Below are 224,901 nucleotides of genomic sequence, written 5' to 3' on the forward strand. Positions count from 1 at the left end.
GGAAACCGGATAGGGATTTGATGGCCCCGTCAACGCCTGAATATAGGCTGTGGCAGGATTTCGGGACAGATTTATCATCCATTCCGTTCCATCCCAGTCCCGCGCATAACGCTGGACAAGCGCATTGAAATTATCCAGCGCTCCATTCAACTGATATGTGGCCCTGATACGCATGGCGACAAGGGCAACCGGTTTGTCAAAATTGACCGGATATTCCGGGCGGATCGACTGGATTGCCGACAGGTAGGATCGGGTCGAGGCATTTGAAGAGGTCGTTTCCGGTGTCATTCTGGTGACCTCGATCTGCCAGCGACCGCGCGCTGGCAGCTTCCATGTGTGTTGCCTGAAAAAACCGGACCTTTCACGAGCAGATATTTTCAGTGTTTCAACATCCTGCCAGACCGTCGCACCGACCGGACGCTGCCGGATTTTTATATCGACCGATGCCACATTCACTTTGCCAGAGTCATCCACCCAGAACAGTCCGCTTGGGAACGCCAGAATGACCGACGCCGTTTCGGTATCCACCGCAGTATAGCGCCGGATCGGGGTTTCAATCGGGGTGCCGCCGGGCACATATTCACCAGCAGCATCGCGCGGATAGGGGCGGGTCAACTCGATGCTGGTTGGATCCTCGAGCACCTGATTTGGATACAGTGTTATGGGTGTATCACCCTCCACGCCTTCGCGAACCTCGATATCGACATCCCTGTAATCGTCGATCAGGGTTTCTCCCAGTTTGAAATCGCTTAAGGACAAACGGCCATAGCCAAAGCAGAACAAGGCGCGGATATACTGCTGGTCTCCGACGGGTAGTGTCGCGAGTTTGGTGGAAATTCGAGGACGGCGTAATCTCCGGGTGCATCGAAGCCACCCAACCGGCGGCTGGAACCGCCAAGGAGATCACGCCATGACAAAGAATACAGCAACATCGACATCCGCGCTACTGGCCAATGAAGCAGGCTATGACCCGATTGAAGACCGGCTGCGCCAGAACATCCGCGCGACGATCGAGGCGGTTTTCGAAGAGGAGCTGGAGCAGTTTCTGGGCCGTTGCCGGTATGGCCGCAGCGGCGGGGCAAAGGCCGGATACCGCCACGGGCATCGCGAGCGGCAACTGGTCGGAACATTTGGAACCGAAACGGTGCGCGTGCCGCGTGCGCGGATCACAGGCGAGGCCGGCAAGGCCAGAGAATGGCGCTCGAAGGCATTGCCCCGCTACCAGCGGCTGACGAAGAAGGCCGAGGCGCTGATCGCTGCTGTCTACCTTTCGGGCACCAACACACGGCGGGTAAAACGCGCCCTGTTCGGCCTGTTTCAGGGGGCGGTCAGCAAGGATGTGGTGAGCCGCGCCTGGCGCAAGGTGAAGGTGGACTGGCAGGCGTGGTGCGCCCGCAGCCTTGCGGATGAAGACATCGTGCGGCTGATCCTGGACGGCACCGTGATCAAAACGCGGATTGACAGGAAGGCCACCAATATCTCGGTTCTGGCCGCGATTGGCGTGCGCCGGGATGGGCAGAAGGTCTTGTTATCACTGATGAACATGGGCGGCGAAAGCACCTCCGCCTGGCGTCAGTTCATCAACGATCTGGATGCGCGCGGGTTGAAACGGCCCGAATTTGTCATCGTGGACGGGGCACCGGGACTTGAGGTCGCTCTCATTGCCCTCTGGGGTGAAGATCTGCCGATCCAGAGGTGCACGGTGCACAAGCACCGCAACCTTCTGGCCAAGGCACCCAAGCGTATGCATGATGAGTTGACAGAAGATTACCGCGACATGATCTACGCCAAAACACCCGAGGAAATCGCCACCCGCCGCAAGGCATTTCTGCGAAAATGGCGGCTGAAATGCAAGGCCGTCGCTGACAGCTTGGAAGAAGCAGGAGATAAGCTTTTCACCTTCACGCGTCTGCCACAAGGCCAGTGGAAATCGGCCAGAACGACAAATGCGATCGAACGCCTGAACGAGGAATTCCGCCGCCGCATCAAGACCCAGACCGTGCTGCCATGCGCCGAGACCGTGCCGATGCTGCTTTGGGCTCTGATGGCCTCGGGGCAGATCGTCATGCGAAAGGTCGATGGCTGGGAAACGCTCGCTCAGCCCGTCGCCGACGCAACCCTTGACCAAGCCGCCTGACCGGCGCATAACTCAACCCGCTCGGAGGTGCCTGAAATCAATTTCCACCACTTTCGAGACACAACCTGTCATCATCTATAATCCTGATGGTACTGTTCGTTCGACGAATACACTGGGCGCTGTGGTGAATACCATTGCGGGCAAAGATGTTTATGTCATCGACACGGCAACATCGGGCACCTTCGACGGGCTCCATAAACTGGGGGCTGTTGCATTGGTTAGCAATGGTGCGGTGCTTAGTTTTGTATCCTTCGATGATGGCAGCCCTGTTACTGCGATCGAGGGCCCGGCAGATGGATTGACGTCCACCCAGATTGGTCAGGCCGGTGCCGGTGAATCATTGGAAACCACGGATGGCGGGGCGACGTATGTTACGCAAACATCGCCTAACAGTGGGACAGTGCCCTGCTTTGGGAACCTCTGTAAATTCCCGTTTTCGCCTTCTTCGCGGCGGGGTGGACGGTTTTTCGCCTGTCCCGCCTGATTGCTTCGGATCATAAACCCATTTTCACCGGTTTCAAGCCGGTTTTGGGTATTTCAGGCACACCTCACCCCATGAACCCTTATCCCGGCGCCGCCAGGCCGCATTCGAACTGGACGAAGCGCTTCATGTTGTAGACCAGGTTCATCATCCCGATGCGAAATCGCGCCCGCTTCAGGCCGATGGAGCGGATCAGCTTGCCGCCCATGGAGCGCTCCTGAAAAGCGAATACATGCTCGACCCGGACCCGCACTTTCGAGCGCCTCCGGTTGGCCTTTTGCTGGCGCTCGCCAAGCGGCTTGCCGCGCCTGCCCTTGTGATGGATATGGCTGTGAAGCCCCCGCTCTTCCAGCTCGCTTTCGATCTTTTGCGAGCGATAGGCGCTGTCGGCCCACAGGTCCGATGAGGTGTTGCTCGCATCAATCAGACCGGCAAGCGCCTGGCTGTCATGCACGGCGGCATCGGTGACATCATAAGCGCGGATGAATTTGTGCCGCCGGTCGACATTGATGTGGTTCTTGTAGCCGTAATAGCTCTTGCCGTGCTTCTTCGTCCAGCGCGCATCCACGTCCTTCTGGCGCTTCTTGTGGGGTTTTTCCTCCCACTCTTCAGGCGTTTCGCCCGCCTTGATTTTCTCGTTCTCGTCCCTTTTGTTGTGCTGGCGCGGCGCCGGAACGATGCTCGCATCAACAATCTGCCCGCCCATCGCCAGATAGCCCTTTTCGCGCAGAAAGGCATCGAACTTGTCAAACAGCTCCTTCATCTTCCCGGCCCCGGCCAGCCTTTCACGGTAGGCCCAGATGGTCTTGGCGTCAGGTACGCTGTCTTCAATGCCAAGGCCGAGAAACCGCATGAACGACAGGCGGTCGCGGATCTGATACTCGATCTGATCGTCAGAGAGGTTGTAGAGCTGCTGCAAAACCATCGTCTTGAATATCAGCACCTCATCCCAAGGCGGGCGGCCAGCGTTGGATTTGCGCTGTTCGGGCGGCGTGCGCCATATGGCCTTCAGCTCGTCCCGGTAATCCTCGAACGGCACCATGTCGTTGAGCAACACCAGCGGATCACCAGATTTGTCCAGTCCCGCGTATCGGCTGGAAAGATCAAAAAATCCCATCTGACCCATGACAAAACCCCGTCGGTCGAATCATTTTCATCCTGATGACGATTCTACCCCGTCAGGCCGGATTTTGGGGGATTTTTAGAGGTTCCCTGTAGTTTGAAAGAGCCATAAAACCGCTTTGGCTGGGTGCGTTCGTTAAAGAAATGGCGATAGATCAGGCGCTCTTCTTTCCAGCCGGTTTTGATCCAGTTGCTTTCGAAGTAATCAAAGCTTTCGATGTAGTCCACATCGTCATTGTCCAGAAAATCATGCACATAGCTGGCCGATTTGATCGGCATGCAATCCCCCGACAGCATGTAGAAATGCGTCGCCCGCGGGAATGCGTCAACCGCCGCTTCGACCGCGTTCAACGTGGCCTGCACCAGTGACCACGCCCCCCAGCCGCATTTGATCCGCTTCTTGGCAAAGGTCACATTGGGATTGTCGCCCAGCGCATCCTTGATCATTTCAAAGCTGGCCGGATTCGCACGCGCATCAAAGTGAATCGCCATGAAATCACCAGCCGCAGTTAACCGTTCGGCCTGCTTTATGATCGCATCCGGGTCTTTGTGACATAATAGAATAAAGGCAATTTTTGCCATGGGGCTGACCCAGATAACCTAAAAAGAGGTTATGATGGGAAGCATGAGAAAGAGTCGCCTGAGCCACTACAAGCAAGACCGTCTTACGGAGCATTTTGTTTCGGGATCGACAGCACGAACAGCAGCCAGTTTGTGTGGTGTAAACCGCAAGACCGCAGCGTTTTATTTTCTACGCCTGCGCGAGATAATCGCCTATGAGCTGGAGGCGGAAAGCCAAGCTATGTTCGGCGGAGAAATAGAAGTGGACGAAAGCTACTTTGGCGGCAAACGCAAAGGTAAACGCGGGCGTGGTGCGGCAGGTAAAATTCCCGTTTTTGGTATATTAAAAAGGGGTGGGAAGGTTTACACCAAGATCATCCCGGACGCCAAATCCGCCACTCTGATCCCGATCATAGAGCGCAAAGTCGTGCCGGATTCCATCGTCTATTCCGATTGTTGGCGCGGTTATAATGTGCTGGATGTGTCAGACTTCCACCACTTTCGCATCAACCATTCCAAGCTCTTTGCAGACCGTCACAACCACATCAATGGCATCGAGAATTTCTGGAACCAAGCCAAGCGCCACATGCGCCGATTTAACGGTGTCCCCAAGGCCCAATTTGGGCTATATTTGAAGGAATGCGAGTGGCGTTTCAACAACAGTGACCCTTCAGCTCAGTTATTGCAGCTAAGACAATGGGTTAAGCGTTACTTGAAGTAGTTATCTGGGTCAGCCCCTTTGCCATTTGTTGAACCGCAACCCCGAAAAACCGCTTATCATCCCTAAATAACGCGAATGGCCGTTGAATATACAGCGTTTATTTGCTTTTTTAGGCGCAATTGTCCTTGGGTCACATTTTGCGGCGCGACAAATAATTAAAGGCGAGTGAATATTATGGGTTTTCCCGGAGTCTGGATGACAGAAAGCGAAAGTGTCGTTTATCGTGTTGTCCCCAAATGTGCCTGCTCGACCATTGGGCAAATCATGTATTATTCCGACCACGGAGAATTCTTCGATGGCGACATCCATGACGCCAAAAGCAAAATCCACAAATGGGGGATCGAGGACAGCCAGCCGGTGATCGAGGCAAATGTGCTGAACCACAAATCCCCTGCCTTTACCTGTGTGCGCAACCCTTACGGGCGGATCCTCAGTTCGTTCTTTGACAAAATCTGTGGCATCCAGCGCAACGGTAAACGCTATCGCGGTAAACTGGTGCCGCTGCTGATCCAGAAATACGGGATCGAAGTGGGTGATCCGGAAACCGGGTTCGAGTTTGACCAGATCAAATCGTTCCGGCGTTTTTTGCTGTTTGCCCGCGACACCATCCGCTGGCGCAGTCCGATGGACCCCGACATCCACTGGTCGGCCATGTCGGGCCATGTCTCGACCTTCATCATGAACGGCGGGCAGTATGACCACATTTTCCCTGTCGAGACCTTCAATGACGGGATGCAAAAGGTGCTGGATTCAATCGAAACCCGACACCCCGTCAACCTGACCGAAATTCCGCGGTTCAATGAATCCGAAGGCCACGGCCCCAAACGCGCCCACCCGATTGCCGATTATTTCGACGATCTGTCGCTGCATCTGGTCTATGAAATCTACAAACGCGATTTCAACCTGTTCAAATACGATGTGCATGACCCGAACAACAAAATGCCCACCGGCGAAATTGATCTGGACGAAGTGCACGCAAAACTGGGGCCGAAGGGTTAGGAAATCAGCCCCTTGGCCTTGAACACCTCGGTCAAATCTACTTCGGTGCGTGCACCAATATGGCTGATCACCTCGGAGGCCGCGATGCAGCCCATGTTGCCGCTCGTTTCCAGATCATGGCCGTTCACCAGCCCCCACAGGAAAGCCCCCGCAAACAGATCACCCGCGCCGGTGGCATCCACAATGTCTGTCGGCACGGCCGGTGCGTGCCAGCGTTGCCCGCCTGACAGGATATGTGCGCCCTGATCGGAATCGGTACAGGCGACGATCTCGACCTCGGCGGCGGCCTGATCCAGTGCAGTGTTAAAATCCTCGGTTTGATACATCGACAGCATCTCGGCGCGGTTGCAGAACAACAAATCTACGTCCGACTTGATCATCTCGCGGAACGCATCGCGGTGGCGCTCAACGCAGAACGGATCCGACAAAGTCAAAGACACCTTGCCACCCGCCGCCTTGCAGGCCTTGTTCGCCTTGGCGAATGCCTCATGGCTGTCCGGCCCGTCAAAACGATATCCTTCCAGATAAATCCATTCCGCCTGGGCCATTTGGGTTTCGTCAATATCGGATGGCTCCAGAAATTCGGTCACACCCAGATAGGTGTTCATCGACCGCTCGCCACAGGGCGACACAATCACAATGCAGCGCCCCGTTTCCTGAACTGCGTCCTTGCCAGCAAAGACGGTTTCGTAATCCACCCCCTGCGAGCGCAGATCGTGGGCGAAAATCCCGCCCAACTGGTCATCCTTGACCTTGCCGACATAGGCCGTGCGCGCACCCAGATGGGCGGCGCCGGCGATCGTATTGGCGGCCGAACCACCGGAAATTTCAGTTGCGGGGCCGATTTTTCCATACAGCTCGACGGCACGTTCCATGTCGATCAACTGCATGATCCCTTTTTCAATGCCATTATCGGACAGGAAACTGTCCTCGGCATGGGCAAGCACATCCACCATCGCGTTACCGATGCCGACAATCTGGTATTTTTTGGTCATAAGGTCTTTTCCTCAAAGGGGCAGATATCACGAATTATACAATTGGCACACACAGGTTTGCGTGCCTTGCACACATAGCGGCCATGCAGGATCAGCCAGTGGTGCGCGTGTAGCTGATACTCGGCAGGGATGTTGTCTTCAATAGCGCGTTCCACCGCATCCACATCTTTTCCGGGCGCAATGCCGGTGCGATTGCCAAGCCGGAAAATATGGGTGTCCACCGCCTGCGTTGGCATATGGAACCACATGTTCAAAACCACATTGGCAGTTTTTCGACCCACCCCCGGCAGGCTCATCAATGCCGCGCGGGAACTTGGCACTTCGCCATCGAATTCATCAACCAGAAGCTGGCTCATCTTGATAACGTTCTTGGCCTTTTGCCGAAACAGCCCGATGGTTTTGATATATTCGATCAGACCATCCAACCCCAGCGCCAGCATCTTTTGCGGCGTATCCGCGATCTTGAACAAATCACGCGTGGCTTTGTTCACACCCGCATCCGTTGCCTGCGCCGAAAGGGCCACCGCAACGGTCAGTGTATAGGCATTGGTGTGGTGCAATTCACCTTTGGGTTCCGGCTCCAGTTCATGGAACCGGCGGAACACTTCCTTGATGGTCAGGTATTTCATCTGTTTTGCCATGCCGACGGTATGCCCTCTGTTAAAGGGATGCGCAAGAAACGGATCGACCTACGCGCCGTGATGCGCCATCTTTGCATCATGGAAAACGATTACCACTACGGCGTGATCAAACGCGCCATTGAAACCATTGATGCCGCAGGCGGGCGCAACCTGTCGCTGGAACAGTTGGCCGGCGAATTGCAAATGAGCCCCGCCCACTTCCAACGCGTCTTTTCCCGCTGGGTCGGCACGTCCCCCAAACGCCTGCAACAATATCTGACGCTGGGCTATGCCAAAACCCTGCTGCATGACCATTTCACCACCCTGCAAGCGGCCGATACCGTCGGCCTGTCCGGCAGCAGCCGCCTGCACGATCTGTTCCTGCGATGGGAGGCGATGAGCCCCGGTGAATTTGCCCGCAGGGGCGACGGGTTGGCCATCCGCTATGGCTGGTTCGACAGCCCCTTTGGCGAAGCGCTGGCAATGGGCACAGGCAAGGGATTGTGCGGACTGGCCTTTGTTGCCGAAACGGGGCGCGATGCGGCGATGGTGGATATGCAATCACGCTGGCCCAAAGCCACGTTCATTCAGGATGCAGCACCGCTGGCCGTGTGGGTCAATTCCGCCTTCGGGCAATCGGGGCAGGCCAACCTGCACCTGATCGGCGCCCCGTTCCAGATCAAGGTATGGGAAGGGATACGATCGGAATCCGCCTGATTTGGCGGTTTCTGGCCTATTCCGGTGGTTGATATTCGATAACAACGCCCAATATAGTATGTGTGACCCGTCAAAGAACGGCAATATTGAGTGAGGCAGATACCATGAAATTCAAAACACCTGTAATTCTACTGGCCGCGGGCAGCTTTGCCTTGGCTGGCTGTATGGATCCCGGTCCCGAACCCAAAAACGGCAACACACGCGCCCAGAACGGTGCGTTGATTGGCGCAGGTCTGGGTGCCCTGTTGGGCGCCACCCGCGAAAGCGGCAATGATCGCGTCAAAAACGCGGTTGTGGGGGCCGCCATTGGCGCCGGCGTCGGGGCCATCATCGGCAACGAGCTGGACAAGCAAGCCGAAGAACTGCGCGGTTCCATGAGCGGCGATGTCAAAATCGTAAACGCTGGCGACCGCTTGATCGTGACCATGCCGCAGGATATCCTGTTTGATGTGGACAGCACCTATGTGCGCCCCGATCTGCGCAGCGACCTTGGCAAGCTGGCGGCAAGCCTGCAGAAATACCCGAACTCTACGGTTGATGTTTTCGGTCACACCGACGACACCGGCGCGGCATCCTATAACCAGAACCTGTCAACCCGTCGCGCCCGCGCGGTTGCATCTGTATTGATCAATTCGGGTGTGGCACAGTCGCGGGTACGCGCAATCGGTCGAGGCGAAGATGAACCAATCGCAACAAATCTGACACCAGAAGGCCGCCATCAGAACCGGCGCGTAGAAATCGTGATCCGTCCGGTTCGCTAACCCGCGATTCCTGAAAATTAATCAAAGGCCAGACCATTGCGTCTGGCCTTTTTTGTTGTCCTTGCTGTATTGCAATCATATGCTTAACCAGTTTTCAAAGGATGCCGTATGCCCTTTCAACCTGTCCAGTCCGAGAAGCTGTCCCAATCCGTGGTGCGCCAGATTGAACAGCTGATCCTGCGCGGAATCCTGCGCCCTGGCGAACGCTTGCCATCAGAACGCGAACTTAGTGACAAGATGGGTGTTTCCCGCCCGTCCCTGCGCGAAGCCGTTGCAGATCTGCAAACCCGTGGACTTCTGGAAAGCCGTGCGGGCGCGGGCATTTTTGTATCGGACGCCTTGGGCAGCACCTTCCCACCAGCACTTTCGCAACTGTTCGCCACCCATGACGAAGCGGTGTTCGACTACCTCGATTTTCGCCGCGATATGGAAGGGCTGGCGGGTGAGCGCGCCGCGCGCCTTGGATCAGACACCGATTTACAGGTGATCAACCAGATCTTCCTGAAAATGGAGGCTGCCCACCCCAAACGCAATTCAGCCGAAGAGGCCGCTCTGGACGCCGAATTCCATCTGGCGATTGTCGAGGCCAGCCACAACGTGATCATGCTGCATATGATGCGTTCCATGTTCGATCTGCTGCGCGAAGGGGTGTTTTATAACCGCAAGGTGATGTTCAAGCAGCGCACCACCCGCAGCGCCCTGCTGGACCAGCACCGTGCCATCAACGACGCATTGCAGGCCCGCGACCCGGCAGGCACCCGTGCCGCAATCGAGGCGCATCTGGACTACGTTGGCGCCGCCCTGAGCGATCAGCAAAAGGCCGACCATAACGAAGCCGTTGCGCGCCTGCGCCTGCAACAGGAACAGACGCGCGGGTAGGATGCCTGCGGCGCAGGTATTTTGGGCAAGAAGAAGGAGAGGGTTATCCCCTTGCTTCGCGGCCCAACAGATAGAGAGATGCGCCGACGATCAGGAAGGTGCCGATCCACATGGCACCAGCGGGCAAGAAGCCGAACACAGCCCAGCCCAGCAGCACATTGAACGGCAGTTTTACATGGTCGAACGGTTGCAGATAGGCGGCATCGGCCACACTGTAGGCTTTGACCAGAACATAATTGGCAGCCGCCGTTAAAACCCCCGTTACCACGATCAGCAACATCGAATCCGGGGTGGTAAGGACAAAGCCGCTTTTCGCCGCCAGCACCGCGTTAATCGGGGTAAGTAGCAACAGCAGATACAAGGTCAGCGAATCCGGTGTTTCCGTGCGGGTCAGAACCTTGGTGACAAGTGATGACATCGCCCAAAGTAACGACGCCCCCACCGGCAGCATTGCAGCCCAGCTAAAAGCATCCGACCACGGCGACAGGATGATCATGCCACCGATGAAACCGACAAACACGGCCGCCCAACGCTCCACCCCGACGCTTTCGCCCAGCATCAGCCGCGCGCCGATGGTGACAAAGAATGGCGAGGTCATGATCAGCGCAATCGCCTGCCAGATCGGCACATAGGCCAGCCCCGAAACCCACATCTGCACACCGGCCGCCGCCAGCACCACGCGGAAAATATGCATCGGCCAGCGTTTGGAAAACACGCCGCTGCGAAAGCGCATCACAACCCACGGAAAGCTAAACATCAGGGCAATGGCATATTGCCAAAAGGCAACCGTGGTCGGTGCCTGCCCCTGTTGCATGGTCAGCATCTGCACCAGTGTATTATCGATAGCAAACAACAGGCCCGCCGTCATCATCCAGACGGCCCCCGTAACGGCCGTGCTGCGGCCTGTGGTCAGTGTATGAGTCATGGCGTCGTCCCTTTCCCTTTGCGCACAAGACCCAAGGCAAAACAGGACATTACGGGCGCGCACAGCGGCACGGCCCAAATCCCGCTCTCTTCCATCCGGACTTTAACCGTCGGCTCCGGAGTCTCACCGGATCTGCTGACCCCCCTTTTGATCGGGGGCGCTCGCGGGCTTTCACATCAGTGATTTACCGCCGGTGGGGAATTTCACCCCGCCCTGAGAACATACCGCCCGATGAAGGGCAGCAAGGTTTGGGTAATAGAAAAGGATTGGCGAGGCAAGTTGTTAGAAAACAAAAAAACCCGACCACAAAGGGCCGGGTTTTCAAATCACATAGTAGGGTGGGCGGTTCTGTGGCCTTGGCCACAGGTTCGCCCACCGCTTGTCAAATCAATGCAGCTTCGCAGCCACATCCTTGATGGCGTCCTCGATCAGCGTATTGCCGTCTGCTGCTGTCAGCTTCTTGGCAATCACATCTTCTGCCGCCGCAACTGCAACCGCAATCGCGCTGTCACGCACTTCTTTCACGGCCGAGGCCTGTGCCGAGGTGATCTGCTCGTCCGCAGCCGCCAGACGGCGCGCGATCGAGGCTTTCAGGTCTTCCTTGGCTTGTGTTGCCGCAATCTCGGCTTCGGCCTTGGCGGCTTCGACGATGCGGTCGGCCTGTTCCTGCACTTCTTTTTGCTTGCGCTCATAAGATGCAAGGATCGTCTGCGCTTCTTCGCGCAGGGCTTTAGCTTCGTCCAGATCCGATTTGATGCCTTCGGCCCGCTTATCCAGCATCCCGCCAATCAGACCGGGCACCTTCAAATAGGCAACCAGCGCCAGAAACAGGATAAACCCGATCAGAACAACGAATTCCGGGTTGCGCAGGCTAAAGAACGGGCCTTCGGCAGCAAGTGCCGGTGATGCGACAAGGGCAAATAGAACTGTAAGTTTTTTCATGTCCCTACCCTTTCATCCGTGCAGTAACCGCAGCGGTCACCGATTTAGCGTCGGCTTTGATGCCCATAGAGGCCACAATCTCTTTTGCGGTATCGGCAGCCACCTTTTTCACGCTAGCAACCGAGCCTTTCCGGATTTCGGCAATCGCGGTTTCTGCCTCGGCAGATTTGGCGGCGATTTCGGCGTCGGCCTTGCTGATCGCAATGTCCAGCTCGGCTTGAATTTCGGCCTTGGCTTCGGCGGCAATCTTTTGCGATTCAGCCCGCGCATCGGCCAGCGCCTTGTTATAGGCTTTTTCGGCTTCAACAGCCTGTTGCTTCAGCTCTTCTGCTGCGGCAAGGTCATTCGTAATCGTCCCTTGGCGTTCGGACAGAACCGAACCTACACGCGGCAGAACCACCCGCGACAGGACGAGGTAGATCACGACCAGCGTGACCAGCAACCAGAATATCTGGTTGGGAAAGGTGCTGAAGTCCAGCTGCGGCATACCCGAGGCTTCGGCCCCGTGCTCCGCCATTTGGCCAACGGCTTCTGTAGCGTCTGTTGCCATGTCGTCGTCCTCCTAGGAACCTTTGTTTACATCGGTGCGCCCGCATCGGGACGCACCGACCGTAAGGATTGGTTCTTTAGGCTTAAACAGCAAACATCAGCAGCAGTGCAACGAGGAACGAGAAAATCCCGAAAGCCTCGGCAAATGCGATGCCGATGAAAAGCATAGCTGTCTGGCCGCCAGCGGCCGAAGGGTTGCGCAGGGCGCCGGACAAAAAGTTGCCCACGATCGAGCCAACACCGATAGCAGCGCCGCCCATACCGATTGTGGCCAGACCTGCACCGATGAATTTACCCATTTCTACGATATCGCCTTCCATAGTGTATTCTCCTTACGTTGGAATTTGGCTTGTAATTAGTGAATTGTCGGGCTGACTAGTGGCTGGGATGCAACGCATCCTTTAGATAGACACAAGTCAGAATAGTGAACACATAGGCCTGAATGAAGGCCACCAGCACATCCATGCCGAACATCGCAACGATGCCGACCATCGCCAGCGGGGCAATCAGGATCGCGCCTGCAAAGGTCGCGAAAACCTCGATCACGGCGTGACCCGCCATGACGTTGCCGGCCAAACGAATGGAATGGCTGACAGGGCGTACGAAATAGGAAATGATCTCGATCACGGCCAGCACGGGGCGCAGCGGCAACGGGGCTGCAGAGACCCAGAACAGACCAAGGAATTTCATGCCGTGCAGGTAGAACCCCAAAAGCGTGACGGAAACGAACACCAAAATCGCCAGAACAACGGTGACCGCGATTTGGGACGTGGTTGAAAAGCTCATCGGGATCAGGCCCAGAAAGTTCGAGAACACGATAAAGATAAACAGCGTCATAATATAGGGAAAGTATTTCAGCGCCTCTTTACCGGCCACATCCTCGACCATCGAATGAACAAAACCATAGGCCAGCTCGGCAACCGACTGTGTGCGGCTGGGGACAATCGCGCGTTTGCGTGTGCCCAGAACCAGCAGGCCGATGATGGCCAGAACAGCAAGGGCCATCCACAAGGTAACATTCGTGGGCGTATACCAGTGAATTGTGTCGCCACCGAACAGCGGCTCCACAGTAAACTGCTCCATCGGATGAAATTGCATGCCCTCGGCTTGTTCTTCAGCTGCCATGTCACTTTCCCTCGTCCATCCCGGCGTCATCCGCCGCGTTTTCTTCCTGTAGCTCTTTGGCAGTTTTTAACATCACGTTGATACCCGCCGCGAACCCTAACAATGTAAACGGCACCAGAAACCACGGCATCGTGCCAAACAGCACATCCAGCCCGTATCCAATGCCAACGCCGATACCGATACCGACAGTTAGCTCGACGATCATCCGCCACGCATGTTGCGCTTGGGATATCTTCGATACTTCCTTGGGCTCCGGCTCTTGCGCTTTCTTGGCCGCTTCAATCCGCTGCTCCAGCTCACTCAGCCGGTTTGGATCAGGTGCGTCAGACATGGCAAAAAGGCCCCCTCGGACAGTTGGGCGGAACCTAGGCAGCAGGGGGGCATGAGTCAAGCGCCAAGGAGTATGCTTCACTAAACTCCAGCCAATTGTAATAAAACAATATTTCCAATACCGTGACAGAACGGCAATCCTGAATTTTCATGGATTAACCAGAATCCGCACCAAAGCTGTTATTCAACCAAATGGTTGACGATTACCCCGCCTTGCGCATACCCATCGGGCATGAGCACAACTCTGGACACCACCTTTGCCGCCCTCAGCGACCCGACCCGCCGCGCCATCCTTGCGATGCTGCTCGAGGACGACATGGCCGTCACGGATGTGGCGGAACCGTTTGCAATGTCGCTGGCCGCCATTTCCAAACACCTGACCATCCTGACCCGCGCCGGACTGATCAGCCAGGAAAAACGCGGCCGGGTGAAATGGTGCAAACTGGAACCCGACGCCCTGCGCGATGCAACGATCTGGATGCAGGGGTTCGGGCAATTCGAAGCGGTCAATCTGGACGCTTTCGAACGGTTTCTAAAGGAAGAACTGGACGGATAGATCGCCCCAAAAAGATTCAATGCCTCCGGCGGGGATATTTGGGCGAAAAAGAAACACCAGATAAATGCGCCCCGCTGTACGTCAATACACCGGGGCGGCTTCTCTTTCGGCGGTCATCGGCGTCCCCGCCTGTACCGCAAACCGATCCAAGAACAATTTTATTAAAATTTGGTTTCTTTTTCGCCCAAATATCCCCGCCGGAGGCCTTAAAGTTCTTCATCCTTCAGCAGCAACCACAATGCAACGATGGTAAGGCCCACCCCGACCAGTATCAGCCCACCCGGTGCGCCGTTCCCCAGCACGATTTCCCACAGGATCACCCAGCTGGGCGTCAGATAGGTATAGGCCATCACCTTGGCCGAGGGCAGGCGCAATACGGCATATTGCAGCAAGACAAAGGTGATCGAACTGGCCGCAATCGAAATATAGGCCAGCGTGATCCACACAATCCCCGGCAGAGCAGCCCAGTCGGTCGCCCACAGATCGCGCCAGCCATAGGCCAGCAGGACAAAGAACCCCGCCACCATCATGCCGAAACTGAACACCACCGGCGCCTCGCCGCGATTCAGTTTGCGCACCAGCGGGGTATAGATCGCATGGGCCACGCAGCCCCAGAAATAGATCACTTCCCCCGTGCCGATCCGGAATCGCAGCAACGCCGCCAGATCGGCGCGGAAAATCACCCACAGCGCGCCCGCTGCCCCGATCGCCAGCGCCAGCGCCATCCGGCGCGTCATGATCTGGCGCAGCAGCAAATAACCGAACCCCGCCGACATCAGCGGAATCAGCGTGAACACCGCCGAGGTGCTGACCGGATCAGCCGTTTTCAGCCCCTCGAACATCAGCACGAAATAGATGGCAAACAGCCCGCCCAGCAGCAGGTACCGCCATGGCGCATCAATATCGCTGCGCTTGAATCCTGTGGTCAGCGATGCCACCGTGCCAATCACCACCGAGGCAATCAAAAACCGCACCACATTCAGCGCCGCCGGAGCGATTTCATTTGCCGCCATATGGCCCAGGCTGAACGATCCGGCCACCAGCACCGAAAACAGCAGCATCGCCAGATGCCCGCGCATTTGGTTGCTCATGCACCGGCCTCGATTGCCATTTCTGCTTTCAGGAATTTCAGGAATGTTTGCACCTTGGCGGTGCGGTGCAAATCCACATGCGTGACCAGCCACAGCGGCGAGGCCCACTCGGCCCGTGACGGCAATATCTTCACCAGCCCGCTGTGGCTGTCGGCCATCCGTTCCGTCATGAACCCCAGCCCCGCACCCGCCAGAATGGCCTGTTGCAGACTGCGGTCATCGGCCACGCGGAACGTCACCTGTTCGGACGGGATGTTGTCCTTTAACCACTGATGATAGGGCGCGCGGGTGTGTGGCTCGTCATAGCTGACAAAGCGGTGTGACCCCAGATCACCTTCGCCCTTGGGCATGCCGTTCACCGCGATGTAATCTTCCGAGCCATAGAGCGCGATACATTCGGTCGAAAACTTCTGCACTACATTGTCGGGCTGATCCGGGGGCGATCCGGCGCGAATGGCCACATGGGCCTCGCCATACTCCAGCCGGAACAGCCGCGATCCGGTCAGATAGCGCACGGTAACTTCGGGATGCTTGCGCTGAAACCGCACCAGAACTGGCGTCATGACGTGCGAAAAACTGGCAAGCGATGTCACCACCAGATCCCCCGTCACAGTATCGCCCTGTCCCTTGATCCGTCCGGCAAGCTGTGAAAACTGGTCATCCGTCGCCTGCGCCACCCGCAACAGATCAGCCCCTGCTTCGGTCGGGGTATAACCACGCGCATGCCGCTGGAACAGTTTGGTCCCCATCTGGGTTTCCAGCGCATCAATATGCCGGATCACCGTAGCATGATGCACACCCAGTTCCTGTGCCGCCCCGCTAACCGTTCCGGCACGGGCAACATGATAGGCGGTGCGTATTTCGTCCCAACTGTCCATAATCGACCCTTTTGTGCATATTCGAGCAACCCACAGCACTTTCGGTCTGTTGGTTCGAATTTGCAATAGGGATTAGGGCCTGTTGACTCTGGCGCCTTCCCGCCGTAAATCCCCCCTGTATCCGGAAGTCCGTCAAAGCTTCCGGTCCCCGCGAAAGCGGGGATCGCCCCCCGTCAGCGAGGTTTCGCCCACGGGGGTGATTGGCATTTGGGCGTTCCATCCTACATGATGGGGCATATGGTTAACGGCACAGGAGCCTTTAAGATGTTTGAAAATCTATCCGAACGCCTTGGTGGTGTCTTTGACCGGCTGACCAAACAGGGCGCCCTGTCCGAGGACGATATCAAAACCGCGCTTCGCGAGGTCCGCGTGGCCCTGCTTGAGGCGGACGTTTCCCTGCCCGTTGCCCGCGATTTCATCAAGGCGATTGCCGACAAGGCCGCAGGCCAGTCGGTGACCAAATCCATCACCCCCGGCCAGCAGGTCGTGAAAATTGTCCATGACGAACTGGTGCATGTGCTGGCGGGTGACAACGACAACGCCGGCGAGTTGAAGATTGATAACGCGCCAGCACCAATTCTGATGGTCGGTTTGCAAGGCTCGGGTAAAACCACAACCACCGCCAAGCTGGCCAAACGGCTGAAAGAAAAGAACGGCAAACGGGTGCTGATGGCGTCACTCGACGTGCAGCGCCCCGCAGCCCAGGAACAGTTGGCTGTGCTGGGCACACAAATCGGCGTCGATACCCTGCCGATCGTCAAAGGCCAATCCGCCGTCGACATCGCCAAACGCGCCAAACAGCAGGCGACTATGGGCGGCTATGACGTCTATATGCTGGACACTGCCGGTCGCCTTCACATCGACGAAGTGTTGATGGACGAAGTGCAATCCGTGCGCGACATCGCCAATCCCCGCGAAACCCTGCTGGTGGTCGATGGCCTGACCGGTCAGGACGCCGTGAACGTGGCCGAGGAATTCGACAACAAGGTCGGCGTCTCGGGCGTGGTCCTGACCCGTATGGACGGCGACGGTCGCGGTGGCGCGGCGCTGTCGATGCGCGCGGTCACCGGCAAGCCGATCAAATTTGTCGGCCTTGGCGAAAAGATGGATGCGCTTGAGGAATTCCACCCCGAACGTGTGGCGGGCCGGATCCTTGGCATGGGCGATATCGTGTCGCTGGTCGAAAAGGCACAGGAAACCATCGAGGCCGAACAGGCCGAACGGATGATGCGCCGGTTCCAGAAGGGTCAGTTCAATATGAACGACCTGAAACAGCAACTGGAACAGATGCTGAAGATGGGCGGCATGGAAGGCATCATGGGCATGATGCCCGGCATGGGTAAAATGAAGAAACAGGTGGAAGATGCCGGTTTTGACGACAGCATCCTGAAACGCCAGATCGCGCTGATCCAGTCGATGACCAAACGCGAACGCGCCAATCCGAAACTGTTGCAGGCCTCGCGCAAGAAACGCATCGCCAAAGGTGCAGGTCTGGAAGTGTCCGAGCTGAACAAACTGATGAAGATGCACCGCCAGATGGCCGACATGATGAAGAAGATGGGTAAAATGGGCAAAGGCGGCATGCTGAAAAAGGCTATGGGCGGGATGTTTGGCAAAGGCGGCCATGGCATGGCTGGCGAATTGCAGAACATGGACCCCAAGGCAATGGAAGCCGCAGCCAAACAGATGGGCGGTAAACTGCCCGGTCTGGGTGGTGGTGCGCTACCGCCGGGGCTGTCAGGGTTTGGGAAGAAGAAATGATGACCTGCACAATTTGCCATACGCAAGCCATACGCCAGTCAGACGCGAGCCAGACCGCTGGAAAGGGGGCAAAATGACTGATCCCGTCACCCGCGCCGCTGAACTGTTAAAAGACCACCGCGAGAGCATCGACCGGCTGGATTCGATCCTTGTCTATACCCTGGCCGAACGGTTCAGCCACACGCAGGCCGTGGGCAAGCTAAAGGCCGAACATGACCTGCCCGCGTCCGATCCGGCGCGCGAGGCACAGCAAATCGCACGACTCGAGGAACTGGCCGAAAAGGCCAACCTCGACCCGAAATTCGCCACGAAATTCCTGAATTTCATCATTCAGGAAGTCATCCAACATCACAACCAACACAAAACCTAATGTAGGGCGGGGTTCACCCCGCCACCCAGCCAAAATAGGAGAAACTACTCATGGCTATGAAAATTCGTCTCGCACGCGGCGGTTCCAAGAAACGTCCTTTTTATCGCATCGTTGCGGCTGACAGCCGTATGCCCCGCGATGGCCGTTACATCGAAAAACTGGGCACATACAACCCGCTGCTGCCCAAAGATTCCGAAGAGCGCGTGAAAATGGATATGGAGCGCGTGAAATACTGGTTGTCTGAAGGCGCACAACCGACCGACCGCATATCGCGTTTTCTGGAAGCTGCCGGCGTTCTGGAAAAGAAAACCCGCAACAACCCCAACAAAGGCAAGCCCGGCGACAAAGCTGTTGCCCGCGCCGAAGAAAAGGCTGAAAAGGCGGCTGCACCTGCAGAAGAAGCACCCGCAGAAGAAGCCGCACCCGAGGAAAATGCTGCTGAGTAATCAGCAGCTTAGGTTCACTCATGCCTGATTTTTCCAATCAGTTCCGGCAAGAGTTCACCCAGCTTCTACGCTGGCGGCGTGACGTGCGCCGCTTTCGCACGGATCCTGTCGAGGGGGGCATTATTGATCGTTGTCTTGCAACGTTCAATCTGGCCCCCTCGGTCGGTCTATCCGAACCCTGGCGGATTGTGCGCATCACCTCGCAAGCCGCCCGCGACGCCGCGATTTCCAATTTCGAGGCCGCAAATGCCGATGCCCTGAAAGGCTATTCCGGCGAAAAAGCACAGCTATATTCGGGGCTTAAACTAAGCGGGATGCACGACGCGCCTGTTCAGTTCGCCGTGTTCTGCGATGACGAAACCCCCAAAGGACAGGGCCTTGGCGCTGCCACTATGCCCGAAACCCGGCGCTATTCCGTGGTGGCCGCAATTACCCAGTTCTGGCTGGCCGCCCGCGTCGAAGGGCTGGGCGTTGGCTGGGTGTCCATCCTTGACCCCGCCCGCCTGACCCGCGATTTGGACGTGCCTGCGGGCTGGTCGCTGATCGCCTATCTATGCGTTGGCTGGCCTGAAGAAAACAAAACCATCCCCACCTTGCAACAAGTCGGCTGGGAAACCCGCAGCACGACGTTGAACATACTGGAGCGATAAATGGGCAATCCGGATCACATCTGTGTCGGGGCTTTTTCCGGCTCTTACGGCGTCAACGGCGAGGTCCGTTTGAAAAGCTTCTGCGCCGATCCCGAAGCGATAGCAGACTACAGCCCCCTGACCACCGAGGATGGCAAACGCAGCTATGCTATCACCATCACCCGCAGCATCAAGGGCGCACTGGTGGCCAAGGTCGAGGGGATCACCAAAAAGGAGATGGCCGATGACCTGAAAGGCATCCGCCTGTTTGCGCGGCGTGATCAGCTACCCGCCCTGCCGGATGACGAATTCTATCACGCCGACCTGATCGGCCTGACCGTTCTGGACACCGGCGGCACGGTTCTGGGCAAGGTCCACGCGGTGCAAAACCACGGTGCCAGCGACCTGCTGGAAATTATGCCGGATGCGGGCGGTAACACTATCCTGCTGCCATTCACCCGCGAAGTGGTGCCCACCGTGGACCTGACCGCAGGCCGTATCATTGCCGACCCGCCCGAGGGGGCCATCTAAATGACCCGCGTCATTGTCCACGCCGGGTTCCACAAAACCGGCACGACAACGGCACAGCGGTTTTTGATGCACAACGGCAAACTGATCTGGCCACACCACGCCATAGCCATCCAGCATCGCATCCGCCACCCTTTGAAAATGGCGCTGGCCTATTCCACCGGCGCCGGGGATCTGGCGCTGGATGAATTCCGGTTTCGCCTAACGGCGTTCCTGAAAACGCTGGATATGGGCAACCGCGGATTGATCATCAGCGCGGAAAACCTGTCAGGCATGATGCCCGGCAAGAATGATCTGGTGGATGGCTATTCTGCCTGTCCTACCCTGATGCAGGCCGTGGCCGAATGTATCGAAACGGTGATTGATGCAAACCCCGATCTGGTATTCCATTTTTCCACCCGTGAAAAACCCGCTTGGTTGCGCAGCATCTGGTGGCATAATCTGCGCAAAACCCGCCTGACCGATGATCTGGAAACCTTCTCGGCCATCCTTGGGCCGACCTGTGATCTGGACAAAACCGTCAAACAGGTGCGCCGCGCAGTTGGGCCATATCAGGTGGTTAGCGAACGGTTGGAGCAAACCACATCACAGCAATTCGGCCCTGCAACCCCGCTGATTGATCTGCTGGAGCTGCCCGACCACCGCCGCACAGCCCTGCAAAATATCCCGCGGGAAAATGTGATGCCTTCGCTTGATCTGGTCCATGAATTTCTGGCCCTGAACCGCTCGACCATGACCAACACCGCCCTGAAGGCCCGCAAACAAGAGCTGCTGGAACAAGCCGCGAAATTGGATTAGGCACGACATATGTCGAAAACACCCAAATCCCCGCTGACCAAATCGCATGGTCGCAAAACCATCACCGCCACGCTGCAACCGCGTGACCTGATGGGCGAGGCCCCGCAACTGGCCAACGCATGGCGGGTCAAGGTGGTCACCCTGTTCCCCGAAGCATTTCCCGGTGTGCTGGGGGCATCGCTGACCGGCAAGGCCCTGCAAGAAGGGCTGTGGCAGCTGGAAACCATTGACCTGCGCCCCTTTGGCGAAGGCAAGCACAAGAACGTCGATGACACCCCTGCCGGCGGGGGTGCCGGTATGGTGCTGCGGGCCGATGTGGTGGGCAAAGCGCTGGAAAAGGCACAACAGGGCACGTCGACAGATCGCGCCAAATGGCCGGTCATTTACCTGTCGCCACGGGGCAAACCCCTGACACAGGCGATGGCACAGCGATTCGCGCAGGCCGACGGAATGACCCTGCTTTGTGGCCGTTTCGAGGGTGTGGACGAGCGCGTGATCGAAGAATTCGCGATAGAAGAGGTTTCTTTGGGCGATTTTGTCCTGACAGGCGGCGAGATTGCTGCACAGGCCTTGATTGATGCCACAGTCCGTCTTATACCGCGCGTCTTGGGGAACCAGGCATCCACCGAAGAGGAATCATTCTCGGACGGGTTGCTGGAACACCCGCAGTATACAAGGCCTGCCGTCTGGAAGGGTCGCGAGATACCGGAAATTCTTCTGTCCGGCCATCATGCGAAAATATCCGACTGGCGACAGGAGATGGCCGAAAGGCTGACAAAGAAACGTCGACCTGATCTCTGGCGGGCTTATTGTGACTCGAATAATTCGGGCACAAATAGGGACCCGGAAGAAGACCAAGAGCTATAGGGGCGCGCCAACACTTCGCGGGCAAACCGTGAGCATTTATGAAGGAGCGTTTCAGATGAACCTGATCGCAGAACTGGAAGCCGAGCAAATCGCCGCGCTTGGCAAAGACATTCCCGATTTCAAGGCGGGTGACACCATCCGCGTTGGTTACAAAGTGACCGAGGGCACCCGCACCCGTGTGCAGAACTACGAAGGTGTTTGTATTGCCCGCAAAGGTGGCTCTGGCATCGCCGCAGCATTCACCGTGCGCAAGATTTCGTTTGGCGAAGGCGTAGAACGTGTGTTTCCGCTGCATTCGACCAATATCGACAGCATCACAGTTGTGCGTCGTGGCCGCGTGCGCCGCGCCAAACTGTACTATCTGCGCAGCCGTCGCGGTAAATCGGCACGTATCGCCGAAGACACCAACTACAAGCCCAAAAAATCTTAAGGAGTGCGGAGATGAAAAAAGATATTCACCCCGACTACCACACAATCAAAGTCAAAATGACCGACGGCACGATTGTAGAAATGAAATCGACCTACGGGACAGAAGGCGAAACACTGTCGCTGGAAATCGACCCGTCGGTTCACCCCGCCTGGACCGGTGGCGGCACCCGCTTGATGGATGCCGGTGGCCGTGTGTCCAAGTTCAAGAAGAAATACGAAGGGCTTGGCTTCTAGGCCATTTCCCCCTTTCGAAATTGATAACGCCGCGCTGGAAGTCAGGGCGGCGTTTTTCGTTTTCCCAGGCTATCTTATGACGTGCCCAGGTCGCAGACCACCCCGTTCGGGCCTTGGGTAACTACCCTGGCACCGGGGCCACAGGGACCATCGGTCGGCTGAACTGGCGGCTCTTGGGCGCGAGCTATGCCCAAAAGTTGGTGACGCAGTAATCAGGCGGCATGTTTTTCCTGCTTGATCCCGTCCTTAAATTCAACCCCTTCGATGATTTCCGGCAATCGGAATGCGCCGTCGAGTTTACGCCATTTCTTCTTTGCCGACATCATCAGGCGGAAGGTCATTGCCAAGGCGGTCTTGCGCCCGAGGCAGCCTTTGGTCTTCTTCGTTCGGTGCCGCACGGTGGCAAATATGCTTTCGATGGGGTTGGATGTGCGGATGTGTTTCCAGTGCTCGGCAGGGAAGTCGTAGAAGGTCAGCAGCACGTCCCGGTCCTTGGTCAGCTTCCCCACGGCACGCTCGTATTTCACGCCATAGGCTTCGATGAAGAAATTGAACGCGGCCTCGGCGTCCCGTTTGTTCTCGGCCATCCAGATGTCCTGTAGATGGCCCTTGGCTTTGGCTTGCAGCGACTTCGGCATGGCATTCAGGACGTTGCCGGTTTTATGCACCCAGCAGCGCTGCTCCCGGGTCTCACCGAACACCTCCCGCAAGGCGTTCCAGAAGCCGAGCGCGCCATCACCAACGGCCAGATCAGGGGCTTTTCTGAGGCCACGACGTTGCAAGTCCAGCAGCAGTTCACGCCAGCTCTGGCTGCTTTCTCGATACCCGTCCACGAGGCCCAGAACATCCTTGTTACCCCACTCGTCCGCGCCGATGATCACCAGCATGCATTGCTTGTCAGCATCCGTGCGCGGCTTGAAATAAACCCCGTCGGCCCAGAAATACACATAGCGTTTGGCCGACAGGTCACGCCGGTTCCAACGCTCGTATTCTGCCCACCACTCCGCCTTCAGGCGCGAAATCGTGCTCGATGTCAAACCACCCGCATCAGGCCCCAGAAGGGCCGCCAGTGCTTCGCCGAAATCACCCGTGGAAATACCTTTGAGATAGAGCCAGGGCAACAACTCCTCGACCGACTTTGCCCGGCGCAGATACGGCGGCAGAAGCGTCGAGGTGAACCTGATCTTCTCCGCCCCCGTGCCACGATCACGCACCCGAGGCACATTCACCGGGACAGGGCCGATCCCCGTCATCACCTCGCGCTCCGGCAGGTATCCGTGGCGAACAAGGCGCTGGCGACCGGCCGAATCCCTCAAATGCGCGTGTTGCGCCATCAGATCACAAACCTCGGCCTCGACCGCCTGTGCCAACAGATCCCGCGCGCCTTTGCGCAAGATATCCGTCAGCGGATCAGGTGAAATTCCGGCTGGATCGGTAAACTCCAAAATAGTATCGTCTTCCATGTGGCATATCCTTTTCTCTCTGAGAATCGCGGCGCGTCAACACCGCCATGATATGCCACCCAATCACCCCATCACCAACTTTCGGGCATTACTCGTATTTTTGCAGTTTGATACGCTTTAGTCCTGCGGGATCACCCGCAAGTGCAATTCGCGCAGTTGTTCGTTCATCGGCTCGTTCGGCGCGCCCATCATCAGGTCTTCTGCGCGCTGGTTCATCGGGAACATGATCACTTCGCGGATGTTGGCCTCGTCTGCCAGCAGCATCACAATGCGGTCGATACCGGCCGCACAACCACCGTGAGGCGGAGCGCCGTATTTGAATGCGTTCACCATGCCGCCAAAGCGTTTTTCGACTTCGTCTTTGCCGTAACCGGCAATCTCGAACGCCTTGAACATAATCTCGGGTTTGTGATTCCGGATCGCGCCGGACACCAATTCATATCCGTTGCATGACAGATCATACTGATAGCCCAGAACCTCAAGCGGATCACCTTCCAGCGCTTCCATGCCGCCTTGGGGCATCGAAAACGGGTTGTGTTCAAAATCGACCTTGCCAGTTTCCTCGTCCCGCTCGTAAATCGGGAAATCGACGATCCATGCAAAGGCAAAGCGATCCTCGTCGATCAGCTTCAACTCGCGGCCAATTTCATCACGGGCGCGACCGGCCACAGCTTCGAACGCTTTGGGTTTGCCGGCAAGGAAAAACGCGGCGTCGCCGACTTCAAGGCCCAACTGCTGACGAATGGCTTCGGTGCGTTCGGGGCCGATGTTTTTGGCCAAAGGCCCAGCGGCTTCCATCCCGTTACCCTGATCACGCCAGAAAATATAGCCCATGCCCGGCAGCCCCTCTTTTTGCGCAAAGGCGTTCATGCGGTCACAGAATTTGCGCGAACCGCCGCCGGGGGCCGGAATGGCGCGGATTTCGGTGCCTTCCTGCTCCAGCAATTTCGCGAAAATCGCAAAGCCTGATCCACGGAAATGTTCGGAAACAATCTGCATCTTGATCGGGTTGCGCAGATCGGGCTTGTCGGTGCCATACCATAGGGCGGCGTCCTTGTAGGAAATCTGTTCCCATTCGGTATCAACCTTGCGACCGCCGCCGAATTCCTCGAACACGCCCTGAATCACCGGCTGGATGGTGTCAAACACATCCTGTTGGGTGACGAAGGACATTTCCAGATCAAGCTGGTAAAAATCGGTCGGTGAGCGGTCGGCACGCGGGTCTTCGTCGCGAAAACACGGGGCGATCTGGAAATATTTGTCATAGCCAGACACCATAATCAGCTGTTTGAATTGCTGTGGTGCCTGCGGCAACGCGTAAAACTTACCAGGATGCAGGCGTGACGGGATCAGAAAATCACGGGCACCTTCAGGGCTAGAGGACGTGATAATCGGGGTCTGGAATTCGCGAAACCCTTTATCCCACATCCGCTTGCGCATGCTGGCCACCACATCGCTGCGCAGCTTCATATTGTTTTGCAGCTTTTCACGACGCAGGTCCAGATAGCGGTATTTCAGGCGGGTTTCCTCGGGGTATTCCTGATCGCCAAATACCATCAGCGGCAGTTCGTCGGCATGCCCCAGCACCTCGATATCGCGGATGAACACCTCGATTTCGCCGGTGGGGATTTTCGAATTGATCAGGCTTTCGTCCCGCGCCATGACGTTTCCGTCAATCCGGATGCACCATTCGGACCGCACCTTTTCAATTTCGGCAAACACGGGGCTGTCCGGGTCGGCCATCACCTGCGTGATGCCGTAATGATCGCGCAGATCGATAAACAGCAACCCGCCGTGATCGCGCACCCGATGCACCCAGCCCGACAGGCGGACATTGTCCCCGACGTTGGATTTGTTCAATTCCGCGCAAGTGTGGCTGCGATAGGCGTGCATAGTCGTCCCCTTATGGGCAATTTCAGGTTTCCAGCCGATACACCCTGCAAAACGGCCAAAGTCAAGGTCACATCCCCGTTTTGCGCCTGTCCAAAATGAAATATTCCTCAATCCCTGTGCCTATTTGAAGATAAATAGGGGATAAATTCACGGCCTGAATACCGAGTTGCAGAAATCACATCATAAAATTTTGTTTCCAAAACAGCTATTATCAAGCCTATTGCAAGACGCTTATAACTGCACCAATGACAAACCTGCGCGCATTTATACCAAACGAGACATTATTATGATTACACGTTCAACAAGAACGGCATTCTTGTTAGTCTTAACTGTTTCAACATTGTTTGGGGCTGACCCAGATAACCTAAAAAGAGGTTATGATGGGAAGCATGAGAAAGAGTCGCCTGAGCCACTACAAGCAAGACCGTCTTACGGAGCATTTTGTTTCGGGATCGACAGCACGAACAGCAGCCAGTTTGTGTGGTGTAAACCGCAAGACCGCAGCGTTTTATTTTCTACGCCTGCGCGAGATAATCGCCTATGAGCTGGAGGCGGAAAGCCAAGCTATGTTCGGCGGAGAAATAGAAGTGGACGAAAGCTACTTTGGCGGCAAACGCAAAGGTAAACGCGGGCGTGGTGCGGCAGGTAAAATTCCCGTTTTTGGTATATTAAAAAGGGGTGGGAAGGTTTACACCAAGATCATCCCGGACGCCAAATCCGCCACTCTGATCCCGATCATAGAGCGCAAAGTCGTGCCGGATTCCATCGTCTATTCCGATTGTTGGCGCGGTTATAATGTGCTGGATGTGTCAGACTTCCACCACTTTCGCATCAACCATTCCAAGCTCTTTGCAGACCGTCACAACCACATCAATGGCATCGAGAATTTCTGGAACCAAGCCAAGCGCCACATGCGCCGATTTAACGGTGTCCCCAAGGCCCAATTTGGGCTATATTTGAAGGAATGCGAGTGGCGTTTCAACAACAGTGACCCTTCAGCTCAGTTATTGCAGCTAAGACAATGGGTTAAGCGTTACTTGAAGTAGTTATCTGGGTCAGCCCCCATTGTTTTTTACGATTTTTTATAATGTCCGGTCCCCCGATCTGCTTGCAAACTGGATGGGCGGACATTTTTATCAAATCGGCGCGTGGGACCAAATTTATCCTGCTGATACTATTACCTATTCAATGCTGCCTCCGGACGGGTGGATGCCCTATCTTCAGGAACAGGGCTATGACGGGTCGGTGTTTCCCTTCATCTATCCGCCATTATGGGCACATGTGTTTGGCTGGCTGACAACTGTAACCACATACAGCACACTTTCCAACATTGCCCGGGCCATCAATCCGCTGCTTATGGGAGGCATGGTAATTCTGGCCTGGCGGAGTGTGGGCAGCACCATGTCTGTTGCGCTTTATACATTTATCGGATTGGCAATTCTGGTCAGCACCTATGTCGGGTTTATCCCGATATATCAGAACCAACCACAAATATTAGTTAGTTTTCTAATCGTTTTGGCCATTGAACGCAGCCGCCACAATGCGCCCTTTGCCGCTGGCATGGCAATGGCATTAGCAGCATCGATCAAGCTGTACCCAGCATTGTTTGCACTGTTTTGGCTGGCGAACGGGAATCGAAAAGCCTTTGGCAGTTTTATTATTTCTGGACTTGTTTTGGCCGGAACATCTGTATGGCTTGCAGGTTGGCCGTTACATCGGATATTTTTGCAAAGACCTCTGCATAACATCGGGATTCCCCCGGGTTGGCCGTTTTGGTAAGCTAGCCGGGAAATCTCTGGGGTGAATAGATGGACCTTTTCCTGCACGAAGCGGCGGCACGGATCGGCGCGGATGACGTTCTGTCGAAGATCGACGCGCTGATGGATTGGAACTCGTTTTTGCCGATCCTGCGGCGCGGTCTGGGGCGCTCGGGGATCGGGCCTCAGGGCTATGATCCGCTGGTTCTGTTCAAGTGTCTTCTGGTTGGCCAGTGGCACGGGCTGAGCGACCCGAAGCTGGAGCGGGCCTTGAAGGTGCGGCTGGATTTCATGCTGTTCTGCGGGCTCGATCTGCACGCGTCGGTGCCGGATGAGACGACCCACTGCCGGTTCCGCAATGCGCTGGTCCGGGGTGGCGTTTACGATGAGCTGCTGGCCGAGGTCTGCCGCCAGATCGAGGCGCATGGGCTGAAGCTGAAAGAGGCTGAGGCGGCGATCATTGATGCGACCCTGATCGCGGCGGCGGCGCGCCCGCGCACCCATATCGACGCCCCGCAGGACCGGGCAGAGGACCGGGCAGAGGACGGGGCAAGGGAAGGGACGCCGGATGATCCGCCCGAGGTCTCACCCGACGGGGCACAGCTGCATTTCAGCGCCGACCCTGATGCCCGCTGGGTCAAGAAGGGCCGCAAGAGCACGCTCGGCTACAAGGGCTTTGCCCGCTGCGACGAAGAGGGCTTTATCGACAAGGTGCACACCACGCCCGCCAATGCCGCCGAAAGCCCCGAATTCGCCACCATGATCGCGGGCGCAAAGGCGCAGCGGGTGCTGGCCGACAAGGCCTATGCGAGCAAGGCCAACCGCCAGATGCTGCGCGGCAAATACCGCGACGGCATCCTGCGCAAGGCAGCGCGCGGCCGCCCCCTGCGGCAATCGGAGAAACGCTTCAACCGGCTGATTTCGAAACGCCGCTTCCGCATCGAGCAGACTTTCGGCACGATGAAACGCCTCTTCGGCCTGCAGCGGGCGAGATATTTCGGGCGCGCCAGGGTGCATGCCCAGATGGTCATGGCCGCCATCGCGCAAAACCTGCTCAAGGCCGCAAACAGGATCACCCTCAACCCGCAAACCCCCGCAATCGCATAGCCCCAAACCCCGCCACCCGTCTGTCCGCCGGACCCGCAGGGGCGCAAGGTGGGCGGCCGAAATCTTGCTTCAACCGAAAGCCATGGCCTCATGCAGAGGTCTTTTGCATGAAGTTTCGGTGATCAACAATACCGCACTGGTTAACTTCATGAATGTATCAATCGACGGGGTAATCGCCCAATTGTTCTTCCCCGAAGATTTACATTTTATTCAATCTGCCGGAAATCCACACGTTCAGGGTGAATATCTGGGATGGTATACATTAAATAAATCATCGCTATGGGTGGGCATCTCGGCAACAGCAATGGTTTTAACAATTATTGCCATGTCGCGACTGTTCAAAAAGTACCCAGCGGGAACCCCACAGCACGATTTAGCCTGGCCATTGGCAATTATAATCGTTGCATTGCTCAATCCCATCTCGTGGAACTATCATTATTTACCAGCCGTGGCCTTTGCACCCGCATTATTTGTTTATTACCGGCCAAGCACAGCTGCATTTTTGCTGGCTCTATCGTTTTCACCGTTGCTGATGATAAAAATCATTTCCTTTCCGAATTTCGGCTGGATCAAAATCTCGAACCAGATTGCATCGACTATGGGAATTATCGGGCTTGCTGTTGCATTTGCCTTCGCCATGCGGCGAAAACCCCGCAATTTCAAAGCACCGGACAGTATGTAGCATCATAACAGGGCTTGCGCCCCGCCGCCGCTTGTCTATAACCCCAAAGAATTTGCCGCTATTTGCACCTCGGGGGTCTGCCAAATGCCAAAAAGAGATGACATCAAATCCATCATGATTATCGGCGCCGGCCCTATCATTATCGGGCAGGCTTGCGAGTTTGACTATTCCGGTGCACAGGCCTGCAAAGCGCTGCGCGAAGAAGGCTACCGCGTTATTCTGGTCAACTCGAACCCGGCCACCATCATGACCGATCCGAAACTGGCCGATGCCACCTATATCGAGCCGATCACCCCCGAAATGGTCGCCAAGATTATCAAGGCCGAACGCCCCGACGCCCTGCTGCCGACAATGGGCGGGCAAACCGGCCTGAACACGGCGCTGGAACTGGCCGATATGGGGGTTCTGGAAAAATACAACGTCGAGCTGATCGGCGCCAACCGCGAGGCCATCGAGATGGCCGAGGATCGCAAACTATTCCGCGAGGCGATGGACCGTCTGGGCCTTGAAAATCCGCGTGCCACGATTGCCGAAAACATGGATCAATGTATGACCGCGCTCGAAGATATCGGTCTGCCCGCCATCATCCGCCCCGCCTTTACCCTTGGCGGCACCGGCGGCGGTGTGGCCTATAACCGCGATGATTTCATCCATTTCTGCCAGACCGGTCTGGACGCCAGCCCTGTTAACCAGATCTTGATTGATGAATCCCTACTGGGCTGGAAAGAATACGAAATGGAGGTGGTGCGCGACACCGCCGACAATGCTATTATCGTCTGTTCCATCGAAAACATTGATCCGATGGGCGTGCATACGGGTGATTCCATCACCGTTGCCCCCGCCCTGACGTTGACCGACAAGGAATACCAGATGATGCGGTCGGCCAGTATTGCGGTCTTGCGCGAAATCGGCGTGGAAACCGGCGGCTCCAATGTGCAATGGGCGGTGAACCCTGCTGACGGGCGCATGGTAGTGATTGAAATGAACCCGCGTGTATCGCGCTCCTCGGCGCTGGCGTCCAAGGCAACCGGTTTCCCGATTGCCAAAATCGCCGCTAAACTGGCTGTGGGCTACACATTGGACGAGTTGGACAACGACATCACCAAAGTGACGCCCGCGTCCTTCGAGCCAACCATCGACTATGTCGTCACCAAAATCCCGCGCTTTGCCTTTGAAAAATTCGCAGGCTCGGAACCGCTGCTGTCCACCGCGATGAAATCGGTTGGCGAAACCATGGCCATTGGCCGCACCATCCATGAATCCCTGCAAAAGGCGCTGGCCAGCATGGAAACCGGCCTGACCGGATTTGACGAAGTGGAAATCGAGGGCGCCCCCGACAAGGCCGCCGTGATCAAAGCCATCAGCATGCAAACGCCCGACCGGATGCGCACCATCGCCCAAGCCATGCGCGAGGGGCTGACGGATGACGAAATCCACAATGCCACCATGTTTGACCCGTGGTTCCTGTCGCGCATCCGCGAGATCGTGGACGCCGAGGCACAGATCAAGGCAAACGGCCTGCCCGACAACGCCGACGCCTTGCGCAAAATTAAAATGATGGGGTTCTCGGACGCCCGTCTGGCCATGCTGACCGGCAAAACCGAAACCGATGTGAGCAACATCCGCCTTGCCGCCGGTGTAACGGCCGTATTTAAACGCATCGACACCTGCGCGGCCGAATTCGAGGCCCAAACGCCCTATATGTATTCCACCTACGAGGCCCCGGCGATGGGCGACGTGGAATGCGAAGCACGGCCCAGCGACAAGAAAAAGGTGGTTATCCTTGGGGGTGGTCCCAACCGGATCGGACAGGGGATCGAATTCGATTACTGCTGTTGTCACGCCTGTTACGCCCTGACCGATCAGGGTTATGAAACCATCATGATCAACTGCAACCCCGAAACGGTTTCCACCGATTACGACACCTCGGACCGGCTGTATTTCGAACCGGTGACCTTTGAACATGTGATGGAAATTCTGCGGGTTGAACAGGAAAACGGCACCCTGCACGGGGTGATTGTGCAGTTCGGCGGGCAAACCCCGCTGAAACTGGCAAATGATTTGCAGGACGCGGGCATACCCATATTGGGCACTACGCCCGACAGCATTGATCTGGCCGAGGATCGCGAGCGGTTTCAGGAACTGGTAAACTCCCTTGGCCTGTTGCAGCCGAAAAACGGCATTGCCAGCACCGACGAAGAAGCCCTGAAAATCGCCGAGGAAATCGGCTTCCCCTTGGTGATCCGTCCCTCCTACGTTCTGGGTGGCCGCGCGATGGAAATCGTGCGCGATATGCCCCATCTGGAGCGCTATATCGCCGAGGCCGTAGTGGTTTCCGGTGACAGCCCCGTGTTGCTCGACAGCTATCTGTCTGGTGCGATTGAAATGGATGTGGATGCGCTGTGCGATGGCAAGGATGTTCATGTTGCAGGCATCATGCAGCATATCGAAGAGGCCGGCGTTCATTCCGGTGACAGCGCCTGTTCGCTGCCGCCCTATTCGCTGCCCACAGAGATCATCCAAGAGGTCCACCGCCAGACCAAAGCGCTGGCCTTGGCGTTGAATGTGGTCGGCCTGATGAACATCCAGTTCGCGGTCAAGGATGGCAAAGTCTACCTGATCGAGGTCAACCCGCGGGCCAGCCGCACCGTGCCGTTTGTGGCCAAAGCCACCGACAGCGCCATTGCATCCATCGCAGCGCGGATCATGGCGGGCGAGCCGCTGTCAAACTTCCCGATGCGCGCGCCCTACCCCGAAGGCGCCGGCGTGGACACACCTCTGCCCTTCGCCGACCCGATGTCGCTGGCCGATCCGGACATGCCGTGGTTTTCGGTGAAAGAGGCCGTGCTGCCCTTTGCCCGCTTCCCCGGCGTCGATACGATCCTTGGCCCCGAAATGCGCTCGACCGGCGAAGTCATGGGCTGGGACCGTTCCTTCGCGCTGGCGTATCTCAAGGCACAAATGGGGGCGGGTGTGGTGCTGCCGACTGAGGGGGTTGTGTTCATCTCGATCAAGGATATGGACAAAACCACCGACATGGCCGACACCGCCCGCCTGATGGTTGAACTGGGCTTTGATCTGATTGCCACCCGTGGCACCGGCGCGTGGTTGCAGGAAAACGGCATTGACTGCGAGATCGTGAACAAGGTTTACGAAGGCCGCCCCAATATCGTTGACAGGATGAAAAACGGCGAAATCGCACTGGTGATGAACACCACCGAAGGCGCGCAAGCGGTCGAGGACAGCCGTGAAATCCGTTCCGTGGCACTAAATGACGGCTTACCCTATTTCACCACAGCAGCGGCCAGCCATGCGGTGGCTTTGGCGATGAAGTCGCGCGAAGAAGGCGAATTGGGCGTGCGCAGCCTGCAAGGGTAAGCATCTTTTTCATCAGGAGCAAATCAATGCGCCATCACGGAAACATGAAATGGCTGATCCTGACAATCACGGCGCTGTTCTTTCTGTTTGAATTCGTCACCCGTGTCGAACCCAGCCTTGCCAACAGCGAAATCGCTGCGCGTTTCCAGCTGAACAATGCCCAGTTCGGCACTCTGGCCAGCATATTCTTCTGGATCTACGCCCCGATGCAACTGATCGTCGGCCTGCTGCTGGACCGGTTTGGCGCGCGGCGGCTGATCCCGCCAGCCATCCTGATTTGCGCCAGTGGTGTGATCCTGTTTGCTACAGCGGGCAACGCCTATATTGCCGGAATCGGGCGGTTCGCAACCGGGCTTGGGGCTTCGTTTGCCTTTGTCGGTTCGCTTTATGTGGTGAACCACTGGTTCGGGGCGGGGCGGTTTGCGGTGCTGTCCGGCGTGGTAAATGCGGTCGGGATGCTGGGCACGGCGATCGGGGCAGTTGCGCTGACGTCGGCAATTACCACAAGCGGCTGGCAAAATGTATTCTGGGCCACCGGCATTGCCGGTCTGGTTTTGTTTGTCATCGCCCTGCTGTTCATGCGCGACCCGCCGGAACATGTGCCAGCCGCCAAAAAAACCACCAGCTTTATCACGCCCGTTCTTGTGGCGGTGCGGGACCGGAACATCTGGCTGATCGCCATCATCGGCACACTTTACTACATGCCGATCAATGTTTTCGGTGGGCTATGGGGCAATGCGGAACTGACCAAAGACCACGGCCTAAGCGCAGTTCATGCCGAAACCGCCGTCTCGATGATCTTTTGGGGGCTGGCAGCAGGCAGCATCGCGGCCGGGTGGCTGTCGGACCATCTGGGGCATCGGAAATGGATCATCGTGATCGGGGCGTTTCTGACCGCCATCAGCTTTGCCGCAGCAGTTTATCTGCCGACATCTTCGCTTCCTTTGCTATCGGGCCTGCTGTTCCTTAGCGGTTTTCTGGGCGGGGGGCAGATGCTGACATTTTCCATCGCCAAGGAGAGACATGCAGCGGCCTATTCCGGCACGATCATTGCCTTTGTCAACATGATCGGCATTGGCGGGGCGTTGATATTCCAGCCGCTTGTCGGGGCGATTGTCGATCGAAACAACGGCGATTTTGCATGGGCAATGCTGACCATGCCCGCCTGTTTGCTGGCGGCCGCACTGCTATCCCTGATGCTGACCGACAAACGCCACCCGGATCATATACCCGGTCGCTAACGCCTGATCCCCTGCAACAGCGGCAACAGATGCGACATATCAGGCCCGTGGTCCATTCCCGTCAACGCCTTGCGCAGCGGCATGAATAACCCGCGGCCCTTGCGGCCTGTGGCCTCTTTCACCGCCTTGGTCCATGCGCCCCATGTATCGGTATCCCACGGCTGTTCCGGCAACATCGCCAGCGCCTGCTCAATGAATTCCTTGTCTTCGTCATCCACCATTGGCGTTGCCCCGTCGCGGCACAGCGCCCACCAGTCCTTTAGATCGTCCAGCACGGTGATGTTTTCGCGCACCGTGTTCCAGAAGGCTTCGGCCACATCATCCGGCACGCCCAGCGAACGGATGTAATCGGCAACCTCGGCATAAGCCAGCCCCTGATTGTAATGCGCGGTCAGCGGGAACAGGTCGTCCACGTCGAATTTTGTCGGCGCCGCCCCGAAATGCGACAGGTCAAACCCCTGAACCAGATCGGCCATATCGGTGCGCAATTCGATCGGATCGGATGTTCCCAACCGTGCCATTTGCGACAGCAATGCCATCGGCTGCACACCCTGCGCCCGCAGATCGCGCAGCGCCAATGTGCCCAGACGTTTGGACAAAGCTTCGCCCTGCGGCCCCGTTAGCAGCGAGTGATGCGCGAATGACGGCACCGTGCCGCCCAGCGCCTGAATGATCTGGATTTGGGTGGCGGTGTTGGTCACATGGTCCGAGCCACGCACCACATTGGTGATACCGAAATCAATGTCGTCACAAACCGAGGCCAGCGTATAAAGAAACTGCCCGTCGCCACGGATCAGCACGGGGTCGGACACGCTTGCCGCGTCAATCGACAGATCGCCCAGAATTCCGTCGGTCCACTCGATCCGTTCCTGATCCAATTTAAAGCGCCAATGCCCCGCGCCACGCTCGTTGCGCAGGCGTGCCTTTTCCTCGTCGCTTAGCTCCAGCGCCGAACGGTCGTAAACCGGAGGATGCCCCATGTTCAACTGCTTCTTGCGCTTCAAATCCAGCTCGGTCGGGGTTTCGAAACATTCATACAACCGCCCGCTGGCGCGCAATTCGTCCGCCGCCTGATTATAGCGATCCAGCCGCGTTGACTGCTTTTCCATCCGGTCCCAATTCAGGCCCAGCCACTGCAGATCTTCCATGATTCCGTCCGCATATTCCTGTTTGGAACGTTCGGGGTCGGTATCATCCAGCCGCAGGATAAATTGCCCGCCAGCCTTGCGGGCAATCAGGTAATTCATCAGCGCAGTGCGCAGGTTGCCAACGTGGATATAGCCGGTCGGGGAGGGGGCGAAACGGGTGGTTGTCATGGATCAGGTCCGATTGATTACGTTCGCCTAGGCTCTTACGGCAATTTTGGCAGATGTGGAAGGGTCAGGCGTAACTAACCACCTCGACTTCAACCGCATCCGGATCGTCGAAATAAAATCGCCGCCCCGGCTCGTAGTCAGCGTGCGAATGGATCCTACATCCTTCTGCGCGCACCCGTTCCTCGATGGCATCCAGATCATCGACCACAACAGCGATATGATTGATCCCGCCAACATGGGAATAGCTGTCGGTGGCCGGCTCGTAATCACCCTTGGTATATAGCGCGACGTAACTGTTTTCGCCGCCCACATGCAGGGTGACACCGCCATGTATCGCTGTGCCCTGCCAGCGTATTTTCCAGCCGAACAGTTTGCTATAGAGCGCAGCGGTGACCTCTGGGTCGCGCACGGTGATGTTGACGTGTTCCAGATATATTTCCGACATTTTAGTTCCTTTCCATACTTGATTTAACACTTGTAATTCCTCAAGCTAACTTTAGGTCAAGAGATTTTTTAAAAGGAATTCCATGCGCGCATCTGATGAAATGACAATCGGTAATCTGGCTCGGCGCACCGGCTTGGCAGTTTCGGCCATCCGGTATTACGAAGAACAGGGGCTGGTCCACCCCGAACGCAACTCCGGCGGGCAAAGGCGGTTCAGGCGCTCGGACATCCGTCGCCTGTCGTTTGTGAAAATTGCCCAGCAGTTCGGCTATACCCTGCCAAAAATCGCCAACCTGATGGCCACTTTGCCAGAGGGGCGCACCCCCACCAAACGCGATTGGGAAAAGATCAGCCGCAGTTTCCGGCGCACATTGGATAAACAAATCCTGACACTGGAACAGATGCGTGACAATCTGGATGGCTGCATCGGCTGCGGCTGCCTGTCGCTGAAAAAATGCCGTCTATATAATGATCAGGACCGCGCCGCACGCCTTGGACCCGGCCCCCGCTATATGATGGGGGACCGGCCAAAAGATTTGGATTAACAGCAGCTTTGGCCGCTTTTGGTCGGGGTGCAGCCGCATGTTTCCCCTTCGGGTGCAACGACGGGGGCTGTGTCATTCGCCGCCGCGTCAAAAGCGAAATCCAGCTTTTCAGTGGCCTCGTCCCGAATGTGGCGGGCGATTTCGATCACCGCATTGATCTGATGTTCCGGCACCCCTGCCCCGCGCAGCCGTTCCAGTTGACATTGACCCATTGCCGGATGGTTGGCGGCAATACCCGACGCCAAAGATACCATCGCGACAATGTTGGAGTGAAGTTGTGGTTCGTTATCCATGATTATCCCCAACTATCCCTGCACCCATTCCTGCACCTTTTCAGGTGCCGGAACGCCACCGGCATGAACCAGCTTTTCGTCCAGAACAACACCCGGGGTGGACATCACGCCATAACCCATGATCGCGCCCATATCGGTGACTTTTTCCACCTCGACATCGACACCGGCCGCCTTGGCTGTCTGTTCGATCAGCGCGGCGGTGTTTTCACAGTTTTTGCAGCCACTTCCGAGGACTTTGAAATGTTTCATTCATCTTGCTCCGATTGATTAAAAGATTGCGTTGAACAGAAAACCCACGGCCAGAATACCGCTGCCGACCACACCGACAAACACCGCGATCAGTTTTATCGTCAGCACTTTGCGCAGGATCAGCATTTCCGGCAGTGACAGGGCGATCACACTCATCATAAAGGCCAGCACGGTGCCCAGTTCGGCGCCCTTGCCCAGCAAGGCTTCGACTATCGGTATCACACCAGCCGCGTTTGTATACATGGGAATGCCCATGCCAACCGCGACGGGAACCGACCACCACTGCCCCGATCCCATGATCGAAACCATCGTGTCCTCTGGCACATAACCGTGGATGACAGCACCCAGGCTGATCCCGACAATGACCCATATCCAGACCTTTCCGACGATCTCTTTGACAGATTCAATGCCCTGCCCGTAACGATCCACCATGGTCAGGTTTTCTTCAGGCACAGCGCCAGCAGCCTGCCCCAAGTGAATATCTTTCACCCAGTCCTGCAACCAGCCTTCCAGATGGAAACGGCCAATCACCCAGCCTGCGACAATGGCGATTGTCAGGCCGAAGAACAAATAGATGATTGCCACTTTCGGCCCGACCAGCCCCCAAAGCAGCACCAGCGCCACCTCGTTCACCATCGGGGCTGCAATCAAAAAACTGAAGGTCACGCCCAGCGGCACCCCGGCGGATACGAACCCGACGAACAACGGCACAGCCGAGCACGAACAAAACGGCGTCAGAATACCAAGGCTGGCAGACATCACATTCCCCACGCCTTCGCGTTTACCCGAAAGCAACGCGCGGGTTTTTTCCGGGCTGAAAAAGCTGCGGATAACCCCCATCCAGAACACAATCAGCGCCAGTAGCATGATCACTTTGGGGGTGTCATAAAAGAAAAAGGCCAGCGCCTCGCCGGTATGGCTACTGCGATCAACCGGCAACAAGGCGGTCAGCCATTCGGAAAAGGCCGGCAGCTGTTTATATACGGCAAACCATACAATTGTGGCGGCGACAACACCTGCATGCCATACCCACGCCGGGCGGTTAGGGGAATCAATTGATTGAACTGTCATGCGACCGTCCTTTCCTGGGATGCTTCTGCCGTAAAGATGGCATTAACGACAGCCACAATTTCAGAAGCAAGTTTGACATTTCTGCGGTAGCGCACCCATTGTGCATCGCGCCGGTCGGTCACCAACCCTGCGTCTTTCAGTGTTTTCATGTGTCGTGACATACTGCTTTGCGATGCGTCCAACTTGGTCATCAATTCGCAAACGCAGTGTTCGCCACCACCCCATAAGATATGTAGCGCACGTCGCCTTAGAGGGTCGGCAATAGCATTTAATACTGTCTGCATGACTGGATTCCCAAATATGTTTCACATCGCATATGCACTTAATCGCATATGCTGTCAATAGCATATGCGGGCTTATGAAAATTTCCGCCATCTAAAACTATATCTGCAAGATCGCTTCACTTCAGGTTTGCAAAGGAATATCGTCTCTTTACTATATCAAACGAATAATTACGTTGATGCAGGCCCCTACCAAAGGAGGCATTGATATCTATGAGCAACCAATCCAACGACCCAAAACGCACTGCCTTATTGAAGCGAGGACATCCAAGACGTAATCCGGACAAATCTGCGGGCACATTTGATATCGCAAGAAAAGGATCAAACCAATGAGCTTCCTATGTTCCATTCCTCTTGTGAATTCGCTTTTGTCTGCCTGTTTGGCCCCGTTCCCGCTGGCAACCGGATATGTTGAAGGCGAGTATATATTGCTGGCCCCGATCGAAATTGCCCAAATATCCCGGGTTACGGTAAAACGCGGGGAATTAATCAAGGGGATGACCCAGATAACTACTTCAAGTAACGCTTAACCCATTGTCTTAGCTGCAATAACTGAGCTGAAGGGTCACTGTTGTTGAAACGCCACTCGCATTCCTTCAAATATAGCCCAAATTGGGCCTTGGGGACACCGTTAAATCGGCGCATGTGGCGCTTGGCTTGGTTCCAGAAATTCTCGATGCCATTGATGTGGTTGTGACGGTCTGCAAAGAGCTTGGAATGGTTGATGCGAAAGTGGTGGAAGTCTGACACATCCAGCACATTATAACCGCGCCAACAATCGGAATAGACGATGGAATCCGGCACGACTTTGCGCTCTATGATCGGGATCAGAGTGGCGGATTTGGCGTCCGGGATGATCTTGGTGTAAACCTTCCCACCCCTTTTTAATATACCAAAAACGGGAATTTTACCTGCCGCACCACGCCCGCGTTTACCTTTGCGTTTGCCGCCAAAGTAGCTTTCGTCCACTTCTATTTCTCCGCCGAACATAGCTTGGCTTTCCGCCTCCAGCTCATAGGCGATTATCTCGCGCAGGCGTAGAAAATAAAACGCTGCGGTCTTGCGGTTTACACCACACAAACTGGCTGCTGTTCGTGCTGTCGATCCCGAAACAAAATGCTCCGTAAGACGGTCTTGCTTGTAGTGGCTCAGGCGACTCTTTCTCATGCTTCCCATCATAACCTCTTTTTAGGTTATCTGGGTCAGCCCCTTAATCAATGCCGGGCAGGATCTGGTCATTCTCGAACATCGTGATGCGGAAATTGCCGTGTCACAGGCACGGGCGGCATTGGCACTGGCCCAAAGCAAGCTGGCAGATATCTCGCAAGGACGTCGCCCCGAGGAAATCGCAGTAATCGAGGCATCCTTGCGATCGGCCAAAGCACAGGCCGCAGAAGCAAAGCGCGAGTTGGAGCGGCAAGCGGATTTGGTGCGGCGCGGGGCAATCCCGCAATCAAAATATGATCTAGCAAAGACCCAAAGCGAGGTATCCGACGCGCATGTTGCCGAGTTGGAGGCAAACCTTGCCGTGGCTAAACTGCCCGCCCGCGAGGATGCAATTGCCGCCGCAAAAGCCAGCGTCGCGCAAGCACAGGCAACATTGGAAAATGCACTTTGGCGTTTGTCAAAACGCACCATAGTGGCCAGCAGGGACGGCACAATAATCGACATTATCCGTAGCGCCGGCGAAACGGCCGGGCCGCAAGCCCCCGTATTATTGGTCTTGCCAAACGGCGCAATCAAACTGCGTCTGTATGTGGCAGAAAGCTATCTTTCCGATATCCAGTTGGGCACGGCACTGGCGGTAGAATGTGACGGATGCGCAAAGGGTATAACAGCGACAGTCAGCTATATTTCAGCGGGGCCGGAATATACACCACCTGTGATCTATTCGCTCGAAAACCGGCAAAAACTTGTTTACCTGCTAGAAGCCCGCCTTAAGGGCGATAGCACCCTGAAACCCGGCCAGATCGTCAATGTTGATTTGATCGAGGCTGCGAAATGAAAGCCATCGACGTTCATGGCTTGGTAAAACGTTACGGTGACAAGACTGTCGTCGATAATGTTTCCATGGCTGTTGAACAGGGCGAGATTTCTGGGTTTCTGGGGCCGAACGGGTCCGGCAAAACCACCACTATCCGTGTCATGTGCGGCTTGCTAACGCCGGATGCGGGCGGGGGAACAGTACTGGGCATGGATCTGCACCGCGACCAGCTAAAGATCAAACGCGAGGTCGGGTATATGACCCAGCGGTTCTCGTTTTACGAGGACATGTCGATCGAGGAAAACCTGATGTTTGTTGCGCGCCTGTATCAGTTGAAACCGGTCCGTCAGGTGGTGCGTGATACATTGGAAAATCTGGGCCTGTCTGCCCGTCGTGCGCAACTGGCCGGACGGTTGTCTGGCGGCTGGAAGCAGAGGTTGGCCCTGGCGGCCTGTATCATGCACAAACCCAAATTATGGGGCTGACCCAGATAACTACTTCAAGTAACGCTTAACCCATTGTCTTAGCTGCAATAACTGAGCTGAAGGGTCACTGTGGTAGTGTCGCGAGTTTGGTGGAAATTCGAGGACGGCGTAATCTCCGGGTGCATCGAAGCCACCCAACCGGCGGCTGGAACCGCCAAGGAGATCACGCCATGACAAAGAATACAGCAACATCGACATCCGCGCTACTGGCCAATGAAGCAGGCTAAGACCCGATTGAAGACCGGCTGCGCCAGAACATCCGCGCGACGATCGAGGCGGTTTTCGAAGAGGAGCTGGAGCAGTTTCTGGGCCGTTGCCGGTATGGCCGCAGCGGCGGGGCAAAGGCCGGATACCGCCACGGGCATCGCGAGCGGCAACTGGTCGGAACATTTGGAACCGAAACGGTGCGCGTGCCGCGTGCGCGGATCACAGGCGAGGCCGGCAAGGCCAGAGAATGGCGCTCGAAGGCATTGCCCCGCTACCAGCGGCTGACGAAGAAGGCCGAGGCGCTGATCGCTGCTGTCTACCTTTCGGGCACCAACACACGGCGGGTAAAACGCGCCCTGTTCGGCCTGTTTCAGGGGGCGGTCAGCAAGGATGTGGTGAGCCGCGCCTGGCGCAAGGTGAAGGTGGACTGGCAGGCGTGGTGCGCCCGCAGCCTTGCGGATGAAGACATCGTGCGGCTGATCCTGGACGGCACCGTGATCAAAACGCGGATTGACAGGAAGGCCACCAATATCTCGGTTCTGGCCGCGATTGGCGTGCGCCGGGATGGGCAGAAGGTCTTGTTATCACTGATGAACATGGGCGGCGAAAGCACCTCCGCCTGGCGTCAGTTCATCAACGATCTGGATGCGCGCGGGTTGAAACGGCCCGAATTTGTCATCGTGGACGGGGCACCGGGACTTGAGGTCGCTCTCATTGCCCTCTGGGGTGAAGATCTGCCGATCCAGAGGTGCACGGTGCACAAGCACCGCAACCTTCTGGCCAAGGCACCCAAGCGTATGCATGATGAGTTGACAGAAGATTACCGCGACATGATCTACGCCAAAACACCCGAGGAAATCGCCACCCGCCGCAAGGCATTTCTGCGAAAATGGCGGCTGAAATGCAAGGCCGTCGCTGACAGCTTGGAAGAAGCAGGAGATAAGCTTTTCACCTTCACGCGTCTGCCACAAGGCCAGTGGAAATCGGCCAGAACGACAAATGCGATCGAACGCCTGAACGAGGAATTCCGCCGCCGCATCAAGACCCAGACCGTGCTGCCATGCGCCGAGACCGTGCCGATGCTGCTTTGGGCTCTGATGGCCTCGGGGCAGATCGTCATGCGAAAGGTCGATGGCTGGGAAACGCTCGCTCAGCCCGTCGCCGACGCAACCCTTGACCAAGCCGCCTGACCGGCGCATAACTCAACCCGCTCGGAGGTGCCTGAAATCAATTTCCACCACTTTCGAGACACAACCTTTTGAAACAAAATCAGGCACAGCTTATTCAGGCGCAGCTTATAAAAGAAGACATAACATGACGGATAAAAATTCTGCCGAAAAAGATAAAGAAGCCGAACGGATTGCCAAATGGCGGGCTGAACGCGCGGCTGTTGCCCAAGAGGCCAGACAAGAGCGGTTAAAACAGGCCGAGGTTGCCAAAAAGGCAGCTAAGGAAGGGGCGGTGCAGGACATTATCACAGACAGCATGACAGACAATCGCAAAGAACAGCTGGCAAGCGAGGAAAAGGTGCGGATCAGCAAGGTGGCTGAAACCCTGCCTGACAAGGACGAATTGCAAGAGGTGCGCAAAACCATCCTGCGTCAGCAACGCGTGCGACGGGTTTTTGCCTATTTCCAGTTTCTGTTGTTTGTAATCCTGCCAACTGCGCTGACCGGCTGGTATGTAACCAACATTGCCACCCCGCTTTACGAGGCGCGATCCGTTGTTACCATAGCCAAACCCGGTGGTCAGACCGATCCGGCCTTTCCGGGTGTGTTGGGGATGCCCCTTTCACAAGGCAACCTGAATGAAGCGTTCATCGCCAAGGAATTCATCGATTCCGAAGAAATGATCCGCCTGATGGAGGAACAGGAAGGGTTGGTCACCTATCTGAGCGATGCAGAAATGGATCCACTTCAACGGTTGCGCTATTTGCCCGGATTGCAGGTGGGTCCCGACAGTTATTACCATCGCTATGTTCGCTCGGCAGTTAATATCCAGACCGGGTTGCTGACGCTATATGTCAACGCCCGAACGCCCGAAGACGCACAGAAATTCTCGATGGCGATACTGAAGTTTGCCGAGGCCAAAGTGCGCTCCCTGTCTCGGGCCTTATTTCAGGAACAGATTGCCGAAAACGAAGCGGCGGTGGAACGCGCCCGCAAGGCACTGGAAGATGTGCGGCGTGATCTGGTTGAACTGCAAATCAGCAGTGGATATGCCAACCCCGAGGAGCGTATTACCGAAGTATACAAAACCATTTCTACCCTTGAGGCCGAGTTGCTGTTGTTGCATCGGGAAATGGATAATGCAGAGCTGGTTGGATATTCGGATTCACCCCAGATGAAGACTTTGGTCGAGAAAGAGACAGCACTGCAAAAGCGCATTCAGCAGCAGCAGGACCGTTTGATCCTGGGGACCGAGGGGCGTGAGCCTCTGAACGAGGTTCTGGCCGATTTCCAGTTTACTATCGTCCAGAAAGAAATTGCAGAACAAACGTGGTCGGCAGCACTAGCGGCATTGGAATCAGCGCGCAGCTCGGCCTCATTGGGGCTAAGCCAATTCCAAATTGTGGTGCCACCAAATGTTTCATTTACCCCCAAACGGCCCAACCGAATTAAAACGACCCTTCTGGCCTTTTTGATGTTCTTTGGTTTGTTTGCCGCCTTCAAGGTGTTCCGGCCCAAGGTTAGTTAAGATGATTGTAGCGGATGGGATGCATGCTCTGTGACTTGGCGGTTAGGCAAAGAAGCCTTTGGTATGATGCTGAACGTTTAATGACTGTCTGTCGTGATCATATGTTCACGGGTTTTGGTCGGAAGGCTAATTGATCTAAACCATATCTTGCCTATGGATTTACCGAAAATCCTGTATAAAGAAAACAAGTAAAAACATTCAAGACTGAATGATCTTCAGTTTTACAGGTTTATTGCAAAATGCGCATATTTCTATTGTGTCGGGGATACCCCAGTAAAGAAAGCCTCTACAACTATCCATTCCTGCACAGAAGGGTGCTTTGGTATCGGAAATTTGGCCATGAAGTTCGCATTTTTGTTCTGTCAAACAAGGCGCGTTCATATAGTTTTGAGAGCTGCCATGTTGAAACGGGGAATGGTGCGACCATGCGAGATGCCGTGGCTCGGTTTGCCCCCGATTGCATTGCGGCGCATGGAATTGCGGACGATCTTTGGGCGGCGTTGGCAGGTTTGCCTAAAAGGATGCCGGTCTTCGGCTGGGTGCACGGCTCGGAATTTATTGCGCTTTATAAAACGAACTATCCCGATCCGAATGACCCTCGGCGGCAAAAGCAGCAGGAAATCCATGCACGGCGAAAACAGTTCTGGTGCATCCTGGTGCGGGATTGGCCGGATAATCTAAAGCTGGTTTTTGTATCGCAAGATGCAGCCGACCGGTCGCAACGGGACATCAACTGCCCATTGCCCACCGGTAGCTTAAGCATTATTCACAACCCGATTGATACGGAACTGTTAGATTACAAGGAAAAAACGCCGGATCAGCGGTTTAACGTGCTGTCGATCCGCCCCTATACGAACTGGACCTATGCCAATGATCTGGCGGTGGCGGCCATTGTCCGGATGTCGGCGCACCCACTGTTCGAACGGTTTTCTTTTCGTATAGTGGGGGACGGGGATCTGTTTGAACAGGTGCTGGCACCGGTGCGGCAATTTGAAAATGTCACATTGGAAAGACGGTTTTTGACACAGGCGGAAATCAGTGCATCGCATAAGAAAAACGGCGTGTTTCTGGTGCCGACCCGTGCCGATACCCAAGGGGTCTCCCGCGACGAGGCAATGTCCTCGGGTTTGGTGCCGGTGACCAATGCGGTTGCGGCGGTGCCGGAGTTTGTATCGCCCGATTGTGGTTGCCTGGCACCGCCGTCCGATGCGGCTGGGCTGGCCGAGGGGATGTTGGAGATGGCGCAAAAACCCGATTTGTTCCTTGCAAGATCCAGACAAGCCGCCGCGCGGGTTCGCAGTCAGAGCGCGGTAGATATTATTATTCCGGCGGAATTGGCGTTATTGGCGGGTAAAGGGGCAGGGGCATGAACCAATTAAAGCCGGATATCTATATTGCCGCGATCGGACGGTCGGGCAGTACGATGTTGTGCAATATTCTGACCCGTGAGCCCGACCAGATCATGTTTATCGAGCCCAAATTCCATACACCGCCCTATCGCAACATTCTGAAACCACAGTTGGCGCAATACGGTATGGAATTTGACGAATCCGAAATGGCGGCCGTTCAGGATCTACCGCCGGATCAGATGCTGGAAACCTTGCTGGGGGCGCATTTGCGGCCTATCAAATGGGGCTTTAAAGAGGTGCAGTGCAGCGAACACCGGCGGGTTGTCGACCTGTTTGCCCCCGCACATATTCTGGTGAATGTGCGACATATCTTTAACATTGCGCTTAGTTTTTTCGAGAAACACCGCCGGCAGGGCAATCAGGACAGGTTTCCGGCATCGTGGGTCAGGGATTATTGCCTTCGCGAAACACAGGGTCTTGTCGGGTTCTGTCAGGATATGGCACAGCGGGGGATTGCTTGTCGGATCGTCCGCTACGAGGATTTCATGACCGATCCACAGGCACGCAAGGCCCTTAGTGATCATCTGGGCTGGAGCTATGGAGGAAGTCCGAACCGGTTTTTAAGCGACCTAAATCGCGACTTTGAGGCCCGCCGCCATGCCCTAAATGGGTTTCGGGAAACATCGCTTGTCGATCGCGGTTTGTCCGAGCAGGAAGTCCATTATGCCCGCGATATCGAGGAACAATGTGCACAATATCAAGCATTTTTCGGCTATCAGACCGGGATTGCACCATGATTTTAAGCCATAAGCACAGTTTCCTGTTCATCAAGGGACGCAAAGTGGGGGGCACCAGTATTGAAATGCTGCTGGCTCCGTTTTGCGGTCCTTCGGATATTGTAACGCCAATCAGCCCCGTGGATGAAATACGGCGGCTGAATGCGGGCGGAGCACCGCGAAACTATTGCCCTGATCCGGCAGTTGAGGCGCGGTATCTGCAATTGGTTCGGGATGGCAGTTTTGACGAGGCGCGAATAATGCGGGTCCATTCAGATAAGGTTTATCCATTTTTCAACCATATGTCGGTTGCTTTGGTCGAACAGTTGGCCAATTTTGTTCCCAGCGAATTCACACTGGCGTATGTTGTGCGAAACCCCTACGCAAAGATCATTTCGCTCGCCAATATGAACCTGTCATTTTCAGGCTACAGTGGTGTGCCGATGGAGAATAATGCGGCGGATATTCGTCGATCAATCCAGAAACTGTTTGAAACAGATCAGTTTTTATTGGCCCGCAATATTTATCTTTATCAAACTAAGATGGCATACCAACACCAGATAATTTTACGGCAGGAACATATGGTCAGGGATATACGTCATTTTCTGAACCATTTAGGACTGGAGCAAATAGGTGTTGAAATTCCCTACGCAAAGCAAGGGTCGATCCGCAAGAAATATTCAGCAAGAACAATGTTTACACGGGAACAGCTGGATATTGTGAATAGCACTTTTGCTGATGAATTCAATAATAAAGACCTCTGCATAACATCGGGATTCCCCCGGGTTGGCCGTTTTGGTAAGCTAGCCGGGAAATCTCTGGGGTGAATAGATGGACCTTTTCCTGCACGAAGCGGCGGCACGGATCGGCGCGGATGACGTTCTGTCGAAGATCGACGCGCTGATGGATTGGAACTCGTTTTTGCCGATCCTGCGGCGCGGTCTGGGGCGCTCGGGGATCGGGCCTCAGGGCTATGATCCGCTGGTTCTGTTCAAGTGTCTTCTGGTTGGCCAGTGGCACGGGCTGAGCGACCCGAAGCTGGAGCGGGCCTTGAAGGTGCGGCTGGATTTCATGCTGTTCTGCGGGCTCGATCTGCACGCGTCGGTGCCGGATGAGACGACCCACTGCCGGTTCCGCAATGCGCTGGTCCGGGGTGGCGTTTACGATGAGCTGCTGGCCGAGGTCTGCCGCCAGATCGAGGCGCATGGGCTGAAGCTGAAAGAGGCTGAGGCGGCGATCATTGATGCGACCCTGATCGCGGCGGCGGCGCGCCCGCGCACCCATATCGACGCCCCGCAGGACCGGGCAGAGGACGGGGCAAGGGAAGGGACGCCGGATGATCCGCCCGAGGTCTCACCCGACGGGGCACAGCTGCATTTCAGCGCCGACCCTGATGCCCGCTGGGTCAAGAAGGGCCGCAAGAGCACGCTCGGCTACAAGGGCTTTGCCCGCTGCGACGAAGAGGGCTTTATCGACAAGGTGCACACCACGCCCGCCAATGCCGCCGAAAGCCCCGAATTCGCCACCATGATCGCGGGCGCAAAGGCGCAGCGGGTGCTGGCCGACAAGGCCTATGCGAGCAAGGCCAACCGCCAGATGCTGCGCGGCAAATACCGCGACGGCATCCTGCGCAAGGCAGCGCGCGGCCGCCCCCTGCGGCAATCGGAGAAACGCTTCAACCGGCTGATTTCGAAACGCCGCTTCCGCATCGAGCAGACTTTCGGCACGATGAAACGCCTCTTCGGCCTGCAGCGGGCGAGATATTTCGGGCGCGCCAGGGTGCATGCCCAGATGGTCATGGCCGCCATCGCGCAAAACCTGCTCAAGGCCGCAAACAGGATCACCCTCAACCCGCAAACCCCCGCAATCGCATAGCCCCAAACCCCGCCACCCGTCTGTCCGCCGGACCCGCAGGGGCGCAAGGTGGGCGGCCGAAATCTTGCTTCAACCGAAAGCCATGGCCTCATGCAGAGGTCTTTAGGGAACCTCTGTAAATTCCCGTTTTCGCCTTCTTCGCGGCGGGGTGGACGGTTTTTCGCCTGTCCCGCCTGATTGCTTCGGATCATAAACCCATTTTCACCGGTTTCAAGCCGGTTTTGGGTATTTCAGGCACACCTCACCCCATGAACCCTTATCCCGGCGCCGCCAGGCCGCATTCGAACTGGACGAAGCGCTTCATGTTGTAGACCAGGTTCATCATCCCGATGCGAAATCGCGCCCGCTTCAGGCCGATGGAGCGGATCAGCTTGCCGCCCATGGAGCGCTCCTGAAAAGCGAATACATGCTCGACCCGGACCCGCACTTTCGAGCGCCTCCGGTTGGCCTTTTGCTGGCGCTCGCCAAGCGGCTTGCCGCGCCTGCCCTTGTGATGGATATGGCTGTGAAGCCCCCGCTCTTCCAGCTCGCTTTCGATCTTTTGCGAGCGATAGGCGCTGTCGGCCCACAGGTCCGATGAGGTGTTGCTCGCATCAATCAGACCGGCAAGCGCCTGGCTGTCATGCACGGCGGCATCGGTGACATCATAAGCGCGGATGAATTTGTGCCGCCGGTCGACATTGATGTGGTTCTTGTAGCCGTAATAGCTCTTGCCGTGCTTCTTCGTCCAGCGCGCATCCACGTCCTTCTGGCGCTTCTTGTGGGGTTTTTCCTCCCACTCTTCAGGCGTTTCGCCCGCCTTGATTTTCTCGTTCTCGTCCCTTTTGTTGTGCTGGCGCGGCGCCGGAACGATGCTCGCATCAACAATCTGCCCGCCCATCGCCAGATAGCCCTTTTCGCGCAGAAAGGCATCGAACTTGTCAAACAGCTCCTTCATCTTCCCGGCCCCGGCCAGCCTTTCACGGTAGGCCCAGATGGTCTTGGCGTCAGGTACGCTGTCTTCAATGCCAAGGCCGAGAAACCGCATGAACGACAGGCGGTCGCGGATCTGATACTCGATCTGATCGTCAGAGAGGTTGTAGAGCTGCTGCAAAACCATCGTCTTGAATATCAGCACCTCATCCCAAGGCGGGCGGCCAGCGTTGGATTTGCGCTGTTCGGGCGGCGTGCGCCATATGGCCTTCAGCTCGTCCCGGTAATCCTCGAACGGCACCATGTCGTTGAGCAACACCAGCGGATCACCAGATTTGTCCAGTCCCGCGTATCGGCTGGAAAGATCAAAAAATCCCATCTGACCCATGACAAAACCCCGTCGGTCGAATCATTTTCATCCTGATGACGATTCTACCCCGTCAGGCCGGATTTTGGGGGATTTTTAGAGGTTCCCTTAACTGTTTCCTACGGCACATTCTCGTGCACGCTGGAGGGGTTTGACGACACTTTGGATACGATGAAAGCCATCGCGGAATATTTTCGCGATTTGTCGGCCAAAGACCGCTATTTTGGTGCCGAGCCCCCTGCCCTCGATCCCGAGGTCCTTGCCAATATCGCCAGTCGGGAAACCAGCCTGCAGGTCGAGGCCAAAGTCAGCGACAAGGGCGTCCACCTAACACCCAGTGAAACATCGCCTGCTACCTCTCAGCCGCAAGTATCGGCCATGGCTGAAATGCCTGCCATTGCGCCAACCAAAGACATTCAGGAACAAACAAAACAGGAAGATGAGCTTAGTAACCTTGTTATTCCTTCGAACGAATATGACGATGCGCAGGACGAAGCCTTGGTCAAAACCGCCCCGTCACCTGAAAATCCGGTTCTGAAACATGATACCTCTGAGCCCGGCGCCGAAAGCATCGCCGCCAAATTGCGCCGAATCCGTGCGGTTGTTGCAGCCAAACAAGCGACCAGTTCGACATCCTCCATCTTTGCCGAGGATTTCCAGCCAGAACCAGAGACCGAGCAAAAAGATAATGCCACTGACGAGGACGACGAGCCTGCCGACGAAGAATTGCAAACCCCGCCTGTCATTGAGCCGGCACAGGATGCGGATACAACTGAAGAACCCACTGTAGAAACAACATCTTCGGAACCTGAAGAAAACGATATGAAAATCGATCTGCCCGGGGCCGATTTTTCAATGGGTGACGACATTGAAGGCTTTGATCAGGATGATGATGACATGTCGGTCGCTAACATTCTGGATTTTGTTGAAGATGGGGAAGAAGAGCTGGAAGAAGAAGCCGTATCCAAGCCCGAAACGAATGAAGTGGAACAGGTTGACGACAACCAGGATGACACCGGCCCAGAACAGGCGGAGGAAATCGCGGTTGTGCACCCGGTCCGCCCCATCCGGCCAACAGTGACGACATCCCAGCGGCCAGAGCGACACAATAGAGGTGGTCGCGGAAATTCGGACCAGTTGTTAAGGTGGATCGACTTATGAGAAAGACGATTCAAAATGACGAAACGAAAGAACCATTCTCCCGAATTCAAAGCCCGCGTTGCGCTTGAAGCAATCCGCGAGGAAATGACGATGGCGGAGCTGTCGAAGAAGTATGGTGTGCATCCAACCCAGATTGGCACATGGAAACGAGCAGCGATTGAAAACATGGCCACGGCATTTTCCAGACGGGGCCGTGATCCTGATCGGGTTGATGAAGCCCAGATTGAGAAGCTGCACTCCAAGATTGGTCAGCTGGTCGTGGAACGGGATTTTTTAGCCAACGCCTCGCAACAGTTGCTCGGGAAGCGAGGCAAAAAATGGTGAGCCGTGAGCATGATCTGAGTGTGCGACGACAATGCGGGCTACTTTCTCTGGCGCGCTCGAACCTGTATTACCAGCCAAAAGGCGAAAGTGCTGAAAATTTGCGGTTCATGACAATAATCGACAAGCAATTCTTGCAGACGCCGTGGTATGGATCACGGCAAATGGCCCGGCACATGCAGCGCCAAGGTTACAAGTGTGGTCGCCACAGGGTCCGCCGTTTGATGCGGCTGATGCGGTTGGTTCCGATCTACCAGACGCCCAACACGAGCAAGAAACATCCGCAGCATAAGATCTACCCGTATCTGCTGCGAGACCTGACGATTGATCGTCCAAACCATGTGTGGTGCGTAGATATCACCTACATTCCGATGCAGCGCGGGTTCCTCTATTTGGTCGCGATCATGGACTGGCACAGCCGCAAGGTTTTGAGCTGGAGATTGTCAAACAGCATGGAGGCAGATTTTTGCGTTGAAGCCCTGAAAGAGGCTATGGCCAAATACGGCAAGCCCGATATCATGAACAGCGACCAGGGCAGCCAGTTCACCGGGTTTGAATGGACGCAGGCGCTGAAAGAAGCCGACGTGAAAATCTCGATGGATGGCAAAGGTCGCTGGGTCGATAACCGGATGATCGAGCGGCTTTGGCGATCCTTGAAATACGAATGCATTTACCTCAACGCATTTGAAACGGGTTCGCAGACCCGCGCCGGGATCGGGAAATGGTTGGCTTACTACAACACCGAGCGCCCGCATTCCACCCACGGAATATTGACCCCGGATGAAGCCTATGACAGAAAAACAAAACCAATGAGTTTGGCAGCCTAAATGAAACCCTGATCCATCTTAAACTGGCTGCTGACTGGTCAAAAAAGTGGGACCACCTCTCAATAGCGATCCGGAATACCAGCAAGATACACAGGATGAAACATCAATTGATCTTGGGAATGTGCCTGATACAAAAACTATTCACAGCGCTGTAAAAGGGATTTTGGGGAAAACAAGCCTGTCTGACGATGACGAATCCGAGTTGCTGAGCCAGTTGGCTAGTATCGAAGTTGAGGAAGCCACTTCTTCGACATCGGCCTCACTTGATCGCGGGATTGATGCGGCCTTGCGCGCTGATCGTGCCAATCGTGTAATGAACGAAGAAGGTGGCGCAGAAGATGAAGACGCGCTTGATCGGCTTTTGGAAGAAACCAACGCCAAACTGGATACCAGCGAAGGTTGTGTCTCGAAAGTGGTGGAAATTGATTTCAGGCACCTCCGAGCGGGTTGAGTTATGCGCCGGTCAGGCGGCTTGGTCAAGGGTTGCGTCGGCGACGGGCTGAGCGAGCGTTTCCCAGCCATCGACCTTTCGCATGACGATCTGCCCCGAGGCCATCAGAGCCCAAAGCAGCATCGGCACGGTCTCGGCGCATGGCAGCACGGTCTGGGTCTTGATGCGGCGGCGGAATTCCTCGTTCAGGCGTTCGATCGCATTTGTCGTTCTGGCCGATTTCCACTGGCCTTGTGGCAGACGCGTGAAGGTGAAAAGCTTATCTCCTGCTTCTTCCAAGCTGTCAGCGACGGCCTTGCATTTCAGCCGCCATTTTCGCAGAAATGCCTTGCGGCGGGTGGCGATTTCCTCGGGTGTTTTGGCGTAGATCATGTCGCGGTAATCTTCTGTCAACTCATCATGCATACGCTTGGGTGCCTTGGCCAGAAGGTTGCGGTGCTTGTGCACCGTGCACCTCTGGATCGGCAGATCTTCACCCCAGAGGGCAATGAGAGCGACCTCAAGTCCCGGTGCCCCGTCCACGATGACAAATTCGGGCCGTTTCAACCCGCGCGCATCCAGATCGTTGATGAACTGACGCCAGGCGGAGGTGCTTTCGCCGCCCATGTTCATCAGTGATAACAAGACCTTCTGCCCATCCCGGCGCACGCCAATCGCGGCCAGAACCGAGATATTGGTGGCCTTCCTGTCAATCCGCGTTTTGATCACGGTGCCGTCCAGGATCAGCCGCACGATGTCTTCATCCGCAAGGCTGCGGGCGCACCACGCCTGCCAGTCCACCTTCACCTTGCGCCAGGCGCGGCTCACCACATCCTTGCTGACCGCCCCCTGAAACAGGCCGAACAGGGCGCGTTTTACCCGCCGTGTGTTGGTGCCCGAAAGGTAGACAGCAGCGATCAGCGCCTCGGCCTTCTTCGTCAGCCGCTGGTAGCGGGGCAATGCCTTCGAGCGCCATTCTCTGGCCTTGCCGGCCTCGCCTGTGATCCGCGCACGCGGCACGCGCACCGTTTCGGTTCCAAATGTTCCGATCAGTTGCCGCTCGCGATGCCCGTGGCGGTATCCGGCCTTTGCCCCGCCGCTGCGGCCATACCGGCAACGGCCCAGAAACTGCTCCAGCTCCTCTTCGAAAACCGCCTCGATCGTCGCGCGGATGTTCTGGCGCAGCCGGTCTTCAATCGGGTCATAGCCTGCTTCATTGGCCAGTAGCGCGGATGTCGATGTTGCTGTATTCTTTGTCATGGCGTGATCTCCTTGGCGGTTCCAGCCGCCGGTTGGGTGGCTTCGATGCACCCGGAGATTACGCCGTCCTCGAATTTCCACCAAACTCGCGACACTACCCCAGCGAAAGCCATCGCCGCCGTTCGGCCATCTCGCATCTGCGCGCTGCAGTTGCCGCAACCTTTGCAGACAGAAAACTTGATTTGGGTGACGGTGATGGCAATGGGGATGGTGCCGAACCTTATCGCTCGGCTCTGGCGGATGTTGTCCAGCCCAAAACTGCAAACAGCTATGTCGAACCTGACAATAGCGGTGTTGCACCTCTGGTTCTTGCAACAAATCAACGCGTCGATATTGAAAATATCGCCAAAGACGGACTGGCCCTTGTTGGCACCAAAACCGATGATCGCAATGATTTGATCTCCGACAGCACCAGCTTTGCCGATTTTGCCCGCGAAGTCGGTGCAACCGGTCTGCCTGATTTGATGGAGGCCGCAGCTGCCTACGCAGCCTATATCGAAGGGCGCCCCCATTTTGCGCGACCACAGATAATGCGCCAGGTTGCCAATCATACCGGTAAGGATGAATTCAACCGTGAAGAAGGGTTGCGCGCCTTTGGCCAGTTGTTGCGTCAGGGCAAGATTGTCAAAATCCGGCGCGGACAGTTCGGGATTGCCGATAGCACGCGGTTCAAGCCGTCAACGCCGATGGCTGGTGAATAATCTGTAAGCGTTCAACCGGGTTTGCGAAAAAGGGTGGCTATTTCAGCCACCCTTTTTGTTTACTCATCGCCGTTTTCGGCATCCGGATCAGCCTTGCCAACCCCCAGAAAAACCGATCGGAACGGCATCATCCAAAGAAAACCCAAAACCACATAGACGATCAATTCCAGCCAGAATGGCGGGCGATCAAACAACGACACTACAAACAGCGCCGCCGCGATATATAGCGGCAGGCCGACCAGCAGGATTATCAGCGACCAGCGCTTGCGGGCTTTGTAAGAAAGGGCCATCACGATGTTTCCAGTTTACATTTGCAAGAAAGTATCAAAACGCACCCACTCTTGGGGTGTGTTTTGATTCATTAATAACTGAAAACATCTAGTCGGCAAACGGATCTGTTACAAGAATGGTATCCTCGCGCTCTGGCGAAGTGGACAGCATCGCCACAGGGCAGTCGATCAATTCCTCGACCTGGCGCACATATTTGATCGCCTCGGCAGGTAGATCATTCCAACTGCGCGCGCCCACGGTGCTTTCCGACCACCCCTTCATGGTTTCATAGACCGGCGTCACGCGGGCTTGTTGATCTGCGGCAGTAGGCAAGTAATCCAGCCGTTCGCCGTCCAATTCATAGGCAACACAGATTTTCAGCTCTTTCAGCCCGTCCAATACGTCCAGTTTGGTGAAAGCAATGCCATTGATACCGGAAATCGCACAGGTCTGGCGCACCAGAACCGCATCAAACCAGCCACAACGCCGCGACCGGCCCGTGACGGTGCCTTTTTCATGGCCGACGGTGGCCAGATGCTCGCCCACCTCGTCAAACAGTTCGCAGGCAAAGGGGCCTTCGCCCACCCGCGTTGTATAGGCCTTGACGATCCCCAGCACATAATCAATCGCGCCCGGTCCCATGCCCACACCCGATGCCGCCATACCGGCGGTGGTGGTCGAGGATGTCACAAACGGATAGGTGCCGAAATCAACATCCAGCAGTGAGCCTTGCGCCCCTTCAAACAGAATGCGTTTGCCCGCCTTGCGCTTTTCGTTCAGCACTTTCCAGACGGGGGCGGCATAGGGCAGAACCTCGGGCGCGATTTCCAGCAGCGCCTGTTTCAGGCCCGCAGGGTCAACCGGTTCCAGCCCCAGTCCCTTGCGCAGGGCATTGTGGTGGGTCAGCAGGCGCTCAATCCGCAGATCCAGCGTGGCTTCGTCCGCCAGATCGGCCACGCGGATCACACGACGGCCGACTTTGTCCTCGTAACAGGGGCCGATACCACGGCCTGTGGTGCCGATTTTGGCAACCGAGTTCTGGCTTTCGCGGGCGCGGTCCAGTTCGCCATGGATCGGCAGGATCAGCGGAGTGTTTTCCGCGACCATCAGGTTCTCAGTGGTAATTTCCACCCCCTGCCCGCGCAGCTTTTCCATTTCGGCGACAAAGGCCCAGGGATCCAGCACTACACCGTTGCCAATCACCGCCAGCTTGCCTTTGCGCAGCAGGCCCGAGGGCAGCACCGACAATTTGTAGACATTGCCGTCAATTACCAGCGTATGACCCGCATTGTGGCCACCCTGAAAGCGCGCGATCACATCGGCACGCTCGCTTAGCCAGTCCACGATCTTGCCTTTTCCCTCGTCACCCCATTGAGCACCGACGACAACTACATTGGCCATTAAGAATCCCCAGACATCCGTTAAAATTCGCGCCTTTGTAGCCACAGCCCAGCCCCAATGGAACCGGTAAAATCGCCGCCCCACTGGACAGGCAGGCCACAAACCTGCAAATCATTGCCAAAAAGGGATTGGATATATGGGCTTTTTACTTCGCTGGGCGGTTGCTTTTGGCCTATTGGCTGCAACTTTCAACCCGACACAATGGAATTACACCCGTTGGGCGGTGGACAATTTCGACAAACAAATGCCGTTGGTCGTGTTACTGGGGTTACTTCTGCTGATCGGCTATATCATTTTCATGCGCGCGACATTGCATTCCATCGGCGCGCTGGGCATGGGGTTGGTGACGGCCGTCGTCGCGGCACTTTTGTGGGTGTTGTATGATTACGGCCTGCTGTCGCTTGATAATTCCAGCATGAACGTCTGGATCGGAATTCTGGCCCTTTCGGTGGTTTTGGGTGTTGGATTGTCCTGGAGTTTCGTGCGCCGCAGCCTTTCCGGACAGGTCGATATCAACGATAGTGATGACTAAGGGCTTGCGGGCGGGCGTTTCTGGCCCTAGATAACACCAAACCTGAATCAAACGGACCGTCCCTATGGAAAACGTAATCCTTGTCATCCACCTTATTCTGGCGCTTTCGCTGATCGGTGTTGTGTTGTTGCAGCGCTCGGAAGGCGGCGGTCTGGGTATGGGCGGTGGCGGTGGTGGCGGCGGCGGGGCCATGTCGGGCCGCGCAGCAGCCGATGCGCTGACCAAATTGACATGGATTCTGGCGATTGCATTTATTGCCACCTCGATCACCATGACAATCATTGCGGCTAAAAACGCGGCAGGGTCTTCGGTTCTGGACCGTTTGGGCGATGCACCGGTGGAACAACCCGTGACAGCGCCAATTGCACCGGCTACGGATGATCTGTTGCCGCCAAGTGCCGGCGACACACCGATCACACCTCCGCCTGCGGACTGATCTAACCATCTACAACAAATAGGTTTTGCAACATTTTGCACAACATCATGTTGTGCCATGTTGCCAAAACCATGCGAATCTACTATATGTCAAATCCCGTGATGATGCGGTTTTTGCAAGGCTGCACGCGCTGCATATTACGATATATCTCACGGGGGCGTTTGCCACATGGCACGGTTTATTTTCATAACAGGTGGTGTTGTTTCAAGCCTTGGCAAGGGGCTGTCTTCGGCGGCTTTGGGTGCCTTATTGCAGGCCCGCGGCTATACTGTGCGTCTGCGCAAGCTGGACCCGTATCTGAACGTCGATCCTGGCACGATGTCGCCCTTTGAGCATGGCGAAGTGTTCGTCACCGATGATGGCGCGGAAACCGATCTGGACCTTGGCCATTACGAGCGTTTCACCGGTGTTTCCGCCCGCAATACCGATTCTGTGTCCTCGGGCCGGATTTATTCCACCGTGCTGGAAAAAGAACGGCGCGGCGATTATCTGGGCAAAACCATTCAGGTGATTCCGCATGTCACCAATGAAATCAAGGATTTCATTTCGATTGGCGAAGACGAAGTCGATTTCATGCTGTGCGAAATCGGCGGCACCGTAGGCGATATCGAGGCCCTGCCGTTTTTCGAGGCGATCCGCCAGTTTTCGCAGGACAAACCACGCGGGCAATGCATTTTTATGCACCTGACGCTGGTTCCTTATCTGGCTGCGGCAGGCGAATTAAAAACCAAACCGACCCAGCACAGTGTCAAGGAGCTGCGTTCTATCGGTATCGCGCCCGAGGTTCTGGTCTGTCGTTCCGAACATCCGATCCCCGACAAGGAACGCGCCAAGATCGGGTTGTTCTGTAATGTGCGCACCGAAAACGTGATTGCCGCTTATGATCTGAAATCCATCTACGAGGCGCCGCTGGCCTATCACCGCGAAGGGCTGGATACGGCCGTTCTGGACGCCTTTGGCATCACCGATGCGCCTATGCCGGATATGTCCCGTTGGGATGACGTTGCCGACCGCCTAACCAATGCCGAAGGCGAGGTTAAAATCGCCATTGTCGGCAAATACACCCAGTTGGGCGACGCCTATAAATCCATTGCCGAGGCTTTGACCCACGGTGGCATGGCAAATCGCACCCGGGTAAAACTGGAATGGGTCGATGCCGAGGTCTTTGATACCGAAGATCCAGTCGCCCATCTGGAACCATTCGACGCGATCCATGTGCCCGGCGGATTTGGTGAACGCGGAACCGAAGGCAAAATCAAAGCCGCCGAATACGCCCGCACCCATAATGTGCCCTATCTGGGCATCTGTCTGGGCATGCAAATGGCCGTGATCGAGGCCGCGCGCAATCTGGCGGGGATCACCGATGCCGGCTCCGAGGAATTCGACCACGAGGCAGGCGGCAAACGCTTTACCCCCGTGGTTTACCACCTGAAAGAATGGATTCAGGGCAACCACAAGGTGGCCCGCAAGGTGGATGATGACAAAGGCGGCACCATGCGGCTGGGCGCTTATACCGCGCAGCTTGAGGAAGGCTCGAAAGTGGCCGAAGTTTACGGCACCACCACCATCGAGGAACGCCATCGCCATCGTTACGAGGTAGACATTAAATATCGCGATGCACTCGAGGCAACGGGGCTGCATTTTTCCGGCATGTCGCCCGATGGCCGCCTGCCCGAAATCATCGAATGGCCGGATCATCCATGGTTCATCGGGGTGCAGTTCCACCCCGAACTGAAATCGAAACCGTTTGCGCCGCACCCGCTGTTTGCCAGCTTTATCAAAGCGGCGATTGAATCTTCTCGTTTGGTATAAAGGAAAGCACATGGCAAAGGGGTATTGGGTCGGTCAGATTGTGGTGCATGATCTAAAGCAATATCAGGCCTATCGCGCGGCGAATGCAGAAGCATTTGCCAAATACGGCGCGAAATTCCTGATCCGCGGCGGCGAACAGACCATCGTCGAAGGGCAGGCCAACCCGCGCACCGTGGTAATCGAATTCAAGGATGTGGCCACCGCGCAGGCCTGTTACGACAGCCCCGAATACCAGGCCGCCAAAGCCCTGCGTGATCCGGTATCCGGTTGTGTCTCGAAAGTGGTGGAAATTGATTTCAGGCACCTCCGAGCGGGTTGAGTTATGCGCCGGTCAGGCGGCTTGGTCAAGGGTTGCGTCGGCGACGGGCTGAGCGAGCGTTTCCCAGCCATCGACCTTTCGCATGACGATCTGCCCCGAGGCCATCAGAGCCCAAAGCAGCATCGGCACGGTCTCGGCGCATGGCAGCACGGTCTGGGTCTTGATGCGGCGGCGGAATTCCTCGTTCAGGCGTTCGATCGCATTTGTCGTTCTGGCCGATTTCCACTGGCCTTGTGGCAGACGCGTGAAGGTGAAAAGCTTATCTCCTGCTTCTTCCAAGCTGTCAGCGACGGCCTTGCATTTCAGCCGCCATTTTCGCAGAAATGCCTTGCGGCGGGTGGCGATTTCCTCGGGTGTTTTGGCGTAGATCATGTCGCGGTAATCTTCTGTCAACTCATCATGCATACGCTTGGGTGCCTTGGCCAGAAGGTTGCGGTGCTTGTGCACCGTGCACCTCTGGATCGGCAGATCTTCACCCCAGAGGGCAATGAGAGCGACCTCAAGTCCCGGTGCCCCGTCCACGATGACAAATTCGGGCCGTTTCAACCCGCGCGCATCCAGATCGTTGATGAACTGACGCCAGGCGGAGGTGCTTTCGCCGCCCATGTTCATCAGTGATAACAAGACCTTCTGCCCATCCCGGCGCACGCCAATCGCGGCCAGAACCGAGATATTGGTGGCCTTCCTGTCAATCCGCGTTTTGATCACGGTGCCGTCCAGGATCAGCCGCACGATGTCTTCATCCGCAAGGCTGCGGGCGCACCACGCCTGCCAGTCCACCTTCACCTTGCGCCAGGCGCGGCTCACCACATCCTTGCTGACCGCCCCCTGAAACAGGCCGAACAGGGCGCGTTTTACCCGCCGTGTGTTGGTGCCCGAAAGGTAGACAGCAGCGATCAGCGCCTCGGCCTTCTTCGTCAGCCGCTGGTAGCGGGGCAATGCCTTCGAGCGCCATTCTCTGGCCTTGCCGGCCTCGCCTGTGATCCGCGCACGCGGCACGCGCACCGTTTCGGTTCCAAATGTTCCGACCAGTTGCCGCTCGCGATGCCCGTGGCGGTATCCGGCCTTTGCCCCGCCGCTGCGGCCATACCGGCAACGGCCCAGAAACTGCTCCAGCTCCTCTTCGAAAACCGCCTCGATCGTCGCGCGGATGTTCTGGCGCAGCCGGTCTTCAATCGGGTCATAGCCTGCTTCATTGGCCAGTAGCGCGGATGTCGATGTTGCTGTATTCTTTGTCATGGCGTGATCTCCTTGGCGGTTCCAGCCGCCGGTTGGGTGGCTTCGATGCACCCGGAGATTACGCCGTCCTCGAATTTCCACCAAACTCGCGACACTACCTTGGCGAATAAATATTCCAAACACATTGGTCAGAATTTAGTGAAGTATTTTCACTCTCCTTGCAAGCTATACCTACGCAGATTTCCATTCCGTTTCGGGAATAATTATAGGGAACCTCTGTAAATTCCCGTTTTCGCCTTCTTCGCGGCGGGGTGGACGGTTTTTCGCCTGTCCCGCCTGATTGCTTCGGATCATAAACCCATTTTCACCGGTTTCAAGCCGGTTTTGGGTATTTCAGGCACACCTCACCCCATGAACCCTTATCCCGGCGCCGCCAGGCCGCATTCGAACTGGACGAAGCGCTTCATGTTGTAGACCAGGTTCATCATCCCGATGCGAAATCGCGCCCGCTTCAGGCCGATGGAGCGGATCAGCTTGCCGCCCATGGAGCGCTCCTGAAAAGCGAATACATGCTCGACCCGGACCCGCACTTTCGAGCGCCTCCGGTTGGCCTTTTGCTGGCGCTCGCCAAGCGGCTTGCCGCGCCTGCCCTTGTGATGGATATGGCTGTGAAGCCCCCGCTCTTCCAGCTCGCTTTCGATCTTTTGCGAGCGATAGGCGCTGTCGGCCCACAGGTCCGATGAGGTGTTGCTCGCATCAATCAGACCGGCAAGCGCCTGGCTGTCATGCACGGCGGCATCGGTGACATCATAAGCGCGGATGAATTTGTGCCGCCGGTCGACATTGATGTGGTTCTTGTAGCCGTAATAGCTCTTGCCGTGCTTCTTCGTCCAGCGCGCATCCACGTCCTTCTGGCGCTTCTTGTGGGGTTTTTCCTCCCACTCTTCAGGCGTTTCGCCCGCCTTGATTTTCTCGTTCTCGTCCCTTTTGTTGTGCTGGCGCGGCGCCGGAACGATGCTCGCATCAACAATCTGCCCGCCCATCGCCAGATAGCCCTTTTCGCGCAGAAAGGCATCGAACTTGTCAAACAGCTCCTTCATCTTCCCGGCCCCGGCCAGCCTTTCACGGTAGGCCCAGATGGTCTTGGCGTCAGGTACGCTGTCTTCAATGCCAAGGCCGAGAAACCGCATGAACGACAGGCGGTCGCGGATCTGATACTCGATCTGATCGTCAGAGAGGTTGTAGAGCTGCTGCAAAACCATCGTCTTGAATATCAGCACCTCATCCCAAGGCGGGCGGCCAGCGTTGGATTTGCGCTGTTCGGGCGGCGTGCGCCATATGGCCTTCAGCTCGTCCCGGTAATCCTCGAACGGCACCATGTCGTTGAGCAACACCAGCGGATCACCAGATTTGTCCAGTCCCGCGTATCGGCTGGAAAGATCAAAAAATCCCATCTGACCCATGACAAAACCCCGTCGGTCGAATCATTTTCATCCTGATGACGATTCTACCCCGTCAGGCCGGATTTTGGGGGATTTTTAGAGGTTCCCTATATTTCGCGGAATAAATAACGACCATAGAGCGAATACTGCTGAAAATAAAATCAACCCAATAGAATGCCAAATAACCCATTCACTCGAACCTCACATTTTCCCGTACAAAAACTAGTCGTATCCACATGTTGAACGGCACCACATCATGAAGAAATGCGTGGCAATCCGTGCATTTCATTATTTAATCTTGTCAGTATATTTGTTTGTCGCTTTCGCCTATGCGACGAAAACACTTAGTCTTAAAGACCTCTGCATAACATCGGGATTCCCCCGGGTTGGCCGTTTTGGTAAGCTAGCCGGGAAATCTCTGGGGTGAATAGATGGACCTTTTCCTGCACGAAGCGGCGGCACGGATCGGCGCGGATGACGTTCTGTCGAAGATCGACGCGCTGATGGATTGGAACTCGTTTTTGCCGATCCTGCGGCGCGGTCTGGGGCGCTCGGGGATCGGGCCTCAGGGCTATGATCCGCTGGTTCTGTTCAAGTGTCTTCTGGTTGGCCAGTGGCACGGGCTGAGCGACCCGAAGCTGGAGCGGGCCTTGAAGGTGCGGCTGGATTTCATGCTGTTCTGCGGGCTCGATCTGCACGCGTCGGTGCCGGATGAGACGACCCACTGCCGGTTCCGCAATGCGCTGGTCCGGGGTGGCGTTTACGATGAGCTGCTGGCCGAGGTCTGCCGCCAGATCGAGGCGCATGGGCTGAAGCTGAAAGAGGCTGAGGCGGCGATCATTGATGCGACCCTGATCGCGGCGGCGGCGCGCCCGCGCACCCATATCGACGCCCCGCAGGACCGGGCAGAGGACGGGGCAAGGGAAGGGACGCCGGATGATCCGCCCGAGGTCTCACCCGACGGGGCACAGCTGCATTTCAGCGCCGACCCTGATGCCCGCTGGGTCAAGAAGGGCCGCAAGAGCACGCTCGGCTACAAGGGCTTTGCCCGCTGCGACGAAGAGGGCTTTATCGACAAGGTGCACACCACGCCCGCCAATGCCGCCGAAAGCCCCGAATTCGCCACCATGATCGCGGGCGCAAAGGCGCAGCGGGTGCTGGCCGACAAGGCCTATGCGAGCAAGGCCAACCGCCAGATGCTGCGCGGCAAATACCGCGACGGCATCCTGCGCAAGGCAGCGCGCGGCCGCCCCCTGCGGCAATCGGAGAAACGCTTCAACCGGCTGATTTCGAAACGCCGCTTCCGCATCGAGCAGACTTTCGGCACGATGAAACGCCTCTTCGGCCTGCAGCGGGCGAGATATTTCGGGCGCGCCAGGGTGCATGCCCAGATGGTCATGGCCGCCATCGCGCAAAACCTGCTCAAGGCCGCAAACAGGATCACCCTCAACCCGCAAACCCCCGCAATCGCATAGCCCCAAACCCCGCCACCCGTCTGTCCGCCGGACCCGCAGGGGCGCAAGGTGGGCGGCCGAAATCTTGCTTCAACCGAAAGCCATGGCCTCATGCAGAGGTCTTTCTTAGTTAACGACCGACAGGTCCCGTGCATTTTTTTCGATCTGGAGGTTCTCGACTTCACCAAGCTCGGGTGCTGCAGGCTCAACCCCAAAAGTCGGATCCCCTTTGACAAGTTCCTGGAAGAAACCCGTAACCTCTTTCATTGCTTCGAATGAATCATCGAACCCTTCCAAAGTGCACGAGAATAGAGGTGGTCGCGGAAATTCGGACCAGTTGTTAAGGTGGATCGACTTATGAGAAAGACGATTCAAAATGACGAAACGAAAGAACCATTCTCCCGAATTCAAAGCCCGCGTTGCGCTTGAAGCAATCCGCGAGGAAATGACGATGGCGGAGCTGTCGAAGAAGTATGGTGTGCATCCAACCCAGATTGGCACATGGAAACGAGCAGCGATTGAAAACATGGCCACGGCATTTTCCAGACGGGGCCGTGATCCTGATCGGGTTGATGAAGCCCAGATTGAGAAGCTGCACTCCAAGATTGGTCAGCTGGTCGTGGAACGGGATTTTTTAGCCAACGCCTCGCAACAGTTGCTCGGGAAGCGAGGCAAAAAATGGTGAGCCGTGAGCATGATCTGAGTGTGCGACGACAATGCGGGCTACTTTCTCTGGCGCGCTCGAACCTGTATTACCAGCCAAAAGGCGAAAGTGCTGAAAATTTGCGGTTCATGACAATAATCGACAAGCAATTCTTGCAGACGCCGTGGTATGGATCACGGCAAATGGCCCGGCACATGCAGCGCCAAGGTTACAAGTGTGGTCGCCACAGGGTCCGCCGTTTGATGCGGCTGATGCGGTTGGTTCCGATCTACCAGACGCCCAACACGAGCAAGAAACATCCGCAGCATAAGATCTACCCGTATCTGCTGCGAGACCTGACGATTGATCGTCCAAACCATGTGTGGTGCGTAGATATCACCTACATTCCGATGCAGCGCGGGTTCCTCTATTTGGTCGCGATCATGGACTGGCACAGCCGCAAGGTTTTGAGCTGGAGATTGTCAAACAGCATGGAGGCAGATTTTTGCGTTGAAGCCCTGAAAGAGGCTATGGCCAAATACGGCAAGCCCGATATCATGAACAGCGACCAGGGCAGCCAGTTCACCGGGTTTGAATGGACGCAGGCGCTGAAAGAAGCCGACGTGAAAATCTCGATGGATGGCAAAGGTCGCTGGGTCGATAACCGGATGATCGAGCGGCTTTGGCGATCCTTGAAATACGAATGGGAACCTCTGTAAATTCCCGTTTTCGCCTTCTTCGCGGCGGGGTGGACGGTTTTTCGCCTGTCCCGCCTGATTGCTTCGGATCATAAACCCATTTTCACCGGTTTCAAGCCGGTTTTGGGTATTTCAGGCACACCTCACCCCATGAACCCTTATCCCGGCGCCGCCAGGCCGCATTCGAACTGGACGAAGCGCTTCATGTTGTAGACCAGGTTCATCATCCCGATGCGAAATCGCGCCCGCTTCAGGCCGATGGAGCGGATCAGCTTGCCGCCCATGGAGCGCTCCTGAAAAGCGAATACATGCTCGACCCGGACCCGCACTTTCGAGCGCCTCCGGTTGGCCTTTTGCTGGCGCTCGCCAAGCGGCTTGCCGCGCCTGCCCTTGTGATGGATATGGCTGTGAAGCCCCCGCTCTTCCAGCTCGCTTTCGATCTTTTGCGAGCGATAGGCGCTGTCGGCCCACAGGTCCGATGAGGTGTTGCTCGCATCAATCAGACCGGCAAGCGCCTGGCTGTCATGCACGGCGGCATCGGTGACATCATAAGCGCGGATGAATTTGTGCCGCCGGTCGACATTGATGTGGTTCTTGTAGCCGTAATAGCTCTTGCCGTGCTTCTTCGTCCAGCGCGCATCCACGTCCTTCTGGCGCTTCTTGTGGGGTTTTTCCTCCCACTCTTCAGGCGTTTCGCCCGCCTTGATTTTCTCGTTCTCGTCCCTTTTGTTGTGCTGGCGCGGCGCCGGAACGATGCTCGCATCAACAATCTGCCCGCCCATCGCCAGATAGCCCTTTTCGCGCAGAAAGGCATCGAACTTGTCAAACAGCTCCTTCATCTTCCCGGCCCCGGCCAGCCTTTCACGGTAGGCCCAGATGGTCTTGGCGTCAGGTACGCTGTCTTCAATGCCAAGGCCGAGAAACCGCATGAACGACAGGCGGTCGCGGATCTGATACTCGATCTGATCGTCAGAGAGGTTGTAGAGCTGCTGCAAAACCATCGTCTTGAATATCAGCACCTCATCCCAAGGCGGGCGGCCAGCGTTGGATTTGCGCTGTTCGGGCGGCGTGCGCCATATGGCCTTCAGCTCGTCCCGGTAATCCTCGAACGGCACCATGTCGTTGAGCAACACCAGCGGATCACCAGATTTGTCCAGTCCCGCGTATCGGCTGGAAAGATCAAAAAATCCCATCTGACCCATGACAAAACCCCGTCGGTCGAATCATTTTCATCCTGATGACGATTCTACCCCGTCAGGCCGGATTTTGGGGGATTTTTAGAGGTTCCCTATACAAAGAAGATGTTGCTGAATGTAAAGATGAGTCCAGTCACTGTGATTGGCGTGACCGAATTGCATTGAGCAGTTGTAGCTAGCGGGTAGTGTCGCGAGTTTGGTGGAAATTCGAGGACGGCGTAATCTCCGGGTGCATCGAAGCCACCCAACCGGCGGCTGGAACCGCCAAGGAGATCACGCCATGACAAAGAATACAGCAACATCGACATCCGCGCTACTGGCCAATGAAGCAGGCTATGACCCGATTGAAGACCGGCTGCGCCAGAACATCCGCGCGACGATCGAGGCGGTTTTCGAAGAGGAGCTGGAGCAGTTTCTGGGCCGTTGCCGGTATGGCCGCAGCGGCGGGGCAAAGGCCGGATACCGCCACGGGCATCGCGAGCGGCAACTGGTCGGAACATTTGGAACCGAAACGGTGCGCGTGCCGCGTGCGCGGATCACAGGCGAGGCCGGCAAGGCCAGAGAATGGCGCTCGAAGGCATTGCCCCGCTACCAGCGGCTGACGAAGAAGGCCGAGGCGCTGATCGCTGCTGTCTACCTTTCGGGCACCAACACACGGCGGGTAAAACGCGCCCTGTTCGGCCTGTTTCAGGGGGCGGTCAGCAAGGATGTGGTGAGCCGCGCCTGGCGCAAGGTGAAGGTGGACTGGCAGGCGTGGTGCGCCCGCAGCCTTGCGGATGAAGACATCGTGCGGCTGATCCTGGACGGCACCGTGATCAAAACGCGGATTGACAGGAAGGCCACCAATATCTCGGTTCTGGCCGCGATTGGCGTGCGCCGGGATGGGCAGAAGGTCTTGTTATCACTGATGAACATGGGCGGCGAAAGCACCTCCGCCTGGCGTCAGTTCATCAACGATCTGGATGCGCGCGGGTTGAAACGGCCCGAATTTGTCATCGTGGACGGGGCACCGGGACTTGAGGTCGCTCTCATTGCCCTCTGGGGTGAAGATCTGCCGATCCAGAGGTGCACGGTGCACAAGCACCGCAACCTTCTGGCCAAGGCACCCAAGCGTATGCATGATGAGTTGACAGAAGATTACCGCGACATGATCTACGCCAAAACACCCGAGGAAATCGCCACCCGCCGCAAGGCATTTCTGCGAAAATGGCGGCTGAAATGCAAGGCCGTCGCTGACAGCTTGGAAGAAGCAGGAGATAAGCTTTTCACCTTCACGCGTCTGCCACAAGGCCAGTGGAAATCGGCCAGAACGACAAATGCGATCGAACGCCTGAACGAGGAATTCCGCCGCCGCATCAAGACCCAGACCGTGCTGCCATGCGCCGAGACCGTGCCGATGCTGCTTTGGGCTCTGATGGCCTCGGGGCAGATCGTCATGCGAAAGGTCGATGGCTGGGAAACGCTCGCTCAGCCCGTCGCCGACGCAACCCTTGACCAAGCCGCCTGACCGGCGCATAACTCAACCCGCTCGGAGGTGCCTGAAATCAATTTCCACCACTTTCGAGACACAACCAAAACCCGCACCGCGTAAATTCACCGGTGCAGACGACTTGTAATTCGCCTATACAGGATACAGGTTAGGTAGAGTATTTGAACATAAGGAAGCTCAATGGCTGGAAATAATGGCGGACCCTGGGGTGGAGGCGGCAACAACGGCGGCGATGACAAGCGCGGCGGTGGTGGCAAGCGGCCCGGACAGGACGGACCACAAATCCCCGAACTCGAAGAAATCGTGAAAAAAGGTCAGGAGCAGCTGCGCGTGCTGATGGGTGGCGGTCGCGGACGCGGCGGCAACGGCAGTGGCGGCCAAGGTGGTCAGCCCACAGGTCCTGCATTGACCAAAGGCACCATCGGCCTTGGCTTGCTGGCGGCTGCTGTGGTCTGGAGCTTTGCTTCGTTTTATACAGTCAAACCCGAAGAGCAGTCGGTTGAACTGTTCCTTGGCAAATATTCGCAAACCGGCAATCCGGGTCTGAACTTTGCGCCCTGGCCTGTTGTCTCCAAAGAGGTGGTGATCGTAACGCGCGAACGCACGGTTGATATCGGTGTTGGCAATCGCGGCGGGGACGCCGGTCTGATGCTGACAGGGGACGAAAACATCGTTGATATCGATTTTCAGGTGGTATGGAACATTAATGATCCCGCCAAATTCCTGTTTACGCTGGAAAATCCTGATCTGACCATTCAGGCCGTTTCGGAATCAGCCATGCGCGAGATCATCGCCCAATCCAATCTGGCCCCGATCCTGAACCGGGATCGCGGGGCGATTGCCAGCAAACTGCAAGAGCTGATCCAGTTCACACTTGATAGCTACGACAGTGGCATCAACATCGTGCGCGTCAACTTTGACCGCGCCGATCCGCCAAGGGAAGTGATCGCAGCCTTCCTTGATGTGCAAGCCGCCGAACAGGAACGCGACCAGTTGGAAAAAGAGGCTGACGCCTATGCCAACAAGAAACAGGCCGAAGCGCGCGGTCAATCCGCGCAAATCCTGCAGGTTGCCGAAGGCTATCGCGCCCGTGTGGTGAATGAGGCCGAAGGGGAAGCCAGCCGGTTCTCGGCCGTTCTGTCGGAATATCAGAAAGCACCGGAAGTAACGCGCCAGCGGCTCTATCTGGAAACGATGGAAGAAGTGCTGGGCAATGTCGACAAAATTATTCTGGATGAAAATTCGCAAGGGGGGCAGGGTGTTGTGCCCTATCTGCCGCTAAACGAGTTACGGCGTAATAGCGGGGGGAACAACTGATGCGTAAGACAACTTTGATACTGCCAATTGCTTTTGTGATCGTAATCGCAGCACTGTCCTCGGTTTTTGTCGTCACAGAAAAAGAAAAGGCACTTGTGCTGCAATTCGGTAAAGTCGTTATGGTGAAAGAGGATCCCGGTCTGGGTTTCAAAATCCCGTTGATTCAGGAAGTGGTTAAATATGACGACCGTATCCTTTCGCTGGACACACCGGAATTGCAGATCACCCCGCTGGATGACCGCCGTTTGGTGGTTGACGCCTTTGCCCGTTACCGGATCACGGATGTAAACAAATTCCGTCAGGCCGTGGGTGTCGGTGGTATTCGCACCGCGCAATCGCGGCTGGATTCAATCCTGCGCGCCCAAACCCGCGAGGTGCTGGGCTCGGTTAACTCCAATGACATCCTGAGTGTGGATCGTGCCGCGCTGATGGTAAAAATTCGCGACGGGGCGGCTGCCAAAGCGCGTAGCTTGGGTGTTACGATCATCGACGTGCGCCTGAAACGCACCGATTTGCCGCCGGAAAACCTGAAAGCCACCTTTGGCCGGATGCGGGCCGAACGCCAACGCGAAGCAACAGACGAGCGCGCCCGTGGCGCCGAGGCCGCGCAGCGGGTTCGGGCACAGGCAGACCGGACGGTGGTTGAACTGGTATCGGATGCCAAACGGCAAGCTGAAATCATCCAGGGTGAGGCAGATGCCAAGCGGAACGCGATTTTTGCCAAAGCCTATGGGGCTGATCAGGAATTTTTCCGCTTCTACCGGTCGCTTTCGGCCTATCGCAATTCACTGAAAGGCAGCAATACAACGATAGTTCTGTCGCCTGATAGTGAATTCTTTAACTACCTGAAATCGGCAAATCCTGAATGACGGATCAGATCATTCTGGCCTTCGGGCTGGTATTGGTGATCGAGGGGCTGGTGTACGCACTGGCCCCTTGGCTTGTGGAATCCCTGCTGGAAACCATGAAAGAAATGCCATTGGAAACGCGCCGTCGTATCGGGCTGGTGGCGGTTGCATTGGGGGTTGCGCTGGTGTGGCTGGCCAAGGGGTTTGGCTGAATTATTCTTCACAACCAGTTGATTTTTCACACAGGGGTTTGTGTTCTGCGGATTTAGGCCTATCTATAGGACAACAGGCAATAATGCGGTGTATCGCCGTGCAGTGTGTCTTTTGAACCCAAAATAAGGAGCCCTTAGACGTGATACCCAAGGCTATTTCCAAATCGGTCGCGCAAAACAGGCAGGCCAGTTCGCTCATTCATAAAACCGGATTTCTGGCACTCGCGGCGATGCTGCTTGTGCTTCAGGCCGTTATGGCACATGCCCGCAGCGGCCCGGACAGCTTTGCTGATCTGGCTGAAAAAATCAGCCCGTCAGTAGTGAATATTACCACGACCACCACAATTGCCGCCCCTATGGGGCAAGGCCCTGTTGTTCCCGAAGGGTCTCCGTTCGAGGATTTCTTTCGCGACTTCATGGATCGCGGCGGTAATGGTGCCCCGCCCCGCCGTTCACAGGCGCTTGGCTCGGGGTTTGTGATTTCCGAGGACGGTTATATCGTCACCAACAACCACGTTATCGCCGAAGCCGACGAAATCGAGATCGAGTTTTTCTCGGGCGAGGTTCTGCCAGCCAAACTGATTGGCCGCGACCCCAAGGTCGATATTGCACTGCTGAAAGTCGAGAGCGACAAGCCTTTGCCGTTCGTTTCTTTCGGGGACAGCGACATCATGCGCGTTGGCGACTGGGTGATGGCGATGGGCAATCCGCTGGGTCAGGGGTTCTCGGTTTCTGCCGGTATTATTTCGGCTCGCAATCGTGAGTTGTCGGGCACCTATGATGATTATCTGCAAACCGATGCCGCCATCAACCGCGGCAATTCGGGCGGCACGCTGTTCAATATGGACGGCGAAGTTATCGGTGTGAACACCGCGATCCTGTCGCCCAATGGTGGCTCGATCGGGATTGGCTTTTCGATGGCCTCGAACGTGGTGACACGGGTTGTGGACCAGCTTAAGGAATTTGGTGAAACCCGCCGTGGCTGGCTGGGTGTGCGCATTCAGGACGTGACCGATGATGTGGCCGAAGCACTGGGGCTGGACAAAGCCGCCGGTGCATTGGTCACCGATGTTCCCGAAGGTCCGGCAGCCGAGGCCGGCATAAAATCTGGGGATGTGATCACCGCATTTGATGGTGTTCCCGTGCCCAATACCCGTGCATTGGTGCGGCAGGTTGGCAATACCCAAGTTGGGAAAGAAGTTCGCGTTGTCGTGTTGCGGGATGGCAAAACCCAGACGCTGAAAATCACACTTGGGCGTCGTGAAACGGCCGAAGGTGACGTCCCCGCAAGCGAAAATACAGCGCCCCAAGCCCCTGTCGAAAAGGGTGTCCTGGGCCTGATTGTCACCAGCATGACGGATGAGCTGCGCCAACAACTGGGCCTGCCCGAAGATGCGGAAGGACTTGTTGTAAAAGATGTGGACGAAGCATCGCAAGCCTTTGAGAAAGGTTTGCGGGCAGGGGATGTGATCACAGAAGCTGGCCAGCAAAAGGTTGCTACCGTGGCCGATCTGGAAGCCCGCATTGCCGATGCCAAAGAGGCCGGACGCAAGTCGCTGTTACTTCTGGTGCGCCGCGCAGGCGAGCCACGATTTGTGGCGCTGTCGCTGCAATAGGCGTTGCCTTTAACTGATAACCTTAAAGCCCTCGCAATTTGCGGGGGCTTTTGTTTTTGGTGGGCCACTCAAAGAAACGGCATGCGGAATTGACGCCCGCAGGGCAAGGCAATAGCGTCAGCGGGAACCAATCCTGGAGAATCCCCCTATGACCCTATCCCACGGCCGCCCCTACCTTGCCATTCCCGGACCATCCGTGGTGCCGGACAGGGTGTTGCAGGCGATGCACCAGCCCGCGCCCAATATCTATGGCGGGGCGCTGGCCGATACGGTGCGCAGCATCATTGTGGATCTGAAGACCGTAGTGCGCACACAGCATCAGGCCGCCATCTATATAGCCAACGGGCACGGCGTATGGGAAGCGGCGCTGGCCAATGTTCTGTCACGCGGGGACAAGGTTCTGGTGCTGGCAACGGGGCTGTTTGGCCTTGGCTGGGCCAATATGGCCGAACGGTTGGGGGCCGAGGTGGAGATTCTGGATTACGGCAAACGTTCGGACATTGATCTGGCGCAGGCCGAGGCTGTTTTACGCGCCGACACCGAAGGCCGGATCAAGGCGGTGATGGCGGTGCATGTGGACACCTCGACATCGGTGCGCAACGACATTCCGGCGCTGCGGGCGGTGATGGACCAGACCGGGCATGACGCCCTGCTGATGGTGGATTGCATCGCGTCATTGGCGGTTGAGCGGTTCGAGATGGACGCATGGGGCGTTGATGTGGTGGTCGCAGCCTCGCAAAAGGGGATCATGGTGCCACCGGGGCTGGGTTTTGTGTTTTTCAACGACAAGGCGGGGTAGTGTCGCGAGTTTGGTGGAAATTCGAGGACGGCGTAATCTTAGGGTGCATCGAAGCCACCCAACCGGCGGCTGGAACCGCCAAGGAGATCACGCCATGACAAAGAATACAGCAACATCGACATCCGCGCTACTGGCCAATGAAGCAGGCTATGACCCGATTGAAGACCGGCTGCGCCAGAACATCCGCGCGACGATCGAGGCGGTTTTCGAAGAGGAGCTGGAGCAGTTTCTGGGCCGTTGCCGGTATGGCCGCAGCGGCGGGGCAAAGGCCGGATACCGCCACGGGCATCGCGAGCGGCAACTGGTCGGAACATTTGGAACCGAAACGGTGCGCGTGCCGCGTGCGCGGATCACAGGCGAGGCCGGCAAGGCCAGAGAATGGCGCTCGAAGGCATTGCCCCGCTACCAGCGGCTGACGAAGAAGGCCGAGGCGCTGATCGCTGCTGTCTACCTTTCGGGCACCAACACACGGCGGGTAAAACGCGCCCTGTTCGGCCTGTTTCAGGGGGCGGTCAGCAAGGATGTGGTGAGCCGCGCCTGGCGCAAGGTGAAGGTGGACTGGCAGGCGTGGTGCGCCCGCAGCCTTGCGGATGAAGACATCGTGCGGCTGATCCTGGACGGCACCGTGATCAAAACGCGGATTGACAGGAAGGCCACCAATATCTCGGTTCTGGCCGCGATTGGCGTGCGCCGGGATGGGCAGAAGGTCTTGTTATCACTGATGAACATGGGCGGCGAAAGCACCTCCGCCTGGCGTCAGTTCATCAACGATCTGGATGCGCGCGGGTTGAAACGGCCCGAATTTGTCATCGTGGACGGGGCACCGGGACTTGAGGTCGCTCTCATTGCCCTCTGGGGTGAAGATCTGCCGATCCAGAGGTGCACGGTGCACAAGCACCGCAACCTTCTGGCCAAGGCACCCAAGCGTATGCATGATGAGTTGACAGAAGATTACCGCGACATGATCTACGCCAAAACACCCGAGGAAATCGCCACCCGCCGCAAGGCATTTCTGCGAAAATGGCGGCTGAAATGCAAGGCCGTCGCTGACAGCTTGGAAGAAGCAGGAGATAAGCTTTTCACCTTCACGCGTCTGCCACAAGGCCAGTGGAAATCGGCCAGAACGACAAATGCGATCGAACGCCTGAACGAGGAATTCCGCCGCCGCATCAAGACCCAGACCGTGCTGCCATGCGCCGAGACCGTGCCGATGCTGCTTTGGGCTCTGATGGCCTCGGGGCAGATCGTCATGCGAAAGGTCGATGGCTGGGAAACGCTCGCTCAGCCCGTCGCCGACGCAACCCTTGACCAAGCCGCCTGACCGGCGCATAACTCAACCCGCTCGGAGGTGCCTGAAATCAATTTCCACCACTTTCGAGACACAACCAAGGCGGATGCGGCACGGGAAAAGGTGGATCTGGTCAGTTCCTATTGGGACTGGCGGCCACGGGCGCAGCCGGATGATTTTTACCAGTATTTCGCCGGCACCGCCCCGACGCACCATATCTTTGGCTTGCGCGAGGCGCTGGACATGCTGGTGCACGAAGAAGGGCTGGAGGCCGCATGGGCGCGCCACGCCAGGCTGGCACAGGCGGTCTGGGCGGCGTTTGACGCCTGGGGGGAGATGGGGCCGGCCGAGCTGAACATTTCGGATGCGGCCAAACGCAGCCATGCGGTGACAGCGGTGCGCATCGGCGCGCCCGAAGGCACGGCGCTGCGGGATTGGGTGAGTGAAAAGGCGGGGGTGACGCTGGGCATCGGCATTGGCATGGCCCCGCCGGGCGACCCGGCCTGGCACGGATTTTTCCGCATTGGCCACATGGGGCATGTAAACGCGCATATGCTGTTGGGTGTGTTGGGCGTGATCGAGGCGGGTATGGACGCGCTGGGTATCGAGCACGGCGACGGCGCGCTGTCGGCCGCGGCGCGGGTGGTGGCAAGCGCCTGATAATTCAGGCGCTTTCGGTATTGTCTATCAGGTCTTGTCCGCCAGCGCCTTGCACCATTCTTCCATTGCGTCTGTGGCCATTGGCATGGGTGGCTCCATGAACGAGATGTGGAAGTGGTCGCCCATATCGGTCACGCCGATCGAGCGCGGGCGCACGGCCAGAACGCGCGGGTTGGGGAGTTTGACGCCAAAACAGAACAGGATGTTTTTAGCGTCCTTGATTTCGGGGGCAACGTCGCCGTCAATGGTTTTTGTGTGACTCAGGTGGTCGAAAATACCGATGTAGGCCACTTTCGGGTGGGCATCGATGTTGACCTTCAACGCGGCAAGGATGTCGTCAACCGAAGTTAGCGAGGTTTCGTCTTTGCCGATTTGCAGATCGAATGTGGGGTATTTTTCCATCAACAGGGATTGTTTCATTACTGGCGTCCTTTTGGTTGGGATTGGACGGGGGACATGACATCGCTGGTGTGAAATGGCGATGTGGCAGTTTGTCGTTACTGGCGGGATATTAGATTTTATGCCTGCGGCGCGGATATTTGTGGAACAGTAATGGCGTTAGCCAACCAGCCCCATAAACCGGTCCCGGCTGATGTTGGCACCGCAGGCCAGCAGGCCGATGTTTTTGCCTGCGCAATGTTCTTTCAGCGGCCCCAGCGCGCCGGTGAGCGAGGCGGCACAGGCCGGCTCGACCATCAGTTTCAGGGCGCTGTTCATCAGGCGCATGGTGGCGCGCAGTTCGTCATCGGTGACGCGCGCAATGTCGGTGACATTTTCGCGGGTCAGTTCATAGGAATAGGGCAATGCGGTAGGCGAGCCGAGGGAGTCCGCGATTGTTTCGACCTTGTCCAGACGTTCGGGGGTGCTGGACTGGAAACTGCGGAACATGCTGTCGGCGCCGTAAGGTTCGACCCCGAAGATTTCGATGCTCGGGTTCAGCAGTTTCAGTGCCTTTGACATGCCGCTGATCAACCCGCCACCGCCAACCGGCAGGATCACGACATCAAGGTTGGCTGTATCTTCGAACATTTCCGCGCCGCAGGTGGCGGCGCCAAGTGACATATTATAGCCCTCGAACGGGTGGACCACGCTGCGGCCCTCGGTATCGGCGATCTGCTCCATCACCGAGAAAACCTCGTGAATATCATCGCACAGCACCAGTTCCGCGCCCAAGGCACGGCAGCCGTCAATGCGGATCGGATCGGCGGTTTTCGGGATGGCGATTTTGGCCGAGGTGCCCGCCGCCTGTGCCGCCCATGCCAGCGCCAGCGCGTGATTGCCGCCGCTGGCCGCCGTGACACCGGCGGCGCGCTGATCCGGCGTCAGGGCCTGCACCGACAACAGGTTACCGCGCGCCTTGAATGATCCGGCCTTTTGAAACAGCTCCAGTTTCATCACCGCGTTCGAGCTTTTGGGCAGCAGTTCTTCCAGCCCCGTCTGGCGCAAGTCCAGCACCGGAGTGTGGATGATCTGGCCTGCGATTTGCTGTTGCGCGGCTTTGATGGCTTCAAGGGTGATGTCGTCCATATCAGCTGTTCCAGGGTCCGTGTTGCACACCGTCCTTGTCTATCCGTTTGAACCCGTGTTCACCAAAGAAATCGCGCTGGGCCTGAATCAGGTTCGTGCTGCCACGGGCGGTGCGGATGCTGTCATACCACGCCAAGGCACCGGCCAGAACCGGCACGGGGATGCCGTTTGTAACGGCGCTGGCGACCACGCGGCGCAGGGGCGCGATGGTGCTGTCCAGACGGGCGCGGATGGCGGGGGCAAGGATCAGTTCGCCCTGGGGCGGGCCGCTGCGCAGGGCGTCGGCCAGATCGTCCAGCAGGGATGATCGGATGATACAGCCTGCGCGCCAGATTTCGGCGATGCGGGGCAGGTTCAGGGACCAGTCGTATTCCTCCGACGCGGCCTTAAGCACGCGAAACCCCTGTGCATGGCCAAGGATGCGCGCGGCCAACAGGGCGGCTTGCAGATCATCGGTTTCGGGCAGGTCGGCCAGGGAGGTGGCCGCTGTCAACAGCCCTTGGGCCACCTCGCGGGTCTGTTTTTCCGAGGACCACGCGCGCGCCGCGACCGCACCTTCGATTGCGCTGGCGGACTGGCCCAGTTTCAGCGCCTCGATCACGGTCCAGCGGCCAGTGCCCTTTTGCCCCGCCTGATCATTGATCAGATCGACCATTGGCTTGCCGGTTTCGGGGTCAACGGCCTGCAACACCTTGCCGGAAATCTCGATCAGGTAGGAGTGCAGCGGGCCGTCGTTCCAGCCCGCAAACAGCGCGCCGATTTTGGCGGCATCCCATCCCGCCACATCGCGCAGCAGCGCATAGATTTCGGCAATCGCCTGCATATCGGCGTATTCGATACCGTTGTGCACGGTTTTCACGAAATGCCCCGCGCCATCGGGGCCGAGGTGGTCAACGCAAGGGTCGCCCTGATATTTCGCAGCAATCGCTTGCAGGATCGGTTTAAGCTGCGCCCAGCTGTGTTTTGTGCCGCCAACCATCATTGATGGCCCGTGCCGCGCGCCGCTTTCGCCGCCCGAAACGCCCATACCGACGAAATGCAAATCCTGTTCTGCCATTAATGCGCTGCGCCGCCGTGTGTCGTGGAAATTGGCGTTGCCGCCGTCGATGATTGTGTCACCCGGTTCCAGAAGCGGCGTTACCGCCTTTATCATCATATCCATCGGTTTGGTTGAGGGGATCATGAACAGGATGACCCGCGGGGTGGCAAGGCCCTGAATGAATTCTTCCAAAGTATCAAAAGGATGCAGGTTTTTCGCCAGATCGCCGGCCTCTTGCATAAACGGTGCGATCCAGTCGGTTTCGCGGTTGGTCACCGCCACTTGAAACCCGTGTTCCGCCATGTTCAGCGCCAATGCGCTGCCCATGGTTCCCAACCCGTAGACGCCGATCTGTGCTTTTGACATGGTCTGTCCTTTATTTTTGTTAGCGCAAACATATACCTGTGCCGCCGGGAATTCCAGCGCCTCACACAGATTTGTTGCGGGCGGCATCAAGCGCCTTGGGAAGGGTGGTTTCCAGCAGGTCAAGATCAGCGGGCGTGCCGGCCGAAATGCGGATGCAGCGGTCTTCGGGGGCGGTAAAGGGCATGCGGATGAAGATATCCCGCGCGCCCAGTTCAGCCACAACGGCGCGGGCAAAATCGCCATCGCGTCCGCAATCAATGGTGACGAAATTGGTGGCCGAGGGCAGGGGTGTCAGGCCGTTGGCGCGGGCAATATCGCTGATCCGGTTGCGGGCGGTGGCGACCTTGGCAAGGGTTTGTTGCAGGTAGTCCTGATCCTGCAACGCGGCGAGTGCACCGGCCTGTGAAATGCGGCTCATGCCGAAATGGTCGCGCACTTTGGTGAAACTGCCGATCAGGTCCTTGTGGCCAATCGCAGCGCCAACGCGGGCACCGGCCATGCCGTAAGCCTTGGAAAAGGTGCGCATCCGGATCACACGCGGGTCATCGGCGTTGACCGGCGGGGCGGTGCCCTCGGGGGCAAATTCGACATAGGCTTCGTCCAGCACCAGAAGGCAGCCGTCCGGCAGGCGGTTGATCATGTCGCTGATCACGCCTGCGCTGTGCCAGCTGCCCATCGGGTTGTCGGGGTTGGCAAGGTAGATCAGTTTTGCATCCACCTCGGTTGACTTTACGATCAGGGCATCGGGATCCTCATGATCGTCCTTGAACGGCACCTGCACCAACGCGCCGCCAAAACCGTTCACATGGTAGTTGAAGGTGGGGTAGGCGCCGGCGGATGTGACCACCTTGTCGCCCTGTGCGACCGTCATGCGCACCAGTGAGCCGAGCAGTCCGTCAATGCCCGCACCAATCACGATGTTGTCCATGGTGACGCCGTGGTGGGCGGCCAAGGCATCGCGCAGATCATGGCTGGCGCTGTCGCCATACATCCAGGTTTCGGGCACCACGTCCTGCATCGCCTTGATCGCCTTGGGCGAGGGGCCGAAAACGTTTTCATTCGCACCAAGGCGGGCCGCAAAAGCGCGGCCACGGGCGCGTTCCTGCACCTCGGGGCCAACGAAAGGCGTGGTGGCAGGAAGCGAGGCGATCAGCGGGGTGTATCTGGGTGTGTTCATGGACGAATAGAAACCGCAAAACCGGCGGGGCGGCAAGGGGGGAGGGTTGAAAAAACTGCCTTGCACCCCCAGATAAGAATTACTCGCAACTACAATGGGTAATTTTATGAGTGCTAAAATGACACGCCGTGGCTTTCTTGCCACCACCGCCGCTGCCAGCGTTGTTCGCAGCGTGCCAACCCTTGCCACCCGCGCGGGTGGACGCCGCATCCTGACGCTGGTTTATGACAAATCGCTGGGCATGATGCGGGCGATTGAACGGGTTGTGCACTAACCCGCCATCACACAGAGCAGTTCGAACATTATAGAGGCGCCCGGAGACGGGGTGGAAGAAAGTGTCGCTCATTGCGTGGTCCTGACGATTGGTTTAACCAGACGGTAAGCCCGCTGCATGTTTTGTGGCAAGGGTAAATGGTATTTCGCCATAATTGGCGCGTTTGGACTGGAAAGCCCGCTATGCTGAGAAAGACAATTCTTGTCGCTGTGTTAGGGCTTGGAGCGGGGGGTGTCTATATCGGTTGGCGCTACCCGTCGGTGATCCGCGATATAATCAAAGGGCCGGCCAATACGGTGTCAGTGCAAGGGGTGGGTGCGGATATAGTGCTGCCCGATACGGCAACCTTTCGGCAGGATACGGCGGAATGGGCCGGTGATACGATGGGGCAGACCACGGACACGCTTGGGCGGTATGGCTGCACCGTATCCAGCGTAGCAAATGCCATCAGCAATGTGACGGGCACGCCGATTTCACCCAAACAGTTGAACGAAAAGCTGGGTCAGGTCGGCGGGTATACCAGCCGCGGCTGGCTGATCTGGAGCAAGGTGGCCGAGGCCACAGATGGGGCCGTGCAGATTAAAGTGCATGATGAACCCACCCACGAGGGAATTGCGGCTTGCATGGCCGATGGTGGCTATCCGGTTGTGAAAATCAAACTGGGCGGGGTGATCCCGCATTGGGTGTTGCTGGTTGGACGCAAGGATGGCGAATATATCATGCGTGACCCGTTGGTCGGGGCGCCGGATGATCCGGCAATTCCGGTATCTGTGCGCGGCAAGACGATTTATTCCTTGCGGTGTTTGTCAAAAGCCTAGTTGTATTCCATCCGTCCGGTTAACGCCCTGCCTTGCATCTGCAAAACAGGGCGTCTTCCAAATGGGCGGCCATCGGCGTCCCCGCCTGTACCGCCCCTGTAGATTGGCGTATCTTGGTTTCCAAATGGTTAAAATATCCCCGCCGGAGGCATAAAAGTTTTCTTGCCTGCGGCGCGGATATTTGGGCCATTTGGAATTAGCCCATATCGGTCAGACGCTGCATCGCGGCTTTCAGTTTGCTGGCTTCTTCTTCTTTCTGGGCCAATAACTCGCGGCTTTCGGCCACAACGTCTTCGGGCGCGCTGGCGACGAATTTGGGGTTGTTTAGGCGGCCCTTCAGCCCCCCCATATCCTTTTCCAGTTTTCCAAGCGTTTTTTCGAGGCGTTCTTTTTCCGCTGAAATATCAATGATATCGGCCAGCGGCAGGGCAAATACGCCACCTTCCACTGCAATCGTCACGGCCCCTTTGGGCAACTCGGGCGCGTCTGTCAGGCTTTCGATACGGGCAAGGCGTTTGATCAGGGCTTGGTTATTGGCCCAGGCGGTGCGGCCTGCGTCGTCCAGTTCCTGAACCAGCATCGGGATTTTCGCGCCTGCGGGCACATGCATTTCGGTGCGCACACTGCGGATGCTTTCGATCAGCGAAATTGCCCAGTTCATTTCGTGATCCGCCACCGCGTCGACCATTTCGGCGGCTGTATAAGTGGGCCAATCGGCATGGACCAGCATTTTGGGTCGATCCGTGATGCTGCCCCACAGTTCTTCGGTAATGAAGGGCATGATCGGGTGCAACATGATCAGGCACTGGTCAATCACCCATGCCATCGTGGCGCGGGTTTCGGCGATTGCGGCCTGATCTTCGCCAAAGAAAATCGGTTTGCTCAGCTCCACATACCAGTCACAGACCTTGCCCCAGACAAAGGCATAAAGCCCCGATGCGGCGTCGTTGAAGCGGTAGGCATCCAGTGAGGCGTTCAGGTGATCCAGCGCGCGGGCGGTTTCGCCGGTGATCCATTTGTTCAAGGTCTGGGTGCAGGATTTCGGATCAAAACCCGGCTGCGGCACACATTCGTTCATTTCGGCAAAACGGGTGGCGGACCACAGTTTGGTGCCGAAATTCCGGTAGCCTTTGACGCGTTCGGTTGACAGTTTCAGGGTGCCGCCGATGGAGGCCATCGAGGTCATGGTGAAACGCACAGCGTCGGCACCAAATTCGTCGATCATATCCAGCGGGTCGATGACATTGCCCAGCGTTTTGGACATTTTCACACCTTTTTCGTCGCGCACCAGCTGGTGCAGATAAACGGTGTGAAACGGCACCTGGCCGGTGACTTCAAGCTGCATCATCATCATGCGTGCGACCCAGAAGAACAGGATGTCCTGCCCCGTGATCAGGGTGGAGGTGGGGAAGTATTTTTGCAGTTCCGGCGTGTCCTCGGGCCAGCCCAAGGTGCCGATGGGCCAGAGGCCGGAGGAGAACCATGTGTCGAGGACATCGGGGTCGCGGGAAAGCTTAATGGTAGTTGGTTCGGGATCATTGTCGCCCCAAGCGGAACCAAGAATATTAGGAATTGCTTCTGCCTGATAACCGCTGCCAAACAATGCGGTGGGATCTGTCTTTTCTATGGTTATTTCGATTTCCGTGCCATAATAGTCTTTAGCTTTATTAAGCACTTCTTGCTCAGATGATGCGCAAAACTGTTTTTTACCAAGACTCGAAAATGCGTCGTAGCCATCAGATAAGATGGTTTTCCCCTTTTCCAATGAAGGCCCATACCAAACTGGTATCTGGTGCCCCCACCAAAGCTGCCTTGAAATACACCACGGCTCGATGTTGTTCATCCAGTGGAAATACACCTTCTCGCCGCTTTCGGGGATGATTTTCACACGTCCGTCCGACACAGCCTCGCGGGCAGGGCCGGCCAATTTGGCGGCGTCCACATACCATTGATCGGTCAGCATCGGTTCCATCACCACCTTACTGCGGTCACAGAACGGCTGCATGATCTTTTTGTCCTCGACCATGATCATCAGGCCTTCGGCGTCGATATCTTTGATTACCGCCTTGCGGGCCTCAAAACGGTCCATGCCGCGATAGGCGTCGGGCACAAGGTTCAGCGCATCGATCTCGGCTTCGTCCCACTCGGCCCCTTCGGAAATTTCCTTGGCCCGCGTCGCGGCGGTTTTGTAATCGGCGCCATCGCTGCGCATGTGGGCGCGGGTGTCCATCAGGCGATACATCGGGATGTTGTTGCGTTTGGCAACACCGTAATCGTTTTCATCATGGGCGCCGGTGATTTTCACCGCCCCCGATCCAAAGGTCATATCGGGATATTCATCGGTGATGATCGGGATCAGGCGGCGGTGTTCCTTTGGTCCGACCGGAATTTCGCACAGTTTGCCAACGATGGGCGCATAGCGTTCGTCATCAGGGTGCACAGCCACCGCGCCATCGCCCAGCATGGTTTCGGGGCGGGTGGTGGCGATGGAGATATAATCGCGCTCTTCCTCCAGCACGATATTGCCGTCCTCGTCCTTTTCCACATAGGTATAGGTCGCGCCACCGGCCAGCGGGTATTTGAAGTGCCACATGTGGCCGTCGACTTCGATATTCTCGACCTCGAGATCGGAAATCGCGGTTTCGAAATGCGGATCCCAGTTGACCAGCCGCTTGCCGCGATAGATCAGGCCTTTGTTATAGAGATCGACGAATACTTTCAGCACGGCGTCGTGGAAGTTTTCATCCATGGTAAAGGCGTTGCGGTCCCAGTCACAGGATGCGCCAAGGCGTTTGAGCTGGTTGATAATGGTCGAGCCGTATTTCTCTTTCCACTCCCATACCTTTTCGATGAACGCCTCGCGGCCCATGTCGGCGCGGGATGGCAGGCCCTGTTCGGCCAGCATCTTTTCGACTTGTAGCTGGGTGGCGATACCGGCGTGGTCCTGTCCGGGCTGCCACAGGGTGTCATGGCCGCGCATCCGGTGCCAGCGGGTCAGCACGTCTTGCAGTGTGTTGTTAAAGGCATGACCGATGTGCAGCGCGCCGGTGACGTTGGGCGGCGGGATCATGATGGAAAATGTTTCCGCGCCCTCTTTGGCATTCGCACCGGCCGCAAAGGCGCCGCTGCTTTCCCAAGCCTTGTAAATCCGCGCCTCGGCCGATGCCGCGTCAAAGTTCTTTTCCATCGCCATGTTCGTCGTCCCGCATGAAATCATTGGTCAGGCAGGGTCTAACGAATGATGCAGGCAAGGGGAAGGCCGGTTTTGGTGTAAAACCCGCTATGAAAACGCCTGATAGACCTGAACGGCGATTTTGTTTAGCTGATCGCGGGGCAGATCGCCAACAAGGGCGAACCGCAGGTTTTCGTCCTGCCAGTAGAAACTGTTGGTATCGCCCTCATTTTTGAACTCGAATTCGGCCATTTGGCTGTTGTCGCTGCGCACGGCAAACAGGGTGATGCGGGTGCCGTCGGCATTTTCATACATGAATTGCGCCGCAGGGCCTTCGGTAGCAGACAGCAACCGCCCGCCAACCAGTTCGAACCCGTTGGCCGACAGATCGGGGGCCGACAGTTTTTCACCAACGCGGTTTGACAGCCAGCGGATCAGCAGGTCTTCGTCATTGGCCTTGATTTCGACTGGGCGGTTCGGATCGGCGGTGAAAACGGCGTGGGCGGCGATGGCCTCGGTCACAAGGCCGGCCACCTGTATTTCGGTACTTTGCGGCGCCGCGCCACGGCCCGTCCAGCCCAGCGCAATGCCAACTGCCAGAATGGCAACCGAAGCGGCAATGGCCCGCCAAGGGGCGCGGTTGGTGTTGGCCACGGGTGCAATTTCGGGCAGTTCAATCGGCATATCGGGGGCCGGGAACAGCTCGCGGATCGCATCATTTTGCGCGGCCCAGTCGGCGACTTCTTCGGCGCGGTCGGGATTTTCGGCAAGATAGGCCTCGACCAGCGCCATGTCGGCATCGTTTAGCTGCCCGTCCACAAAGGCGTGCAGCATATCGGGTGTCACATTAGGTTGGGTCATGAGGCCCCCTTCAGGTCGGCTGTTGGCACATCGGCCATTAAATCGCGTAGTTTCGCCCGTGCGCGGCCAAGGCGTGACATCAATGTGCCCAGCGGCACGTTCAGGGCAACGGCTGCCTGTTTATAACTGACACCCCCCAACACTACGAGCAAAAGCGCCTCGCGTTGGTCATCGGGCAGCTTTTTCATGGCCCGCGCGGTTTGCGATAGGGCCAGTTTCTGGTCCAGCGCATCGGGGGCGGCCGGATCATGGTGCATATCATCCATCGCTACCAGTTGCGGGCGGCGTGACTGGGTGCGCATATGGTTGCGATAAAGGTTTAAAAGCATTTTCATCAACCACGGTTTCAAGGCGCCGGTCTGTTTCCACAAATCACGTTTGCGCAGGGCGCGTTCGGCGCAATCCTGCACCAGATCGTCGGCCATAGTCCGGTCACGGGTCAGGGCATAGGCATAGCGCCAGAGATCCGGCAGGCAATCCTGTAACTGGGTTCGAAATTCCGGCATGGTGTCCAATCAAATTCGGGCGGCCCCAAGGACGGGACCACCCATTGCCTTACCCTAGGGGACAGGATTAGGGTTAAAACCCAATCAACCTGTTGATTTTGCGATATGTGTCTGATTCACTGCGGGAAAACGAGCCGGAGGTGGATGATGACGGAAGGGTTTTGGCTCTCGGATCAAGCGTGGGCGGCGATCAAACCGCTGTTGCCGCACAATCAACCGGGCGCGCGCAGGAAAGATGACCGACGGGTGATCAGCGGGATCATCCATGTTCTGAAGTCGGGCTGTCGCTGGAAGGACTGCCCGCGCGAATACGGCCCGCCGACGACCATCTACAACCGGTTCAACCGCTGGAGCCGGCGTGGACTGTGGCAGAAGATTTTCGCGGAGTTGGTCGGACAGGCGGAAATCCCACACGAACTGAGTATCGATTCCACTGCCGTTCGGGCGCATCGCTCGGCGCATGGCGGAAAAGGGGGGCGAAGATTCACTGCATCGGGCGCTCGCGTGGCGGGCCCACGACGAAAATACACGCGTTGACAGATGGTTACGGGCGCATTGCCGCGTTCAGTCTGACCCCCGGAAACATTGCCGACATCTCGGCTGCCCCTGCTCTGCTGGCAACCATGCCCGCACCACGCCGCCTGCTCGGCGACCGGGGCTATGATGCAAACAGCCTGCGCGCAACTCTTGCGCGGGCCGGAACAGAGGCCGTCATCCCCTCCACCCGATCCCGAAAACGCCCCATCCCCCATGATGTGCAGGCTTATCGCGCTCGCAACCTGATCGAACGCGCCTTCTGCCGCCTCAAGGATTTCCGCCGCATTGCCACCCGCTATGACAAACTGGCTCAAAACTTCCTGTCAGCCGTCGCTATCGCTGCCTTTATCCTGTGGTGGACTTGATTGAGTCTCGACCCTAGGGCTTGGCAACATGCCATACGCCTTTGACGCCGTCACCGGTCATGTCACCACGGGCCTTGTCTTTGAACCATGTGTAAAGGGCCATACCATCATAGGCCCACTGCTTGGACCCATCTGCACGGGTGATGACCGAAAAATCGCCTGTCTTGCTGGCATTGGCGGCGGCCATCAGCGGGGGCCACTTTTCCGCGCAACCACCGTTGCAGTTGGAAACACCTTTGGTGTCTTTGTCGAACGTATACAGTGTCATGCCATTGCTGTCGGCAAAATATTTCTCACCGTCCGCGGTGATCGCATAGATGGCGGCTTTTGGGGCTTGTGTGTCGGCCAGAACGCTCCCTGCGGACAGGGTAGAGGTGATAGCGGCGGCAATCAGAAGGGATTTGAACATCGTGTTCTCCTAAAGGTTTCAATCGGCCGGTGTTTGTGATCCGGCATACTAGAAACACACCGCACCGAGGCGGTTTAATCCCGGCAAAGACAATTAATTTTGAAAATCGCGTTAATTCAGTATGTTAGGACCGAAATTAATAATATGTAACAATCATTCACAGGGTTTTTTATCGACTTGGCGCGGTTTGACAGGCAATCATTAATTAATGATCGGAATAAAACGCATAAAGCGCTGGCTGGGTCTTGGACCCGGTATCGAGCAATCGCCCGCCTTACCATCGCGCGGCCGGGTGGATCATGTGATTATCTTTGACGGCACCATGTCCACGTTAAAGGCGGGGTGCGAAACAAATGCGGGGCTTGCCTATAAACTGTTGTGCGAGATGGCCCCCTCGCAGCATCTGTCACTACGCTATGAACATGGCCTGCAATGGCACGACTGGCGGCACACATGGGATGTGATCAATGGCAAGGGGATCAACCGGCAGATCAGGCGCGCCTACGGGTTTTTGGCCAGCCGATACCGCCCCGGAGACCGGATTTTTCTGCTGGGGTTTTCGCGCGGTGCCTTTGCGGCGCGGTCCTTGGCGGGGGTGATCGACAGGCTGGGATTGCTGACGCAGGAGCAGGCAACCGTGCGCAACGTGCGCCAGCTATACCGCCATTACCAATGTTCGGCGGATAGTGATGCGGCGCGGTTGTTTGCAACGGCCCATTGCCACAAAGGCGTGAAAATCGAAATGGTCGGGGTCTGGGATACGGTGATGGCTCTGGGCCTGCGCTGGCCGGTTTTGTGGCGCTGGACCCAGCCGCAACATGCGTTCCACAGCCGCCACCTTGGCCACAGCGTGCGGCATGGATTTCACGCGCTGGCGATGGATGAAACCCGTCTGGCTTTTGCGCCGGTGATGTGGGAAAGCCGCGCCAATTGGGTCGGCGTGATGGAACAAATGTGGTTTCGGGGATGCCACAGTGATATCGGCGGCAATCTGGGCGGGTTCGACGCGGCAAGACCGCTGTCAAACATTCCGCTTGTCTGGATGCTGGAAAAAATGGAAGGCTGCAACGTGCGCTTCCCCGAGGGGTGGCCGGCCCGGTTCGAACAGGATGCCGATGCCCCGATGGTCGGTTCATGGCGTGGCTGGTCCAAACTGTTCCTGTGGCGCCGCCGCCGTGTGATCGGGCAGGATGCAAGCGAACGGATTCACCCCACAGCACGGGGGCATAAATACGTGGCTAACCGAAGGTCAGTGCGCCCCTAGGCCACATTTTCCAGCGAAACCGCAGGTGTGGTAGTGTCGCGAGTTTGGTGGAAATTCGAGGACGGCGTAATCTCCGGGTGCATCGAAGCCACCCAACCGGCGGCTGGAACCGCCAAGGAGATCACGCCATGACAAAGAATACAGCAACATCGACATCCGCGCTACTGGCCAATGAAGCAGGCTATGACCCGATTGAAGACCGGCTGCGCCAGAACATCCGCGCGACGATCGAGGCGGTTTTCGAAGAGGAGCTGGAGCAGTTTCTGGGCCGTTGCCGGTATGGCCGCAGCGGCGGGGCAAAGGCCGGATACCGCCACGGGCATCGCGAGCGGCAACTGGTCGGAACATTTGGAACCGAAACGGTGCGCGTGCCGCGTGCGCGGATCACAGGCGAGGCCGGCAAGGCCAGAGAATGGCGCTCGAAGGCATTGCCCCGCTACCAGCGGCTGACGAAGAAGGCCGAGGCGCTGATCGCTGCTGTCTACCTTTCGGGCACCAACACACGGCGGGTAAAACGCGCCCTGTTCGGCCTGTTTCAGGGGGCGGTCAGCAAGGATGTGGTGAGCCGCGCCTGGCGCAAGGTGAAGGTGGACTGGCAGGCGTGGTGCGCCCGCAGCCTTGCGGATGAAGACATCGTGCGGCTGATCCTGGACGGCACCGTGATCAAAACGCGGATTGACAGGAAGGCCACCAATATCTCGGTTCTGGCCGCGATTGGCGTGCGCCGGGATGGGCAGAAGGTCTTGTTATCACTGATGAACATGGGCGGCGAAAGCACCTCCGCCTGGCGTCAGTTCATCAACGATCTGGATGCGCGCGGGTTGAAACGGCCCGAATTTGTCATCGTGGACGGGGCACCGGGACTTGAGGTCGCTCTCATTGCCCTCTGGGGTGAAGATCTGCCGATCCAGAGGTGCACGGTGCACAAGCACCGCAACCTTCTGGCCAAGGCACCCAAGCGTATGCATGATGAGTTGACAGAAGATTACCGCGACATGATCTACGCCAAAACACCCGAGGAAATCGCCACCCGCCGCAAGGCATTTCTGCGAAAATGGCGGCTGAAATGCAAGGCCGTCGCTGACAGCTTGGAAGAAGCAGGAGATAAGCTTTTCACCTTCACGCGTCTGCCACAAGGCCAGTGGAAATCGGCCAGAACGACAAATGCGATCGAACGCCTGAACGAGGAATTCCGCCGCCGCATCAAGACCCAGACCGTGCTGCCATGCGCCGAGACCGTGCCGATGCTGCTTTGGGCTCTGATGGCCTCGGGGCAGATCGTCATGCGAAAGGTCGATGGCTGGGAAACGCTCGCTCAGCCCGTCGCCGACGCAACCCTTGACCAAGCCGCCTGACCGGCGCATAACTCAACCCGCTCGGAGGTGCCTGAAATCAATTTCCACCACTTTCGAGACACAACCCGCAGGTGTCACCCCCAGCGCATGACAAATATCGCGGGTCAGCGCAGGGCGGTTCAGGGTGTAGAAATGCAGATCCTCGACCCCGCCGTCAATCAGATCGCTGCACAATTCGGTGCAAACAGCGGTGGACAATAGATCGGTGCGCCCGTCGCGGATGGCTTTGGTAAACGCATCATCCAGCCACTTAGGGATTGACGCGCCACAACCGGCGGCGAATTTCTTGATCCCCGTCCAGCTGGTAATCGGCATGATCCCCGGAATGATCGGCGCATCTATACCGGCCTTCTCGCAGGCATCGCGGAACCGGAAAAAGGTTTCCGCCTCAAAGAAAAACTGGGTAATGGCACTGCTGGCGCCCGCATCGATTTTGCGTTTCAGCCACTCCACATCTGCCGCAGTGTCAGGGCTTTCGGGGTGCGGTTCGGGATAGGCGCCAACGCGGATGTTGAATTTGCCGGTTTCGGCCAGCGTTTCAACCAGCTCAACCGAACTGGTGAACCCGCCATCAACCGGCTTGAACCCGTCCGCCCCCTTGGGGGCATCACCGCGCAGGGCGACGATGTCGGTCACGCCGGCCTTGGCGTATTTATCGGCAATCGCCAGAATTTCTTCGCGGGTGGAATTGATGCAGGTCAGATGCGCGGCCACCTTCAGCCCGTAATTGTTCTGGATGGTCGTTACCGCGTCATGGGTCAAATCCCGCGTGGTGCCGCCCGCGCCATAAGTGACGGATACGAAATTCGGGTTTAGCGGGGCCAGCACCTGCACGGTATCCCACAGGCGGAATGACGCCTCGAGCGATTGCGGCGGAAAAAATTCAAAGCTGATGCGGGGCGTGGCCATACCGGTTTCCTTTTTGCTTGAGGGTCCTTTTCGCATATGGCAAACTGTGAAACAAATTCATAATTCTCAAGATTAACATGAGGCTGGCCACATAATGCACTTGGAACTTCGCCACTTGCGCAGCATCAAAGCCATTCACGAGGCCGGCGGGCTGGCCCGTGCGGCCGAGGTGATGAACATCACCCAATCCGCCCTTAGCCACCAGATTAAGGGGCTTGAGGAACAGACGCAGGTCGAACTTTTTATCCGCCGTTCCAAACCTTTACGCCTGTCCGCCGCCGGCATGCGCCTGTTGGCGCTGGCCGAGCGGGTGTTGCCGGAAATCGAGGCGATAGAGCAGGATTTTGCGGGGCTGAACAGTGGCCGCGCGGGACGCTTGCACATCGCGATTGAATGTCACGCCTGTTTTGAATGGCTATTCCCCGTGCTGGAAGAATTCCGCAAGGCATGGCCCGACGTTGACGTCGATATTCGCGCCGGTTTGTCATTTGATGCGCTGACGGCGCTGCAAAAAGAACAGGTCGATCTGGTGATTTCTTCGGATCCCGAAGATTTGGCTGGTGTCGAATTTTCCCCGTTGTTCGATTATGAACCGGTATTTGTAGCTGCGGCAAAAAACCCGTTAGCAGAAAAACCCTATATCGAGGCCAGGGATTTCCGCGACCAGACATTGATCACATATCCGGTGGACCGCAGCAAACTGGATGCTTTCACCGAATTGCTGGGACCGGCCAAAGTAGAGCCGGCTGCCATCCGTCAGGTGGAACTGACCGCCGTTATCCTGCTGCTGGTGGCCTCGAACAGGGGTGTGACCGTTTTGCCGGACTGGGTGGTGCGTGATGTCAGATACAATTCGGATTACATCACCCGCCGCCTGACAAAAGACGGATTAACCCGCAGATTATATGCAGCCATCCGCAATGAAGATGCCGCCAAACCCTATATGGCCCATTTTATCCGGTTGGGGCGGTCGATTCCTGTTAAATTGCAACGAGGGTCACTTGTTTCCACCTGAAATAGCTAATTTGGTGTTTTTCGATGGAAAGTGACCGAAAATAACAAGAAATGTCTATTTTTTGCCGTATTCGATTAATAAGAACCATACAAATCGTGTGTACTATAGCTTCTTACAACTGGAAAGTTTCTGTTTCTAAAGGAATGGGTTATGCCAACAACATTTAATGTAAAAGACCTCTGCATGAGGCCATGGCTTTCGGTTGAAGCAAGATTTCGGCCGCCCACCTTGCGCCCCTGCGGGTCCGGCGGACAGACGGGTGGCGGGGTTTGGGGCTATGCGATTGCGGGGGTTTGCGGGTTGAGGGTGATCCTGTTTGCGGCCTTGAGCAGGTTTTGCGCGATGGCGGCCATGACCATCTGGGCATGCACCCTGGCGCGCCCGAAATATCTCGCCCGCTGCAGGCCGAAGAGGCGTTTCATCGTGCCGAAAGTCTGCTCGATGCGGAAGCGGCGTTTCGAAATCAGCCGGTTGAAGCGTTTCTCCGATTGCCGCAGGGGGCGGCCGCGCGCTGCCTTGCGCAGGATGCCGTCGCGGTATTTGCCGCGCAGCATCTGGCGGTTGGCCTTGCTCGCATAGGCCTTGTCGGCCAGCACCCGCTGCGCCTTTGCGCCCGCGATCATGGTGGCGAATTCGGGGCTTTCGGCGGCATTGGCGGGCGTGGTGTGCACCTTGTCGATAAAGCCCTCTTCGTCGCAGCGGGCAAAGCCCTTGTAGCCGAGCGTGCTCTTGCGGCCCTTCTTGACCCAGCGGGCATCAGGGTCGGCGCTGAAATGCAGCTGTGCCCCGTCGGGTGAGACCTCGGGCGGATCATCCGGCGTCCCTTCCCTTGCCCCGTCCTCTGCCCGGTCCTGCGGGGCGTCGATATGGGTGCGCGGGCGCGCCGCCGCCGCGATCAGGGTCGCATCAATGATCGCCGCCTCAGCCTCTTTCAGCTTCAGCCCATGCGCCTCGATCTGGCGGCAGACCTCGGCCAGCAGCTCATCGTAAACGCCACCCCGGACCAGCGCATTGCGGAACCGGCAGTGGGTCGTCTCATCCGGCACCGACGCGTGCAGATCGAGCCCGCAGAACAGCATGAAATCCAGCCGCACCTTCAAGGCCCGCTCCAGCTTCGGGTCGCTCAGCCCGTGCCACTGGCCAACCAGAAGACACTTGAACAGAACCAGCGGATCATAGCCCTGAGGCCCGATCCCCGAGCGCCCCAGACCGCGCCGCAGGATCGGCAAAAACGAGTTCCAATCCATCAGCGCGTCGATCTTCGACAGAACGTCATCCGCGCCGATCCGTGCCGCCGCTTCGTGCAGGAAAAGGTCCATCTATTCACCCCAGAGATTTCCCGGCTAGCTTACCAAAACGGCCAACCCGGGGGAATCCCGATGTTATGCAGAGGTCTTTGTAATCAGTTTGGGTGTGTTATCGGATATTGATACCACAGAAGGAAATAACACAGCAGAAGGTGCTTCCAATTTGGTTGGAATGACTTTCGGCAGCGCTGGCAATGCGCTTGTGAATAATTTTGTTACGGGAACCTCTGTAAATTCCCGTTTTCGCCTTCTTCGCGGCGGGGTGGACGGTTTTTCGCCTGTCCCGCCTGATTGCTTCGGATCATAAACCCATTTTCACCGGTTTCAAGCCGGTTTTGGGTATTTCAGGCACACCTCACCCCATGAACCCTTATCCCGGCGCCGCCAGGCCGCATTCGAACTGGACGAAGCGCTTCATGTTGTAGACCAGGTTCATCATCCCGATGCGAAATCGCGCCCGCTTCAGGCCGATGGAGCGGATCAGCTTGCCGCCCATGGAGCGCTCCTGAAAAGCGAATACATGCTCGACCCGGACCCGCACTTTCGAGCGCCTCCGGTTGGCCTTTTGCTGGCGCTCGCCAAGCGGCTTGCCGCGCCTGCCCTTGTGATGGATATGGCTGTGAAGCCCCCGCTCTTCCAGCTCGCTTTCGATCTTTTGCGAGCGATAGGCGCTGTCGGCCCACAGGTCCGATGAGGTGTTGCTCGCATCAATCAGACCGGCAAGCGCCTGGCTGTCATGCACGGCGGCATCGGTGACATCATAAGCGCGGATGAATTTGTGCCGCCGGTCGACATTGATGTGGTTCTTGTAGCCGTAATAGCTCTTGCCGTGCTTCTTCGTCCAGCGCGCATCCACGTCCTTCTGGCGCTTCTTGTGGGGTTTTTCCTCCCACTCTTCAGGCGTTTCGCCCGCCTTGATTTTCTCGTTCTCGTCCCTTTTGTTGTGCTGGCGCGGCGCCGGAACGATGCTCGCATCAACAATCTGCCCGCCCATCGCCAGATAGCCCTTTTCGCGCAGAAAGGCATCGAACTTGTCAAACAGCTCCTTCATCTTCCCGGCCCCGGCCAGCCTTTCACGGTAGGCCCAGATGGTCTTGGCGTCAGGTACGCTGTCTTCAATGCCAAGGCCGAGAAACCGCATGAACGACAGGCGGTCGCGGATCTGATACTCGATCTGATCGTCAGAGAGGTTGTAGAGCTGCTGCAAAACCATCGTCTTGAATATCAGCACCTCATCCCAAGGCGGGCGGCCAGCGTTGGATTTGCGCTGTTCGGGCGGCGTGCGCCATATGGCCTTCAGCTCGTCCCGGTAATCCTCGAACGGCACCATGTCGTTGAGCAACACCAGCGGATCACCAGATTTGTCCAGTCCCGCGTATCGGCTGGAAAGATCAAAAAATCCCATCTGACCCATGACAAAACCCCGTCGGTCGAATCATTTTCATCCTGATGACGATTCTACCCCGTCAGGCCGGATTTTGGGGGATTTTTAGAGGTTCCCTTACGATGTCATCGGTTGGCAGCCCCGGATCCTATTACGATATGGACAACAACCCGAATGACCAGTTCTCGATCAACGGTGGCGCCCCACAAACCTTTGATGGCACTGCAATCTACAATGCAACAATCACCTATATTGATGGAACGACTGCAACAATAACTGCTGTTGTTTATCAGGATGTGAACGGCAATACCTATCTGGCGCCGGAATTCTCGGCAAATGCGGATCAAACGGCTCTTGAAGCCGGGGCGATCCGCTCGATCTCTCTGGATAGTTTAGCCGGAAACAATTACTCTGGTCTGACTTCAAGCCGCGAAACCTGGAATTATGTGACCTGTTTTGTGCGCGGCACGAAGATCGAAACCGCCGATGGGCCTGTTGCTGTCGAGGACTTGAAAACAGGCGATATGGTTCGTACCGTTGATAACGGTTTACAACCATTGCGCTGGATCGGGCGACGGACTGTTCCGGCCGAAAATGCATTTGCGCCGATTCTGATCCGCAAGGGTGCATTGGGAAATACAGAAGACCTGCGTGTATCGCCCCAGCACCGGGTTTTACTATCGGGATGGCGTGCTGAAATAAATCTGGGCTTGCCCGAAGTATTGGCACCTGCCAAGTCATTGATAAATGGCGAAACAATCCTGCGAGAAACGGGGGGCGAGGTCGAATATTTCCACATCATGTTTGACCGTCACGAACTGGTCTATGCCGCCGGGATTGAATCCGAGAGCTTCCATCCCGGTGATATGGGCTGGAATGCGTTGACTGATGAGACCCGTGAGGAAATTCTGACCCTGTTCCCCGAATTGCGTGATGAAGGGGTCAAAGCATACGGTGCGACGGCTCGGCCAACAATCAAGTCTCGCGAAGCGCAAATGCTATCCTAGAATTCGCTCTTATGCGCCCTTGTGCGCATGGCGCAGGGGTGTATATACGGCTTCTTGAAAAATAGGAGCCGACCGATGCCGATGAGTGCCAATCTTAACCTGATGATCAAAGCCGCGCGTGCGGCCGGTCGTTCGCTGTCAAAAGATTTTCGCGAGGTCGAGAACCTGCAGGTATCCCTGAAGGGGGCCGGCGATTTCGTCTCCAAGGCTGATTTTGCAGCCGAAGAAATAATCCGCGAACAACTGACCGAGGCCCGTTCGACCTACGGCTGGGTGGGCGAGGAAACCGGCGTGACCGAAGGGGATGACCCGACGCGGCGCTGGATTGTTGACCCGCTGGATGGCACCACCAATTTTCTGCACGGGATGCCGCATTGGGCGGTTTCGATTGCACTGGAGCACAAAGGCGAAGTTGTCGCCGGTGTGGTTTATGACCCGACCAAAGACGAGATGTTCTTTGCCGAAAAAGGGCAGGGCGCATGGATGAACGAAAGCCGGATGCGGGTTTCGGGCCGTCGTCGCCTGTCGGAATGTGTGTTTGCCACCGGTCTGCCGTTTAGCGGTCGTCCCGATTTGCCGCAAACCCTGAAAGAACTGGCACGGATTTTGCCCGCAACCTCGGGCGTGCGGCGTTGGGGGTCAGCGTCACTGGATCTGGCCTATGTTGCGGCTGGCCGGTTTGACGGTTTCTGGGAACGCGGCCTGAACCTGTGGGATATCGCTGCCGGTGTGGTGATCGTGCGCGAGGCAGGCGGCATGATCGAGCCATTACGCAAAGAGCGCGATATTCTGGCGGATGGTGAAGTGATCTGCGCCAACGAGCCGATATTCGAGCAATTCGCCAAGATTATCCGCGACGTGTAATCCCTAGCTTTCGCGATCAGAGGGGTGGTTCACCCCGTCGCTCCACGGCACATTTCCCAGATCGCGCGGGTTCACCCCTTCGATTGCAGCGGCATTCACGCCGTATTCATTTGGGTTCGAACGGCGCTGGTGGTGGGTATAGATGCCGCAGACGGAACAAAAGTAGTGTTTGGCGGTATGCGTGCCCCAAGTGTACAGGGTCAGTTTATCCTTGCCTTTCACTATTTCAACATCTCCGATCATTGCAGTGACTGCAATCGCGCCTCTTCTTCTACAAAACGAACAATCACAGCGCCGAGCGCTGTTCAATCCATCGGCCAGTTTCACCTGCAGTTCAACCGCGCCGCAATGGCATGTCAGCTTGTGTTTTGTCATCTGCGCCTCGTGATTTTCGGGACGCGGGACGGGGTCAGTTTATACTTGGCCTCGGGATGGGGCGGGTGACCGTGGGTTTTGTCCCAGAACACCTTGCCACCCAGCCGTTGCCAGACTGGCAGGGTTAATAGTATCCCGGCGATAAAGCCGCCAGCGTGTTCCCAATAGGCCACCCCGCCAATGCTGGAATCCGCGATTGCGCCATTCAATACCTGTAGCCCGAACCAGATCCCCAGCATGATCCACGCGGGGATCGGAAAGATACGAAAGAACACCACAAAGATAAACAGAATGTCGATTTTTGCCTTGGGAAACAGCAACAGATAACCGCCCATCACACCGGCAATCGCCCCCGAGGCACCCACCACCGGCACGGGCGAATGTGGTGCGGTCAGGATCTGGGTAAACCCCGCCGCCAACCCCACAGCAAAATAGAACAGCAAATAGCCGATATGGCCCAACTGTTCCTCCATATTGTCGCCGAATATCCACAGGAACAGCATATTGCCTGCCAGATGCATAAACCCGCCATGCAGGAACATTGAACTGATCAGCGTATAGTAATGATCGCCGCCGGTAACCATTTCCGGCACCATCGCCCAGTCATAAAAGAACTGGTTAATGACGCGCGGATTTTCCAGATTGCCCCAATAGGACAGGAACACCAGAATATTTACCGCCATCAGCGCATAGGTGACGTAGGGCGTTTTCAGGGACGGGTTATGATCGCGTATAGGAAACATGTGCCAAAGGTTGCCGATGCGGGGCAGGGGGTCAAGGGCGGTTCTGACAAAGATGTGATTGGTGTTGAGGGTATAGGACAGTCCAAACTTGTGCGCAAAGATGTTTTCTTCTGTGAAAGGTAGCGCGATGAACAAATATTTGACTGGCTTGTTGGCAGCTTTGGCTATTTCGGGGGCGGTTCAAGCCTCGGCTGAAGCACTGAAATTTGACAATTCATGGGTCGAGCAGGGGTTTCTTCGCTTGTGGACCAATGATTACGGCCTGAAGGGGCGCCAGTTGCAGGTGTCTTCGGATGGCACGGTTTCGATGCTGTACCGGTCGGTGCCTAAATCGGCATGGGGGGCAAAAATGGCGTCCTGGGGCTGGTCGGTGGCAAAATCGGTTGTGGCCACGGACCTGACCCGCAAGGGTGGGGATGATCGCAATCTGGCGATCTATTTCGTGTTTATGGATGCTAATGATGCCGACAGGTTGTCTGGTGCCTCTATCCGCAAGGTGCTGAAAAATTCTAGCACAAAGGCTCTGGTTTATGTTTGGGGTGGCGATTACCCGCGTGGCAAAATCCTGTACAGCCCCTATGGACCGAACAAGTTGAAAACCGTGATTAGCCGCAGTGCGGGCAAGGGGGCCTTCAATGAAAACGTTGATCTGGCCGCCGATTACCGCCGCGCCTTCGGGGCCACGCCCGGTGTGCTGGTCGGGGTTGGTGTTTCAGCCGATAGTGATGACACCGACGGGATGATCAGCGCCACCATCAAGGATTTGAAGGTGTTCTGATCACTCCATTGCCGCCAGCAACGCCGCGTTGCCGCCGGATGCGGTGGTGTCGACGCAAGTGTGGCGCTCGATTGTGACGTGGGCCTTGTCCGGCACGGTGGTGATCAGCGGCAGGACCGGCCCGTCACGCTGCGCCAATGCGCAGCCGTAAGCGCGGGCCTTGTCCGCATCCCCCCACCAGATTGCGCCGGAAAACCCGTGCAGGGTTTCCAGTGCCTGCGGGTTCAGCCCATATGCCGGAACCGCCACACCACCCAGTTTGCGCACCGCGTCGGCCTGCTGTTCGGCCGCTTGACGCGTTGGGCCAAGGCACAACAGCGGCGGGCGGCTGTGATAGGTCAGACGGTTGGATTCTCCCGTTGGCCCGGGCAGGTCGGCGGCTGTGATTTCGCCGGAGTCATAGGGGGCGCTGTCTATCATGGCCTGCACCTTTGCGGTCTCCGTCACCTCACCGGTATCCTTGACCTGTGGCGCGTCGTGCCGCAGGAACCGCAGCAGGTATTCCTGCCCCCCCGCCTTTGGTCCCGTGCCGGATAATCCTTCACCACCAAAGGGTTGCGAGCCGAAAACCGCGCCGATCTGGTTTTGGTTCACATAAATATTGCCAGCCTGCAACCGCTCGACCACATGCTGCACCCTGTCGTCAATCCGCGTGTGCAGACCAAAGGTCAGCCCGTAGCCACTGGCGTTAATATCGCCGATCACCCGATCCAGATCATCGGCTTTGAACGTCGCGATATGCAGCACAGGCCCGAACACTTCGCGCTCCATGTCGCCAATCCCGTTAACCTGCAGCAGGGTCGGCGGTACGAAATGCCCCGCGTTCGGGCGCGCCAGCTGTTTGATCACGCGTCCTTCGGTTTTGGCCGCCGCAATATAGGCGTCAATGCCCGCCTGTGCCTCGCCATCAATCACCGGTCCCACATCGCAGGACAAATCCCAAGGGCCGCCGATTGACAATTCATCCATCGCGCCCTTCAGCATCTCGGTGAATCCGTCGGCGATGTCCTCTTGCACATACAAACACCGCAGGGCCGAACAGCGCTGCCCCGCCGATTGAAACGCGCTTTGCACCACGTCGCGCACGGCCTGTTCGGGCAGGGCGGTGGAATCGACGATCGTCGCATTCAGCCCACCGGTTTCCGCGATCAATGGCGCGCCGGGGGCCAGGTTTTCGGCCATTGCACGGCGGATCAAAAGGGCGGTTTCGGTCGAGCCGGTGAAACACACCCCGCCAACGCGGGGATCGGAGGTAAGCGTCGCGCCAATCCGTCCATCCCCGGGCAACAGTTGCAGCACATTGGCAGGCACCCCTGCCTTGTGCAGCAGCGACACCGCGAAATGCGCGATCAGCGGGGTTTGCTCGGCGGGTTTGGCCAGGGTGGCGTTGCCGGTGGCAAGGGAGGCCGCGATCTGGCCGGTGAAAATGGCCAGCGGAAAATTCCACGGCGAAATGCAAGTGAAAATGCCGACGGGCGAGGCGTCGTGGTTTTGCGCCTGTGCCGCGTAATAACGCAGGAAATCAGCGGCTTCGCGCAATTCGCTGACGGCATCAGGCAGGGATTTTCCGGCCTCGCGGGCCAGCAGGGCAAAGAAAGGGGCGAAGTTTTCTTCAAAGAGATCAGCGGCGCGGTTCAGGATTTCGGCACGTTTGGCAACCAGGGCTTCCCAGATTTGTGCGGCGTTCAGGGCGGCCTTGACATCCTCTGCCGTTGCCCATGTGACATGTCCCACCGTGTCCTCGGCATTTGCGGGGTTTTGCACCGGCTCATCAGGGCCTTTGGCGGTGTGGCCCGCGACCAGCGGGGCCGAAAGGAAGCTGTGATCCCGATAGGCCCTGCGCCCCTTGTCAATCGCGGCCAGGGTCGGCCCGTCCGCCAGATCCCATCCTTTCGAATTGCGCCGCTCGGGCAGGAACAGCTCTGGTCCGCGTTTGATCGGGGCCGGCGACAGATCGGTGGCAAAAGGATCGGCGGCAACCACCTCGGGCGGCACGTCCTCGTCCACGATCTGGTTGACAAAGGATGAATTCGCCCCGTTTTCCAGCAACCGGCGCACCAGATAGGCCAACAGGTCGCGATGCGCGCCTACGGGGGCGTAAATCCGGCAGCGGGTGTGTTCGGATTCCAGCACGATGTCGTGCAGGCGTTCGCCCATCCCGTGCAGGCGCTGGAACTCGTAGCTGTCGGAATTATCAGCCATTTCCAGAATGGCGGCGACGGTATGCGCGTTATGGGTGGCGAATTGGGGATAAATCCGGTCGACCATCCCCAGCAGTTTGCGCGCATTGGCGATATAGGAAATATCGGTCGCGGCCTTGCGGGTGAACACGGGGAATCCCGACGCCCCGATCACCTGTGCGTGCTTGATTTCGCTGTCCCAATAGGCGCCCTTGACCAGCCGCACCATGATGCGCCGGTCCAGCCGTTCCGACAGCGCATAAAGCCAGTCAATCACCCCGCTGGCCCGTGGTCCAAAGGCCTGCACAACCACGCCAAAACCGTCCCATCCAGCCAGTGACGGGTCGGACAGAACCGCCTCGATCACATCCAGCGACAGGGCCAGCCGGTCGGCCTCCTCCGCGTCGATATTGAACCCCATGCCCGCCGATTTCGCCAATCCCGCCAAAGCGCGGACCCGTGGCACCAATTCGGCCATCACGCGATCCTTTTGGGCCACTTCGTAACGCGGATGCAGCGCCGAGAGTTTCACCGAAATGCCGGGGTTCTGGCGGGTGTCGGCATGGGTGCAGGCCGCCGCAATCGAGGTAATCGCCTGTGAATAGGCCAGATGATAACGCCGCGCGTCGTCCTCGGTGCGTGCGGCCTCGCCCAGCATGTCGTAGGAATAGGTATAGCCCTTGGCCTCCATCCCCGCCGCACGTTTCATTGCCTTGTGAATGTCCTCGCCCAGCACGAACTGGCGTCCCATTTCCCGCATCGCGCGGGCCACCGCATTGCGGATCACCGGTTCGCCCAGCCGTTTCACCGCCCCGCGCAGGTGTCCCGCAATGCCGGGTTCGCGATCCTCCAGCACTTTGCCGGTCAGCATCAGGGCCCAAGTCGAGGCATTGACCAGCGATGACGAGGATTTCCCCAGATGCCTGCCCCAGTTTGACGGCGCGATCTTGTCCTCGATCAGCGCGTCGATGGTGCTGGCGTCGGGCACCCGTAACAAGGCTTCGGCCAGACACATCAGCGCGATGCCCTCATCCGTGGACAGCCCGTATTCGGCCAGAAAAACCTCCATCAAACCGGGGCGGGCAGAGGCGCGGATGTCACGCACCAGTGCGGTGGCACGGGCGGTGATGGCGCGGCGGGCGTTTGGCGACAGGGCGGCCTGTTCGATCAGGGCTTGCAACGCGGCGTCCTCGTCAGCGTAAAGATTGGCGTCAATGCGGGTGCGGAGTTTGTTCAGCATGGCGTTATTCCCGATGTTTGGTGGCTGCCGGATGGGCAACTAAAGGAAACCGCAAGGCTTGAGGGGCGGTTAACTTGAGCCTATGATAACACGAATATACGGGGAATAATTCCTGAAATGATCTATAGTGCAGGCGAAACGACTGAAAGACTGGTAGATATAAATGCAAATGAACTCGACCGAGCTTGACCGCTTTGATCGCGCTATCCTGCATGTGATGGCCGCCGATGGCCGGATCAGCGTCACTGATCTGGCCCGTCGCATCGGCCTGTCCAAATCCCCGACCCAGGCCCGCCTGAAGCGGCTGGAGCAGGACGGCTATATCACCGGTTACCGCGCCATTCTGGACCCGATCCGCCTTGGCCTTGACCATGTTGCCTTTGTCGAGGTGCGCCTTTCGGACACCCGCGAGGCCGCGCTGTTGGCGTTCAACAAGGCGGTTGCCGAAATCCCCGAGATCGAGCAATGCCACATGCTGGCCGCCAATTTTGATTATCTGCTAAAGGTGCGCGTGCGCGATATGGCCGCTTACCGCGCAGTGCTGGGCGAGAAAATATCGTCACTGCCCCATGTTGCGAGCACCTCGACCTATGTGGCGATGCAGGCAGTGAAAGAGGGGATGCTATAGCGGCTGAAAACCCCCTTGCCCTTGGCAATTCAGCCGCTATTGTCGCGCAAGGTTTCGACCCGCATGCCCGCGTGGTGGAATGGTAGACACAAGAGACTTAAAATCTCTGGGCCGAACAGGCCGTGCCGGTTCGATCCCGGCCGCGGGTACCAAAACAGGATGCCGGTCCTGTGTCTTGCGATTATTCCATTCAACTTAACCGCCCGTTCATGGTTTTGGGTCATTTATACCAAAGACTCCAAAGCGATGCGGTCGCTTTGCGAAATATGTTGGAATAACGGGTGCAGCAATGGGCATGATGGAAATTGACGGGCTGACAAGTGATCGGTCATGGGATTGGGAAAATGGGTATTTCTGGTTCACCCACCCCTCCAGAATCAATAAATTTCTGGCCCATTACGAACTATACCAGATGATCCTGAACCTGCCCGGCGATGTGGTGGAAATGGGTGTGTTCAAAGGGGCATCAATGGTGCGCTGGGCGACGTTCCGGCAGTTGCTGGAAAACAGCTATTCCCGCCGGATTGTCGGCTTTGATACCTTTGACGAATTTCCCACCAAAGGGGTGGAACTGGACGTTGATCTGGATTTTATCGAAGGGTTCGCGGCACGTGCGGGGCGGGCGCTGAGCAAGGCACAGATCGAGGATGTGTTTCGCCGCAAGGGGTTTGAAAACATCGAACTGCTGGAAGGGAACGTTACCGATACCTTGCCGCATTTTGTGCAGAAAAATCCGGCCTGTCGCATTGCGTTGTTGCATCTGGATCTGAACGTGAAGGAGCCTACGGAATTCGCACTTGAGGCGTTGTATGACCGCGTGGTGCCCGGCGGGTTGATCGTGATTGATGACTACACATCTGTTGTGGGCGCGACCGAGGCGATTGACGATCTGGTGGCGGACAAGGGGCTGGAGATTGAAAAGCTGTCATTCCATTCGGTGCCCGCGTTCATCCGCAAGCCGAAACCGGATTTCGAGGAATTTTAGGGTCGAAGCGACGAGGCCCCGCATGTGATGCGGGGCCTCTTGTTATTTATTGCAACAGGTCCCGGATCAGGTCCGGGGCCGCGCGCTGATCTAGATAATCGCCTCAAACAGCGCCTTGGTGTTCTCGAAGGTCATCTTCACAGGGTTGCCGCCGGTGCTGGGGTCTTTCAGCGCCATTTCGGTCAGCTCGTCAATGCGATCATTGCCAACGCCCATTTCCGACAGCTTGTGCGGGATTTTGAACGAGTCGTTGAATTCCTGCACAAAGTCCTGAAAACCGCTAAAGCCGCCTTCAATACCCAGATAAGCCGCGGCTGCGTCAAAGCGGTCCGCAATCACCGGTGCGTTCATCTTCAGAACCTCGGGCATGCAAACCGCGTTGGTGGTGCCGTGGTGGGTGTTGTAAACCGCACCAATCGGATGGCTAAGCGCGTGAATGGCGCCCAGTCCTTTTTGGAACGCAGTCGCCCCCATCGCGGCGGCGGACATCATGTTGGCGCGGGCCTCGATATCGGTGCCATCGGCATAGGCGCGGGGCAGGTATTCTTTGACCAGGCGCATGCCTTCCAGCGCGATGCCTTGCGACATCGGGTGGTAATGCGGGCTTGAGTAGGCCTCGACACAATGGGCAAAGGCATCAAGCCCGGTGCCGGCGGTAAAGAATTGCGGCATGCCAACGGTCAGTTCAGCATCACAAATCACAATGGTCGGCAGCACTTTGGGGTGAAAGATGATCTTTTTCACATGCGTCACGCTGTCGGTGATCACCGCAGCACGACCCACTTCCGAACCGGTGCCCGCCGTCGTCGGCACAGCGATGATCGGCGCGATTACGTCGGGGTTGGCGCGGGTCCACCAGTCGCCGACATCCTCGAAATCCCAGATCGGGCGGGTCTGACCGGCCTGAAAGGCGATCATTTTGCCCAGATCCAATGCCGAGCCACCACCAAAGGCGATCACGCCATCATGGCCGCCCGAACGAAAGGCGATGATGCCTTCATCAAGGTTCTTTTCGGTCGGATTTGCATCCACACCCGAGAACATGGCGCGGCCAAGGCCTGCGGCCTCTAGCAAATCCAGCGTGTAGGTGGTGATGTCCAGCGACGCCAGCCCCTTGTCGGTGACCAGCAGCGGGTTGCCGATTCCGGCCTGCTGGCAGGCATCGGCGATTTCGGCAATCCGGCCAGCGCCGAAACGGATGTTGGTGGGGTAGGACCAGTTTCCAGTCAGTTTCATATCAAAGGGCCTTCTTCAGATGATAGGATTTGGGGCGTGTCAGGTTGTGGTAGCCGATCACCGACAGACCACCGCCACGTCCGGTATTTTTGCAGCCGGTCCAGCACAGGCCCGGGTCGACATAATCGGCGCGGTTCATGAACACGGTGCCGGTTTCCAGTTGGTGGCCGATGGCCTCGGCGCGATCAACATCGTTGGTCCACAGCGATGCCGTCAGACCGAATTCGCTGTCGTTCATCAGGGCGATCGCTTCGGCGTCGTCCTTGACCGGCATGATGCCGACCACAGGGCCGAAACTTTCGTCGCGCATCACCCGCATGGAATGATCCACATTCACCAGAATCTGTGGCATCAGATAGGCGCCACCGTTATCTTCGGGGAAATTGGCTGGATCGATCAGCGGTTTGGCACCGACGGCAATGGCCTCGGCGGTCTGGTCGCGTACTTCTTGCGCGAAACGCACATGTGCCATCGGGCCAAGGGTGGTTTCCGGATCCAGCGGATCGCCGAGCTTGTAACCGTTAACGATCTCGACCGCTTTTTTGACAAAATCGTCAAACAGGCTCTCGACCACATAAATCCGCTCGATCCCGCAGCAGCACTGGCCGGAGTTGAACATCGCGCCGTCAATCAGCGTGGCCACGGCCGCGTCCAGATTGGCGTCTTCCATCACATAGCCCGGATCCTTGCCGCCCAGTTCCAGACCGATGCCGGTAAAGGTGCCCGCGGCGGCTTTTTCCATTGCGATGCCACCTCCGACAGAACCGGTGAAATTGACAAAGCCGAAATTCTTGCCGGCAATCAGGTCCGACGTGGTATCATGGCCCAGAAACACGTTCTGGAACACATCTTCGGGGATGCCTGCGGCATGGAAGGCCTCGGCCATGCGTTCACCCACAAGCGGGGTCTGGCTAGCATGTTTCAGCAGTACAGCGTTGCCGGAAATCAGGGCGGGGGCCACGGTGTTGATCGCGGTCATGAAGGGGTAATTCCAGGGCGCAACCACCAGCACCAGACCGTAAGGTTCCCGCGCGATGTAGCGCTTGAAATCGTCGGTTTCCTCGACATTCAGCGGCGCGAGGGCCTCTTTGGCGATCGAGGCCATGTAACTTGCGCGTTCGTTAAAACCGGAGAATTCACCGCCATAGCGCACGGGGCGGCCCATCTGTTTCGCCAGTTCAGGCACGATCACATCGTTCATTTCCCCGACTTTGGCAACACCGGCCATCACCAGATCAATGCGGTCCTGTAACGGGCGTGCGGCCCATTCCTTTTGCGCGGCCTTGGCGCGGGCGACGGCGTCGTTGGCCTGCTCCATTGTCAGCAGCGGGCGTTCGACAAAAACCGATCCATCGATCGGCGAGATACATTTCAGTGTTTGTGTCATGGTTCAGGCTCTTTCAAATCCACGGGCGATTTCATAGTCGGTGACAACTTTGTCAAATTCTTCCTGCTCCCATGTAGCAGCGCGTGTGTAGTGGTCAACCACATCATCGCCAAAGGCTTCGCGCAACATTTTCGAGGCCTTCAATGCTTCGCCTGCATCGCGCAGGTTGGCGGGGATGTGGTCAACATTCTTGGCGGCATAGGCATCACCGGACAGGGGTGCGCCCAGTTCCAAATTTTCTTCGACGCCTTTCAGGCCGGCAGCCAGTTGGGCCGCCATTGCCAGATAGGGGTTCATATCCGAGCCGCCAATGCGGCATTCTACCCGCACGGCCTTGGTGCCTTCGCCGCACAGGCGGAAACCGGCGGTGCGGTTGTCAACTGACCAGGCGGTGCCGGTGGGGGCGAATGTTCCCTTCTGGAAGCGTTTATAGCTGTTGATATAGGGGGCCAGAAAATAGGTGTAGTCGGGGGCATATTTGATCATCCCCGCGATATAGCTGCGCATCAGGTCGGACATGCCGTGCGGTTTGTCCGCGTCATAAAACAGCGATGTGCCGTCTTTCCACAGGGATTGATGAACGTGGGATGACGAACCGACCTTTTCGTGGTGCCATTTGGGCAGGAACGTTACGGCGTGGCCCGCTCCCCAAGCAATTTCCTTGATTGCGTGTTTTGCAATTGTGTGGTGATCGGCGCAATCCAGCGGGGCACCGTATTTGATGTCCAACTCTTCCTGTCCCGCCTCGGCTTCTCCTTTGGAGCCTTCCACGGGAACACCAGCGGCAATCAGATGATTGCGGATCGGGCGCATGATGTGCTCTTCCTTGGTGGTTTGCAGGATGTGGTAATCCTCATTATAGGCGCTGATCGGTTGCAGGTCCTGAAAGCCATCAGCGCGGATTTCGTCCAAGGATTTCTCGAACAGGAAAAACTCCAGTTCGGTCGCCATCATTGCATCCATGCCCATATCGGCCAGCCGCGCCAGTTGCTTTTTCAGCACCGCGCGGGGGGAATGGCTGACGTCATTTCCGTGGTGATCCAGAACATCGCACAGCACCATTGCGGTGCCTTCCAGCCACGGGACGGGGCGAAGCGTATCCAGATCAGGCTTCATGACATAATCGCCATAGCCGCTTTCCCAGCTGGTGCTGGCGTATCCATCCGGCGTGGCCATTTCCAGGTCGGTGGCCAGCAGGTAGTTGCAGCAATGGGTTTCTTCCCATGCGCCATCGACGAAATATTGCGCCACCATGCGTTTGCCCATAAGGCGGCCCTGCATATCGACCATCACTGTCAGAACCGTATCAATACTGCCATCGGCAACCTGTTTTTTTAATGCATCAAAGGTAAGGGGGGCTGTCATGGTAAGACTCGCTTTTCGTCTGGGTCGGGTGCCCCGTGACAGGGCACCCAAGGGTTTGTTTTGTCAAGATCAGCCGTAGCGGTACGGGCGTCCGGCTTTGATCATATTGTCGTTGTATTGGCGGATAATGCCGACAATTTTGGCCTTCAGTTCGGATTCCGAGGCGATCTGATCCCAGAATTCCTGTGCTTTGGCTTCAACAATGCCCCATTCTTCATCCGGGATTGTTGTCAGCTTCAGCTTTGTGCCATTGACGCGCAGGCTGGCTTCTCCACCCCAATACCACCACTGACGGTGATAATGGCTGTCGTTCATGCAGACCTGCATCAGCGTTTTCAGGTTGTCCGGCAGTTCATTCCAGCGATCCATGTTCGAGAAGAAGTGGCCGATCCATGCGCCGGAAATGTTGTTGGTCAGGAAGTAGTTGGTCACATCTGCCCAGCCCGAAGTGTAATCCTCAGTGATGCCGGACCATGCCAGACCGTCCAGCTCGCCGGTTTGCAGGGCGACTTCCGCGTCTTCCCACGGGATAGTTACCGGAACCACGCCGAACTGCTCAAGGAAGCGGCCAGCGGTGGGGAAGGTAAAGATCTTCAGACCTTTCAGATCCTCAAGGCTGTTGATCGGTTTCTGGGTGGCAAAGTTGGCCGGATCCCAGCTGCCCGCGGAAATGTGCTTCACACCAACAGCTGCGTATTGTTCTTTCCAGATTTCATCCAAACCGTACTGGTTGAACAGCACCGGCACATCCAGCGAATAGCGGGATGCAAACGGGAAATAACCGCCAAAGGCTGTAACTTCGGTGGGCGACGCCATCGAGTCATCATCCGACTGCACCGCGTCGATCGTGCCTTTTTGCATGGCGCGGAACAATTCGCCTGTTGGCACCAACTGATCAGCGGTGAACAATTCGATCTGCATTTCATCACCGGCAATGGCGTTGAATTTATTCACCATCGGCACGATGACCTGTTCAGCCAGCGCAGGGCCGGCATAGGTTTGCAGGCGCCATTTGATTTTCGGGCCACCGGCCTTAACGGCAGGGGCGGCAAGGGCAGCGGCAGCGCCAACACTTGCAGTGGTTAAAAACTTGCGTCTTGTTGTCATAATATTTTCTCCTGGTTGTTGGTTATTAATTTATCAGAGCGGATCGCCCGTTTTTGTGCTCCTGTTCGGAGTTCTTGTTAATTCTTATAGACCAGATGCGGTAGCCACAGCGCAATATTCGGGACCAGCATAATCACGGCAAGGGCCAGCACCATTACAAACACAAACGGCCAGATTGATCCGTAAATGTCGCGCATGGTGATTTCCTTAGGCGCCATCGCCCGCATCAAAAACAGGTTATAGCCAAACGGCGGGGTCATATAGGCGATCTGGGTGGTGATGGTATAAAGCACCCCGTACCAGATCAGATCGAACCCCAAATGACGCACCAGCGGGATATAAAGCGGGGCCACAATCACCAGCATAGCTGTATCGTCCAGAAAGGTGCCCATGATCAAAAAGCTAAGCTGCATCAGGATCAGGATGGTCCAGGGGCTTAGCCCCATCTTTTCGGTGAACAGCTGGTCAATCGCATGCACCGCGCCCAGCCCGTCAAATACCGCGCCAAAGGCCATCGCGGCCAGAATGATCCACATAAACATGCAGGAAATCGCCAGTGTCTGACGAACGGAGACCTCGAATACCTCGCGGTTCATGCGCCCTTTTAAAACCGCTGCCATAAAGGCGACCATCGCCCCCACGGCAGAGCTTTCGGTTAGTGAGGTCCAGCCGTTCACGAAAGGCACCATCATTGAAAAGAAGATGATCAGCGGCAGCAGACCGGCCAGCAACAAGTGGTATTTCTCGGCCATATGGATTTCGAAATAGCGGCTATAGGACTTGCGGAAGGTATAAAGCAGCCACGCGCCGCCAATCACAATCGCCAGAAAAGAAAGCGAGGCAAAGGTGGTTTTCGGCAGCACGATATACCCGTTACGGATCGACAGGAACAGCGCCACGATGCCCGCGCCGATAATCCAGCCGGTGTAATTGATCCGCAAGGGGGCATCCTTGTTGTATTGTTTGCGTTCCTCCGGATCGAGCGTCGGGCCAAGTGCCGGATTTACTTTGCAACGCATATAGATATAGAGGATGAACATCCCTGCCATCATCAGGCCCGGCAGGATACCCGCCAGCCACAATTGCCCCACGGGTTGGCGCGCAATCATCGCATACAGCACCAGCACCACCGAAGGCGGCACCAGAATACCCAGCGAACTACCGGCCTGGATGACCCCCGTCACCATCTTTTTGTCATAGCCGCGTTTTAACAATTCGGGCAGGGCAATAGTGGACCCGATTGCCATCCCTGCGACAGACAGACCGTTCATGGCCGAAATCAGCACCATCAGCCCGATTGTGCCAATCGCAAGCCCCCCTGATACCGGCCCCATCCAGACATGGAACATTTTATACAGATCGTCGGCAATTTTGGATTCCGACAGCACATAGCCCATGAAAATAAACATCGGCAGGGTCAGTAACGGATACCATTTCATCAGCTTCATTGTAGCAGTAAACGGAAGGTCTGACCCGCCTGTGCCCCACAACGACAGTGCCGCCAAAGCCGCAACACCGCCGATGGCTCCGAATACCCGTTGGCCGGTCAGCAACATTAACATCATGCTGGCAAACATGAAGATTGCAATCATTTCGTGGGACATCAGTCTTCCTCTACATGCAGATGGGCCGTTGGTTCATCGGCGCGAAGGTCGACACCGCGGATGGTTGCGATGTCCTTGATCAGTTCGGAAATGGTTTGCAACAGCATCAAGAAAATGCCGATGCAGGAAATCACTTTGATTGGCCACAAATAGGGGTGCCAGGCGGTCGGCCCCTGTTCCAGATGGCCGGTCATGCCCTTGACGGTCTCGGGGATGGCTCCGAAACGGAAATGCACGATGTCACTGGCCACGCCGGAAATCATATCCCAGTAGAATTGAAAGAAATTACCGCCGAAATAGCCCAGCGAATAAGCAGTACTGTCCAGTGCTCCGTATAGCAAGACGATCAGATAGAAGATCAAAAACAGTACGGTGATGACATCGGTCTTGGCCTGAGTCGGTCTAGTCCAGGCCCCGTAAAACAGGTCCATCCGCACGTTGGCACGCAATTGCAGTGAATAAGGGCCACCCAGCATGTAATAGGCGACCAGCGAAAACTGTGCGACTTCCAGTGTCCATTTGGATGGATCAAATAGTGATTTTGAAACGGATGACCACAGCAGGATCGCAACCATGGCAAAGATGCCATACATGATGAATCGGCCAAGACGGTAGTTAAACGCATCGATCCAGCGGACATATTTTATGGCTATGCGCGGCATTGGGTTTCCTGTTCGACTTGGGACTGGGCAAGGGCGCCAGTGATGAGTTCGGCCAGCATTTTGGCGATGGCCTGTTGCTGGTCCGCCGTCGCAATTAAGTCATTACGCACCTCGATCATCACATTCATCAGCCCGTTTGGCAGGGCATGAAGTTTCAGCGTATGGGTAACGCCATCGTCAGGTCCATAGGGATCATTGCGTCGGGCGTTCAATTCTGTGTGCTTTGGCGCAAGGTCCAGCATGGCATCGGCCAGCCGTGTGTCACTGTCATGCAGGATGCCGATTTCCACATCGCGTTGTTCGCCCAGATAAACAGGGGTAAAGCTGTGGATGGTCACCATCACCGGCGGTTTGGGGGACGTGGCGATCGTATCGGCCAGCAGGGTGCGGAACGGCTCGTACACCGTGGCGACCCGCGCGGCTTTTTCGGCGTTGCTCAGGTTCCGGTTGCCCGGGATGTCGAAAACCTCGCTATGCTTTGGCATCGCGCCGGGCGCTTCGGGGGGGCGGTTGCAATCGTAAACCAGACGCGAAACGGTGCTGGCCACAAGGCGGGCGTCCAGAATATGGCTGATTTCCTGCGCAACGGCCAGCGCACCGGGATCCCATGCGATATGGTTAAGGCGGGTGGCCTCGTCCAGTCCCAAATTATCCAGCGCGGTCGGAATCCGGTTTGCGGCATGCTCGCACACAAGCAACACCTGCCCATTGCCTTCGGCATTGTGCACTACGGCAGCGGGTGTGCCCTCCAGATCGTTTTCGTCGATCAAACGCCCCATATTCCCCCTCGAGTCGTTTGTGTTCCAATAACCAAGACAATTCTTCACAAGTCCCCCTTGTGTCAATATAATTCCTGAAAAGTATTCTTCACGTTGGCACGCTCTGTTGGTATATTGACAAAAAGGATATCGAGTGACTGATCCAAGTGGCACCGTGGCCGACCGGCTGCAATCGGCCTTTGAACGGCTGACCCGCGCCGAGCGGCAGTTGGCGGATTCGATTCTTGAAAATTATCCGGTGTCCGGTCTGGGCACGATTACAACGGTTGCGGCGGGCGCGCAGGTGTCGACCCCAACGGTGGCCCGGATGGTGCAGAAGCTGGGATACAAGGGCTTTCCCGAATTTCAGGCGGCATTGCGCCACGAGCTGGAAGCCAAAATCACCGGCCCGATTGCCAAGTTCGATACATGGGCCGAACACGCCCCCGAAGGCCATATCCTGAACCGGTTTGCCGAGGCGGTGAACAGTAACATCCGCCAGACCCTGGCGCAGATGGATACGGTTTGTTTTGATCAAAGCTGTGCCTTGCTGGCCGATCCGGCGCGGGCGATTTATGTGGTCGGTGGGCGGATTACACGGTCCTTGGCGGATTATTTCTTTCTGCATATGCAGGTGATCCGCCCGAATGTGACGCATATCCAGTCGATTTCCAATGCCTGGCCACATTACTTGCTGGACATCAAAGAGGGCGATGTCATCGTTATATTCGACATCCGCAGGTACGAAAATTCTACATTGAAGCTGGCTGAAATGGCGCGGGAAAAAGGAGCGCAAATCATCCTGTTTACGGATCAGTGGCGATCACCCGTGGCGAAATATGCAGGGCATGTATTGTCCAGCCGGATTGTGGTGCCGTCGGCATGGGATTCACTGGTGGCGCCGATGGTGCTGCTGGAAACCCTGATCGCCGAGGTGCAGGAACGGTCATGGGGCGAAACCCGCCCGCGTATGGAAGCGCTGGAAGAAATGTTCGACCGCACGCGTTTTTTCCGCAAGTTCACCTGAAAACTTCATCGCCGGATGCCTGCGGCGCAGGTATTCAGGAAAAGAAGAAGGGCATGAGCGATCTGCACAAAATCTGCTGAAACGGGCATCATGCGGTTGTGTCTCGAAAGTGGTGGAAATTGATTTCAGGCACCTCCGAGCGGGTTGAGTTATGCGCCGGTCAGGCGGCTTGGTCAAGGGTTGCGTCGGCGACGGGCTGAGCGAGCGTTTCCCAGCCATCGACCTTTCGCATGACGATCTGCCCCGAGGCCATCAGAGCCCAAAGCAGCATCGGCACGGTCTCGGCGCATGGCAGCACGGTCTGGGTCTTGATGCGGCGGCGGAATTCCTCGTTCAGGCGTTCGATCGCATTTGTCGTTCTGGCCGATTTCCACTGGCCTTGTGGCAGACGCGTGAAGGTGAAAAGCTTATCTCCTGCTTCTTCCAAGCTGTCAGCGACGGCCTTGCATTTCAGCCGCCATTTTCGCAGAAATGCCTTGCGGCGGGTGGCGATTTCCTCGGGTGTTTTGGCGTAGATCATGTCGCGGTAATCTTCTGTCAACTCATCATGCATACGCTTGGGTGCCTTGGCCAGAAGGTTGCGGTGCTTGTGCACCGTGCACCTCTGGATCGGCAGATCTTCACCCCAGAGGGCAATGAGAGCGACCTCAAGTCCCGGTGCCCCGTCCACGATGACAAATTCGGGCCGTTTCAACCCGCGCGCATCCAGATCGTTGATGAACTGACGCCAGGCGGAGGTGCTTTCGCCGCCCATGTTCATCAGTGATAACAAGACCTTCTGCCCATCCCGGCGCACGCCAATCGCGGCCAGAACCGAGATATTGGTGGCCTTCCTGTCAATCCGCGTTTTGATCACGGTGCCGTCCAGGATCAGCCGCACGATGTCTTCATCCGCAAGGCTGCGGGCGCACCACGCCTGCCAGTCCACCTTCACCTTGCGCCAGGCGCGGCTCACCACATCCTTGCTGACCGCCCCCTGAAACAGGCCGAACAGGGCGCGTTTTACCCGCCGTGTGTTGGTGCCCGAAAGGTAGACAGCAGCGATCAGCGCCTCGGCCTTCTTCGTCAGCCGCTGGTAGCGGGGCAATGCCTTCGAGCGCCATTCTCTAGCCTTGCCGGCCTCGCCTGTGATCCGCGCACGCGGCACGCGCACCGTTTCGGTTCCAAATGTTCCGACCAGTTGCCGCTCGCGATGCCCGTGGCGGTATCCGGCCTTTGCCCCGCCGCTGCGGCCATACCGGCAACGGCCCAGAAACTGCTCCAGCTCCTCTTCGAAAACCGCCTCGATCGTCGCGCGGATGTTCTGGCGCAGCCGGTCTTCAATCGGGTCATAGCCTGCTTCATTGGCCAGTAGCGCGGATGTCGATGTTGCTGTATTCTTTGTCATGGCGTGATCTCCTTGGCGGTTCCAGCCGCCGGTTGGGTGGCTTCGATGCACCCGGAGATTACGCCGTCCTCGAATTTCCACCAAACTCGCGACACTACCTCATCATGCTCTGAACATTTACTGTTTAGGACTGTTTTACAAGTCGCCAACAGGCGCGGCGGGACAGTGCAAGGAGCAGTGAAGATGCGAGGATATTTGATGCGCGGTGTACCCGCGTCGGTGCGGATGGACGCGTGGTGGATGAGCGGCGAGGCCCCTGAGGTGCCGCCAGTGGACAAACCCCAGGGGGGATTGGAAACAGTGCGCCGAGCGCCGGTGCGGCTGGTGTTGTTGCTGGCGCTGATCCTGTTGGCGGACTGGTTGTTCTGGGGCTATGGCGTTGGTGTTTCGCTGGTGCTGTTCGGGGTGGCCTTGGCTGCGGCGCTCTGGCTGGCTGCAGGGCGGCGTGATTGGCGAAGGCGTGACACGCTGGCGGCGCTGGTATTCGGCGTGGGGCTGTTGCCGGTTCTGGATTATATGCAGGGGCTGTCGGTGCTGTTCTATATAGGCAGCCTGACAGGGTTTGCGATTTGGGTGGCATTGAACGGGCAGGGGCGGATGGCCGACCTGTTGCAGGCAGGTGCGCGGTTCTGGCTGTTGGCACCGGTGCAGGTATTGCGCGATGCCGGTGCCGGCGGGCAAGCCTTGGTGCGGGGGCAGGATATGCGCGGCCTGCTGCGGGCGTGGGGGTTGCCCATGGTGGCGGGTGCGGTGTTTCTGTCGCTGTTTGCAGCAGGCAATCCGGTGTTTGAAAATCTGCTTCTCCGTATTCCTGATTTTGGGGTCGATGAGGGCCGTTTGCTGTTCTGGGGGTTGATTGCCGCATTGGTCTGGCCGTTTCTGGTACTTCACAAGATGCGCCAGAGGATGCGGGTGCCTTTTCCCTTGCCCGTCACGTCGCGGCTGTCCATTCCGGCCTTGTTCAACCCGCAATCGGTGGTGAATTCGCTGGTGCTGTTCAACCTGATGTTCGCGCTGCAAACCGGGCTGGATGCGGTTTACCTGTGGGGCCATGCGGAATTGCCCAGTGGCGTTTCCCCTGCCGCCTTTGCCCACCGCGGGGCCTATCCACTGGTGCTGACGGCGCTTTTGGCGGGGCTGTTTGCGATGGTGTCGCGCCCCTATGTGCAGGATCGGCGCGGGGTGCGTGCGCTTTTGCTGCTGTGGCTGGGTCAGAATGTGGCCCTGATGGCGGGTGCGGTATTGCGGCTGGACCTTTATGTCGAGGCTTATGGCCTGACTTACCTGCGGGTGGCGGCGTTTATCTGGATGGGGATGGTGGCGGCCGGTCTGGCGCTGATCGGCTGGCAGGTGCTGCGCGGGGCTGGCAATGGCTGGATGCTGGTGCGTATGGCGGGGCTGTTGGTGGTTGTGCTGTACCTGTGCAGCTTTGTGAATTTTGCCGATATGATCGCGCGTTTCAACCTGTCGCGAGAGCCGGAAATATACGCGGTGCAGGGCGGCGACCGTGCGCCGGTGCGGCTGGATGGCGATTATATTTGCGATCTTGGGTCAATGGCGATGCCCGCGATTGCGGATTATCAACAGCAAACCGGACAACCCGTATGTGCAGCATGGAAAATGCCTGCATATCCCGAAATCGACAACTGGCGCGAATGGGGGTTTCGCAAGTGGCGTGTTCGGCGTTACCTTGCAGCGGATACCGCAATGGAAAACAAGCTATGAGCAAGAAAATCCGGTTGTGTCTCGAAAGTGGTGGAAATTGATTTCAGGCACCTCCGAGCGGGTTGAGTTATGCGCCGGTCAGGCGGCTTGGTCAAGGGTTGCGTCGGCGACGGGCTGAGCGAGCGTTTCCCAGCCATCGACCTTTCGCATGACGATCTGCCCCGAGGCCATCAGAGCCCAAAGCAGCATCGGCACGGTCTCGGCGCATGGCAGCACGGTCTGGGTCTTGATGCGGCGGCGGAATTCCTCGTTCAGGCGTTCGATCGCATTTGTCGTTCTGGCCGATTTCCACTGGCCTTGTGGCAGACGCGTGAAGGTGAAAAGCTTATCTCCTGCTTCTTCCAAGCTGTCAGCGACGGCCTTGCATTTCAGCCGCCATTTTCGCAGAAATGCCTTGCGGCGGGTGGCGATTTCCTCGGGTGTTTTGGCGTAGATCATGTCGCGGTAATCTTCTGTCAACTCATCATGCATACGCTTGGGTGCCTTGGCCAGAAGGTTGCGGTGCTTGTGCACCGTGCACCTCTGGATCGGCAGATCTTCACCCCAGAGGGCAATGAGAGCGACCTCAAGTCCCGGTGCCCCGTCCACGATGACAAATTCGGGCCGTTTCAACCCGCGCGCATCCAGATCGTTGATGAACTGACGCCAGGCGGAGGTGCTTTCGCCGCCCATGTTCATCAGTGATAACAAGACCTTCTGCCCATCCCGGCGCACGCCAATCGCGGCCAGAACCGAGATATTGGTGGCCTTCCTGTCAATCCGCGTTTTGATCACGGTGCCGTCCAGGATCAGCCGCACGATGTCTTCATCCGCAAGGCTGCGGGCGCACCACGCCTGCCAGTCCACCTTCACCTTGCGCCAGGCGCGGCTCACCACATCCTTGCTGACCGCCCCCTGAAACAGGCCGAACAGGGCGCGTTTTACCCGCCGTGTGTTGGTGCCCGAAAGGTAGACAGCAGCGATCAGCGCCTCGGCCTTCTTCGTCAGCCGCTGGTAGCGGGGCAATGCCTTCGAGCGCCATTCTCTGGCCTTGCCGGCCTCGCCTGTGATCCGCGCACGCGGCACGCGCACCGTTTCGGTTCCAAATGTTCCGACCAGTTGCCGCTCGCGATGCCCGTGGCGGTATCCGGCCTTTGCCCCGCCGCTGCGGCCATACCGGCAACGGCCCAGAAACTGCTCCAGCTCCTCTTCGAAAACCGCCTCGATCGTCGCGCGGATGTTCTGGCGCAGCCGGTCTTCAATCGGGTCATAGCCTGCTTCATTGGCCAGTAGCGCGGATGTCGATGTTGCTGTATTCTTTGTCATGGCGTGATCTCCTTGGCGGTTCCAGCCGCCGGTTGGGTGGCTTCGATGCACCCGGAGATTACGCCGTCCTCGAATTTCCACCAAACTCGCGACACTACCGAAAATCCTGATCATCGATGACGATCCGCAGATCCGCGAGGTGGTGCAGATCGGGCTGGAGCAGGCGGGTTATGCCACCATGACCGCCGGGGATGGTGCGGCGGGGCTGGCGCTGGTTGGCAGTGCGCGGCCCGATCTGGTGGTGCTGGATATCGGTCTGCCGGAAATGGACGGGTTCGAGGTTTGCCGCCGCCTGCGCGCGCAATCGCAGGTGCCGGTGCTTTTCCTGAGCGCGCGGGACGAGGAACTGGACCGCGTACTGGGGTTTGAAATGGGGGCGGATGATTACGTCACCAAGCCCTTCTCCCCGCGCGAGTTGGTGGCGCGGGTCAAGGCGATTTTGAAGCGGGTGAACGGCGCGGCGGATACCGGCGGGCAGTTGTCGCATGGCGAATTGCAACTGGATACCACGCAGCATCTGTGCCTGTTTCGCGGTGCTCCGGTGGCACTGACGGCCTCGGAAATGGCGTTGCTGGCGCATCTGATCCGGCATCCCGCACAGGTGTCGGCGCGACCGGCGCTGACGGACGCGATGTATGGGGCCAACAGTCAGGTGTCGGACCGCACGGTGGACAGCCACCTGCGCAACCTGCGCCGCAAACTGGCCGAGGCCGGTTGCACGGATGCGGTGGAAACGGTGCATGGCATCGGGGTGCGGATGGGTCCATGTCGCGGATAAGGCGCAAATGGCGCCCCACGCTGGCGCTGGTGATCGGCGGCACATTGGCGGCTGTGCTGCTGGCGCAGATGGCCGGGCTGCTGGTTGTGAAATTCCTGTGGGGATACATGCGGTATCGCTATGCCGCGTTGCTGGTCGGGGCGGGCGTGTTGCTGATCACCGTTGTTCTGGGCTGGTTGCTGTGGCGGCTGATTGTGCGCCCCGTTCAAAAACTGTCCGAGGAGAGCAAGGCCTTTGCGGCGGGCGAGGTGGAGCGGTTCAGCCCGCAATCCCGTTACGGCACGCGGGAACTGCAGGAACTGGGGCAAAGCGTGCTGGATATGGCCGATAGCCTGCACAACCGGCAGGAAACGGTGCGCAGCTATACCAGCCATGTGACGCATGAATTGAAATCGCCGCTGACAGCGCTGATCGGGGCGGCGGAACTGCTCGAGGCCGAAGGGCTGTCCGGGGAGCAGCGGGCGCAATTGCTGGGCACCGTGCGGCAATCGGCGGACCGGATGCAGGATTTGCTGGAAGGTCTGCGGCAGATGGCCAAGGCGCGTGAGCCGCTGGGGCAGGGGGAAAGCAGGCTTGATCAGGTGCTGGCCGATTTGACGGGTGATTATCCGGCGCTAAAGATGCAGGTGACGGGGGGCGAAGTATCCTTGCCGATCCCGTCCGAAGGGTTGGCCGTGATCCTGCGGCAGATGCTGGGCAATGCGGTGTCGCATGGGGCGGATCGGGTGTGGCTTGAGGCGACACCCGAGGCGCTGGTGATCAGTGACAATGGCAGCGGGATTTCGGCGGGCAACCGCAAGCGTTTGTTCGAGCCGTTCTTTACCACCCGGCGCGAGGATGGCGGCACAGGCATGGGGCTGGCGATTGTGCGCAGTTTGCTAGGGGTGCGCGGGGCCGGGATTGCGGTGCTGGACAGTGAAAAAGGGGCGGCGTTCAGGATTGAATTCTGATTTCTGTGCCAAAGAGGTTCCATGCCTGCGGCGCAGGTATTTGGGGCAAGAAGAAGATCAGGACAATTCGCGCGGAAGATGCTGTTTTTCCAGACTGGGGATCACCCGGTCGGCATCGGAGAAATCATCTGTATCAGTATAGGCCGAAGGTGTGACCAGCACCCGCAGATCGGCACCAAGGGCGGATAGGACACCGTTGCGGCTGTCTTCAAAGGCGATGCAATCGGTGGCGGGCAGGCCCAGTTGTTCCAGCGCCAGCAGGAATACGTCGGGGGCGGGTTTCTTGTTGGCCACCATGTCACCGGCGGCCACGTGGTCGAACACCTTCAGCGCGGGTTTGCCCCAGCAGCATCGGGTCAGGGCCTCGACATTGGGGGTGTTGGTGGTGGTGGCAACCGCGACCTTCAGGCCACGCACGCGCGCCGCTTCGATCAGCTCGGCCACGCCGGGGCGCAGGGACAGTTGCCCCGAGGCAAGGATTTCACCGTAGATGGCTGTTTTTTCCTTGTGGGCGCGGGCGATTTCCGCATCTGTCAGGCGGCGGTCCCCAGCGGTCAGGGTGGATTGAAACGCACGCATCCGTTCCTTGCCGCCGGTGGTTTTCAGCAGTTGGCGGTAATCGTCAACCGTCCAGTGCCAGCCCAGCCCCCATTGATCAAAGGTCCGGTTGAAAGCAGCGCGATGCGCCTCTTCTGTTTCGGCCAGGGTGCCGTCTACGTCGAAAATCAGGGCTTGCAGGGGCATTTACAGGGTGTCGATATAGGGGCCAAGGGTGGCGAAATCGTCAAAGGCAAAGGCGTGGGGCAGGTCGTCCACGGGCACCTTGCGGTAGCCTTTGGTGAACAGCGCCATGGGTTGCCCTGCCCGGTCGGCGGTTTTTGCGTCGACTTCGCTGTCACCGACATAGAGGCAGCTATCAGCGCCAAGCAGTTTCAGAGTGTGAAACAGTGGTGCGGGATCGGGCTTTTTCTGCGGCAGGGTGTCGCCACCAACAAGCACGTCAAAGAAATGTTCGATTTCCAACAGGCGCAGGATTTCGCGGGCCGGGGCCTCGGGTTTGTTGGTGCAGACCGCCAGCTTGTGGCCCTTTTCCTTTAACGCGTCCAGCAGGGGCAGAAGGTTGGGGTAAATTGTAGTCAGGGTGGCCGGATCGGCATCGTAATAGTCCATATATGCCTTGACCAGGCGGGCGTGCTGATCGGCGGGAATGCCGTTATCGGCCATCGCCAGTTCCACCAGACGCGGCACGCCGTTGCCGACATAGCCAATCACGGTTTCAAGGCTGGGGGCGGGGGCGCCCTCGTCCGCCAGCATTTTGCAGCAGGCCGCGTGCAGGTCGGGCGCGCTGTCGATCAGCGTGCCGTCCAGATCGAATACAATGGGTGTCATGCGTCTTTCCATTTGATCGAACAACCCATCGAGGGGATCTGTTCGCGTGGGCCTTGACCAGTTTCGGCGACCTGTTTCATCGCCTCGTACAGATCGCGTTTCAGGTCATCAGGCCCAGCGTTGCGACCGGATGAATCCAGACGGCCACGGTATTGCAGGCCCATGTCGGCGTTGAAGCCAAAGAAATCAGGCGTGCAGGCGGCATCGTAGGCGCGGGCCACGGCCTGGGATTCATCGTGCAGATAGGGGAAGGGTAGATCGAGTTTCTGCATATTCTCGAAGCTGTCCTCGGGGTAGGCCGTAGCATCATTCGAATTGATTGCCACCACACCGATGCCCAGTTTTTGCAGGTCAACGGCATCGCGGATGATCTTGTCCATGATGGATTTCACATAGGGGCAGTGGTTGCAGATGAACATCACCAGCGTGCCGTTTTCGCCTTTCACATCAGACAGCGAATAGGTTTTGCCATCGGATGCGGGCAGGGTGAAATCTGGCGCTTGCCAGTCAAAATCGCAGACGGGGGGTGTGACAGCCATGATGAAATCTCCAGATTTGTTGTTACGGCCTGCCGAGTGTATCCCGACAGGCCGTAGACATCAAAGGGCGTTCGCGCGGCCCTTTGGGGCGTTATTGTGCGGCCGAGGCCGCATCGCGGATGGCGCGGATGTTTTTGCCGTATACCTCGGGGGTATCGACCGAGCCGCCGTTGAACACGGCAGAGCCGGCAACCAGAACATCGGCACCGGCGGCCGCAACCAGAGGTGCGGTTTCAGGGGTGACACCACCGTCAATCTGGATGTGGATCGGGCGATCGCCGATCATTTCGCGCACTTTACGGGTTTTCTCGACGCCCGAGTGAATGAATTTCTGTCCGCCAAATCCGGGGTTTACCGTCATGATCAACACCATATCCAGCAGGTCCATGCAATATTCGATACTGGACAGCGGTGTGCCCGGATTCAGGCTGACACCGGCCTTCACCCCTTGGGCCTTGATCGCCTGAAGGGAGCGATGGATATGTGGGCCGGCCTCGACATGGGCGGTGATCATATCGGCGCCGGCTTTGGCATAGGCTTCGATATAGGGATCAACCGGCGCGATCATCAGATGCACATCCATGAAGGTTTTCACATGCGGGCGGAAAGCGCTCACAGCAGGGGGGCCGAAGGTCAGGTTGGGCACGAAATGGCCGTCCATCACATCGACATGGACCCAATCGGCGCCCTGATCCTCGATGGCGCGGATTTCCTGGCCGAAGTTGGCGAAATCCGCCGACAGGATCGACGGGGCGATTTTGATGGAGCGGTCAAAGGTCATGCTGCAAATTCCCTGCATCTGGTGGGTTGAAGTGGCGCGAATCCTTCTCCGCGCCACTGGTTCTTAGCGTGATCTGCCGCGTTATGCAGCCGAATTGATCCGCAAGGCTTCGCGCCAGTTCGGGAACAATGCATCCGCATCGCCGGGGAAGCTTTCGAAGGCGCGGGCGAACTGCTTGTGCTCTTTGGCAAATTCCAGCGGATCAGCACCCTCTTTCCAGCATTGTTCAGCCTGGCGAAGCGATATTGCGCCCTCGGATGGGCCATCAATGTGCCCGAACGCACCACCGCCGGCGGTCAGGATCAGGTTCGAGTGGCCAAGGTTTTTGAAGAAACCAGGCATCCGTAGCGCGTTCATGCCGCCCGAAATAATCGGTGTGGTCGGGTTCATGCCCAGCCATTCCTGATGGAAGTATGGACCATCGGCACTGTCGTCGGTGATCATATAGGCCATCATCTTGTCGGCGGCCTCGCCTTCCATTTTGCCAAAGCCCATGGTGCCGGTGTGAATGCCGGACGCCCCTTGCAGGCGGGCCATTTTGGACAGAACAAAAGATGTGTAACCGCGCATCGCACTGGGGGATGTGATCGCCCCGTGACCGGCACGATGATAGTGCAAGTACTGTTTAGGGAAGGTGCGGCGTGCCGTGGTGATGGCGGCGGGACCTGCCACATAGCCATCCACCAGAAAGGCGACGTGATCGGCATTTTCGCCAAAGGCTTCCAGAATGAACTCGCCACGGGCCACCATTTCATGGTGGTCATCGGCGGTGATATTGGCCGAGAACAATTTGGCCTCGCCGGTTTCATCCTGTGCGCGTTTCATTGCGTCAGCCACCAGCGTGATGGTTTCTTTCAGGGGGGCGAACACCTGATTACCCTGCGGTTCATCGTTTTTGATGAAATCGCCACCCAGCCAGAAATCATAGCAGGCATTGGCAAAGGGGGCAGGGCGTAGGCCCAGTTTGGGTTTGATGATGGTGCCAACGATAAATCCGCCATCCACATGCGGGCGCCCCAGAACATTCCACATGTCCTTGATCGTGGTCGACGGGCCGTCAAAGAGTTTCAGATAGGATGGTGGCACATAAAAATCGTGGATTTTGGCGTGCTCAATATCACCCATGCCCTGATTGTTGCCGATGGTCAACGTCAGAAACGATGCCAGCATCGCGCGCCCGTCGATGATATTGCGATCAAATAATGCCACCGGATAAGCGATCTTCATCAGATCCTTGGTTTCATCGATTTCATACACAAGCGCGTCAACGCCACGGGTGAAATCATCGGTTGTGGACACTTCTACATTGGTGCCGGTCGAGGATTCAGCGGCAAAGTGCGCGGCCGAGGCCAAATAGCTGCCGTGACCCGGTTTCGGTTTCATGATGTAGGCTACAAGCACATGGTTGTTGCCGGCGATAAGGTCTGCCTCTTTCAGCGAGAGGTCTGCATAACGGTCTGACTGGTCCATTTCTGGTCTCCTTTTTAGGGGCCTTTAGGGCCGGATTAAGCGGTTTTCGGGTCAAGCGTGCCGTCGGCGTAACGCTTGGCCATGTCATCCATCGGGATGACCTTGATTTGCGCGGCGTGCCCGGCGGTGCCGAAACGCTCGAAACGGTCTTTTACCAGTTTCTCCATTTCCGCCATCGCGGGGATCAGGAACTTGCGCGGGTCGAACTGGGTCGGGTCTTCCATTGCGACCTTGCGGAACTGGCCGGTCAGGGCCATGCGGTTGTCGGTGTCGATGTTCACCTTGCGCACGCCCATTTTGATGCCTTTTTCGATCTCTTCGACCGGCACGCCATAGGTTTGCGGCATCTCGCCACCGTATTTGTTGATCAAGTCCTGCAGATACTGTGGTACCGAGGACGAGCCGTGCATCACCAGATGGGTATCAGGCAGTTTGGCATGGATCGCAGCGATCTGGCTCATCGCCAGTGTTTCGCCGGTGGGTTTGCTGGAAAACTTGTAAGCACCGTGGCTGGTGCCACAGGCGATTGCCAGCGCATCCACCTTGGTTTTCTTGACGAAATCAACGGCTTCGTCGGGATCGGTCAGCAGTTGCTCCATTGACAGTTTACCAACCGCGCCCGAGCCGTCTTCTTCCGCCGCTTCGCCGGTTTCCAGTGACCCCAGCACGCCCAACTCGCCCTCGACCGAGGCACCGACCCAATGGGCCATGCGCGAAACCCGTTCGGTGATGTCGACGTTGTATTCATAGGACGCCGGTGTCTTCATGTCGGCCTCAAGGCTGCCGTCCATCATCACCGAGGTAAAGCCATAGCGGATGGCCGATGCACAGGTCTGTTCGTTGTTGCCGTGGTCCTGGTGCATACAGATCGGGATATCGGGGTACATTTCCGACAGCGCCTGGATCATATGACGCAGCATGATGTCGCCGGCATAAGAACGCGCGCCGCGGCTGGCCTGCAGGATCACCGGCGCGTCACAGGCGGCGGCGGCCTTCATGATGGCCAGCCCCTGTTCCATATTGTTGATGTTGAATGCGGGGACGCCATAGTCATTTTCGGCGGCGTGATCCAGCAGTTGACGAAGTGTGATAAGTGCCATTGATCGTTTCCTTTGATTAAGCTGCTTTAGCGCGTGTCAGTGCGGCCAGACCGGGCAGTTCCTTGCCCTCGAGCCATTCCAGGAAGGCCCCACCGGCGGTGGAGACATAGGTAAAATCATCCGCCGCATCGGCGACATTCAGGGCGGCAACAGTATCGCCGCCACCGGCCACGGACACGGCCAGACCCGCGCGGGTCATTTCGGCGGCGGTGCGGGCCAGCATTTTGGTCGAATGGTCGAACGGCGGGATTTCAAAGGCGCCAAGCGGGCCGTTCCACAGAATGGTCTGGGCACCGGCCAGTTCGGCCTCGAAATCGCGCAGGGCTTCGGGGCCTGCGTCCAATATCATTGCATCCTCGGGGCAGGCGTCATTTGCGACGATCTGCTTGCGGGCACCGGCCTTGAATTCGCGCGAAACGACAACATCGATAGGTAGTAACAGTTTGCAGCCCGATTTTGCCGCCAACGCGCGGATTTCCTTGACGGTTTCAATCTGGTCGGCCTCGTGCAGGGATTTTCCCATCGGTGCGCCATCGGCAAACAGGAATGTGTTGGCCATGCCACCACCGATGATCACGGCGTCCAGTTTGCCGACAAGGTTTTTCAGCACAGCGATTTTGCTGGAAACCTTGGCTCCGCCGACAATTGCCACGCTGGGGCGTTTGGGGGCTTCCAGCGCTTTGGTCAATGCCATCACCTCTTCCAGCATCAGCGGGCCAGCGGTTGCGGGCATCTGATCCGCAATCGCGGCGGTCGAGGCGTGGGCGCGGTGGGCGCAGGAAAAGGCATCGTTGATGTAGATGTCGCCGAGGCGGGCAAATTGCGCCGCCAATGCGGGATCGTTGGCCTCTTCGCCCGGCTCGAACCGGACGTTCTGGCACAGCAGGGCCTGCCCCGCACCCAGATCGGCTGCGGCAGCTTCAGCTTCCGGGCCAACACAAGCGTCGGTGAAAAACACATCCACACCCAACGCATCGGCCAGAGTTTCGCGGATGCTTTCGGTGGACAGATCGGGGTTACGCTGCCCTTTGGGGCGGCCAAGGTGGGTCACGATGACAAGGCGTGCACCTTTGGCCAGCAGAGGTTTCATCCCTGCCGCAAACCGTGTGATGCGGGTGGCGTCCGAAACCGTGCCGTCATCATTGAACGGCACGTTCAGATCGGCGCGCACCAGCAGGCGTTTGCCGGAAACATCCATATCCGTGATCGCGGGGATGCCCATTAGATCAGCGCCCCCATCGCAACAGCGGTGTCGCCCATGCGGTTGGAGAAACCCCATTCGTTGTCATACCATGTCAGAATGCGCACCATATTGCCGGACACGACTTTGGTCTGGTCCATGTGGAAGATCGAGCTGTGCGGGTTGTGGTTGAAATCGATCGACACATTTGGCACCTCGGTATAGCCCAGCACACCCTTCAGCGGGCCGTCGGCGGCGGCTTTGATGGCGGCGTTCACTTCCTCGATTGTGGTGTCGCGGCTGGCCTCGAATGTCAGATCCACGACCGAGACATTCGGGGTGGGCACGCGGATGGCTACGCCGTCCAGCTTGCCGGCCATTTCGGGCAGAACCAGACCGACGGCCTTGGCGGCACCGGTTGATGTCGGGATCATGCTGATGGCAGCGGCGCGGGCGCGATACAGGTCTTTGTGCATCGTATCCAGCGTGGGCTGATCACCCGTATAGCTGTGGATCGTGGTCATGAAACCGTGGTTAATGCCGATGGCATTGTGCAGGGTTTGTGCCACGGGTGACAGGCAGTTGGTGGTGCAGGACGCGTTGGACACGATGATGTCGTCCTTGGTCAGCACATTGTGGTTCACGCCGTAAACGATTGTTTTATCGGCATTTGCACCGGGGGCCGATATCAGAACACGGCTGGCACCGCTTTTCAGCAGCAGTTCGGCCTTGTCCTTGGCGGTGAATATGCCGGTGCACTCCATCGCGATGTCAACATCGTTCCACGGCAGGTCTTCGGGGTTGCGGATGGCGGTGACGCGGATTTTGCCGCGGCCAACATCAATCCAGTCATCACCCGTTGTTACGGTGGCAGGGAAACGGCCATGCACGCTGTCAAACCGCAGCAGGTGGGCGTTGGTTTCCACCGGACCCAGATCGTTGATGGCGACCACTTCGATATCTGTGCGGCCGGATTCGATGATGGCGCGCAGGATGTTGCGGCCGATGCGGCCAAAGCCGTTGATGGCTACTTTTACAGTCATGTTGTCTCTCCCTTAAAGCAGGTTTTTGGCGGCTTTTGCCACGGCGTCAGCCGTGATGCCGAAATGTTCATAAAGTTCATCCGCTGGGGCCGAGGCCCCGAAACCGGTCATGCCGACAAAGGCGGAATTATCGCCCAGCAGCTTGCCCCAGCTTTGCTCGATCGCCGCTTCGACTCCAACGCGCGGGGCGGTGCCCAGAACGGATGCGCGGTAAGCCGCGTCCTGCTCTGCGAACAGCTCGAAACAGGGGGCCGAGACCACGGTGGCCTTGATGCCGTCGGCGGCCAGTTGATCGGCGGCATTCATCGCGATTTCCACTTCGGAACCGGTGGCAATCAGAGTCACATCCCGTTCGCCTGCGGTGTCGCGCAGAACGTAGGCACCTTTTGCAACCATATTGGTGTCGGTGTGGTTGGTGCGCAGGCAGGGCAGGCCTTGACGCGACAGGGCCAGCACCGACGGTGTGCTTTCGCTTTCAATCGCGATCTGCCAGCTTTCGGCGGTTTCCACCACATCGGCGGGGCGGAACACATAGGTGTTGGGCATGGCGCGCAAGGACGCGACGGTTTCCACCGGCTGGTGCGTCGGGCCGTCTTCGCCAAGGCCAATGCTGTCATGGGTCATCACATATGGCACCGGCAGACCCATCAGGGCCGACAGGCGGATGGAACCACGGCAATAATCGGCAAAGGCCAGAAAGGTGCCGCCGTAGGGCAAAAAGCCCCCATGCAGCGACAAACCGTTCATCGCTGCCGCCATGCCATGTTCGCGCACGCCGTAATAGATGTAGCTGCCGCCGTAGTTGCCTTTGGAGACCGGCTCCATCCCGTCGGTTTTGGTCAGGTTCGAGCCGGTCAGATCGGCCGAGCCGCCGACAGTGTTGGGCAGGGTGGCGTTGATCACTTCCAGCGCCATCTGGCTGGCCTTGCGGGTCGCAACCTTTGGCGCGTCTTGCGACAGGCGGTGTTTATAGGCGTTGATCGCCGCATCCAGCGCCGCTTTGTCCGGCCCTTTCAGCGTGGCGTTGAATTCGTCTGCACGGCCCGAGGCCGACAGACGTTTATCCCAGTCCAGTCGCGCCGCCTTGCCGCGGGCGGCGATGGCGTGCCAGTCGTCATAGACGTCGGACGGGATTTCAAAGGGGGCGTGAGGCCAGCCAAGGGCCTCACGCGTCAAGGCGATTTCGTCATCCCCCAGAGGTGCACCATGAGTGGCGGATGTGCCTTGTTTGTTGGGTGCGCCAAATCCGATAATCGTTTTGCAGGCGATCATGGATGGCTTGTCACTGGCCTTGCGGGCCGCTTCAATCGCGGCTGCAATGGCGTCTTTGTCGTGGCCGTCAACCGACTGGACATGCCAGCCTGCGGCCTCGAACCGTTTTTGCTGATCGGTGCTGGTGGACAGGTCGGTTTTGCCATCAATGGTGATCGAATTGTCATCCCACATCAAAATCAGGCGGCCAAGACCCATGTTTCCAGCAAAATCAATGGCTTCGTGGCTGATCCCTTCCATCAGACAGCCGTCACCGGCGATCACATAGGTATAGTGATCGACCAGATCATCGCCAAAGCGCGCATTCTGCATCCGTTCGGCCAGCGCCATGCCGACAGCGGTGGAAATACCCTGACCCAGCGGGCCGGTGGTGGTTTCGATCCCCTTGGCGTGACCATATTCGGGATGGCCGGCGGTGCGGAACCCCATCTGGCGGAAATTGCAGATCTGGTTCATGTCCATGTCGTCATAACCCAGCAGGTGGTTGATGGCATAAACCAGCATCGAGCCATGCCCCGCCGACATCACAAAACGGTCGCGGTCGGCCCATTTATCGGCGGTGGGGTCGATCTTCATGAAACGGTTGAACAAAACGGTGGCCACATCGGCCAGCCCCATGGGGGCGCCGGGGTGGCCGGAATTGGCGGCCTGAACGGCGTCCATTGCAAGGGCACGGATGGCGTTGGCCATTTGGGTTTCGTTGGTCATTTTCAGGCCTCCTTATGCGCGCTTGGATTCGGAAATCAGCCGTTCCACCAGCGGGGTAAAGATCAGCTGCATTGCCAGCTCCATCTTGCCGCCGGGCACCACAATGGAATTTGCACGGCTCATGAAACTGTCGTGGATCATGGATTGCAGATATGGAAAATCAATGCCACGCGGGTCTTTGAACCGGATTACGACAAGGCTTTCGTCAGCCGTGGGAATCCAGCGGGCAATCATCGGGTTTGATGTATCCACAATCGGCACGCGCTGGAAATTGATGTCGGTTTCGGTGAATTGCGGCATGATGCAATGCACATAGGCGTGCATGCGGCGCAGGATTACGTCGGTTACGGCCTCGGTTGTGTAGCCGCGCTGGTGCTTGTCGCGGTGGATTTTCTGGATCCACTCAAGGTTTACCACCGGCACAACTCCGATTTTCAGATCGGCGTATTTCGGCAGGTTGATCTTGTCGTTTTTCACGGCACCATGCAGGCCCTCGTAAAACAGCAGGTCTGTGCCCGGCTCGATGTCTTCCCAGTCGGTAAACGTGCCCGAAGCCGCGCCCAGTGCCGCGCCTTCTTCGTCGTTATGCACATAATAGCGTTTCTTGCCGGTGCCGGTTTCGCCATAGGCTTTGAACACCGCTTCCAGTTCTTCCAGCGCGTTGGCCTCATAGCTGAAGTGGCTGAAGGTGTGGTCACCTTTGGCATAATGCTGGTCCAGCTGCTCTTTCATCGCCGCACGGTCATATTTGTGGAACGCATCGCCCTCGATGGTGGCGGCGGTCACGCCTTCACGGCGGAAAATCTGCTCGAAAGTGTCTTTGACGGTCGAGGTGCCAGCGCCAGAAGAGCCGGTGACCGAGATGATGGGATGTTTCTTGCTCATGTCATGGTTTCCTTAATCACGAAACAGGCCGCGCTGGCCAAAAAGGGCTGAGACTTCTTTTTCGGGTAGGTCGTGGTATGAAGCGAGACGATCGACCTTCATCGGTGTGCCAAACACAAAAGGCGTGCGTGCGTGCAGCTCTTTGGCGGTTTGGTCAAGGATGCGGTCATGTTCGTTTGTGGCGTGGCCTTCGGCCTGTTCCACCAGAAACGCCATTGGTGCGCATTCGTAAACCATGCGCAGGCGGCCGTTGCCATATCCGTCGCGTGCGTCGGATGGGTATAGGAAAATGCCACCGCGGGTTAGAATGCGATGGGTTTCGGCCACAAGGGAGGCCACCCAGCGCATGTTGAAATTGCGCTCGTGGATACCATCGGCACCGGCGATGCAATCATCGATATAGGCGCGCACGGGTTTGGACCAATGGCGATAATTCGAGGCATTGATCGCGTATTCAGTCGATTCCTTTGGCACGACCACATGATCATTGGCCAGTTCGAATTTGCCCGAATCCGGGCTAAGAACATAGAACAGTGTGCCGTTGCCGAAGGTTACCATCAGGCCGGTTTGCGGGCCAAAGATGATATAGCCGGCTGCAATCTGTTCGCTTGCCGGACGCAGGAAGCTTTCGTTTGCGCCCTCGTTGGCCTCGAAGATCGAAAAGATTGTGCCGATCGAGACATTCACATCAATGTTTGACGATCCATCCAGCGGGTCGATCGCCAGTGCGTAACGCCCCTTTGGGTCCAGTTCGACCACTTCTTCCTGTTCTTCCGAGGCGTACCAGCGCACGCCCAGCGATTTCAGCGCCTCGGCGAATGCTTCGTCTGCCATCACGTCCAGCGCTTTTTGCTGGTCGCCATCGCTGTTTTCGCCAACTGCACCGCCCAATGTTTGCCCCAAAGGGCCACGGGCGATGGTTTTGGCCAAATCCGCACCAACAGTGCAAAGACCGTTGATCAGAGGATATAAATCCGCCGGGATTTTTTCGTTTCCGATGATATTTTCGTCCGACTGCATAATAATCCCCCCGATTCTGGTGCAGTTTCGGTATTTTTATTAGCATTCCATAGTTTGAATGATTATAGAATTTAAAAGAATAGAAGTTGCGTTAAGGAAAATTTAATGCCGAAGCTGGATGCAGTTACTTTCAAACAGTTACGCGCCATTCGCGCTGTGGCTGAAAACGGAACTTTGTCGGCTGCGGCCGAAGCTGTGGGGCTTACACCGCCTGCGATCCACACGCAATTGCGGATATTAGAAGAGAATCTGGGCTGTAAGCTGGTGGATCGGGGCGGGGCGCAAGGGGCGCGACTAACGGCGGAAGGGCAGGCGGTGCTAAGGGCGGAATTCACCGTTCACAGTGCCTTGGAAAATTGCCTGCAACAAGTGCGGGCGCTGCGGGACGGGCAAAGCGGGGTTGTGGTGTTGGGGGTGGTTTCCACCGGTAAATATTTTGCTCCGGGTCTGGTGGCGATGTTACAGCAGCATTACCCAGATATTGACGTGGTGCTGCGGGTCGGGAACCGCGACGCGATCATGCGGGCGTTGCAACAACAGGCGCTTGATCTGGTCATCATGGGGCGTCCGCCACGCAGTCCGATCATGGAAACCGTGGTGATCGGGGACCATCCGCATGTGATGATTGCCGCGCCTGAACACCCGCTGGCCGGACGAAAGGATATTACCGCGCAGGAATTGCTGGCGCAGACGTTTATTGCCCGCGAGGAAGGGTCGGGCACACGGATCATGATGATCCGCTATCTGGACCGCATTGGCGAAGGCACGCCTTACCGCAGCATTGAAATGGGCACCAATGAAACCATCAAACAGGCGGTGATTGCGGGGCTGGGGGTGGCGCTGATCTCGCAGCATACTGTGACCGAAGAATTGCGCACGGGTCGTTTGGCGACGATTGAATCCGCTGGTCTGCCGATTGCCCGAAAATGGTTTTTGTTACACCGGCAGGATCTGCGCGTGACCCCCGCGATTGCCACCGTTCACCGGTTCATTTCCGATCTGGAGGGGTCGTTTTTGCCAAAGCTTTAGGCGATAATGCGGTTCAGGATTGCCCAGTGGCCTAAAGCGGGCATAAAGTCCGGATAGGCGACTCGCAGGACAAAAGGATTTTCAGGGAATGGTTGATAATACCGGCCCGCTAAAGGGGCTGCGCATTCTAGACATGTCGCGTATTCTTGCGGGACCCTATGCAACACAGTTGCTGGGCGATATGGGGGCTGATGTAATCAAGGTTGAACGCCCCGTGGTGGGCGATGACACCCGCGCATGGGGGCCGCCCTATGTGACCACGGCCGATGGCGAGGCCACTCGCGAAAGCGCGTATTATATGTGCACCAATCGCAACAAGCGTTCCATAGCTGTGGATATGGCCGATCCGGAAGGGGCCGAAACACTGCGTCGTCTGGCGGAAAAGGCCGATGTGGTGATCCAGAATTTCAAAGTGGACGGGTTGGTGAAATACGGGCTGGATTATGAGGCGTTGAAAACCCGCAATCCGGCGCTGGTTTACTGTTCGATCTCGGGCTTTGGCCAGACCGGCCCGAACCGCGATAAACCGGGGTATGATCTGTTGGCGCAGGGCTATGGCGGGATGATGAGCCTGACGGGGGAACCGGATGGCGAGCCGGTCAAGGTGGGCGTTGGTATCGCCGACATCATGTGCGGCATGTATGCCAGCAATGCCATTCTGGCCGCTTTGCGCCATCGTGATGCGACAGGCGAAGGCCAGCATATCGACATCGCACTGGTGGATACGCAGATTGCCTGGCTGGCGAATGAGGGTGTGAATTATCTGGCCTCGGGTCAGGCCCCCAAACGGCGTGGCAACCAGCACCCCAACATCGTGCCCTATCAGGTGTTTGAATGTGCCGATGGCCATGTGATCGTGGCGGCGGGTAATGATGGCCAGTTTGCCCGTTTCGCCGCCCTGATCGGCATGCCCGAACTGGCCAAGGACGAACGCTTTACCCTGAACACCGCCCGCCTGGAGAACCGCGAGGTGCTGATTGCGCTGTTGTCGGCGCGCCTTAAACAGATGGAAAAGGGCGCGCTGGTCGCTGCGATGGAGGCCAACAACGTGCCGGGCGGCGAGATTAACACCGTTCCCGAAGTATTCGAAACCGATCAGGTTGCCGCACGCGAGATGAAGATTTCCATGCCACATCCGTTGGCCGCCAAGGGCCATGTCGATTTGATCGGAAATCCGGTGAAATTCAGCGCCACGCCTGTTAGTTACCGACAATACCCGCCGATTTGCGGGGAACATACCGACGAAGTTTTATCTGAATGGTTGAAGGAAGAGTAATGTTTGATTTAACGCCTGAACAACACCTGATCCGCAATACTGTGCGGGAATTGGCTCAGGGGGTCATTAAATCCCGCGCCGCAGACGTAGACCGCACCGAGGAATACCCTTGGGAAAATGTGCAGTTGCTGGTTGAGGCCGGCTTGATGGGCATGTGTATTCCCAAGAAACATGGCGGGGCCGGGGCATCCTATCTGGACGCCGTTCTGGTGGTCGAGGAAATGGCCAAGGCTTGCGGTGTAACAGGCCGGATCGTGGTCGAAGGCAATATGGGCGCAATCGGGGCGATTTGCGCTTATGGCAGCAAAAAGCAGATTGATCGCGTCGCACCACTGGTTCTGGCGGGGGATAAGCCTGCGATCTGCATCACGGAACCCGGCGCAGGGTCGGCAGCCACCAGCATGACAACCGTCGCGGTCAAGAAAAAGGACAAATACATCCTGAACGGGGTGAAGCACTGGATCACCGGCGGCGGGGTTTCGCGGGTGCATCTGGTCTTTGCACAGGTTGTCGAAAATAGTGAACGGCAGGGCATCGGTGCTTTCATTGCCGTGCGAGGCGAGGACGAAGGCATGAGAATCGGCCATCGCGAACCGGCAATGGGCCTGCGCGGAATCCCTGAAACGGAAATCATATTCGAGAATATGGAGATTTCCGCCGATATGGCGCTGATCCCGCCGCAAGGGCTGCGGCGCGGGTTTGGCGGGTTGATGGATGCCTACAACGCCCAGCGGGTCGGGGCGGGCACTGTTGCGCTGGGCGTGGCGGCAGGGGCTTATGAAACTGCAAAGGATTATTTGAAAACGCGCGAGCAGTTTGGCCGTCCAATTGCCGAGTTTCAGGGGTTGCAATGGATGATTGCCGATATGGACGTGGCACTGGAATCCGCACGGCTGATGCTGTGGCGCGCGGCCTGCAGCGGCAACGGTTTTCCCGACCCGCTGCTGGCGGCGCAGGCCAAATTGCTGGCTTCGGAAACGGCGGTGAAGGTCACGAATGATGCACTGCAACTGCATGGGGCGGCGGGGTATTCGCGTGATTTGCCGCTGGAACGCATGGTGCGTGACGCGCGCATGTTTACCATCGGTGGTGGCACGGCGCAGATGCTGCGTAACCTGATTGCGGGACGGGCGCTTGATATGAAAACCCCGCAAACGCGCGACGGTTATTCGCGACTGGCAAAATGAACGCAGCACAGATCATCGCCAATGGTTTGGCGGGGGCGGGGTGCCGCCACGCCTTTGGTATGCCGGGGGGCGAGGTTCTGGCCCTGCTGGATGCGCTGCGGGTGGCGGGGATCGAATTCACACTGGTAAAACATGAAAACGCGGGCGGCTATATGGCCGAGGGCAGTTGGCACGCTACCGGGGCACCGGGCATCTTGTTGGCCACCATCGGGCCGGGGGTGTCGAATGCGGTGAACACCGTGGCCAATGCCTATCAGGAACAAGTGCCGCTGATCGTGTTGACGGGGTGTATCTCGCATACGATGGCGGCGCAGTTCACCCATCAGGTAATTGATCATGTGGCGCTGTTTTCATCCATTACCAAGGCCACTTTGCGGGTGGATCAGGGGACGGCGGCGGTGATGGTGGATAAGGCCTTGTCGATTGCTCTGTCTGATCCGCCCGGGCCGGTGTTGCTGGAATTACCCGACGAATATCTGGATGCGGCGCATTGGCAGGAACCCGATCGCACCCCTGCCGCGCCCAAGCTGGCCGAGGCAGGAAACTGGGCTGACGGCAGCAAAACGCTGCAACAGGCCCGTGACATGTTTGCAAAGGCCGAAAAACCCATTGTTCTGGCAGGGATAGGCGCGGTTCATCATGCGGCAACGCCGGCTATTCTGGAACTGGCCGAAAAACATCAGGTCCCAGTTATAACCACCTATAAAGCCAAAGGAATACTTCCTGAAGATCATCCGATGGCTCTGGGCGGGCACGGGCTTTCGCCGCTGTCTGACAAAACCATCCTTCCACTGCTGGCAAAATCCGATTGCGTGATCCTTGCGGGCTATGATCCGATCGAGATGCGCAGCGACTGGATTAATCCATGGCAACCGGAAAACGCCATCGAAATCATGCACGCCGCCAATGAGCACGGGATGCACAGGGCGGCCGTGCGGTTTGTCGGGGATGTTGGCAAGGCACTGGCCGCTTTATGTGCACCGAATGATCCCGTCTGGCCGGATGGTGAACCCGCCGTTGCCAAGGCCGAACTGGCCCGCGCTTTTGCCATACCTGATGAGTGGGGACCACACCAACTGTTCGCCACATTGAATGCGGCCTTGCCACAGGATGCTATTACCACGGTTGATACCGGTGCCCATCGCATCCTGCTGAACCAAATATGGCGTTGCGATCACCCTGAAACACTGCTGCAATCGGCTGCCTTTTGCTCGATGGGCGTCGCTGTGCCGCTGGCTATCGGCTATAAACGCGCGGCCCCCGATACGCCGGTTTTGGCCGTGGTGGGGGATGCGGGCTTTGATATGGTGGCTGGTGATCTGGCAACCCTGCGCGAAATGCAGGTGCCGATGGTGATTGTGGTGCCGGTTGATAACAGCCTTGCGCTGATCGAAAAGAAGCAGACGGCGATGCAGTTGAATGCCCATGGTGTGCGCTTTGCAGGATCCGACATTCCTGTGATTGCGCAAGCCTACGGGGGCATTGGCGAAGTGATTCAAAGCAAGGATGATCTGCTATCTGCCCTTGCCGATGCCTGGAGTCGAAACACCTTCACTGTCCTTGCCTGTCCGATTGATAAATCTGCTTATGACGGTTCATTCTAAGGGGGTGCAATCCACCCCGAATTTCAAAGAGGTAAACCATGTCACATATATTTCCGCGCCACTGTCAGGTTTCCCCGCCGGTCGTGATGCAGGGTGACGGGGTTTATCTGATTGATCGCAGTGGCAAACGGTATCTTGATGGTTCGGGCGGGGCGGCAGTTTCCTGTCTGGGGCATAGCGATGCGGATGTTGTGGCCGCAATCAAGGCGCAGTTGGATCAGGTTGCCTATGCGCATACCAGTTTTTTTACGTCGGAGCCAGCCGAGGAACTGGCAGACAGGCTGATTGCTGGGGCCCCCGAAGGGATTGAACGGGTATATTTCGTTTCAGGCGGGTCCGAAGCGATAGAGGCTGCGTTAAAACTGGCTCGTCAGTATTATATCGAAAAAGGCGAGCCTGAGCGCCACCGCATTATCGCTCGCGAGCAGAGCTATCATGGCAATACGCTGGGCGCGCTGGCGACTGGCGGGAACCAGTGGCGCAAACGCCCGTTTGCGCCTTTGATGATCGAAACTTCCCATATCCCGCCGTGTTATGAATATCGCGGGCGCGAAACGGGGGAAAGCAGCTTTGAGTACGGTCAGCGGGTCGCGGATGCGCTTGAAACCGAAATACTACGGCTGGGGCCGGATAGTGTTGCGGCCTTTGTGGCCGAGCCTGTTGTTGGCGCGACACTGGGGGCGGTGCCCGCTGTCGAGGGATATTTCAAACGTATCCGCCAGATTTGCGATCGCTACGGCATTTGGGTCATGCCTAGCTGAGCGGGTTTTCTCTGAGGTAGCTTAGCAGTATCTTGTACTTGTTCAAGTTGCGATGATTATAGCGCCATTCTGTTTCCTTGAGATGCAAATGGAAGGTGTGTTTGGGAAGGCCCTTGAACTTGGCAAGGCGTAGTTTGGCCAATCCCCAGAAGCCTTCGATGCCGTTGATGTGCAAGCGGCCACGCGCGAATTCATCCTTGGAATGGTCGACACGGAAGTGCCCGTATCCCAAATCCACCAAACCGTTATAGCCGCGCCAGCCGTCTGTGTTGATCACGGATGCCGGATCAACCCGACCGCGGATAATCCCTTGCAGGGTTGGCTTTGAGCAGTCCGGTACGATCTCGGTGTAGACCTTTCCGTCACGCTCGAAGACGCCAAACACGGTCGTCTTCCCATAAGCCCCGCGTCCGCGCTTGCCTTTCACACGTCGCGCGCCAAAGAAGCTTTCGTCCACTTCTATGATGCCGAACATCGGACGCTGTGCCTCGCAGGCCAAAAGGATACGCTCGCGCAAAGCGCGGTAAAACCGATTGACGGTATTGCGGTTGAGACCCGAGAGCTGGGTAGCCTGGGTGGCCGTCAGATCAGCGGCAAAATACCGAACAATCTCGCGGATTTTCTTCTCTGAAACGCGGGAACCGTGTGCGTATCTATTCTTCATGCCTTTTCATAGCCTTATGACAATTTATTGTCACTCAGCTAGGCATGACCCCGGCATTTTACTGATTCTGGACGAGGTTATGTGTGGCATGGGGCGTTGCGGCACATTGTTTGCCTGTGAACAGGATGGGGTGCGCCCCGATATCATAACCATCGCCAAAGGTCTGGGGGCTGGCTATCAGCCGATAGGGGCGATGTTATGCAGTGGTGAAATATACGCCGCGATTGAAACCGGCAGCGGGTTTTTTCAGCACGGACACACATATATCGGCCACCCCGTCGCCTGTGCGGCGGCGAATGCAGTTGTCAATAAACTGGTCGGTGGCAGGTTGGTCGAACAATCGCGCATCATGGGGGCACGGTTGAAAAAACAGCTGGCTGCGGAATTCGGCCAGCATCCGTATATCGGGGATATTCGTGGACGTGGGCTGTTTGTCGGGCTGGAAATCGTTCAGAACCGCGAGACAAAAGCACCGTTTGATCCTGAACGCGGAGTGAACAAAGCTGTGAAGAAGGCCGCTTTTTCCGCGGGATTGGCCTGTTACCCAATGGGAGGAACGATTGACGGGGTTCGGGGGGATCATGTTCTATTGGCCCCGCCGTTCATATTGCAGGACAATCATATTGACGAAATTGTCGATAAACTTGGACAGGCTTGTCAGGCAGTGTTTTGAAACGGTGGGCAAGTTAGGCGGTCCCAATCCGGGAAAACAGGCTGAATATCGGAATAATATTGCCATTTCTGCGTTCCGGTAACCAATCCTTCAACCCATTTGTGCGAAAACAGCGCGCACCCCCCTTGCAGGGGTTCGAACGCACAACTAAGACTTGGGGAAGGTAACGCGCGCAATATTCGCGCCAGCAGCAGGCAGGTGACCATGAACGACCCGTATGAACACTATATGAACAACCTTGTGCCGATGGTGGTGGAACAAACCGCCCATGGCGAACGTGCTTATGATATTTTCTCGCGCCTTCTGAAAGAACGGATCATTTTCATCACTGGTCCGATCCATGACGGCATGTCCAGCCTTATCGTGGCGCAGCTTTTGCACCTCGAGGCCGAGAACCCGAAAAAAGAAATCTCGATGTATATTAATTCGCCCGGTGGGGTGGTCACATCGGGGCTGTCGATTTACGACACCATGCAATACATCAAACCCAAGGTTTCGACGCTGGTCATCGGGCAGGCCGCCAGCATGGGGTCGTTGCTGCTGACCGCAGGTGCCAAGGGGATGCGTTTCTCGCTGCCCAACAGCCGGATCATGGTGCATCAGCCATCGGGTGGGTATCAGGGGCAGGCGACGGACATCATGATCCACGCGCAAGAAACCCAGAAACTGAAGGACCGGCTGAACCAGATCTACGTCAGCCATACCGGCCAGAAGATGAAAGATGTGGTCGACGCACTGGAACGTGACAATTTCATGGATGCCCAAGAAGCCAAAGATTGGGGCCTGATCGACGAAATCGTCGAGAATCGCCCCGCAGGTGACGACGAGAAAAGCTGATCTGTCTGACGCAAATCGGTATTTTCACGTTGAAGACAAAATCGCGCTGCCCTAAGCTGGAGACGAGGGGCATTCGCTGCGGCCTTTGCGGGTTCGCGTTGAAACACAGGTTACGAGCCACAGAGGTGCACTAATGGCGAACAATTCAGGCAACGACAGCAAGAACACGCTTTACTGCTCGTTCTGCGGCAAAAGCCAACACGAGGTGCGTAAACTGATTGCGGGCCCAACCGTTTTCATCTGCGATGAATGCGTCGAACTGTGCATGGATATCATCCGCGAGGAAACCAAATCCGCCGGCTTGAAGTCGTCCGAGGGCGTGCCGACGCCAAAAGATATCTGCGATGTGCTGGATGATTATGTGATTGGCCAGTTCCACGCCAAGCGGGTTCTGTCGGTGGCTGTGCACAACCATTACAAACGCCTGAACCAAGGCGGCAAATCCGGCGAGATCGAGTTGGCAAAATCCAATATCATGCTGATTGGTCCCACCGGTTGCGGTAAAACCCTGCTGGCCCAGACGCTGGCGCGGATTCTGGATGTGCCGTTCACTATGGCAGATGCCACCACCCTGACCGAAGCCGGTTATGTGGGCGAAGACGTGGAAAACATCATCCTTAAGCTGCTTCAGGCCAGTGAATACAATGTTGAGCGCGCCCAGCGCGGTATCGTCTATATTGACGAGGTTGATAAAATCACCCGCAAATCCGACAACCCCTCGATCACCCGCGATGTGTCGGGCGAGGGTGTGCAGCAGGCGCTGCTGAAAATCATGGAAGGCACGGTTGCCTCGGTACCCCCGCAAGGCGGGCGCAAGCATCCGCAGCAGGAATTCCTGCAAGTGGACACCACAAATATCCTGTTCATCTGTGGCGGGGCGTTTTCGGGTCTTGAAAAAATCATCTCGCAGCGTGGCAAAGGCTCGGCCATCGGGTTTGGTGCCGATGTTCAGGATGACGAAGAACGCGGTATCGGTGAAATGTTGACCGATCTGGAGCCTGAAGATCTGTTGAAATTCGGCCTGATCCCGGAATTTGTCGGCCGTCTGCCGGTCATCGCTACCCTGACCGATTTGGACGAAGATGCACTTGTCACCATCCTGACCCAGCCGAAAAACGCACTGGTCAAACAATACCAGCGCCTGTTCGAACTGGAAGAGGCCAAGCTGACTTTCACCGAAGACGCTCTGAAAGCCATCGCCAAACGCGCGATCGAACGAAAAACCGGCGCGCGTGGCTTGCGCTCGATCATGGAGGATATCCTGCTGGATACCATGTTCGACCTGCCTGGGCTGGAAAATGTGGACGAGGTTGTGGTGAATGAAGAGGCTGTGACCTCGGACGCCAACCCGCTGCTGATTTATTCCGAGCCCAAGGAAAAAGAAGAAGCCAACGCCAGCTGATATGCCGATCAAGCGTATTTCTTCCGGCTCTGCCTATGAATCCAAGGTTGGTTACTGCCGCGCGGTGGTGGCTGATGGCTGGGTGCATGTTTCCGGCACTGTCGGCAATGATCACGCCACCATGACCACCCCCGAAAACGTGGTTGAGCAATGCGAACTGGCCTTGGGCCATATTCGTAAAGCATTAAAACAGGCGGGTGCGACATTTGCCGATGTTGTGCGGGTACATTACATCCTGCCGGATCGCGATGAATTTCAGGCCTGTTGGCCCCTGTTACGCGATGCCTTTGGCGAAAACCCGCCCGCCGCGACGATGATCGAGGCCGGGTTGATCGACCCTGCAATGAAAATCGAGATCGAAGTCACAGCCCGTCTGCCGGAAAGTGCCTAAATACACCGGCAGGTCTGGACCTTGGCGCCCGATTGGTCCATATCAATAGACAACGACCACATGGATATTAGGGGGCGTAATGATACGCTTTATTCTTCGAATGCTGACTTGGTACCACGGCCAGACGCTGGGCACCCAAATTTTCACTTGGCGCAATGGCATCAAAGTGGGCGAAGACGATATGGGCAATATCTATTACCGGACCAAGGACGATAAGCGCCGCTGGGTCTATTACAGCGACATCCCCGAGGCCAGTGTTGTCCCGCCGGATTGGCACGGGTGGTTGCATTTCACCTGGGACGAACCACCAACAAATGCGCCATTGGAACATAAAAAATGGGAAAAACCGCATTTGCCAAACCTGACGGGCACTGACAAAGCGCATTATCCTGTTGGTTCTTTGCGTCGGGAAAAACCTGCCGAATGGCGGGATTATGACGCTTGGCAGCCTGAATAACCATGTCGGAATCAACCACAGAAGTTCTGGTCGGCGGTGCCGTTCTGGCTGTTGCCATCGGATTCTTGGTCTATGCGGGGCAGGCAACCGGTTTTTCGATCGGCAAAACCGGTGATTATCCACTAACAGCCAGTTTTCGGTCGGTCGAAGGGGTGACAGTTGGCACCGATGTGCGCCTTGCCGGTGTCAAAATCGGCACAATCAGCGAAATGAAACTGAACCCTGAAACCTTTCGCGCCGATATGGTGCTGACGGTGAAAGATGGCATCGTGATTCCAGATGATAGCGCGGCTGTTATCTCTTCCGAAGGGTTGCTTGGCGGGAATTTCGTTGAGATATACCCCGGTGGTTCGCCTGACAATTTCGAGCCGGGCGATGAAATCGACGATACGCAAGGCGCGGTCAGCCTGATTACACTGCTGATGAAATATGTTTCCGGAAGCGGTAATGGTAACGATACAACGAAATGATACGTGCGTTGTTTTTCCTGTCCATTGCTTTCCTTGCCGCTCCGTTACAGGCGCAGGAAGTCAGCAGTGCACCCGCTGCGATTTTGCGCGGCCTGGATAAGCTGGATGGCAGCGTGACCGATATCAAATTAGCGGTCGGCAAAAATCAAAATTTCGGTCGGCTCAACATTACCTTGGAGGATTGCCGGTATCCCAAAGGCAATCCTGCGGGTAATGCGTTTGCCTTTCTAACCATTCGTGAAAACGGCAAGGATGATCCGGTATTCCAGGGCTGGATGATTGCCGCTGCCCCCGCATTGGATGCGCTGGACAATGCGCGTTACGATGTCTGGGTATTGCGCTGTATCACCGAATAGGCATCCGGCGTGCCGGTAATGCGGTTGAAATCGGCATCCAGTGATAGTGCGCTTTCCAACCTTTCCCGATAGTCATCACGCGGAATTTCGATCGCCCCTAACGAGGCCAGATGCGGGGTGATGAATTGCGTGTCAAACAGGGTAAACCCCCCCGACCGCAAGCGGTGGATCAGATAGGCAAGTGCAATTTTTGAGGCATTGGTACGCCGTGAAAACATGCTTTCGCCAAAGAAGGCGCCGCCAATGGCAAGCCCGTAAACGCCACCGACCAATTCATTACCCTCCCAGATCTCGAGAGAATGGGCAAAGCCCATTAGGTGAAGTTGTTCATTCAGCTCCAGCAGTTTTGCGTTTATCCATGTCTCGGTCCGGTCGGCACAGGCGTGGACAACGGGCATAAAGGCCGTATTGGTTCGAATTTGGAAAGGTTCCTGCCGGATATGCCGTGCCAGACTGCGGGAAATGTGGAAATTGTCCAACTCAAATATCCCGCGAAAATGGGGGTCGACCCAGAACAGCTCGTCATCCTCGCGCGATTCCGCCATTGGAAAGACGCCCGAGGCATATGCGTGAAGAAGTGTTTCGGCTGTAATCGGGTTCGGCATTCGGGTCACGCGCTTGGGTGTTCAAAAGGGTCTTGTCGGTCCCCATTGTCACGGGGGAAGGTGAATAAAGAAAGAGTGTTTTTTATCTTTCTTGTCGAAACCACCAATCGAAAAAACATCATACCCCACGGCCCAGCAAGGAGCCGTGGTTAACACGCTGCTATGTCTGGACTTAGCCCAGATTTTCCTCGAGCCATTTTTCCAGCCAGTGGATGTCGTAATCCCCTGTCTGGATATCCTTTTCCGCCAGCAGTGCATGGAACAGGGGTAGCGTCGTATCCACCCCGTCCACGATCAATTCACCCAGCGCGCGGCTAAGGCGGGCCAAAGCCTCGGGCCGGTCACGGCCATGCACGATCAGCTTGCCAATCAGGCTGTCGTAATAAGGCGGGATTTTGTAGCCGTCATAGAGCGCAGAATCCATCCGCACACCCAGACCGCCGGGCGCATGGAATTGTGTGATGGTGCCGGGGCAGGGGGTGAAATTGGGCAGCTTTTCAGCGTTGATACGCACCTCGATGGCGTGACCCTGCACTTCCAGATCATCCTGTGTGAAGGACATCGGCAGCCCTTCGGCCACACGGATCTGTTCGCGCACCAGATCGACACCGAAAACGGCTTCGGTCACGGGGTGTTCGACCTGTAGGCGGGTGTTCATCTCGATAAAATAGAATTCGCCGTCTTCATACAGGAATTCGATTGTGCCCGCCCCTATATAGTTGATGCCGGCGACAGCATCAGCACAGGTCTTGCCAATTCTGGCGCGCATTTCAGGGGTAATGACGGGGCCGGGTGCCTCTTCAAACACTTTCTGGTGGCGGCGTTGCAGGGAACAGTCGCGTTCGCCCAGATGCACCGCATTGCCTTTGCCGTCGCCAAACACCTGCACTTCGATGTGGCGTGGCTTGGTCAGGTATTTCTCGATGTAAACTTCGTCATTGCCAAATCCCGACAGGGCCTCGGCCCGTGCAGTGTGAAAGGCGCTTTCCATGTCGGCTTCGGTCGGGGCCAGCTTCATGCCGCGCCCGCCGCCGCCAGCAGTGGCCTTGACGATCACCGGATAGCCCAGTTCAAGTCCGACCTTCTTGGCGGATTCTACATCGGGCACCCCCCCGTCCGAACCAGGAACACAAGGTACGCCCAGCTTTTTCATCGTATCCTTGGCGGTGATTTTATCGCCCATGACGCGGATATGTTCGGCGGTGGGGCCGATAAATGTCAGGCCGTGATCCTCGATCACCTGCACGAAATCGGCGTTTTCCGACAAAAAGCCGTAACCGGGGTGGATGGCCTGTGCGCCGGTCACTTCGCAGGCCGCGATGATCGCGGGGATGCGCAGGTAGCTGTCGGTGCCGGCTGGCGGCCCGATACAGATGGCTTCGTCGGCCATGCGCACATGCATTGCGTCGGCGTCGGCGGTGGAATGCACCGCAACGGATTTAATGCCCATTTCGCGGCAGGCGCGCACCACCCGAAGGGCGTTTTCGCCACGGTTGGCAATCAGGATTTTGTCGAACATGGTGTGGTCCCTATTCGATGATCATCAAAGGTGCGCCGAATTCTACCGCGTCGCCATCGGCCACCAGAATGCGTTTCACGGTGCCCGATGCGGGGGCCGGAATGTGGTTCATGGTTTTCATGGCTTCGATGATCAGAATGGTATCGCCTTCGGCCACTTTGTCGCCAACGCTAACGAATGAGGGGGCGTTGGGTTCGGGCTGTAGGTAAGCGGTGCCAACCATCGGGGATGTCACAGCGCCGGGTAGCGAGGCCGGATCGGCGGAAACTTCGGCAGGGGTTTCGGCGGGGACAGCAGCAGCCGGTGCAGCGGCTATAGGGGCAGCAGCCACAGGGGCGGCAGTGGCCACAACCGTTTCGGTCTTGCGGCTGACGCGGACGTTCATGCTGTCGTTGTTGGCGTAAATGCGCTTGACCTGAATTTCGGTCATGTCGTTATCATCCAGAATCTGTGCCAGCGCCTGAATAAAGGCCACGTCTTCGTCTTTGGTTTTCCTGGTCATGGCGTGTTCGGTATCCCCTTAACGGGCCCCGTTTTGCGGGGCTGGTTGTCTTTGACTTTGCATGCTTATACGCGACCTTACGGAAGGTGAAAAGGAGTAATGCCCGAAAGTTGGTGATGGGGTGATTGGGTGGCATATCATGGCGGTGTTGACGCGCCGCGATTCTCAGAGAGAAAAGGATATGCCACATGGAAGACGATACTATTTTGGAGTTTACCGATCCAGCCGGAATTTCACCTGATCCGCTGACGGATATCTTGCGCAAAGGCGCGCGGGATCTGTTGGCACAGGCGGTCGAGGCCGAGGTTTGTGATCTGATGGCGCAACACGCGCATTTGAGGGATTCGGCCGGTCGCCAGCGCCTTGTTCGCCACGGATACCTGCCGGAGCGCGAGGTGATGACGGGGATCGGCCCTGTCCCGGTGAATGTGCCTCGGGTGCGTGATCGTGGCACGGGGGCGGAGAAGATCAGGTTCACCTCGACGCTTCTGCCGCCGTATCTGCGCCGGGCAAAGTCGGTCGAGGAGTTGTTGCCCTGGCTCTATCTCAAAGGTATTTCCACGGGTGATTTCGGCGAAGCACTGGCGGCCCTTCTGGGGCCTGATGCGGGTGGTTTGACATCGAGCACGATTTCGCGCCTGAAGGCGGAGTGGTGGGCAGAATACGAGCGTTGGAACCGGCGTGACCTGTCGGCCAAACGCTATGTGTATTTCTGGGCCGACGGGGTTTATTTCAAGCCGCGCACGGATGCTGACAAGCAATGCATGCTGGTGATCATCGGCGCGGACGAGTGGGGTAACAAGGATGTTCTGGGCCTCGTGGACGGGTATCGAGAAAGCAGCCAGAGCTGGCGTGAACTGCTGCTGGACTTGCAACGTCGTGGCCTCAGAAAAGCCCCTGATCTGGCCGTTGGTGATGGCGCGCTCGGCTTCTGGAACGCCTTGCGGGAGGTGTTCGGTGAGACCCGGGAGCAGCGCTGCTGGGTGCATAAAACCGGCAACGTCCTGAATGCCATGCCGAAGTCGCTGCAAGCCAAAGCCAAGGGCCATCTACAGGACATCTGGATGGCCGAGAACAAACGGGACGCCGAGGCCGCGTTCAATTTCTTCATCGAAGCCTATGGCGTGAAATACGAGCGTGCCGTGGGGAAGCTGACCAAGGACCGGGACGTGCTGCTGACCTTCTACGACTTCCCTGCCGAGCACTGGAAACACATCCGCACATCCAACCCCATCGAAAGCATATTTGCCACCGTGCGGCACCGAACGAAGAAGACCAAAGGCTGCCTCGGGCGCAAGACCGCCTTGGCAATGACCTTCCGCCTGATGATGTCGGCAAAGAAGAAATGGCGTAAACTCGACGGCGCATTCCGATTGCCGGAAATCATCGAAGGGGTTGAATTTAAGGACGGGATCAAGCAGGAAAAACATGCCGCCTGATTACTGCGTCACCAACTTTTGGGCATAGCTCGGTGAAAAGCGGTTCCGGTCATATTTCATAGGGGGAAATTTGCCGGTTTCCACCTAATATGCGCCAATTTACCCTTGTTTTTCAGGATTTTGAAGAATTGACCAAAAAATAAAATTTACCATTTGATAAAATAATCAACTTGTGGCACGATTTGAGTCTGTTTTATCAACGCGGGATGCAAATTATGCCGAACAGCCAGATGACACCGGGGATTGCCCCGGGACGTTTGCCAAAAGACGCCTACGCCAATAATTTTTCCGACCTGCATGCGCCGCTGGATGCGCATGAAGCAGCAGTTGCGGCGGATCGTTGTTATTTCTGTTATGACGCGCCATGCCAGACGGCCTGCCCAACCAGCATCGATATTCCGATGTTCATTCGCCAGATCAGCACCGGCCTTGCCGAGGCAGCGGCGGTTAAGATTTTCGAGGAAAATATTCTGGGTGGTATGTGTGCCCGTGTGTGCCCGACCGAAACCCTGTGCGAAGAGGTTTGCGTGCGTGAAGTTGCCGAAGGCAAACCGGTCGAGATTGGCCGCCTTCAACGCTATGCCACCGACACGTTGATGGAAAAGGGCGTGCACCCGTTTGAACGTGCCGAACCGACCGGTAAAAAGGTTGCGGTTGTCGGGGCGGGGCCTGCCGGCCTGTCCTGTGCGCACCGTTTGGCGATGCATGGCCATGAAGTTGTCATTCTGGATGGTCGCGAAAAGGCCGGTGGTCTGAATGAATTTGGCATTGCTGCCTATAAATCGGTTGATGATTTCGCCCATCGCGAGGTTGAATGGCTGATGAAGATTGGCGGGATCACGATGGAATACGGCAAACGTCTGGGCGGTGGCATGTCGCTGGCGGATCTGACCGGTTCCTATGATGCAGTGTTTCTGGCAATTGGTCTGGGTGGTGTGAACGCCCTGCGTGCCGATGGCGAAGATCTGGACGGGGTGCTGGATGCTGTTGATTACATTGCTAAATTGCGTCAGGCCGATGATCTGTCGAAACTGCCGGTTGGTCGCAATGTGGTGGTGATTGGTGGCGGCATGACCGCTGTTGACGCCGCGGTGCAGTCAAAACTGCTGGGCGCGGAACATGTTTCGATGGTTTATCGGCGCGGCAAGGAGCGCATGGCGGCCTCCGAATACGAACAGGAACTGGCCACAGCCAAAGGCGTGACGATCATCTATAACGCCCAGCCGGTCGCCATCCACGGGGACGGCGCGGTGCGCGAGGTCGAGTTTGAATATACCGTTGAAGAAAACGACAAGCTGCGCGGCACAGGCGAGATGTTCCGCATCCCCGCCGATCAGGTGTTCAAGGCGATTGGCCAGACACTGGAAGGGGTGCCCGATGGTGTGGCGGTTGAACGCGGCAAGATCGTGGTGAACGAGCATGGCCGCACTTCGCAAGACGGTGTTTGGGCCGGTGGGGATTGCGCCAGTGGTGGCGACGATCTGACCGTGACCGCCGTGGCCGAGGGCCGCGATGCCGCGATTGATATTAACGCCACACTGATGGCATAGGAGGGTTGGTAAATGGCTGATCTTACATCTAATTTTCTTGGTATCAAATCTCCCAACCCGTTCTGGCTGGCCTCGGCTCCGCCCACGGACAAGGAATACAACGTCCGCCGCGCATTCGAGGCCGGATGGGGTGGCGTTGTCTGGAAGACGCTGGGCGAAGAAGGCCCGCCTGTGGTCAACGTCAACGGCCCGCGTTATGGCGCGATCCACGGGGCCGACCGGCGTTTGCTGGGGCTGAACAACATCGAGCTGATCACCGACCGTCCCTTGCAGCAGAATCTGGAAGAAATCACGCGGGTGAAAAAGGACTACCCAGACCGCGCGATCATCGTGTCGTTGATGGTGCCTTGCGAGGAACAGCCGTGGAAAGACATTTTGCGGGCGGTGGAAACAACCGGTGCAGATGGTGTCGAACTGAATTTCGGCTGTCCGCACGGCATGGCCGAGCGCGGCATGGGCGGCGCTGTCGGGCAGGTGCCCGAATACATCGAAATGGTGACCCGCTGGTGCAAGGAAAACACCAAAATGCCGGTGATCGTGAAACTGACGCCCAATATCACCGATATTCGCAAACCCGCCGAAGCGGCGTTGCGCGGCGGGGCCGATGCGGTATCGCTGATCAACACGATCAATTCGATCACCACGGTTGATTTGGACGCGATGGCGCCCGAACCGACGATTGACGGCAAGGGCACGCATGGCGGCTATTGCGGTCCAGCGGTGAAACCGATTGCGTTGAACATGGTGGCGGAAATTGCGCGCAATCCCGAAACGGCCAATCTGCCGATTTCCGGCATCGGTGGCGTGACCACATGGCGGGACGCAGCAGAATTTATGGCGCTGGGTTGTGGCAATGTGCAGGTTTGCACGGCGGTGATGACCTATGGGAACCTCTGTAAATTCCCGTTTTCGCCTTCTTCGCGGCGGGGTGGACGGTTTTTCGCCTGTCCCGCCTGATTGCTTCGGATCATAAACCCATTTTCACCGGTTTCAAGCCGGTTTTGGGTATTTCAGGCACACCTCACCCCATGAACCCTTATCCCGGCGCCGCCAGGCCGCATTCGAACTGGACGAAGCGCTTCATGTTGTAGACCAGGTTCATCATCCCGATGCGAAATCGCGCCCGCTTCAGGCCGATGGAGCGGATCAGCTTGCCGCCCATGGAGCGCTCCTGAAAAGCGAATACATGCTCGACCCGGACCCGCACTTTCGAGCGCCTCCGGTTGGCCTTTTGCTGGCGCTCGCCAAGCGGCTTGCCGCGCCTGCCCTTGTGATGGATATGGCTGTGAAGCCCCCGCTCTTCCAGCTCGCTTTCGATCTTTTGCGAGCGATAGGCGCTGTCGGCCCACAGGTCCGATGAGGTGTTGCTCGCATCAATCAGACCGGCAAGCGCCTGGCTGTCATGCACGGCGGCATCGGTGACATCATAAGCGCGGATGAATTTGTGCCGCCGGTCGACATTGATGTGGTTCTTGTAGCCGTAATAGCTCTTGCCGTGCTTCTTCGTCCAGCGCGCATCCACGTCCTTCTGGCGCTTCTTGTGGGGTTTTTCCTCCCACTCTTCAGGCGTTTCGCCCGCCTTGATTTTCTCGTTCTCGTCCCTTTTGTTGTGCTGGCGCGGCGCCGGAACGATGCTCGCATCAACAATCTGCCCGCCCATCGCCAGATAGCCCTTTTCGCGCAGAAAGGCATCGAACTTGTCAAACAGCTCCTTCATCTTCCCGGCCCCGGCCAGCCTTTCACGGTAGGCCCAGATGGTCTTGGCGTCAGGTACGCTGTCTTCAATGCCAAGGCCGAGAAACCGCATGAACGACAGGCGGTCGCGGATCTGATACTCGATCTGATCGTCAGAGAGGTTGTAGAGCTGCTGCAAAACCATCGTCTTGAATATCAGCACCTCATCCCAAGGCGGGCGGCCAGCGTTGGATTTGCGCTGTTCGGGCGGCGTGCGCCATATGGCCTTCAGCTCGTCCCGGTAATCCTCGAACGGCACCATGTCGTTGAGCAACACCAGCGGATCACCAGATTTGTCCAGTCCCGCGTATCGGCTGGAAAGATCAAAAAATCCCATCTGACCCATGACAAAACCCCGTCGGTCGAATCATTTTCATCCTGATGACGATTCTACCCCGTCAGGCCGGATTTTGGGGGATTTTTAGAGGTTCCCCTATGGTTTCAAGATCGTCGAGGAAATGATCTCGGGCCTTAGCCAGTGGATGGACGAAAAAGGTTACACCTCGGTTGATGATTTCGTCGGGATGGCGGTGCCAAATGTGACCGACTGGCAGTATTTGAACCTGAATTTCATCACCAAAGCTGTGATTGATCAGGACGCCTGTATCCAATGTGGCCGCTGTTATGCCGCATGCGAGGATACCAGCCACCAAGCGATCGAAATGTCGGATGATCGCAAATTCAGCGTCAAGGATGACGAATGCGTCGCCTGCAATCTGTGTGTCAATGTCTGCCCTGTCGAGGGTTGCATCACCATGAAACAGGTGATGCCGGGCGAATTGGATGAACGCACGGGGCAAAAGGTGCCTGCCGAATACGGCAACTGGACCGAACATCCGAACAACCCGGGCAATACCTGCGCGTCGGGGAAATAGTTAAACAGCGATATCTATTTCATGGGTATCTTGGGGCGGCGGGGCGTAAGGCTCTGCCGCCTTTTCTGTTTTGGGCTCGGCGGGGTCTTCGGGTTGCAGTTCCGGCCCCGCGCGCAGTTTTTCGCGCTCGGATTCCAGCAGGTTCGCCTCGAATGTCGGGGGTGGACCTACGGGTTTGTCGGGATTGGGCGGCGGAGGCAGGATCGCACTGCGTTGCCCGTCCGAATGCGGGCCGGTATCGGCACCGGTTTCATTGTGGGTTTTGCTGGATGCCGCCGGTTCCGCCACGGTTTTCACCGGCGATGGTGCAGGTGGCGCGGCAAAGGCCTGTTGTGGTGACGGGGCTACAGGCAAAGCCCCCGGAAGAATAAGCATATCCATGCTCCTGATCGGTGCCCCCACCGACGCTGTATTCTTTGTTAGTATGTATGAAAACCGGGTTAATATCCCCGGTTTTCTACAAAGGATTTAAGGCAAATTGTCAGATTAGACAGCCAATAGTTTGCTGAACAACGTTTCCAGATACTGCTCTGCAGCGGGGAAAGGATCATTGCCCTCGTCGCCCAGAACCGCCCGCACCTGCACGTCGAAATCGGCGTAATGCTGGGTCAGGGACCAGATCGAAAACAACAGATGATAAGGGTGGGAAGGTGCGATTTTTCCCGCATCCATCCAGCCTTGAATCACGGCGGCCTTTTCATCGGTCAAATCTTTCAACTCGCCCTTGATCGCATCCATGATACGCGGCGCACCCTGCAGGATTTCATTGGCGAACAGTCGGCTTTCACGCGGATAATCACGGCTCATCTCCAGCTTGCGACGCACATAGGCAAGGATTTCTGCCCGTGGTTCGCCATTCGGGTCAAGATCGCGCAGCGGATCCAGCCAAGTGTCCATCAGGCAGGACAGCAGTTCCACATGGATCGCTTCCTTGGAGGGGAAGTAATACAGCAGGTTCGGTTTGGACAATCCGGCGGCTTTGGCGATCTGGTCCAATGTCGATCCGCGAAAGCCGAATTGTGAAAACACATCCAGTGCCGCATCGAGAATCGTTGTGCGGTTTTTCTTTTGTATCCGTGTGCGCGTCTGTGGCTCGGCCATTTACTGCCCCTGATTCCAGCGAATTCCTGTCCGTTTGGCTGCCTAGTTTACCGACCACAAGCCAAACTGCCACAAAAATCCCCCTGATACGCGATTTTTCTTCGTTCGAGTGCAAATGATCGCTAAACTTGATGATGATTTCCTTGACTGAAAATGCGGCTCTGCTAACGTGTTTCTGACCAATTGGTCAAACAATCTGCGCTTTCTGCCGCCACCACATAACAGGATTGCTTGTCATGGCTTATGATACACCCAAGGTTCCCAATGATTTGTCCGCCTTCTGGATGCCGTTCACGGCGAATCGCCAGTTCAAGAAAAACCCGCGTATGTTCGTTTCGGCGGACGGGATGTATTACAAAACCGCCAACGGGCGCGATGTGCTGGATGGCACTGCCGGTCTGTGGTGTGTGAATGCGGGCCATAACCGCCCGCTGATCACCGAGGCGATCCAGAAACAGGCGGCGGAACTGGATTATGCGCCAGCGTTCCAGATGGGTCACCCCAAGGCTTTTGAATTGGCTACGGCCATTCGCGATATGGCGCCCGAACCGTTTGAACATGTGTTCTTTACCAACTCGGGGTCTGAGTCCGTTGAAACCGCACTGAAAATTGCCATTGCCTATCACCGTGTGCGTGGCGAAGGCACCCGCACCCGTCTGATTGGCCGCGAACGTGGCTATCACGGGGTAAACTTTGGCGGGATTTCGGTGGGCGGCATTGTGAACAACCGCAAATACTTTGGCTCCTTGCTGACCGGGGTGGATCACCTGCCGCATACACATTTGCCGGACCAGAATGCCTATACTCGCGGGCAGCCCGAACATGGCGCATATCTTGCCGACGAACTGGAAAATATCGTTGCCCTGCATGGCGGTGATAATATCGCCGCTGTGATTGTCGAGCCGATGGCGGGATCAACGGGTGTTCTGATGCCGCCCAAGGGCTACCTTGAAAAGCTGCGCGAGATTTGCACCAAACACGGCATCCTGCTGATCTTTGACGAGGTGATCACAGGCTTTGGCCGCCTTGGAAGCAGCTTTGCCGCCGAACATTTCGGGGTGATGCCCGATCTGATCACCACGGCCAAGGGGCTGACCAACGGCGTGATTCCGATGGGTGCGGTGTTGGCCACCAGCGCCATCCATGATGCGTTTATGTTGGGACCGGAAGAGGCGATTGAACTGTTCCACGGCTACACCTATTCCGGCAACCCGATTGCCAGCGCCGCCGGTCTGGCCACATTGCAAACTTATCGCGAGGACGGGTTGTTTGAAAACGCAGCCGGTTTGGCCGGCTACTGGGAAGACGCGCTGCACAGCCTGAAGGGCCTGCCGCATGTGATCGACATCCGCAATATGGGTCTGATTGGCGCGATTGAACTGGAGGGTATCGAAGGGGCACCCACCAAACGCGCCTTCAACGCCTTCCTGCAAGCCTATGACAAAGGCCTGCTGATCCGCACCACGGGCGACATTATTGCACTGTCCCCGCCGCTGATGATCAACAAGGCCCAGATAGACGAACTGTTCGGCATCCTGTCGGGCGTTCTGAAAGGGCTGGATTGATGCGCGATCCGGCTACGGCAACCCAGCAGATCGATGATAACCGCGTGCGGGTCACGCGGTTTGACTTCGCGCCGGGGGCCGAGACAGGATGGCACATCCACGGGATGGATTACGTGATCACCGCGATCACTGATTGCCAAATGCTGCTTGAGGAAAAAAACGGTGAGACCCACAAGGTTCTGGTGCCTGCGGGCACATCTTACCGACGCGAACAGGGCATAGAACATAATGTAATCAACGACGGGGACAGTGTAATGTCCTTTGTCGAAGTCGAATTGAAATAAGGGAGTTAAGGGAACCTCTAAAAATCCCCCAAAATCCGGCCTGACGGGGTAGAATCGTCATCAGGATGAAAATGATTCGACCGACGGGGTTTTGTCATGGGTCAGATGGGATTTTTTGATCTTTCCAGCCGATACGCGGGACTGGACAAATCTGGTGATCCGCTGGTGTTGCTCAACGACATGGTGCCGTTCGAGGATTACCGGGACGAGCTGAAGGCCATATGGCGCACGCCGCCCGAACAGCGCAAATCCAACGCTGGCCGCCCGCCTTGGGATGAGGTGCTGATATTCAAGACGATGGTTTTGCAGCAGCTCTACAACCTCTCTGACGATCAGATCGAGTATCAGATCCGCGACCGCCTGTCGTTCATGCGGTTTCTCGGCCTTGGCATTGAAGACAGCGTACCTGACGCCAAGACCATCTGGGCCTACCGTGAAAGGCTGGCCGGGGCCGGGAAGATGAAGGAGCTGTTTGACAAGTTCGATGCCTTTCTGCGCGAAAAGGGCTATCTGGCGATGGGCGGGCAGATTGTTGATGCGAGCATCGTTCCGGCGCCGCGCCAGCACAACAAAAGGGACGAGAACGAGAAAATCAAGGCGGGCGAAACGCCTGAAGAGTGGGAGGAAAAACCCCACAAGAAGCGCCAGAAGGACGTGGATGCGCGCTGGACGAAGAAGCACGGCAAGAGCTATTACGGCTACAAGAACCACATCAATGTCGACCGGCGGCACAAATTCATCCGCGCTTATGATGTCACCGATGCCGCCGTGCATGACAGCCAGGCGCTTGCCGGTCTGATTGATGCGAGCAACACCTCATCGGACCTGTGGGCCGACAGCGCCTATCGCTCGCAAAAGATCGAAAGCGAGCTGGAAGAGCGGGGGCTTCACAGCCATATCCATCACAAGGGCAGGCGCGGCAAGCCGCTTGGCGAGCGCCAGCAAAAGGCCAACCGGAGGCGCTCGAAAGTGCGGGTCCGGGTCGAGCATGTATTCGCTTTTCAGGAGCGCTCCATGGGCGGCAAGCTGATCCGCTCCATCGGCCTGAAGCGGGCGCGATTTCGCATCGGGATGATGAACCTGGTCTACAACATGAAGCGCTTCGTCCAGTTCGAATGCGGCCTGGCGGCGCCGGGATAAGGGTTCATGGGGTGAGGTGTGCCTGAAATACCCAAAACCGGCTTGAAACCGGTGAAAATGGGTTTATGATCCGAAGCAATCAGGCGGGACAGGCGAAAAACCGTCCACCCCGCCGCGAAGAAGGCGAAAACGGGAATTTACAGAGGTTCCCTTAAGACAATGGCCGCACCTGCTGCAAACATGAAAATCAACGGCGATCGCCTGTGGGACAGCCTGATGGAAATGGCGAAAATCGGACCCGGCGTGGCCGGTGGCAACAACCGCCAGACCCTGACGGACGAGGATGGCGAGGGACGCAAACTGTTCCAGAAATGGTGCGAGGAAGCGGGCTGTACCATGGGTGTCGACAGCATGGGCAACATGTTTGCCCGGCGCGAAGGCACGGACTCTGATGCACTGCCGGTTTACGTCGGCAGCCACCTTGATACCCAGCCGACCGGCGGGAAATATGACGGGGTGCTGGGGGTGCTGGCCGGTTTGGAACTGGTGCGCACGCTGAATGATCTGAATGTCAAAACCAAACACCCGATCGTTGTCACCAACTGGACAAACAAGGAAGGCACGCGCTTTGCCCCCGCGATGCTGGCTAGTGGCGTATTTGCCGGTGTGTTGGAAGAAGACTGGGCCAAGGACCGCGTTGATGCCGAAGGCAAGCGGTTTGGCGACGAGTTGAAGCGCATCGGCTGGGAAGGGGACGAACCCGTTGGTGCGCGCAAAATGCACGCGATGTTTGAATACCACATCGAACAGGGACCGATCCTTGAGGCCGAAGACAAACTGATCGGCGTTGTTACTCACGGCCAAGGCCTGCGCTGGGTTGAATGCACGGTGATGGGCAAGGGGCAGCACACCGGATCAACCCCGATGTATATGCGTAAAAATGCCGGTCGCGGGTTGGCGCAGATCACCGAACTTGTGCATGAAATTGCCATGCAGCACCAGCCCAACGCGGTGGGTGCGATTGGCCATATCGATGTTTATCCGAACAGCCGCAACATCATCCCTGAAAAGGTTGTTTTCACAGTCGATTTCCGCAGCCACTTCCTTGATATCATGCAGGGTATGGTGGACGAGATGATGGAAAAAGCCCCGGGGATTTGCAAGGAACTGGGGCTGGAATTTTCGGCCGAGGTGGTCGGGCAGTTCGACCCGCCCGCCTTTGACGAAAAATGCGTCTCCGCCGTGCGCAATGCGGCCGAGCGTCTGGGCTATAGCCACATGGATATCGTTTCCGGCGCGGGGCATGATGCCTGCTGGATCAATCAGGTTGCCCCGACGGCAATGATCATGTGCCCATGTGTTGATGGTCTGTCACATAACGAGGCCGAGGACATTTCCAAGGAATGGGCCACGGCGGGGGCGGATGTGTTGATGCACGCAGTTGTGGAAACGGCGGAGATTGTGGAGTGAAATTAATCGGCATCATACTTTTGATTGGCATGATGCCGACTCATGTATTTTCGGGCGAATGGGCGTTACAATATTTGGCCGATACGGGCGGAAGCCATTTGATACGTGTATCAAAGGAGGAGGCGGAAGTTACTGAGGCTTTTGTGCAAAATGATGATGCCATGGTGTTGGGGATCAATTGTGGGCGGCAAAATCTTGATGGGTTAACACCGGTCAACATAGGCTTCACAATTGGAAATGGTTCCCCGTTTCTCGGCCGAAGAGCAGACTTTCTAGCAGCCTTTGATGGTGAGCCCGAGGTAAAATGGGGCGCCGCTACCTATGCTGGAGGCGGATACAATGGTAGAATATTTGGCGACGTGTTTGCGAAACTATCATTGAATAAAAGCGTTGTCATTCGAGATGAAATAAGCGGGTTTACAGCTCGGTTTCCGTTAGAGAATGCAGCTGTAACCATAAGCGACCTACGTTGTGAGTGGTGATGGTATGGATAGTAAATACAAGGATTTCCTTACACCTGTGAACAAAGCAAGCATATTAACCGCGCTCCTCTTCAGCGCCATTCCGGCCCTTGCCGCCCCCCTTCCGGGGGCGGATTGGGATTGGCAGTTGTCCGGCCCCATCGCCCCGCCCGAAGGGGTGCGGGTGTTTGATGCGGACCCTGACAATGTGACCAAGGAACAGATCGCCGCGCTGAACAAGGCCGGCGTCTATACCATCTGCTATGTCAGCGTCGGCACGCTGGAAAACTATCGCGATGATGTTGACCACTTCCCGCCCACCATCGTTGGCAACCGCTATGATGACTGGCCGGATGAAAATTTCCTCGATATCCGTGATCGCAACCATTTGCCCGCGCTGATGGCCGAACGGTTTTCCCGTTGCAAAATGATGGGCTTTGACGCGGTCGAACCGGATAATATGGATGTTTACGACAATGATTCAGGCTTCCCGCTGACCCGCGAGGATGGCTTGAATTACATCAAAATGCTGGCCACCACCGCCCATATGCTGGGCCTTGAAATTGGTCAGAAAAATGTGCCCGACCTGACCAATGATCTGGTGCGCACAATGGATTTCGTCATCACCGAAAGCTGCTATCAGGATGACTGGTGCACACAGGTATTGCCCTATGTCCGATACGGAAAACCGGTGTTTGACGCGGAATATACCGACCGCGAAATAGACTTTGATAATGCATGCAGGCGGGCGCAAAAATCGCTGATATCGGTGATCTTGAAGGATCGTGATCTTGGCCCCGCGCGCCAGACCTGCAAATAGAGAAAAAGGGAGAGACAAGATGAGCAAGGTAATCAAGGGCGGCACCGTTGTCACCGCCGATCTGACCTACAATGCAGACGTGAAAATCGAGGGTGGCAAGATTGTCGAAATCGGCCCTGACCTGAAGGGTGACGAGGTTCTGGACGCCACCGGCTGTTACATCATGCCCGGCGGGATTGACCCGCACACCCATCTGGAAATGCCCTTCATGGGCACCTATTCATCAGATGATTTTGAATCAGGCACCCGGGCCGGTCTGGCGGGCGGCACCACGATGGTGGTGGATTTCGCCCTGCCCAATCCGGGCGAAGGCCTGCTGGATGCGCTGAAACGCTGGGACAATAAATCGACCCGCGCGAATTGCGACTATTCCTTCCATATGGCCGTGACATGGTGGGGCGAACAGGTGTTTGACGACATGAAAGAGGTCGTCGGGCGCGGTATCAACACCTTCAAGCATTTCCTTGCCTACAAGGGCGCGCTGATGGTGAATGATGATGAATTATATGCGTCCTTCAAACGCTGCGCCGAGCTGGGCGCAACCCCGCTGGTGCATGCCGAAAACGGCGATGTGGTGGCCGAACTGACCGCGCAATTGCTGGCCGATGGCAACACCGGACCCGAGGCCCACGCCTATTCCCGCCCGCCACAGGTGGAGGGCGAGGCAACCAACCGCGCGATCATGATCGCCGATATGGCAGGGGCGCCGCTGTATGTGGTGCATACGTCGTGTGAGGAAAGCCACGAAGCCATCCGCCGCGCCCGTATGCAGGGCAAACGCGTTTGGGGCGAGCCACTGATCCAGCATCTGACGCTGGATGAAAGCGAGTATTTCAACAAGGATTGGGACCACGCTGCGCGGCGCGTGATGTCGCCACCGTTCCGCAACAAGCAGCATCAGGACAGCCTGTGGGCCGGTCTGCAAAGTGGCTCGCTGTCTGTTGTGGCCACCGATCACTGCGCCTTCACGACTGAACAGAAACGCTTTGGCGTGGGCGACTTTTCCAAGATCCCGAACGGTACTGGTGGCTTAGAGGACCGGATGCCGATGCTGTGGACACACGGGGTGGCAACCGGCCGGATCACGATGAACGAATTTGTCGCCGTGACCTCAACCAACATCGCCAAGATCCTGAATTGTTACCCGAAAAAGGGCGCGGTTCTGGTCGGGGCAGATGCCGATCTGGTGGTCTGGGATCCTGAAAAGGAAAAAACCATTGCTGCCGACAGCCAGCAATCTTCCATTGATTACAATGTGTTCGAGGGCAAAAAGGTCAAAGGCCTGCCGCGCTATACCCTGACCCGTGGTCAGGTTGCGGTGATGGATGGCGAGATCAAGACGCAGGAAGGTCACGGCGAATTTGTCGCCCGTGAGCCGAACGCAACGGTGAACGAGGCGTTAAGCAAATGGAAAGACCTGACGGCACCACGGCCAGTGGAACGGACCGGAATTCCGGCGAGTGGGGAATAATAGCGTGACCACTGAAACTGTTATCAAGGCAGAAAACCTTGACCTGACCTTTCATACCAATGACGGGGATGTGCATGCGCTAAAGGATATCAATCTGGATATCCAGAAAGGTGATTTTGTTAGCTTTATCGGCCCCTCGGGCTGTGGCAAAACCACCTTTTTGCGCACGATTGCGTCACTGGAAACACCCACGGCAGGGTCGGTTTGCGTCAACGGCATGCCGGCCGAGGAAGCCCGTAAAAAACGCGCCTATGGCTATGTTTTTCAGGCCGCCGGCCTGTATCCGTGGCGTACGATCAGGGGCAATATCCGCCTTCCACTGGAAATTATGGGTTTTCCCAAAAAACAACAGGAAGACCATATTTCCAAGGTGCTTGATCTGGTTGACCTGCGTGGCTTTGGCAAGAAATTCCCCTGGCAGTTGTCAGGCGGGATGCAGCAGCGGGCCAGCATTGCCCGCGCGCTGGCGTTTGACGCGGATATCCTGCTGATGGACGAGCCGTTCGGTGCGCTGGACGAAATCGTGCGTGACCATCTGAATGAGCAATTGTTGAAACTGTGGGATCGCACCAACAAGACGATCGCCTTTGTCACCCACTCGATCCCCGAGGCGGTTTATCTATCCACGAAAATCGTGGTGATGAGCCCGCGCCCGGGGCGGATTTCGGATGTGATCGAAAGCACTCTGCCGCGGGAACGCCCGCTGGATATTCGTGACACAAAGGAATTTCTGGACATCGCGCATCGGGTGCGTGAAGGCCTGCGCGCGGGGCATGCTTATGATGAATAAATCAGTCATCCCCGTTCTGACGGTCGTTGCTATGATCATGGTGATCTGGTATGCGGCTGCGGTCTGGATGAACTCGAAATGGGTTTATGACCAAGCCGCGCGTGCCGGAGAAGAAGTCAGCTTTAGCGAGCTGGTCAAGGATACATGGTCGCAAGACCGCCCTGTTCTGCCCGCACCGCACCAGATTGTAAAAGAGCTGTATAAATCCACCGTCGAGAAAAAGATCACCAGCAAACGGTCGTTGGTCTTTCACGGCTGGATCACCCTGTCGAAGACCTCTGCATAACATCGGGATTCCCCCGGGTTGGCCGTTTTGGTAAGCTAGCCGGGAAATCTCTGGGGTGAATAGATGGACCTTTTCCTGCACGAAGCGGCGGCACGGATCGGCGCGGATGACGTTCTGTCGAAGATCGACGCGCTGATGGATTGGAACTCGTTTTTGCCGATCCTGCGGCGCGGTCTGGGGCGCTCGGGGATCGGGCCTCAGGGCTATGATCCGCTGGTTCTGTTCAAGTGTCTTCTGGTTGGCCAGTGGCACGGGCTGAGCGACCCGAAGCTGGAGCGGGCCTTGAAGGTGCGGCTGGATTTCATGCTGTTCTGCGGGCTCGATCTGCACGCGTCGGTGCCGGATGAGACGACCCACTGCCGGTTCCGCAATGCGCTGGTCCGGGGTGGCGTTTACGATGAGCTGCTGGCCGAGGTCTGCCGCCAGATCGAGGCGCATGGGCTGAAGCTGAAAGAGGCTGAGGCGGCGATCATTGATGCGACCCTGATCGCGGCGGCGGCGCGCCCGCGCACCCATATCGACGCCCCGCAGGACCGGGCAGAGGACGGGGCAAGGGAAGGGACGCCGGATGATCCGCCCGAGGTCTCACCCGACGGGGCACAGCTGCATTTCAGCGCCGACCCTGATGCCCGCTGGGTCAAGAAGGGCCGCAAGAGCACGCTCGGCTACAAGGGCTTTGCCCGCTGCGACGAAGAGGGCTTTATCGACAAGGTGCACACCACGCCCGCCAATGCCGCCGAAAGCCCCGAATTCGCCACCATGATCGCGGGCGCAAAGGCGCAGCGGGTGCTGGCCGACAAGGCCTATGCGAGCAAGGCCAACCGCCAGATGCTGCGCGGCAAATACCGCGACGGCATCCTGCGCAAGGCAGCGCGCGGCCGCCCCCTGCGGCAATCGGAGAAACGCTTCAACCGGCTGATTTCGAAACGCCGCTTCCGCATCGAGCAGACTTTCGGCACGATGAAACGCCTCTTCGGCCTGCAGCGGGCGAGATATTTCGGGCGCGCCAGGGTGCATGCCCAGATGGTCATGGCCGCCATCGCGCAAAACCTGCTCAAGGCCGCAAACAGGATCACCCTCAACCCGCAAACCCCCGCAATCGCATAGCCCCAAACCCCGCCACCCGTCTGTCCGCCGGACCCGCAGGGGCGCAAGGTGGGCGGCCGAAATCTTGCTTCAACCGAAAGCCATGGCCTCATGCAGAGGTCTTTGTCGGCCACTTTATTGGGATTCATTTTCGGAACAGGCATGGGCATCCTGCTGGCCATCGGTATCGTGCATAACCGAGCGATGGATATGAGCGTGATGCCCTGGGCGATTGCATCGCAAACCGTGCCGATCATCGCCATTGCGCCGATGATTGTGGTGGTGATGTCCACCATCGGTGCAACGGATTTTCTGGGCAAGGGGGCGGCGACGGCACTGTTTGGCTATCAACCAGCATTCATGCAGGGGCTGTTGCCCAAAGCGGTGATTGCGGCGTATCTGTCGTTCTTCCCTGTGGTCGTGGGCATGGTCAAGGGCCTGCGTAGTCCCGACAACATGCAACTGGACCTGCTGAAAACCTATAACGCCAGCAAAAGCCGCACCTTTTGGGCGCTGCGCCTGCCCAGTTCCACGCCTTATCTGTTCACATCGCTGAAAATCGGCATGGCGGGGGCGCTGGTCGGGGCGATCGTGTCGGAATTGTCGGTCAGCCCTTTGCGGGGCTTGGGCGCGCGGATGCTGACCGGCAGCTATTACGGCCAGACGATCCAGATCTGGGCGGCGCTGTTTGCGGCGGCGGCCATGGCGGCAACTTTGGTCGGGATCATCGGCATGATCGAACGCTATAGTCTTCAACGGATGGGGATGGTCAAATGATGTGGGTTGTCGGAGTCCTGATTTTCTGGGTGGCGGCCTATGCGCTGAATATATGGCTGTCCAACAGTAAATGGCGTAATACACGGGCGGTGAGATTCGCGGTGCCTGCGATTGGTAGTGTCGCGAGTTTGGTGGAAATTCGAGGACGGCGTAATCTCCGGGTGCATCGAAGCCACCCAACCGGCGGCTGGAACCGCCAAGGAGATCACGCCATGACAAAGAATACAGCAACATCGACATCCGCGCTACTGGCCAATGAAGCAGGCTATGACCCGATTGAAGACCGGCTGCGCCAGAACATCCGCGCGACGATCGAGGCGGTTTTCGAAGAGGAGCTGGAGCAGTTTCTGGGCCGTTGCCGGTATGGCCGCAGCGGCGGGGCAAAGGCCGGATACCGCCACGGGCATCGCGAGCGGCAACTGGTCGGAACATTTGGAACCGAAACGGTGCGCGTGCCGCGTGCGCGGATCACAGGCGAGGCCGGCAAGGCCAGAGAATGGCGCTCGAAGGCATTGCCCCGCTACCAGCGGCTGACGAAGAAGGCCGAGGCGCTGATCGCTGCTGTCTACCTTTCGGGCACCAACACACGGCGGGTAAAACGCGCCCTGTTCGGCCTGTTTCAGGGGGCGGTCAGCAAGGATGTGGTGAGCCGCGCCTGGCGCAAGGTGAAGGTGGACTGGCAGGCGTGGTGCGCCCGCAGCCTTGCGGATGAAGACATCGTGCGGCTGATCCTGGACGGCACCGTGATCAAAACGCGGATTGACAGGAAGGCCACCAATATCTCGGTTCTGGCCGCGATTGGCGTGCGCCGGGATGGGCAGAAGGTCTTGTTATCACTGATGAACATGGGCGGCGAAAGCACCTCCGCCTGGCGTCAGTTCATCAACGATCTGGATGCGCGCGGGTTGAAACGGCCCGAATTTGTCATCGTGGACGGGGCACCGGGACTTGAGGTCGCTCTCATTGCCCTCTGGGGTGAAGATCTGCCGATCCAGAGGTGCACGGTGCACAAGCACCGCAACCTTCTGGCCAAGGCACCCAAGCGTATGCATGATGAGTTGACAGAAGATTACCGCGACATGATCTACGCCAAAACACCCGAGGAAATCGCCACCCGCCGCAAGGCATTTCTGCGAAAATGGCGGCTGAAATGCAAGGCCGTCGCTGACAGCTTGGAAGAAGCAGGAGATAAGCTTTTCACCTTCACGCGTCTGCCACAAGGCCAGTGGAAATCGGCCAGAACGACAAATGCGATCGAACGCCTGAACGAGGAATTCCGCCGCCGCATCAAGACCCAGACCGTGCTGCCATGCGCCGAGACCGTGCCGATGCTGCTTTGGGCTCTGATGGCCTCGGGGCAGATCGTCATGCGAAAGGTCGATGGCTGGGAAACGCTCGCTCAGCCCGTCGCCGACGCAACCCTTGACCAAGCCGCCTGACCGGCGCATAACTCAACCCGCTCGGAGGTGCCTGAAATCAATTTCCACCACTTTCGAGACACAACCCGGCTTGTTGCCGGTGGGCAATTTCATTGCCGCCCTGCCGATTATCGGCACAGCCCCCATTCTGGTGATGTGGTTTGGGTTTGACTGGCAGTCCAAGGCGGCTGTGGTTGTTGTGATGGTGTTCTTTCCGATGCTTGTGAACACCGTGCAAGGTCTAAAGGCCACCGACCAGATGCAGCGTGATCTGATGCACACCTATGCGGGCAGCTATTGGCAAACGCTGTTCAAACTGCGCCTGCCGGCCGCCATGCCCGCCATTTTCAACGGCTTGAAAATAGCCACCACATTGGCGCTGATCGGTGCGATTGTGGCCGAATTCTTTGGCTCGCCCACCCGCGGGATGGGGTTTCGGATTTCGGTCGAAGTGGGCCGTCTGGGGCTGGATATGGTCTGGGCCGAAATCTTTGTCGCCGCACTTGCCGGATCGGCGTTTTACGGCGCAGTGGCGATGATCGAGAAGGGGGTCACCTTCTGGCACCCTTCACAAAGACGCTGAATCATAATACCAATGAACTACAACTAGGGAGAATACCAAATGAATAAACTACTAACAACGGCGCTGGCCGGTGCGATGGCTTTTGCGGCCGGTTTGGCACAGGCGGCAGATGATCTGACGCTGCAACTGAAGTGGGTCACGCAGGCACAGTTTGCCGGTTATTATGTGGCACTGGAGAACGGTTACTATTCAGACGAAGATCTGAACGTCACCATCAACCCCGGTGGCCCCGATATTGCCCCCGCACAGGTTATCGCCGGTGGCGGTGCCGATGTGGTGATTGACTGGATGCCATCCGCCTTGGCCGCCCGCGAAGGCGGTCTGCCGCTGGTGAATATTGCGCAGCCGTTCAAACGCTCGGGCATGATGCTGACCTGTCGCAAGGACACAGGCATCAAGACGCCCGCGGACTTCAAAGGCAAGACACTGGGTGTCTGGTTTTATGGCAACGAATATCCGTTCCTGGCATGGATGGGCAAACTGGGTCTGTCCACGGATGGCGGGCCGGATGGCGTAACCGTTCTGAAGCAGGGCTTTAACGTTGACCCTATCCTGCAAGGTCAGGCGGCCTGTGTTTCGACCATGACCTATAACGAATACTGGCAGATCATTGATGCCGGCATTGCACCCGAAGATCTGGTGACCTTCAAATACGAGGATCAGGGCGTTGCGACGCTTGAGGACGGTCTGTATGTTCTGGAAGACAAGCTGTCGGATCCTGCCGAAGTGGACAAGCTGGCCCGTTTCGTGCGTGCATCCATGAAAGGCTGGAAGTGGGCAGAAGAAAACCCGACCGAAGCCGCGATGATCGTTTTGGAAGCCGATGAAACCGGCGCACAGACCGAAAAGCATCAGGTCCGTATGATGGGCGAAGTGGCCAAACTGACCGCCGGTACCAACGGTGAACTGGACCCCGCCGATTATCAGCGCACAGTTGATACTCTGATGGGTGGTGGTTCGGACCCTGTGATTTCCAAGGCACCCGAAGGGGCCTGGACACATGTTGTGACCGATATTGCGCTTAAGTAAGCCGTAATTTGACAGAAAAACTAATTCGGCGGGGCAGTAATGGCCCCGCCGTTTTTTTACGGTTACTTCATAACCGGCGCAACATTGACACCATACTCATAGACAAGTTGTCCACCGAAATAGGCCACAACAATCACTAGCAAAACCAGTGCAATATCGACAATTGCAACAAGGCTGGATTTCCAGCCCGAGATTTCAATCGATCGCCACCAGACAAATGCTCGCAACGCTGCCCAGATGGCAAATAATGTTGCGGCAGTGGACCCAAGGCCTTCGTGCATTTCTGCCAGCCCATCCTGAAAGCCGCGTTCGACCGCTGTATCTAGCGCGATATCGCCAAAGAAGGCAGCTAAAAGGGCGGATACACCGGCTGTAACGGCGATGGCTGTCGCAACCGTAGCATAGGTGCCACGACCACCCAGTGGCAAACCGCGGGACAGACCAAACAGGTCATGAACGGCAAGTATCATGATCAAAACAATGGGAAAGTGCAGCACCATAGGGTGGAATTGTTCAATAGGGGGCATTGTGTGTCCTTCATACGAGTTAAATTCTGCTGGGAGATATAGTGTTTCAAGGTGCCAACCGCAATAAACCTTTAGATCAAGGGTCTAAACCGCAGGTATAAAGCAATAAAAAGGCCAGCCACAAAAAATGGCCGGCCTTTTCTTGCCAAAGATGGCAGGTAGGTTTCTACCCTTTATTCATCCGGTTTTCGATCAGTTCGTCTACGACCGATGGATCCGCCAGAGTCGAGGTATCACCCAATGTATTGAAATCATTCTCGGCAATCTTGCGCAGAATGCGGCGCATGATTTTGCCGGAACGGGTTTTTGGCAGGCCGGGGGCCCACTGGATCAGGTCGGGCTTGGCGATCGGGCCGATTTCGGTGCGGACCCATTTTTCAAGGTCTTTACGCAACTCGTCAGATGGCTCGACCCCGTTCATCAGGGTGACGTAGGCATAGATGCCCTGTCCCTTGATGTCATGCGGGTAACCCACCACGGCGGCTTCGGCTACATTGACATGTGCCACCAGTGCGCTTTCAACTTCGGCGGTGCCCATGCGGTGGCCGGAGACATTGATCACATCGTCAACGCGACCGGTGATCCAGTAATAGCCGTCTTCATCCCGACGACAACCGTCGCCGGAGAAGAAGTAGCCTTTGTAATCCGAAAAATAGGTCTTCTCGAACCGTTCGTGATCGCCGTAAATTGTGCGCATCTGGCCGGGCCAGCTGTCGGCAATGGCCAAGACGCCTTCTGTTTCGACGTCAACGTTTTCTTCACCACTTTGCGGGTCCAGAACAACCGGTTTCACGCCAAAGAACGGCAGCGTCGCCGAGCCTGGTTTGGTCGCGGTTGCACCGGGCAGGGGGGTGAGCATATGGCCACCGGTTTCGGTCTGCCACCATGTGTCGACGATTGGCAGTTTACCCTTGCCGACAACATCGTTGTACCAGTTCCATGCCTCGGGGTTGATCGGCTCGCCCACGGTGCCCAGTAGTTTCAGCGATGACAGATCACAGGTGGTGACCGGATCATTGCCATAGGCCATCAGCGCGCGGATGGCGGTGGGGGCGGTGTAGAACTGGTTGACCTTGTGTTTCTCGCACACCTTCCAGAACCGGCTGGCGTCAGGGTAGGTGGGCACGCCTTCGAACATCAGGGTTGTGGCCCCGTTGGCCAGTGGGCCGTAGACGATATAACTGTGGCCAGTGACCCAGCCCACATCGGCGGTGCACCAGAACACATCACCATCGTGGTAATCAAAGGTGTACTGGTGCGTCATCGCCGCATAGACCAGATAGCCGCCGCTAGAGTGCTGAACCCCCTTTGGTTTGCCGGTGGAACCGGATGTGTAAAGGATAAACAGCGGATCCTCGGCGTTCATCGGGCGCGGCGGGCAGTCGGGGCTGGCGGTTTCCATCAATGCCAGCACATCGACATCGCGGTCCTGTATCCAGGTTGTTTGGCCGCCGGTGTGTTTCACCACCAGACAGCGAACCTTGTCGGAACAGTGCAGCAAGGCCGCATCGGCGTTGGATTTCAACGGGGTCTTGCGCCCGCCGCGGGGGGCTTCGTCTGCGGTGATCAATACGCGGGCCTGACAATCGTTGATCCGGTTGGCCAGCGCATCGGGGGAAAACCCTGCAAACACCACCGAATGGATTGCACCGATGCGAGCACAGGCCAGCATGGCATAGGCGGCTTCGGGGATCATCGGCATATAGATCACCACGCGTTCACCGCGCATCACGCCTTGGGACAGCAGCACATTCGCCATCCGGTTCACCTTGTCGTGCAACTGGTTATAGGTGATGTGCTGGGCCGGTGTTTCGGGATCATCTGGCTCGAATATAATCGCGGCCTGATCACCACGGGTGGCGAGGTGGCGGTCGATACAGTTGGCGGCCACGTTCAGGGTGCCGTCCTCGAACCATTTGATATTGACCTTGCCCAGCGTGAAATCGGTGTTCTTCACCTTGGTATAGGGTTCAATCCAGTCGATGCGTTTGCCGTGTTCGCCCCAGAACGTGTCGGGGTCCTGCATCGATGCCTGATACATCGCATCATAGGTTGCCTTGTCCGCATGGGAATGGGCAACGAATTCGGGTGAGGGGGGATATGTTTTGTCTGTCATTTTCAGGTCTCCGGAGACATGAGTTTTCTAGGTGGCCCGGGATGCGGGCAGGTCAGGTTAAATAGCCAGATATTCGGCCCGCAATTCATCGTTTTCCAGCACTTCGCTGGCTAGTCCGTCAAATACAACGGTGCCAGTATCCAGAATTACGGCGCGATCGGCAAGGGCAAGGGCGCGCAGCGCGTTTTGTTCGACGATCACGGTGGTGATGCCTTGTTCTTTGATCAGGTTCAGCGTCTTTTCGATTTCGTCCACAATCACGGGGGCCAAACCCTCGTAGGGTTCGTCCAGCAGCAGCACTTTGATGTCACGGGCCAGGGCGCGGACGATGGCCAGCATCTGCTGTTCGCCGCCCGACAGGGTGACGCCCTCTTGCTTGCGGCGCTCTTTCAGACGGGGGAACAATTCGTAAAGGCGTCCCAGCGGCCAGCCTACCGGTTCGACAATTTGCGCCAGTTGCAGGTTTTCCTCAACCGTCAGGCCCGCAATGATGCGGCGGTCCTCGGGCACCAGAGAGCACCCGGCCTGCGCGGCCTGATAGGCCTTCATCTCGTGCAGGGGCTGATGGTCCAGCCAAACTTCGCCGTGGGTCATTTGCGGATTGTCCAGACGGGCGATGGCGCGCAGGGTTGATGTTTTGCCAGCCCCGTTACGGCCCAGCAGGGCCAGAATTTCGCCTTCGGGGACATTAAAGGAAACACCTTGAACGATGTAGCTTTCGCCGTAATAGGCGTGCAGGTCCGAGACCGAGAAAAAGGCGGGGGCAGAGGGGGTGTTTTCGGTTTGGCTCATGGTTTTATTCCTGCGCCTGTTCGCCAAGGTAGGCTTCTTTTACCTTGGGGTGGCCTTTGATGTTTTCCGGTGTGTCCTCGACCAGTGGCGTGCCTTGTGCCAGAACGGTGATGCGTTCGGCCAGGGAAAACACGACGTGCATGTCGTGTTCAATGATTGCCATTGTGATGTCGCGGGTGTCGCGGATGTGTTTCAGCAAATCAATGGTGTTGTTGGTGTCGGCCCGTGCCATGCCCGCTGTGGGTTCGTCCAGCAGCAACAAGCGTGGCTTTTGCACCAGACACATCGCCATTTCCAGCCGCCGTTTGTCGCCCCGAGAAAGAGAGGCCGCGTGCATATCGCGTTTATCCAGCATGTTGACGTCTTGCAGCATGTGTTCGGCTTCGTCGATAATGTCGCGTTCCTGCGCCACGGTTTCAAAGGCATGAACCCGAAATGCCCCGTCTCGGCGGGCGAAACAGGGGATCATCACGTTTTCGATCACCGTAAGGTCACCAAAGATTTCCGGTTTCTGGAACACGCGTGAAATACCCATCTGGTTGATTTCATACGGTTTACGCCCCAGTACCGATTGCCCGTCGAACATTACCGATCCAGAGTCCGGGATCAGTTTTCCAACCAGCACGTTCAGCAGGGTCGATTTGCCCGCCCCATTGGGTCCGATGATCGCGTGCACGGTGTTTTCGGCCACCGACAGGTTCACATCGCCCAGGGCTTGCAGACCGCCAAAGCGTTTGCCGACATTCTTGACTTCAAGGATACCCATAATCGTTTCTCCTTACTCGGCCACATGCGGCGTGGATTGGGGGTGGTGTTGGGGATCGTCCCCATCGCCTTTGGGCTTGCGCTTGAACAGCGCGCCAATACGCTTGCCACCTTCGACCAGCCCGCCGGGAAGGAAGGTAACGACCAGCATGAACATCAGGCCCAGCGTCAGCGCCCAGCCTTCACCGGTAAAGCGCGAGAAGAACCAGACGACACCATCGCGGATCGTATCCGGCAAAAAGGAAAACCAGCCATCCAGCACGTTGTCGTTGATCTTGGAAAAGATGTTTTCCAGATATTTGATTGCACCCGCCCCCAGCACCGGCCCCAGTAATGTGCCGGCCCCGCCAAGGATGGTCATGATCACCACCTCGCCGCCAACGGTCCATTGCATGCGTTCGGCACCTGCCAGCGGGTCCATTGCCGCCAGCAGGCCACCGGCCAGTCCGGCATACATGCCCGAGATCACAAAGGCCGCCAATGTGTAGGGGCGGGGATTCAGGCCGGTATAGGACATGCGTTGCTGGTTCGATTTCACCGCCCGCAGCATCATGCCAAAGGGCGAGCGGAAGATGCGCATGCTGATGTAGAACGCGATAATCGCGATGACAGCGCAGAAATAGAAACCTACATTGAAGGTAAAATCATGCCCCAGAACCTTCCAGTGATAGGACGAGCTTAGTTGCAGGCCAAACAGGTTAGGGTAGTTTGCCGATGTGACACTGTCCAGAATGCGCGGATCATTCGGGCGTACCTGCAAGCCGGTTTCGCCATTGGTCAGCGGGGTTAGAACCGAATAGGCCAGACGATAGCTCATTTCCGCCATCGCAAGGGTCAGGATTGAGAAATAGATGCCCGAGCGGCGCAAGGAAATCCAGCCGATCAGCAGGGAAAAGATACCGGACATGATCACCGCAAGGATCACGGCTGGCAAGACGTTCAGGGTCAGCAGTTTGAACATCCAGACGGCGGCATATGAGCCAACCCCCAAAAAGGCCGCGTGGCCAAAGGACAGATATCCGGTCAGGCCGAACAGGATGTTGAACCCCATCGCAAAGATGCCAAAGATCGCCACTTTGGCCATCAGGTCGGGATAGCCGCTATTGAATTGCGCCAGCGGGCTGTTTTCGGCAAAAGGTTGCATCAGGAACGGGGTGGTCATCGTCAGCAGGATCACAATCAGCAGGAATGACGTATCGCGTTTATTCAGGCCCAGCATGGTCTTATTCCTCCATCACGCCGCGTTTGCCCATCAATCCGCGCGGGCGAACCAGCAGGATGATGATGGCGGTCAGGTAAATGATAATTTGGTCAATCCCGGGAAAGATCGACTTGATTTCGTTCATCGAGGCGAAACTTTCGAGGATACCCAGCAGGAACCCCGCCAGCACAGCACCCGGCAGGCTGCCCATACCGCCGACAACCACCACAACAAAGGACAGCACAAGAAAATCCATGCCCATGTGGTAGTTTGGCGAATTGATCGGTGCATACATCACCCCCGCCATACCGGCCACAGCCGCGGCGATGCCGAACATGATGGTAAAGCGTTTGTCGATGTTGATGCCCAGCAGGCCAACCGTTTCGCGGTCGGCCATGCCGGCGCGAACGACCATACCGAAGGTGGTGAACCGCAAGAAAGCGAACACGCCGCTTATAACAATCAGCGAAAAGGCAAAGTAGATCATCCGCCAGTAGGGATAGATAATGGCGTTGGCTTTGAACCCCATATAGACGCCGAAATCGAACGAGCCTTTGAAGGCATCGGGTGCGCCTGTCGGGATCGGGTTGGCACCGAAAAACTGTTTGATGATTTCCTGCAAAACGATTGCAAGGCCGAAGGTCACAAGGATCTGGTCGGCGTGGGGGCGGTGGTAGAAATGCTTGATCAGCCCGCGTTCCATGATGAAGCCGATAAGAATCATAATCGGGATGGAAAACAGGATCGCCAGTGGCACTGACCAGTCAATAATGGCCGCGCCCATGTCATGGCCGAACCATGTTTCGACATAGGGGGTTTTTACCTTGGCCGGATTGCCCAGAAAATCGGTCTTGGTCGGGTCCAGAACCACGCTGGACAGGTTCAGGATTTTTTGCAAGGTCACCGCGCAGAACGCGCCGATCATGAACAAGGCCCCGTGGGCAAAGTTCACCACACCCAAGGTGCCAAATATAAGGGTCAGTCCAAGCGCGATCAGCGCATAGGCGCTTCCCTTGTCCAATCCGTTCAGAATTTGAAGAAGTATCTGGTCCATCATCCCCGCCCGATGTGTATATCAATAGTCCCGGCCGCACGAAGGATCGCGCGACCGGGTGTAGCCGTATTGAGTGGTGGCTGATTTATGCGCCCGGGTTACATTTACCCAGTTCACCACCGGCAAACATCGGGTTGTCAGGGGCATATTCCACCTGTGCCCGCGGGGTGATCTGCACAACTTCCAGAAGGTCAAACTCGTTTTCAGGGTTTTCCTTCCCGCGCACGACCAGCACGTCTTTGAAGCACTGGTGATCAGCGGCACGGTATTCGGTCGCACCGTTGCCCAGCCCGTCAAAGGTGAACCCTTCAAGCGCTTCGCCGACGGCACAGGGGTTGTGGCTTCCTGCGCGCTGGCAGGCATCGGCATAAAGCAGGGTCTGACAGTAAACCGTATGGGCGGCCTGCGACGGCGGGAAGCCGTATTTGGTGCCGAACGATTTTACGAATGCCTTGGAGCCTTCGTCCTGAAGCGACCAGTGCCAGTTTGTCGAGCCAAGGATGCCCTTCACGTTCTCGCCGGCCCCTTTAGCCATCAGGCGGGAATAGAGCGGCACTACGATCTCGAATTTTTTGCCGTTGACCATCTTGTCGCGCAGACCGAACTGCACCGCAGCAGTCAGCGAGTTGACCATGTTGCCGCCGTAGTGGTTCAGCACCAGCACATCGGCACCCGAGTTCAGAACCGGCGCGACGTAAGAACTGAAGTCGGTTGTGGCCAGTGGTGTTTTCACCGCGTTCACGGTTTCCCAGCCCATCGCTTCGGTTGCCTGCTTGATCGAGGCTTCTTGCGTCCAGCCCCATGTATAGTCGGCTGTCAGGTGATAGGCCTTGCGATCCGCGCCATAAAGATCCTTCAGCACCGGTGCCAGCGCAGCGGCAGACATATAGGCGTTAAAGAAGTGGCGGAAACCGTTGGCTTTTTTGTCTTTGCCCGTGGTGTCGTTCGAGTGGGTCAAACCGGCCATGAAGATAACGCCGGCCTCTTGGCACAGGCCCTGCACGGCAATCGCCACGCCCGAGGAAGATCCGCCGGTGATCATCACCGCGCCGTCTTTTTCGATCATGGATTTGGCCGAAGCGCGGGCTGCATCCGATTTGGTCTGTGTATCGCCGGTGACGAATTCAACCTTGTTGCCAAGGATGCCGGTTCCGTCCAGCGATTTTGAGCTGAATGTATTCAGCATACCGCCATCGCCTTCACCGTTCAGGTGCTCGACCGCCAGCTGATAGGCGCGCAGCTCATCGCCGCCTTCATCCGCATAGGGGCCGGACTGGGGCACGTTAAAGCCAAGGATGACCTTGCCGCCGGTTGGCGCGTTGGTGTAACCACCGCTACCAGCCCAGACATTGCTGGTGAACAGGGTTGGCATCGCCAGACCTGCCCCCGCCACCGCACCTGTTTTCAGCAGGCCGCGACGTGTGAGTTTTGAGTTGGACATTTAGTTCCTCCCGTTATCGAGTTTAATCCCGAGTTAGCGTCTGCACCTCCTCCGCGCAGACAAAACCTTTTTTACAAGGATGCCGATATCATCGGTGAGAATGGGTTAATCTAGCAACAACTACCTTGAATTACTCAACAAAATTGTAAATAAATACACGGCATGTGGTAGAAAATTGTAAATAAATTTTCAATGCGATTATCGAAGCCCTTGAGAAAAAGAGGAAATACAGATGCCGCGCCAAACACTAACCGGCAACCGGATACGCGCCAAGCGGATGGAAACCGGCCTGAAACAGGTGGATTTGGCGAAAAAGGTGGGTATTTCGCCTGCCTATCTGAACCTGATCGAACACAACAAGCGCAGAATCGGCGGTAAACTGCTGCTGGATCTGGCGCGGGAATTACAGGTTGAACCTTCCGCTCTGTCCGAAGGGGCCGAGGCGGCGTTGGTGGCTACGTTACGCGATGCGGCAAGCCAGACTGAAGGCGTGGAACTGGCGCAAGTTGACGATTTTGCGGGGCGGTTTCCGGGTTGGGCCGGTGTGATGGTGGCCCAACACGCGAGGATCAACCGGCTGGAACATACTGTGGCGACCCTGACTGACCGTCTGACCCATGATCCGTTTCTGTCCACATCTCTGCACGAGGTTCTTTCCACCGCTGCTGCCATTCGCTCTACGGCATCCATTCTGGCAGGAGGCGATGCGGTCGAGCCGGAGTGGCAGGCGCGGTTCCAGCGCAATCTGCTGGAAGATGCCAAGCGGCTGGCCGAGGGGGCCAGTGCGCTGGTGTCCTATCTGGACGGGGCAGGGGATGTGGAAAGCACGTTAAGTTCACCGCTAGAGGAGCTGGAAACCTATCTGCAGGCGCGGGGTTATCATCTGCCCGAGGTCGAGGCGGGGCAGAACGTGGCGGCCGAAGGGGCTGTGGCCGATTATCTGGCGCGCTATCGGGCGGATGCACTGGCTTTGCCTTTGGCAGCGTTTCAGGCGGCGGTGGCCGAGGGGCTGGATCCCGTGCAATTGGCGGCGCTGTTCGGGGTGGATCTGGCAACAGTGCTGCGCCGCATGGCCAGTTTGCCGGATGTCGAGGGGCAGGCAGCGGTGGGTTTGGTGGCTTGTGATGCCTCCGGTGCGCTGCTGTTTCGCAAACCCGTCGAGGGGTTCCCGATGCCGCAATTCGGTGCGGCCTGTCCATTGTGGCCGATGTATCAGGCCTTGTTGCGCCCGCAGGTGCCGATCCGTGCGGTGGTGCTGCAAACTGAACGGGATTCGCCGCGGTTTCTGACCTATGCGGTGGCACAACCACGGGTTTTGACGGGTTTTGACGGGGTGCAGATTATCGAGGCGGTGATGCTGGTGATCCCTGAAAACCGTGCAGGAGATTTGGGCGAGGATGGGCAGCCGGTGGGCACGTCCTGCCGGATATGCCCGCGCGCGGATTGCGCTGCGCGGCGCGAGGTATCAATTCTAGCGCAAGAGGGGTAAGGCTGTTTAACGGGGCCGTGCCGGGCCACGCAAATATTTGCCCCTGTGGGGCGTGCCTGCGGCGCGGATACATACGGTAACAAAGATTTAGAGGAAGACGATGGTTAAACCAATTAAAACACTTGTAATGGTCCTGATTGCGGGCGCGCTGGGCGGGTTCAGCAGTGGTATTCTGGTCTGGTTGCTGGGCGCTCTGGGGGTTACGCCGGCGTTGGGCTTTCATATGGTGCCGGATTTCAGTTTTGGCTGGATTTCGCGGCGGGTCATGGCCAGCGCGGTTTGGGGGCTGGTTTTCCTGATCCCGATTTATAATAGCAAACCGGTTCTGAAAGGGGCCGTTCTGGGCATTTTGCCGTGGCTATCCAGTATTCTTTATGTGCTGCCCTTTGTGAAGGGTGCCGGATTTCTTGGGCTTGATCTGGGTATGGGCACGCCAATTTGGACCCTGTTTTCGGTGCCTTATGGGGGATCACCGGCACATTGTTTCTGGCGCGGGTTGCAAGGAAGTTTTGACACAGCGCCCCAGTTTATGGATAGTGCCACAGCGCCAACATGGCCAAGCTGTCATTGGACCAACGGGGGGAGGCTGACAGGTGGGCAAAAAAGTTCTTCTGATCGAAGACGAGCCTAATATCATCGAGGCGATCAGTTTTATACTGAAACGCGATGGCTGGACTGTGGCGACCCATGCCGAGGGGACCACGGCGCTAGAGGCGATTCTGCGCCATGCACCGGATGTGGTTATTCTGGATGTGATGCTGCCCGGACGTTCGGGCTATGATATTTTGCAAGATTTACGCGGCAGCGATGGCGGGCAGGATTTGCCGGTGCTGATGCTGACCGCGCGCGGCCAGACCAAGGACCGCGAGATGGCCGAACGGCTGGGTGCCAGCCGGTTCATGACCAAACCCTTTTCCAACAAGGAAGTGCTGGCCGCCATTCACGAGCTGGTGCAGGCGTGAGCGAGCGCCGCCAACCGCTGTTTCTGGAGCGCGAAAGTTACCGTCAGCGCCGCACCACCGATGCGGCCCGTCTGCTGCCGATTCTTGGATTTCTGGCGCTGTGTCTGCCAATCCTGTGGGGCGGTGAAGAGGGGCGATATACCTCGGTCGGGGTGATTTACCTGTTTGGTGTCTGGGTGGTGTTGATTGCGGTTGCAATGCTGCTGGCCCGCAGGCTACGCCGGATTGATGTGCAGCAGGGTGCGCCGGACTGATGCTGTCCTTCAACACCCTGATTGCGGTTTGTCTGGCCTATGTGGTGGCGCTGTTCCTGATTGCTTTTGCCGCAGACCGGCGGGCACGGCAGGGCAAATTCGGCTGGCTGCGCTCGCCGCTGGTTTATACGCTTAGCTTGTCGATCTATTGCACCGCCTGGACGTTTTACGGCGCGGTGGGCTATGCGGCGCGATCCGGGCTGGAATTCTTGACCATCTATCTGGGGCCGACACTGGTGATGGTTGGCTGGTGGTGGATATTGCGCAAACTGGTGCGGATCGGGCGCAGCCAGCGGATTACATCCATCGCTGACCTGATTTCCTCACGCTATGGTAAATCGAACCTTTTGGGGGTGATCGTCACCCTGATGGCCGTGATCGGCACAACGCCCTATATCGCGTTGCAATTACAGTCGGTCACCCTGTCGTTTGCGGTGTTTGCGGGTCGCTCGGGCGGTTGGGCCGCGTCTGATCTGAACGCAACGGCATTGTGGGTGGCGGCGGGTTTAGCGCTGTTTACCGTGCTGTTCGGTACCCGTAATCTGGATGCGAATGAACGTCATTACGGCGTGGTCACCGCGATTGCTGTCGAAGCGGTGATGAAGCTGTTCGCCCTGCTGGCCGTTGGCGTGTTCGTGGTTTGGGGTGTGGCGGACGGGGCCGGTGATATTCTGGCACGGATTGATGCATCCCCGATTGCGGGGTGGGAGTTGAAGCCGGGCCGCTGGGTCAGTCTGATTTTCCTGTCGGCGGTGGCGTTCCTGACCCTGCCACGTATGTTTCAGGTGATGGTGGTGGAAAACGCGGACGAACGCCACCTGTCCACCGCCAGCTGGGCCTTTCCGCTGTATCTGATGCTGATGAGCCTGTTTGTGGTGCCGATCGCCGTGGTCGGGCTGGATCTGATGCCCGCCGGTTCCAACCCCGATCTGTTCGTGTTGACTGTGCCGTTGTCGCAGGGACGCGAGGGGTTGGCGACTCTGTCTTTTCTTGGCGGATTTTCCAGCGCTACGTCAATGGTGATCGTGGCGGCGATTGCGCTGTCGACGATGGTGTCGAACCATATTGTGATGCCGATCTGGTTAAGTGTGGCGCGGCAGGGGGCGACCGTTTCGGGTGATGTGCGCCAAGTGGTTCTGACCGCGCGACGGATGTCGATTGCGGGGATTTTGGCGCTGGGCTATGCCTATTACCGCGTGTCGGGCGGCGGTGCAGCACTGGCGGCGATCGGGTTGATTTCCTTTGTCGGGGTGGCACAGTTTTTGCCCGCGCTGCTGGGGGGTATTTTCTGGCGTGGAGCCATGCGGATGGGGGCGGCGGTGGGGCTGTTGACCGGTTTCGGCCTGTGGGCCTATACGCTGTTTTTGCCCAGTTTTGGTGGCTCGGTCATCCTGTCGGCGGACCTGTTGGCGCAGGGGCCATTCGGCATCGGCTGGCTGCGCCCGCAAGCCCTGTTCGGCGTTAGTGGCATGGACCCGCTGGTGCATGCACTGTTCTGGAGCCTGACCCTGAACACCATCGCCTTTTGCACCGTCTCGCTGGCCAGTTTTCCGCGCCCGCAGGAACGCCTGCAAGGGGCGCAGTTCGTCAATGTGTTCGACCATAACCCGAACGCGCAGGGCTGGGTCAGCGGCATGGCCGAGGCTGAAGACCTGCTGGTGATGGCGCAACGGATACTGGGGCCGGAACAGGCGCAAAACCTGTTTTCCCGCGAAGCGGCAAGGCAGGGCAAGGCGGGGTATTTGCCCGATACATCGCCCGATTTCCTGCAACGGCTGGAACGTGAATTGGCGGGGTCAGTGGGGGCGGCGACGGGCCATGCGATGATCGGGCAGATCGTTGGCGGGGCCAGTGTTTCGGTGGGCGATCTGATGGCGGTGGCGGATGAAACCGCGCAGATGATGGAATACTCCAGCCAGTTGGAAGCCAAATCCGCCGAGCTGGAGCGCACCGCGCGCCAATTGCGCGAAGTGAACGAAAAGCTGACCGATCTGTCGGTGCAAAAGGATGCCTTCCTTAGCCAGATCAGCCATGAATTGCGCACGCCAATGACCTCGATCCGGGCATTTTCGGAAATCATGCGCGAAGGCGGGATAACGGCAAACGAGCGGGCGAAATACGCAAAAATTATACATGACGAAACCATTCGCCTGACCCGCCTGCTGGATGATCTGCTGGACCTGAGTGTGCTGGAAAGCGGGCAGGTGGAAATGAACATACAAACGGCTGATTTGCAGGATATTATTGACCGATCAGTCACATCGGCGGGGGGCGATGGCTACCTGACGATCCATCGTGACCCGCCGCGCGAACAGGTGGTGTTGCTGACCGATCCTGACCGCCTGTCGCAGGTGTTCATCAACCTGATTGCCAACGCCTGTAAATACTGTGACGCTGAACAGCCGGAACTGCGGATCAGGGTGCGTCGCAAGGGTGGTCACGTCGAGGTGGATTTTGTTGACAATGGCACAGGGATTCCTGCCAAAAGCCAGCCGTTGCTTTTCGAGAAATTTTCGCGGCTTGGTGATCAGAGGGCGGCGGGTGGTGCCGGTCTGGGGCTGGCAATCAGCCGCGAAATTATGACCAACCTTGGCGGCAGCGTGATTTACCTGCCGGGGCAGGGCGGGGCGGCATTTCGGGTGTCTTTGCCGGTGAACGGTGACACGTCAACCAAATCTAAACCATAAGTCCGCTAAGGTCGGGCCAATATTCGGGCCGGACGGGACAATATGGGCGAAACAACACAGCTTACCACGTTACAACGCAAGGCCGGGGCAGGCCGCAGTGAAAGTGAATCGGCGGGGATGACACCGGCCAAGGCGCTGCGGTTGGCCCTGTCCAAGGCGGCGCAGGATGAACTGTCGCTGGCGCTGCGGGTGCAAGGTGTGGAAGAATCGCGGGTGAACCAGCCGGGGTTGCTGACGGCATTGTCGAATGATCTGTTGCTGTTGCTGCTGGAGGGGCCACAAGGGGGCCTTGGCGTTGCGGCTCTGGACATTCAGGCGCTGGCCGCGCTGATCGAGGTGCAGACGATAGGGCAGGTGTTGAAATCACCTGCCACACAGCGGCGGGCCACCGCAACGGACAGCGCGATGTGTGAACCACTGCTGGATCGGGTTTTGCAGGAATTCGAGGGGCATCTGGCAGGAAGCTCTGCCGAACGCTGGGCCACGGCGTTCCGGTTTGGTGAACGGGTGGAAAACACACGGTTGCTGGGCCTTCGGATAGACGAGGTGGATTACCGGCTGTTTCGCATTACAATGGATATGGCTGACGGGGCGAAACAGGGGGAAATGCTGCTGGCGTTGCCTGCGGATGGCGGAATAAAAATGAATACGGCCGCAGAGGGCGGGCACGACTGGGCACAGTTGTTGCAAAAGGCAGTGCAGGCCAGTCATGTCGACCTGCTGGCGGTCTTGCACCGGATGCAAATACCATTGGCCAAAGCCCGCGCATTCAAACCCGGTGATCTGGTGCCCGTGCCGCAAAGCGCGATTGGCGCGGTGCAGTTGGAAGGGGGCGACGGGCGGATTGTCGGGATGGCACGGCTGGGGCAGCAAAACGGGAACAGGGCGTTGCGGATTTCGGTTGGGGCTGTGTCGGATACACCTGCGGGTGGGCCAGACATGGCCAATATCACTTCAAGTATGGCCCCGGACCCTTTGATGAATACTGTCACTGATACCTCGCTGCCCGATGGGGATATGGCCCCGGAAATACCCATGATGCCTATGGAGACAAAGGGGGACGATGGATTGCCCGACCTGCCCATGGCCCAGATGGAAAATCTATCCGCAGAGGATGCAGGCGGTATTAGCGAAATGCCTATGGCGGCTATGCCGATGGATATGGAAATCGGCTGATTCCATTGGGCTTGACCCATATCAAGGCAGGCTTGAGGGCTTTGCGCCTACCATATCTTCAACGAGAAGGAGAACAGGATATGGCAGATATTTCGAAAAGACGCGCCGCCCTGAATGACCGCTTGAAAGAACTGGAAGACCGTCTTTTGCAAATTGACGAGGATCTGGATTCACATACCACAAAAGACTGGGAAGAACTGGCAGTCGAGCGGGAAGAGGACGAGGTTCTGGAAGGAATGGGCTTGTCAGCACAGGCGGAAATCCGCATGATCAAGGCTGCATTGCAAAGGATGGACGAAGGCGAATACGGATATTGCGTTGAATGCGGTGACAAAATTTCCGAAGAACGGCTGGATATACTTCCCTATACTCCGTTTTGCGCTAAATGTGCCGCAAAACATACATAGAAACCCAACGCGCGAGGTGACCCGATGGCATTTGAGGAACTGAAGGCCGGCATAGCGATGCTGATGGACGAGATCGCTAAACGCCCCGAGGACGCGCATGTCTTGCAAGAGCAATTGCGCGAGAAGATCTCCGAGATGAAAACCCTTGGACAGCCAGTGCCCGAAGATATTCTGGAACTGGAACTGGAACTGGCATTGGAGGAGAAGCCCAAAGACGAGGGTTAACCTAGTACAATCCCTGCCACGACCATCATCAGCCCAACCATCGACAGGAACAACGCGGCCATATTCAGCAGGACGATACGTTGCAGCCGGGCGCGCATTTCTTCGTCCGGCAGGTTGGCGCGTTTGGCCTTCAGGGCCAGCATGATGCAATAGAAAATCCCGACCAGCCCGATCAGGGAAACCACGGCACCTGCCCAGATAAGAATGTCCATAATTGCGCCTTTCACTGTTTTCCCACCGCTAACCGATCAATTTGCCTTGGGCAAGCCCTTGCACGTGCGGGGCTGGGGTATTAGGGAAGGGTCCAGTCAAGCAAAGGGCATATGTGATGAACGAGACCTCTTCCGATACCAGCTACCGCGTAACCGCCGATGAATTGCGCCAGTTTATCGAACGCATCGAGCGGCTGGACGCCGAGAAAAAAGACATTGCCGAAGCGCAAAAAGAGGTGATGGCCGAGGCCAAGGGGCGCGGCTATGACACCAAAGTTATGCGCAAACTGATCGCGCTTCGCAAACGCGACGCACAGGATATTGCCGAGGAAGAGGCGGTGCTGGACATGTATAAAGAAGCACTTGGAATGAGCTAGCTGCGGCCAGTTAGCCGTTTGAATAATGACGGTTTTTCCGGCTCAGGCGGTGGCGGCATATCCTCCGGTTTGATCCGGCTGATGATCCAGCGCGGCAGGATCGGGATTCCGGATATATTGCAGGATGATCCCATCGCCGAGGGATCAAAGACCTTGATAAACGCAGGGTTCCTGACATCGTCAACATAGATTGCCCCGCAATGCGACATGTCGCGGCGGCTGTTGATCAGGGCTTGGGCTTTGGTCAATACGTCGGCCAGTTCCGTGGCACTGGCGGCGGTGTCCGGTGCGGGCTGTTCGGGGTTAAAAATGAACCAGTCGCCGGATGTGCCTGACATATGGGCCCAGAAGGCATCAACATCAGGCCAGTTCAATATACCGGAAAAACGGCCCTGATAGCTATTCCAGAACGGGGTGTCCGGCAGGGTGGTCGGGTTGGTTTTGGTCATGGGGTTATCAGTTTTACTGCGGGGATTTTGGATATCCTGTCAAGATCCTGTTCATACAGATCTGACAGATCCGCACCCATTGCCGGAGTCCAGCCATCGGGTAATTCATCGGCAGGATCGGCTTTGGGCTGTGCGAATTTATCCAGAAAAGTATTTATTATCCTTTGTTTGTGTCGGCCGGTTTTGGGCGGATTGGCCGCAAGATAATTCAGATACAGTTTCAACCCTTCCCCGGTCATGTGGCGGCTCAGTATATCCTCTTCATCTTGAAGTGCTATCGCTTCGGCGGTTCCTGTAAGATTGCGCATGACCCGCGACCAGATCAAAGGGCAATCTTCGTGTCGCCAGACGATCACACGGGCCCCCGGATTCGCAATGCTGATCTTGTTGATCAGATCGGACCATTTAATGCTGTAAGGGTCGGTTCCGTATAGAAATTTATCCAGGGTTAAACCAGTCGTATTGCCGAACACAGCGGGAATGAAAGTGGCCGGATTTCTTATGGATAAATGGAACTCGATACTGGCACCGTCAAACAGTTTCCCAAGGGCTGCGGTGACTTCCGGTGCTTTTCCGTAAAGGGTTTGATGCCGGAATACCCAAGGAACAAACGCCATGAAGTCGGCGGCGGACAGGACAAGCCGTTTGACCATAAGCTCGTCGGTAATCTGTGTCAGCAAGGCCTGCTGCTCATCTTCGGATGGCGTCGCCCCATTCAGGGCGCCAAGTGTTTGCCGGATTAAACGCCGGTATCGGCTGGGGCCAGGGATAATAATACCTTGCGGGTTTAGCGTTTCCCGGTTTTTCAACAGCGATTTGAGCAGCCGGTCCTCACCCGTGCAATGGGCCCCAAGATGAAAGATTACCTGCATAGTACTATTCCTGCCTTCTTTAATCACACCATAGTATAAGAGGAAATCTGGACAGATACAGCGGTTTCCTCTACCCCTTGCCAAATGACCGAGAGAAACACTCAAGCAATCCCCGCGCGCAAACCGATCTGGCGCCCCGATCCTTGGTCGGCAGGTGCATTGCTGATTGCGGCGCTGGTGATGATGCCGATAGCCTCGGTTGTGTGGATTGCCTTCCATCCGGCCGAAAACATCTGGCCGCACCTGCTGGCCACAACCCTGCCACGTTATCTGGTGAATTCGCTGGTGATGATGCTGTTGGTGGGCGTGCTGGCGGCGCTGATCGGGGTCGGGGCGGCATGGCTGGTGGCGATGTACCGCTTTCCCGGCGCGCGCTGGCTGGAATGGCTGTTGCTGTTTCCGCTGGCGATTCCTGCCTATGTCGGGGCCTATGCGCTGGTGGATTTTCTGGAATATGCGGGGCCGGTGCAAACCTGGTTGCGCGGGGTGTTCGGCTGGGCCACATCGCGGGACTACTGGTTCCCCGAAATCCGGTCGCGCGGGGCGGCGATCCTTGTGATGGCGCTGGCGCTATATCCCTATGTCTATCTGCTGACCCGAAGTGCCTTTCGCGAGCAGTCAGGCAACACCTACGAGGTCGCCCGTGCGCTGGGCTCCGGTCCGTGGAAGCGGTTCTGGCGGGTGGGCCTGCCGCTGGTGCGTCCGGCGATTGCCGCGGGCATGGCGATTGTTATGATGGAAACGGTCAGCGATTTTGGTACGGTTGAATTTTTCGCCGTGCAAACCCTGACCACCGGCATTTTCACCACTTGGCTTGAAGCGAATAACGCCGGAGGTGCTGCCCAGATCGCCGGTGTTGTGTTGTTGCTGGTGCTGCTGCTGGTGGGGCTTGAGAAATCCAGCCGCCGCAATCAACGTTTTCACGAGGGTGCGCGGCACAAACGCCCAATCGTGCAAATCCCGCTGCCGGGTATACGCGGCTGGCTAGCCACCCTGTTTTGCACCCTGCCGTTTCTGGGCGGTTTTGTGTTGCCCGTAGGGGTGATGCTGTCACATGCACTACGCAATACCGAGTACTGGTCCAATCCGGCGCTGGGGCGTGCTTTGTGGAACACCATCAGCGTTGGTGGCGGGGCGGCAGTGGTCACGATCACGGCGGCGGTGTTTCTGGTCTATGGCGTGCGCCTGACCGGTCGCCGCCTGCCGCGTTTGATTATGCCATTCACCACCATCGGATACGCCGCCCCTGGGGCTGTGCTGGCGGTGGGCATCCTGATCCCGCTTGCAGCTGTTGACAACAAGCTGGCCGATTTCGTCGAATGGGCAACCGGTGTGGACATCGGTCTGGTTCTCACGGGTACGGGATTTGCCATTGTTTTTGCCTATTCGGTGCGCTTTTTCGCCATTGCCCAAGGCGCGGCGGACGGCGCGATGGGGCGGATTTCACCCAGCCTGCCGATGGCCGCGCGATCATTGGGCCGCTCGGCCGGTGGCACATTGCTCACCGTTTACGCCCCGCTGATCCGCAGCTCGCTGATGACGGCGCTGTTGCTGGTGTTTGTGGACAGCGTCAAGGAACTGCCCGCCACATTGCTGCTGCGCCCGTTCAACTACAACACACTGTCAACGCTGGTGTACGAGCAAGCCTCGCTTGAAAACATTGGCGAGGCCTCGCCGGCCGCTTTGCTGGTGATCGGCGTTGGTATGCTGGCGGTTTTACTGTTGGCGCGAGGCAACAGGGGGGCATAGGATTATGATTGATGAAATTTCCTGATTTTCGGGCTTGCAAGAGCGGTTTCTAGCGCGTAAATCACCCCGAGTGCCCCTATAGCTCAGCTGGTAGAGCAACTGATTTGTAATCAGTAGGTCCGCGGTTCGAGTCCGTGTGGGGGCACCACTTTCCAATTTTATATAGTCCAGTGACATTCGTTTCAGCTTCTGGCACCAAGTCCATTGCAATACTTTCTTAGATCACGGCGGGCTGGGTATTTCCAAAACCCAGCGTTGAAATGAAGTGGTGTATCACAGATCATTGCTGGAGGATCATCCAATCAAGATCAGGTTCGATTTCAGGATTGCAATCAGCGCCACAAGCCCGAACAGCAGGTAAAGCCCTACCGAAATCGCAATGCGTTTCTTCATCAGACCGGCAAAATTCTGTGCCATGCTGTCGGGCGTTCGCCGCAGCCCCAGAACACCGACAGCCATACCGATGCCGGTCGCGGTGAACAGCGGCAGATACATCCAGTAGCCGATGTAATCGAACTGCGATTTGATCACGTCGAACGGGCAGTGGTGGTGCGGTTGCTCGTAGGTATAGGACGAAATGACCGACACAATCGCGGTGATCGAGATCATGAAGAACACCGCACTGGCCAGTCCGTATAGCGCCTGTGCCACCCTGAACCGCATTGCCAGAAGGGCCAGCAGGACCATAGAGGTGGTCGCGGAAATTCGGACCAGTTGTTAAGGTGGATCGACTTATGAGAAAGACGATTCAAAATGACGAAACGAAAGAACCATTCTCCCGAATTCAAAGCCCGCGTTGCGCTTGAAGCAATCCGCGAGGAAATGACGATGGCGGAGCTGTCGAAGAAGTATGGTGTGCATCCAACCCAGATTGGCACATGGAAACGAGCAGCGATTGAAAACATGGCCACGGCATTTTCCAGACGGGGCCGTGATCCTGATCGGGTTGATGAAGCCCAGATTGAGAAGCTGCACTCCAAGATTGGTCAGCTGGTCGTGGAACGGGATTTTTTAGCCAACGCCTCGCAACAGTTGCTCGGGAAGCGAGGCAAAAAATGGTGAGCCGTGAGCATGATCTGAGTGTGCGACGACAATGCGGGCTACTTTCTCTGGCGCGCTCGAACCTGTATTACCAGCCAAAAGGCGAAAGTGCTGAAAATTTGCGGTTCATGACAATAATCGACAAGCAATTCTTGCAGACGCCGTGGTATGGATCACGGCAAATGGCCCGGCACATGCAGCGCCAAGGTTACAAGTGTGGTCGCCACAGGGTCCGCCGTTTGATGCGGCTGATGCGGTTGGTTCCGATCTACCAGACGCCCAACACGAGCAAGAAACATCCGCAGCATAAGATCTACCCGTATCTGCTGCGAGACCTGACGATTGATCGTCCAAACCATGTGTGGTGCGTAGATATCACCTACATTCCGATGCAGCGCGGGTTCCTCTATTTGGTCGCGATCATGGACTGGCACAGCCGCAAGGTTTTGAGCTGGAGATTGTCAAACAGCATGGAGGCAGATTTTTGCGTTGAAGCCCTGAAAGAGGCTATGGCCAAATACGGCAAGCCCGATATCATGAACAGCGACCAGGGCAGCCAGTTCACCGGGTTTGAATGGACGCAGGCGCTGAAAGAAGCCGACGTGAAAATCTCGATGGATGGCAAAGGTCGCTGGGTCGATAACCGGATGATCGAGCGGCTTTGGCGATCCTTGAAATACGAATGCATTTACCTCAACGCATTTGAAACGGGTTCGCAGACCCGCGCCGGGATCGGGAAATGGTTGGCTTACTACAACACCGAGCGCCCGCATTCCACCCACGGAATATTGACCCCGGATGAAGCCTATGACAGAAAAACAAAACCAATGAGTTTGGCAGCCTAAATGAAACCCTGATCCATCTTAAACTGGCTGCTGACTGGTCAAAAAAGTGGGACCACCTCTCATTGTCGCCAAGCCGCCAAACAACAGGATCAGGGCTGGTTTGGGGGTCATCGACGACAACTCGGCCGCCACGCCCCCGCCTTCGGGGATAAAGGCCAGCGAGCAGCACGAGGTGATCGTATCGGTTTTCAGGTTAAGGAAATAGGTCAGTTGTGTTCCCGCAGCCACCACCACCAGCGGGGCCAGAAACAACAGGATGGCGTATTTCAGTTTTGTGAACGGGTAATCCGGGGCCTTGTTGTCAATCTGGTTGATCACCAGCCAGACCAGCGCCACAAAGAACACGGCAAGTTTCAACAACAGTGCCGGAATGCCGTAGGCATTCACATTCAACGTCCCCACCGCGCACATGGCCCCGACAAACATCACTGCCATCTGGTCGGCGTTGGAGACGAACAGCAATAGCGAGGCCAGTTCCAGCAACAGCACAAAGGCCAGCGCGGTGGACACCAGATAGGTGCGTTTTTCCATGTTGATCTGCAACGCATGTCCGCTGGAAGGTTCCCAATGACGCAGCACCCGCAGGGCAAACCACGCTGCCCACAGCACCGTAAGCGCGGATATAAGCGAGGCCAGAACAAGCGCCAGTATCGGGGGATGAAAGATCATGTCGCGGCAATCCCGTTGTCAATAACACGGCCGTCTTCCATGCCAATCACCCGATCGACCACATCGGCCTGCCAGATGCGCGGATCGTGGCTGGTGATGATCACGGATTTGCCCTCGGCACGCAGCTTTTCGACGATCTTCAGGAATTCACCCACCAGCCGGGTGTCCAGATTGGCAGTTGGCTCGTCCGCGATCACATAGTCGGGGTTGTTGATCAGTGCCCGTGCAATCGCCACACGCTGGGCCTCGCCGCCCGACAAGTTTTCGACCTTCATGCCGGATTTGTCGGCGATTTCAACATCCCCCAGAAGGCGTTCGGCATTGTTGCGCAATGCGCTGTATTTCAGGCCCAGCGGATAGGCGGGCAGCATCACGTTTTCCAGCACCGTCAGTCCGCGCACCAGATTGAAGCGCTGGAACACAAAGCCGAATTTTTCCCGCCGGATTTCGGTCATGAATTTTTCCGGCAGGCCCGAAACCATCTGACCTTCCAGATGTATCCGCCCCACCGTGGGTCGCGACAAACAGCCGATCAATGTCAGCAACGTGGTTTTGCCCGAGCCGCTTGGCCCCTTAAGCACCGTTGTCTGGTCGGCCCGGATTTGCAAGGTGATGTCACGCAGCGCGAATACCTCGTTCACGCGGCCCTCGTTATAAACCTTGCTGACGTTTTCAAGTTCAATCATCGCATCACCGCATCCGGGTCCGTTACCGCCGCGCGCCAGATCGGAATGATTGTCGCTGCGGTATAGGGAACCACTGTAAAAAACGCCAAAGTCACCACCTGCAACACCTCGATATGCGGTTTCAGGTGAAAATCGGGATAGATCACGGCCCAGCCCTTAAGGACCTGTTCCAGCAATCCGGCCTGAAAGAAAAACACATGCCCATAGGCCAGCACCAGCCCCAGCAAAAAGGCCCCCGCAGATACCAGCGCGCCTTCCCAGAACTTCATCGCCAGCACATCCGAGGTTTCCCAGCCGATCGCCTTCAGGATGCCGATTTCACGACGCTCCTCGCCAGACAGGCCGGCGGCCTTGTCGAAGGCAAAGATCACAAAGGCGACGATGGAGGCGCCCAGCAGGGCCAAAAGCAACCCTTCGCGCCACGAAAAGATTGACTGATAGGTGCGCAGAATGTCCGAGCGGGTCACAACCCGTGATCCGGGCACCCGCACGCCGATTTTGCCGATGATGGTCGGAATTTCGCGTTCATTGCGGATGGTCAGGCCGATGTCGGTGAACACATCATCGGGCAGTTGGAAGAACTTGCGAAAATCGGGTTCCGACATCAGCAGCAGATCGGCGCTGACCAATGCCGAATCCGACGACAGCCTGTCTTTGACCTTCAGGCGGAAAATCTCGCCGTAGTTGGCGCGCAGAAACAGATATTTGTCGCGGATCAGGGTGCGGTTTGCGACAATCCCGGGTCCGATGATAACCTCGCCTGGCTGCAACTGGTGTTCGGCGTCCTTGGAGGGAGGCACCATCACCGTGTAATTGGCGCCGTTTACCGTGTCGTAATAATAGCCCCACAGCCGCCCTTCGGCATGGCGCACCCCGCGCACATTCTGCAAAACCGGCACCCATTTGGCATTGATCAGGGCGTGCCGCCCCATCACCAGATTTTGCACCGTGGCCTCGGGCGCGTCGGCCAGAACGGTTTTGGCCTCTTGCCGGATAGCCTGTCCGAAAAACATCACCGAGGCCAGAATGAAAATCACCAGACAGTAGACCGTAAACAGCACAAGGTTGCGCCCCTTGCGGCGCAGCATTGAATGCAGGGTGAAATCCATCAGGAAGACCTCTGCATGAGGCCATGGCTTTCGGTTGAAGCAAGATTTCGGCCGCCCACCTTGCGCCCCTGCGGGTCCGGCGGACAGACGGGTGGCGGGGTTTGGGGCTATGCGATTGCGGGGGTTTGCGGGTTGAGGGTGATCCTGTTTGCGGCCTTGAGCAGGTTTTGCGCGATGGCGGCCATGACCATCTGGGCATGCACCCTGGCGCGCCCGAAATATCTCGCCCGCTGCAGGCCGAAGAGGCGTTTCATCGTGCCGAAAGTCTGCTCGATGCGGAAGCGGCGTTTCGAAATCAGCCGGTTGAAGCGTTTCTCCGATTGCCGCAGGGGGCGGCCGCGCGCTGCCTTGCGCAGGATGCCGTCGCGGTATTTGCCGCGCAGCATCTGGCGGTTGGCCTTGCTCGCATAGGCCTTGTCGGCCAGCACCCGCTGCGCCTTTGCGCCCGCGATCATGGTGGCGAATTCGGGGCTTTCGGCGGCATTGGCGGGCGTGGTGTGCACCTTGTCGATAAAGCCCTCTTCGTCGCAGCGGGCAAAGCCCTTGTAGCCGAGCGTGCTCTTGCGGCCCTTCTTGACCCAGCGGGCATCAGGGTCGGCGCTGAAATGCAGCTGTGCCCCGTCGGGTGAGACCTCGGGCGGATCATCCGGCGTCCCTTCCCTTGCCCCGTCCTCTGCCCGGTCCTCTGCCCGGTCCTGCGGGGCGTCGATATGGGTGCGCGGGCGCGCCGCCGCCGCGATCAGGGTCGCATCAATGATCGCCGCCTCAGCCTCTTTCAGCTTCAGCCCATGCGCCTCGATCTGGCGGCAGACCTCGGCCAGCAGCTCATCGTAAACGCCACCCCGGACCAGCGCATTGCGGAACCGGCAGTGGGTCGTCTCATCCGGCACCGACGCGTGCAGATCGAGCCCGCAGAACAGCATGAAATCCAGCCGCACCTTCAAGGCCCGCTCCAGCTTCGGGTCGCTCAGCCCGTGCCACTGGCCAACCAGAAGACACTTGAACAGAACCAGCGGATCATAGCCCTGAGGCCCGATCCCCGAGCGCCCCAGACCGCGCCGCAGGATCGGCAAAAACGAGTTCCAATCCATCAGCGCGTCGATCTTCGACAGAACGTCATCCGCGCCGATCCGTGCCGCCGCTTCGTGCAGGAAAAGGTCCATCTATTCACCCCAGAGATTTCCCGGCTAGCTTACCAAAACGGCCAACCCGGGGGAATCCCGATGTTATGCAGAGGTCTTTCAGGTATCTTTGACGTGCAAAGGATGTGTTCATTGTTGCACTCCGCTGCTTGACGCAAAATTATGACGGGGCGGTGATACCAGTGATCCTGACGGAAAATGGTCCAGCGACATCGGGTGATCCTGAAAAGCGGAATGCAGATCCGCTTGCGAGGGGTGGCGGGTATAGCGGGCCTCGGTGAACAGGGCCAGATCGGTCAGGCCCAACTGCTCCACCAGCTGTGCGCGTGTCGCCAGACCGTTATCGGTGCTGCTGTAGGCATGCACAAACATGGCCAGCACAGCGGCGCCCAGCAGCAACAATGCGCTGATCATTAAACTGGAGGGGCGGATGCCCATCATCATCCCCAATCAAACTTGCCTTCATCAAGGCCCAGCATCATTTCCATGCTGGTGTCCTCGAAACGAACGATTTTGATAGCGGCGTGATCACGCATAAAGGCCTCGGCGTCATACATATCGGGATGCGGCACCAACTCGTGACCCATCGGTCCCAGCACATCCGAGCCGACCACATAAAGCGCCTGTTGTGCGTCAATCATTTCGGCAGCGTAATAGCCGGTAACACCCATGCCGGTGATCTGTTCGCGTTTACGGCCACTGGCGTATTTGGGCATGTCATACAGGTATTTGAAGAAATCCTTGGCCCCGTCAAAATGATCGGCATGGCCGTCCTGAAACAGTACGGTGGCGGCCCAGTCCGGGTATCTTTCGGGGAACATGCCGCAGACCGGGCAACGGTCGCGCGGACCGGCTTTGGGCAGGTCAATAACGGAGGCAACGCCAGGTTTTTCCGTGGCCAAAGATGGCAGCGCAGGCAGCATCAGCATGGCGCTGGCGCCCAGTTGCAGCAAATGGCGGCGGGGATTTATGGTGGTTACACATAGGCGGACCTTTTGGAAAATTGTTGCGGTTTTGAGGGTGGGGGGCCGGTCGCCACTACCGGCACCCCTTTGGACAGATCTGTAAAACAGATTGGTTGCCTAGTTGCCCACTTGCATTTTCTGCGCCATATGCGCGCGCTTTTCGGCGCGACGCTTGCGGATCATCAGGGTATCCATTGCCTGATCCTTGTAGGCGGCAACCAGTGCTTCCTCGAAATTGATCAACTGGGCACCGGTTGCTTTTGCTTTTGCCTTGTCGGCAAAGGCCCATTTGCGGTTGGCATTCATTGTGCCCATTTTGCCCGGCTGCAGAGTGTATTGCGCATCTTCAATCTTGATCAACGGCTTGATTTCGGAATCCGCACCGGCATCGCCAACCCAGATGTTTTTCGGGTTGCGATCCAGATTCAGCGACAGCGAAATTGTCAGACAACGGACCGAACAGGTCGCTTCCGATCTATCATCCTCGTACTGGATCACATGACGGGTGTGGCTCCATTTGGTTGTGGACATGCCGCAATACGGGCAGCGCGGGAATTTGGCCAGATCATCGGTCGAAGGATCGGGATCCGTCACCAGATGGCCTGTCAGCCCGTGTTCGGCGGTCCAGACCCATGGCGGAACTGTCTTCATTTGCGCGTTGGCAGCGCCCGCCACAACCAGCCCACCAGCAAGCATCGAAGTTGTGCCCATCAAAAAATTTCTACGTTCCATTTCAGTTTTCCTTTGTCTTTCATATCCTGAAAACCATCACATACGATCGCGCCCGATTGGGCCGCGAATAACCTGACAGTTGTTTTGAGTTGTTAGATCGAAAGACCAAAGGGTGGGGCGCGCACAGGTTGGTTGAAATAACGCCCGATGGAACGGGCGCGCTCGGTTTCGTCGGCCCAAACCATATCGACTGCGCCGGGCAGGTCGGGTATTTTTGCCCCCGTCAGGGATGGCGGCATCAGGAACGGGGCGGTTGCAATCAGACACAGCGGACATTTCACCCATGTTTTGCCTTCACCGTCCGATCCATCAGGACCATCCCCGTTCGGATAGATGATCTGGATGCCGTTCGGTGTGCAGATAACCGTCGGGCCAAAGGGAAACTCTGCCGACGGTACGGATACCCGGCTGGATGCTGATGTGTCGGCAAAAGATGTGTTGGTGCCGACAATTAGCAGGATCTGGGACAAGACAATAATGCCCGCCACAAAGCTGTTCAACCAGCGCTGACGGCAACGTCTGAAATATGTCCAGTTACGGCCCAACATGCACCCCTTGCGATTCTTCCCGGCACTGCCGACAAGATTACGCATATGGTATTCTTGTGCAGAAGTGCCGGCAACAGTTATCATCCTATTGCTACAGCATGTCGTGGGGGTCATTGCGCGTATATACAAGGTGACAGATTATTGGTGGAAACCGGACAATAGGGCCGAATCTGTCGCAAGGTATACAGCCCAATAATACTGTGACAACGCTGGCATTTATCTGCTATCTGAATATCCGTGGCCAATATAGATGCGACAGAGTATACTGTTGCGCTGCGCCCCGGCTTCCATTAGTAATAGATTTATAACTAAATTCCCGAGGTTTGTATGCGTATCCGAAAATCTGCCGAAGACCGTAAAAGCGAGATCGAACAAACTGCTCTGGATCTTGCCTTCAAAATTGGCCCCTCACAGGTCACAACCGGCATGATCGCCAAAGAGTTGGGCCTGACCCAGCCTGCGATCTATCGGCATTACCCAAAGAAAGACGATATCTGGTCAGCAATTGCTTTGCATCTGGGGGCGCGGATTGACGAAAATATCGCCGCATCATCGGCCCCGAATCTTGCACCTATGGACCGGTTGAGAAAGCTTGTTTTGGGGCATTTGCGTGTGGTTAAGGAAAACCCCGCCTTGCCTGATTTCATGGTGCTTCGCGACAAAACAGACGGTCATATCGTGGTGCAGGATAGCATTCAGGATGCGATGGGTGCCTTTCGGAAGGCATTGGTTTCAAACGTCAAGACCGCCATTGACGCTGGCCATTTTCGGGCTGATCTGGATGAAAATGATGCGGCAACCCTGATCTTTGGCGTCATTCAGAGTCTGGTTCTGCGGATGATGGTGACACGCAAACCCGCGATTTTGATGCAAGACGGGCCGCGTCTATTGGATCTGCAACTGGCAGGCTTTGCCCCGACAGGAGAAAACCCATGAAAAGCGGTTTCAAACTGGTTCTGATGACATTGCCGCTGGTGGCTGTAGGGGTGGGTTTTGTTGCCTTCACTATCGCCACCAAACCGGCCCCCGCCCAAGAGGAAATTGCCGAACGCGCGACAGCCGTGCGGGTGATCACTGCCACCACCACTGCCGTATCCCCTACGGTTTCCGGTTTTGGCCTGGTTGCGCCTGCGCGCACCTTCGAAGCCATCCCGCAGGTGAGTGGCACCGCCGAATACGTCAATCCGATGCTGAAAAAGGGTGATATCCTGCCCGAAGGGGCGCTGTTGGTGCGGCTGTCGGCCAGCGATTACACGCTGGCCATTGCACAGGCCAAGGCCAACATTCGCGCCGCCGAGGCCAAGTTGGCCGAAATCGCAGTGTCCGGGGAAAACCTGAAAGCGGCGATGAAAATCGAAGAGGATACGCTGGCCCTGAAAGCCAGCGATCTGGAGCGGGTCGAGCGCCTGTTTTCTGCGGGAACTGCCTCGCAATCAGCGCGGGATAATGCCAAGGCGGTCTATCTTGCACAGCAGCAGAAACTGCAAAACCTGCAAAGTTCGCTTGCGTTGCTGCCCACCCAGAAACTGGTCCAGACCGAACAGATTGCCGTCTACAAGGCCACGTTGGCCACTGCCGAACTGAATTTGGCCCGCACCGAATTGCGCCTGCCCTTTGCGGCGCGTGTGTCCATGGTCAACGTCGAGGTGGGCCAACTGGTGCGTACCGGCGTTTCGGTCGCCAGTTTTGACGGTATCGCCGCCGCCAAGATCGAGGCACAGGTGCCCGCTGCCGATCTGTTGCGGCTGTTTCGCCCGAAATCATCCGATGCGCCAGTGATTGCCCTGAATCCTTCGGCGATGTCCGAAGTCATGTCAGGGCTGGATCTGAAGGCCACGGTCCAGTTGAAACTGGGCGACACCCTTGTTGAATGGCCCGCCACACTGGACCGGATCAGCAACACGATTGATCCCAAAACCGGCACTGTCGGGATGATTGTGCGCGTTGACAATGCCTATACCGGTGCCGAACTGGGTCGCCGTCCGCCGCTGACCAAAGGCATGTTCGTCAAAGCCACCCTGAACGCCCGCCCGGTTGACGGCATCGTCATACCGCGCAGTGCCCTGCGGGGCGGGCAGTTGATGATTGCCAATACCGACAGCCGGCTAGAGCTGCGCCCGATAACCCCTTATCTGGTGCAGGACGGTATCGCCCTGATCACGGACGGGGTGGAAAATGGCGAAAAGATTGTGGTTAGCACGCCGGTTCCGATGATTGAAGGCATGTTGCTATCGCAGCACCCCGACACAGCGCTAATGAAAATTCTGGCGAATGTGGATTCAGCAAAATGATCCGGTTTTTCGCCGCCCACCCGACCATCTCGAACCTGTTGATGATCCTGCTATTGCTATCCGGTCTGGCCGTCGGTCCGCAGTTGCTGCGCGAAACCTTTCCACGCAAGGATCCCAGCCGTGTCGAAGTGACCGTGCCCTATCCCGGTGCGCGTCCCGAAGATGTGGAAACCGCGATTTGCGAGCGGATCGAAAATGCGCTGGATTCCGTAACCGGGATTGACCGCCATTCCTGCGAGGCCCGCGAAGGGCTGGCCCGTGCCGAGGTGCGGATGCTGGAAGGGGGCGATTTCCAGACCTTTGTGGCCGATGTGAAATCCGAAGTCGAAGCCATTTCCGATTTCCCCGACCGCGCCGAAGATGTGCGTGTGCGCGCCCTTGGCCTGACCGATTTTGTGGCCTCGGTTTCGATCACCGGCCCCAAATCCCGTGTCGATCTGAAGGATTACGCCGAAGATGTGCGCACCCGAATGCTGCGTTGGGGAGGCATACCGATTGTCACCATCAAGGGGTTTTCCACCCGCGAACTGCGGGTCGGGCTGGATACGGTTGCCTTGCAGAAATACGGATTTTCCGTTGCCGATGTGGCCCGGACCATACAATCGGGATCACTTGATCTACCTTCAGGCACGCTTGAAACCGATGGTGAAACCCTGTTGGTGCGGGTCACCGAGGAGCGCCGCGATGTGGAAAGCCTGTCCAATCTGATCATCCGTTCCGCCGCCAATGGCGGGCAGGTGCGTCTGGGTGAAGTGGCCGAAATCACCGAACGCTTTGCACTGGATGATGACCGCATCACCTTTGACGGTGAACTGGCCGCAGTGCTGGACATCAACAAAACCCGCGCCGAAGATACCCTTGAAGTGATCGACCAGGTGGCCAAATTTCTTGACGCCGAACGTCAGGCCGCGCCCCCGGGCGTGGTGCTGGAAATCACCGCCGATGCGGCCTCGGTTGTGCGCGACCGGCTGATGCTGGTGATCGTCAACGGGTTGCAGGGACTGGGGCTGGTGTTTCTGGTGCTGTGGCTGTTCTTCGGGTTTCGCTTTTCCTTCTGGGTGGCGATGGGATTGCCGGTGTCGTTCATGGGCGGTGTCGCGATCATGTGGTTCGTCGGCTATTCGCTGAACCTGATGACCACGCTGGGCCTGTTGATCGTGATCGGGCTGTTGATGGATGACGCTATCGTCATTTCCGAAAACATCGCCCGCCTGCGCGAAAAGGGGCTGGAGCCAATAGAAGCGGCCGTCAAAGGTGCCCAACAGGTGTTCCTGAACGTGCTGGCGTCCTTTGCCACCACCGCGATGATCTTTGGCTCGCTGGCGTTCCTGTCCGGCGATCTGGGGGCTGTGCTGCGCGTGGTGCCGGTGGTGATGCTGTTCGTGCTGGCAATATCCCTGATCGAGGCATTCCTGATCCTGCCGCACCACCTGATCCATACGCTTGAGATGCAACACAAACCCGGCGGCGTGCGGGCGCGTGTGGAAAGGGCGATGAATTACACCCGCGAAAGTCTGGTCGGCCCGCTGGTCGATCTGACCATCCGGTGGCGTTATGTAACAGCGGGGGTTGCCTTTGCAGTATTGCTGTCTGCGGTCGGGATGCTGACGGGCGGCTATCTGAAATTTACCGCGTTTCCGGAACTGGATGGCGACACCATCGTGGCGCGGGTTTTGCTGCCGCAGGGCACACCGCTGGCCCGCACCGAAGATGTGGTGGACAAGCTGGTTGCAGGGATCGAGCAGACCAATCAGGACCTGACCCCGATGCAACCGGACGAGGCCGAGTTGATCCGCCATGTTTCTGTGTTCTATGGCGAAAACCGCGATTCCTTTGAAACCGGCGCGCATGTGGCAACGGTCAGTGTTGACCTGTTACACTCTGACATACGGGTCAACCGCCCCGATGGGATAATCGAGCACTGGAGTAAACTGGTGGGTGAATTGCCTGATGTCATTAGCCTGAAATATGCAGAACCCACGATCGGGCCTGCCGGTATTGATATTGATATGCGGCTGAAGGGGGACAATCTGGTTGATCTGAAGGCCGCCGCACTGGAAATGCAGGATTGGTTCTGGACTTATCGCGGCGTCACATCCGTGCTGGATGACCTGCGACCCGGCAAACGCGAGTTGCGCATCCACCTGAATGATCAGGCCGCCCCGATGGGTATTACCGCTGCCCTGATTGCCGACCAGCTGCGCGCCGCCTATTTCGGCACCACGGTCAGCGAAATGCAGGTGAACGGCCAGTCGCTTGAGGTCACGGCCGAACTGTCGGAAACCGGCCGACGCAGCTACAGTGAATTTGACGATTTCGTCATCACCCGACCGGACGGTAGCTATGTGCCCCTAAGCGTAGTGGCAGATATTGTGGTCGATCAGGGCTATAGCCGGATCAACCACGAAGACGGCGTGCGCGCCGTCACGGTGCAAGGCACAATCGATACCCGCATCGCCAATTCAAGCGCCATCGTCAGCGATACCCTGAAACGGTTTATCCCCGATTTGTTGCAACGCTATCCCAGCGTATCGCTGGACGTCGAAGGCCAGCGGGCCGAGGCGCAAAAGACCTAGAAATCAATGGTCAAAGGATTTCTTGTAGGGCTTGTCGGGGTGTTCCTGTTGCTCAGCTTCCTGTTTCGTTCATATATCGAACCGCTTGTGGTGATGCTCATCATCCCGCTGTCGCTGGCCGGATCAATCTTTGGCCATCTGATCATGGGGCTGAATTTTTCGATGCCCAGTATGCTGGGGTTTGTGGCGCTGGCGGGGGTTGTGGTGAACAATTCAATCCTGCTGGTGGATTTTGTCAAACACGAACACGGCGAGGCAATGACGGTTGCCATCGCAGCCTCGCGCGCGGCCCGGGCGCGGTTCAGAGCGATCTTTCTGACCTCGATCACCACCATTGTCGGGTTGTTGCCGATCCTTCTGGAAACCAGCTTGCAGGCGCAAATCCTGATTCCGTTGGTGACAAGCCTTGCCTTTGGCTTGCTGTCGGCCGGTTTGATCGTGCTGTTCGTTTTGCCCGCCATCTATTCGATACTGGATGACATGGGCCTAAGCACATTGGCACGCGAAAGGAAGATGGCAGCACAGCAGGGATAGGTTGTTACTGGAAGGCACTGCAGATTGGCCAACTTGAGGGAACCTCTGTAAATTCCCGTTTTCGCCTTCTTCGCGGCGGGGTGGACGGTTTTTCGCCTGTCCCGCCTGATTGCTTCGGATCATAAACCCATTTTCACCGGTTTCAAGCCGGTTTTGGGTATTTCAGGCACACCTCACCCCATGAACCCTTATCCCGGCGCCGCCAGGCCGCATTCGAACTGGACGAAGCGCTTCATGTTGTAGACCAGGTTCATCATCCCGATGCGAAATCGCGCCCGCTTCAGGCCGATGGAGCGGATCAGCTTGCCGCCCATGGAGCGCTCCTGAAAAGCGAATACATGCTCGACCCGGACCCGCACTTTCGAGCGCCTCCGGTTGGCCTTTTGCTGGCGCTCGCCAAGCGGCTTGCCGCGCCTGCCCTTGTGATGGATATGGCTGTGAAGCCCCCGCTCTTCCAGCTCGCTTTCGATCTTTTGCGAGCGATAGGCGCTGTCGGCCCACAGGTCCGATGAGGTGTTGCTCGCATCAATCAGACCGGCAAGCGCCTGGCTGTCATGCACGGCGGCATCGGTGACATCATAAGCGCGGATGAATTTGTGCCGCCGGTCGACATTGATGTGGTTCTTGTAGCCGTAATAGCTCTTGCCGTGCTTCTTCGTCCAGCGCGCATCCACGTCCTTCTGGCGCTTCTTGTGGGGTTTTTCCTCCCACTCTTCAGGCGTTTCGCCCGCCTTGATTTTCTCGTTCTCGTCCCTTTTGTTGTGCTGGCGCGGCGCCGGAACGATGCTCGCATCAACAATCTGCCCGCCCATCGCCAGATAGCCCTTTTCGCGCAGAAAGGCATCGAACTTGTCAAACAGCTCCTTCATCTTCCCGGCCCCGGCCAGCCTTTCACGGTAGGCCCAGATGGTCTTGGCGTCAGGTACGCTGTCTTCAATGCCAAGGCCGAGAAACCGCATGAACGACAGGCGGTCGCGGATCTGATACTCGATCTGATCGTCAGAGAGGTTGTAGAGCTGCTGCAAAACCATCGTCTTGAATATCAGCACCTCATCCCAAGGCGGGCGGCCAGCGTTGGATTTGCGCTGTTCGGGCGGCGTGCGCCATATGGCCTTCAGCTCGTCCCGGTAATCCTCGAACGGCACCATGTCGTTGAGCAACACCAGCGGATCACCAGATTTGTCCAGTCCCGCGTATCGGCTGGAAAGATCAAAAAATCCCATCTGACCCATGACAAAACCCCGTCGGTCGAATCATTTTCATCCTGATGACGATTCTACCCCGTCAGGCCGGATTTTGGGGGATTTTTAGAGGTTCCCTGTAGTCGATCACCTTTGTAATCTTGGTCGCAAGCTTTTGGATTTTCTGACTAGTAATTTCTTGTTCCTCTTCGATCTCGCAGAACAGTTTGTCCGCAGCCGAAAGCGAAACCTCCCCATTGTGTACTTTCGTTAGGAAACCTTCATCCACGACCTCTGCGGTGAACGTAAGTTCGCCATCCCGAAAGCGCCACTTATAATCTCCATGGAAATGCGCGGTGACGAGTTCAAGCCAGACAGTGCGTTCTGAGGTTGTGTCTCGAAAGTGGTGGAAATTGATTTCAGGCACCTCCGAGCGGGTTGAGTTATGCGCCGGTCAGGCGGCTTGGTCAAGGGTTGCGTCGGCGACGGGCTGAGCGAGCGTTTCCCAGCCATCGACCTTTCGCATGACGATCTGCCCCGAGGCCATCAGAGCCCAAAGCAGCATCGGCACGGTCTCGGCGCATGGCAGCACGGTCTGGGTCTTGATGCGGCGGCGGAATTCCTCGTTCAGGCGTTCGATCGCATTTGTCGTTCTGGCCGATTTCCACTGGCCTTGTGGCAGACGCGTGAAGGTGAAAAGCTTATCTCCTGCTTCTTCCAAGCTGTCAGCGACGGCCTTGCATTTCAGCCGCCATTTTCGCAGAAATGCCTTGCGGCGGGTGGCGATTTCCTCGGGTGTTTTGGCGTAGATCATGTCGCGGTAATCTTCTGTCAACTCATCATGCATACGCTTGGGTGCCTTGGCCAGAAGGTTGCGGTGCTTGTGCACCGTGCACCTCTGGATCGGCAGATCTTCACCCCAGAGGGCAATGAGAGCGACCTCAAGTCCCGGTGCCCCGTCCACGATGACAAATTCGGGCCGTTTCAACCCGCGCGCATCCAGATCGTTGATGAACTGACGCCAGGCGGAGGTGCTTTCGCCGCCCATGTTCATCAGTGATAACAAGACCTTCTGCCCATCCCGGCGCACGCCAATCGCGGCCAGAACCGAGATATTGGTGGCCTTCCTGTCAATCCGCGTTTTGATCACGGTGCCGTCCAGGATCAGCCGCACGATGTCTTCATCCGCAAGGCTGCGGGCGCACCACGCCTGCCAGTCCACCTTCACCTTGCGCCAGGCGCGGCTCACCACATCCTTGCTGACCGCCCCCTGAAACAGGCCGAACAGGGCGCGTTTTACCCGCCGTGTGTTGGTGCCCGAAAGGTAGACAGCAGCGATCAGCGCCTCGGCCTTCTTCGTCAGCCGCTGGTAGCGGGGCAATGCCTTCGAGCGCCATTCTCTGGCCTTGCCGGCCTCGCCTGTGATCCGCGCACGCGGCACGCGCACCGTTTCGGTTCCAAATGTTCCGACCAGTTGCCGCTCGCGATGCCCGTGGCGGTATCCGGCCTTTGCCCCGCCGCTGCGGCCATACCGGCAACGGCCCAGAAACTGCTCCAGCTCCTCTTCGAAAACCGCCTCGATCGTCGCGCGGATGTTCTGGCGCAGCCGGTCTTCAATCGGGTCATAGCCTGCTTCATTGGCCAGTAGCGCGGATGTCGATGTTGCTGTATTCTTTGTCATGGCGTGATCTCCTTGGCGGTTCCAGCCGCCGGTTGGGTGGCTTCGATGCACCCGGAGATTACGCCGTCCTCGAATTTCCACCAAACTCGCGACACTACCCGTTCTGAAATTACAATTTCCGGCTCCTCGTCCTCTGGTGGTGGAAGACGAAGTGCAGTTGCCTCATCTTTCTTGATTGACCATGCTTTTCGGTCTTTGTCATCGCCCAACGAGACTTCATCCACACCATCCAGATTTTCCACATGATTTCCTAAACGGGCTACGTGTTCGCGAAGGGGCATATCTTCAAGCATTTTTATTACGTGGGTGGTTGTGATTAGCTTTTCGCCGCCGATCTCGAGGGTTGTTGTTCCATCCTTGTTTTTGACAACCGTATCGGGTCTACGACCTCTCAACCATTTAACCACGCCTAGGAATCCTGCAATTCCCCAGAGGTGGTCGCGGAAATTCGGACCAGTTGTTAAGGTGGATCGACTTATGAGAAAGACGATTCAAAATGACGAAACGAAAGAACCATTCTCCCGAATTCAAAGCCCGCGTTGCGCTTGAAGCAATCCGCGAGGAAATGACGATGGCGGAGCTGTCGAAGAAGTATGGTGTGCATCCAACCCAGATTGGCACATGGAAACGAGCAGCGATTGAAAACATGGCCACGGCATTTTCCAGACGGGGCCGTGATCCTGATCGGGTTGATGAAGCCCAGATTGAGAAGCTGCACTCCAAGATTGGTCAGCTGGTCGTGGAACGGGATTTTTTAGCCAACGCCTCGCAACAGTTGCTCGGGAAGCGAGGCAAAAAATGGTGAGCCGTGAGCATGATCTGAGTGTGCGACGACAATGCGGGCTACTTTCTCTGGCGCGCTCGAACCTGTATTACCAGCCAAAAGGCGAAAGTGCTGAAAATTTGCGGTTCATGACAATAATCGACAAGCAATTCTTGCAGACGCCGTGGTATGGATCACGGCAAATGGCCCGGCACATGCAGCGCCAAGGTTACAAGTGTGGTCGCCACAGGGTCCGCCGTTTGATGCGGCTGATGCGGTTGGTTCCGATCTACCAGACGCCCAACACGAGCAAGAAACATCCGCAGCATAAGATCTACCCGTATCTGCTGCGAGACCTGACGATTGATCGTCCAAACCATGTGTGGTGCGTAGATATCACCTACATTCCGATGCAGCGCGGGTTCCTCTATTTGGTCGCGATCATGGACTGGCACAGCCGCAAGGTTTTGAGCTGGAGATTGTCAAACAGCATGGAGGCAGATTTTTGCGTTGAAGCCCTGAAAGAGGCTATGGCCAAATACGGCAAGCCCGATATCATGAACAGCGACCAGGGCAGCCAGTTCACCGGGTTTGAATGGACGCAGGCGCTGAAAGAAGCCGACGTGAAAATCTCGATGGATGGCAAAGGTCGCTGGGTCGATAACCGGATGATCGAGCGGCTTTGGCGATCCTTGAAATACGAATGCATTTACCTCAACGCATTTGAAACGGGTTCGCAGACCCGCGCCGGGATCGGGAAATGGTTGGCTTACTACAACACCGAGCGCCCGCATTCCACCCACGGAATATTGACCCCGGATGAAGCCTATGACAGAAAAACAAAACCAATGAGTTTGGCAGCCTAAATGAAACCCTGATCCATCTTAAACTGGCTGCTGACTGGTCAAAAAAGTGGGACCACCTCTCCCCTAACGCAATCGTCCCCCCTTTAATGACAAGATCAAGCAATTGATTTGCCGCAACTACCCTCTCAGGATTGTCTTTTACTGAGTCCAAAAGGCCAAGAAACTGATCCACAATGGAGACGTCCAAGACCAGTTGAACAAGGAAACTACCACGTTCGTTGGCGCGAACCATCACTCGCGCTTCTGCATGTTGATCGTTTACTACCTCGTTGGCACGTCGCAGAACATCGGACATGGTCAGAAGGAATGGCGCAAGGTCTGCGACGTCCATTTCACCTTCAATGTTTGAGCCTTCAAAAGCGACCATAAATGAGGATTTTGTCATTCAATAATTCCTTCAAAGGCTCCTATATGCTTATTGCCACAAAGTTTAGTCTTTGTGAATCCCCTTCACTTTTTATGTATGCCAGAAAGGATTTTTATGTGCCCAGTAGTACATTTGATTTAGACAGTTTCTTACCCCACATGCTCCACCACCTGCAAAAGCTGCGCCAGCCGGTCCACTTCTCTCAGCCAGTTTTGTACCAGTTTCGGATCACTCGGTGCGGCGGATACACCGGCGGGGATTTGGCGGTTTAACACGGCCTCGACTGCCAGTGAAACCGGAACCGACACCAGCCGCGCCATTGCGGTGCCGCGGGCATCGCCATAGGCGTCCATCACATAGGTTTTGTGGTAGACGGGGGTGCCGTTTGCCTCGGCTTTCAGCCCCACACACATAATCACGCGGTCGGGGTCGTCTTCGACATAGGCGTTATCGGCCCAGAATTGATCCGACATTTCTTTCAGGCGGGCGTCTGTGGCGGTTTCGATTTCTGTGAATACATCGGTCCACGCATCGGCCCAGCCGTTCAGGCGCAGGGTGCCGCGCACGAATTCCTTGACCTGCCACGCGGGGTCAAAGTGGTATTGCGCCATGAAGGGGAGGGAATCGCGGTTCGGATAAACCTCGAAAGTTTCCGGTTGCGATAGCGGCGCGCCGTAGCTGGTGATTGCGTCCCACGGGCGGGCGACATCCAGCGGGGCGTAATCGCGGATGGATTTGGAGGGCGAGCGCAGGGCCTTGAGCACCCCCAGCGGCGACCAGCTGAATTTATAGCGGAACGGGTTAGGGTGTTTGGGGACACCACCGCAATAGGAAATGAACGAGATGTGGTTGCCCGCGTCATAGGTGGGTGAGGCAAGGTAATCGGCCACCAGCCAATGCGCCATCAGATGATCAATACCGGGGTCCAGACCGACTTCGTTCACCAGTGCCACACCGGCATCCCGCGCGGCCATATCAAGCGCGCGCATTTCGGGGGCGATATAGCTGGAGGAGACGAAATTCGCACCCTTTTCGATGCATAATTCTGCCAGCGGAACATGCCAGTCACCGGGCAGCATGGACACCACGACGTCACCGGATTGCACTTCGGCGGTCAGGGCCTCGATTGTGAAGGCATTGATGCGGCGGGTCAGATCGCCCACGGCATCTTCGGCTTTTTCAACCGTGCGGTTCCAGACGGTGACTTCATAGCCCGCTTTGATAAGGCGTCGCAGGCCGGGGATGGCGGATAGGCCGGTGCCGCACCAGTGGATTGTCATGGTCGTGATCCCTTACAAATTAGCGATATGGCTGTCGAATGTGGCCTTGGCACGGCCCCATACTCCGGTGTCCAGAGTGCCAAGGGTCAGCAGGCTTGGCAAGAGTTGCGCGGCGTAATCCTGTGAGGATTCCACCGGCAGCATCGAGGGAAGGTTGTCGATGGCAGTCACGTCCAACGGCGGGTTGTCGGCCACGCGCAGGGCAGGTTCATCCCATGTGGTGGTGTGATCGTAAACCTTGATCGGGGAAAAATCGCTGTCAGGGTCGCAGGCCACATCACCGATTACGGTCAGTTTGCGTGGATCGGTTTTGGCGGATGCGGGCACAAAGACCGGCGTGCCGGGGCTGGCAAAGATGCTGTTGACGAACATGTCATGTTGCAGGATTTCGGGGAAGGGGCCACCGGATGCCGTTTCGGCCATGTCCCATTTGGTGGTGGCAACATCCATCGCCGCACACAGGTCGGATGCGCCCGAGCCAACGCGGCCCAGAGCACCGATAACGATGGCGGTGGGGCGCGGGGCGCCTGTGGCGTCAAGTGTGGTTTTCAGATCGTCCAGCAGGGCGTCTTTGTCTTTGTAAACGCCAACGGGTCCGCAAATTTCGCTGTGTTGTTGCGCAGCCCAGCATTTCAGTGAAACGGCGGCACCGGCGAAACCGGCCCAATAGCCAAAGGCGGCCACACGGCGGCCGTTTTCATCCACCAGATATTCCAGATCATATAGGATGCCGTCCCCGGCCTTGAACCGTTGTAGCAGGATCTGCCCCGATGGCTGGCCTTTGTAAGCGTGGCCGAACAGAATGTGGCGGTGCGGTAGGGGGGTGCCGTCCTCGGGCAGTTCCTTGAGGCCGAAAATGACCGCGTCCTGCGGGGCGTCGGGCCATGTGTTTTCAGCAGCGATCTTGCAACCGGCGGCGATATATCCGTCAATCGGTATGGCGCGCACATGGCTTTCTTCCACGGTGACGCGGATGCCTGCATCAATCAAGGCCTTGGCCCCTTCGGGCGTTAAGCCAACGCGTTCTTCGTTTGGCCGTTGCTCGGCCCGGACCCAAAGGTGTGTCATGGGGAATCTCCTGCATATCTGTCAGGGAAAATCAGTAGAGGAAGCGGGGCAGGGTGCCAATGGGGTAGTTTAGCGGAGTTGCTGTGCAACGCTCTATATCTCGCTGACGCTCGGGGACGGGGGCTGTCTGCCCCCCTTGCCTGACGGCAATTCCCCCCGAAGGTATTTACGGCAAGAAGAAGATCAGTCCCAGATCACGTCACCCAGAAAAATATACCCTGCGCCGTAGATGGTTTTGATCAGGCGGGGGTTTTTGGGATCTTCGCGCAGTTTGGTGCGCAGACGCGAGATGCGAACGTCCATGGCGCGATCGAAACTATCGCCGGCGGTGCCGCCAAGGGTTTCCTGCATCTGGGCGCGTGATATCAGTCGCTTGGGGCTGTCGAGAACGGTAGTGTCGCGAGTTTGGTGGAAATTCGAGGACGGCGTAATCTCCGGGTGCATCGAAGCCACCCAACCGGCGGCTGGAACCGCCAAGGAGATCACGCCATGACAAAGAATACAGCAACATCGACATCCGCGCTACTGGCCAATGAAGCAGGCTATGACCCGATTGAAGACCGGCTGCGCCAGAACATCCGCGCGACGATCGAGGCGGTTTTCGAAGAGGAGCTGGAGCAGTTTCTGGGCCGTTGCCGGTATGGCCGCAGCGGCGGGGCAAAGGCCGGATACCGCCACGGGCATCGCGAGCGGCAACTGGTCGGAACATTTGGAACCGAAACGGTGCGCGTGCCGCGTGCGCGGATCACAGGCGAGGCCGGCAAGGCCAGAGAATGGCGCTCGAAGGCATTGCCCCGCTACCAGCGGCTGACGAAGAAGGCCGAGGCGCTGATCGCTGCTGTCTACCTTTCGGGCACCAACACACGGCGGGTAAAACGCGCCCTGTTCGGCCTGTTTCAGGGGGCGGTCAGCAAGGATGTGGTGAGCCGCGCCTGGCGCAAGGTGAAGGTGGACTGGCAGGCGTGGTGCGCCCGCAGCCTTGCGGATGAAGACATCGTGCGGCTGATCCTGGACGGCACCGTGATCAAAACGCGGATTGACAGGAAGGCCACCAATATCTCGGTTCTGGCCGCGATTGGCGTGCGCCGGGATGGGCAGAAGGTCTTGTTATCACTGATGAACATGGGCGGCGAAAGCACCTCCGCCTGGCGTCAGTTCATCAACGATCTGGATGCGCGCGGGTTGAAACGGCCCGAATTTGTCATCGTGGACGGGGCACCGGGACTTGAGGTCGCTCTCATTGCCCTCTGGGGTGAAGATCTGCCGATCCAGAGGTGCACGGTGCACAAGCACCGCAACCTTCTGGCCAAGGCACCCAAGCGTATGCATGATGAGTTGACAGAAGATTACCGCGACATGATCTACGCCAAAACACCCGAGGAAATCGCCACCCGCCGCAAGGCATTTCTGCGAAAATGGCGGCTGAAATGCAAGGCCGTCGCTGACAGCTTGGAAGAAGCAGGAGATAAGCTTTTCACCTTCACGCGTCTGCCACAAGGCCAGTGGAAATCGGCCAGAACGACAAATGCGATCGAACGCCTGAACGAGGAATTCCGCCGCCGCATCAAGACCCAGACCGTGCTGCCATGCGCCGAGACCGTGCCGATGCTGCTTTGGGCTCTGATGGCCTCGGGGCAGATCGTCATGCGAAAGGTCGATGGCTGGGAAACGCTCGCTCAGCCCGTCGCCGACGCAACCCTTGACCAAGCCGCCTGACCGGCGCATAACTCAACCCGCTCGGAGGTGCCTGAAATCAATTTCCACCACTTTCGAGACACAACCCATTTTGAGCAAGAACGCGGACATCACGATACAGCGGAACAAACGCTTGAAGAGATTGCAACAGATAATAACGCCGTTGCACTTAAAGCTTTGATCAAACTTTTGGAGGCAAAAGCAGAGCGAAAATCGCAAGTGTCGGACGAGATAATGACAACAGGGAACCTCTGTAAATTCCCGTTTTCGCCTTCTTCGCGGCGGGGTGGACGGTTTTTCGCCTGTCCCGCCTGATTGCTTCGGATCATAAACCCATTTTCACCGGTTTCAAGCCGGTTTTGGGTATTTCAGGCACACCTCACCCCATGAACCCTTATCCCGGCGCCGCCAGGCCGCATTCGAACTGGACGAAGCGCTTCATGTTGTAGACCAGGTTCATCATCCCGATGCGAAATCGCGCCCGCTTCAGGCCGATGGAGCGGATCAGCTTGCCGCCCATGGAGCGCTCCTGAAAAGCGAATACATGCTCGACCCGGACCCGCACTTTCGAGCGCCTCCGGTTGGCCTTTTGCTGGCGCTCGCCAAGCGGCTTGCCGCGCCTGCCCTTGTGATGGATATGGCTGTGAAGCCCCCGCTCTTCCAGCTCGCTTTCGATCTTTTGCGAGCGATAGGCGCTGTCGGCCCACAGGTCCGATGAGGTGTTGCTCGCATCAATCAGACCGGCAAGCGCCTGGCTGTCATGCACGGCGGCATCGGTGACATCATAAGCGCGGATGAATTTGTGCCGCCGGTCGACATTGATGTGGTTCTTGTAGCCGTAATAGCTCTTGCCGTGCTTCTTCGTCCAGCGCGCATCCACGTCCTTCTGGCGCTTCTTGTGGGGTTTTTCCTCCCACTCTTCAGGCGTTTCGCCCGCCTTGATTTTCTCGTTCTCGTCCCTTTTGTTGTGCTGGCGCGGCGCCGGAACGATGCTCGCATCAACAATCTGCCCGCCCATCGCCAGATAGCCCTTTTCGCGCAGAAAGGCATCGAACTTGTCAAACAGCTCCTTCATCTTCCCGGCCCCGGCCAGCCTTTCACGGTAGGCCCAGATGGTCTTGGCGTCAGGTACGCTGTCTTCAATGCCAAGGCCGAGAAACCGCATGAACGACAGGCGGTCGCGGATCTGATACTCGATCTGATCGTCAGAGAGGTTGTAGAGCTGCTGCAAAACCATCGTCTTGAATATCAGCACCTCATCCCAAGGCGGGCGGCCAGCGTTGGATTTGCGCTGTTCGGGCGGCGTGCGCCATATGGCCTTCAGCTCGTCCCGGTAATCCTCGAACGGCACCATGTCGTTGAGCAACACCAGCGGATCACCAGATTTGTCCAGTCCCGCGTATCGGCTGGAAAGATCAAAAAATCCCATCTGACCCATGACAAAACCCCGTCGGTCGAATCATTTTCATCCTGATGACGATTCTACCCCGTCAGGCCGGATTTTGGGGGATTTTTAGAGGTTCCCAACAGCAGAATCGTATCTGTTCGAGCAAAGAACAACTTCGGATGGGGCAAAGCTATTACGATCCCTAACCTTGATTTACGCGCAATCCGGCAATCTGGATGTTGCATTAAGCAACTTACGTGAAGCCAATACAAATGCCTATATCAATGAAAAGGTGCAGCTGTGGGCCGAAGTCCTGACAGCTGCAACAAATTCGGCATCTGATGAAGCATTTCTAAAGTTTATCTTCGCTGCCCACAAGGATGTTTCAAAACTGGATATCCCCCGTGCAACCCGACAGGCCGTCGCAAAGAGAGTGCTGGATCTTGGGTTTTCCAAACGGGCAATGGATATTTTAAACGCCCCCATGCCCCCATCAGATACAGACAGATTGATCATGGCCAGAGCGGCCCTTCTGGATGGTAGGGCTGACGAGGTTGAAAGCTTGCTTGAGAAGGTCTCGGGGGACGAGGCGGTAAATTTGCGGGCGCAGGCATTCGAGAATTTGGGATCCTATGATAAAGCTGCGGCGGCCTATGCGGAAATCTCGGATTACGACAGCCAAAAATCAGCTGTCTGGCAGGCGGGTGATTGGCAAAGTCTACAACAAATCGGCACGGAACCGGAAAAATCACTTGCCAGATCAATGGTTTTGGATTCGCAAATCGTCGATGCAGATCCGGCAATGTCAGAGCAAGTACTGACAGTTGATGCTTCTTTGATTGAGGAAAGCGGAAATTTCCGCCAGTCGATCGAGACATTGATAAAGGATTATCCCGCTTCTTTGTCAGTAGGTGACTAATTCCACTTTTACTTACCTTTTCTAAAGGCTTGTTGCGTAGCCTGCTGTGGAAAGAACAGCAAGAATTGTGATAATGGCTAGAATTGCCTTCAAAAGAAAAACCGGTATGCGGATTAGAACCTCTTTGGTCATCCGATTTGTCATATTGACTGTGGCCGGACTGACTGTATCGGTTTATCCGCTGCGTGCCGCGCAGGATCTGTCGCAGATCTGTGATCAAGCCGCTGCTTATGCGGCAAGGGAAACGGGTGTTCCGCTTTCTGTATTGCAGGCAATATCCCTAAACGAAACCGGACGAAAGCGCGGTGGCACAATGCGCCCCTGGCCCTGGACGGTGAATATGGAAGGTAAAGGCGTCTGGTTCGATACCGAAGATGAGGCGCGCGCGTTTGTTTACCAGAATTACAAGCGTGGGGCGCGTAGCTTTGATGTTGGCTGCTTCCAGATAAATTATAAATGGCACGGACAAGCCTTTGCCTCGATTGAAGAGATGTTCAAGCCGCGTCCCAATGCTTTGTATGCCGCAAAATTCTTGCTGGAATTGTATCGGGAAAAAGGCGATTGGGGCAGTGCGGCTGGCGCCTATCATTCCCGCACACCGAAATACGCTGAAAAATACGAGGTGAGGTTCAACCGGTACCGCAAAGAGCTAATAGGGAATGATGCCCCGCAAACGGATGTACAACTGGTCTATGCTGAACCGCAGCCTGCACCGGCTATTGTCAGGATCAACAAATATCCATTGTTGCAGTCAAACAGCACGACGCGCACGCTTGGTTCACTTGTTCCGTTGGGAAATGCGCAATCGGTCACGCGGTTGATTATTGTGGCACAAACCGATGGATAATCCGCAACACCTTATCTTAAGGATATTCCAGCCAACCATTCTGTTGGCGCTGGTCCTGATGGCAATCATCGTGATGATGATCCTGCCTATGCCCTCCTGGGTGTTGGATGTGGGACTTGCGGCATCCTTTGCGCTGGCAATCCTGATGTTTACCATAACGTTATTCATCGACAGGCCACTGGAATTCTCGGCCTTTCCAACGGTGCTTCTGGCCTCGTTAATGCTGCGTCTTTCGCTGAACGTGTCCTCGACCAAACTGATCATCGGTCAGGGGCATACCGGCACTGGTGCTGCTGGAAACGTGATCGAAGGGTTCGCCAATTTCGTAATGGGCGGCAGCGTTTTCATGGGGCTTGTGGTGTTTGGTGTGTTGATCATCGTGAATTTCATCGTCATCACCAAGGGCGCGGCGCGCATGGCCGAAGTCGGGGCGCGGTTTGCGCTGGACGGAATGCCGGGTAAACAGTTGGCAATTGACAGTGATATGTCAGCGGGTGCGATTGATCATGCCGAAGCCAAGGCGCGGCGGGAGAGGGAACAGGCGGAAACCACATTCTTTGGTTCACTTGACGGGGCCTCGAAATTTGTCAAAGGCGATGCAGTGGCGGGTCTGCTGATCACCCTGTTGAACCTTGTAATGGGGTTGATCATGGGGGTGGCCGTCCATGGGATGCCGATTGGCGAAGCATTCAAGACTTACTCAATCCTGACTGTTGGTGATGGCTTGGTCTCGCAAATTCCTGCTGTGATCATATCAATTGCTTCGGCCCTGTTGCTGTCGCGGGGTGGCACAAAAGGATCGGTCGATCTGGAACTCGTGGCGCAACTGGGCCGTTACCCGCCAGCCCTTGCAACCGTGGCCGTTCTAATGGCGTTGTTCGCGCTGGTACCCGGCTTGCCGTTTCTACCATTCATCATTGGCGCATTGGTTTTGGGGGCAGCTGCTTGGTCGGTTCATCGCACGGCCAAACGCAAAGAAATTCTGGCACAAAACACGGTCGCCACCGATGATCTGCAGCCCAGTAAGACGCCCATTGGTGATCTGCTGGATCTGGATGATATCCATGTAGAATTCGCACCCGATCTGGTTAGTATGGTGCTTGATCCTGCCACGGGGCTGGACGCGCGGATTGCCAATATGCGCACCCATGTGGCCACGGCTTTCGGGCTTATTCTGCCGGAAATTCGCCTGACGGATGATGCGTCCCTGCCTGCAGGAACATATGTCATCAAGGTTCAGGGGGTCGAACAGGTACGTGACCGCCTGTTCCCGGATCGCGCGTTGGCATTGCTGCCCGAAGGACCGGATGTTCTGCCCGCAGGCGAAGACGTAAGCGAGCCTGTTTACGGCGCGCCCGCCCGCTGGATCACAAATAACGCACAAGAAGAGGCTGCCCTGTCCGGTGTTACGATCGTCTCGGCAACAGAGGTTCTGGCGACGCATCTGCTTGAAGTGATTAAACAGAACTTCCCACGGCTGCTGACGTTAAAAGCCTTGCGCCGGTTGCTGGATGAGTTCGTTAACCTGTCGGATGATGAACGGGCGCAGGCAAATCGTCGGATGCTGGACGAGTTGGTACCGGATAAGGTGCCGGTGGACCTGTTGTTAACCATTATGCGGATGTTGTTGGAGGAACGGGTTTCAATCCGCAATCTACCGCTGATTCTGGAAGCAACCGCCGAGGCCCGCCAGATGTATCAACAGGCCGAGGCGATGTGTGAACATGTCCGCCAACGGCTGGGGTTCCAATTGGTCGCAGAGTTAAAGCGCGATAATGGTACGATCCCCCTGATCCAGCTGGCACCAGAGTGGGAACAGGCCTTTAACACCTACCAGATCGAAGGCGAACGCGGGCAGGGGGATGTGGCCCTGCCACCCGAGGAATTCAACCGGTTGGCAAATGGTGTGGCCGAAAAACTGGCCAAAGCCTCGGAAACCGGCATTTACCCCGCCATCGCCGCCCCCCGCCACCGCCGCCGGTTTTTACGCACGGTTCTTTCTGCCAAGGGTATCACCAATCCGGTTTTATCATTCGAGGAAATCGGGACCGAAGCGCGGCCATCTCTTGTCGGTCTGGTGCCCGCATGAACGCGGCCCTGTCGGATTTTCTGACCTTCGCACAGGACGGTTTGTTGATAGGCTTCATCGTTTTCTTGCGGGTCGGGGCGGCAATGGCGCTGCTTCCGGCCTTTGGCGAAAGTTCGGTTCCGCAACGTGTCCGCTTGGGGTTGGCATTGGGATTTACCGCCATCGTAATGCCTGCAGTTGCCGCACAGATCGAGCCACTGGCTGAACACCAAAAAGGTATTCCAATTTTGCTGGCGACAGAAACACTGGCAGGGTTGGCGCTGGGAATTGCCCTGCGCCTGTTTGTTCTGGCTTTGCAAATGGCGGGTTCCATTGCTGCACAGGCCACATCCTTGTCACAAGTTTTCGGTGGCGCAGGGATCGAACCGCAACCAGCGATTGGCCACCTTTTGGTTTTCGGCGGCCTTGCGCTTGCCGTGATGACAGGTCTGCACGTCCGCATTGCCGAGGTTCTGATCCTGTCCTACAATGTCTTGACGCCGGGCCAATTTCCGGGTGCATCAATTCTGGGTGATTGGGGAGTGGGGCAAATAGCACAAGCGTTTTCGCTGGCCTTCACTTTGGCAGCCCCGTTCATCATCGCATCCCTGATCTACAATGTGGCGCTGGGTGTAATTAACCGCGCAATGCCCCAGCTGATGGTGGCTTTCGTCGGCGCGCCAGCCATAACTGCAGGGGCGTTGATTATGATGTTTCTGGTTATGCCGCTGATGTTGACGGTCTGGTCTGATGCCCTGCAACAATTTTTGCAAAACCCGTTCGGAGGGCCGAAATGAGCGATGGTTCCCAAGACGATGACAAGCAACATGAACCGACCCAGAAAAAACTGGATGACGCCCGAAAACGAGGCGAGATTGCAAAGTCGAGCGACCTGAACACGGCTGCGTCCTATGGCGGGATTCTGTTGGTTGCGATGGCTATGGGGGCAGCAACACTTCCGCAATTTGCTCAGCTGTTGGCCAATATGGTTGGAAATGCAGACCGTATATCAACAGTATTTTTTCGCGACAGTGCCCATCCTGTTTCGGGGGGTGTTTTTCAAGGGTTGATCGTGACCATTGGCCCGTGGTTCCTGTTACCGGTATTGCTTGTTATCCTGTCCATCCTTGTCCAGCGCAGTTTTGTTGTGGCGCCTGATAAACTGATCCCGAAACTATCACGCATTTCGATCCTGTCGAATGCAAAAAACAAGTTCGGCCGCAGCGGGTTGTTTGAGTTTGGTAAAAGCTTTTTCAAACTGATGATCTATTCACTGGTTCTGGCGTTTTTCCTTAAGGGTAAAATGCTGGAAATCATGGGAACAGTGCATTTGCCGCCCGCAATGATAACCACCGTTTTGTCACGACTGTTGGTAGAATTTCTGTCGGTGGTGTTGATGATTGCGCTGGGGATCGGTGCTGTGGATTTCATGTGGCAAAAAGCCGAACACACGCGGCGCAACATGATGTCGCGTAAGGAAATGACGGACGAGGCCAAGCAAAGCGAGGGCGATCCGCATGTCAAACAGCAACGTCGCCAAAAGGGGTATGCAATTGCGATGAACCAGATGCTGGCCGATGTTCCTGATGCCAGTGTGGTTGTCGTAAACCCGACGCATTACGCGGTGGCCCTGAAATGGGATCGATCAGCCGGGATGGCGCCAGTCTGTGTGGCCAAAGGTGTGGATGAAATCGCCGCCCGGATTCGCGAAGCCGCAAATGAGGCCGGTGTGCCGATCCATCGTGATCCACCTACAGCCCGTGCACTGTTTGCAACGGTCGAAATCGGGCAGGAAATTCCGCCGGACCATTATCAGGCTGTGGCGGCTGCAATCCGGTTTGCCGAGGAACTGCGCAAAAAGGTTGCTGGGAAAAGGGGGCAGTAGATGGAGAAACAACTGGTGGCCCTGCGCAACCTGACCGGCTTGGTTCTGGATGCTGAAAGGATGAAGTTGCAACAAATTATTAAGGCAGAACAAGACCTGGCCGAACAGGTTGCCGAACTGGATCGCGAAAGCACTAAAAGGGCAGCGCAACTGCTGGCCAAAGGCGGTATGGATACTGCCCTTTTGGCGGGCGCGGATTTGCGCTGGCAAAACTGGGTGCAACAACAAAAACGCGCGCTGAACACCCGCCGTTCTGCAATCTTGGCAAAGCAGGAAGAGCAGCGGTTAAAAGCACAAAAAGCGTTTGGACAAGCCGAGGCCGTGGGCCGTTTGCTGGAAAAGTCCGCAGAAGAGGCACGGATGAAATCCGGGCGGGCCTAGGGTTAAAACCCAATCAACCTGTTGATTTTGCGATATGTGTCTGATTCACTGCGGGAAAACGAGCCGGAGGTGGATGATGACGGAAGGGTTTTGGCTCTCGGATCAAGCGTGGGCGGCGATCAAACCGCTGTTGCCGCACAATCAACCGGGCGCGCGCAGGAAAGATGACCGACGGGTGATCAGCGGGATCATCCATGTTCTGAAGTCGGGCTGTCGCTGGAAGGACTGCCCGCGCGAATACGGCCCGCCGACGACCATCTACAACCGGTTCAACCGCTGGAGCCGGCGTGGACTGTGGCAGAAGATTTTCGCGGAGTTGGTCGGACAGGCGGAAATCCCACACGAACTGAGTATCGATTCCACTGCCGTTCGGGCGCATCGCTCGGCGCATGGCGGAAAAGGGGGGCGAAGATTCACTGCATCGGGCGCTCGCGTGGCGGGCCCACGACGAAAATACACGCGTTGACAGATGGTTACGGGCGCATTGCCGCGTTCAGTCTGACCCCCGGAAACATTGCCGACATCTCGGCTGCCCCTGCTCTGCTGGCAACCATGCCCGCACCACGCCGCCTGCTCGGCGACCGGGGCTATGATGCAAACAGCCTGCGCGCAACTCTTGCGCGGGCCGGAACAGAGGCCGTCATCCCCTCCACCCGATCCCGAAAACGCCCCATCCCCCATGATGTGCAGGCTTATCGCGCTCGCAACCTGATCGAACGCGCCTTCTGCCGCCTCAAGGATTTCCGCCGCATTGCCACCCGCTATGACAAACTGGCTCAAAACTTCCTGTCAGCCGTCGCTATCGCTGCCTTTATCCTGTGGTGGAATTGATTGAGTCTCGACCCTAGGGCGGTGTCCCGACCCTAGCTTTGAATATCCTGGCGGACAATATCATTGATCAGGATGTCCTGAACAACAGGGCCAGCCACCTTTTGCGCGACTTCATATAGGGAATCCCGTAGCACGACCATTTTGTTGCTGTTGGTGTGAATCGGCGTGCAAAACTGACCCACTTGGGTGGGTTATGAGCGAGTAAAATTGACCCACCTGTTTCGTTAACATCCGCGCAAAATTGTGCGGAGGAAAGAGCAGGTGATATTGATGGAAAGCGTATCGAAGATCCGGCGCTGGGTGCTGGTTGAAGGGCGCAGCATCCGGTCTGTGGCGCGGGCGACGGGACTGTCGCGGAACACGATCAAGAAGTATTTGAAGGACGAGAATCCGCCGAGCTACCAGCGCCATGCGCCGCCAGTTCGGCACAAACTGTGCAATGGGTTTGATCTTCGGCTGCAGGAACTGTTTGATCAGGACTCGAGGCGACCACGCCGGGAGCGGCGGACGGCCCAGAAGCTATACGAGCAGCTTGTGGCAGAGGGCTATACCGGGTCCTATTCGCCGGTTCAGCGTTTTGTTCGTGAGTTGAAGCGCGCCGGGGCCTGTTCGGGAGATGCGTTTATCCCGCTGCATTTTGCGGCGGGTGACGCGCTGCAATTTGACTGGAGCGAAGAACGGGTCGTACTGGGTGGTGTCGAGCAGAAGGTGAAGGTCGCTCATTTCCGCCTGTGTCACAGCCGCAAGCCTTTCGTGATTGCCTATCCCGGTGAAGCCCAGGAGATGGTGCTGGATGCTTTCGTGCAGGCGCTGTCCTTTTACGGAGGCGTTCCGCGCAGGGTGATCATCGACAACCCCAAGACCATGGTGACCTACGTTTCGCGCTCGAAGGAGCGGATATTCCATCCCCGGTTCCTGGCCTTGATGAACCACTATGTGATGGAGCCGGTGGCCTGCACGCCCGCTGCGGGCTGGGAGAAGGGACAGGTCGAGAACCAGGTCCAGTTCTTGCGGGGCCGGTTGTTCGTTCCCGAACCGGCCTTTGATGATCTCGAGGCGCTGAACGCGTGGCTGCGTCTGCGTTGCGAAGATCTGGCAGAGCGTCCCCATCCCGAGCAGCAGGATCGCACGATTACCGAAGTGTTCGAAGACGAGCGCGCCGAACTGCGCCCCCTGGGTCGGGCCTTCGACGGCTACGTGGAAAAGACCGTCCGTGTCCGCTCCACCTGCCTGGTTCAATATGCCAGCAATCGCTACAGCGTGCCCTCCCGCTTTGCCGGGCATCATGTGTCGCTACGCGCCTATGCCGGCCGGATCGTGGTGGTCTCCGGTCAGGATGTGATTGCCGAGCACAGGCGTCATTTTACCCGCAATATCAGCTATTTCGAGCCCTGGCATTACGTTCCCCTGCTGGACCGCAAGCCTGGTGCCCTGCGCAATGGCGCCCCCTTTGTGGGCTGGGAACTGCCCGAGGCCATGCATCGGATCAGGGAACATTACATGGCTGGTAAAGGCGGGGATCGGGAGTTCGTCGACCTGCTCCTGCTGGCACAGGATCACGGGATCGAGGTGGTCGAGACGGCCTGCAATCTGGCGGTGGCACAAAACACCCTGCGGCTGCCCGCCATCATCAATCTGATCAACCAGTTGGTGGAACCGGTCATCACACCGCTCAGCGATGCCTGCGCTTATCCGCAGCTGACCTTGCGGCCCGAAGCCGATTGCAAACGCTATGAGACCCTGTGCTCGGCTGAGGAGGTTGCCGTATGAATGCCTTGATCGACCAACTGACAGCCCTCAGGTTGCATGGAATGGCAGCTTGCGCCCATGATCTGCTGTCCGCGCGCAAGCCGCCAAGTCTGACCACAGCGATAAGGCAACTGATCGACGCCGAGACTGTAGAGCGCCGGGTGCGCTCCATCCAGTATCAAATGAGGGTTGCGAAGTTCCCCCATCACAAGGACTTCGCCACCTTCGATTACAGCGCCGCCGCCCTCACCCAGGCCCAGATCGAACCATTCTGCACCGGCCAGTTCACAGAGGAGGCCCATAACCTCATCCTGGTGGGCGGAACCGGCACGGGCAAAACCCACATCGCCATCGCGCTGGGAACGACGCTGATCAACAACGGCAAGAAGGCGCGCTTCTTCAACGCCGTCGATCTGATCAACGCCCTGATCAAGGAACAGGCCGACGGCAATGCAGGGAAGATCATCCGGCAGCTCTCGGCTTTGGACTGCGTCATCATCGACGAGCTGGGCTACATCCCGTTTCCCAAATCCGGTGGCGCGTTGCTCTTCCATCTGATCAGCAAGCTCTACGAGAAGACCAGCATCATCATCACAACCAACCTTGAGTTCGGTGAATGGGTCTCGGTCTTCGGGGATGCCAAGATGACAACCGCCCTTCTGGATCGCGTCACTCATCACTGCAACATCATCGAAACCGGCAATACCTCATACCGGTTCGCCCAGAGTAAACGCCGTAGAAAAAACTAGCCGTTCCGCAAGCAAAGCCCCCAGACGGACTCGCTACATGAAGGCGGCCCGACTGGGGGCTTTGCGCCACAAAGGGGGGGGCAAATTTAAATGCCGAAACCGGGTCAGTTTTAAATGCTCATTGACAGCCAGCCGGAAATTTTCATTCTGATCTCCGACGGCTGTTTCAAACTGCCGCTCTTTGAAAGCCGTGGTAATTTTGGAACCAAAGTCGCTTAATCAGAGGTGGTCCCACTTTTTTGACCAGTCAGCAGCCAGTTTAAGATGGATCAGGGTTTCATTTAGGCTGCCAAACTCATTGGTTTTGTTTTTCTGTCATAGGCTTCATCCGGGGTCAATATTCCGTGGGTGGAATGCGGGCGCTCGGTGTTGTAGTAAGCCAACCATTTCCCGATCCCGGCGCGGGTCTGCGAACCCGTTTCAAATGCGTTGAGGTAAATGCATTCGTATTTCAAGGATCGCCAAAGCCGCTCGATCATCCGGTTATCGACCCAGCGACCTTTGCCATCCATCGAGATTTTCACGTCGGCTTCTTTCAGCGCCTGCGTCCATTCAAACCCGGTGAACTGGCTGCCCTGGTCGCTGTTCATGATATCGGGCTTGCCGTATTTGGCCATAGCCTCTTTCAGGGCTTCAACGCAAAAATCTGCCTCCATGCTGTTTGACAATCTCCAGCTCAAAACCTTGCGGCTGTGCCAGTCCATGATCGCGACCAAATAGAGGAACCCGCGCTGCATCGGAATGTAGGTGATATCTACGCACCACACATGGTTTGGACGATCAATCGTCAGGTCTCGCAGCAGATACGGGTAGATCTTATGCTGCGGATGTTTCTTGCTCGTGTTGGGCGTCTGGTAGATCGGAACCAACCGCATCAGCCGCATCAAACGGCGGACCCTGTGGCGACCACACTTGTAACCTTGGCGCTGCATGTGCCGGGCCATTTGCCGTGATCCATACCACGGCGTCTGCAAGAATTGCTTGTCGATTATTGTCATGAACCGCAAATTTTCAGCACTTTCGCCTTTTGGCTGGTAATACAGGTTCGAGCGCGCCAGAGAAAGTAGCCCGCATTGTCGTCGCACACTCAGATCATGCTCACGGCTCACCATTTTTTGCCTCGCTTCCCGAGCAACTGTTGCGAGGCGTTGGCTAAAAAATCCCGTTCCACGACCAGCTGACCAATCTTGGAGTGCAGCTTCTCAATCTGGGCTTCATCAACCCGATCAGGATCACGGCCCCGTCTGGAAAATGCCGTGGCCATGTTTTCAATCGCTGCTCGTTTCCATGTGCCAATCTGGGTTGGATGCACACCATACTTCTTCGACAGCTCCGCCATCGTCATTTCCTCGCGGATTGCTTCAAGCGCAACGCGGGCTTTGAATTCGGGAGAATGGTTCTTTCGTTTCGTCATTTTGAATCGTCTTTCTCATAAGTCGATCCACCTTAACAACTGGTCCGAATTTCCGCGACCACCTCTGTCGCAGTCTTTAACGTCAACGAACTGGATCAAGAAGAGCCAGCATTCAAAACTCTCCCCATCGCTCAGTGGGCTGACATCAAAGAAGGTCAGCCACGTGTTGTTCAAGGTGAATACAACATGGCGGGCGACGAAATCTGGTTCTCGGTCTGGAATTCCAAGGACAAGGAATCGGCCATCGTCGTGGTTGATGACAAAACGTTGGAACTGAAACATGTGATCAAAGACCCGCGTCTGATCACACCAACCGGCAAATTCAACGTCTACAACACACGTAACGACGTTTACTAAACACTGTCGGAGGGGGCTGTTGCGACGGCCCTCTCCCCCTCTTGGTTTTTCACAGCCTTTCAAGAGCGGAGCGCACGCATGTCATTTCCTGCAACTGTCTATCTGGTTGGCGCAGGGCCGGGGGATCCCGACCTGTTGACCATCAAGGCGCTGCGCCTGATCCAGGCTGCAGACGTGGTGGTTTATGACCGGCTGGTGTCAAAGGAAATCATGGCGCTGGTGCCGGATGCCGCATCGCTGATCTCGGTCGGGAAGGCCCCGAAACACCACACCGTTCCACAGGAACGTATCAATGAAATTCTGACTGAGCAGGCGCTCGCTGGCCGCATGGTCGTGCGCCTGAAAGGGGGCGATCCGCTGATCTTTGGTCGCGGCTCTGAAGAGGCAATATATTTGCGCGCCCAAGGCATCCCCATTGAATATGTGCCCGGCATTACGGCGGCGCAGGGCGCATCCGCCACGACCGGCATCCCGTTGACCCATCGTGGTGTGGCCGACAGTGTGCGCTATGTCACCGGCCACCGCGCCAAGGACAAGCCGCTTGATCTGGACTGGGCCAGCCTTGCCGATGCCGACAGTACGCTTGTGGTTTATATGGGCGCTGCAAACATAGCCGAGATCAGCCACAACCTGATGCTGTTCGGCCTGTCCCCCGATACCCTCGTGATGGCCATTTCATCGGCCACCACCCCCAATGAAACCCGCCTTGTTACCGATCTCGGGCAGATAGAGCAGCAGATAAAGCAGGCTGATATGTCAGCCCCGATGCTTTTCATTATTGGTCGGGTCGTTTCGCTTAGGCCCGAGCAGGCGGTATCACTGGCAACCCAATATCAACCAGCCGAGGCCGCCCATGCGTAGCCTACTGTTGTTTCTGATCCTGGCCACAACCGCCAGCGCAGCCGAGGTTTCATCGCCCCGCGCGACCGAGTTGCGCCATCTGGTCGAGCAGGATTGCGGTGCCTGCCACGGCATGACCCGCAAGGGCGGCCTTGGCCCCGACATCCGTGCGCAAACGCTGGAAGGGCGCGATGCCGAAGGGCTGGCACAGATCATCAAGGACGGCATCCCCGATACCGCCATGCCCCCGTGGGGGCCGTTGCTGGCCGATCAGGATATCAACTGGATTGCCCAATACCTGTTGGAGGACACCGAGGAATGAAACGTCTGTTTGCCCTGCTGATCACCTTGTTTGTCGCCCTGCCTGCGTTTGCGGAAACGGTTTACAAAGCCACGGGCGATCTGGGGCTGATTGTTGAACGCGCCACGGGGTCACTGGTGGTGATTGATCGTTCCGAACACGCTGCAATTGGCCGGATCGAGGGGCTGGGTGATCTGAGTCACGCCAGCCTTGTCTATTCGCCTGACGAACAGTTCGCCTATGTGTTCGGACGTGATGGCGGGCTGACCAAGGTCGATATCCTGACGCAAAAGATTGTCAAACGGGTGATGCAGGCCGGAAACTCGATCGGGGGTGCGATTTCGGATGATGGAAGGCTGGTAGCCGTGTCGAACTATGAACCGGGTGGTGTGCGGGTGTTTGACGCCGATACATTGGAAATGGTGGCCGATATTCCCACGGGTGCGAAAACCATCGGGCTGGTCGATATTCCTGGGCGCCGGTTTGTATTTACCATGTGGGAAAGCGGCGAAACATGGATTGCCGATCTGTCGGGCGATCTGAAACTGACCAAGCTGACCGGCATCGGCAAGAACCCCTATGACGGGCTGGTCACGCCGGATGGGCGCACCTATATCACCGGCCTGTTTGGCGAAGATGGCATGACCGCGATTGACCTGTGGCAAAACCCGCCCGTCCCGCAACACATCCTGCCCCATTACGGCAAGGGCGAGGCCAAACTGCCGGTTTACAAGATGCCCCACCTCGAGGGCTGGGCACTGGCCGGTGACCGATTTGTGCTGCCTGCTGTTGGCCATCACGAAGTGCTGTGGGTTGACAGCCGCAGCCTGAAAGAAGTCGGTCGCACCCAGACCTATGGCCAGCCGATCTTTGCCGTAGCGCGGCCTGACGGGCGCTATGTCTGGGTGAATTTTGCGCATCCGTTAAATGACCGCGTGCAGGTAATCGACACGCTGACCGGCAAGGTGGTCAAGGAAATCGCCACCGGCCCCGCCACCCTGCACATGGAATTTGCCCCGCGCGGGAACGAGGTGTGGATCTCGGTTCGGGATGAAAACAAGGTGAAGATATACGATACCCGCACCTATGAACAAATCGGCGAAATCGAGGCGCAAAGCCCCTCGGGTATCTTTTTCACCGCACGCGCACACAGGACGGGGCTATAGATATGGCTCACACACCCGATCCGGTTGACCAACGCCTGCTTGATGAATGGCAAAGGGACCTCCCACTGGTATCCCGCCCTTTTGCCAGCATCGGGCAGGTGCTTGGTCTTGACGAGGATCAGGTAATCACGCGCCTTGACCGGTTGAAAGCGGCGGGCGCAATCAGCCGGATCGGCGCCACCATCCGCCCCAACACAATTGCCGCCAGCACATTGGCCGCCATCGCGGTGCCGGAAAAGCGGATCAAGGATATAGCGGCGATTGTTGGGGCCGAAGAAGGCGTGAACCATTCCTATCTGCGGGAACACCGGTTGAACCTGTGGTTTGTTGCCACCGCACCGGATGACGGGACGTTAAAGGCATCCCTGAAACGGATCGAGGCCCGTTGCGGTTTGCCGGTGCACAGCTTTCCCTTGCTGCGGGCGTTCAACATTGATCTGGGGTTCAGTCTGGAAAATCCCAAGGCGCACAAACCTGATCAAGGCCTGCGCAAAACCCTTTCGCTGGACGGTATTGACCGGCTGATCATGCAGGCGCTGACGCAGGGATTGCGGCTGGTTTCGCATCCTTTTACCGCGCTGGCCGATGATCTGGGCCTGTCCGAAGCCGTGGTGCTGAACCGCATCCGCCGCCTGTCGGATGCCGGATATCTGACCCGTGTCGGGGTAATCCTGCGGCATCGTGCGCTGGGCTGGCGGTCAAACGCGATGGTGGTATGGCAGGTGCCGGTCGAGCGGATCATTCCGGCGGGCAAGGCCCTGGCCGCGCTGCCCGGTGTGACACTGTGTTACCAGCGCCAGACGGTTCCCGATGTCTGGCCCTATACCCTGTTTTGCATGATCCACGCCCGCAGCCGCCACGAGGCCATGGACACCCTGACCCGCGCCACCGCTTTGCCCGAACTGAAGGGTGTAACGCACGAGGTTCTGTTTTCCACCCATTGTTTCAAGCAAACCGGCGCGATGATTGCCCACAGCAAGGAGGCGGCGCAATGACTGCTCTGGACGATACAGACCGCCGCATTCTGAACCGGCTGCAAGAGGGGTTCCCGATCACCCCGCACCCCTTTGCCGATGTGGCTGCCGAACTGGGACTGGAGGAGGGTGAGCTGATCACCCGCCTGACCCGCCTGAAGGAAACCCGCGCCATCACCCGTTTTGGCCCCTTTTATGACGCCGCCGCGATGGGCGGGGCGTTCTGCCTGTGCGCGATGCAGGTGCCTGCGGGCGACTTTGACCGCGTCGCCGATCTGGTCAACGCCCACCCCGAGGTTGCGCATAATTACGAGCGCGACCATGCGCTGAACATGTGGTTCGTGCTGGCCACGGAAACCGGGGCAGGGATTGGTGAGGTGGCAAAACGGATCGAGGAACAAACCAGCCTGACGGTTCTGCAATTCCCCAAGGAACATGAATTCTTCATCGGCTTTCGGGTGGCGGCATGAGGATTGATGCCACAGACCGTCGGTTGATCAAAGCCACCCAATCCGGCCTGCCGCTGGTGCCAGCACCTTATGCTGAAATCGCAACTGGTCTAGGGCTGGACGAGGCCGAAGTCATGACACGCCTGCAAGCGATGCAGGACAGTGGTGTGATCCGTCGCATCGCTGTGGCCCCGAACCATTATGCGCTGGGCATGGCAGCCAACGGCATGACGGTCTGGGATGTTAAGAACGCCACCGCGCTGGACCTCGGTGCACAAATCGGCGCGCTTGATTTCGTCAGCCATTGCTACCTGCGCCCCCGTGCGTTGCCCGACTGGCCCTATAATCTGTTTGCCATGGTGCATGGCAAAACCCGCGCCGAAATTCGCGCCTTGCTGGGGGATGCGTTGCGTAGCGACGACATTCTCTATTCCACCCGAATTCTGAAAAAAACCGGCCTGCGGCTGGGGAAAGGTTAGACGATGTTCCGACTGTCCCAATATATGCGCGAGCTGGTTGCCCCGACACCGGTTCGCAGCCGTCGCGGCACCGGTGCCGTCAAACCCGTGGTGATCTGGAACCTGACGCGCCGCTGCAATCTGAAATGCCGCCACTGTTACACCGTGTCTGCCGATGTGGATTTCCCCGGTGAACTGTCCCCCGAACAGGCCCGCGATGTGCTGGAAGATCTGGGCGGCATGGGCCTGCCCGCGTTGATCCTGTCGGGCGGCGAGCCGCTGCTGCGCGGTGACCTGTTCGATCTGGCCAAACGCGCGCGGCAACTGGTGCGCTATCTGGCGCTGTCCACCAACGGCACGCGGATTGTCGGGGAAACGGCGGATAAAGTGGCCGAGATCGGCTTTGATTACGTTGGCATCTCGATCGACGGCATCGGCAAAACCAACGACTGGTTTCGCGGGTTGGACGGGGCGTTCGATCAGGCGCTGACCGGCGTGCGCGAATGCAAGAAACGCGGCATCAAGGTGGGGCTGCGCTTCACCATCACCGAAGATAACGCCGAACAACTGCCCCAGCTTTTGCAGCTTTGCGAGGATGAGGGGGTGGATAAATTCTACCTCTCACATCTGGTTTATGCTGGCCGTGGCGACAAAAACCGTGGCGAAGACACCGCCCATAAACGCACCCGCGCAGCAATGGACATGCTGATTGATCGCGCCTGGAGCGGGGTGAATGGCGGGGCGCCACTGGATATTGTCACCGGCAATAATGATGCCGATGCGGTCTATTTCCTGCGCTGGGCCGAAGAACGGTTTAGCGTCGATCAGGTGGCACATCTGCGCAGCCACCTAACGGCATGGGGCGGCAATTCATCCGGCGTTGGTGTGGCCAACATCGACACGCAGGGCGATGTGCATCCCGATACCTATTGGTCCGATTACACCGTGGGCAGCGTCAAGGATGTGCCCTTTTCGCAACTGTGGCAAGGCGATGACAAAATGCTCGCCACCCTGCGCCAGCGCCCGCGCCCGTTAAAAGGGCGTTGCGGGGCCTGTGCCTATAAGGACGTGTGCGGCGGCAACACCCGTATCCGTGCGCTGCAACTGACCGGCGACCCATGGGCCGAAGATCCGGCCTGTTATCTGGGGGCCGAAGAAATCGGCGTGACGGGGGCCGATGTTGACCGTCTGACTGTCACAACATTCCGGGGGAAAAGCCATGATCCGGCGCATGATTTTAGCCAGTAGCCTGTTGTTTGCCGCAAGTGCGGCCCCTGCCGCACCCGATGCGGCGGCGCTTTACCAGAAACACTGCGCCAGTTGCCATGCTCAAACCCGCCTGGGTGGCACCGGCCCCGCGCTGATTCCGCAAACCCTGCACCGGATGTATGGGCCGAAACTGATCGACATTATCAGCAACGGGCGGGTGGCCACCCAGATGAAGGGCTATGGCGATATTCTGAGCAAGGCGGACATAGCCGCCATCGCCGATTACCTGCAACAGCCGCTGGCCAAAGTGCCGGATTGGGGGCCGGAGGATATCACCGCCAGCCGCCAGATGCGGGCCGATTATACCCCCGTGGATGCGCCCGTTTTCACGGCCGACCCGATGAATATCACGCTGGTGGTGGAAACCGGCGACCACCATATCAGCGTGCTGGATGGCGATACATTTAAGGTGCTGGACCGCTTCCCCACCCCCTATGCCGTGCATGGCGGGCCGAAATTCAGCCCCGATGGCCGCTATGTGTTCATCATGTCGCGCGATGGCTGGGTGCAGAAATACGATATCTGGGCACTGCACGAGGTCGGGCGCGTGCGTGCCGGTGTGAACAGTCGCAATATCGCCATGTCAAAGGACGGCAAACACCTTGCCGTCGCCAACTACCTGCCGATGACCCTGACCATCCTGTCCACTGATGATCTGACGGTGGAAAAGGTGATGCCGGTGATTGGCCGTGACGGCACCCCGTCGCGCGTGTCCGCCGTTTATCAAGACCCCAAACATGACGCCTTTATTCTGGCGCTGAAGGACACGCCGGAAATCTGGCAGGTGGCGACCGACCCGAACGCCCCGCCGGTTTACGAAGGCTACGTCCATTCCCACGAAAAGGGCATGGTCGAGGCGCTGCCTTCCTCGCAAGGGTTGTTCGCCCGCAAGCGGATCATGCTGGACGAGCCGCTGGATGACTTTTTCTTCAGCCCCGATTACCGCTTTCTGATCGGCGCGGCGCGGGCCAGCGAAAAGGGCGTGGTCGTCAACATGACGGTCGGGCGGGTGATCGCCACCCTGCCGCTGGGCGGGATGCCGCATTTGGGGTCAGGTATTTCTTGGGTGCGTGATGGCCGCCGCGTGATGGCCACCCCACATCTGAAAGACGCCAGCATTTCGGTGATCGACATGCAGACATGGAAGCTGATCAAGACCATCAAAACCGACGGCCCCGGCTTTTTCATGCGCAGCCATGAAAACTCGCCTTATGTCTGGGCCGATGTGTTCTTTGGTCCGCACAAAGATGAAATCCATGTGATCGACAAACAAACGCTGGAAATCGTCAAAACCCTGAACCCCGCGCCGGACAAAACCGTGGCGCATGTGGAGTTCACAAAGGATGGCAAATATGCGCTGGTGTCGATCTGGGAAGACGATGGCGCGGTGATCGTCTATGATGCCGCTACCTTGCAGGAAATCAAACGACTGCCGATGCGCAAACCTTCGGGGAAATACAATGTCTGGAACAAAATCAGCTTTTCGGATGGCACCAGCCACTAAACCGGCGGCTATCATTGTTGCCCACGGCCAGCCATCCGACCCTGCCCTCGCCGAACAGGCATTGCGCGATGTGGCCGAGCGGGTAGCACAACACCTGCCCCGCTGGACCATCACCAGCGCCACGATGGCGGCCAAGGGGGCATTGGAACAGGCGTTGGAACAGCATCCGACAGCCGCGATTTATCCGTTGTTCATGGCGGATGGCTGGTTCACCGGCACCGCCCTGCCGGACCGTTTGTTGCAGCATGGGCGCACCGTCCTGCCACCGCTGGGGCTGGACAAAAACCTGCCCCTTCTTGCGGCTGACATCCTGACCGACCGGCTGCATGATCTGGACTGGAACATGCGCGAAACCCGCCTGCTGATTGCCGCCCATGGTGGGCAGCACAGCCCCAACCCCGCCCGTGCCGCGCGCCATTTCGCCGCCGTTCTGGGCAAGGTCACGCATTTCATCGACCTCCGCCTTGGTTTTATCGAGGAAGCGCCATTGCTGACCGAAATGGCAAAAAACCTTGGCCCCCGCACCCTGTGCCTGCCGTTCTTTGCCGCCAACGGCCACCATGTGCACAATGACGTCCCCGCCGCCCTGACCAGCGCCGGATTTGAGGGTATCGTTCTGGGGCCGCTGGGCATTGCCCCGCAAATCCCCGACCTGATCGCGCAATCCCTGCGCCAGAGTGACCGCCAAAAGGACGCCGCCTGAAATGAGCGACAAACCCCCGCAACCCTCGCTGCTGAAACTGGGCCTTTACCTGTATGTGTTCGTGATGGCGGCTGTTGCAGTCAACCTGTTCATGCTGTCGCTGGCATGGCAACGGATCGGCCTGCCTGCATTATCACCCGCCATGTCCGTGCTGATCAGCCTGCCACTGGCCATCCCCGTCACATGGCTGGCCGCCCGCTGGGTCCGGCGCCTGATGGACGAAGCCGACGGGTAATTTCGCCGGTTTCGGGGCGTATTTAGACGTGCTATTGCATAACGTACCCGCACGCTTGCATTATCAGCACATTCTTGTTTCCGGAGGTTCCTAAATGCGTTTTATTATTCCTGCCTTTCTTGCCCTTGCCGCCTGCACCGAAATACCGCCCGATCCACCGATTGATCAACCTGTCGAGGATACAACGTCTTGCGGGGCCGGTCCTGACAGCAATCTGGTTGGGCAATCGGTTGACGTACTGGCGGCCATGACATTCCCTGGACCAATGCGGGTGATCCGGCCCGGTATGTTGATTACGCAGGAATATAACATCAAGCGCCTGAATCTGGACGTAGACCGCAAAGGTATTATCACCCGCGTCTGGTGTGGTTAATCAGGCAACCCCTTAACCCCGTTCAGCACCATATCTGTCACCAGATCGGCATATTCTTCGCGGCTAAGCCCCTTGCCCGGGCGGTGCCACATATAGAACCAGTTCAGCATGCCAAAAACCGTCATCGTGACGGGGCGCAGGCGGGAGGAGTTGGTCAGGGTGTTGGGCGAGGCCTGTTGCAGCGCTCTGCCCATGATATCCACCAGCCGTCGTTGAATTGCCAGCAGCGGTTTGCGCAGCGTATCGGGCAGGGTTTCCAGCGCATCGCCCTGTAATTTGTGCTCGGCATCGGCGTTGCGGTAGTTTTGCAAAATGGCGTGAATCAGACTGCGCAGGTAATCCGGCCCTGTTTCAACCGCTTCGACCGTTTCAACCAGCGTGGCCAGGTGGCTGTCCAGAATGTCGAACAACAGGGCCTCTTTGCTGTCGTAGTAGTGATAGATCAGTGCCTTGGACACGCCGCAGTGTTTTGCGGCGCCCGTCATCGACGCTCGGTCATACCCATGCGCGGCGAAATAGGCCGCCGCCCCCTTGCGGATGGCGGCGCGTTTTTCGCTGTGGTCGTGTGCTATTCCCCGTGGCATTGCTTACCCTTTGGGCCGGTTGTCGACGGTGCGCACAGCCTTACCCTGACTGCGGGCCACACCGCCGATTTGGGCCAGTGTTACCCGTGTCGTCACCCCGACGTTCCGCTTTATCTTTCTTTGCAATTCGGCACAGGCTCCCTCGGCATCACCGCTCTCTTCGGCGGCTTCGACATGCACGATCATCTGGTCCATCCGTCCCTCGCGGATCAGTTCGATCTGGAAATGCGGCGACAGGGCGGCGACGGTCATCAGCTGTTCCTCGATCTGGGTGGGGAAGATGTTGACCCCGCGCAGGATGATCATGTCATCGGTGCGCCCCGTGATCTTTTCCATCCGCCGCATACTGCGCGCGGTGCCCGGCAACAGGCGGGTCAGGTCGCGGGTCCGGTAACGGATGATCGGAAAACCCTCTTTGGTCAGCGATGTGAATACCAACTCGCCCAGCTCGCCATCCTCGACCACTTCGCCCGTGTCAGGGTTGATGATTTCAGGGTAGAAGTGATCCTCCCAGATATGCAGCCCGTCCTTGGTTTCCACACATTCATTGGCCACCCCCGGTCCCATGACCTCGGACAGCCCGTAGATATCGACCGCGTGCATGTCGAACGCCTGTTCGATTTCCTCGCGCATGGAATTGGTCCACGGCTCGGCTCCGAAAACACCGACATTAAGTGAACTTTCGCGCGGATCGCGGCCCTGTCGGTTATATTCGTCCAGAATAGACAGCATATAGGACGGTGTGACCATGATGGTCGAGGCGCCGAAATCCTCGATCAGTTTTACTTGTCGTTCGGTCATGCCGCCGGACACAGGCACCACGGTACAGCCCAGTTTCTCGGCGCCGTAATGCGCGCCCAACCCGCCGGTGAACAGCCCATAGCCATAGGACACATGCACCACATCACCGGGTCGTGTGCCGCTGGCCCGAAGCGAGCGCGCAACGACCGTTGCCCATGTGTCGATGTCACGTTTGGTGTAGCCAACAACGGTGGGCTGGCCGGTGGTGCCGCTTGAGGCATGCAAACGGTTGATCTGTTCGCGCGGCACGGCAAACATGCCAAACGGGTAGTTGTCGCGCAGATCCTGTTTCAGGGTAAACGGGAATTTCGCCAGATCGGACAGGGTTTTCAGATCATCAGGATGCACACCGGCATCATCAAACGATTTGCGATAAAACGGCACGTTGTCATAGGCATGACGAAGCGACCATTTCATCCGCTCCAGTTGCAATGCGGCAATTTCATCGCGCGATGCGATCTCGATCGGTTCCAGATCCTCGCGCCGTGGTGTCAAATCTTTCATCTGTTCGCTCCCTGTTTTCAGACCCGTTCCATGACCAGCGAAATGCCTTGGCCAACACCGATGCACATGGTGCAAAGTGCGCGGTTCATAGACTGGTTTTGTAATTCAGTCGCCGCAGTCAGCGCCAGCCGCGCACCGGACATGCCCAACGGATGCCCCAGCGCAATCGCGCCGCCGTTTGGGTTTACATGATCCGCATCATCCGGCAGGCCAAGGCGGCGCAGAACGGCCAGCCCCTGCGCGGCAAAGGCTTCATTCAGTTCGACCAGATCAATATCGTTGATCGACAGGCCCAGCCGTGTCAGCAGCTTTTCACTGGCCGGTGCCGGTCCGATCCCCATGATACGCGGCGGAACCCCCGCCGTGGCCATGCCGATGATCCGCGCCTTGGGCGTCAGCCCGTATTTCGCCACCGCCGCCTCGGACGCAATAATCATCGCGCAAGCCCCGTCATTCACACCGGAGGCATTGCCCGCCGTCACACTGCCGCCATCGCGAAACGGGGTGCGCAGGCTGGCCAGTTTTTCCAGTGTCGTGGCGCGGGGGTGCTCATCTGTATCCACGACCACATCATCGCCGCGTCGCTGCGGGATTGTCACCGGCGTGATTTCCTGCGCCAGACGCCCCGAAGCAATCGCCGCCGCCGCACGTTCCTGCGAGCGCAGGGCAAAGGTATCCTGATCCGCGCGCGAGATGTCGAATTCCTCGGCCACGTTTTCCGCCGTTTCAGGCATCGAATCCGTGCCGTATTGCGCGGCCAATGCCTTGTTCACGAACCGCCAGCCGATGGTGGTGTCGTAAATCTCGGCCCGTCTGGAAAAGGCGGCGTCGGGTTTGGGCTGCACCAATGGCGCGCGGCTCATGCTTTCCACGCCGCCAGCGATCACCACCTCGGCCTCGCCGCATTTCA

Annotated in this window: 217 protein-coding genes, 2 tRNA genes, 18 pseudogenes and 1 riboswitch (1 of these 238 only partly in view); of the genes and pseudogenes, 133 read left to right on the top strand and 104 right to left on the bottom strand. The window is 57.2% G+C overall.

Features of this window, described 5'->3' with window-relative positions:
- On the bottom strand, nucleotides 1–759 hold a 759-nt coding region (gpJ, locus tag ACQY4M_RS12465; RefSeq protein WP_428544553.1), incomplete at its 3' end, for a TipJ family phage tail tip protein.
- 151 nt (nucleotides 760–910) lie between these two features.
- Between gpJ and ACQY4M_RS12470 the strand changes: the two genes are divergently transcribed.
- Nucleotides 911–2,137, top strand: a complete 1,227-nt coding sequence (locus tag ACQY4M_RS12470) for an IS256 family transposase (protein WP_428539582.1) — start codon at nucleotides 911–913, stop codon at nucleotides 2,135–2,137.
- 318 nt (nucleotides 2,138–2,455) lie between these two features.
- Here ACQY4M_RS12470 and ACQY4M_RS12475 read toward each other — a convergent pair whose 3' ends face one another.
- The 3 genes and pseudogenes from ACQY4M_RS12475 to ACQY4M_RS12485 form a co-directional block, all read right to left on the bottom strand.
- Nucleotides 2,456–2,635: a hypothetical protein gene (locus tag ACQY4M_RS12475; RefSeq protein WP_428544556.1), complete on the bottom strand. Its 180-nt coding sequence runs from the start codon at nucleotides 2,633–2,635 to the stop codon at nucleotides 2,456–2,458.
- Between the two features lie 65 nt (nucleotides 2,636–2,700).
- Complete coding sequence (locus ACQY4M_RS12480; protein ID WP_428539227.1) at nucleotides 2,701–3,744, bottom strand: IS5 family transposase; 1,044 nt, start codon at nucleotides 3,742–3,744, stop codon at nucleotides 2,701–2,703.
- Nucleotides 3,745–3,830: 86 nt separating this feature from the next.
- Nucleotides 3,831–4,322: pseudogene (locus ACQY4M_RS12485) on the bottom strand (beta-1,6-N-acetylglucosaminyltransferase); the annotation flags it as partial.
- Nucleotides 4,323–4,365: 43 nt separating this feature from the next.
- Here ACQY4M_RS12485 and ACQY4M_RS12490 point away from each other — a divergent pair.
- Complete coding sequence (locus tag ACQY4M_RS12490) at nucleotides 4,366–5,022, top strand: IS1595 family transposase (RefSeq protein ID WP_428539609.1); 657 nt, start codon at nucleotides 4,366–4,368, stop codon at nucleotides 5,020–5,022.
- A 174-nt stretch (nucleotides 5,023–5,196) separates the two neighbouring features.
- A complete protein-coding gene (locus tag ACQY4M_RS12495) occupies nucleotides 5,197–6,021 on the top strand; it encodes a sulfotransferase family protein (protein ID WP_428544559.1) in 825 nt (274 codons plus the stop codon).
- On the opposite strand, the gene ACQY4M_RS12500 is transcribed toward ACQY4M_RS12495, so the two are convergent.
- Together ACQY4M_RS12500 and nth are read right to left on the bottom strand one after the other, a co-directional pair.
- Entirely contained in the window at nucleotides 6,018–7,016 is a 999-nt protein-coding gene (locus ACQY4M_RS12500) for an adenosine kinase (protein ID WP_428544562.1), read from the bottom strand. The genes ACQY4M_RS12495 and ACQY4M_RS12500 overlap by 4 nt on opposite strands.
- The gene (gene nth / locus ACQY4M_RS12505; RefSeq protein WP_428544565.1) at nucleotides 7,013–7,657 is read right to left on the bottom strand and encodes an endonuclease III; all 645 of its coding nucleotides are present in this window, start codon (nucleotides 7,655–7,657) and stop codon (nucleotides 7,013–7,015) included. The genes ACQY4M_RS12500 and nth overlap by 4 nt, the downstream gene beginning before the upstream one ends.
- Before the next feature lie 78 nt (nucleotides 7,658–7,735).
- Here nth and ACQY4M_RS12510 point away from each other — a divergent pair.
- The 3 genes and pseudogenes from ACQY4M_RS12510 to ACQY4M_RS12520 form a co-directional block, all read left to right on the top strand.
- A pseudogene (locus tag ACQY4M_RS12510) lies at nucleotides 7,736–8,335 on the top strand (helix-turn-helix domain-containing protein); the annotation flags it as partial.
- 122 nt (nucleotides 8,336–8,457) lie between these two features.
- Nucleotides 8,458–9,114: an OmpA family protein gene (locus ACQY4M_RS12515; RefSeq protein ID WP_428544568.1), complete on the top strand. Its 657-nt coding sequence runs from the start codon at nucleotides 8,458–8,460 to the stop codon at nucleotides 9,112–9,114.
- Between the two features lie 108 nt (nucleotides 9,115–9,222).
- Entirely contained in the window at nucleotides 9,223–9,993 is a 771-nt protein-coding gene (locus tag ACQY4M_RS12520) for a FadR/GntR family transcriptional regulator (RefSeq protein ID WP_428544571.1), read from the top strand.
- A gap of 43 nt (nucleotides 9,994–10,036) precedes the next feature.
- Here the strand turns inward: ACQY4M_RS12520 and ACQY4M_RS12525 are convergent, their stop codons facing one another.
- The 6 genes from ACQY4M_RS12525 to ACQY4M_RS12550 all read right to left on the bottom strand — a co-directional run bounded on the left by ACQY4M_RS12525 (nucleotide 10,037) and on the right by ACQY4M_RS12550 (nucleotide 13,865).
- Nucleotides 10,037–10,918, bottom strand: coding sequence for a DMT family transporter (locus ACQY4M_RS12525; protein ID WP_428544574.1), 882 nt, complete (start codon nucleotides 10,916–10,918; stop codon nucleotides 10,037–10,039).
- 79 nt (nucleotides 10,919–10,997) lie between these two features.
- Nucleotides 10,998–11,143: riboswitch (FMN riboswitch) on the bottom strand.
- A gap of 162 nt (nucleotides 11,144–11,305) precedes the next feature.
- Nucleotides 11,306–11,860 (bottom strand): F0F1 ATP synthase subunit B, encoded by a 555-nt coding sequence (locus ACQY4M_RS12530; protein ID WP_428544577.1) that lies wholly within the window; start codon nucleotides 11,858–11,860, stop codon nucleotides 11,306–11,308.
- A gap of 4 nt (nucleotides 11,861–11,864) precedes the next feature.
- The gene (locus tag ACQY4M_RS12535) at nucleotides 11,865–12,410 is read right to left on the bottom strand and encodes a F0F1 ATP synthase subunit B' (protein WP_428544580.1); all 546 of its coding nucleotides are present in this window, start codon (nucleotides 12,408–12,410) and stop codon (nucleotides 11,865–11,867) included.
- Nucleotides 12,411–12,492: 82 nt separating this feature from the next.
- The gene (locus tag ACQY4M_RS12540; protein WP_118943969.1) at nucleotides 12,493–12,729 is read right to left on the bottom strand and encodes a F0F1 ATP synthase subunit C; all 237 of its coding nucleotides are present in this window, start codon (nucleotides 12,727–12,729) and stop codon (nucleotides 12,493–12,495) included.
- Nucleotides 12,730–12,784: 55 nt separating this feature from the next.
- A complete protein-coding gene (locus tag ACQY4M_RS12545; protein ID WP_428544584.1) occupies nucleotides 12,785–13,534 on the bottom strand; it encodes a F0F1 ATP synthase subunit A in 750 nt (249 codons plus the stop codon).
- A 1-nt stretch (nucleotide 13,535) separates the two neighbouring features.
- Nucleotides 13,536–13,865: an AtpZ/AtpI family protein gene (locus tag ACQY4M_RS12550; protein WP_428544587.1), complete on the bottom strand. Its 330-nt coding sequence runs from the start codon at nucleotides 13,863–13,865 to the stop codon at nucleotides 13,536–13,538.
- Nucleotides 13,866–14,096: 231 nt separating this feature from the next.
- Between ACQY4M_RS12550 and ACQY4M_RS12555 the strand changes: the two genes are divergently transcribed.
- On the top strand, nucleotides 14,097–14,420 hold the full coding sequence (locus tag ACQY4M_RS12555; RefSeq protein ID WP_428544590.1) for an ArsR/SmtB family transcription factor: 324 nt from the start codon (nucleotides 14,097–14,099) through the stop codon (nucleotides 14,418–14,420).
- A 206-nt stretch (nucleotides 14,421–14,626) separates the two neighbouring features.
- Here the strand turns inward: ACQY4M_RS12555 and ACQY4M_RS12560 are convergent, their stop codons facing one another.
- Nucleotides 14,627–15,511, bottom strand: a complete 885-nt coding sequence (locus ACQY4M_RS12560) for a DMT family transporter (RefSeq protein ID WP_428544593.1) — start codon at nucleotides 15,509–15,511, stop codon at nucleotides 14,627–14,629.
- The gene (locus tag ACQY4M_RS12565) at nucleotides 15,508–16,389 is read right to left on the bottom strand and encodes a LysR family transcriptional regulator (RefSeq protein ID WP_428544596.1); all 882 of its coding nucleotides are present in this window, start codon (nucleotides 16,387–16,389) and stop codon (nucleotides 15,508–15,510) included. The genes ACQY4M_RS12560 and ACQY4M_RS12565 overlap by 4 nt, the downstream gene beginning before the upstream one ends.
- Nucleotides 16,390–16,653: 264 nt before the next feature.
- Between ACQY4M_RS12565 and ffh the strand changes: the two genes are divergently transcribed.
- The 9 genes from ffh to rpmE all read left to right on the top strand — a co-directional run bounded on the left by ffh (nucleotide 16,654) and on the right by rpmE (nucleotide 22,451).
- Entirely contained in the window at nucleotides 16,654–18,150 is a 1,497-nt protein-coding gene (gene ffh, locus ACQY4M_RS12570; RefSeq protein ID WP_428544599.1) for a signal recognition particle protein, read from the top strand.
- 73 nt (nucleotides 18,151–18,223) lie between these two features.
- Nucleotides 18,224–18,520, top strand: coding sequence for a chorismate mutase (locus ACQY4M_RS12575; protein WP_428544602.1), 297 nt, complete (start codon nucleotides 18,224–18,226; stop codon nucleotides 18,518–18,520).
- Between the two features lie 50 nt (nucleotides 18,521–18,570).
- The gene (gene rpsP / locus ACQY4M_RS12580) at nucleotides 18,571–18,966 is read left to right on the top strand and encodes a 30S ribosomal protein S16 (protein ID WP_428544605.1); all 396 of its coding nucleotides are present in this window, start codon (nucleotides 18,571–18,573) and stop codon (nucleotides 18,964–18,966) included.
- 20 nt (nucleotides 18,967–18,986) lie between these two features.
- Complete coding sequence (gene bluB / locus ACQY4M_RS12585; RefSeq protein ID WP_428544608.1) at nucleotides 18,987–19,616, top strand: 5,6-dimethylbenzimidazole synthase; 630 nt, start codon at nucleotides 18,987–18,989, stop codon at nucleotides 19,614–19,616.
- Complete coding sequence (rimM, locus tag ACQY4M_RS12590; RefSeq protein ID WP_428544611.1) at nucleotides 19,617–20,126, top strand: ribosome maturation factor RimM; 510 nt, start codon at nucleotides 19,617–19,619, stop codon at nucleotides 20,124–20,126.
- Complete coding sequence (locus tag ACQY4M_RS12595; protein WP_428544614.1) at nucleotides 20,127–20,921, top strand: hypothetical protein; 795 nt, start codon at nucleotides 20,127–20,129, stop codon at nucleotides 20,919–20,921.
- A 9-nt stretch (nucleotides 20,922–20,930) separates the two neighbouring features.
- Complete coding sequence (gene trmD, locus ACQY4M_RS12600; protein ID WP_428544617.1) at nucleotides 20,931–21,788, top strand: tRNA (guanosine(37)-N1)-methyltransferase TrmD; 858 nt, start codon at nucleotides 20,931–20,933, stop codon at nucleotides 21,786–21,788.
- Between the two features lie 55 nt (nucleotides 21,789–21,843).
- Nucleotides 21,844–22,218 (top strand): 50S ribosomal protein L19, encoded by a 375-nt coding sequence (gene rplS / locus ACQY4M_RS12605; protein ID WP_428544620.1) that lies wholly within the window; start codon nucleotides 21,844–21,846, stop codon nucleotides 22,216–22,218.
- 11 nt (nucleotides 22,219–22,229) lie between these two features.
- Complete coding sequence (gene rpmE / locus ACQY4M_RS12610) at nucleotides 22,230–22,451, top strand: 50S ribosomal protein L31 (protein WP_428544623.1); 222 nt, start codon at nucleotides 22,230–22,232, stop codon at nucleotides 22,449–22,451.
- A gap of 212 nt (nucleotides 22,452–22,663) precedes the next feature.
- On the opposite strand, the gene ACQY4M_RS12615 is transcribed toward rpmE, so the two are convergent.
- Together ACQY4M_RS12615 and aspS are read right to left on the bottom strand one after the other, a co-directional pair.
- Nucleotides 22,664–23,914, bottom strand: a complete 1,251-nt coding sequence (locus tag ACQY4M_RS12615) for an IS256 family transposase (protein WP_428539230.1) — start codon at nucleotides 23,912–23,914, stop codon at nucleotides 22,664–22,666.
- A gap of 117 nt (nucleotides 23,915–24,031) precedes the next feature.
- Nucleotides 24,032–25,807, bottom strand: coding sequence for an aspartate--tRNA ligase (gene aspS / locus ACQY4M_RS12620; RefSeq protein ID WP_428544626.1), 1,776 nt, complete (start codon nucleotides 25,805–25,807; stop codon nucleotides 24,032–24,034).
- 389 nt (nucleotides 25,808–26,196) lie between these two features.
- On the opposite strand from aspS, the gene ACQY4M_RS12625 reads away from it, so the two are divergent.
- The 6 genes from ACQY4M_RS12625 to ACQY4M_RS12650 all read left to right on the top strand — a co-directional run bounded on the left by ACQY4M_RS12625 (nucleotide 26,197) and on the right by ACQY4M_RS12650 (nucleotide 33,972).
- Nucleotides 26,197–26,853 carry an IS1595 family transposase gene (locus ACQY4M_RS12625; protein ID WP_428539609.1) on the top strand — a complete coding sequence of 219 codons (657 nt, stop codon included), beginning with the start codon at nucleotides 26,197–26,199 and terminating at the stop codon, nucleotides 26,851–26,853.
- Between the two features lie 19 nt (nucleotides 26,854–26,872).
- A complete protein-coding gene (locus tag ACQY4M_RS12630) occupies nucleotides 26,873–27,586 on the top strand; it encodes a glycosyltransferase family 87 protein (protein ID WP_428544629.1) in 714 nt (237 codons plus the stop codon).
- A 29-nt stretch (nucleotides 27,587–27,615) separates the two neighbouring features.
- On the top strand, nucleotides 27,616–28,671 hold the full coding sequence (locus ACQY4M_RS12635) for an IS5 family transposase (RefSeq protein WP_428542130.1): 1,056 nt from the start codon (nucleotides 27,616–27,618) through the stop codon (nucleotides 28,669–28,671).
- A gap of 118 nt (nucleotides 28,672–28,789) precedes the next feature.
- Nucleotides 28,790–29,353: a hypothetical protein gene (locus tag ACQY4M_RS12640; RefSeq protein WP_428544632.1), complete on the top strand. Its 564-nt coding sequence runs from the start codon at nucleotides 28,790–28,792 to the stop codon at nucleotides 29,351–29,353.
- 84 nt (nucleotides 29,354–29,437) lie between these two features.
- Nucleotides 29,438–32,731 (top strand): carbamoyl-phosphate synthase large subunit, encoded by a 3,294-nt coding sequence (carB, locus tag ACQY4M_RS12645; RefSeq protein WP_428544635.1) that lies wholly within the window; start codon nucleotides 29,438–29,440, stop codon nucleotides 32,729–32,731.
- 26 nt (nucleotides 32,732–32,757) lie between these two features.
- Nucleotides 32,758–33,972: an MFS transporter gene (locus ACQY4M_RS12650; RefSeq protein WP_428544638.1), complete on the top strand. Its 1,215-nt coding sequence runs from the start codon at nucleotides 32,758–32,760 to the stop codon at nucleotides 33,970–33,972.
- On the opposite strand, the gene gltX is transcribed toward ACQY4M_RS12650, so the two are convergent.
- Nucleotides 33,969–35,288, bottom strand: a complete 1,320-nt coding sequence (gltX, locus tag ACQY4M_RS12655; protein WP_428544641.1) for a glutamate--tRNA ligase — start codon at nucleotides 35,286–35,288, stop codon at nucleotides 33,969–33,971. The two genes, ACQY4M_RS12650 and gltX, sit on opposite strands and share 4 nt — an antisense overlap.
- A gap of 64 nt (nucleotides 35,289–35,352) precedes the next feature.
- Entirely contained in the window at nucleotides 35,353–35,733 is a 381-nt protein-coding gene (locus ACQY4M_RS12660; RefSeq protein WP_428544644.1) for a VOC family protein, read from the bottom strand.
- Between the two features lie 82 nt (nucleotides 35,734–35,815).
- On the opposite strand from ACQY4M_RS12660, the gene soxR reads away from it, so the two are divergent.
- Nucleotides 35,816–36,277, top strand: coding sequence for a redox-sensitive transcriptional activator SoxR (gene soxR, locus ACQY4M_RS12665; protein ID WP_428544647.1), 462 nt, complete (start codon nucleotides 35,816–35,818; stop codon nucleotides 36,275–36,277).
- Here the strand turns inward: soxR and ACQY4M_RS12670 are convergent.
- From ACQY4M_RS12670 to ACQY4M_RS12690, 5 genes are all read right to left on the bottom strand, one after another.
- Nucleotides 36,274–36,570: a hypothetical protein gene (locus tag ACQY4M_RS12670; RefSeq protein ID WP_428544650.1), complete on the bottom strand. Its 297-nt coding sequence runs from the start codon at nucleotides 36,568–36,570 to the stop codon at nucleotides 36,274–36,276. The genes soxR and ACQY4M_RS12670 overlap by 4 nt on opposite strands.
- 12 nt (nucleotides 36,571–36,582) lie before the next feature.
- Nucleotides 36,583–36,819 (bottom strand): thioredoxin family protein, encoded by a 237-nt coding sequence (locus ACQY4M_RS12675; RefSeq protein ID WP_428544653.1) that lies wholly within the window; start codon nucleotides 36,817–36,819, stop codon nucleotides 36,583–36,585.
- Nucleotides 36,820–36,837: 18 nt separating this feature from the next.
- Nucleotides 36,838–37,890, bottom strand: coding sequence for a permease (locus ACQY4M_RS12680; RefSeq protein WP_428544656.1), 1,053 nt, complete (start codon nucleotides 37,888–37,890; stop codon nucleotides 36,838–36,840).
- Nucleotides 37,887–38,174, bottom strand: coding sequence for an ArsR/SmtB family transcription factor (locus ACQY4M_RS12685; RefSeq protein WP_428544659.1), 288 nt, complete (start codon nucleotides 38,172–38,174; stop codon nucleotides 37,887–37,889). Before ACQY4M_RS12685 ends, ACQY4M_RS12680 begins: the two co-directional genes overlap by 4 nt.
- A gap of 507 nt (nucleotides 38,175–38,681) precedes the next feature.
- Entirely contained in the window at nucleotides 38,682–39,338 is a 657-nt protein-coding gene (locus ACQY4M_RS12690; protein WP_428539609.1) for an IS1595 family transposase, read from the bottom strand.
- A 100-nt stretch (nucleotides 39,339–39,438) separates the two neighbouring features.
- On the opposite strand from ACQY4M_RS12690, the gene ACQY4M_RS12695 reads away from it, so the two are divergent.
- From ACQY4M_RS12695 to ACQY4M_RS12730, 8 genes and pseudogenes are all read left to right on the top strand, one after another.
- Nucleotides 39,439–40,176 (top strand): HlyD family secretion protein, encoded by a 738-nt coding sequence (locus ACQY4M_RS12695; protein WP_428544662.1) that lies wholly within the window; start codon nucleotides 39,439–39,441, stop codon nucleotides 40,174–40,176.
- Nucleotides 40,173–40,631, top strand: a pseudogene (locus ACQY4M_RS12700) (ABC transporter ATP-binding protein); the annotation flags it as partial. The gene ACQY4M_RS12695 and the pseudogene ACQY4M_RS12700, both read left to right, overlap by 4 nt.
- A 179-nt stretch (nucleotides 40,632–40,810) precedes the next feature.
- Nucleotides 40,811–42,037: pseudogene (locus ACQY4M_RS12705) on the top strand (IS256 family transposase).
- Between the two features lie 124 nt (nucleotides 42,038–42,161).
- On the top strand, nucleotides 42,162–43,544 hold the full coding sequence (locus ACQY4M_RS12710) for a hypothetical protein (protein ID WP_428544665.1): 1,383 nt from the start codon (nucleotides 42,162–42,164) through the stop codon (nucleotides 43,542–43,544).
- A gap of 239 nt (nucleotides 43,545–43,783) precedes the next feature.
- Entirely contained in the window at nucleotides 43,784–44,914 is a 1,131-nt protein-coding gene (locus ACQY4M_RS12715; protein ID WP_428544668.1) for a glycosyltransferase, read from the top strand.
- Entirely contained in the window at nucleotides 44,911–45,690 is a 780-nt protein-coding gene (locus ACQY4M_RS12720; RefSeq protein ID WP_428544671.1) for a hypothetical protein, read from the top strand. Before ACQY4M_RS12715 ends, ACQY4M_RS12720 begins: the two co-directional genes overlap by 4 nt.
- On the top strand, nucleotides 45,687–46,496 hold the full coding sequence (locus ACQY4M_RS12725) for a hypothetical protein (RefSeq protein ID WP_428544674.1): 810 nt from the start codon (nucleotides 45,687–45,689) through the stop codon (nucleotides 46,494–46,496). The genes ACQY4M_RS12720 and ACQY4M_RS12725 overlap by 4 nt, the downstream gene beginning before the upstream one ends.
- Nucleotides 46,497–46,500: 4 nt before the next feature.
- Nucleotides 46,501–47,544: an IS5 family transposase gene (locus tag ACQY4M_RS12730; RefSeq protein WP_428539221.1), complete on the top strand. Its 1,044-nt coding sequence runs from the start codon at nucleotides 46,501–46,503 to the stop codon at nucleotides 47,542–47,544.
- Nucleotides 47,545–47,800: 256 nt separating this feature from the next.
- Here ACQY4M_RS12730 and ACQY4M_RS12735 read toward each other — a convergent pair whose 3' ends face one another.
- On the bottom strand, nucleotides 47,801–48,844 hold the full coding sequence (locus ACQY4M_RS12735; protein ID WP_428539227.1) for an IS5 family transposase: 1,044 nt from the start codon (nucleotides 48,842–48,844) through the stop codon (nucleotides 47,801–47,803).
- 141 nt (nucleotides 48,845–48,985) lie between these two features.
- Between ACQY4M_RS12735 and ACQY4M_RS12740 the strand changes: the two genes are divergently transcribed.
- From ACQY4M_RS12740 to ACQY4M_RS12750, 3 genes are all read left to right on the top strand, one after another.
- Nucleotides 48,986–49,984, top strand: coding sequence for a hypothetical protein (locus ACQY4M_RS12740; RefSeq protein ID WP_428544677.1), 999 nt, complete (start codon nucleotides 48,986–48,988; stop codon nucleotides 49,982–49,984).
- 15 nt (nucleotides 49,985–49,999) lie between these two features.
- Nucleotides 50,000–51,132, top strand: a protein-coding gene (locus ACQY4M_RS12745; protein ID WP_428539245.1) for an IS3 family transposase whose coding sequence is annotated in 2 segments (ribosomal slippage) — nucleotides 50,000–50,252 and nucleotides 50,252–51,132 — 1,134 coding nt in all. Because the reading frame shifts where the segments join, the coding sequence is not laid out codon by codon here.
- A gap of 46 nt (nucleotides 51,133–51,178) precedes the next feature.
- A complete protein-coding gene (locus ACQY4M_RS12750; RefSeq protein WP_428544680.1) occupies nucleotides 51,179–51,583 on the top strand; it encodes a hypothetical protein in 405 nt (134 codons plus the stop codon).
- Between the two features lie 12 nt (nucleotides 51,584–51,595).
- On the opposite strand, the gene ACQY4M_RS12755 is transcribed toward ACQY4M_RS12750, so the two are convergent.
- Nucleotides 51,596–52,822 (bottom strand): IS256 family transposase, encoded by a 1,227-nt coding sequence (locus tag ACQY4M_RS12755; RefSeq protein ID WP_428545610.1) that lies wholly within the window; start codon nucleotides 52,820–52,822, stop codon nucleotides 51,596–51,598.
- A gap of 182 nt (nucleotides 52,823–53,004) precedes the next feature.
- Here ACQY4M_RS12755 and ACQY4M_RS12760 point away from each other — a divergent pair, with 182 nt between their 5' ends.
- Nucleotides 53,005–53,523, top strand: a complete 519-nt coding sequence (locus ACQY4M_RS12760) for a hypothetical protein (RefSeq protein WP_428544683.1) — start codon at nucleotides 53,005–53,007, stop codon at nucleotides 53,521–53,523.
- Between the two features lie 59 nt (nucleotides 53,524–53,582).
- Here ACQY4M_RS12760 and ACQY4M_RS12765 read toward each other — a convergent pair whose 3' ends face one another.
- Entirely contained in the window at nucleotides 53,583–53,813 is a 231-nt protein-coding gene (locus tag ACQY4M_RS12765; RefSeq protein WP_428544686.1) for a DUF2842 domain-containing protein, read from the bottom strand.
- An 88-nt stretch (nucleotides 53,814–53,901) separates the two neighbouring features.
- Nucleotides 53,902–55,194, bottom strand: a complete 1,293-nt coding sequence (locus tag ACQY4M_RS12770; protein WP_428544689.1) for an adenylosuccinate synthase — start codon at nucleotides 55,192–55,194, stop codon at nucleotides 53,902–53,904.
- A 136-nt stretch (nucleotides 55,195–55,330) separates the two neighbouring features.
- Between ACQY4M_RS12770 and ACQY4M_RS12775 the strand changes: the two genes are divergently transcribed.
- The 4 genes from ACQY4M_RS12775 (at nucleotide 55,331) to ACQY4M_RS12790 (ending at nucleotide 58,293) form a co-directional block, all read left to right on the top strand.
- A complete protein-coding gene (locus ACQY4M_RS12775) occupies nucleotides 55,331–55,726 on the top strand; it encodes a DUF6524 family protein (protein ID WP_428544692.1) in 396 nt (131 codons plus the stop codon).
- 64 nt (nucleotides 55,727–55,790) lie between these two features.
- Nucleotides 55,791–56,162, top strand: a complete 372-nt coding sequence (gene secG, locus ACQY4M_RS12780) for a preprotein translocase subunit SecG (RefSeq protein ID WP_428544695.1) — start codon at nucleotides 55,791–55,793, stop codon at nucleotides 56,160–56,162.
- A gap of 168 nt (nucleotides 56,163–56,330) precedes the next feature.
- Nucleotides 56,331–57,974: a CTP synthase gene (locus ACQY4M_RS12785; protein ID WP_428544698.1), complete on the top strand. Its 1,644-nt coding sequence runs from the start codon at nucleotides 56,331–56,333 to the stop codon at nucleotides 57,972–57,974.
- 10 nt (nucleotides 57,975–57,984) lie between these two features.
- On the top strand, nucleotides 57,985–58,293 hold the full coding sequence (locus ACQY4M_RS12790; RefSeq protein ID WP_428544701.1) for a DUF1330 domain-containing protein: 309 nt from the start codon (nucleotides 57,985–57,987) through the stop codon (nucleotides 58,291–58,293).
- A 12-nt stretch (nucleotides 58,294–58,305) separates the two neighbouring features.
- Here ACQY4M_RS12790 and ACQY4M_RS12795 read toward each other — a convergent pair whose 3' ends face one another.
- The 3 genes from ACQY4M_RS12795 to ACQY4M_RS12805 form a co-directional block, all read right to left on the bottom strand.
- On the bottom strand, nucleotides 58,306–59,532 hold the full coding sequence (locus tag ACQY4M_RS12795; protein ID WP_428539582.1) for an IS256 family transposase: 1,227 nt from the start codon (nucleotides 59,530–59,532) through the stop codon (nucleotides 58,306–58,308).
- Nucleotides 59,533–59,703: 171 nt separating this feature from the next.
- Nucleotides 59,704–59,826, bottom strand: a complete 123-nt coding sequence (locus tag ACQY4M_RS12800) for a hypothetical protein (RefSeq protein ID WP_428544704.1) — start codon at nucleotides 59,824–59,826, stop codon at nucleotides 59,704–59,706.
- A gap of 65 nt (nucleotides 59,827–59,891) precedes the next feature.
- Entirely contained in the window at nucleotides 59,892–60,935 is a 1,044-nt protein-coding gene (locus ACQY4M_RS12805; protein ID WP_428539227.1) for an IS5 family transposase, read from the bottom strand.
- Nucleotides 60,936–61,345: 410 nt separating this feature from the next.
- Between ACQY4M_RS12805 and ACQY4M_RS12810 the strand changes: the two genes are divergently transcribed.
- Entirely contained in the window at nucleotides 61,346–62,389 is a 1,044-nt protein-coding gene (locus ACQY4M_RS12810) for an IS5 family transposase (RefSeq protein ID WP_428539221.1), read from the top strand.
- A gap of 355 nt (nucleotides 62,390–62,744) precedes the next feature.
- Nucleotides 62,745–63,715, top strand: a pseudogene (locus ACQY4M_RS12815) (IS3 family transposase); the annotation flags it as partial.
- Nucleotides 63,716–63,867: 152 nt separating this feature from the next.
- Here the strand turns inward: ACQY4M_RS12815 and ACQY4M_RS12820 are convergent.
- Nucleotides 63,868–64,911, bottom strand: coding sequence for an IS5 family transposase (locus ACQY4M_RS12820; RefSeq protein ID WP_428539227.1), 1,044 nt, complete (start codon nucleotides 64,909–64,911; stop codon nucleotides 63,868–63,870).
- A 274-nt stretch (nucleotides 64,912–65,185) separates the two neighbouring features.
- Here ACQY4M_RS12820 and ACQY4M_RS12825 point away from each other — a divergent pair, with 274 nt between their 5' ends.
- From ACQY4M_RS12825 to ACQY4M_RS12860, 8 genes and pseudogenes are all read left to right on the top strand, one after another.
- The gene (locus tag ACQY4M_RS12825) at nucleotides 65,186–66,412 is read left to right on the top strand and encodes an IS256 family transposase (RefSeq protein ID WP_428539582.1); all 1,227 of its coding nucleotides are present in this window, start codon (nucleotides 65,186–65,188) and stop codon (nucleotides 66,410–66,412) included.
- Between the two features lie 162 nt (nucleotides 66,413–66,574).
- Entirely contained in the window at nucleotides 66,575–67,711 is a 1,137-nt protein-coding gene (gene hflK, locus ACQY4M_RS12830; protein WP_428544707.1) for an FtsH protease activity modulator HflK, read from the top strand.
- Entirely contained in the window at nucleotides 67,711–68,580 is an 870-nt protein-coding gene (hflC, locus tag ACQY4M_RS12835) for a protease modulator HflC (RefSeq protein ID WP_428544710.1), read from the top strand. Before hflK ends, hflC begins: the two co-directional genes overlap by 1 nt.
- Entirely contained in the window at nucleotides 68,577–68,771 is a 195-nt protein-coding gene (locus ACQY4M_RS12840; protein WP_428544713.1) for a DUF2065 domain-containing protein, read from the top strand. Before hflC ends, ACQY4M_RS12840 begins: the two co-directional genes overlap by 4 nt.
- Nucleotides 68,772–69,001: 230 nt before the next feature.
- On the top strand, nucleotides 69,002–70,387 hold the full coding sequence (locus ACQY4M_RS12845; RefSeq protein ID WP_428545613.1) for a Do family serine endopeptidase: 1,386 nt from the start codon (nucleotides 69,002–69,004) through the stop codon (nucleotides 70,385–70,387).
- 148 nt (nucleotides 70,388–70,535) lie between these two features.
- On the top strand, nucleotides 70,536–71,186 hold the full coding sequence (locus tag ACQY4M_RS12850; protein WP_428544716.1) for a pyridoxal-phosphate-dependent aminotransferase family protein: 651 nt from the start codon (nucleotides 70,536–70,538) through the stop codon (nucleotides 71,184–71,186).
- A gap of 94 nt (nucleotides 71,187–71,280) precedes the next feature.
- A complete protein-coding gene (locus ACQY4M_RS12855; RefSeq protein WP_428539582.1) occupies nucleotides 71,281–72,507 on the top strand; it encodes an IS256 family transposase in 1,227 nt (408 codons plus the stop codon).
- A 30-nt stretch (nucleotides 72,508–72,537) separates the two neighbouring features.
- Nucleotides 72,538–73,134, top strand: a pseudogene (locus tag ACQY4M_RS12860) (aminotransferase class V-fold PLP-dependent enzyme); the annotation flags it as partial.
- 27 nt (nucleotides 73,135–73,161) lie between these two features.
- On the opposite strand, the gene ACQY4M_RS12865 reads toward ACQY4M_RS12860, so the two are convergent.
- The 4 genes from ACQY4M_RS12865 to ACQY4M_RS12880 form a co-directional block, all read right to left on the bottom strand.
- Complete coding sequence (locus ACQY4M_RS12865; RefSeq protein WP_428544719.1) at nucleotides 73,162–73,554, bottom strand: DUF6858 family protein; 393 nt, start codon at nucleotides 73,552–73,554, stop codon at nucleotides 73,162–73,164.
- 138 nt (nucleotides 73,555–73,692) lie between these two features.
- Nucleotides 73,693–74,661 (bottom strand): threonine/serine dehydratase, encoded by a 969-nt coding sequence (locus ACQY4M_RS12870; protein WP_428544722.1) that lies wholly within the window; start codon nucleotides 74,659–74,661, stop codon nucleotides 73,693–73,695.
- A gap of 1 nt (nucleotide 74,662) precedes the next feature.
- On the bottom strand, nucleotides 74,663–76,066 hold the full coding sequence (gene gndA / locus ACQY4M_RS12875; protein WP_428544725.1) for an NADP-dependent phosphogluconate dehydrogenase: 1,404 nt from the start codon (nucleotides 76,064–76,066) through the stop codon (nucleotides 74,663–74,665).
- A 61-nt stretch (nucleotides 76,067–76,127) separates the two neighbouring features.
- A complete protein-coding gene (locus tag ACQY4M_RS12880) occupies nucleotides 76,128–77,243 on the bottom strand; it encodes a pyridoxal phosphate-dependent aminotransferase (RefSeq protein WP_428544728.1) in 1,116 nt (371 codons plus the stop codon).
- Nucleotides 77,244–77,349: 106 nt separating this feature from the next.
- Between ACQY4M_RS12880 and ACQY4M_RS12885 the strand changes: the two genes are divergently transcribed.
- Both ACQY4M_RS12885 and ACQY4M_RS12890 read left to right on the top strand, forming a co-directional pair.
- Nucleotides 77,350–77,517: a Tat pathway signal protein gene (locus ACQY4M_RS12885; RefSeq protein ID WP_428544731.1), complete on the top strand. Its 168-nt coding sequence runs from the start codon at nucleotides 77,350–77,352 to the stop codon at nucleotides 77,515–77,517.
- A gap of 182 nt (nucleotides 77,518–77,699) precedes the next feature.
- Entirely contained in the window at nucleotides 77,700–78,335 is a 636-nt protein-coding gene (locus ACQY4M_RS12890) for a hypothetical protein (RefSeq protein ID WP_428544734.1), read from the top strand.
- 196 nt (nucleotides 78,336–78,531) lie between these two features.
- Here the strand turns inward: ACQY4M_RS12890 and ACQY4M_RS12895 are convergent, their stop codons facing one another.
- From ACQY4M_RS12895 to ACQY4M_RS12905, 3 genes are all read right to left on the bottom strand, one after another.
- Complete coding sequence (locus ACQY4M_RS12895; RefSeq protein ID WP_428544737.1) at nucleotides 78,532–81,528, bottom strand: valine--tRNA ligase; 2,997 nt, start codon at nucleotides 81,526–81,528, stop codon at nucleotides 78,532–78,534.
- Between the two features lie 87 nt (nucleotides 81,529–81,615).
- Entirely contained in the window at nucleotides 81,616–82,368 is a 753-nt protein-coding gene (locus tag ACQY4M_RS12900) for an anti-sigma factor family protein (protein ID WP_428544740.1), read from the bottom strand.
- Nucleotides 82,365–82,874 carry an RNA polymerase sigma factor gene (locus tag ACQY4M_RS12905; protein WP_428544743.1) on the bottom strand — a complete coding sequence of 170 codons (510 nt, stop codon included), beginning with the start codon at nucleotides 82,872–82,874 and terminating at the stop codon, nucleotides 82,365–82,367. Before ACQY4M_RS12905 ends, ACQY4M_RS12900 begins: the two co-directional genes overlap by 4 nt.
- Before the next feature lie 147 nt (nucleotides 82,875–83,021).
- Here ACQY4M_RS12905 and ACQY4M_RS12910 point away from each other — a divergent pair.
- Nucleotides 83,022–83,776 (top strand): annotated as a pseudogene (locus ACQY4M_RS12910) (IS5 family transposase).
- Between the two features lie 13 nt (nucleotides 83,777–83,789).
- Here the strand turns inward: ACQY4M_RS12910 and ACQY4M_RS12915 are convergent.
- Nucleotides 83,790–84,185 carry a COG4315 family predicted lipoprotein gene (locus tag ACQY4M_RS12915; protein ID WP_428544746.1) on the bottom strand — a complete coding sequence of 132 codons (396 nt, stop codon included), beginning with the start codon at nucleotides 84,183–84,185 and terminating at the stop codon, nucleotides 83,790–83,792.
- A gap of 301 nt (nucleotides 84,186–84,486) precedes the next feature.
- Here ACQY4M_RS12915 and ACQY4M_RS12920 point away from each other — a divergent pair, with 301 nt between their 5' ends.
- Entirely contained in the window at nucleotides 84,487–85,449 is a 963-nt protein-coding gene (locus ACQY4M_RS12920; RefSeq protein ID WP_428544749.1) for a DUF2235 domain-containing protein, read from the top strand.
- Nucleotides 85,450–85,577: 128 nt separating this feature from the next.
- Nucleotides 85,578–86,804 (top strand): IS256 family transposase, encoded by a 1,227-nt coding sequence (locus tag ACQY4M_RS12925; RefSeq protein ID WP_428539582.1) that lies wholly within the window; start codon nucleotides 85,578–85,580, stop codon nucleotides 86,802–86,804.
- 12 nt (nucleotides 86,805–86,816) lie between these two features.
- Here the strand turns inward: ACQY4M_RS12925 and metF are convergent, their stop codons facing one another.
- The gene (gene metF / locus ACQY4M_RS12930; protein ID WP_428544752.1) at nucleotides 86,817–87,713 is read right to left on the bottom strand and encodes a methylenetetrahydrofolate reductase [NAD(P)H]; all 897 of its coding nucleotides are present in this window, start codon (nucleotides 87,711–87,713) and stop codon (nucleotides 86,817–86,819) included.
- Nucleotides 87,714–87,807: 94 nt separating this feature from the next.
- Between metF and ACQY4M_RS12935 the strand changes: the two genes are divergently transcribed.
- Nucleotides 87,808–88,728, top strand: coding sequence for a LysR family transcriptional regulator (locus ACQY4M_RS12935; protein ID WP_428544755.1), 921 nt, complete (start codon nucleotides 87,808–87,810; stop codon nucleotides 88,726–88,728).
- A 275-nt stretch (nucleotides 88,729–89,003) separates the two neighbouring features.
- Here the strand turns inward: ACQY4M_RS12935 and ACQY4M_RS12940 are convergent, their stop codons facing one another.
- Nucleotides 89,004–90,047, bottom strand: coding sequence for an IS5 family transposase (locus ACQY4M_RS12940; protein ID WP_428539221.1), 1,044 nt, complete (start codon nucleotides 90,045–90,047; stop codon nucleotides 89,004–89,006).
- 358 nt (nucleotides 90,048–90,405) lie between these two features.
- Nucleotides 90,406–91,449, bottom strand: a complete 1,044-nt coding sequence (locus ACQY4M_RS12945; RefSeq protein ID WP_428539227.1) for an IS5 family transposase — start codon at nucleotides 91,447–91,449, stop codon at nucleotides 90,406–90,408.
- 128 nt (nucleotides 91,450–91,577) lie between these two features.
- Between ACQY4M_RS12945 and ACQY4M_RS12950 the strand changes: the two genes are divergently transcribed.
- On the top strand, nucleotides 91,578–92,426 hold the full coding sequence (locus tag ACQY4M_RS12950) for a Hint domain-containing protein (RefSeq protein ID WP_428544758.1): 849 nt from the start codon (nucleotides 91,578–91,580) through the stop codon (nucleotides 92,424–92,426).
- A gap of 75 nt (nucleotides 92,427–92,501) precedes the next feature.
- Complete coding sequence (locus ACQY4M_RS12955) at nucleotides 92,502–93,290, top strand: inositol monophosphatase family protein (protein WP_428544761.1); 789 nt, start codon at nucleotides 92,502–92,504, stop codon at nucleotides 93,288–93,290.
- Nucleotides 93,291–93,293: 3 nt separating this feature from the next.
- On the opposite strand, the gene ACQY4M_RS12960 is transcribed toward ACQY4M_RS12955, so the two are convergent.
- Complete coding sequence (locus ACQY4M_RS12960; protein ID WP_428544764.1) at nucleotides 93,294–93,665, bottom strand: GFA family protein; 372 nt, start codon at nucleotides 93,663–93,665, stop codon at nucleotides 93,294–93,296.
- Nucleotides 93,662–94,408: a rhomboid family intramembrane serine protease gene (locus ACQY4M_RS12965; RefSeq protein ID WP_428544767.1), complete on the bottom strand. Its 747-nt coding sequence runs from the start codon at nucleotides 94,406–94,408 to the stop codon at nucleotides 93,662–93,664. The genes ACQY4M_RS12960 and ACQY4M_RS12965 overlap by 4 nt, the downstream gene beginning before the upstream one ends.
- A 127-nt stretch (nucleotides 94,409–94,535) precedes the next feature.
- On the opposite strand from ACQY4M_RS12965, the gene ACQY4M_RS12970 reads away from it, so the two are divergent.
- On the top strand, nucleotides 94,536–95,186 hold the full coding sequence (locus ACQY4M_RS12970) for a DUF3047 domain-containing protein (RefSeq protein ID WP_428544770.1): 651 nt from the start codon (nucleotides 94,536–94,538) through the stop codon (nucleotides 95,184–95,186).
- Here ACQY4M_RS12970 and putA read toward each other — a convergent pair whose 3' ends face one another.
- Nucleotides 95,187–98,606, bottom strand: coding sequence for a bifunctional proline dehydrogenase/L-glutamate gamma-semialdehyde dehydrogenase PutA (gene putA / locus ACQY4M_RS12975; RefSeq protein ID WP_428544773.1), 3,420 nt, complete (start codon nucleotides 98,604–98,606; stop codon nucleotides 95,187–95,189). It abuts the gene before it with no gap.
- Nucleotides 98,607–98,775: 169 nt separating this feature from the next.
- Between putA and ACQY4M_RS12980 the strand changes: the two genes are divergently transcribed.
- From ACQY4M_RS12980 to ACQY4M_RS12990, 3 genes are all read left to right on the top strand, one after another.
- Nucleotides 98,776–99,234: an Lrp/AsnC family transcriptional regulator gene (locus tag ACQY4M_RS12980; RefSeq protein WP_428545616.1), complete on the top strand. Its 459-nt coding sequence runs from the start codon at nucleotides 98,776–98,778 to the stop codon at nucleotides 99,232–99,234.
- A 65-nt stretch (nucleotides 99,235–99,299) separates the two neighbouring features.
- Nucleotides 99,300–99,386: transfer RNA gene (locus ACQY4M_RS12985), tRNA-Leu, on the top strand.
- 137 nt (nucleotides 99,387–99,523) lie between these two features.
- Nucleotides 99,524–100,219, top strand: a complete 696-nt coding sequence (locus tag ACQY4M_RS12990) for a TylF/MycF/NovP-related O-methyltransferase (RefSeq protein ID WP_428544776.1) — start codon at nucleotides 99,524–99,526, stop codon at nucleotides 100,217–100,219.
- 90 nt (nucleotides 100,220–100,309) lie between these two features.
- Here ACQY4M_RS12990 and ACQY4M_RS12995 read toward each other — a convergent pair whose 3' ends face one another.
- From ACQY4M_RS12995 to ACQY4M_RS13025, 7 genes are all read right to left on the bottom strand, one after another.
- Nucleotides 100,310–101,455, bottom strand: a complete 1,146-nt coding sequence (locus tag ACQY4M_RS12995; protein ID WP_428544779.1) for an iron-containing alcohol dehydrogenase — start codon at nucleotides 101,453–101,455, stop codon at nucleotides 100,310–100,312.
- 1 nt (nucleotide 101,456) lies between these two features.
- Nucleotides 101,457–102,842: an aldehyde dehydrogenase family protein gene (locus ACQY4M_RS13000; RefSeq protein WP_428544782.1), complete on the bottom strand. Its 1,386-nt coding sequence runs from the start codon at nucleotides 102,840–102,842 to the stop codon at nucleotides 101,457–101,459.
- A gap of 3 nt (nucleotides 102,843–102,845) precedes the next feature.
- Nucleotides 102,846–104,207, bottom strand: coding sequence for a glutamine synthetase family protein (locus ACQY4M_RS13005; RefSeq protein ID WP_428544785.1), 1,362 nt, complete (start codon nucleotides 104,205–104,207; stop codon nucleotides 102,846–102,848).
- Between the two features lie 69 nt (nucleotides 104,208–104,276).
- Nucleotides 104,277–105,314 carry a TRAP transporter substrate-binding protein gene (locus tag ACQY4M_RS13010; protein ID WP_428544788.1) on the bottom strand — a complete coding sequence of 346 codons (1,038 nt, stop codon included), beginning with the start codon at nucleotides 105,312–105,314 and terminating at the stop codon, nucleotides 104,277–104,279.
- A 77-nt stretch (nucleotides 105,315–105,391) separates the two neighbouring features.
- A complete protein-coding gene (locus tag ACQY4M_RS13015) occupies nucleotides 105,392–106,918 on the bottom strand; it encodes a TRAP transporter large permease (protein ID WP_428544791.1) in 1,527 nt (508 codons plus the stop codon).
- A complete protein-coding gene (locus tag ACQY4M_RS13020; RefSeq protein WP_428544794.1) occupies nucleotides 106,918–107,580 on the bottom strand; it encodes a TRAP transporter small permease subunit in 663 nt (220 codons plus the stop codon). Before ACQY4M_RS13020 ends, ACQY4M_RS13015 begins: the two co-directional genes overlap by 1 nt.
- The gene (locus ACQY4M_RS13025; protein ID WP_428544797.1) at nucleotides 107,568–108,359 is read right to left on the bottom strand and encodes an N-formylglutamate amidohydrolase; all 792 of its coding nucleotides are present in this window, start codon (nucleotides 108,357–108,359) and stop codon (nucleotides 107,568–107,570) included. The genes ACQY4M_RS13020 and ACQY4M_RS13025 overlap by 13 nt, the downstream gene beginning before the upstream one ends.
- A 133-nt stretch (nucleotides 108,360–108,492) precedes the next feature.
- On the opposite strand from ACQY4M_RS13025, the gene ACQY4M_RS13030 reads away from it, so the two are divergent.
- On the top strand, nucleotides 108,493–109,365 hold the full coding sequence (locus ACQY4M_RS13030; protein WP_428544800.1) for a MurR/RpiR family transcriptional regulator: 873 nt from the start codon (nucleotides 108,493–108,495) through the stop codon (nucleotides 109,363–109,365).
- Between the two features lie 160 nt (nucleotides 109,366–109,525).
- Here the strand turns inward: ACQY4M_RS13030 and ACQY4M_RS13035 are convergent, their stop codons facing one another.
- Entirely contained in the window at nucleotides 109,526–110,752 is a 1,227-nt protein-coding gene (locus ACQY4M_RS13035; RefSeq protein ID WP_428539582.1) for an IS256 family transposase, read from the bottom strand.
- 183 nt (nucleotides 110,753–110,935) lie between these two features.
- Between ACQY4M_RS13035 and ACQY4M_RS13040 the strand changes: the two genes are divergently transcribed.
- Nucleotides 110,936–112,477, top strand: a complete 1,542-nt coding sequence (locus ACQY4M_RS13040) for a DUF4153 domain-containing protein (protein WP_428545619.1) — start codon at nucleotides 110,936–110,938, stop codon at nucleotides 112,475–112,477.
- 78 nt (nucleotides 112,478–112,555) lie between these two features.
- On the opposite strand, the gene ACQY4M_RS13045 is transcribed toward ACQY4M_RS13040, so the two are convergent.
- Nucleotides 112,556–113,782 (bottom strand): IS256 family transposase, encoded by a 1,227-nt coding sequence (locus ACQY4M_RS13045; RefSeq protein WP_428539582.1) that lies wholly within the window; start codon nucleotides 113,780–113,782, stop codon nucleotides 112,556–112,558.
- Nucleotides 113,783–113,921: 139 nt separating this feature from the next.
- On the opposite strand from ACQY4M_RS13045, the gene ACQY4M_RS13050 reads away from it, so the two are divergent.
- Together ACQY4M_RS13050 and ACQY4M_RS13055 are read left to right on the top strand one after the other, a co-directional pair.
- Nucleotides 113,922–114,560 (top strand): response regulator transcription factor, encoded by a 639-nt coding sequence (locus ACQY4M_RS13050; protein WP_428544803.1) that lies wholly within the window; start codon nucleotides 113,922–113,924, stop codon nucleotides 114,558–114,560.
- Complete coding sequence (locus tag ACQY4M_RS13055) at nucleotides 114,548–115,510, top strand: ATP-binding protein (RefSeq protein ID WP_428544806.1); 963 nt, start codon at nucleotides 114,548–114,550, stop codon at nucleotides 115,508–115,510. Before ACQY4M_RS13050 ends, ACQY4M_RS13055 begins: the two co-directional genes overlap by 13 nt.
- A 57-nt stretch (nucleotides 115,511–115,567) precedes the next feature.
- Here ACQY4M_RS13055 and ACQY4M_RS13060 read toward each other — a convergent pair whose 3' ends face one another.
- The 11 genes from ACQY4M_RS13060 to ACQY4M_RS13110 form a co-directional block, all read right to left on the bottom strand.
- Nucleotides 115,568–116,254, bottom strand: coding sequence for an HAD-IA family hydrolase (locus tag ACQY4M_RS13060; protein ID WP_428544809.1), 687 nt, complete (start codon nucleotides 116,252–116,254; stop codon nucleotides 115,568–115,570).
- Entirely contained in the window at nucleotides 116,255–116,899 is a 645-nt protein-coding gene (gene gph / locus ACQY4M_RS13065; RefSeq protein ID WP_428544812.1) for a phosphoglycolate phosphatase, read from the bottom strand.
- The gene (locus ACQY4M_RS13070; protein WP_428544815.1) at nucleotides 116,896–117,438 is read right to left on the bottom strand and encodes a thioredoxin family protein; all 543 of its coding nucleotides are present in this window, start codon (nucleotides 117,436–117,438) and stop codon (nucleotides 116,896–116,898) included. The genes gph and ACQY4M_RS13070 overlap by 4 nt, the downstream gene beginning before the upstream one ends.
- 91 nt (nucleotides 117,439–117,529) lie before the next feature.
- Nucleotides 117,530–118,219: a ribulose-phosphate 3-epimerase gene (rpe, locus tag ACQY4M_RS13075; RefSeq protein ID WP_428544818.1), complete on the bottom strand. Its 690-nt coding sequence runs from the start codon at nucleotides 118,217–118,219 to the stop codon at nucleotides 117,530–117,532.
- An 81-nt stretch (nucleotides 118,220–118,300) separates the two neighbouring features.
- Nucleotides 118,301–119,689: a ribulose-bisphosphate carboxylase gene (locus tag ACQY4M_RS13080; RefSeq protein WP_428544821.1), complete on the bottom strand. Its 1,389-nt coding sequence runs from the start codon at nucleotides 119,687–119,689 to the stop codon at nucleotides 118,301–118,303.
- Between the two features lie 35 nt (nucleotides 119,690–119,724).
- Nucleotides 119,725–120,789 carry a class II fructose-bisphosphate aldolase gene (gene fba, locus ACQY4M_RS13085; RefSeq protein ID WP_428544824.1) on the bottom strand — a complete coding sequence of 355 codons (1,065 nt, stop codon included), beginning with the start codon at nucleotides 120,787–120,789 and terminating at the stop codon, nucleotides 119,725–119,727.
- 16 nt (nucleotides 120,790–120,805) lie between these two features.
- The gene (locus ACQY4M_RS13090) at nucleotides 120,806–122,011 is read right to left on the bottom strand and encodes a phosphoglycerate kinase (protein WP_428544827.1); all 1,206 of its coding nucleotides are present in this window, start codon (nucleotides 122,009–122,011) and stop codon (nucleotides 120,806–120,808) included.
- Nucleotides 122,011–123,012 (bottom strand): type I glyceraldehyde-3-phosphate dehydrogenase, encoded by a 1,002-nt coding sequence (gene gap, locus ACQY4M_RS13095; RefSeq protein WP_428544830.1) that lies wholly within the window; start codon nucleotides 123,010–123,012, stop codon nucleotides 122,011–122,013. Before gap ends, ACQY4M_RS13090 begins: the two co-directional genes overlap by 1 nt.
- A 12-nt stretch (nucleotides 123,013–123,024) precedes the next feature.
- On the bottom strand, nucleotides 123,025–124,992 hold the full coding sequence (gene tkt / locus ACQY4M_RS13100) for a transketolase (protein WP_428544833.1): 1,968 nt from the start codon (nucleotides 124,990–124,992) through the stop codon (nucleotides 123,025–123,027).
- A gap of 12 nt (nucleotides 124,993–125,004) precedes the next feature.
- Nucleotides 125,005–125,877: a phosphoribulokinase gene (locus ACQY4M_RS13105; protein ID WP_428544836.1), complete on the bottom strand. Its 873-nt coding sequence runs from the start codon at nucleotides 125,875–125,877 to the stop codon at nucleotides 125,005–125,007.
- Nucleotides 125,878–125,889: 12 nt separating this feature from the next.
- Nucleotides 125,890–126,897: a class 1 fructose-bisphosphatase gene (locus ACQY4M_RS13110; RefSeq protein WP_428544839.1), complete on the bottom strand. Its 1,008-nt coding sequence runs from the start codon at nucleotides 126,895–126,897 to the stop codon at nucleotides 125,890–125,892.
- A 105-nt stretch (nucleotides 126,898–127,002) separates the two neighbouring features.
- Between ACQY4M_RS13110 and cbbR the strand changes: the two genes are divergently transcribed.
- From cbbR to ACQY4M_RS13135, 5 genes and pseudogenes are all read left to right on the top strand, one after another.
- On the top strand, nucleotides 127,003–127,926 hold the full coding sequence (gene cbbR, locus ACQY4M_RS13115) for a LysR family regulator CbbR (protein WP_428544842.1): 924 nt from the start codon (nucleotides 127,003–127,005) through the stop codon (nucleotides 127,924–127,926).
- Between the two features lie 88 nt (nucleotides 127,927–128,014).
- On the top strand, nucleotides 128,015–129,202 hold the full coding sequence (locus tag ACQY4M_RS13120; RefSeq protein WP_428544845.1) for a CaiB/BaiF CoA transferase family protein: 1,188 nt from the start codon (nucleotides 128,015–128,017) through the stop codon (nucleotides 129,200–129,202).
- Entirely contained in the window at nucleotides 129,202–130,389 is a 1,188-nt protein-coding gene (gene acdA, locus ACQY4M_RS13125; RefSeq protein WP_428544848.1) for a 3-sulfinopropanoyl-CoA desulfinase, read from the top strand. Before ACQY4M_RS13120 ends, acdA begins: the two co-directional genes overlap by 1 nt.
- Nucleotides 130,386–131,993 carry a thiamine pyrophosphate-binding protein gene (locus tag ACQY4M_RS13130; protein ID WP_428544851.1) on the top strand — a complete coding sequence of 536 codons (1,608 nt, stop codon included), beginning with the start codon at nucleotides 130,386–130,388 and terminating at the stop codon, nucleotides 131,991–131,993. The genes acdA and ACQY4M_RS13130 overlap by 4 nt, the downstream gene beginning before the upstream one ends.
- 38 nt (nucleotides 131,994–132,031) lie before the next feature.
- Nucleotides 132,032–132,736, top strand: a pseudogene (locus tag ACQY4M_RS13135) (aminotransferase class III-fold pyridoxal phosphate-dependent enzyme); the annotation flags it as partial.
- Nucleotides 132,737–132,746: 10 nt separating this feature from the next.
- Here ACQY4M_RS13135 and ACQY4M_RS13140 read toward each other — a convergent pair.
- Entirely contained in the window at nucleotides 132,747–133,418 is a 672-nt protein-coding gene (locus tag ACQY4M_RS13140) for an IS1595 family transposase (RefSeq protein WP_428544854.1), read from the bottom strand.
- Nucleotides 133,419–133,470: 52 nt separating this feature from the next.
- Between ACQY4M_RS13140 and ACQY4M_RS13145 the strand changes: the two are divergent.
- The 7 genes and pseudogenes from ACQY4M_RS13145 to ACQY4M_RS13175 all read left to right on the top strand — a co-directional run.
- Nucleotides 133,471–134,091, top strand: a pseudogene (locus ACQY4M_RS13145) (aminotransferase class III-fold pyridoxal phosphate-dependent enzyme); the annotation flags it as partial.
- Between the two features lie 204 nt (nucleotides 134,092–134,295).
- Nucleotides 134,296–134,928: an ATP-dependent Clp protease proteolytic subunit gene (locus ACQY4M_RS13150; protein WP_428544857.1), complete on the top strand. Its 633-nt coding sequence runs from the start codon at nucleotides 134,296–134,298 to the stop codon at nucleotides 134,926–134,928.
- A 133-nt stretch (nucleotides 134,929–135,061) separates the two neighbouring features.
- The gene (gene clpX / locus ACQY4M_RS13155; protein ID WP_428544860.1) at nucleotides 135,062–136,330 is read left to right on the top strand and encodes an ATP-dependent Clp protease ATP-binding subunit ClpX; all 1,269 of its coding nucleotides are present in this window, start codon (nucleotides 135,062–135,064) and stop codon (nucleotides 136,328–136,330) included.
- 1 nt (nucleotide 136,331) lies between these two features.
- Nucleotides 136,332–136,721: a RidA family protein gene (locus tag ACQY4M_RS13160; protein ID WP_428544863.1), complete on the top strand. Its 390-nt coding sequence runs from the start codon at nucleotides 136,332–136,334 to the stop codon at nucleotides 136,719–136,721.
- A 79-nt stretch (nucleotides 136,722–136,800) separates the two neighbouring features.
- Nucleotides 136,801–137,178, top strand: a complete 378-nt coding sequence (locus ACQY4M_RS13165) for an NADH:ubiquinone oxidoreductase subunit NDUFA12 (RefSeq protein WP_428544866.1) — start codon at nucleotides 136,801–136,803, stop codon at nucleotides 137,176–137,178.
- A 2-nt stretch (nucleotides 137,179–137,180) separates the two neighbouring features.
- The gene (mlaD, locus tag ACQY4M_RS13170) at nucleotides 137,181–137,648 is read left to right on the top strand and encodes an outer membrane lipid asymmetry maintenance protein MlaD (protein WP_428544868.1); all 468 of its coding nucleotides are present in this window, start codon (nucleotides 137,181–137,183) and stop codon (nucleotides 137,646–137,648) included.
- The gene (locus ACQY4M_RS13175) at nucleotides 137,645–138,004 is read left to right on the top strand and encodes a DUF2155 domain-containing protein (RefSeq protein WP_428544871.1); all 360 of its coding nucleotides are present in this window, start codon (nucleotides 137,645–137,647) and stop codon (nucleotides 138,002–138,004) included. The genes mlaD and ACQY4M_RS13175 overlap by 4 nt, the downstream gene beginning before the upstream one ends.
- On the opposite strand, the gene aat is transcribed toward ACQY4M_RS13175, so the two are convergent.
- The 3 genes from aat to accB form a co-directional block, all read right to left on the bottom strand.
- Nucleotides 137,968–138,609 carry a leucyl/phenylalanyl-tRNA--protein transferase gene (aat, locus tag ACQY4M_RS13180; protein ID WP_428545622.1) on the bottom strand — a complete coding sequence of 214 codons (642 nt, stop codon included), beginning with the start codon at nucleotides 138,607–138,609 and terminating at the stop codon, nucleotides 137,968–137,970. The two genes, ACQY4M_RS13175 and aat, sit on opposite strands and share 37 nt — an antisense overlap.
- Before the next feature lie 172 nt (nucleotides 138,610–138,781).
- On the bottom strand, nucleotides 138,782–140,128 hold the full coding sequence (accC, locus tag ACQY4M_RS13185; protein WP_428544874.1) for an acetyl-CoA carboxylase biotin carboxylase subunit: 1,347 nt from the start codon (nucleotides 140,126–140,128) through the stop codon (nucleotides 138,782–138,784).
- A 10-nt stretch (nucleotides 140,129–140,138) separates the two neighbouring features.
- Nucleotides 140,139–140,630, bottom strand: coding sequence for an acetyl-CoA carboxylase biotin carboxyl carrier protein (gene accB / locus ACQY4M_RS13190; RefSeq protein ID WP_428544877.1), 492 nt, complete (start codon nucleotides 140,628–140,630; stop codon nucleotides 140,139–140,141).
- A gap of 188 nt (nucleotides 140,631–140,818) precedes the next feature.
- On the opposite strand from accB, the gene ACQY4M_RS13195 reads away from it, so the two are divergent.
- The 3 genes and pseudogenes from ACQY4M_RS13195 to preA form a co-directional block, all read left to right on the top strand.
- Nucleotides 140,819–142,069: an IS256 family transposase gene (locus ACQY4M_RS13195; RefSeq protein ID WP_428539230.1), complete on the top strand. Its 1,251-nt coding sequence runs from the start codon at nucleotides 140,819–140,821 to the stop codon at nucleotides 142,067–142,069.
- A gap of 215 nt (nucleotides 142,070–142,284) precedes the next feature.
- Entirely contained in the window at nucleotides 142,285–143,619 is a 1,335-nt protein-coding gene (locus ACQY4M_RS13200) for an NAD(P)-dependent oxidoreductase (RefSeq protein ID WP_428544880.1), read from the top strand.
- Between the two features lie 12 nt (nucleotides 143,620–143,631).
- Nucleotides 143,632–144,507 (top strand): annotated as a pseudogene (preA, locus tag ACQY4M_RS13205) (NAD-dependent dihydropyrimidine dehydrogenase subunit PreA); the annotation flags it as partial.
- Between the two features lie 148 nt (nucleotides 144,508–144,655).
- On the opposite strand, the gene ACQY4M_RS13210 reads toward preA, so the two are convergent.
- A complete protein-coding gene (locus ACQY4M_RS13210; RefSeq protein ID WP_428539227.1) occupies nucleotides 144,656–145,699 on the bottom strand; it encodes an IS5 family transposase in 1,044 nt (347 codons plus the stop codon).
- An 88-nt stretch (nucleotides 145,700–145,787) separates the two neighbouring features.
- Between ACQY4M_RS13210 and ACQY4M_RS13215 the strand changes: the two are divergent.
- A pseudogene (locus ACQY4M_RS13215) lies at nucleotides 145,788–146,228 on the top strand (4Fe-4S dicluster-binding protein); the annotation flags it as partial.
- Here ACQY4M_RS13215 and ACQY4M_RS13220 read toward each other — a convergent pair.
- A complete protein-coding gene (locus ACQY4M_RS13220; RefSeq protein ID WP_428544883.1) occupies nucleotides 146,229–146,603 on the bottom strand; it encodes a hypothetical protein in 375 nt (124 codons plus the stop codon).
- A 111-nt stretch (nucleotides 146,604–146,714) separates the two neighbouring features.
- Nucleotides 146,715–147,329 carry a TetR family transcriptional regulator C-terminal domain-containing protein gene (locus tag ACQY4M_RS13225; protein ID WP_428544886.1) on the bottom strand — a complete coding sequence of 205 codons (615 nt, stop codon included), beginning with the start codon at nucleotides 147,327–147,329 and terminating at the stop codon, nucleotides 146,715–146,717.
- Nucleotides 147,330–147,565: 236 nt separating this feature from the next.
- On the opposite strand from ACQY4M_RS13225, the gene ACQY4M_RS13230 reads away from it, so the two are divergent.
- The 14 genes and pseudogenes from ACQY4M_RS13230 to ACQY4M_RS13295 all read left to right on the top strand — a co-directional run bounded on the left by ACQY4M_RS13230 (nucleotide 147,566) and on the right by ACQY4M_RS13295 (nucleotide 160,449).
- A complete protein-coding gene (locus tag ACQY4M_RS13230) occupies nucleotides 147,566–148,894 on the top strand; it encodes an aspartate aminotransferase family protein (protein ID WP_428544889.1) in 1,329 nt (442 codons plus the stop codon).
- Nucleotides 148,894–149,178 carry a cupin domain-containing protein gene (locus ACQY4M_RS13235; protein WP_428544892.1) on the top strand — a complete coding sequence of 95 codons (285 nt, stop codon included), beginning with the start codon at nucleotides 148,894–148,896 and terminating at the stop codon, nucleotides 149,176–149,178. Before ACQY4M_RS13230 ends, ACQY4M_RS13235 begins: the two co-directional genes overlap by 1 nt.
- Before the next feature lie 96 nt (nucleotides 149,179–149,274).
- Nucleotides 149,275–150,318 carry an IS5 family transposase gene (locus ACQY4M_RS13240; RefSeq protein WP_428539227.1) on the top strand — a complete coding sequence of 348 codons (1,044 nt, stop codon included), beginning with the start codon at nucleotides 149,275–149,277 and terminating at the stop codon, nucleotides 150,316–150,318.
- A 159-nt stretch (nucleotides 150,319–150,477) separates the two neighbouring features.
- Complete coding sequence (locus ACQY4M_RS13245; RefSeq protein ID WP_428544895.1) at nucleotides 150,478–151,728, top strand: Zn-dependent hydrolase; 1,251 nt, start codon at nucleotides 150,478–150,480, stop codon at nucleotides 151,726–151,728.
- Complete coding sequence (locus ACQY4M_RS13250; protein WP_428544898.1) at nucleotides 151,725–152,210, top strand: hypothetical protein; 486 nt, start codon at nucleotides 151,725–151,727, stop codon at nucleotides 152,208–152,210. The genes ACQY4M_RS13245 and ACQY4M_RS13250 overlap by 4 nt, the downstream gene beginning before the upstream one ends.
- A gap of 37 nt (nucleotides 152,211–152,247) precedes the next feature.
- Nucleotides 152,248–153,009: an endo alpha-1,4 polygalactosaminidase gene (locus ACQY4M_RS13255; protein ID WP_428544901.1), complete on the top strand. Its 762-nt coding sequence runs from the start codon at nucleotides 152,248–152,250 to the stop codon at nucleotides 153,007–153,009.
- A 19-nt stretch (nucleotides 153,010–153,028) separates the two neighbouring features.
- On the top strand, nucleotides 153,029–154,480 hold the full coding sequence (gene hydA / locus ACQY4M_RS13260) for a dihydropyrimidinase (protein WP_428544904.1): 1,452 nt from the start codon (nucleotides 153,029–153,031) through the stop codon (nucleotides 154,478–154,480).
- A 4-nt stretch (nucleotides 154,481–154,484) separates the two neighbouring features.
- Nucleotides 154,485–155,270, top strand: coding sequence for an ABC transporter ATP-binding protein (locus ACQY4M_RS13265; RefSeq protein WP_428544907.1), 786 nt, complete (start codon nucleotides 154,485–154,487; stop codon nucleotides 155,268–155,270).
- A pseudogene (locus tag ACQY4M_RS13270) lies at nucleotides 155,263–155,547 on the top strand (ABC transporter permease); the annotation flags it as partial. The gene ACQY4M_RS13265 and the pseudogene ACQY4M_RS13270, both read left to right, overlap by 8 nt.
- A 72-nt stretch (nucleotides 155,548–155,619) precedes the next feature.
- The gene (locus ACQY4M_RS13275; protein WP_428539221.1) at nucleotides 155,620–156,663 is read left to right on the top strand and encodes an IS5 family transposase; all 1,044 of its coding nucleotides are present in this window, start codon (nucleotides 155,620–155,622) and stop codon (nucleotides 156,661–156,663) included.
- Between the two features lie 93 nt (nucleotides 156,664–156,756).
- Nucleotides 156,757–157,419 (top strand): annotated as a pseudogene (locus ACQY4M_RS13280) (ABC transporter permease); the annotation flags it as partial.
- Between the two features lie 212 nt (nucleotides 157,420–157,631).
- Nucleotides 157,632–158,858 (top strand): IS256 family transposase, encoded by a 1,227-nt coding sequence (locus tag ACQY4M_RS13285; protein WP_428539582.1) that lies wholly within the window; start codon nucleotides 157,632–157,634, stop codon nucleotides 158,856–158,858.
- Nucleotides 158,859–158,919: 61 nt separating this feature from the next.
- Nucleotides 158,920–159,420 (top strand): annotated as a pseudogene (locus ACQY4M_RS13290) (ABC transporter permease); the annotation flags it as partial.
- Nucleotides 159,421–159,459: 39 nt separating this feature from the next.
- The gene (locus ACQY4M_RS13295; protein WP_428544910.1) at nucleotides 159,460–160,449 is read left to right on the top strand and encodes an ABC transporter substrate-binding protein; all 990 of its coding nucleotides are present in this window, start codon (nucleotides 159,460–159,462) and stop codon (nucleotides 160,447–160,449) included.
- A 62-nt stretch (nucleotides 160,450–160,511) separates the two neighbouring features.
- Here the strand turns inward: ACQY4M_RS13295 and ACQY4M_RS13300 are convergent, their stop codons facing one another.
- The 7 genes from ACQY4M_RS13300 to ACQY4M_RS13330 form a co-directional block, all read right to left on the bottom strand.
- Nucleotides 160,512–160,976: a DUF2231 domain-containing protein gene (locus ACQY4M_RS13300; protein WP_428544913.1), complete on the bottom strand. Its 465-nt coding sequence runs from the start codon at nucleotides 160,974–160,976 to the stop codon at nucleotides 160,512–160,514.
- Between the two features lie 166 nt (nucleotides 160,977–161,142).
- Entirely contained in the window at nucleotides 161,143–163,092 is a 1,950-nt protein-coding gene (gene acs, locus ACQY4M_RS13305) for an acetate--CoA ligase (RefSeq protein WP_428544916.1), read from the bottom strand.
- Between the two features lie 57 nt (nucleotides 163,093–163,149).
- A complete protein-coding gene (locus tag ACQY4M_RS13310) occupies nucleotides 163,150–163,884 on the bottom strand; it encodes an ABC transporter ATP-binding protein (RefSeq protein WP_428544919.1) in 735 nt (244 codons plus the stop codon).
- A gap of 4 nt (nucleotides 163,885–163,888) precedes the next feature.
- On the bottom strand, nucleotides 163,889–164,650 hold the full coding sequence (locus ACQY4M_RS13315) for an ABC transporter ATP-binding protein (protein WP_428544922.1): 762 nt from the start codon (nucleotides 164,648–164,650) through the stop codon (nucleotides 163,889–163,891).
- A gap of 12 nt (nucleotides 164,651–164,662) precedes the next feature.
- Nucleotides 164,663–165,868: a branched-chain amino acid ABC transporter permease gene (locus ACQY4M_RS13320; RefSeq protein WP_428544925.1), complete on the bottom strand. Its 1,206-nt coding sequence runs from the start codon at nucleotides 165,866–165,868 to the stop codon at nucleotides 164,663–164,665.
- Between the two features lie 4 nt (nucleotides 165,869–165,872).
- Nucleotides 165,873–166,904, bottom strand: a complete 1,032-nt coding sequence (locus ACQY4M_RS13325; RefSeq protein ID WP_428544928.1) for a branched-chain amino acid ABC transporter permease — start codon at nucleotides 166,902–166,904, stop codon at nucleotides 165,873–165,875.
- Nucleotides 166,905–166,989: 85 nt separating this feature from the next.
- Nucleotides 166,990–168,345: a substrate-binding protein gene (locus ACQY4M_RS13330; RefSeq protein WP_428544931.1), complete on the bottom strand. Its 1,356-nt coding sequence runs from the start codon at nucleotides 168,343–168,345 to the stop codon at nucleotides 166,990–166,992.
- A 232-nt stretch (nucleotides 168,346–168,577) separates the two neighbouring features.
- On the opposite strand from ACQY4M_RS13330, the gene ACQY4M_RS13335 reads away from it, so the two are divergent.
- The 8 genes from ACQY4M_RS13335 (at nucleotide 168,578) to ACQY4M_RS13370 (ending at nucleotide 175,545) form a co-directional block, all read left to right on the top strand.
- Nucleotides 168,578–169,834: a short-chain fatty acyl-CoA regulator family protein gene (locus ACQY4M_RS13335; protein WP_428544934.1), complete on the top strand. Its 1,257-nt coding sequence runs from the start codon at nucleotides 168,578–168,580 to the stop codon at nucleotides 169,832–169,834.
- 100 nt (nucleotides 169,835–169,934) lie between these two features.
- A complete protein-coding gene (locus tag ACQY4M_RS13340; protein ID WP_428544937.1) occupies nucleotides 169,935–170,465 on the top strand; it encodes a hypothetical protein in 531 nt (176 codons plus the stop codon).
- Nucleotides 170,428–170,796 carry a response regulator transcription factor gene (locus tag ACQY4M_RS13345; protein WP_428544940.1) on the top strand — a complete coding sequence of 123 codons (369 nt, stop codon included), beginning with the start codon at nucleotides 170,428–170,430 and terminating at the stop codon, nucleotides 170,794–170,796. The genes ACQY4M_RS13340 and ACQY4M_RS13345 overlap by 38 nt, the downstream gene beginning before the upstream one ends.
- Nucleotides 170,793–171,050, top strand: coding sequence for a hypothetical protein (locus tag ACQY4M_RS13350; RefSeq protein ID WP_428544943.1), 258 nt, complete (start codon nucleotides 170,793–170,795; stop codon nucleotides 171,048–171,050). Before ACQY4M_RS13345 ends, ACQY4M_RS13350 begins: the two co-directional genes overlap by 4 nt.
- Complete coding sequence (locus ACQY4M_RS13355) at nucleotides 171,050–173,737, top strand: ATP-binding protein (RefSeq protein ID WP_428544946.1); 2,688 nt, start codon at nucleotides 171,050–171,052, stop codon at nucleotides 173,735–173,737. Before ACQY4M_RS13350 ends, ACQY4M_RS13355 begins: the two co-directional genes overlap by 1 nt.
- A gap of 42 nt (nucleotides 173,738–173,779) precedes the next feature.
- On the top strand, nucleotides 173,780–174,913 hold the full coding sequence (locus ACQY4M_RS13360; RefSeq protein ID WP_428544949.1) for a FliM/FliN family flagellar motor switch protein: 1,134 nt from the start codon (nucleotides 173,780–173,782) through the stop codon (nucleotides 174,911–174,913).
- An 80-nt stretch (nucleotides 174,914–174,993) separates the two neighbouring features.
- The gene (locus tag ACQY4M_RS13365) at nucleotides 174,994–175,320 is read left to right on the top strand and encodes a TraR/DksA family transcriptional regulator (RefSeq protein WP_428544952.1); all 327 of its coding nucleotides are present in this window, start codon (nucleotides 174,994–174,996) and stop codon (nucleotides 175,318–175,320) included.
- Between the two features lie 24 nt (nucleotides 175,321–175,344).
- Nucleotides 175,345–175,545, top strand: coding sequence for a hypothetical protein (locus ACQY4M_RS13370; RefSeq protein WP_428544955.1), 201 nt, complete (start codon nucleotides 175,345–175,347; stop codon nucleotides 175,543–175,545).
- Here the strand turns inward: ACQY4M_RS13370 and ACQY4M_RS13375 are convergent.
- Entirely contained in the window at nucleotides 175,542–175,757 is a 216-nt protein-coding gene (locus tag ACQY4M_RS13375; protein WP_428544958.1) for a hypothetical protein, read from the bottom strand. The two genes, ACQY4M_RS13370 and ACQY4M_RS13375, sit on opposite strands and share 4 nt — an antisense overlap.
- A 116-nt stretch (nucleotides 175,758–175,873) precedes the next feature.
- On the opposite strand from ACQY4M_RS13375, the gene ACQY4M_RS13380 reads away from it, so the two are divergent.
- A complete protein-coding gene (locus ACQY4M_RS13380; RefSeq protein WP_428544961.1) occupies nucleotides 175,874–176,134 on the top strand; it encodes a DUF2312 domain-containing protein in 261 nt (86 codons plus the stop codon).
- Here the strand turns inward: ACQY4M_RS13380 and ACQY4M_RS13385 are convergent.
- Together ACQY4M_RS13385 and ACQY4M_RS13390 are read right to left on the bottom strand one after the other, a co-directional pair.
- Nucleotides 176,131–176,583, bottom strand: a complete 453-nt coding sequence (locus ACQY4M_RS13385; protein WP_428544964.1) for a hypothetical protein — start codon at nucleotides 176,581–176,583, stop codon at nucleotides 176,131–176,133. The genes ACQY4M_RS13380 and ACQY4M_RS13385 overlap by 4 nt on opposite strands.
- Nucleotides 176,580–177,455 carry a hypothetical protein gene (locus ACQY4M_RS13390; protein WP_428544967.1) on the bottom strand — a complete coding sequence of 292 codons (876 nt, stop codon included), beginning with the start codon at nucleotides 177,453–177,455 and terminating at the stop codon, nucleotides 176,580–176,582. Before ACQY4M_RS13390 ends, ACQY4M_RS13385 begins: the two co-directional genes overlap by 4 nt.
- 84 nt (nucleotides 177,456–177,539) lie before the next feature.
- Between ACQY4M_RS13390 and ACQY4M_RS13395 the strand changes: the two genes are divergently transcribed.
- Together ACQY4M_RS13395 and ACQY4M_RS13400 are read left to right on the top strand one after the other, a co-directional pair.
- On the top strand, nucleotides 177,540–179,204 hold the full coding sequence (locus tag ACQY4M_RS13395) for an ABC transporter permease (protein ID WP_428544970.1): 1,665 nt from the start codon (nucleotides 177,540–177,542) through the stop codon (nucleotides 179,202–179,204).
- A 72-nt stretch (nucleotides 179,205–179,276) separates the two neighbouring features.
- Nucleotides 179,277–179,352 (top strand) — tRNA-Thr (locus ACQY4M_RS13400).
- 146 nt (nucleotides 179,353–179,498) lie between these two features.
- Here the strand turns inward: ACQY4M_RS13400 and ACQY4M_RS13405 are convergent.
- On the bottom strand, nucleotides 179,499–179,891 hold the full coding sequence (locus ACQY4M_RS13405; protein ID WP_428544973.1) for a hypothetical protein: 393 nt from the start codon (nucleotides 179,889–179,891) through the stop codon (nucleotides 179,499–179,501).
- 66 nt (nucleotides 179,892–179,957) lie between these two features.
- Here ACQY4M_RS13405 and ACQY4M_RS13410 point away from each other — a divergent pair.
- Nucleotides 179,958–181,090, top strand: a protein-coding gene (locus ACQY4M_RS13410; protein WP_428539245.1) for an IS3 family transposase whose coding sequence is annotated in 2 segments (ribosomal slippage) — nucleotides 179,958–180,210 and nucleotides 180,210–181,090 — 1,134 coding nt in all. Because the reading frame shifts where the segments join, the coding sequence is not laid out codon by codon here.
- An 18-nt stretch (nucleotides 181,091–181,108) separates the two neighbouring features.
- Here the strand turns inward: ACQY4M_RS13410 and ACQY4M_RS13415 are convergent.
- The 8 genes from ACQY4M_RS13415 to ACQY4M_RS13450 all read right to left on the bottom strand — a co-directional run bounded on the left by ACQY4M_RS13415 (nucleotide 181,109) and on the right by ACQY4M_RS13450 (nucleotide 187,055).
- Complete coding sequence (locus tag ACQY4M_RS13415; protein WP_428544976.1) at nucleotides 181,109–181,759, bottom strand: hypothetical protein; 651 nt, start codon at nucleotides 181,757–181,759, stop codon at nucleotides 181,109–181,111.
- Nucleotides 181,756–182,445: an ABC transporter ATP-binding protein gene (locus ACQY4M_RS13420; RefSeq protein WP_428544979.1), complete on the bottom strand. Its 690-nt coding sequence runs from the start codon at nucleotides 182,443–182,445 to the stop codon at nucleotides 181,756–181,758. The genes ACQY4M_RS13415 and ACQY4M_RS13420 overlap by 4 nt, the downstream gene beginning before the upstream one ends.
- On the bottom strand, nucleotides 182,442–183,554 hold the full coding sequence (locus ACQY4M_RS13425; RefSeq protein ID WP_428544982.1) for an ABC transporter permease: 1,113 nt from the start codon (nucleotides 183,552–183,554) through the stop codon (nucleotides 182,442–182,444). Before ACQY4M_RS13425 ends, ACQY4M_RS13420 begins: the two co-directional genes overlap by 4 nt.
- A gap of 107 nt (nucleotides 183,555–183,661) precedes the next feature.
- Nucleotides 183,662–184,717 carry an IS5 family transposase gene (locus ACQY4M_RS13430; protein WP_428542130.1) on the bottom strand — a complete coding sequence of 352 codons (1,056 nt, stop codon included), beginning with the start codon at nucleotides 184,715–184,717 and terminating at the stop codon, nucleotides 183,662–183,664.
- A 108-nt stretch (nucleotides 184,718–184,825) separates the two neighbouring features.
- The gene (locus ACQY4M_RS13435) at nucleotides 184,826–185,146 is read right to left on the bottom strand and encodes a hypothetical protein (RefSeq protein ID WP_428544985.1); all 321 of its coding nucleotides are present in this window, start codon (nucleotides 185,144–185,146) and stop codon (nucleotides 184,826–184,828) included.
- A complete protein-coding gene (locus ACQY4M_RS13440) occupies nucleotides 185,137–185,625 on the bottom strand; it encodes a nitrous oxide reductase accessory protein NosL (RefSeq protein ID WP_428544988.1) in 489 nt (162 codons plus the stop codon). The genes ACQY4M_RS13435 and ACQY4M_RS13440 overlap by 10 nt, the downstream gene beginning before the upstream one ends.
- 153 nt (nucleotides 185,626–185,778) lie before the next feature.
- Nucleotides 185,779–186,393 (bottom strand): nitrous oxide reductase accessory protein NosL, encoded by a 615-nt coding sequence (locus ACQY4M_RS13445; protein ID WP_428544991.1) that lies wholly within the window; start codon nucleotides 186,391–186,393, stop codon nucleotides 185,779–185,781.
- A gap of 92 nt (nucleotides 186,394–186,485) precedes the next feature.
- Complete coding sequence (locus ACQY4M_RS13450; RefSeq protein WP_428544994.1) at nucleotides 186,486–187,055, bottom strand: DUF2946 family protein; 570 nt, start codon at nucleotides 187,053–187,055, stop codon at nucleotides 186,486–186,488.
- A gap of 213 nt (nucleotides 187,056–187,268) precedes the next feature.
- Between ACQY4M_RS13450 and ACQY4M_RS13455 the strand changes: the two genes are divergently transcribed.
- The 3 genes and pseudogenes from ACQY4M_RS13455 to ACQY4M_RS13465 all read left to right on the top strand — a co-directional run bounded on the left by ACQY4M_RS13455 (nucleotide 187,269) and on the right by ACQY4M_RS13465 (nucleotide 192,342).
- Nucleotides 187,269–187,877, top strand: coding sequence for a TetR/AcrR family transcriptional regulator (locus tag ACQY4M_RS13455; RefSeq protein ID WP_428544997.1), 609 nt, complete (start codon nucleotides 187,269–187,271; stop codon nucleotides 187,875–187,877).
- Entirely contained in the window at nucleotides 187,874–189,232 is a 1,359-nt protein-coding gene (locus tag ACQY4M_RS13460; protein WP_428545000.1) for an efflux RND transporter periplasmic adaptor subunit, read from the top strand. The genes ACQY4M_RS13455 and ACQY4M_RS13460 overlap by 4 nt, the downstream gene beginning before the upstream one ends.
- A gap of 41 nt (nucleotides 189,233–189,273) precedes the next feature.
- Nucleotides 189,274–192,342, top strand: a pseudogene (locus ACQY4M_RS13465) (efflux RND transporter permease subunit).
- A gap of 188 nt (nucleotides 192,343–192,530) precedes the next feature.
- On the opposite strand, the gene ACQY4M_RS13470 reads toward ACQY4M_RS13465, so the two are convergent.
- Genes ACQY4M_RS13470 through ACQY4M_RS13485 form a run of 4 tightly spaced genes read right to left on the bottom strand, consistent with a single transcriptional unit; the run spans nucleotide 192,531 to nucleotide 195,611 of the window.
- Nucleotides 192,531–193,574, bottom strand: coding sequence for an IS5 family transposase (locus tag ACQY4M_RS13470; protein ID WP_428539227.1), 1,044 nt, complete (start codon nucleotides 193,572–193,574; stop codon nucleotides 192,531–192,533).
- A 52-nt stretch (nucleotides 193,575–193,626) separates the two neighbouring features.
- Nucleotides 193,627–193,950 (bottom strand): hypothetical protein, encoded by a 324-nt coding sequence (locus ACQY4M_RS13475; protein WP_428545003.1) that lies wholly within the window; start codon nucleotides 193,948–193,950, stop codon nucleotides 193,627–193,629.
- Nucleotides 193,951–193,977: 27 nt separating this feature from the next.
- The gene (locus ACQY4M_RS13480; RefSeq protein ID WP_428539582.1) at nucleotides 193,978–195,204 is read right to left on the bottom strand and encodes an IS256 family transposase; all 1,227 of its coding nucleotides are present in this window, start codon (nucleotides 195,202–195,204) and stop codon (nucleotides 193,978–193,980) included.
- Nucleotides 195,201–195,611: a hypothetical protein gene (locus ACQY4M_RS13485; RefSeq protein WP_428545006.1), complete on the bottom strand. Its 411-nt coding sequence runs from the start codon at nucleotides 195,609–195,611 to the stop codon at nucleotides 195,201–195,203. Before ACQY4M_RS13485 ends, ACQY4M_RS13480 begins: the two co-directional genes overlap by 4 nt.
- A gap of 89 nt (nucleotides 195,612–195,700) precedes the next feature.
- Here ACQY4M_RS13485 and ACQY4M_RS13490 point away from each other — a divergent pair.
- Nucleotides 195,701–196,833 (top strand): IS3 family transposase gene (locus ACQY4M_RS13490; RefSeq protein ID WP_428539245.1). Its coding sequence is split into 2 segments (ribosomal slippage): nucleotides 195,701–195,953 and nucleotides 195,953–196,833, totalling 1,134 coding nucleotides; the frame shifts between segments, so codons are not numbered across the junction.
- A 516-nt stretch (nucleotides 196,834–197,349) separates the two neighbouring features.
- Here ACQY4M_RS13490 and ACQY4M_RS13495 read toward each other — a convergent pair.
- From ACQY4M_RS13495 to ACQY4M_RS13505, 3 genes and pseudogenes are all read right to left on the bottom strand, one after another.
- Nucleotides 197,350–198,480 carry a saccharopine dehydrogenase family protein gene (locus ACQY4M_RS13495; RefSeq protein WP_428545008.1) on the bottom strand — a complete coding sequence of 377 codons (1,131 nt, stop codon included), beginning with the start codon at nucleotides 198,478–198,480 and terminating at the stop codon, nucleotides 197,350–197,352.
- Between the two features lie 12 nt (nucleotides 198,481–198,492).
- Nucleotides 198,493–199,548, bottom strand: coding sequence for a saccharopine dehydrogenase (locus ACQY4M_RS13500; protein ID WP_428545011.1), 1,056 nt, complete (start codon nucleotides 199,546–199,548; stop codon nucleotides 198,493–198,495).
- A gap of 183 nt (nucleotides 199,549–199,731) precedes the next feature.
- Nucleotides 199,732–199,935, bottom strand: a pseudogene (locus tag ACQY4M_RS13505) (winged helix-turn-helix domain-containing protein); the annotation flags it as partial.
- 102 nt (nucleotides 199,936–200,037) lie between these two features.
- Here ACQY4M_RS13505 and ACQY4M_RS13510 point away from each other — a divergent pair.
- On the top strand, nucleotides 200,038–201,264 hold the full coding sequence (locus ACQY4M_RS13510; protein WP_428539582.1) for an IS256 family transposase: 1,227 nt from the start codon (nucleotides 200,038–200,040) through the stop codon (nucleotides 201,262–201,264).
- Between the two features lie 89 nt (nucleotides 201,265–201,353).
- Here ACQY4M_RS13510 and ACQY4M_RS13515 read toward each other — a convergent pair whose 3' ends face one another.
- Together ACQY4M_RS13515 and ACQY4M_RS13520 are read right to left on the bottom strand one after the other, a co-directional pair.
- The gene (locus tag ACQY4M_RS13515; protein ID WP_428545014.1) at nucleotides 201,354–201,572 is read right to left on the bottom strand and encodes a hypothetical protein; all 219 of its coding nucleotides are present in this window, start codon (nucleotides 201,570–201,572) and stop codon (nucleotides 201,354–201,356) included.
- Between the two features lie 65 nt (nucleotides 201,573–201,637).
- Complete coding sequence (locus ACQY4M_RS13520; protein ID WP_428539227.1) at nucleotides 201,638–202,681, bottom strand: IS5 family transposase; 1,044 nt, start codon at nucleotides 202,679–202,681, stop codon at nucleotides 201,638–201,640.
- Nucleotides 202,682–202,838: 157 nt separating this feature from the next.
- Between ACQY4M_RS13520 and ACQY4M_RS13525 the strand changes: the two genes are divergently transcribed.
- The 9 genes and pseudogenes from ACQY4M_RS13525 (at nucleotide 202,839) to istB (ending at nucleotide 212,059) form a co-directional block, all read left to right on the top strand.
- The gene (locus ACQY4M_RS13525; protein WP_428545017.1) at nucleotides 202,839–203,549 is read left to right on the top strand and encodes a hypothetical protein; all 711 of its coding nucleotides are present in this window, start codon (nucleotides 202,839–202,841) and stop codon (nucleotides 203,547–203,549) included.
- A gap of 73 nt (nucleotides 203,550–203,622) precedes the next feature.
- Nucleotides 203,623–204,396 carry a lytic transglycosylase domain-containing protein gene (locus tag ACQY4M_RS13530; protein WP_428545020.1) on the top strand — a complete coding sequence of 258 codons (774 nt, stop codon included), beginning with the start codon at nucleotides 203,623–203,625 and terminating at the stop codon, nucleotides 204,394–204,396.
- Between the two features lie 58 nt (nucleotides 204,397–204,454).
- Nucleotides 204,455–206,485, top strand: a complete 2,031-nt coding sequence (gene flhA / locus ACQY4M_RS13535) for a flagellar biosynthesis protein FlhA (RefSeq protein ID WP_428545023.1) — start codon at nucleotides 204,455–204,457, stop codon at nucleotides 206,483–206,485.
- Nucleotides 206,482–207,261, top strand: a complete 780-nt coding sequence (locus tag ACQY4M_RS13540) for a flagellar biosynthetic protein FliR (protein ID WP_428545026.1) — start codon at nucleotides 206,482–206,484, stop codon at nucleotides 207,259–207,261. Before flhA ends, ACQY4M_RS13540 begins: the two co-directional genes overlap by 4 nt.
- Nucleotides 207,258–208,349 (top strand): EscU/YscU/HrcU family type III secretion system export apparatus switch protein, encoded by a 1,092-nt coding sequence (locus ACQY4M_RS13545; protein WP_428545029.1) that lies wholly within the window; start codon nucleotides 207,258–207,260, stop codon nucleotides 208,347–208,349. The genes ACQY4M_RS13540 and ACQY4M_RS13545 overlap by 4 nt, the downstream gene beginning before the upstream one ends.
- Nucleotides 208,350–208,730, top strand: coding sequence for a hypothetical protein (locus tag ACQY4M_RS13550; protein WP_428545032.1), 381 nt, complete (start codon nucleotides 208,350–208,352; stop codon nucleotides 208,728–208,730).
- A 76-nt stretch (nucleotides 208,731–208,806) separates the two neighbouring features.
- Nucleotides 208,807–209,561, top strand: a pseudogene (locus ACQY4M_RS13555) (IS5 family transposase).
- A 270-nt stretch (nucleotides 209,562–209,831) separates the two neighbouring features.
- A complete protein-coding gene (gene istA, locus ACQY4M_RS13560; RefSeq protein WP_428539289.1) occupies nucleotides 209,832–211,331 on the top strand; it encodes an IS21 family transposase in 1,500 nt (499 codons plus the stop codon).
- Complete coding sequence (istB, locus tag ACQY4M_RS13565) at nucleotides 211,328–212,059, top strand: IS21-like element helper ATPase IstB (RefSeq protein ID WP_428539322.1); 732 nt, start codon at nucleotides 211,328–211,330, stop codon at nucleotides 212,057–212,059. The genes istA and istB overlap by 4 nt, the downstream gene beginning before the upstream one ends.
- Before the next feature lie 281 nt (nucleotides 212,060–212,340).
- Here the strand turns inward: istB and ACQY4M_RS13570 are convergent.
- Nucleotides 212,341–213,473 (bottom strand): IS3 family transposase gene (locus ACQY4M_RS13570; protein WP_428539245.1). Its coding sequence is split into 2 segments (ribosomal slippage): nucleotides 212,341–213,221 and nucleotides 213,221–213,473, totalling 1,134 coding nucleotides; the frame shifts between segments, so codons are not numbered across the junction.
- Between the two features lie 63 nt (nucleotides 213,474–213,536).
- On the opposite strand from ACQY4M_RS13570, the pseudogene ACQY4M_RS13575 reads away from it, so the two are divergent.
- The 12 genes and pseudogenes from ACQY4M_RS13575 to ACQY4M_RS13630 form a co-directional block, all read left to right on the top strand.
- Nucleotides 213,537–213,830 (top strand): annotated as a pseudogene (locus tag ACQY4M_RS13575) (cytochrome D1 domain-containing protein); the annotation flags it as partial.
- 78 nt (nucleotides 213,831–213,908) lie between these two features.
- On the top strand, nucleotides 213,909–214,691 hold the full coding sequence (gene cobA, locus ACQY4M_RS13580) for a uroporphyrinogen-III C-methyltransferase (protein ID WP_428545035.1): 783 nt from the start codon (nucleotides 213,909–213,911) through the stop codon (nucleotides 214,689–214,691).
- Nucleotides 214,684–214,992, top strand: a complete 309-nt coding sequence (locus tag ACQY4M_RS13585) for a c-type cytochrome (protein WP_428545038.1) — start codon at nucleotides 214,684–214,686, stop codon at nucleotides 214,990–214,992. The genes cobA and ACQY4M_RS13585 overlap by 8 nt, the downstream gene beginning before the upstream one ends.
- Nucleotides 214,989–216,137: a cytochrome D1 domain-containing protein gene (locus ACQY4M_RS13590; protein WP_428545041.1), complete on the top strand. Its 1,149-nt coding sequence runs from the start codon at nucleotides 214,989–214,991 to the stop codon at nucleotides 216,135–216,137. The genes ACQY4M_RS13585 and ACQY4M_RS13590 overlap by 4 nt, the downstream gene beginning before the upstream one ends.
- A 2-nt stretch (nucleotides 216,138–216,139) precedes the next feature.
- The gene (locus tag ACQY4M_RS13595; RefSeq protein WP_428545044.1) at nucleotides 216,140–217,132 is read left to right on the top strand and encodes an AsnC family transcriptional regulator; all 993 of its coding nucleotides are present in this window, start codon (nucleotides 216,140–216,142) and stop codon (nucleotides 217,130–217,132) included.
- Nucleotides 217,129–217,581 carry an Lrp/AsnC family transcriptional regulator gene (locus tag ACQY4M_RS13600; protein WP_428545047.1) on the top strand — a complete coding sequence of 151 codons (453 nt, stop codon included), beginning with the start codon at nucleotides 217,129–217,131 and terminating at the stop codon, nucleotides 217,579–217,581. Before ACQY4M_RS13595 ends, ACQY4M_RS13600 begins: the two co-directional genes overlap by 4 nt.
- Nucleotides 217,578–218,039, top strand: a complete 462-nt coding sequence (locus ACQY4M_RS13605; protein ID WP_428545050.1) for an AsnC family transcriptional regulator — start codon at nucleotides 217,578–217,580, stop codon at nucleotides 218,037–218,039. Before ACQY4M_RS13600 ends, ACQY4M_RS13605 begins: the two co-directional genes overlap by 4 nt.
- Nucleotides 218,040–218,042: 3 nt before the next feature.
- Nucleotides 218,043–219,266, top strand: a complete 1,224-nt coding sequence (gene nirJ / locus ACQY4M_RS13610; protein WP_428545053.1) for a heme d1 biosynthesis radical SAM protein NirJ — start codon at nucleotides 218,043–218,045, stop codon at nucleotides 219,264–219,266.
- Nucleotides 219,238–220,791: a cytochrome D1 domain-containing protein gene (locus tag ACQY4M_RS13615; protein ID WP_428545056.1), complete on the top strand. Its 1,554-nt coding sequence runs from the start codon at nucleotides 219,238–219,240 to the stop codon at nucleotides 220,789–220,791. The genes nirJ and ACQY4M_RS13615 overlap by 29 nt, the downstream gene beginning before the upstream one ends.
- Nucleotides 220,748–221,494, top strand: a complete 747-nt coding sequence (locus ACQY4M_RS13620; protein WP_428545059.1) for a sirohydrochlorin chelatase — start codon at nucleotides 220,748–220,750, stop codon at nucleotides 221,492–221,494. Before ACQY4M_RS13615 ends, ACQY4M_RS13620 begins: the two co-directional genes overlap by 44 nt.
- A 1-nt stretch (nucleotide 221,495) precedes the next feature.
- Nucleotides 221,496–221,729, top strand: a complete 234-nt coding sequence (locus tag ACQY4M_RS13625; protein WP_428545062.1) for a hypothetical protein — start codon at nucleotides 221,496–221,498, stop codon at nucleotides 221,727–221,729.
- 94 nt (nucleotides 221,730–221,823) lie between these two features.
- Complete coding sequence (locus ACQY4M_RS13630) at nucleotides 221,824–222,102, top strand: I78 family peptidase inhibitor (RefSeq protein WP_428545065.1); 279 nt, start codon at nucleotides 221,824–221,826, stop codon at nucleotides 222,100–222,102.
- Here ACQY4M_RS13630 and ACQY4M_RS13635 read toward each other — a convergent pair.
- The 3 genes in view from ACQY4M_RS13635 to pcaF are tightly spaced (at most 17 nt apart) and all read right to left on the bottom strand, a layout consistent with a single transcriptional unit that may run on beyond the window.
- Nucleotides 222,099–222,686, bottom strand: coding sequence for a TetR/AcrR family transcriptional regulator (locus tag ACQY4M_RS13635; RefSeq protein WP_428545068.1), 588 nt, complete (start codon nucleotides 222,684–222,686; stop codon nucleotides 222,099–222,101). The two genes, ACQY4M_RS13630 and ACQY4M_RS13635, sit on opposite strands and share 4 nt — an antisense overlap.
- A 3-nt stretch (nucleotides 222,687–222,689) precedes the next feature.
- The gene (gene paaK, locus ACQY4M_RS13640) at nucleotides 222,690–223,991 is read right to left on the bottom strand and encodes a phenylacetate--CoA ligase PaaK (RefSeq protein ID WP_428545071.1); all 1,302 of its coding nucleotides are present in this window, start codon (nucleotides 223,989–223,991) and stop codon (nucleotides 222,690–222,692) included.
- A gap of 17 nt (nucleotides 223,992–224,008) precedes the next feature.
- On the bottom strand, nucleotides 224,009–224,901 hold the 3' portion of the coding sequence (gene pcaF, locus ACQY4M_RS13645) for a 3-oxoadipyl-CoA thiolase (RefSeq protein ID WP_428545074.1). Its footprint extends 298 nt past the window's final position; only the last 893 of its 1,191 coding nucleotides appear in the window; its start codon lies off the right edge, out of view — the gene reads right to left on this strand; its stop codon occupies nucleotides 224,009–224,011.

The sequence above is a fragment of the Profundibacter sp. genome (assembly GCF_965277155.1).
Lineage (GTDB): Bacteria > Pseudomonadota > Alphaproteobacteria > Rhodobacterales > Rhodobacteraceae > Profundibacter.

Bases quoted from the DNA above. Each gene is read 5' to 3' on its own strand.
- ACQY4M_RS12825 (WP_428539582.1), top strand. From the start codon at position 65,186: ATGACAAAGAATACAGCAACATCGACATCCGCGCTACTGGCCAATGAA.
- ACQY4M_RS13320 (WP_428544925.1), bottom strand. From the start codon at position 165,868: ATGCTGGGCCTGAATAAACGCGATACGTCATTCCTGCTGATTGTGATC.
- ACQY4M_RS12690 (WP_428539609.1), bottom strand. From the start codon at position 39,338: ATGAGAAAGAGTCGCCTGAGCCACTACAAGCAAGACCGTCTTACGGAG.
- rpe (WP_428544818.1), bottom strand. From the start codon at position 118,219: ATGACCTTTGACCGCTCCATCAAAATCGCCCCGTCGATCCTGTCGGCG.
- ACQY4M_RS12950 (WP_428544758.1), top strand. From the start codon at position 91,578: ATGGACAACAACCCGAATGACCAGTTCTCGATCAACGGTGGCGCCCCA.
- ACQY4M_RS13020 (WP_428544794.1), bottom strand. From the start codon at position 107,580: ATGCCGCGCATAGCCATAAAATATGTCCGCTGGATCGATGCGTTTAAC.
- ACQY4M_RS12475 (WP_428544556.1), bottom strand. From the start codon at position 2,635: ATGATCCGAAGCAATCAGGCGGGACAGGCGAAAAACCGTCCACCCCGC.
- ACQY4M_RS12845 (WP_428545613.1), top strand. From the start codon at position 69,002: ATGCTGCTTGTGCTTCAGGCCGTTATGGCACATGCCCGCAGCGGCCCG.
- ACQY4M_RS12980 (WP_428545616.1), top strand. From the start codon at position 98,776: ATGAACTCGACCGAGCTTGACCGCTTTGATCGCGCTATCCTGCATGTG.
- ACQY4M_RS13130 (WP_428544851.1), top strand. From the start codon at position 130,386: ATGAACGCAGCACAGATCATCGCCAATGGTTTGGCGGGGGCGGGGTGC.
- ACQY4M_RS12965 (WP_428544767.1), bottom strand. From the start codon at position 94,408: ATGTTTCCTATACGCGATCATAACCCGTCCCTGAAAACGCCCTACGTC.
- ACQY4M_RS12515 (WP_428544568.1), top strand. From the start codon at position 8,458: ATGAAATTCAAAACACCTGTAATTCTACTGGCCGCGGGCAGCTTTGCC.
- ACQY4M_RS12540 (WP_118943969.1), bottom strand. From the start codon at position 12,729: ATGGAAGGCGATATCGTAGAAATGGGTAAATTCATCGGTGCAGGTCTG.
- ACQY4M_RS13530 (WP_428545020.1), top strand. From the start codon at position 203,623: ATGGCTAGAATTGCCTTCAAAAGAAAAACCGGTATGCGGATTAGAACC.
- ACQY4M_RS13000 (WP_428544782.1), bottom strand. From the start codon at position 102,842: ATGACACAAACACTGAAATGTATCTCGCCGATCGATGGATCGGTTTTT.
- ACQY4M_RS13500 (WP_428545011.1), bottom strand. From the start codon at position 199,548: ATGACACACCTTTGGGTCCGGGCCGAGCAACGGCCAAACGAAGAACGC.
- ACQY4M_RS13140 (WP_428544854.1), bottom strand. From the start codon at position 133,418: ATGAAGAATAGATACGCACACGGTTCCCGCGTTTCAGAGAAGAAAATC.
- ACQY4M_RS13450 (WP_428544994.1), bottom strand. From the start codon at position 187,055: ATGACCCCCACGACATGCTGTAGCAATAGGATGATAACTGTTGCCGGC.
- ACQY4M_RS12795 (WP_428539582.1), bottom strand. From the start codon at position 59,532: ATGACAAAGAATACAGCAACATCGACATCCGCGCTACTGGCCAATGAA.
- ACQY4M_RS13415 (WP_428544976.1), bottom strand. From the start codon at position 181,759: ATGATCTTTCATCCCCCGATACTGGCGCTTGTTCTGGCCTCGCTTATA.
- ACQY4M_RS12790 (WP_428544701.1), top strand. From the start codon at position 57,985: ATGGCAAAGGGGTATTGGGTCGGTCAGATTGTGGTGCATGATCTAAAG.
- acs (WP_428544916.1), bottom strand. From the start codon at position 163,092: ATGACAGACAAAACATATCCCCCCTCACCCGAATTCGTTGCCCATTCC.
- paaK (WP_428545071.1), bottom strand. From the start codon at position 223,991: ATGAAAGATTTGACACCACGGCGCGAGGATCTGGAACCGATCGAGATC.
- ACQY4M_RS12770 (WP_428544689.1), bottom strand. From the start codon at position 55,194: ATGGCCAATGTAGTTGTCGTCGGTGCTCAATGGGGTGACGAGGGAAAA.
- gndA (WP_428544725.1), bottom strand. From the start codon at position 76,066: ATGTCAAAAGCACAGATCGGCGTCTACGGGTTGGGAACCATGGGCAGC.
- ACQY4M_RS13630 (WP_428545065.1), top strand. From the start codon at position 221,824: ATGCGTTTTATTATTCCTGCCTTTCTTGCCCTTGCCGCCTGCACCGAA.
- ACQY4M_RS12870 (WP_428544722.1), bottom strand. From the start codon at position 74,661: ATGGACGACATCACCCTTGAAGCCATCAAAGCCGCGCAACAGCAAATC.
- ACQY4M_RS12905 (WP_428544743.1), bottom strand. From the start codon at position 82,874: ATGCCGGAATTTCGAACCCAGTTACAGGATTGCCTGCCGGATCTCTGG.
- ACQY4M_RS12560 (WP_428544593.1), bottom strand. From the start codon at position 15,511: ATGAGCAACCAAATGCGCGGGCATCTGGCGATGCTGCTGTTTTCGGTG.
- ACQY4M_RS12470 (WP_428539582.1), top strand. From the start codon at position 911: ATGACAAAGAATACAGCAACATCGACATCCGCGCTACTGGCCAATGAA.
- ACQY4M_RS12500 (WP_428544562.1), bottom strand. From the start codon at position 7,016: ATGACCAAAAAATACCAGATTGTCGGCATCGGTAACGCGATGGTGGAT.
- ACQY4M_RS13440 (WP_428544988.1), bottom strand. From the start codon at position 185,625: ATGCTGATGCTGCCTGCGCTGCCATCTTTGGCCACGGAAAAACCTGGC.
- ACQY4M_RS12775 (WP_428544692.1), top strand. From the start codon at position 55,331: ATGGGCTTTTTACTTCGCTGGGCGGTTGCTTTTGGCCTATTGGCTGCA.
- ACQY4M_RS12720 (WP_428544671.1), top strand. From the start codon at position 44,911: ATGAACCAATTAAAGCCGGATATCTATATTGCCGCGATCGGACGGTCG.
- ACQY4M_RS12885 (WP_428544731.1), top strand. From the start codon at position 77,350: ATGAGTGCTAAAATGACACGCCGTGGCTTTCTTGCCACCACCGCCGCT.
- ACQY4M_RS13055 (WP_428544806.1), top strand. From the start codon at position 114,548: ATGTCGCGGATAAGGCGCAAATGGCGCCCCACGCTGGCGCTGGTGATC.
- ACQY4M_RS12480 (WP_428539227.1), bottom strand. From the start codon at position 3,744: ATGGGTCAGATGGGATTTTTTGATCTTTCCAGCCGATACGCGGGACTG.
- fba (WP_428544824.1), bottom strand. From the start codon at position 120,789: ATGGCACTTATCACACTTCGTCAACTGCTGGATCACGCCGCCGAAAAT.
- ACQY4M_RS13315 (WP_428544922.1), bottom strand. From the start codon at position 164,650: ATGGGTATCCTTGAAGTCAAGAATGTCGGCAAACGCTTTGGCGGTCTG.
- putA (WP_428544773.1), bottom strand. From the start codon at position 98,606: ATGCTGAACAAACTCCGCACCCGCATTGACGCCAATCTTTACGCTGAC.
- ACQY4M_RS13245 (WP_428544895.1), top strand. From the start codon at position 150,478: ATGGCCGCACCTGCTGCAAACATGAAAATCAACGGCGATCGCCTGTGG.
- mlaD (WP_428544868.1), top strand. From the start codon at position 137,181: ATGTCGGAATCAACCACAGAAGTTCTGGTCGGCGGTGCCGTTCTGGCT.
- ACQY4M_RS12995 (WP_428544779.1), bottom strand. From the start codon at position 101,455: ATGAAACTGACTGGAAACTGGTCCTACCCCACCAACATCCGTTTCGGC.
- ACQY4M_RS13625 (WP_428545062.1), top strand. From the start codon at position 221,496: ATGAGCGACAAACCCCCGCAACCCTCGCTGCTGAAACTGGGCCTTTAC.
- ACQY4M_RS13385 (WP_428544964.1), bottom strand. From the start codon at position 176,583: ATGACCAAAACCAACCCGACCACCCTGCCGGACACCCCGTTCTGGAAT.
- ACQY4M_RS13295 (WP_428544910.1), top strand. From the start codon at position 159,460: ATGAATAAACTACTAACAACGGCGCTGGCCGGTGCGATGGCTTTTGCG.
- ACQY4M_RS12660 (WP_428544644.1), bottom strand. From the start codon at position 35,733: ATGTCGGAAATATATCTGGAACACGTCAACATCACCGTGCGCGACCCA.
- ACQY4M_RS12855 (WP_428539582.1), top strand. From the start codon at position 71,281: ATGACAAAGAATACAGCAACATCGACATCCGCGCTACTGGCCAATGAA.
- ACQY4M_RS12895 (WP_428544737.1), bottom strand. From the start codon at position 81,528: ATGGCGATGGAAAAGAACTTTGACGCGGCATCGGCCGAGGCGCGGATT.
- ACQY4M_RS13365 (WP_428544952.1), top strand. From the start codon at position 174,994: ATGGCAGATATTTCGAAAAGACGCGCCGCCCTGAATGACCGCTTGAAA.
- ACQY4M_RS12625 (WP_428539609.1), top strand. From the start codon at position 26,197: ATGAGAAAGAGTCGCCTGAGCCACTACAAGCAAGACCGTCTTACGGAG.
- ACQY4M_RS12900 (WP_428544740.1), bottom strand. From the start codon at position 82,368: ATGACCCAACCTAATGTGACACCCGATATGCTGCACGCCTTTGTGGAC.
- ACQY4M_RS13230 (WP_428544889.1), top strand. From the start codon at position 147,566: ATGGCTTATGATACACCCAAGGTTCCCAATGATTTGTCCGCCTTCTGG.
- soxR (WP_428544647.1), top strand. From the start codon at position 35,816: ATGCGCGCATCTGATGAAATGACAATCGGTAATCTGGCTCGGCGCACC.
- ACQY4M_RS13540 (WP_428545026.1), top strand. From the start codon at position 206,482: ATGAACGCGGCCCTGTCGGATTTTCTGACCTTCGCACAGGACGGTTTG.
- ACQY4M_RS13360 (WP_428544949.1), top strand. From the start codon at position 173,780: ATGGGCGAAACAACACAGCTTACCACGTTACAACGCAAGGCCGGGGCA.
- ACQY4M_RS12945 (WP_428539227.1), bottom strand. From the start codon at position 91,449: ATGGGTCAGATGGGATTTTTTGATCTTTCCAGCCGATACGCGGGACTG.
- ACQY4M_RS13375 (WP_428544958.1), bottom strand. From the start codon at position 175,757: ATGGACATTCTTATCTGGGCAGGTGCCGTGGTTTCCCTGATCGGGCTG.
- ACQY4M_RS12960 (WP_428544764.1), bottom strand. From the start codon at position 93,665: ATGACAAAACACAAGCTGACATGCCATTGCGGCGCGGTTGAACTGCAG.
- gltX (WP_428544641.1), bottom strand. From the start codon at position 35,288: ATGACAACCACCCGTTTCGCCCCCTCCCCGACCGGCTATATCCACGTT.
- ACQY4M_RS12935 (WP_428544755.1), top strand. From the start codon at position 87,808: ATGCACTTGGAACTTCGCCACTTGCGCAGCATCAAAGCCATTCACGAG.
- ACQY4M_RS12915 (WP_428544746.1), bottom strand. From the start codon at position 84,185: ATGTTCAAATCCCTTCTGATTGCCGCCGCTATCACCTCTACCCTGTCC.
- bluB (WP_428544608.1), top strand. From the start codon at position 18,987: ATGCCTGATTTTTCCAATCAGTTCCGGCAAGAGTTCACCCAGCTTCTA.
- ACQY4M_RS13520 (WP_428539227.1), bottom strand. From the start codon at position 202,681: ATGGGTCAGATGGGATTTTTTGATCTTTCCAGCCGATACGCGGGACTG.
- metF (WP_428544752.1), bottom strand. From the start codon at position 87,713: ATGGCCACGCCCCGCATCAGCTTTGAATTTTTTCCGCCGCAATCGCTC.
- ACQY4M_RS13460 (WP_428545000.1), top strand. From the start codon at position 187,874: ATGAAAAGCGGTTTCAAACTGGTTCTGATGACATTGCCGCTGGTGGCT.
- ACQY4M_RS12765 (WP_428544686.1), bottom strand. From the start codon at position 53,813: ATGGCCCTTTCTTACAAAGCCCGCAAGCGCTGGTCGCTGATAATCCTG.
- ACQY4M_RS12890 (WP_428544734.1), top strand. From the start codon at position 77,700: ATGCTGAGAAAGACAATTCTTGTCGCTGTGTTAGGGCTTGGAGCGGGG.
- ACQY4M_RS13200 (WP_428544880.1), top strand. From the start codon at position 142,285: ATGCCGAACAGCCAGATGACACCGGGGATTGCCCCGGGACGTTTGCCA.
- ACQY4M_RS12495 (WP_428544559.1), top strand. From the start codon at position 5,197: ATGGGTTTTCCCGGAGTCTGGATGACAGAAAGCGAAAGTGTCGTTTAT.
- ACQY4M_RS12670 (WP_428544650.1), bottom strand. From the start codon at position 36,570: ATGGATAACGAACCACAACTTCACTCCAACATTGTCGCGATGGTATCT.
- hydA (WP_428544904.1), top strand. From the start codon at position 153,029: ATGAGCAAGGTAATCAAGGGCGGCACCGTTGTCACCGCCGATCTGACC.
- ACQY4M_RS13175 (WP_428544871.1), top strand. From the start codon at position 137,645: ATGATACGTGCGTTGTTTTTCCTGTCCATTGCTTTCCTTGCCGCTCCG.
- ACQY4M_RS13545 (WP_428545029.1), top strand. From the start codon at position 207,258: ATGAGCGATGGTTCCCAAGACGATGACAAGCAACATGAACCGACCCAG.
- ACQY4M_RS12490 (WP_428539609.1), top strand. From the start codon at position 4,366: ATGAGAAAGAGTCGCCTGAGCCACTACAAGCAAGACCGTCTTACGGAG.
- ACQY4M_RS13335 (WP_428544934.1), top strand. From the start codon at position 168,578: ATGCCGCGCCAAACACTAACCGGCAACCGGATACGCGCCAAGCGGATG.
- ACQY4M_RS13010 (WP_428544788.1), bottom strand. From the start codon at position 105,314: ATGACAACAAGACGCAAGTTTTTAACCACTGCAAGTGTTGGCGCTGCC.
- ACQY4M_RS12850 (WP_428544716.1), top strand. From the start codon at position 70,536: ATGACCCTATCCCACGGCCGCCCCTACCTTGCCATTCCCGGACCATCC.
- ACQY4M_RS12925 (WP_428539582.1), top strand. From the start codon at position 85,578: ATGACAAAGAATACAGCAACATCGACATCCGCGCTACTGGCCAATGAA.
- cbbR (WP_428544842.1), top strand. From the start codon at position 127,003: ATGCCGAAGCTGGATGCAGTTACTTTCAAACAGTTACGCGCCATTCGC.
- ACQY4M_RS13495 (WP_428545008.1), bottom strand. From the start codon at position 198,480: ATGACAATCCACTGGTGCGGCACCGGCCTATCCGCCATCCCCGGCCTG.
- ACQY4M_RS13430 (WP_428542130.1), bottom strand. From the start codon at position 184,717: ATGGACCTTTTCCTGCACGAAGCGGCGGCACGGATCGGCGCGGATGAC.
- ACQY4M_RS13445 (WP_428544991.1), bottom strand. From the start codon at position 186,393: ATGGAACGTAGAAATTTTTTGATGGGCACAACTTCGATGCTTGCTGGT.
- istA (WP_428539289.1), top strand. From the start codon at position 209,832: ATGGAAAGCGTATCGAAGATCCGGCGCTGGGTGCTGGTTGAAGGGCGC.
- ACQY4M_RS13160 (WP_428544863.1), top strand. From the start codon at position 136,332: ATGCCGATCAAGCGTATTTCTTCCGGCTCTGCCTATGAATCCAAGGTT.
- flhA (WP_428545023.1), top strand. From the start codon at position 204,455: ATGGCAATCATCGTGATGATGATCCTGCCTATGCCCTCCTGGGTGTTG.
- ACQY4M_RS13590 (WP_428545041.1), top strand. From the start codon at position 214,989: ATGAAACGTCTGTTTGCCCTGCTGATCACCTTGTTTGTCGCCCTGCCT.
- ACQY4M_RS13005 (WP_428544785.1), bottom strand. From the start codon at position 104,207: ATGACAGCCCCCCTTACCTTTGATGCATTAAAAAAACAGGTTGCCGAT.
- ACQY4M_RS13515 (WP_428545014.1), bottom strand. From the start codon at position 201,572: ATGATCCGAAGCAATCAGGCGGGACAGGCGAAAAACCGTCCACCCCGC.
- gph (WP_428544812.1), bottom strand. From the start codon at position 116,899: ATGACACCCATTGTATTCGATCTGGACGGCACGCTGATCGACAGCGCG.
- ACQY4M_RS13045 (WP_428539582.1), bottom strand. From the start codon at position 113,782: ATGACAAAGAATACAGCAACATCGACATCCGCGCTACTGGCCAATGAA.
- ACQY4M_RS13120 (WP_428544845.1), top strand. From the start codon at position 128,015: ATGGTTGATAATACCGGCCCGCTAAAGGGGCTGCGCATTCTAGACATG.
- clpX (WP_428544860.1), top strand. From the start codon at position 135,062: ATGGCGAACAATTCAGGCAACGACAGCAAGAACACGCTTTACTGCTCG.
- ACQY4M_RS13425 (WP_428544982.1), bottom strand. From the start codon at position 183,554: ATGGATTTCACCCTGCATTCAATGCTGCGCCGCAAGGGGCGCAACCTT.
- ACQY4M_RS13330 (WP_428544931.1), bottom strand. From the start codon at position 168,345: ATGTCCAACTCAAAACTCACACGTCGCGGCCTGCTGAAAACAGGTGCG.
- ACQY4M_RS13605 (WP_428545050.1), top strand. From the start codon at position 217,578: ATGAGGATTGATGCCACAGACCGTCGGTTGATCAAAGCCACCCAATCC.
- ACQY4M_RS12555 (WP_428544590.1), top strand. From the start codon at position 14,097: ATGAGCACAACTCTGGACACCACCTTTGCCGCCCTCAGCGACCCGACC.
- ACQY4M_RS13340 (WP_428544937.1), top strand. From the start codon at position 169,935: ATGGTTAAACCAATTAAAACACTTGTAATGGTCCTGATTGCGGGCGCG.
- ACQY4M_RS12970 (WP_428544770.1), top strand. From the start codon at position 94,536: ATGAACAAATATTTGACTGGCTTGTTGGCAGCTTTGGCTATTTCGGGG.
- ACQY4M_RS13285 (WP_428539582.1), top strand. From the start codon at position 157,632: ATGACAAAGAATACAGCAACATCGACATCCGCGCTACTGGCCAATGAA.
- acdA (WP_428544848.1), top strand. From the start codon at position 129,202: ATGTTTGATTTAACGCCTGAACAACACCTGATCCGCAATACTGTGCGG.
- trmD (WP_428544617.1), top strand. From the start codon at position 20,931: ATGTCGAAAACACCCAAATCCCCGCTGACCAAATCGCATGGTCGCAAA.
- ACQY4M_RS12550 (WP_428544587.1), bottom strand. From the start codon at position 13,865: ATGTCTGACGCACCTGATCCAAACCGGCTGAGTGAGCTGGAGCAGCGG.
- ACQY4M_RS12680 (WP_428544656.1), bottom strand. From the start codon at position 37,890: ATGACAGTTCAATCAATTGATTCCCCTAACCGCCCGGCGTGGGTATGG.
- ACQY4M_RS13080 (WP_428544821.1), bottom strand. From the start codon at position 119,689: ATGGACCAGTCAGACCGTTATGCAGACCTCTCGCTGAAAGAGGCAGAC.
- ACQY4M_RS13395 (WP_428544970.1), top strand. From the start codon at position 177,540: ATGACCGAGAGAAACACTCAAGCAATCCCCGCGCGCAAACCGATCTGG.
- ACQY4M_RS13195 (WP_428539230.1), top strand. From the start codon at position 140,819: ATGGAAGACGATACTATTTTGGAGTTTACCGATCCAGCCGGAATTTCA.
- ACQY4M_RS13035 (WP_428539582.1), bottom strand. From the start codon at position 110,752: ATGACAAAGAATACAGCAACATCGACATCCGCGCTACTGGCCAATGAA.
- ACQY4M_RS13165 (WP_428544866.1), top strand. From the start codon at position 136,801: ATGATACGCTTTATTCTTCGAATGCTGACTTGGTACCACGGCCAGACG.
- ffh (WP_428544599.1), top strand. From the start codon at position 16,654: ATGTTTGAAAATCTATCCGAACGCCTTGGTGGTGTCTTTGACCGGCTG.
- ACQY4M_RS12520 (WP_428544571.1), top strand. From the start codon at position 9,223: ATGCCCTTTCAACCTGTCCAGTCCGAGAAGCTGTCCCAATCCGTGGTG.
- aspS (WP_428544626.1), bottom strand. From the start codon at position 25,807: ATGCACGCCTATCGCAGCCACACTTGCGCGGAATTGAACAAATCCAAC.
- ACQY4M_RS12650 (WP_428544638.1), top strand. From the start codon at position 32,758: ATGCGCCATCACGGAAACATGAAATGGCTGATCCTGACAATCACGGCG.
- ACQY4M_RS13210 (WP_428539227.1), bottom strand. From the start codon at position 145,699: ATGGGTCAGATGGGATTTTTTGATCTTTCCAGCCGATACGCGGGACTG.
- ACQY4M_RS13090 (WP_428544827.1), bottom strand. From the start codon at position 122,011: ATGGGCATCCCCGCGATCACGGATATGGATGTTTCCGGCAAACGCCTG.
- ACQY4M_RS12840 (WP_428544713.1), top strand. From the start codon at position 68,577: ATGACGGATCAGATCATTCTGGCCTTCGGGCTGGTATTGGTGATCGAG.
- ACQY4M_RS13310 (WP_428544919.1), bottom strand. From the start codon at position 163,884: ATGAGCCAAACCGAAAACACCCCCTCTGCCCCCGCCTTTTTCTCGGTC.
- ACQY4M_RS12805 (WP_428539227.1), bottom strand. From the start codon at position 60,935: ATGGGTCAGATGGGATTTTTTGATCTTTCCAGCCGATACGCGGGACTG.
- ACQY4M_RS13225 (WP_428544886.1), bottom strand. From the start codon at position 147,329: ATGGCCGAGCCACAGACGCGCACACGGATACAAAAGAAAAACCGCACA.
- ACQY4M_RS13235 (WP_428544892.1), top strand. From the start codon at position 148,894: ATGCGCGATCCGGCTACGGCAACCCAGCAGATCGATGATAACCGCGTG.
- tkt (WP_428544833.1), bottom strand. From the start codon at position 124,992: ATGACCAACGAAACCCAAATGGCCAACGCCATCCGTGCCCTTGCAATG.
- ACQY4M_RS13370 (WP_428544955.1), top strand. From the start codon at position 175,345: ATGGCATTTGAGGAACTGAAGGCCGGCATAGCGATGCTGATGGACGAG.
- ACQY4M_RS12755 (WP_428545610.1), bottom strand. From the start codon at position 52,822: ATGACAAAGAATACAGCAACATCGACATCCGCGCTACTGGCCAATGAA.
- ACQY4M_RS12865 (WP_428544719.1), bottom strand. From the start codon at position 73,554: ATGAAACAATCCCTGTTGATGGAAAAATACCCCACATTCGATCTGCAA.
- ACQY4M_RS13110 (WP_428544839.1), bottom strand. From the start codon at position 126,897: ATGCAGTCGGACGAAAATATCATCGGAAACGAAAAAATCCCGGCGGAT.
- ACQY4M_RS12990 (WP_428544776.1), top strand. From the start codon at position 99,524: ATGGGCATGATGGAAATTGACGGGCTGACAAGTGATCGGTCATGGGAT.
- ACQY4M_RS12675 (WP_428544653.1), bottom strand. From the start codon at position 36,819: ATGAAACATTTCAAAGTCCTCGGAAGTGGCTGCAAAAACTGTGAAAAC.
- ACQY4M_RS13585 (WP_428545038.1), top strand. From the start codon at position 214,684: ATGCGTAGCCTACTGTTGTTTCTGATCCTGGCCACAACCGCCAGCGCA.
- hflK (WP_428544707.1), top strand. From the start codon at position 66,575: ATGGCTGGAAATAATGGCGGACCCTGGGGTGGAGGCGGCAACAACGGC.
- secG (WP_428544695.1), top strand. From the start codon at position 55,791: ATGGAAAACGTAATCCTTGTCATCCACCTTATTCTGGCGCTTTCGCTG.
- ACQY4M_RS13480 (WP_428539582.1), bottom strand. From the start codon at position 195,204: ATGACAAAGAATACAGCAACATCGACATCCGCGCTACTGGCCAATGAA.
- ACQY4M_RS12615 (WP_428539230.1), bottom strand. From the start codon at position 23,914: ATGGAAGACGATACTATTTTGGAGTTTACCGATCCAGCCGGAATTTCA.
- ACQY4M_RS12710 (WP_428544665.1), top strand. From the start codon at position 42,162: ATGACGGATAAAAATTCTGCCGAAAAAGATAAAGAAGCCGAACGGATT.
- ACQY4M_RS12730 (WP_428539221.1), top strand. From the start codon at position 46,501: ATGGACCTTTTCCTGCACGAAGCGGCGGCACGGATCGGCGCGGATGAC.
- ACQY4M_RS13470 (WP_428539227.1), bottom strand. From the start codon at position 193,574: ATGGGTCAGATGGGATTTTTTGATCTTTCCAGCCGATACGCGGGACTG.
- ACQY4M_RS13070 (WP_428544815.1), bottom strand. From the start codon at position 117,438: ATGGCTGTCACACCCCCCGTCTGCGATTTTGACTGGCAAGCGCCAGAT.
- ACQY4M_RS13040 (WP_428545619.1), top strand. From the start codon at position 110,936: ATGCGAGGATATTTGATGCGCGGTGTACCCGCGTCGGTGCGGATGGAC.
- ACQY4M_RS12535 (WP_428544580.1), bottom strand. From the start codon at position 12,410: ATGGCAACAGACGCTACAGAAGCCGTTGGCCAAATGGCGGAGCACGGG.
- ACQY4M_RS13455 (WP_428544997.1), top strand. From the start codon at position 187,269: ATGCGTATCCGAAAATCTGCCGAAGACCGTAAAAGCGAGATCGAACAA.
- hflC (WP_428544710.1), top strand. From the start codon at position 67,711: ATGCGTAAGACAACTTTGATACTGCCAATTGCTTTTGTGATCGTAATC.
- ACQY4M_RS12575 (WP_428544602.1), top strand. From the start codon at position 18,224: ATGACTGATCCCGTCACCCGCGCCGCTGAACTGTTAAAAGACCACCGC.
- ACQY4M_RS13550 (WP_428545032.1), top strand. From the start codon at position 208,350: ATGGAGAAACAACTGGTGGCCCTGCGCAACCTGACCGGCTTGGTTCTG.
- ACQY4M_RS13380 (WP_428544961.1), top strand. From the start codon at position 175,874: ATGAACGAGACCTCTTCCGATACCAGCTACCGCGTAACCGCCGATGAA.
- ACQY4M_RS13105 (WP_428544836.1), bottom strand. From the start codon at position 125,877: ATGAGCAAGAAACATCCCATCATCTCGGTCACCGGCTCTTCTGGCGCT.
- ACQY4M_RS12725 (WP_428544674.1), top strand. From the start codon at position 45,687: ATGATTTTAAGCCATAAGCACAGTTTCCTGTTCATCAAGGGACGCAAA.
- ACQY4M_RS12940 (WP_428539221.1), bottom strand. From the start codon at position 90,047: ATGGACCTTTTCCTGCACGAAGCGGCGGCACGGATCGGCGCGGATGAC.
- ACQY4M_RS12685 (WP_428544659.1), bottom strand. From the start codon at position 38,174: ATGCAGACAGTATTAAATGCTATTGCCGACCCTCTAAGGCGACGTGCG.
- ACQY4M_RS12785 (WP_428544698.1), top strand. From the start codon at position 56,331: ATGGCACGGTTTATTTTCATAACAGGTGGTGTTGTTTCAAGCCTTGGC.
- ACQY4M_RS13510 (WP_428539582.1), top strand. From the start codon at position 200,038: ATGACAAAGAATACAGCAACATCGACATCCGCGCTACTGGCCAATGAA.
- ACQY4M_RS13420 (WP_428544979.1), bottom strand. From the start codon at position 182,445: ATGATTGAACTTGAAAACGTCAGCAAGGTTTATAACGAGGGCCGCGTG.
- accC (WP_428544874.1), bottom strand. From the start codon at position 140,128: ATGTTCGACAAAATCCTGATTGCCAACCGTGGCGAAAACGCCCTTCGG.
- ACQY4M_RS13015 (WP_428544791.1), bottom strand. From the start codon at position 106,918: ATGTCCCACGAAATGATTGCAATCTTCATGTTTGCCAGCATGATGTTA.
- ACQY4M_RS13390 (WP_428544967.1), bottom strand. From the start codon at position 177,455: ATGCAGGTAATCTTTCATCTTGGGGCCCATTGCACGGGTGAGGACCGG.
- ACQY4M_RS13150 (WP_428544857.1), top strand. From the start codon at position 134,296: ATGAACGACCCGTATGAACACTATATGAACAACCTTGTGCCGATGGTG.
- ACQY4M_RS12810 (WP_428539221.1), top strand. From the start codon at position 61,346: ATGGACCTTTTCCTGCACGAAGCGGCGGCACGGATCGGCGCGGATGAC.
- ACQY4M_RS13060 (WP_428544809.1), bottom strand. From the start codon at position 116,254: ATGCCCCTGCAAGCCCTGATTTTCGACGTAGACGGCACCCTGGCCGAA.
- ACQY4M_RS13220 (WP_428544883.1), bottom strand. From the start codon at position 146,603: ATGCTTATTCTTCCGGGGGCTTTGCCTGTAGCCCCGTCACCACAACAG.
- ACQY4M_RS13325 (WP_428544928.1), bottom strand. From the start codon at position 166,904: ATGGACCAGATACTTCTTCAAATTCTGAACGGATTGGACAAGGGAAGC.
- ACQY4M_RS13240 (WP_428539227.1), top strand. From the start codon at position 149,275: ATGGGTCAGATGGGATTTTTTGATCTTTCCAGCCGATACGCGGGACTG.
- ACQY4M_RS13300 (WP_428544913.1), bottom strand. From the start codon at position 160,976: ATGCCCCCTATTGAACAATTCCACCCTATGGTGCTGCACTTTCCCATT.
- gap (WP_428544830.1), bottom strand. From the start codon at position 123,012: ATGACTGTAAAAGTAGCCATCAACGGCTTTGGCCGCATCGGCCGCAAC.
- ACQY4M_RS13595 (WP_428545044.1), top strand. From the start codon at position 216,140: ATGGCTCACACACCCGATCCGGTTGACCAACGCCTGCTTGATGAATGG.
- rimM (WP_428544611.1), top strand. From the start codon at position 19,617: ATGGGCAATCCGGATCACATCTGTGTCGGGGCTTTTTCCGGCTCTTAC.
- ACQY4M_RS12735 (WP_428539227.1), bottom strand. From the start codon at position 48,844: ATGGGTCAGATGGGATTTTTTGATCTTTCCAGCCGATACGCGGGACTG.
- ACQY4M_RS13600 (WP_428545047.1), top strand. From the start codon at position 217,129: ATGACTGCTCTGGACGATACAGACCGCCGCATTCTGAACCGGCTGCAA.
- ACQY4M_RS13275 (WP_428539221.1), top strand. From the start codon at position 155,620: ATGGACCTTTTCCTGCACGAAGCGGCGGCACGGATCGGCGCGGATGAC.
- ACQY4M_RS13615 (WP_428545056.1), top strand. From the start codon at position 219,238: ATGATCCGGCGCATGATTTTAGCCAGTAGCCTGTTGTTTGCCGCAAGT.
- ACQY4M_RS12530 (WP_428544577.1), bottom strand. From the start codon at position 11,860: ATGAAAAAACTTACAGTTCTATTTGCCCTTGTCGCATCACCGGCACTT.
- cobA (WP_428545035.1), top strand. From the start codon at position 213,909: ATGTCATTTCCTGCAACTGTCTATCTGGTTGGCGCAGGGCCGGGGGAT.
- ACQY4M_RS13025 (WP_428544797.1), bottom strand. From the start codon at position 108,359: ATGGGGCGTTTGATCGACGAAAACGATCTGGAGGGCACACCCGCTGCC.
- ACQY4M_RS12715 (WP_428544668.1), top strand. From the start codon at position 43,784: ATGCGCATATTTCTATTGTGTCGGGGATACCCCAGTAAAGAAAGCCTC.
- ACQY4M_RS12595 (WP_428544614.1), top strand. From the start codon at position 20,127: ATGACCCGCGTCATTGTCCACGCCGGGTTCCACAAAACCGGCACGACA.
- nirJ (WP_428545053.1), top strand. From the start codon at position 218,043: ATGTTCCGACTGTCCCAATATATGCGCGAGCTGGTTGCCCCGACACCG.
- rpmE (WP_428544623.1), top strand. From the start codon at position 22,230: ATGAAAAAAGATATTCACCCCGACTACCACACAATCAAAGTCAAAATG.
- ACQY4M_RS12565 (WP_428544596.1), bottom strand. From the start codon at position 16,389: ATGGACAGTTGGGACGAAATACGCACCGCCTATCATGTTGCCCGTGCC.
- ACQY4M_RS13355 (WP_428544946.1), top strand. From the start codon at position 171,050: ATGCTGTCCTTCAACACCCTGATTGCGGTTTGTCTGGCCTATGTGGTG.
- accB (WP_428544877.1), bottom strand. From the start codon at position 140,630: ATGACCAGGAAAACCAAAGACGAAGACGTGGCCTTTATTCAGGCGCTG.
- ACQY4M_RS13635 (WP_428545068.1), bottom strand. From the start codon at position 222,686: ATGCCACGGGGAATAGCACACGACCACAGCGAAAAACGCGCCGCCATC.
- istB (WP_428539322.1), top strand. From the start codon at position 211,328: ATGAATGCCTTGATCGACCAACTGACAGCCCTCAGGTTGCATGGAATG.
- ACQY4M_RS13405 (WP_428544973.1), bottom strand. From the start codon at position 179,891: ATGGTCCTGCTGGCCCTTCTGGCAATGCGGTTCAGGGTGGCACAGGCG.
- ACQY4M_RS12635 (WP_428542130.1), top strand. From the start codon at position 27,616: ATGGACCTTTTCCTGCACGAAGCGGCGGCACGGATCGGCGCGGATGAC.
- ACQY4M_RS12525 (WP_428544574.1), bottom strand. From the start codon at position 10,918: ATGACTCATACACTGACCACAGGCCGCAGCACGGCCGTTACGGGGGCC.
- rplS (WP_428544620.1), top strand. From the start codon at position 21,844: ATGAACCTGATCGCAGAACTGGAAGCCGAGCAAATCGCCGCGCTTGGC.
- nth (WP_428544565.1), bottom strand. From the start codon at position 7,657: ATGGCAAAACAGATGAAATACCTGACCATCAAGGAAGTGTTCCGCCGG.
- rpsP (WP_428544605.1), top strand. From the start codon at position 18,571: ATGGCTATGAAAATTCGTCTCGCACGCGGCGGTTCCAAGAAACGTCCT.
- ACQY4M_RS12820 (WP_428539227.1), bottom strand. From the start codon at position 64,911: ATGGGTCAGATGGGATTTTTTGATCTTTCCAGCCGATACGCGGGACTG.
- ACQY4M_RS12955 (WP_428544761.1), top strand. From the start codon at position 92,502: ATGCCGATGAGTGCCAATCTTAACCTGATGATCAAAGCCGCGCGTGCG.
- aat (WP_428545622.1), bottom strand. From the start codon at position 138,609: ATGCCGAACCCGATTACAGCCGAAACACTTCTTCACGCATATGCCTCG.
- ACQY4M_RS12880 (WP_428544728.1), bottom strand. From the start codon at position 77,243: ATGAACACACCCAGATACACCCCGCTGATCGCCTCGCTTCCTGCCACC.
- ACQY4M_RS13620 (WP_428545059.1), top strand. From the start codon at position 220,748: ATGTCTGGAACAAAATCAGCTTTTCGGATGGCACCAGCCACTAAACCG.
- ACQY4M_RS12800 (WP_428544704.1), bottom strand. From the start codon at position 59,826: ATGATCCGAAGCAATCAGGCGGGACAGGCGAAAAACCGTCCACCCCGC.
- carB (WP_428544635.1), top strand. From the start codon at position 29,438: ATGCCAAAAAGAGATGACATCAAATCCATCATGATTATCGGCGCCGGC.
- ACQY4M_RS12545 (WP_428544584.1), bottom strand. From the start codon at position 13,534: ATGGCAGCTGAAGAACAAGCCGAGGGCATGCAATTTCATCCGATGGAG.